Annotated in this window: 238 protein-coding genes, 2 rRNA genes and 2 pseudogenes (2 of these 242 only partly in view); 117 read left to right on the forward strand and 125 right to left on the reverse strand. The window is 65.9% G+C overall.

Annotated elements, in window-relative coordinates; translation table 11 throughout:
• Window positions 1-1319, forward strand: a 23S ribosomal RNA gene (locus K3551_RS04365) (it extends 1512 nt beyond the left edge of the window).
• Window positions 1320-1498: 179 nt separating this feature from the next.
• A 5S ribosomal RNA gene (rrf, locus tag K3551_RS04370) occupies window positions 1499-1613 on the forward strand.
• Between the two features lie 78 nt (window positions 1614-1691).
• On the opposite strand, the gene K3551_RS04375 is transcribed toward rrf, so the two are convergent.
• The gene (locus K3551_RS04375) at window positions 1692-2108 is read right to left on the reverse strand and encodes a VOC family protein (RefSeq protein ID WP_259916961.1); all 417 of its coding nucleotides are present in this window, start codon (window positions 2106-2108) and stop codon (window positions 1692-1694) included.
• A gap of 49 nt (window positions 2109-2157) precedes the next feature.
• Window positions 2158-3057 (reverse strand): annotated as a pseudogene (locus K3551_RS04380) (integrase core domain-containing protein); the annotation flags it as partial.
• 185 nt (window positions 3058-3242) lie between these two features.
• On the opposite strand from K3551_RS04380, the gene K3551_RS04385 reads away from it, so the two are divergent.
• A complete protein-coding gene (locus K3551_RS04385) occupies window positions 3243-5264 on the forward strand; it encodes a M3 family metallopeptidase (RefSeq protein ID WP_259918001.1) in 2022 nt (673 codons plus the stop codon).
• A 209-nt stretch (window positions 5265-5473) separates the two neighbouring features.
• Entirely contained in the window at window positions 5474-6310 is an 837-nt protein-coding gene (locus tag K3551_RS04390) for an inositol monophosphatase (protein WP_259918003.1), read from the forward strand.
• Here K3551_RS04390 and K3551_RS04395 read toward each other — a convergent pair.
• A complete protein-coding gene (locus tag K3551_RS04395; RefSeq protein ID WP_259918005.1) occupies window positions 6301-6678 on the reverse strand; it encodes a VOC family protein in 378 nt (125 codons plus the stop codon). The two genes, K3551_RS04390 and K3551_RS04395, sit on opposite strands and share 10 nt — an antisense overlap.
• A 74-nt stretch (window positions 6679-6752) precedes the next feature.
• Here K3551_RS04395 and soxR point away from each other — a divergent pair, with 74 nt between their 5' ends.
• On the forward strand, window positions 6753-7184 hold the full coding sequence (gene soxR / locus K3551_RS04400; protein WP_259918007.1) for a redox-sensitive transcriptional activator SoxR: 432 nt from the start codon (window positions 6753-6755) through the stop codon (window positions 7182-7184).
• Here the strand turns inward: soxR and K3551_RS04405 are convergent, their stop codons facing one another.
• Complete coding sequence (locus K3551_RS04405) at window positions 7185-7682, reverse strand: SH3 domain-containing protein (RefSeq protein ID WP_259918009.1); 498 nt, start codon at window positions 7680-7682, stop codon at window positions 7185-7187.
• 107 nt (window positions 7683-7789) lie between these two features.
• On the opposite strand from K3551_RS04405, the gene K3551_RS04410 reads away from it, so the two are divergent.
• Complete coding sequence (locus tag K3551_RS04410; protein WP_259918011.1) at window positions 7790-8776, forward strand: D-glycerate dehydrogenase; 987 nt, start codon at window positions 7790-7792, stop codon at window positions 8774-8776.
• A gap of 50 nt (window positions 8777-8826) precedes the next feature.
• Here the strand turns inward: K3551_RS04410 and K3551_RS04415 are convergent, their stop codons facing one another.
• On the reverse strand, window positions 8827-9066 hold the full coding sequence (locus K3551_RS04415) for an N-(5'-phosphoribosyl)anthranilate isomerase (RefSeq protein ID WP_259918012.1): 240 nt from the start codon (window positions 9064-9066) through the stop codon (window positions 8827-8829).
• A gap of 34 nt (window positions 9067-9100) precedes the next feature.
• Window positions 9101-9919 carry a sulfotransferase family protein gene (locus K3551_RS04420; RefSeq protein WP_259918014.1) on the reverse strand — a complete coding sequence of 273 codons (819 nt, stop codon included), beginning with the start codon at window positions 9917-9919 and terminating at the stop codon, window positions 9101-9103.
• A 112-nt stretch (window positions 9920-10031) separates the two neighbouring features.
• Between K3551_RS04420 and K3551_RS04425 the strand changes: the two genes are divergently transcribed.
• Window positions 10032-11609 carry a beta-1,6-N-acetylglucosaminyltransferase gene (locus K3551_RS04425; protein WP_259918016.1) on the forward strand — a complete coding sequence of 526 codons (1578 nt, stop codon included), beginning with the start codon at window positions 10032-10034 and terminating at the stop codon, window positions 11607-11609.
• Window positions 11610-11624: 15 nt separating this feature from the next.
• Window positions 11625-12002 (forward strand): HIT domain-containing protein, encoded by a 378-nt coding sequence (locus K3551_RS04430; RefSeq protein ID WP_259918018.1) that lies wholly within the window; start codon window positions 11625-11627, stop codon window positions 12000-12002.
• A gap of 69 nt (window positions 12003-12071) precedes the next feature.
• Here K3551_RS04430 and K3551_RS04435 read toward each other — a convergent pair whose 3' ends face one another.
• From K3551_RS04435 to K3551_RS19920, 3 genes and pseudogenes are all read right to left on the reverse strand, one after another.
• Window positions 12072-12758 (reverse strand): DUF4336 domain-containing protein, encoded by a 687-nt coding sequence (locus tag K3551_RS04435; protein ID WP_259918019.1) that lies wholly within the window; start codon window positions 12756-12758, stop codon window positions 12072-12074.
• On the reverse strand, window positions 12751-13110 hold the full coding sequence (locus tag K3551_RS04440) for an Lrp/AsnC family transcriptional regulator (RefSeq protein ID WP_259918022.1): 360 nt from the start codon (window positions 13108-13110) through the stop codon (window positions 12751-12753). The genes K3551_RS04435 and K3551_RS04440 overlap by 8 nt, the downstream gene beginning before the upstream one ends.
• A gap of 27 nt (window positions 13111-13137) precedes the next feature.
• Window positions 13138-13227: pseudogene (locus tag K3551_RS19920) on the reverse strand (AsnC family transcriptional regulator); the annotation flags it as partial.
• A gap of 117 nt (window positions 13228-13344) precedes the next feature.
• Between K3551_RS19920 and phhA the strand changes: the two are divergent.
• The 9 genes from phhA to cobJ all read left to right on the forward strand — a co-directional run bounded on the left by phhA (window position 13345) and on the right by cobJ (window position 21734).
• The gene (gene phhA, locus K3551_RS04450; protein WP_259918023.1) at window positions 13345-14142 is read left to right on the forward strand and encodes a phenylalanine 4-monooxygenase; all 798 of its coding nucleotides are present in this window, start codon (window positions 13345-13347) and stop codon (window positions 14140-14142) included.
• Window positions 14142-14477, forward strand: coding sequence for a 4a-hydroxytetrahydrobiopterin dehydratase (locus tag K3551_RS04455; protein WP_259918025.1), 336 nt, complete (start codon window positions 14142-14144; stop codon window positions 14475-14477). Before phhA ends, K3551_RS04455 begins: the two co-directional genes overlap by 1 nt.
• 42 nt (window positions 14478-14519) lie before the next feature.
• Window positions 14520-15269: a DUF3750 domain-containing protein gene (locus tag K3551_RS04460; RefSeq protein WP_259918027.1), complete on the forward strand. Its 750-nt coding sequence runs from the start codon at window positions 14520-14522 to the stop codon at window positions 15267-15269.
• Window positions 15270-15518: 249 nt separating this feature from the next.
• The gene (locus K3551_RS04465; RefSeq protein WP_259918028.1) at window positions 15519-15734 is read left to right on the forward strand and encodes a DUF6732 family protein; all 216 of its coding nucleotides are present in this window, start codon (window positions 15519-15521) and stop codon (window positions 15732-15734) included.
• Window positions 15731-16975 (forward strand): sirohydrochlorin chelatase, encoded by a 1245-nt coding sequence (locus K3551_RS04470; RefSeq protein WP_259918030.1) that lies wholly within the window; start codon window positions 15731-15733, stop codon window positions 16973-16975. Before K3551_RS04465 ends, K3551_RS04470 begins: the two co-directional genes overlap by 4 nt.
• Window positions 16976-17225: 250 nt before the next feature.
• Window positions 17226-17858, forward strand: a complete 633-nt coding sequence (locus K3551_RS04475) for a precorrin-8X methylmutase (RefSeq protein ID WP_259918031.1) — start codon at window positions 17226-17228, stop codon at window positions 17856-17858.
• 108 nt (window positions 17859-17966) lie between these two features.
• Window positions 17967-19172 carry a precorrin-6y C5,15-methyltransferase (decarboxylating) subunit CbiE gene (gene cbiE / locus K3551_RS04480; protein ID WP_259918032.1) on the forward strand — a complete coding sequence of 402 codons (1206 nt, stop codon included), beginning with the start codon at window positions 17967-17969 and terminating at the stop codon, window positions 19170-19172.
• Window positions 19169-19870: a precorrin-2 C(20)-methyltransferase gene (gene cobI, locus K3551_RS04485; RefSeq protein WP_259918034.1), complete on the forward strand. Its 702-nt coding sequence runs from the start codon at window positions 19169-19171 to the stop codon at window positions 19868-19870. The genes cbiE and cobI overlap by 4 nt, the downstream gene beginning before the upstream one ends.
• A gap of 76 nt (window positions 19871-19946) precedes the next feature.
• A complete protein-coding gene (gene cobJ, locus K3551_RS04490) occupies window positions 19947-21734 on the forward strand; it encodes a precorrin-3B C(17)-methyltransferase (protein ID WP_259918035.1) in 1788 nt (595 codons plus the stop codon).
• Between the two features lie 44 nt (window positions 21735-21778).
• Here cobJ and K3551_RS04495 read toward each other — a convergent pair whose 3' ends face one another.
• Window positions 21779-22222: an SgcJ/EcaC family oxidoreductase gene (locus tag K3551_RS04495; protein ID WP_259918037.1), complete on the reverse strand. Its 444-nt coding sequence runs from the start codon at window positions 22220-22222 to the stop codon at window positions 21779-21781.
• A gap of 17 nt (window positions 22223-22239) precedes the next feature.
• On the opposite strand from K3551_RS04495, the gene cobM reads away from it, so the two are divergent.
• Together cobM and K3551_RS04505 are read left to right on the forward strand one after the other, a co-directional pair.
• The gene (gene cobM / locus K3551_RS04500; protein WP_259918039.1) at window positions 22240-23007 is read left to right on the forward strand and encodes a precorrin-4 C(11)-methyltransferase; all 768 of its coding nucleotides are present in this window, start codon (window positions 22240-22242) and stop codon (window positions 23005-23007) included.
• Window positions 23008-23120: 113 nt separating this feature from the next.
• Window positions 23121-23486, forward strand: a complete 366-nt coding sequence (locus K3551_RS04505) for a hypothetical protein (RefSeq protein ID WP_259918040.1) — start codon at window positions 23121-23123, stop codon at window positions 23484-23486.
• Window positions 23487-23602: 116 nt separating this feature from the next.
• Here the strand turns inward: K3551_RS04505 and K3551_RS04510 are convergent, their stop codons facing one another.
• Window positions 23603-24412: a M15 family metallopeptidase gene (locus K3551_RS04510; protein WP_259918042.1), complete on the reverse strand. Its 810-nt coding sequence runs from the start codon at window positions 24410-24412 to the stop codon at window positions 23603-23605.
• A 62-nt stretch (window positions 24413-24474) separates the two neighbouring features.
• Here K3551_RS04510 and K3551_RS04515 point away from each other — a divergent pair, with 62 nt between their 5' ends.
• Complete coding sequence (locus K3551_RS04515; RefSeq protein WP_259918044.1) at window positions 24475-25326, forward strand: D-amino-acid transaminase; 852 nt, start codon at window positions 24475-24477, stop codon at window positions 25324-25326.
• Between the two features lie 77 nt (window positions 25327-25403).
• Here K3551_RS04515 and K3551_RS04520 read toward each other — a convergent pair whose 3' ends face one another.
• The 4 genes from K3551_RS04520 to K3551_RS04535 form a co-directional block, all read right to left on the reverse strand.
• A complete protein-coding gene (locus K3551_RS04520) occupies window positions 25404-25673 on the reverse strand; it encodes a hypothetical protein (protein WP_259918045.1) in 270 nt (89 codons plus the stop codon).
• On the reverse strand, window positions 25670-25975 hold the full coding sequence (locus K3551_RS04525) for a hypothetical protein (RefSeq protein ID WP_259918047.1): 306 nt from the start codon (window positions 25973-25975) through the stop codon (window positions 25670-25672). Before K3551_RS04525 ends, K3551_RS04520 begins: the two co-directional genes overlap by 4 nt.
• A gap of 86 nt (window positions 25976-26061) precedes the next feature.
• Entirely contained in the window at window positions 26062-26376 is a 315-nt protein-coding gene (locus K3551_RS04530) for a DUF1244 domain-containing protein (protein ID WP_259918048.1), read from the reverse strand.
• Complete coding sequence (locus tag K3551_RS04535) at window positions 26369-27109, reverse strand: N-formylglutamate amidohydrolase (protein WP_259918050.1); 741 nt, start codon at window positions 27107-27109, stop codon at window positions 26369-26371. Before K3551_RS04535 ends, K3551_RS04530 begins: the two co-directional genes overlap by 8 nt.
• A 164-nt stretch (window positions 27110-27273) precedes the next feature.
• Between K3551_RS04535 and pyk the strand changes: the two genes are divergently transcribed.
• From pyk to K3551_RS04585, 10 genes are all read left to right on the forward strand, one after another.
• The gene (gene pyk, locus K3551_RS04540; protein WP_259918051.1) at window positions 27274-28719 is read left to right on the forward strand and encodes a pyruvate kinase; all 1446 of its coding nucleotides are present in this window, start codon (window positions 27274-27276) and stop codon (window positions 28717-28719) included.
• A 1-nt stretch (window position 28720) separates the two neighbouring features.
• Complete coding sequence (locus K3551_RS04545) at window positions 28721-29032, forward strand: hypothetical protein (RefSeq protein WP_259918052.1); 312 nt, start codon at window positions 28721-28723, stop codon at window positions 29030-29032.
• A gap of 103 nt (window positions 29033-29135) precedes the next feature.
• The gene (rpmI, locus tag K3551_RS04550) at window positions 29136-29336 is read left to right on the forward strand and encodes a 50S ribosomal protein L35 (RefSeq protein ID WP_259918054.1); all 201 of its coding nucleotides are present in this window, start codon (window positions 29136-29138) and stop codon (window positions 29334-29336) included.
• A gap of 15 nt (window positions 29337-29351) precedes the next feature.
• Window positions 29352-29711, forward strand: a complete 360-nt coding sequence (gene rplT / locus K3551_RS04555; RefSeq protein ID WP_259918056.1) for a 50S ribosomal protein L20 — start codon at window positions 29352-29354, stop codon at window positions 29709-29711.
• Between the two features lie 216 nt (window positions 29712-29927).
• Window positions 29928-30629 carry an SGNH/GDSL hydrolase family protein gene (locus tag K3551_RS04560; RefSeq protein ID WP_259918058.1) on the forward strand — a complete coding sequence of 234 codons (702 nt, stop codon included), beginning with the start codon at window positions 29928-29930 and terminating at the stop codon, window positions 30627-30629.
• A complete protein-coding gene (locus K3551_RS04565) occupies window positions 30626-31027 on the forward strand; it encodes a MerR family DNA-binding protein (protein WP_409197404.1) in 402 nt (133 codons plus the stop codon). The genes K3551_RS04560 and K3551_RS04565 overlap by 4 nt, the downstream gene beginning before the upstream one ends.
• A gap of 4 nt (window positions 31028-31031) precedes the next feature.
• A complete protein-coding gene (locus tag K3551_RS04570) occupies window positions 31032-31781 on the forward strand; it encodes a MauE/DoxX family redox-associated membrane protein (RefSeq protein WP_259918059.1) in 750 nt (249 codons plus the stop codon).
• Between the two features lie 81 nt (window positions 31782-31862).
• On the forward strand, window positions 31863-32927 hold the full coding sequence (gene pheS, locus K3551_RS04575) for a phenylalanine--tRNA ligase subunit alpha (RefSeq protein ID WP_259918061.1): 1065 nt from the start codon (window positions 31863-31865) through the stop codon (window positions 32925-32927).
• Window positions 32928-32984: 57 nt separating this feature from the next.
• Window positions 32985-33677: a methyl-accepting chemotaxis protein gene (locus K3551_RS04580; protein WP_259918063.1), complete on the forward strand. Its 693-nt coding sequence runs from the start codon at window positions 32985-32987 to the stop codon at window positions 33675-33677.
• Window positions 33674-34396: a methyl-accepting chemotaxis protein gene (locus K3551_RS04585; protein WP_259918065.1), complete on the forward strand. Its 723-nt coding sequence runs from the start codon at window positions 33674-33676 to the stop codon at window positions 34394-34396. Before K3551_RS04580 ends, K3551_RS04585 begins: the two co-directional genes overlap by 4 nt.
• Window positions 34397-34500: 104 nt before the next feature.
• Here K3551_RS04585 and K3551_RS04590 read toward each other — a convergent pair whose 3' ends face one another.
• From K3551_RS04590 to K3551_RS04645, 12 genes are all read right to left on the reverse strand, one after another.
• Complete coding sequence (locus K3551_RS04590) at window positions 34501-35724, reverse strand: lytic murein transglycosylase (RefSeq protein ID WP_259918067.1); 1224 nt, start codon at window positions 35722-35724, stop codon at window positions 34501-34503.
• A 38-nt stretch (window positions 35725-35762) separates the two neighbouring features.
• A complete protein-coding gene (rnr, locus tag K3551_RS04595; protein ID WP_259918068.1) occupies window positions 35763-37991 on the reverse strand; it encodes a ribonuclease R in 2229 nt (742 codons plus the stop codon).
• Window positions 37992-38033: 42 nt separating this feature from the next.
• The gene (locus tag K3551_RS04600; RefSeq protein WP_259918070.1) at window positions 38034-39062 is read right to left on the reverse strand and encodes a DNA recombination protein RmuC; all 1029 of its coding nucleotides are present in this window, start codon (window positions 39060-39062) and stop codon (window positions 38034-38036) included.
• On the reverse strand, window positions 39059-40870 hold the full coding sequence (gene mutL / locus K3551_RS04605; RefSeq protein WP_259918071.1) for a DNA mismatch repair endonuclease MutL: 1812 nt from the start codon (window positions 40868-40870) through the stop codon (window positions 39059-39061). Before mutL ends, K3551_RS04600 begins: the two co-directional genes overlap by 4 nt.
• A gap of 75 nt (window positions 40871-40945) precedes the next feature.
• On the reverse strand, window positions 40946-42268 hold the full coding sequence (locus tag K3551_RS04610) for a pitrilysin family protein (RefSeq protein ID WP_259918072.1): 1323 nt from the start codon (window positions 42266-42268) through the stop codon (window positions 40946-40948).
• Window positions 42265-43620, reverse strand: a complete 1356-nt coding sequence (locus K3551_RS04615; protein WP_259918073.1) for a pitrilysin family protein — start codon at window positions 43618-43620, stop codon at window positions 42265-42267. The genes K3551_RS04610 and K3551_RS04615 overlap by 4 nt, the downstream gene beginning before the upstream one ends.
• Window positions 43621-43693: 73 nt before the next feature.
• On the reverse strand, window positions 43694-44077 hold the full coding sequence (locus tag K3551_RS04620) for a Rid family hydrolase (RefSeq protein WP_259918074.1): 384 nt from the start codon (window positions 44075-44077) through the stop codon (window positions 43694-43696).
• Entirely contained in the window at window positions 44074-44586 is a 513-nt protein-coding gene (locus K3551_RS04625) for a DUF3035 domain-containing protein (RefSeq protein WP_259918075.1), read from the reverse strand. The genes K3551_RS04620 and K3551_RS04625 overlap by 4 nt, the downstream gene beginning before the upstream one ends.
• Window positions 44587-44638: 52 nt before the next feature.
• Window positions 44639-45106: a signal peptidase II gene (gene lspA / locus K3551_RS04630; RefSeq protein ID WP_259918076.1), complete on the reverse strand. Its 468-nt coding sequence runs from the start codon at window positions 45104-45106 to the stop codon at window positions 44639-44641.
• Window positions 45106-46680, reverse strand: coding sequence for a bifunctional phosphoribosylaminoimidazolecarboxamide formyltransferase/IMP cyclohydrolase (gene purH, locus K3551_RS04635; RefSeq protein ID WP_259918077.1), 1575 nt, complete (start codon window positions 46678-46680; stop codon window positions 45106-45108). The genes lspA and purH overlap by 1 nt, the downstream gene beginning before the upstream one ends.
• A gap of 23 nt (window positions 46681-46703) precedes the next feature.
• Window positions 46704-48428 (reverse strand): heparinase II/III family protein, encoded by a 1725-nt coding sequence (locus tag K3551_RS04640; RefSeq protein ID WP_259918079.1) that lies wholly within the window; start codon window positions 48426-48428, stop codon window positions 46704-46706.
• 78 nt (window positions 48429-48506) lie between these two features.
• Window positions 48507-49757: an RsmB/NOP family class I SAM-dependent RNA methyltransferase gene (locus tag K3551_RS04645; protein WP_259918081.1), complete on the reverse strand. Its 1251-nt coding sequence runs from the start codon at window positions 49755-49757 to the stop codon at window positions 48507-48509.
• Window positions 49758-49837: 80 nt separating this feature from the next.
• Between K3551_RS04645 and K3551_RS04650 the strand changes: the two genes are divergently transcribed.
• A complete protein-coding gene (locus K3551_RS04650) occupies window positions 49838-50131 on the forward strand; it encodes a DUF1674 domain-containing protein (protein WP_259918083.1) in 294 nt (97 codons plus the stop codon).
• Between the two features lie 28 nt (window positions 50132-50159).
• Here K3551_RS04650 and K3551_RS04655 read toward each other — a convergent pair whose 3' ends face one another.
• Window positions 50160-50495, reverse strand: coding sequence for a dihydrodipicolinate reductase (locus tag K3551_RS04655; RefSeq protein WP_259918085.1), 336 nt, complete (start codon window positions 50493-50495; stop codon window positions 50160-50162).
• A gap of 96 nt (window positions 50496-50591) precedes the next feature.
• The gene (dapB, locus tag K3551_RS04660; protein ID WP_259918087.1) at window positions 50592-51401 is read right to left on the reverse strand and encodes a 4-hydroxy-tetrahydrodipicolinate reductase; all 810 of its coding nucleotides are present in this window, start codon (window positions 51399-51401) and stop codon (window positions 50592-50594) included.
• A gap of 113 nt (window positions 51402-51514) precedes the next feature.
• Between dapB and rbfA the strand changes: the two genes are divergently transcribed.
• The 5 genes from rbfA (at window position 51515) to K3551_RS04685 (ending at window position 54816) form a co-directional block, all read left to right on the forward strand.
• Window positions 51515-51949 (forward strand): 30S ribosome-binding factor RbfA, encoded by a 435-nt coding sequence (gene rbfA, locus K3551_RS04665; protein ID WP_259918089.1) that lies wholly within the window; start codon window positions 51515-51517, stop codon window positions 51947-51949.
• Window positions 51946-52659 (forward strand): phosphodiester glycosidase family protein, encoded by a 714-nt coding sequence (locus tag K3551_RS04670; RefSeq protein WP_259918091.1) that lies wholly within the window; start codon window positions 51946-51948, stop codon window positions 52657-52659. Before rbfA ends, K3551_RS04670 begins: the two co-directional genes overlap by 4 nt.
• Before the next feature lies 1 nt (window position 52660).
• A complete protein-coding gene (gene truB, locus K3551_RS04675; RefSeq protein WP_259918093.1) occupies window positions 52661-53560 on the forward strand; it encodes a tRNA pseudouridine(55) synthase TruB in 900 nt (299 codons plus the stop codon).
• 170 nt (window positions 53561-53730) lie between these two features.
• Complete coding sequence (locus tag K3551_RS04680) at window positions 53731-54222, forward strand: hypothetical protein (RefSeq protein WP_259918094.1); 492 nt, start codon at window positions 53731-53733, stop codon at window positions 54220-54222.
• 69 nt (window positions 54223-54291) lie between these two features.
• Window positions 54292-54816 (forward strand): DUF1643 domain-containing protein, encoded by a 525-nt coding sequence (locus K3551_RS04685; RefSeq protein ID WP_259919479.1) that lies wholly within the window; start codon window positions 54292-54294, stop codon window positions 54814-54816.
• 16 nt (window positions 54817-54832) lie between these two features.
• On the opposite strand, the gene K3551_RS19925 is transcribed toward K3551_RS04685, so the two are convergent.
• Entirely contained in the window at window positions 54833-55888 is a 1056-nt protein-coding gene (locus K3551_RS19925; protein WP_311199767.1) for a hypothetical protein, read from the reverse strand.
• A gap of 271 nt (window positions 55889-56159) precedes the next feature.
• Between K3551_RS19925 and rpsO the strand changes: the two genes are divergently transcribed.
• From rpsO to pnp, 3 genes are all read left to right on the forward strand, one after another.
• Window positions 56160-56429, forward strand: coding sequence for a 30S ribosomal protein S15 (gene rpsO / locus K3551_RS04695; RefSeq protein ID WP_259918096.1), 270 nt, complete (start codon window positions 56160-56162; stop codon window positions 56427-56429).
• A gap of 156 nt (window positions 56430-56585) precedes the next feature.
• On the forward strand, window positions 56586-58499 hold the full coding sequence (locus K3551_RS04700) for a calcium-binding protein (RefSeq protein ID WP_259918098.1): 1914 nt from the start codon (window positions 56586-56588) through the stop codon (window positions 58497-58499).
• 199 nt (window positions 58500-58698) lie between these two features.
• Window positions 58699-60828, forward strand: a complete 2130-nt coding sequence (gene pnp, locus K3551_RS04705; protein WP_259918100.1) for a polyribonucleotide nucleotidyltransferase — start codon at window positions 58699-58701, stop codon at window positions 60826-60828.
• Window positions 60829-61127: 299 nt separating this feature from the next.
• Here the strand turns inward: pnp and K3551_RS04710 are convergent, their stop codons facing one another.
• Window positions 61128-61829 (reverse strand): glutathione S-transferase family protein, encoded by a 702-nt coding sequence (locus K3551_RS04710; protein ID WP_259918102.1) that lies wholly within the window; start codon window positions 61827-61829, stop codon window positions 61128-61130.
• 153 nt (window positions 61830-61982) lie between these two features.
• Here K3551_RS04710 and mscL point away from each other — a divergent pair, with 153 nt between their 5' ends.
• Complete coding sequence (gene mscL, locus K3551_RS04715; protein WP_259918103.1) at window positions 61983-62429, forward strand: large conductance mechanosensitive channel protein MscL; 447 nt, start codon at window positions 61983-61985, stop codon at window positions 62427-62429.
• Between the two features lie 61 nt (window positions 62430-62490).
• On the opposite strand, the gene ald is transcribed toward mscL, so the two are convergent.
• Window positions 62491-63612, reverse strand: coding sequence for an alanine dehydrogenase (gene ald / locus K3551_RS04720; protein ID WP_259918105.1), 1122 nt, complete (start codon window positions 63610-63612; stop codon window positions 62491-62493).
• Between the two features lie 137 nt (window positions 63613-63749).
• Here ald and K3551_RS04725 point away from each other — a divergent pair, with 137 nt between their 5' ends.
• Complete coding sequence (locus tag K3551_RS04725) at window positions 63750-64211, forward strand: Lrp/AsnC family transcriptional regulator (RefSeq protein ID WP_259918107.1); 462 nt, start codon at window positions 63750-63752, stop codon at window positions 64209-64211.
• A gap of 1 nt (window position 64212) precedes the next feature.
• On the opposite strand, the gene K3551_RS04730 is transcribed toward K3551_RS04725, so the two are convergent.
• Window positions 64213-64533: an AzlD domain-containing protein gene (locus K3551_RS04730; protein WP_259918109.1), complete on the reverse strand. Its 321-nt coding sequence runs from the start codon at window positions 64531-64533 to the stop codon at window positions 64213-64215.
• Entirely contained in the window at window positions 64530-65213 is a 684-nt protein-coding gene (locus tag K3551_RS04735) for an AzlC family ABC transporter permease (protein ID WP_259918111.1), read from the reverse strand. The genes K3551_RS04730 and K3551_RS04735 overlap by 4 nt, the downstream gene beginning before the upstream one ends.
• A gap of 62 nt (window positions 65214-65275) precedes the next feature.
• On the opposite strand from K3551_RS04735, the gene K3551_RS04740 reads away from it, so the two are divergent.
• From K3551_RS04740 to K3551_RS04770, 7 genes are all read left to right on the forward strand, one after another.
• Complete coding sequence (locus K3551_RS04740; protein WP_259918112.1) at window positions 65276-66100, forward strand: formate dehydrogenase accessory sulfurtransferase FdhD; 825 nt, start codon at window positions 65276-65278, stop codon at window positions 66098-66100.
• Entirely contained in the window at window positions 66088-66681 is a 594-nt protein-coding gene (locus K3551_RS04745) for a hypothetical protein (protein ID WP_259918114.1), read from the forward strand. Before K3551_RS04740 ends, K3551_RS04745 begins: the two co-directional genes overlap by 13 nt.
• On the forward strand, window positions 66678-67409 hold the full coding sequence (locus tag K3551_RS04750; protein WP_259918116.1) for a hypothetical protein: 732 nt from the start codon (window positions 66678-66680) through the stop codon (window positions 67407-67409). Before K3551_RS04745 ends, K3551_RS04750 begins: the two co-directional genes overlap by 4 nt.
• Window positions 67406-68005, forward strand: a complete 600-nt coding sequence (mobA, locus tag K3551_RS04755; protein ID WP_259918118.1) for a molybdenum cofactor guanylyltransferase MobA — start codon at window positions 67406-67408, stop codon at window positions 68003-68005. Before K3551_RS04750 ends, mobA begins: the two co-directional genes overlap by 4 nt.
• The gene (gene mobB, locus K3551_RS04760; protein WP_259918120.1) at window positions 68002-68478 is read left to right on the forward strand and encodes a molybdopterin-guanine dinucleotide biosynthesis protein B; all 477 of its coding nucleotides are present in this window, start codon (window positions 68002-68004) and stop codon (window positions 68476-68478) included. The genes mobA and mobB overlap by 4 nt, the downstream gene beginning before the upstream one ends.
• A complete protein-coding gene (locus K3551_RS04765; protein WP_259918122.1) occupies window positions 68466-70502 on the forward strand; it encodes a molybdopterin-binding protein in 2037 nt (678 codons plus the stop codon). Before mobB ends, K3551_RS04765 begins: the two co-directional genes overlap by 13 nt.
• Before the next feature lie 174 nt (window positions 70503-70676).
• Entirely contained in the window at window positions 70677-71357 is a 681-nt protein-coding gene (locus tag K3551_RS04770; RefSeq protein WP_259918124.1) for a DUF2306 domain-containing protein, read from the forward strand.
• Window positions 71358-71429: 72 nt separating this feature from the next.
• Here K3551_RS04770 and K3551_RS04775 read toward each other — a convergent pair whose 3' ends face one another.
• From K3551_RS04775 to irrA, 3 genes are all read right to left on the reverse strand, one after another.
• Complete coding sequence (locus tag K3551_RS04775; protein ID WP_259918126.1) at window positions 71430-72317, reverse strand: NAD(P)-dependent oxidoreductase; 888 nt, start codon at window positions 72315-72317, stop codon at window positions 71430-71432.
• Window positions 72318-72381: 64 nt separating this feature from the next.
• Window positions 72382-73134, reverse strand: coding sequence for an SDR family NAD(P)-dependent oxidoreductase (locus K3551_RS04780; RefSeq protein ID WP_259918128.1), 753 nt, complete (start codon window positions 73132-73134; stop codon window positions 72382-72384).
• A 168-nt stretch (window positions 73135-73302) separates the two neighbouring features.
• A complete protein-coding gene (gene irrA / locus K3551_RS04785) occupies window positions 73303-73731 on the reverse strand; it encodes an iron response transcriptional regulator IrrA (protein WP_259918129.1) in 429 nt (142 codons plus the stop codon).
• Between the two features lie 140 nt (window positions 73732-73871).
• On the opposite strand from irrA, the gene fabA reads away from it, so the two are divergent.
• From fabA to K3551_RS04820, 7 genes are all read left to right on the forward strand, one after another.
• Complete coding sequence (gene fabA, locus K3551_RS04790) at window positions 73872-74381, forward strand: bifunctional 3-hydroxydecanoyl-ACP dehydratase/trans-2-decenoyl-ACP isomerase (protein WP_259918131.1); 510 nt, start codon at window positions 73872-73874, stop codon at window positions 74379-74381.
• 177 nt (window positions 74382-74558) lie between these two features.
• A complete protein-coding gene (fabB, locus tag K3551_RS04795; RefSeq protein ID WP_259918132.1) occupies window positions 74559-75788 on the forward strand; it encodes a beta-ketoacyl-ACP synthase I in 1230 nt (409 codons plus the stop codon).
• Window positions 75789-76091: 303 nt separating this feature from the next.
• The gene (locus tag K3551_RS04800) at window positions 76092-76865 is read left to right on the forward strand and encodes an enoyl-ACP reductase (RefSeq protein WP_409197421.1); all 774 of its coding nucleotides are present in this window, start codon (window positions 76092-76094) and stop codon (window positions 76863-76865) included.
• Between the two features lie 177 nt (window positions 76866-77042).
• Window positions 77043-77480, forward strand: coding sequence for a hypothetical protein (locus tag K3551_RS04805; RefSeq protein WP_259918136.1), 438 nt, complete (start codon window positions 77043-77045; stop codon window positions 77478-77480).
• A 49-nt stretch (window positions 77481-77529) separates the two neighbouring features.
• Window positions 77530-78216, forward strand: coding sequence for a haloacid dehalogenase type II (locus K3551_RS04810; RefSeq protein WP_259918138.1), 687 nt, complete (start codon window positions 77530-77532; stop codon window positions 78214-78216).
• On the forward strand, window positions 78216-79046 hold the full coding sequence (locus K3551_RS04815; RefSeq protein WP_259918140.1) for an alpha/beta fold hydrolase: 831 nt from the start codon (window positions 78216-78218) through the stop codon (window positions 79044-79046). Before K3551_RS04810 ends, K3551_RS04815 begins: the two co-directional genes overlap by 1 nt.
• Window positions 79028-79981 carry a threonine/serine dehydratase gene (locus tag K3551_RS04820; protein ID WP_259918142.1) on the forward strand — a complete coding sequence of 318 codons (954 nt, stop codon included), beginning with the start codon at window positions 79028-79030 and terminating at the stop codon, window positions 79979-79981. Before K3551_RS04815 ends, K3551_RS04820 begins: the two co-directional genes overlap by 19 nt.
• Before the next feature lie 9 nt (window positions 79982-79990).
• Here the strand turns inward: K3551_RS04820 and K3551_RS04825 are convergent, their stop codons facing one another.
• The 4 genes from K3551_RS04825 to K3551_RS04840 are packed head-to-tail and all read right to left on the reverse strand — an operon-like array spanning window position 79991 to window position 84829.
• Complete coding sequence (locus K3551_RS04825) at window positions 79991-81196, reverse strand: TCR/Tet family MFS transporter (RefSeq protein ID WP_259918143.1); 1206 nt, start codon at window positions 81194-81196, stop codon at window positions 79991-79993.
• A gap of 48 nt (window positions 81197-81244) precedes the next feature.
• On the reverse strand, window positions 81245-82534 hold the full coding sequence (locus K3551_RS04830; protein ID WP_259918145.1) for a lyase family protein: 1290 nt from the start codon (window positions 82532-82534) through the stop codon (window positions 81245-81247).
• Window positions 82531-83319: an alpha/beta fold hydrolase gene (locus K3551_RS04835; protein ID WP_259918147.1), complete on the reverse strand. Its 789-nt coding sequence runs from the start codon at window positions 83317-83319 to the stop codon at window positions 82531-82533. Before K3551_RS04835 ends, K3551_RS04830 begins: the two co-directional genes overlap by 4 nt.
• Before the next feature lie 13 nt (window positions 83320-83332).
• Window positions 83333-84829 (reverse strand): DEAD/DEAH box helicase, encoded by a 1497-nt coding sequence (locus tag K3551_RS04840; RefSeq protein WP_259918148.1) that lies wholly within the window; start codon window positions 84827-84829, stop codon window positions 83333-83335.
• Between the two features lie 279 nt (window positions 84830-85108).
• On the opposite strand from K3551_RS04840, the gene K3551_RS04845 reads away from it, so the two are divergent.
• Entirely contained in the window at window positions 85109-86431 is a 1323-nt protein-coding gene (locus K3551_RS04845) for an esterase-like activity of phytase family protein (protein WP_259918149.1), read from the forward strand.
• A gap of 54 nt (window positions 86432-86485) precedes the next feature.
• Here the strand turns inward: K3551_RS04845 and K3551_RS04850 are convergent, their stop codons facing one another.
• The 8 genes from K3551_RS04850 to clpS all read right to left on the reverse strand — a co-directional run bounded on the left by K3551_RS04850 (window position 86486) and on the right by clpS (window position 92924).
• Window positions 86486-87001, reverse strand: a complete 516-nt coding sequence (locus K3551_RS04850; RefSeq protein ID WP_259918150.1) for a hypothetical protein — start codon at window positions 86999-87001, stop codon at window positions 86486-86488.
• A gap of 100 nt (window positions 87002-87101) precedes the next feature.
• Entirely contained in the window at window positions 87102-87536 is a 435-nt protein-coding gene (locus K3551_RS04855) for a hypothetical protein (protein WP_259918151.1), read from the reverse strand.
• Window positions 87537-87645: 109 nt separating this feature from the next.
• Window positions 87646-88005, reverse strand: coding sequence for a hypothetical protein (locus K3551_RS04860; RefSeq protein WP_259918153.1), 360 nt, complete (start codon window positions 88003-88005; stop codon window positions 87646-87648).
• A gap of 24 nt (window positions 88006-88029) precedes the next feature.
• Window positions 88030-88755 (reverse strand): endonuclease NucS domain-containing protein, encoded by a 726-nt coding sequence (locus K3551_RS04865; RefSeq protein ID WP_259918154.1) that lies wholly within the window; start codon window positions 88753-88755, stop codon window positions 88030-88032.
• Window positions 88756-88844: 89 nt separating this feature from the next.
• A complete protein-coding gene (locus tag K3551_RS04870; RefSeq protein WP_259919480.1) occupies window positions 88845-90482 on the reverse strand; it encodes a peptide chain release factor 3 in 1638 nt (545 codons plus the stop codon).
• Window positions 90483-90761: 279 nt separating this feature from the next.
• The gene (locus tag K3551_RS04875) at window positions 90762-91574 is read right to left on the reverse strand and encodes an SDR family NAD(P)-dependent oxidoreductase (protein ID WP_259918156.1); all 813 of its coding nucleotides are present in this window, start codon (window positions 91572-91574) and stop codon (window positions 90762-90764) included.
• Window positions 91571-92554 carry a class I SAM-dependent methyltransferase gene (locus K3551_RS04880; RefSeq protein WP_259918157.1) on the reverse strand — a complete coding sequence of 328 codons (984 nt, stop codon included), beginning with the start codon at window positions 92552-92554 and terminating at the stop codon, window positions 91571-91573. Before K3551_RS04880 ends, K3551_RS04875 begins: the two co-directional genes overlap by 4 nt.
• A 10-nt stretch (window positions 92555-92564) precedes the next feature.
• Window positions 92565-92924, reverse strand: a complete 360-nt coding sequence (clpS, locus tag K3551_RS04885) for an ATP-dependent Clp protease adapter ClpS (RefSeq protein ID WP_259918158.1) — start codon at window positions 92922-92924, stop codon at window positions 92565-92567.
• 89 nt (window positions 92925-93013) lie between these two features.
• Between clpS and K3551_RS04890 the strand changes: the two genes are divergently transcribed.
• Both K3551_RS04890 and queF read left to right on the forward strand, forming a co-directional pair.
• Window positions 93014-93718 carry an HAD family hydrolase gene (locus tag K3551_RS04890; protein WP_259918159.1) on the forward strand — a complete coding sequence of 235 codons (705 nt, stop codon included), beginning with the start codon at window positions 93014-93016 and terminating at the stop codon, window positions 93716-93718.
• Between the two features lie 25 nt (window positions 93719-93743).
• Window positions 93744-94208, forward strand: coding sequence for a preQ(1) synthase (queF, locus tag K3551_RS04895; RefSeq protein ID WP_259918161.1), 465 nt, complete (start codon window positions 93744-93746; stop codon window positions 94206-94208).
• Window positions 94209-94304: 96 nt separating this feature from the next.
• On the opposite strand, the gene serS is transcribed toward queF, so the two are convergent.
• Window positions 94305-95597, reverse strand: a complete 1293-nt coding sequence (gene serS / locus K3551_RS04900; protein WP_259918163.1) for a serine--tRNA ligase — start codon at window positions 95595-95597, stop codon at window positions 94305-94307.
• A gap of 184 nt (window positions 95598-95781) precedes the next feature.
• On the opposite strand from serS, the gene yajC reads away from it, so the two are divergent.
• From yajC to secF, 3 genes are read left to right on the forward strand one after another with little or no spacing between them, the layout of a single operon-like run.
• Window positions 95782-96102 carry a preprotein translocase subunit YajC gene (gene yajC, locus K3551_RS04905; RefSeq protein WP_259918165.1) on the forward strand — a complete coding sequence of 107 codons (321 nt, stop codon included), beginning with the start codon at window positions 95782-95784 and terminating at the stop codon, window positions 96100-96102.
• Window positions 96103-96105: 3 nt separating this feature from the next.
• Window positions 96106-97770 (forward strand): protein translocase subunit SecD, encoded by a 1665-nt coding sequence (gene secD, locus K3551_RS04910; RefSeq protein WP_259918167.1) that lies wholly within the window; start codon window positions 96106-96108, stop codon window positions 97768-97770.
• Window position 97771: 1 nt separating this feature from the next.
• Window positions 97772-98737 (forward strand): protein translocase subunit SecF, encoded by a 966-nt coding sequence (gene secF / locus K3551_RS04915; RefSeq protein ID WP_259918169.1) that lies wholly within the window; start codon window positions 97772-97774, stop codon window positions 98735-98737.
• Between the two features lies 1 nt (window position 98738).
• On the opposite strand, the gene K3551_RS04920 is transcribed toward secF, so the two are convergent.
• Complete coding sequence (locus tag K3551_RS04920; RefSeq protein ID WP_259918171.1) at window positions 98739-99269, reverse strand: hypothetical protein; 531 nt, start codon at window positions 99267-99269, stop codon at window positions 98739-98741.
• A 170-nt stretch (window positions 99270-99439) separates the two neighbouring features.
• Here K3551_RS04920 and K3551_RS04925 point away from each other — a divergent pair, with 170 nt between their 5' ends.
• A complete protein-coding gene (locus K3551_RS04925; protein WP_259918172.1) occupies window positions 99440-100201 on the forward strand; it encodes a sulfite exporter TauE/SafE family protein in 762 nt (253 codons plus the stop codon).
• A complete protein-coding gene (locus tag K3551_RS04930; RefSeq protein ID WP_259918173.1) occupies window positions 100198-100554 on the forward strand; it encodes an Mth938-like domain-containing protein in 357 nt (118 codons plus the stop codon). The genes K3551_RS04925 and K3551_RS04930 overlap by 4 nt, the downstream gene beginning before the upstream one ends.
• Here the strand turns inward: K3551_RS04930 and K3551_RS04935 are convergent.
• Together K3551_RS04935 and K3551_RS04940 are read right to left on the reverse strand one after the other, a co-directional pair.
• Window positions 100551-101036 (reverse strand): hypothetical protein, encoded by a 486-nt coding sequence (locus tag K3551_RS04935; RefSeq protein WP_259918175.1) that lies wholly within the window; start codon window positions 101034-101036, stop codon window positions 100551-100553. The two genes, K3551_RS04930 and K3551_RS04935, sit on opposite strands and share 4 nt — an antisense overlap.
• A gap of 97 nt (window positions 101037-101133) precedes the next feature.
• The gene (locus tag K3551_RS04940) at window positions 101134-101568 is read right to left on the reverse strand and encodes a VOC family protein (protein ID WP_259918176.1); all 435 of its coding nucleotides are present in this window, start codon (window positions 101566-101568) and stop codon (window positions 101134-101136) included.
• 401 nt (window positions 101569-101969) lie between these two features.
• Between K3551_RS04940 and thyX the strand changes: the two genes are divergently transcribed.
• Both thyX and K3551_RS04950 read left to right on the forward strand, forming a co-directional pair.
• Window positions 101970-102875, forward strand: coding sequence for an FAD-dependent thymidylate synthase (gene thyX, locus K3551_RS04945; protein ID WP_259918178.1), 906 nt, complete (start codon window positions 101970-101972; stop codon window positions 102873-102875).
• Window positions 102845-103663, forward strand: a complete 819-nt coding sequence (locus K3551_RS04950) for a toll/interleukin-1 receptor domain-containing protein (RefSeq protein ID WP_259918179.1) — start codon at window positions 102845-102847, stop codon at window positions 103661-103663. The genes thyX and K3551_RS04950 overlap by 31 nt, the downstream gene beginning before the upstream one ends.
• A gap of 41 nt (window positions 103664-103704) precedes the next feature.
• Here K3551_RS04950 and K3551_RS04955 read toward each other — a convergent pair whose 3' ends face one another.
• Genes K3551_RS04955 through K3551_RS04965 form a run of 3 tightly spaced genes read right to left on the reverse strand, consistent with a single transcriptional unit; the run spans window position 103705 to window position 107009 of the window.
• Complete coding sequence (locus K3551_RS04955) at window positions 103705-104976, reverse strand: FAD-binding oxidoreductase (RefSeq protein WP_259918181.1); 1272 nt, start codon at window positions 104974-104976, stop codon at window positions 103705-103707.
• Window positions 104969-106324 (reverse strand): glutamine synthetase family protein, encoded by a 1356-nt coding sequence (locus tag K3551_RS04960; RefSeq protein ID WP_259918183.1) that lies wholly within the window; start codon window positions 106322-106324, stop codon window positions 104969-104971. Before K3551_RS04960 ends, K3551_RS04955 begins: the two co-directional genes overlap by 8 nt.
• Window positions 106317-107009: a type 1 glutamine amidotransferase gene (locus K3551_RS04965; RefSeq protein ID WP_259918185.1), complete on the reverse strand. Its 693-nt coding sequence runs from the start codon at window positions 107007-107009 to the stop codon at window positions 106317-106319. Before K3551_RS04965 ends, K3551_RS04960 begins: the two co-directional genes overlap by 8 nt.
• A 192-nt stretch (window positions 107010-107201) precedes the next feature.
• Here K3551_RS04965 and K3551_RS04970 point away from each other — a divergent pair, with 192 nt between their 5' ends.
• Window positions 107202-107711 carry a CAP domain-containing protein gene (locus K3551_RS04970; protein WP_259918186.1) on the forward strand — a complete coding sequence of 170 codons (510 nt, stop codon included), beginning with the start codon at window positions 107202-107204 and terminating at the stop codon, window positions 107709-107711.
• A gap of 3 nt (window positions 107712-107714) precedes the next feature.
• Here K3551_RS04970 and K3551_RS04975 read toward each other — a convergent pair whose 3' ends face one another.
• From K3551_RS04975 to K3551_RS05020, 10 genes are all read right to left on the reverse strand, one after another.
• Complete coding sequence (locus K3551_RS04975; protein ID WP_259918188.1) at window positions 107715-109073, reverse strand: glutamine synthetase family protein; 1359 nt, start codon at window positions 109071-109073, stop codon at window positions 107715-107717.
• The gene (locus K3551_RS04980) at window positions 109070-109879 is read right to left on the reverse strand and encodes an ABC transporter permease (RefSeq protein WP_259918189.1); all 810 of its coding nucleotides are present in this window, start codon (window positions 109877-109879) and stop codon (window positions 109070-109072) included. The genes K3551_RS04975 and K3551_RS04980 overlap by 4 nt, the downstream gene beginning before the upstream one ends.
• Window positions 109879-110760 carry an ABC transporter permease gene (locus tag K3551_RS04985; protein ID WP_259918192.1) on the reverse strand — a complete coding sequence of 294 codons (882 nt, stop codon included), beginning with the start codon at window positions 110758-110760 and terminating at the stop codon, window positions 109879-109881. Before K3551_RS04985 ends, K3551_RS04980 begins: the two co-directional genes overlap by 1 nt.
• A complete protein-coding gene (locus K3551_RS04990; RefSeq protein ID WP_259918194.1) occupies window positions 110744-111160 on the reverse strand; it encodes an alpha/beta fold hydrolase in 417 nt (138 codons plus the stop codon). The genes K3551_RS04985 and K3551_RS04990 overlap by 17 nt, the downstream gene beginning before the upstream one ends.
• Before the next feature lie 39 nt (window positions 111161-111199).
• On the reverse strand, window positions 111200-111931 hold the full coding sequence (locus K3551_RS04995) for a transporter substrate-binding domain-containing protein (RefSeq protein ID WP_259918196.1): 732 nt from the start codon (window positions 111929-111931) through the stop codon (window positions 111200-111202).
• A gap of 46 nt (window positions 111932-111977) precedes the next feature.
• Window positions 111978-112751: an ABC transporter ATP-binding protein gene (locus tag K3551_RS05000; protein ID WP_259918198.1), complete on the reverse strand. Its 774-nt coding sequence runs from the start codon at window positions 112749-112751 to the stop codon at window positions 111978-111980.
• A gap of 87 nt (window positions 112752-112838) precedes the next feature.
• Complete coding sequence (locus K3551_RS05005) at window positions 112839-113498, reverse strand: FkbM family methyltransferase (protein WP_259918200.1); 660 nt, start codon at window positions 113496-113498, stop codon at window positions 112839-112841.
• Between the two features lie 4 nt (window positions 113499-113502).
• Complete coding sequence (locus tag K3551_RS05010; RefSeq protein ID WP_259918201.1) at window positions 113503-113943, reverse strand: TerB family tellurite resistance protein; 441 nt, start codon at window positions 113941-113943, stop codon at window positions 113503-113505.
• 32 nt (window positions 113944-113975) lie between these two features.
• Window positions 113976-114269, reverse strand: a complete 294-nt coding sequence (locus tag K3551_RS05015; protein WP_259918203.1) for a DUF1330 domain-containing protein — start codon at window positions 114267-114269, stop codon at window positions 113976-113978.
• Window positions 114266-115051, reverse strand: a complete 786-nt coding sequence (locus K3551_RS05020; protein WP_259918204.1) for a 23S rRNA (adenine(2030)-N(6))-methyltransferase RlmJ — start codon at window positions 115049-115051, stop codon at window positions 114266-114268. The genes K3551_RS05015 and K3551_RS05020 overlap by 4 nt, the downstream gene beginning before the upstream one ends.
• 134 nt (window positions 115052-115185) lie before the next feature.
• Between K3551_RS05020 and K3551_RS05025 the strand changes: the two genes are divergently transcribed.
• Window positions 115186-115992 carry a MipA/OmpV family protein gene (locus K3551_RS05025; RefSeq protein ID WP_259918205.1) on the forward strand — a complete coding sequence of 269 codons (807 nt, stop codon included), beginning with the start codon at window positions 115186-115188 and terminating at the stop codon, window positions 115990-115992.
• Here the strand turns inward: K3551_RS05025 and K3551_RS05030 are convergent.
• The 3 genes from K3551_RS05030 to secG all read right to left on the reverse strand — a co-directional run bounded on the left by K3551_RS05030 (window position 115976) and on the right by secG (window position 119059).
• Entirely contained in the window at window positions 115976-116818 is an 843-nt protein-coding gene (locus K3551_RS05030) for a PhzF family phenazine biosynthesis protein (RefSeq protein WP_259918207.1), read from the reverse strand. The genes K3551_RS05025 and K3551_RS05030 overlap by 17 nt on opposite strands.
• A gap of 97 nt (window positions 116819-116915) precedes the next feature.
• The gene (locus tag K3551_RS05035; protein WP_259918209.1) at window positions 116916-118559 is read right to left on the reverse strand and encodes a CTP synthase; all 1644 of its coding nucleotides are present in this window, start codon (window positions 118557-118559) and stop codon (window positions 116916-116918) included.
• A gap of 146 nt (window positions 118560-118705) precedes the next feature.
• Window positions 118706-119059: a preprotein translocase subunit SecG gene (gene secG, locus K3551_RS05040; protein ID WP_259918210.1), complete on the reverse strand. Its 354-nt coding sequence runs from the start codon at window positions 119057-119059 to the stop codon at window positions 118706-118708.
• A gap of 148 nt (window positions 119060-119207) precedes the next feature.
• Between secG and K3551_RS05045 the strand changes: the two genes are divergently transcribed.
• Together K3551_RS05045 and K3551_RS05050 are read left to right on the forward strand one after the other, a co-directional pair.
• Complete coding sequence (locus tag K3551_RS05045; protein ID WP_259918212.1) at window positions 119208-120503, forward strand: adenylosuccinate synthase; 1296 nt, start codon at window positions 119208-119210, stop codon at window positions 120501-120503.
• Between the two features lies 1 nt (window position 120504).
• On the forward strand, window positions 120505-120732 hold the full coding sequence (locus K3551_RS05050) for a DUF2842 domain-containing protein (RefSeq protein WP_259918214.1): 228 nt from the start codon (window positions 120505-120507) through the stop codon (window positions 120730-120732).
• A gap of 99 nt (window positions 120733-120831) precedes the next feature.
• Here the strand turns inward: K3551_RS05050 and K3551_RS05055 are convergent, their stop codons facing one another.
• Window positions 120832-123243 carry a hypothetical protein gene (locus K3551_RS05055; RefSeq protein WP_409197422.1) on the reverse strand — a complete coding sequence of 804 codons (2412 nt, stop codon included), beginning with the start codon at window positions 123241-123243 and terminating at the stop codon, window positions 120832-120834.
• A gap of 147 nt (window positions 123244-123390) precedes the next feature.
• On the opposite strand from K3551_RS05055, the gene K3551_RS05060 reads away from it, so the two are divergent.
• The 6 genes from K3551_RS05060 (at window position 123391) to K3551_RS05085 (ending at window position 130426) form a co-directional block, all read left to right on the forward strand.
• Complete coding sequence (locus K3551_RS05060) at window positions 123391-124095, forward strand: thiamine diphosphokinase (protein WP_259918216.1); 705 nt, start codon at window positions 123391-123393, stop codon at window positions 124093-124095.
• A gap of 30 nt (window positions 124096-124125) precedes the next feature.
• Window positions 124126-124914 carry a ribose-5-phosphate isomerase RpiA gene (gene rpiA / locus K3551_RS05065; RefSeq protein ID WP_259918218.1) on the forward strand — a complete coding sequence of 263 codons (789 nt, stop codon included), beginning with the start codon at window positions 124126-124128 and terminating at the stop codon, window positions 124912-124914.
• Between the two features lie 260 nt (window positions 124915-125174).
• Complete coding sequence (gorA, locus tag K3551_RS05070; protein WP_259918220.1) at window positions 125175-126533, forward strand: glutathione-disulfide reductase; 1359 nt, start codon at window positions 125175-125177, stop codon at window positions 126531-126533.
• A 71-nt stretch (window positions 126534-126604) separates the two neighbouring features.
• Window positions 126605-127765 (forward strand): FtsH protease activity modulator HflK, encoded by a 1161-nt coding sequence (gene hflK / locus K3551_RS05075; protein ID WP_259918221.1) that lies wholly within the window; start codon window positions 126605-126607, stop codon window positions 127763-127765.
• Window positions 127765-128754 carry a protease modulator HflC gene (hflC, locus tag K3551_RS05080; protein ID WP_259918223.1) on the forward strand — a complete coding sequence of 330 codons (990 nt, stop codon included), beginning with the start codon at window positions 127765-127767 and terminating at the stop codon, window positions 128752-128754. Before hflK ends, hflC begins: the two co-directional genes overlap by 1 nt.
• A gap of 223 nt (window positions 128755-128977) precedes the next feature.
• A complete protein-coding gene (locus tag K3551_RS05085) occupies window positions 128978-130426 on the forward strand; it encodes a Do family serine endopeptidase (protein WP_259919481.1) in 1449 nt (482 codons plus the stop codon).
• A 52-nt stretch (window positions 130427-130478) separates the two neighbouring features.
• Here the strand turns inward: K3551_RS05085 and K3551_RS05090 are convergent, their stop codons facing one another.
• Together K3551_RS05090 and K3551_RS05095 are read right to left on the reverse strand one after the other, a co-directional pair.
• The gene (locus K3551_RS05090; protein ID WP_259918225.1) at window positions 130479-131213 is read right to left on the reverse strand and encodes a heparan-alpha-glucosaminide N-acetyltransferase; all 735 of its coding nucleotides are present in this window, start codon (window positions 131211-131213) and stop codon (window positions 130479-130481) included.
• The gene (locus K3551_RS05095; RefSeq protein ID WP_259918226.1) at window positions 131210-131707 is read right to left on the reverse strand and encodes a peptidoglycan-binding protein; all 498 of its coding nucleotides are present in this window, start codon (window positions 131705-131707) and stop codon (window positions 131210-131212) included. Before K3551_RS05095 ends, K3551_RS05090 begins: the two co-directional genes overlap by 4 nt.
• Before the next feature lie 185 nt (window positions 131708-131892).
• Between K3551_RS05095 and K3551_RS05100 the strand changes: the two genes are divergently transcribed.
• Window positions 131893-132216 (forward strand): 2Fe-2S iron-sulfur cluster-binding protein, encoded by a 324-nt coding sequence (locus tag K3551_RS05100; protein WP_259918228.1) that lies wholly within the window; start codon window positions 131893-131895, stop codon window positions 132214-132216.
• Window positions 132217-132254: 38 nt separating this feature from the next.
• Entirely contained in the window at window positions 132255-133022 is a 768-nt protein-coding gene (locus tag K3551_RS05105) for a VCBS repeat-containing protein (RefSeq protein WP_259918230.1), read from the forward strand.
• 146 nt (window positions 133023-133168) lie between these two features.
• Here the strand turns inward: K3551_RS05105 and K3551_RS05110 are convergent, their stop codons facing one another.
• The 4 genes from K3551_RS05110 to K3551_RS05125 form a co-directional block, all read right to left on the reverse strand.
• Window positions 133169-133507, reverse strand: a complete 339-nt coding sequence (locus K3551_RS05110; RefSeq protein ID WP_259918231.1) for a hypothetical protein — start codon at window positions 133505-133507, stop codon at window positions 133169-133171.
• A 784-nt stretch (window positions 133508-134291) separates the two neighbouring features.
• Entirely contained in the window at window positions 134292-134996 is a 705-nt protein-coding gene (deoD, locus tag K3551_RS05115; protein ID WP_259918233.1) for a purine-nucleoside phosphorylase, read from the reverse strand.
• Window positions 134997-135062: 66 nt separating this feature from the next.
• Entirely contained in the window at window positions 135063-135398 is a 336-nt protein-coding gene (locus K3551_RS05120) for an H-NS histone family protein (RefSeq protein WP_259918235.1), read from the reverse strand.
• 68 nt (window positions 135399-135466) lie between these two features.
• Window positions 135467-137428: a protein meaA gene (locus K3551_RS05125; RefSeq protein ID WP_259918237.1), complete on the reverse strand. Its 1962-nt coding sequence runs from the start codon at window positions 137426-137428 to the stop codon at window positions 135467-135469.
• A 244-nt stretch (window positions 137429-137672) separates the two neighbouring features.
• Between K3551_RS05125 and K3551_RS05130 the strand changes: the two genes are divergently transcribed.
• The 7 genes from K3551_RS05130 to K3551_RS05160 all read left to right on the forward strand — a co-directional run bounded on the left by K3551_RS05130 (window position 137673) and on the right by K3551_RS05160 (window position 144503).
• Window positions 137673-139040, forward strand: a complete 1368-nt coding sequence (locus K3551_RS05130) for a 1-acyl-sn-glycerol-3-phosphate acyltransferase (protein WP_259918238.1) — start codon at window positions 137673-137675, stop codon at window positions 139038-139040.
• Between the two features lie 111 nt (window positions 139041-139151).
• Complete coding sequence (gene ccrA / locus K3551_RS05135) at window positions 139152-140444, forward strand: crotonyl-CoA carboxylase/reductase (protein ID WP_259918240.1); 1293 nt, start codon at window positions 139152-139154, stop codon at window positions 140442-140444.
• A 203-nt stretch (window positions 140445-140647) separates the two neighbouring features.
• Complete coding sequence (locus K3551_RS05140) at window positions 140648-140851, forward strand: hypothetical protein (protein WP_259918242.1); 204 nt, start codon at window positions 140648-140650, stop codon at window positions 140849-140851.
• Window positions 140802-141512 carry an autoinducer binding domain-containing protein gene (locus K3551_RS05145; protein WP_259918244.1) on the forward strand — a complete coding sequence of 237 codons (711 nt, stop codon included), beginning with the start codon at window positions 140802-140804 and terminating at the stop codon, window positions 141510-141512. Before K3551_RS05140 ends, K3551_RS05145 begins: the two co-directional genes overlap by 50 nt.
• 101 nt (window positions 141513-141613) lie before the next feature.
• Entirely contained in the window at window positions 141614-142243 is a 630-nt protein-coding gene (locus K3551_RS05150) for an acyl-homoserine-lactone synthase (RefSeq protein ID WP_259918245.1), read from the forward strand.
• A gap of 17 nt (window positions 142244-142260) precedes the next feature.
• Window positions 142261-143784, forward strand: a complete 1524-nt coding sequence (locus K3551_RS05155) for an ATP-dependent RecD-like DNA helicase (protein WP_259918246.1) — start codon at window positions 142261-142263, stop codon at window positions 143782-143784.
• Entirely contained in the window at window positions 143781-144503 is a 723-nt protein-coding gene (locus tag K3551_RS05160) for an SDR family oxidoreductase (RefSeq protein ID WP_259918248.1), read from the forward strand. The genes K3551_RS05155 and K3551_RS05160 overlap by 4 nt, the downstream gene beginning before the upstream one ends.
• A 44-nt stretch (window positions 144504-144547) precedes the next feature.
• Here K3551_RS05160 and K3551_RS05165 read toward each other — a convergent pair whose 3' ends face one another.
• The 16 genes from K3551_RS05165 to K3551_RS05240 form a co-directional block, all read right to left on the reverse strand.
• Complete coding sequence (locus tag K3551_RS05165; RefSeq protein ID WP_259918249.1) at window positions 144548-145579, reverse strand: fatty acid desaturase; 1032 nt, start codon at window positions 145577-145579, stop codon at window positions 144548-144550.
• Window positions 145580-145647: 68 nt separating this feature from the next.
• Window positions 145648-146412 (reverse strand): TIGR02186 family protein, encoded by a 765-nt coding sequence (locus tag K3551_RS05170; RefSeq protein ID WP_259918250.1) that lies wholly within the window; start codon window positions 146410-146412, stop codon window positions 145648-145650.
• A complete protein-coding gene (locus K3551_RS05175) occupies window positions 146412-147335 on the reverse strand; it encodes a sulfite exporter TauE/SafE family protein (RefSeq protein WP_259918252.1) in 924 nt (307 codons plus the stop codon). The genes K3551_RS05170 and K3551_RS05175 overlap by 1 nt, the downstream gene beginning before the upstream one ends.
• Before the next feature lie 143 nt (window positions 147336-147478).
• On the reverse strand, window positions 147479-148273 hold the full coding sequence (locus K3551_RS05180; RefSeq protein WP_259918254.1) for a purine-nucleoside phosphorylase: 795 nt from the start codon (window positions 148271-148273) through the stop codon (window positions 147479-147481).
• Complete coding sequence (locus K3551_RS05185) at window positions 148257-149225, reverse strand: ABC transporter permease (RefSeq protein ID WP_259918256.1); 969 nt, start codon at window positions 149223-149225, stop codon at window positions 148257-148259. The genes K3551_RS05180 and K3551_RS05185 overlap by 17 nt, the downstream gene beginning before the upstream one ends.
• Entirely contained in the window at window positions 149222-149857 is a 636-nt protein-coding gene (locus K3551_RS05190; protein WP_259918258.1) for a LysE family translocator, read from the reverse strand. The genes K3551_RS05185 and K3551_RS05190 overlap by 4 nt, the downstream gene beginning before the upstream one ends.
• Complete coding sequence (locus K3551_RS05195; RefSeq protein ID WP_259918259.1) at window positions 149854-150993, reverse strand: ABC transporter permease; 1140 nt, start codon at window positions 150991-150993, stop codon at window positions 149854-149856. The genes K3551_RS05190 and K3551_RS05195 overlap by 4 nt, the downstream gene beginning before the upstream one ends.
• On the reverse strand, window positions 150990-152552 hold the full coding sequence (locus K3551_RS05200; protein ID WP_259918261.1) for an ABC transporter ATP-binding protein: 1563 nt from the start codon (window positions 152550-152552) through the stop codon (window positions 150990-150992). The genes K3551_RS05195 and K3551_RS05200 overlap by 4 nt, the downstream gene beginning before the upstream one ends.
• The gene (locus tag K3551_RS05205) at window positions 152549-152911 is read right to left on the reverse strand and encodes a hypothetical protein (RefSeq protein WP_259918262.1); all 363 of its coding nucleotides are present in this window, start codon (window positions 152909-152911) and stop codon (window positions 152549-152551) included. The genes K3551_RS05200 and K3551_RS05205 overlap by 4 nt, the downstream gene beginning before the upstream one ends.
• Entirely contained in the window at window positions 152911-153915 is a 1005-nt protein-coding gene (locus tag K3551_RS05210; protein WP_259918263.1) for a BMP family protein, read from the reverse strand. Before K3551_RS05210 ends, K3551_RS05205 begins: the two co-directional genes overlap by 1 nt.
• 123 nt (window positions 153916-154038) lie before the next feature.
• Window positions 154039-154458, reverse strand: a complete 420-nt coding sequence (locus K3551_RS05215; protein ID WP_259918264.1) for a GNAT family N-acetyltransferase — start codon at window positions 154456-154458, stop codon at window positions 154039-154041.
• An 86-nt stretch (window positions 154459-154544) separates the two neighbouring features.
• Window positions 154545-155165 carry a tRNA (adenosine(37)-N6)-threonylcarbamoyltransferase complex dimerization subunit type 1 TsaB gene (tsaB, locus tag K3551_RS05220; RefSeq protein WP_259918265.1) on the reverse strand — a complete coding sequence of 207 codons (621 nt, stop codon included), beginning with the start codon at window positions 155163-155165 and terminating at the stop codon, window positions 154545-154547.
• Window positions 155158-155718, reverse strand: coding sequence for a NifU family protein (locus tag K3551_RS05225; protein ID WP_259918266.1), 561 nt, complete (start codon window positions 155716-155718; stop codon window positions 155158-155160). The genes tsaB and K3551_RS05225 overlap by 8 nt, the downstream gene beginning before the upstream one ends.
• A 147-nt stretch (window positions 155719-155865) precedes the next feature.
• Window positions 155866-156321 carry a universal stress protein gene (locus tag K3551_RS05230; protein WP_259918267.1) on the reverse strand — a complete coding sequence of 152 codons (456 nt, stop codon included), beginning with the start codon at window positions 156319-156321 and terminating at the stop codon, window positions 155866-155868.
• 72 nt (window positions 156322-156393) lie between these two features.
• The gene (locus tag K3551_RS05235; protein WP_259918269.1) at window positions 156394-157449 is read right to left on the reverse strand and encodes a hypothetical protein; all 1056 of its coding nucleotides are present in this window, start codon (window positions 157447-157449) and stop codon (window positions 156394-156396) included.
• A 169-nt stretch (window positions 157450-157618) separates the two neighbouring features.
• Window positions 157619-158482 carry a branched-chain amino acid aminotransferase gene (locus K3551_RS05240; protein ID WP_259918270.1) on the reverse strand — a complete coding sequence of 288 codons (864 nt, stop codon included), beginning with the start codon at window positions 158480-158482 and terminating at the stop codon, window positions 157619-157621.
• A 107-nt stretch (window positions 158483-158589) separates the two neighbouring features.
• Here K3551_RS05240 and K3551_RS05245 point away from each other — a divergent pair, with 107 nt between their 5' ends.
• The gene (locus K3551_RS05245) at window positions 158590-159054 is read left to right on the forward strand and encodes a HugZ family protein (protein ID WP_259918272.1); all 465 of its coding nucleotides are present in this window, start codon (window positions 158590-158592) and stop codon (window positions 159052-159054) included.
• Window positions 159054-159545: a YdcF family protein gene (locus K3551_RS05250; RefSeq protein WP_259919482.1), complete on the forward strand. Its 492-nt coding sequence runs from the start codon at window positions 159054-159056 to the stop codon at window positions 159543-159545. The genes K3551_RS05245 and K3551_RS05250 overlap by 1 nt, the downstream gene beginning before the upstream one ends.
• Here the strand turns inward: K3551_RS05250 and K3551_RS05255 are convergent.
• The 3 genes from K3551_RS05255 to K3551_RS05265 form a co-directional block, all read right to left on the reverse strand.
• Window positions 159517-161814 carry a glycosyl hydrolase family 28-related protein gene (locus tag K3551_RS05255; RefSeq protein WP_259918274.1) on the reverse strand — a complete coding sequence of 766 codons (2298 nt, stop codon included), beginning with the start codon at window positions 161812-161814 and terminating at the stop codon, window positions 159517-159519. The two genes, K3551_RS05250 and K3551_RS05255, sit on opposite strands and share 29 nt — an antisense overlap.
• A 176-nt stretch (window positions 161815-161990) precedes the next feature.
• The gene (locus tag K3551_RS05260; protein WP_259918276.1) at window positions 161991-162383 is read right to left on the reverse strand and encodes a DUF4864 domain-containing protein; all 393 of its coding nucleotides are present in this window, start codon (window positions 162381-162383) and stop codon (window positions 161991-161993) included.
• Between the two features lie 70 nt (window positions 162384-162453).
• A complete protein-coding gene (locus K3551_RS05265; RefSeq protein ID WP_259918278.1) occupies window positions 162454-164022 on the reverse strand; it encodes a lysine--tRNA ligase in 1569 nt (522 codons plus the stop codon).
• A gap of 94 nt (window positions 164023-164116) precedes the next feature.
• Between K3551_RS05265 and K3551_RS05270 the strand changes: the two genes are divergently transcribed.
• Window positions 164117-164533: a tellurite resistance TerB family protein gene (locus K3551_RS05270; RefSeq protein ID WP_259918280.1), complete on the forward strand. Its 417-nt coding sequence runs from the start codon at window positions 164117-164119 to the stop codon at window positions 164531-164533.
• 210 nt (window positions 164534-164743) lie between these two features.
• On the opposite strand, the gene K3551_RS05275 is transcribed toward K3551_RS05270, so the two are convergent.
• On the reverse strand, window positions 164744-164905 hold the full coding sequence (locus tag K3551_RS05275) for a hypothetical protein (protein ID WP_259918282.1): 162 nt from the start codon (window positions 164903-164905) through the stop codon (window positions 164744-164746).
• A 122-nt stretch (window positions 164906-165027) separates the two neighbouring features.
• Between K3551_RS05275 and K3551_RS05280 the strand changes: the two genes are divergently transcribed.
• Entirely contained in the window at window positions 165028-165927 is a 900-nt protein-coding gene (locus K3551_RS05280) for a LysR family transcriptional regulator (RefSeq protein ID WP_259918284.1), read from the forward strand.
• A gap of 56 nt (window positions 165928-165983) precedes the next feature.
• Here the strand turns inward: K3551_RS05280 and trpS are convergent, their stop codons facing one another.
• On the reverse strand, window positions 165984-167003 hold the full coding sequence (gene trpS, locus K3551_RS05285; protein ID WP_259918285.1) for a tryptophan--tRNA ligase: 1020 nt from the start codon (window positions 167001-167003) through the stop codon (window positions 165984-165986).
• A 77-nt stretch (window positions 167004-167080) separates the two neighbouring features.
• Here trpS and K3551_RS05290 point away from each other — a divergent pair, with 77 nt between their 5' ends.
• Window positions 167081-167773 carry a rhomboid family intramembrane serine protease gene (locus K3551_RS05290; protein WP_259918287.1) on the forward strand — a complete coding sequence of 231 codons (693 nt, stop codon included), beginning with the start codon at window positions 167081-167083 and terminating at the stop codon, window positions 167771-167773.
• Here K3551_RS05290 and murJ read toward each other — a convergent pair.
• A complete protein-coding gene (murJ, locus tag K3551_RS05295; RefSeq protein ID WP_259918289.1) occupies window positions 167770-169347 on the reverse strand; it encodes a murein biosynthesis integral membrane protein MurJ in 1578 nt (525 codons plus the stop codon). The genes K3551_RS05290 and murJ overlap by 4 nt on opposite strands.
• Before the next feature lie 477 nt (window positions 169348-169824).
• Between murJ and K3551_RS05300 the strand changes: the two genes are divergently transcribed.
• Window positions 169825-171543 carry a bifunctional diguanylate cyclase/phosphodiesterase gene (locus K3551_RS05300; protein ID WP_259918291.1) on the forward strand — a complete coding sequence of 573 codons (1719 nt, stop codon included), beginning with the start codon at window positions 169825-169827 and terminating at the stop codon, window positions 171541-171543.
• A gap of 155 nt (window positions 171544-171698) precedes the next feature.
• Here the strand turns inward: K3551_RS05300 and K3551_RS05305 are convergent, their stop codons facing one another.
• Together K3551_RS05305 and K3551_RS05310 are read right to left on the reverse strand one after the other, a co-directional pair.
• The gene (locus tag K3551_RS05305; RefSeq protein WP_409197405.1) at window positions 171699-174446 is read right to left on the reverse strand and encodes a [protein-PII] uridylyltransferase; all 2748 of its coding nucleotides are present in this window, start codon (window positions 174444-174446) and stop codon (window positions 171699-171701) included.
• A gap of 40 nt (window positions 174447-174486) precedes the next feature.
• Window positions 174487-175686 (reverse strand): penicillin-binding protein activator, encoded by a 1200-nt coding sequence (locus K3551_RS05310; protein WP_259918293.1) that lies wholly within the window; start codon window positions 175684-175686, stop codon window positions 174487-174489.
• A 103-nt stretch (window positions 175687-175789) separates the two neighbouring features.
• On the opposite strand from K3551_RS05310, the gene rsmI reads away from it, so the two are divergent.
• From rsmI to gshB, 3 genes are all read left to right on the forward strand, one after another.
• Entirely contained in the window at window positions 175790-176644 is an 855-nt protein-coding gene (rsmI, locus tag K3551_RS05315; RefSeq protein ID WP_259918294.1) for a 16S rRNA (cytidine(1402)-2'-O)-methyltransferase, read from the forward strand.
• Window positions 176641-176994, forward strand: a complete 354-nt coding sequence (locus K3551_RS05320; RefSeq protein WP_259918295.1) for a YraN family protein — start codon at window positions 176641-176643, stop codon at window positions 176992-176994. Before rsmI ends, K3551_RS05320 begins: the two co-directional genes overlap by 4 nt.
• A gap of 93 nt (window positions 176995-177087) precedes the next feature.
• A complete protein-coding gene (gene gshB / locus K3551_RS05325) occupies window positions 177088-178029 on the forward strand; it encodes a glutathione synthase (protein WP_259918297.1) in 942 nt (313 codons plus the stop codon).
• A 111-nt stretch (window positions 178030-178140) separates the two neighbouring features.
• On the opposite strand, the gene K3551_RS05330 is transcribed toward gshB, so the two are convergent.
• The 4 genes from K3551_RS05330 to K3551_RS05345 all read right to left on the reverse strand — a co-directional run bounded on the left by K3551_RS05330 (window position 178141) and on the right by K3551_RS05345 (window position 181862).
• Window positions 178141-179655 carry a YifB family Mg chelatase-like AAA ATPase gene (locus tag K3551_RS05330; RefSeq protein ID WP_259918299.1) on the reverse strand — a complete coding sequence of 505 codons (1515 nt, stop codon included), beginning with the start codon at window positions 179653-179655 and terminating at the stop codon, window positions 178141-178143.
• A gap of 162 nt (window positions 179656-179817) precedes the next feature.
• On the reverse strand, window positions 179818-180684 hold the full coding sequence (locus K3551_RS05335) for a glutathione S-transferase (RefSeq protein WP_259918301.1): 867 nt from the start codon (window positions 180682-180684) through the stop codon (window positions 179818-179820).
• A 57-nt stretch (window positions 180685-180741) separates the two neighbouring features.
• Window positions 180742-181299, reverse strand: coding sequence for a histidine phosphatase family protein (locus tag K3551_RS05340; RefSeq protein ID WP_259918303.1), 558 nt, complete (start codon window positions 181297-181299; stop codon window positions 180742-180744).
• On the reverse strand, window positions 181296-181862 hold the full coding sequence (locus K3551_RS05345; RefSeq protein WP_311199768.1) for a bifunctional adenosylcobinamide kinase/adenosylcobinamide-phosphate guanylyltransferase: 567 nt from the start codon (window positions 181860-181862) through the stop codon (window positions 181296-181298). Before K3551_RS05345 ends, K3551_RS05340 begins: the two co-directional genes overlap by 4 nt.
• Window positions 181863-181929: 67 nt before the next feature.
• Here K3551_RS05345 and K3551_RS05350 point away from each other — a divergent pair, with 67 nt between their 5' ends.
• The 13 genes from K3551_RS05350 to K3551_RS05410 all read left to right on the forward strand — a co-directional run bounded on the left by K3551_RS05350 (window position 181930) and on the right by K3551_RS05410 (window position 192841).
• Window positions 181930-182808 carry an RNA polymerase factor sigma-32 gene (locus tag K3551_RS05350; RefSeq protein WP_259918306.1) on the forward strand — a complete coding sequence of 293 codons (879 nt, stop codon included), beginning with the start codon at window positions 181930-181932 and terminating at the stop codon, window positions 182806-182808.
• A gap of 50 nt (window positions 182809-182858) precedes the next feature.
• Entirely contained in the window at window positions 182859-183524 is a 666-nt protein-coding gene (locus K3551_RS05355; RefSeq protein WP_259919486.1) for a ChaN family lipoprotein, read from the forward strand.
• A 75-nt stretch (window positions 183525-183599) separates the two neighbouring features.
• Complete coding sequence (gene coaBC / locus K3551_RS05360; protein WP_259918309.1) at window positions 183600-184805, forward strand: bifunctional phosphopantothenoylcysteine decarboxylase/phosphopantothenate--cysteine ligase CoaBC; 1206 nt, start codon at window positions 183600-183602, stop codon at window positions 184803-184805.
• A complete protein-coding gene (gene dut, locus K3551_RS05365) occupies window positions 184802-185257 on the forward strand; it encodes a dUTP diphosphatase (protein ID WP_259918310.1) in 456 nt (151 codons plus the stop codon). The genes coaBC and dut overlap by 4 nt, the downstream gene beginning before the upstream one ends.
• Before the next feature lie 12 nt (window positions 185258-185269).
• Window positions 185270-186319 (forward strand): HesA/MoeB/ThiF family protein, encoded by a 1050-nt coding sequence (locus tag K3551_RS05370; RefSeq protein ID WP_259918312.1) that lies wholly within the window; start codon window positions 185270-185272, stop codon window positions 186317-186319.
• A gap of 51 nt (window positions 186320-186370) precedes the next feature.
• Window positions 186371-186631 carry an HD domain-containing protein gene (locus tag K3551_RS05375; protein WP_259918313.1) on the forward strand — a complete coding sequence of 87 codons (261 nt, stop codon included), beginning with the start codon at window positions 186371-186373 and terminating at the stop codon, window positions 186629-186631.
• Complete coding sequence (locus K3551_RS05380) at window positions 186628-186912, forward strand: hypothetical protein (RefSeq protein ID WP_259918314.1); 285 nt, start codon at window positions 186628-186630, stop codon at window positions 186910-186912. The genes K3551_RS05375 and K3551_RS05380 overlap by 4 nt, the downstream gene beginning before the upstream one ends.
• Window positions 186913-186967: 55 nt before the next feature.
• Complete coding sequence (locus K3551_RS05385) at window positions 186968-187753, forward strand: transporter substrate-binding domain-containing protein (RefSeq protein ID WP_259918316.1); 786 nt, start codon at window positions 186968-186970, stop codon at window positions 187751-187753.
• Between the two features lie 69 nt (window positions 187754-187822).
• Window positions 187823-188596, forward strand: a complete 774-nt coding sequence (locus tag K3551_RS05390) for an amino acid ABC transporter permease (RefSeq protein ID WP_259918318.1) — start codon at window positions 187823-187825, stop codon at window positions 188594-188596.
• Between the two features lie 67 nt (window positions 188597-188663).
• Window positions 188664-189221 carry a GbsR/MarR family transcriptional regulator gene (locus tag K3551_RS05395; RefSeq protein ID WP_259918319.1) on the forward strand — a complete coding sequence of 186 codons (558 nt, stop codon included), beginning with the start codon at window positions 188664-188666 and terminating at the stop codon, window positions 189219-189221.
• Between the two features lies 1 nt (window position 189222).
• On the forward strand, window positions 189223-190671 hold the full coding sequence (locus K3551_RS05400; RefSeq protein WP_259918321.1) for a cytochrome ubiquinol oxidase subunit I: 1449 nt from the start codon (window positions 189223-189225) through the stop codon (window positions 190669-190671).
• A gap of 5 nt (window positions 190672-190676) precedes the next feature.
• Window positions 190677-191693: a cytochrome d ubiquinol oxidase subunit II gene (locus K3551_RS05405; RefSeq protein WP_259918323.1), complete on the forward strand. Its 1017-nt coding sequence runs from the start codon at window positions 190677-190679 to the stop codon at window positions 191691-191693.
• Window positions 191694-191701: 8 nt separating this feature from the next.
• Window positions 191702-192841: a DSD1 family PLP-dependent enzyme gene (locus K3551_RS05410; protein WP_259918325.1), complete on the forward strand. Its 1140-nt coding sequence runs from the start codon at window positions 191702-191704 to the stop codon at window positions 192839-192841.
• Here K3551_RS05410 and K3551_RS05415 read toward each other — a convergent pair.
• The 15 genes from K3551_RS05415 to K3551_RS05485 all read right to left on the reverse strand — a co-directional run bounded on the left by K3551_RS05415 (window position 192838) and on the right by K3551_RS05485 (window position 201696).
• Window positions 192838-193647: a division plane positioning ATPase MipZ gene (locus K3551_RS05415; protein ID WP_259918327.1), complete on the reverse strand. Its 810-nt coding sequence runs from the start codon at window positions 193645-193647 to the stop codon at window positions 192838-192840. The two genes, K3551_RS05410 and K3551_RS05415, sit on opposite strands and share 4 nt — an antisense overlap.
• Before the next feature lie 189 nt (window positions 193648-193836).
• Entirely contained in the window at window positions 193837-194058 is a 222-nt protein-coding gene (gene rpmE, locus K3551_RS05420) for a 50S ribosomal protein L31 (protein WP_259918329.1), read from the reverse strand.
• Window positions 194055-194444, reverse strand: a complete 390-nt coding sequence (gene rplS / locus K3551_RS05425; RefSeq protein ID WP_259918331.1) for a 50S ribosomal protein L19 — start codon at window positions 194442-194444, stop codon at window positions 194055-194057. Before rplS ends, rpmE begins: the two co-directional genes overlap by 4 nt.
• Window positions 194445-194658: 214 nt before the next feature.
• Window positions 194659-195435, reverse strand: a complete 777-nt coding sequence (gene trmD / locus K3551_RS05430) for a tRNA (guanosine(37)-N1)-methyltransferase TrmD (RefSeq protein WP_259918333.1) — start codon at window positions 195433-195435, stop codon at window positions 194659-194661.
• A gap of 109 nt (window positions 195436-195544) precedes the next feature.
• Entirely contained in the window at window positions 195545-195703 is a 159-nt protein-coding gene (locus K3551_RS05435; protein WP_259918334.1) for a DUF1328 family protein, read from the reverse strand.
• A 62-nt stretch (window positions 195704-195765) separates the two neighbouring features.
• Window positions 195766-196293: a ribosome maturation factor RimM gene (gene rimM / locus K3551_RS05440; protein WP_259918336.1), complete on the reverse strand. Its 528-nt coding sequence runs from the start codon at window positions 196291-196293 to the stop codon at window positions 195766-195768.
• Entirely contained in the window at window positions 196290-196511 is a 222-nt protein-coding gene (locus K3551_RS05445; RefSeq protein WP_259918338.1) for a hypothetical protein, read from the reverse strand. The genes rimM and K3551_RS05445 overlap by 4 nt, the downstream gene beginning before the upstream one ends.
• Window positions 196512-196533: 22 nt before the next feature.
• Window positions 196534-196947 carry a 30S ribosomal protein S16 gene (gene rpsP, locus K3551_RS05450; protein WP_259918340.1) on the reverse strand — a complete coding sequence of 138 codons (414 nt, stop codon included), beginning with the start codon at window positions 196945-196947 and terminating at the stop codon, window positions 196534-196536.
• 49 nt (window positions 196948-196996) lie between these two features.
• Window positions 196997-197293, reverse strand: a complete 297-nt coding sequence (locus K3551_RS05455; RefSeq protein WP_259918342.1) for a chorismate mutase — start codon at window positions 197291-197293, stop codon at window positions 196997-196999.
• Window positions 197290-197820, reverse strand: coding sequence for a GNAT family N-acetyltransferase (locus tag K3551_RS05460; protein ID WP_259918344.1), 531 nt, complete (start codon window positions 197818-197820; stop codon window positions 197290-197292). Before K3551_RS05460 ends, K3551_RS05455 begins: the two co-directional genes overlap by 4 nt.
• Window positions 197817-198377: a GNAT family N-acetyltransferase gene (locus K3551_RS05465; protein ID WP_259918346.1), complete on the reverse strand. Its 561-nt coding sequence runs from the start codon at window positions 198375-198377 to the stop codon at window positions 197817-197819. The genes K3551_RS05460 and K3551_RS05465 overlap by 4 nt, the downstream gene beginning before the upstream one ends.
• A gap of 121 nt (window positions 198378-198498) precedes the next feature.
• Entirely contained in the window at window positions 198499-199014 is a 516-nt protein-coding gene (locus tag K3551_RS05470; RefSeq protein WP_259918348.1) for a GNAT family N-acetyltransferase, read from the reverse strand.
• A gap of 1 nt (window position 199015) precedes the next feature.
• On the reverse strand, window positions 199016-199348 hold the full coding sequence (locus K3551_RS05475; RefSeq protein ID WP_259918350.1) for an NIPSNAP family protein: 333 nt from the start codon (window positions 199346-199348) through the stop codon (window positions 199016-199018).
• A complete protein-coding gene (ffh, locus tag K3551_RS05480; RefSeq protein ID WP_259918351.1) occupies window positions 199345-200841 on the reverse strand; it encodes a signal recognition particle protein in 1497 nt (498 codons plus the stop codon). Before ffh ends, K3551_RS05475 begins: the two co-directional genes overlap by 4 nt.
• Window positions 200842-201117: 276 nt before the next feature.
• A complete protein-coding gene (locus tag K3551_RS05485) occupies window positions 201118-201696 on the reverse strand; it encodes an FMN-dependent NADH-azoreductase (RefSeq protein ID WP_259918353.1) in 579 nt (192 codons plus the stop codon).
• Between the two features lie 150 nt (window positions 201697-201846).
• Between K3551_RS05485 and K3551_RS05490 the strand changes: the two genes are divergently transcribed.
• Complete coding sequence (locus K3551_RS05490; RefSeq protein ID WP_259918354.1) at window positions 201847-202740, forward strand: LysR family transcriptional regulator; 894 nt, start codon at window positions 201847-201849, stop codon at window positions 202738-202740.
• Window positions 202737-203618: a DMT family transporter gene (locus K3551_RS05495; RefSeq protein WP_259918356.1), complete on the forward strand. Its 882-nt coding sequence runs from the start codon at window positions 202737-202739 to the stop codon at window positions 203616-203618. Before K3551_RS05490 ends, K3551_RS05495 begins: the two co-directional genes overlap by 4 nt.
• Here K3551_RS05495 and K3551_RS05500 read toward each other — a convergent pair.
• Window positions 203615-204730, reverse strand: coding sequence for a M56 family metallopeptidase (locus K3551_RS05500; RefSeq protein ID WP_259918358.1), 1116 nt, complete (start codon window positions 204728-204730; stop codon window positions 203615-203617). The genes K3551_RS05495 and K3551_RS05500 overlap by 4 nt on opposite strands.
• Window positions 204723-205115: a BlaI/MecI/CopY family transcriptional regulator gene (locus tag K3551_RS05505; protein WP_259918360.1), complete on the reverse strand. Its 393-nt coding sequence runs from the start codon at window positions 205113-205115 to the stop codon at window positions 204723-204725. Before K3551_RS05505 ends, K3551_RS05500 begins: the two co-directional genes overlap by 8 nt.
• Window positions 205116-205287: 172 nt before the next feature.
• Here K3551_RS05505 and K3551_RS05510 point away from each other — a divergent pair, with 172 nt between their 5' ends.
• From K3551_RS05510 to K3551_RS05535, 6 genes are all read left to right on the forward strand, one after another.
• Window positions 205288-207024 carry an ABC transporter substrate-binding protein gene (locus K3551_RS05510; RefSeq protein ID WP_259918361.1) on the forward strand — a complete coding sequence of 579 codons (1737 nt, stop codon included), beginning with the start codon at window positions 205288-205290 and terminating at the stop codon, window positions 207022-207024.
• 123 nt (window positions 207025-207147) lie between these two features.
• Window positions 207148-208203 carry an ABC transporter ATP-binding protein gene (locus K3551_RS05515; protein WP_259918363.1) on the forward strand — a complete coding sequence of 352 codons (1056 nt, stop codon included), beginning with the start codon at window positions 207148-207150 and terminating at the stop codon, window positions 208201-208203.
• Between the two features lie 5 nt (window positions 208204-208208).
• Window positions 208209-209288, forward strand: a complete 1080-nt coding sequence (locus tag K3551_RS05520) for an ABC transporter ATP-binding protein (protein ID WP_259918365.1) — start codon at window positions 208209-208211, stop codon at window positions 209286-209288.
• Window positions 209285-210148, forward strand: coding sequence for a carbohydrate ABC transporter permease (locus K3551_RS05525; protein WP_259918366.1), 864 nt, complete (start codon window positions 209285-209287; stop codon window positions 210146-210148). Before K3551_RS05520 ends, K3551_RS05525 begins: the two co-directional genes overlap by 4 nt.
• The gene (locus tag K3551_RS05530; RefSeq protein WP_259918367.1) at window positions 210145-210942 is read left to right on the forward strand and encodes a carbohydrate ABC transporter permease; all 798 of its coding nucleotides are present in this window, start codon (window positions 210145-210147) and stop codon (window positions 210940-210942) included. Before K3551_RS05525 ends, K3551_RS05530 begins: the two co-directional genes overlap by 4 nt.
• On the forward strand, window positions 210942-211340 hold the full coding sequence (locus K3551_RS05535) for a DUF2160 domain-containing protein (protein WP_259918369.1): 399 nt from the start codon (window positions 210942-210944) through the stop codon (window positions 211338-211340). The genes K3551_RS05530 and K3551_RS05535 overlap by 1 nt, the downstream gene beginning before the upstream one ends.
• 73 nt (window positions 211341-211413) lie before the next feature.
• Here K3551_RS05535 and K3551_RS05540 read toward each other — a convergent pair whose 3' ends face one another.
• The 4 genes from K3551_RS05540 to K3551_RS05555 form a co-directional block, all read right to left on the reverse strand.
• Complete coding sequence (locus K3551_RS05540; protein WP_259918370.1) at window positions 211414-212448, reverse strand: ACP S-malonyltransferase; 1035 nt, start codon at window positions 212446-212448, stop codon at window positions 211414-211416.
• Entirely contained in the window at window positions 212445-214637 is a 2193-nt protein-coding gene (locus tag K3551_RS05545) for an alpha-ketoacid dehydrogenase subunit alpha/beta (protein ID WP_259918372.1), read from the reverse strand. The genes K3551_RS05540 and K3551_RS05545 overlap by 4 nt, the downstream gene beginning before the upstream one ends.
• Before the next feature lie 3 nt (window positions 214638-214640).
• On the reverse strand, window positions 214641-215855 hold the full coding sequence (locus K3551_RS05550; protein WP_259918374.1) for an acyl-CoA dehydrogenase: 1215 nt from the start codon (window positions 215853-215855) through the stop codon (window positions 214641-214643).
• Window positions 215856-215998: 143 nt separating this feature from the next.
• A complete protein-coding gene (locus tag K3551_RS05555; protein ID WP_259918376.1) occupies window positions 215999-218275 on the reverse strand; it encodes an adenosylcobalamin-dependent ribonucleoside-diphosphate reductase in 2277 nt (758 codons plus the stop codon).
• A 76-nt stretch (window positions 218276-218351) separates the two neighbouring features.
• On the opposite strand from K3551_RS05555, the gene K3551_RS05560 reads away from it, so the two are divergent.
• The 3 genes from K3551_RS05560 to K3551_RS05570 form a co-directional block, all read left to right on the forward strand.
• Window positions 218352-218774 (forward strand): DUF1489 family protein, encoded by a 423-nt coding sequence (locus K3551_RS05560; protein ID WP_259918378.1) that lies wholly within the window; start codon window positions 218352-218354, stop codon window positions 218772-218774.
• A gap of 83 nt (window positions 218775-218857) precedes the next feature.
• Window positions 218858-219661, forward strand: a complete 804-nt coding sequence (locus K3551_RS05565) for a class I SAM-dependent methyltransferase (protein ID WP_259918380.1) — start codon at window positions 218858-218860, stop codon at window positions 219659-219661.
• A gap of 176 nt (window positions 219662-219837) precedes the next feature.
• Window positions 219838-219879, forward strand: partial view of an FAD-dependent oxidoreductase gene (locus K3551_RS05570; RefSeq protein WP_259918381.1) — the start only. The gene runs 2457 nt beyond the window's last position; the window shows 42 of its 2499 coding nt (coding positions 1-42); it begins with the start codon at window positions 219838-219840; its stop codon lies beyond the right edge, outside the window.

A 219879-nucleotide genomic window follows, 5' to 3' on the forward strand; every position in this document is an offset into this window, starting at 1 on the left:
ATCCTTATCGGATTGAATGGGCTGCTGAGCGGTTCCTGGAAATAGCCTCTCATTAGATCGTACCCTAAACCGACACAGGTGGACTGGTAGAGAATACCAAGGCGCTTGAGAGAACGATGTTGAAGGAACTCGGCAAAATACCTCCGTAAGTTCGCGAGAAGGAGGCCCAGTTTCTACGCAAGTATTGGCTGGGGGCACAAACCAGGGGGTGGCGACTGTTTACTAAAAACACAGGGCTCTGCGAAGTCGCAAGACGACGTATAGGGTCTGACGCCTGCCCGGTGCCTGAAGGTTAAAAGGAGGGGTGCAAGCTCTGAATTGAAGCCCAGGTAAACGGCGGCCGTAACTATAACGGTCCTAAGGTAGCGAAATTCCTTGTCGGGTAAGTTCCGACCTGCACGAATGGCGTAACGACTTCCCCGCTGTCTCCAACATCGACTCAGCGAAATTGAATTACCTGTCAAGATGCAGGTTACCCGCGGTTAGACGGAAAGACCCCGTGCACCTTTACTACAGCTTCAGACTGGTATCAGGCCAGGCATGTGCAGGATAGGTGGTAGGCTTCGAAGCGGGAACGCCAGTTCCCGTGGAGCCTCCCTTGAGATACCACCCTTGCCTCGCTTGATATCTAACCGCGGTCCGTCATCCGGATCCGGGACCCTCTGTGGCGGGTAGTTTGACTGGGGCGGTCGCCTCCTAAAGAGTAACGGAGGCGCGCGAAGGTTGGCTCAGAGCGGTCGGACATCGCTCGTTGAGTGCAATGGCAGAAGCCAGCCTGACTGCGAGACTGACAAGTCGAGCAGAGTCGAAAGACGGCCATAGTGATCCGGTGGTCCCAAGTGGGAGGGCCATCGCTCAACGGATAAAAGGTACGCCGGGGATAACAGGCTGATACTGCCCAAGAGTCCATATCGACGGCAGTGTTTGGCACCTCGATGTCGGCTCATCTCATCCTGGGGCTGGAGCAGGTCCCAAGGGTACGGCTGTTCGCCGTTTAAAGAGGTACGTGAGCTGGGTTTAGAACGTCGTGAGACAGTTCGGTCCCTATCTTCCGTGGGTGTAGGATATTTGAGAAGAGTTGCCCCTAGTACGAGAGGACCGGGGTGAACGATCCACTGGTGGACCAGTTGTCGTGCCAACGGCAGTGCTGGGTAGCTATGATCGGACAGGATAACCGCTGAAGGCATCTAAGCGGGAAGCCCCCTTCAAAACAAGATATCCCTGAGGACCGTGGTAGACCACCACGTCGATAGGCCGGAGATGTAAGCGCAGCAATGCGTTCAGTTGACCGGTACTAATTGTCCGATAGGCTTGATTTGATCCAGTAGTAGACTGAAACAAATCAATAGCATACGCACACAAAACACGAGACTTGGAACAAACGATGTGAACCCTCTCGCGCACCACAGAAACGGTGCGGGAACGCGCCTCCTTCGGAGACGCTACCTCCCGCTAACACACCTCTCTGCGCTGCGCGCAGAGAGGTGTGTTTTTTCGGTTTGGTGGTCATAGCGCAAGCAAAACACCCGGTCCCATCCCGAACCCGGCCGTTAAGTGCTGCCGCGCCAATGGTACTGCGTCTTAAGACGTGGGAGAGTAGGTCACCGCCAAACCTAATAAACACACCAAAAACTCTGTATAACGATAAAACAAACAAGCCCCTGAGCACCCGCTCAGGGGCTTGTTTGCGTCTAAAGACTGCCGTTGATCTCGATCTGGTTGCCGCTTGGATCCTCCACATACACGTGACGCAAGCCGGGGATCGCGAACTCTCCGGTGACCGAATGGCAAAGGCCCGCACGCCGAAGCCGCGCGATCACCGCGTCCAGATCCGCTACCTGAAACGCAACATGCCCGCCAATCGACGCGTTGTGCTCCAGCCCGTTGCGCCGCGCGAAACTTTCGTCCGCCGCGATCAGGTGCAAACCCGAATGGCCATCCCGCCCGTCGCCCAGAAGGGCCAGTTTGCCCGGATCGCCAGGCAGATAGTCCCGTCTGGCAGGAAACGACCAGGACGATCCCGCCATGCCAAGAGTGTCCGCGTATAAAACCGCCGTCCGCCGCACATCGCGGGCCTCAAGGTTAACGGGATCAATAGACCAACTCATGCAACACCCCCGCGTGCATAGATAAAACAAAACCCCAGTGCTCGACTGCGGGTGTCTGGTTGTTGAGCGACGAATGCGACCTGACCTTGATGTAATCGGATCGCCAGAGCGCCAGCTTGCGCCGGGCATCGCCCAGACTGTCGAACAGCTCCTGATATATAAGCTCCTCGCGCAGGCTGCCGTTGATTGCGTCGATGAAGGTAGTCTGTCTGGGCTTGCCTGAATTGATGTAGACTCCATCCATGTCGTTCTCGTTCGCCCATTTCAGGATCGCCCGGTTGGTAAACTCTGTCCCGACATTGCTGAAAATGCGGTGCGGGATGCCGTAGGCCGGACGAGCGCAACAAGATCCCGCTCCCCCCTCGACCTGAGATGCTGGTCTCAGGCATCGAACACAGCTGTCCCGGCAGCAAAAATCGTTCTCCGCCAGAATATGGAACCGTCGCGATGCCCCGAAGGTGTCGGACAACAAACCCAACGACCAGCGTTCACCTGGCCATAGATCCTTCGGCACTGGCGTCCAGGAGCCAGTTTCCGGCCTCGTCGGCGCCTGACGCCTCAGCTTCTCCTCGGTATAATAGATAGACATCTCTGTGGTTCATAATCATCCCCGTGCGTTCCATGATCACCCTGATCCGCCGACAGCCGAACCGGTGCCGCTGGGCAGCAACGGCTTTCACCTCCTTGTGGAACTCAGGGTTATCCAACGCACGATCGCGCCGGATGGTCTTGTGGTCGACACTATCGAGCTTGAGCCCGGCACTCTCGTTCTCCTGTGCCCTCAATTTGTCGGCATCAGACATCTCCAAGCCATCTGCTTCGATCTGAACATGCAAAATGAGCCTTGGTTGAGGCCGTCCCTACGGCACACCTCCGCGGTTGGCATTCCGACGTTCTGTTCCCTAGTTGTCCCGATGATCCGTGCCTCGGTGAAACGGCTTTTCGGCATCGGTTTGCTCCTTCGAAAGGCCGAGCAAACTCAACATCAGAATGAGGAAAGTTTCGGGGGCAGGTCATTGCCGGTCTGGTCCACCCCGGCCGTCGATCTGTCAGCGACGTGATCCTCACCCTTTTCGCCCCCGCACCTAGCGCGTGGCCGGGCCGCAACCTAGGTTGCCTGCAAAGGAGATCCCGATGACCAATCCGCTGCTTGCCCCCTGGACGACCCCCTTTGAGATGCCGCCCTTCGCGCATATCTCTGACGCCGATTTCGGTCCTGCCATGGACGCGGCTATTGCCGAGGGTCGCGCCGCCGTGGCGGCCATTGCCGAGAACACCGATCCGCCGACATTTGCGAATACCATTGATGCCCTGGAAACCGCGGACCGGCTTCTGGATCGGGTTGCCGGTGTCTTCTACAACCTCGCCGGGGCCGACAGCACACCGGCGCGCGAAGCGTTGCAGCGGGACCTCGCACCGAAGTTGTCGGCCTATTCATCCGAGATCACGAACAACGACCGCCTGTTCGCGCGGATCGAAACCCTCTGGCAGCAAAAGGACAGCCTCGACCTGACGCAGGAACAGGCGCGCGTGCTGATGCTGACCCGGCGCGGCTTCGTCCGCTCCGGCGCGGCGTTGACCGGTGCGGCGGCGGATCGTTTGACCGAGGTAAAGGGCCGCCTGGCGACATTGGGCACGGCGTTCAGCCAGAACCTGCTGGCGGACGAGAGGGATTGGTTCATGGATCTGTCCGAGGATGACCTGGCCGGCCTGCCGGAGTTCGTGAAGACCGCCGCCCGCGCTGCGGGGTCGGAAAGGGATCGGGCCGGTCCGGTCGTGACCCTGAACCGGTCTCTGATCGTGCCGTTCCTGCAATTTTCGCCGCGCCGTGACCTGCGGGAAAAGGCCTACGAGGCATGGGCCGCGCGGGGGGCCAATGGGGGCGAAACCGACAACCGGGCCATTGCCGCAGAAATCCTGGCCCTGCGGGAGGAACGCGCCTCGCTGCTCGGCTATGACAGCTTTGCCGACTACAAGCTGGAAACGGAAATGGCGGGCACGCCCGACAAGGTGCGCGATCTGTTGATGGAGGTCTGGCACCCTGCGCGGACCGCCGCGCTTGCGGACGCCGAGCATCTGGCCCGGATGGCCATCGCGGATGGTGTGACGGGCCCGCTGGAACCCTGGGACTGGCGCTACTACGCGGAGAAGCGGCGGCTGGAACTGCATGATCTGGATGAGGCGGAGCTGAAACCCTATTTCCAGCTCGACCGCATGATCGAGGCGGCTTTCGCCACGGCCACCCGCCTGTTCGGCCTATCGTTCAAACCACTGGATATGCCGGTCTATCACCCGGACGTGCGCGCCTGGGAGGTGACGCGCGACGGCGAACACCTGGCCGTTTTCCTTGGCGACTACTTCGCGCGGCCGTCGAAACGGTCGGGTGCCTGGTGTTCGGCGATGCGGTCGCAGTCCAACCTGGACGGGGCCACGCGGCCCATCGTGGTGAACGTCTGCAACTTCGCCAAGGGGGATCCGGCGCTTTTGTCCTATGACGACGCGCGGACGCTGTTCCATGAATTCGGCCATGCGCTGCACCAGATGCTGTCGAACGTGACCTATCCGTCGATCAGCGGGACAAGCGTGGCGCGCGACTTCGTCGAGCTTCCGTCCCAGCTTTACGAGCATTGGCTGGAGGTGCCGGAAATCCTGAGCGAATTCGCCACCCATGCCGACACGGGGGCCGCCATGCCCGACGCGCTGCGCGACAGGCTGCTGCGGGCCGCGACCTACGACATGGGCTTTGCGACGGTGGAATACGTGGCCAGCGCCTTGGTCGACCTGGCCTTTCACGATGGCCCCGCGCCAAGGGATCCGATGCAGAAACAGGCCGAGGTGCTGGAGACGATCGGCATGCCGCGCGCGATCCGCATGCGCCACGCGACGCCGCATTTCGCCCATGTCTTTTCTGGCGACGGCTATTCGTCCGGCTATTACAGCTACATGTGGTCCGAAGTGATGGACGCCGATGCCTTCGCCGCCTTCGAAGAAGCGGGCGACCCCTTTGACGCGGACCTGGCCCAAAGGTTGGAGGCCAACATCCTCTCCACCGGCGGATCCCGTGACGCGGCGGCGCTTTATACGGCCTTCCGGGGACGGCTGCCGGGGGTCGAGGCCTTGCTCAAGGGGCGGGGGCTGGACGGCAAGGCGGCTTGACGCGGCGCGCTCGGGGCTGGGGGCTTTGGGGTCTCTGCCTCGGGCCGCTTGGCCAATTCATCGCCAAGGATGGCCACCAGCGTGTCGAGGTCGATATACCGCACGGCGGGAATCGTCGTCATGTCACACTCCTTCGTTACGCGATCCCATGATACCGCCCTGACGGCTTTTGCGAAAAGTCAGGTTACCCCCACCTTGCCGGAGCCCCCATGCCCCTGACCGACGCCCAGTCCGACGCCATCATCGAAGCCGTCCGTGAAACCGCCGCCGCCGAAATCCTGCCCCGGTTCCGCAACCTGGCACCGGGCGACATCGACGCCAAATCCGCCTTTGACGACCTGGTGACCGTGGCCGACCGCGCCGCCGAAGATATGTTGACCGCACGGATCCACGCGATCCTGCCCGGCGATACCGTTGTCGGCGAAGAAGCGGTCAGCGCAGATCGGTCGATCCTGGGGAAGGTCGGGCAGGGGCGTGTGACCGTGATCGACCCGATCGACGGCACCTGGAATTTCGCGCATGGGCTGGCCAACTACGGGGTGATCGTCGCCGTGGTCGAGGATGGCGTGACCGTTTGGGGCCTGCTCTATGATCCGAACTTCGACGACTGGATCGTGGCGCATCGCGGGCAGGGCGCGGTCTATCATCGCAGGGGCACGGCACGGCGGTTGGCGACCAACCAGGACGATACCGCCTTTGGCGAGCTGCGCGGCAACACCGGCGGATATTTCTACCCGCAACACCAACAGCCCGCGATTGCCGCGACAGTTCCGCTGTTCCGTCGGAACACCAATCTGGGGGCCTCGTTGCACGAATACCGGATGCTGGCGCTCGGCGGCTCCGACTTTTGCCTGAACGGAATGCTGAACGTCTGGGATCACGCGGCGGGTGTCCTGATCCTGCGCGAGGCGGGGGGCTGTTCGCGCCTGCTGGATGGCACCGCCTATCACCCGACCATGACCGAAGGCCGCCTGTTGAACGCCCGGAACGAAGCCCTGTGGGACCGGTTGGCCCAGACGTTCAACGACGCGTTGGCTCAGGCGTAACTGACCACTTCGATCTCGATCCCTTCGGGGCCGTCGAAATAGAACCGGCGGCCCGGCTCATAGTCGGCATGGTTGTGCGGCAGGTAGCCAGCCGCGCGCACCCGTGCCTCCGTCGCGTCCAGGTCGTCGACCGTCACGCCCAGATGGTTGAGCGCCCCGTGGGTTGAATAATTGTCCGGGCCGTCGGCCACATCCGTCGCGGGCCGGTAAAGCGCGACATATCCTTGGTCGTCGCCCACATGCACCGCGCGCCCGTCCGCCAGTGCCGCGCCGGACCAACGCACGCGCCAATCCAGCAGATCGCAAAGCGTCGCGGCCACCGCATCAGGGTCGCGGACGGTCATGTTGAGGTGTTCCAATCGGGCCATGGCGGCCTCCTGTTTTGAGGTTGACCCGCGCCTTGTCGGACCTCAACCCTGGTCGAGGTCAAGAAGGAAATGCGATGCTACCCAGGGAACTTTCGATCGGTCAGATGGCCACGCGCACCGGCCTGACGGTCAGCCAGATCCGGTTCTACGAGAAAAAGGGCCTGATTGCGCCGCCCCGGAATGCGGGCGGACAGCGGCGGTTTCCCAGGGCAGAGCTCCGTCGCCTGGCCTTCATCCGCATCGCTCAGCGGCTGGGCCTGTCGTTGCGGCGCATCGCGGCGGCGCTCGGCCCACCGGGGGACCGTCCCCCGTCGCCTGCGGAATGGGCCGCGATTGCCCAAGGGATGCATGCGGATCTGACAGAACGGATCGACCAGATGACCCGGTTGCGGGACATGCTTGGCGGCTGCATCGGGTGCGGCTGCCTGTCGATGGATCACTGCGCGTTGTATAATCCCGACGACGTGAAGGCGGCCGAGGGACCGGGCGCCCGGAACGTCGAATGATTATTCCCGGACTTCGCCAGGGGTCACCCCCCATAGATGCGCCGTCTGGGCCCAACCTTCGGCGTCCTCCACCTCCAGCTTGCACCATTCGCCGTTACAGCTTCCCAGCCAGGCCACCACACCGGGTTCCAGCCGGGCAGATGGCGGGGCCTCGTCGTTCGGACGCCGCCGCAGCACGACCTCCGAGCCTTCGATCAGGACGGTGCGATTGCCCGACAGCAGCGAATAATGCATCCAGCCACCCGCGCCTTCGCGGTCCTGCACGCGGCGCCAATGGCCGTATTCGGCAACGATGCGCAACGGCATGTGCCGACGCTTGAACACCCAGTCGATGCGATGCGTGCTGGACGGTCCCCGCCGGGCATAGCCTTCGGCAGCTTTCATCGACACATAGCGCGGCAGCGGCAGGTTGGTCACCGGCCCCCGGTCCTGCGCGGCAGCAATGCCACCAAGGAATAGCCCTGCGACCAACGTCGCGAGAATCAGCATGATGCGCATGGACTGCCCCGCCCGAAGTTGCCTCTGCGCGGGATCTGTCGCCCCTTGCGCGTGGGGCACAGGATGCCATCATGGCGCGGCCAAGTGAAAGCGAAAGGGTGTGTTCCGTGCCAACAAGCCGCCTGAGTGTTGTCGTCACGCGACGCCTGCCCGAACCGGTCGAGACCCGCATGCGGGAGCTGTTCGACGTCCGCCTGAGCGACAGCGAGCACCCCATGTCCCGCGACCAGATCGCCGCCGCCATGCAAGAGGCGGATATCCTGGTGCCCACGATCACCGACAAGATCGACGCGCCGATGCTTGGCATGGCGGGCGAGCGGCTGAAATTGATTGCGAACTACGGGGCCGGGGTCGATCATATCGACGTGGCCACGGCGCGGCAGCGGGGCATCCTGGTGTCGAACACACCCGGTGTCCTGACCGAGGACACGGCGGACATCGCCATGGCCCTGATCCTGGCCACCGCGCGGCGGATGGCCGAGGGAATCGCACAGATGCGCGACGGCGTCTGGGAAGGCTGGGCCCCCGAGGCATTGCTGGGCATGCGTCTGCGCGGCAAGCGGCTGGGCATCCTGGGCATGGGGCGCATCGGTCAGGCGCTGGCGCGACGGGCGCAGGCCTTCGGCATGTCCGTGCATTACCACAACCGCCGCCGCCTGCATGCCGGGTTGGAGGAGCCGTTGGAGGCGACCTATTGGGAAAGCCTCGACCAGATGGTGTCCCGCGTCGATGTCCTGTCCATCAACGCGCCCCACACACCGGCCAGCTTTCATTTGCTGAACGCCCGACGTCTCAAGCTGATGAAGCCCACGGCGGTGATCGTGAACACGTCACGCGGAGAGGTGGTGGATGAAAACGCCCTGACCCGGATGCTGCGCGCCGGGGAACTGGCCGGTGCGGGGCTGGATGTCTACGAGCGGGGCCAGGGCGTGAACCCCCGCCTGCGCGAGCTGCCGAATGTCGTCCTGCTGCCGCACATGGGCTCCGCCACGCGCGAGGCCCGGTTGGAGATGGGCGAGCGGGTGCTGGTCAACATGCAGACCTTCGCCGACGGGCACCGCCCGCCCGATCAGGTGGTGCCTTCGATGCTCTAGCGGGGATCAGGATTTTCGAAAATCCTGATCAAATCCTTCGAAGGATTTGATTACTCGATCAGCCGCAGCGCGCCGCGATTGCAGAAGATCACGATCTGCCCTTCGTTCTCGACCGCGCGAAACCCCCTCCGCCGCAGCTCCGCCTCGAACCGTGTGCGTCCGACGATCCGCTCCATATCTGACGATTTGCGTCGCACCACGCCCCCGTCGATCGCGGCCTTGGCCGAGAACAGATGCCGCAGCCAGGCCTCTGGCTGAACGATGGACGGGGGCAGGACGGCGCGGGGCATGGCCCCACCCCAACCGATTCCGGTTAAGAAATCGTCAATCGGCCAGAAAGGCGTGGAGTTCGTCCAGATCGACCTCGCCCAGGGGCATCTTGTTGTCGGGGTTGTCGAAGTCATAGCGGAACAGGTGGAAATCCTGATGGTAGATCTCCTTGACCAGGTGCATCGACAGGTCGTCGAAATAGGCCGACATGGGATGCGCCCGCTTCGGCCCATGGCCCTCGCTCTCGTTGAAGCGGGGCACGGCGGCCAGATCGACGGGCACCGGCGTCTCGATATGGTCGAGCACGACCTGCATCCCCTCGTTGAACCGTTCGGTGAAGACGACGTGATCATAACGCCCGCCATTGGCGACGAAGGTGCCGATATGGCCCGACATGGCGGACCAATGGATGTCCGGGTCCATCGGCTTGCGGAACCGGATGGTGTCGCGCGCGAACAAAAGAAACCGTCGGAAGGACGCGATCTGATCGAACTGGAACCCATCGTCGGGCGTGCCGACCTCCACCCCGTATTTCTCCATCAGCATCGGCACCATGTTCCCGCGATAGCGCTTGCCGTTGCGCTGAATCCCCGCGATCTTGTCGAAGAACGATGACAGCACCCGCGCATAGGGGTTGCGCACGCAGGTAAAGGCATAGCTGCGATGGGCGCGGACATTGGCCTCGATCAGGGGTTTGCTGTCTTCCTGGTTCCACTTGTGCAGGCCGGCCTTGCTGTCGTGGATGTCACCGTCAAAGAACCGCCCGTGGTCGGAATAGAACAGGATCTGTCCGATCGATGAACAGGCGCATTTCGGCACCACGCGATAGACGGTGCTTTCGCTTTCGGTCATCCATGTTCCGGGAAAGCCCATCGTACCCTCGCAACCCAATTGGGCCCATCAAAGCCCGAATGCGCTGTTTCTTCAACGCGGCCTTGTCGGTATTGCGGAAGGGGTGTGACGCAAAAGGGGTATCCCACCGACCATGGCCAAGATCGCCTTTCTGCTGCTGTGCCACAAGGATCCGGTCGCTATCGTGCGGCAGGCGCGCGGCCTGGTGGCGGCGGGCGACTATGTTGCCATCCACTTCGACGCCCGCGCCCCGGCCGAGGATTTCGCGCAGATCACCCAAGGCGTCGCCGAGGAGCCGAACATCCTGGTCTGCGACAAGCGGGTCAAGGGCGGCTGGGGGCAATGGTCGCTGGTGCAGGCGACGCTGAACACGGCCCGCGCGGCAGAACGGACGTTCCCGCAGGCCTCTCATTTCTACATGCTGTCGGGCGACTGCCGGCCGATCAAATCCGCCGAACACGCCCATGCCGTGCTGGACGCCCGCGATGTGGATTACATCGAAAGCGTGGATTTCTTCGCCTCCGACTGGATCAAGACCGGAATGAAAGAGGACCGGTTGTTCTATCGCCACCTCGTCAATGAGCGAGAGCACAAGGCGTTGTTCTACAGGCTGCTCGACTGGCAGAAACGCCTGGGGCTGTCCCGTCAGCCGCCGGCGGACATCAACGTGATGATCGGGTCGCAATGGTGGTGCCTGCGGCGCGCCACCCTCCAGTCGGTCCTGGCGTTCTGTGCCGCGCGGCGCGACGTGCTGCGTTTCTTTTCAACGACATGGATCCCGGACGAGACCTTCTTTCAGACGTTGGTACGCCACCTGGTCCCCCGCGATCAGATCGACAGCCGCACGCAGACATTCCTGATGTTCACCGACTACGGAATGCCCGCGACATTCCATGACGATCACTACGATCTGCTGCTGGGGCAGGATTATCTGTTTGCCCGCAAGATCTCGCCCGAGGCCGCGACGCTGCGGGACAGGTTGGAGACGCTGTGGACCTCTGGCCGCCGCGATCTGCCGGATGTGGGGGATGGGCGCAAAGTGATCGCCTATCTGACCGCGCGCGGGCGGGCAGGGCGCCGATTCGCCCGCCGCGCCTGGGAGGCGCAGGCCAAGTTGGACCGGGGCCAGGAGTTGATCGTTCTGGTCAGCAAGCGGCATGGCGTCGCCCGGCGATTGGCACAGCGCCTGCGCGAGGAACGTGTCCTGCCCGCGCTGGGCTACATCTTCGAAGAGCCAGAGGCGGATCTGCCCGACCTCGGCGGGGTGGCCACGACGCTGGACAAGCGCAATCGGCACCGGCGGGCGTTCCTGCGTCTGCTGTTCCATCGCCTCGCCACCAACCGGTTGGCGATCTGCCTCGATCCGGCGCTGTTCGGCCTGTTGCAGGATGCGCACGGCAGCGATGCCACCGTGAAGACCCTGATCCTGGACAGCGCCCCCACCGCCGAGGAACTGCGCGCCCAGGCCGAGGCGATGGGCCTCGCAGGGCCCGACACGCCGGACGCCACCCTCGATCAGACGTTGCCGGTCCTGGCGCGCGACCTGGCGCAGGAAACCCGCCGCATCCGCGAGGCGGACCTGCCCCATGTCCACACCCTTCGCGCCGAAGATCCGGTGCACGAAGCGGCCGCGACACTCTTCAACGTCTTTGGCTGTGATCCCCGGATCGCGATGGCCCTGGCCCAAACCCCCAACCTGTTCGACGACTGACCTGACGGAGCGCCCATGGCCTATACCTACGACGACCAGAACATCTTCGCGAAAATCCTGCGCGGCGAGATCCCCAACGACACCGTGATGGAGACGGCGCATACGCTGGCCTTCAACGACATCACACCGCAGGCCCCGGTGCATGTGCTGGTGATCCCCAAGGGGCCATACGTGACCTACGACCATTTCTGCGCCGAGGCGTCGGATGTGGAACTGGTCGATTTCGCCCGCACCGTGGCCGCGATCTGTGCCGACCGCGGCGTGACGGCGGATACCTCCCCCGGCTTCCGCGCGATCAGCAACGCAGGCGACCATGCCGTGCAGGAGGTGCCGCATTTCCACATGCACCTGCTGGGCGGGCGGCCCCTTGGGCGGATGTTGGCCAGGGCCTGAGGCGGGGGATCAGGATTTTCGAAAATCCTGATCAAATCCTTCGAAGGATTTGACCGCCCGGCGGCCAGTCTAGCGCATCAGCCAATCAAAGGCGCGCGCCAGCGCGGCATGCGCCTCACTGGTCACAGGATCGCCATGGGCCATGACGATTGCCTCGGCGGGCCAGTCCAGCACCTGCGCCAGCGCCGCGCGTGCCGCCCTGCGATCTCCGAAGGCCAGGCGAAACTTGCGCGGCACCTGCGGCGCGGCCCCGACCATCAGGTCCAGCCGTGCCACCACCGCCCGCCAGCCACGGTGGTAACCGGGCGGGAACTGCTGCAGCAGATCGGTAAACAGGACCGTGCCGCTCGGTCGGTGCAGAAACACTGCCTCTGTCGCGATCCGGTTGCCGGGCACCACCACGTGGTCCAACGCCCCGGCCCAGGCCACCACCGGCGCGCCCAGCGCGGTGAACGCCAGATCGGGCCGTTTGCGGGCCAATGGCGCGACGGCGTGGACCTGCGCGTCCGGCCAAAGGCCGCGCGCCTCATCCAGCCACAGGTGATGCAGGTCGTTGGGCGCGATCAGGTGGCGCACCGGCCCCAGGGCATCTATCTCGCTCCGCAGGCCCTCCGACATCGCCACCGGCGACCACAGCGCCAGCCCCTCGTCCAGCCGCAAGACCGCCATCCGCGTCGGATAGCGAAAGCCCAACGTCGAAACGGTCGGCCCCTCGGCCAACCAGACGCCGGGACGAAAGGAAACCAGGTCAGCCATCGTCGCTGTCGGGGATCGGCAGCGCGCCGCCCACCTTGGTCTGACGCAGGATGAAGTTGGTATTGGCGTTGCGCACCACGCCCAGCCGCAGGATCCGTTTCATGATGAAAGCCTCCAGCCCCTCCGGGTCGCGGGCAGCGACCTTCAGCACGAAATCCGCATCCCCGGTGATCGAGGCGCATTCGATCACCTGATCGTCTTCGGCCACGAAGTCCGAGAACGTCCGCACCGTCGCCTCCGCATGGTCGGTTAGCGAGACATGGACATAGGCAAAGGCCCGCAGGCCCAGCTTGCGCCCGTCCAGAACGGCGGCATAGCGGGTGATGATGCCCGCCTCTTCCAGCCGTTTCATCCGTCGCCAGCAGGGCGAAGGCGACAGCCCCACGGCCTCCGACACCTCCTGCGTGCTGGCGCGGCCATCGCGTTGCAGGTGGGCCAGGATCTTGCGTTCATAGGTGTCGAGAATGATCTTACCTCCTTTGGCGGATTAACGGGTAAATTCTACCTGGATCAAACCATCCACCGTGTCATTCGGCAAGATTTTCGTGTGGGCGGGCGTCCATCCTGTCTGGCAGGAGGACCCGCCATGCCCAAATCCACTGCCTATCTTGCCAAGATCCCCGACGCGCGGGGGCACATCGCCTATGCCGCCGAGGAAGACGCCGTCTGGGCCGATCTCTTCGCGCGGCAGATGCCCGCCGTGCGCCGCCATGCGGCGCGAGCCTACCTGGACGGCCACGCCCGTCTGGACCTGCCCGCCGACCGGGTGCCGCAATGCACCGAGGTCTCCGCCCGACTGCGTGATCTCACCGGCTGGCAGGTGGCTCCGGTCCCCGCGCTGATCGGTTTCCGGCAATTCTTCGGCATGCTGGCCGACCGGACCTTTCCCGCTGCGTCGTTCATCCGGTCGCGGGCGCATTTCGACTACATCGAAGAGCCGGACATCTTCCACGAGATCTTCGGCCACACACCGCTGTTGACCGACCCCCGCTTTGCCGCCTTCAGTCAGACAATCGGCCGGGCGGGCGTGGCCTGCGGCCCCGGTGACCACGTCTGGCTGATCCGGCTTTATTGGTTCACCATCGAATTCGGCCTGTTGCGCGAGGGGAGCAGCGTCAAGGCGCTTGGCTCCGGTCTCGCCTCCTCGCCCACCGAACTGGTCCATTCGGTCGAGGCGGAGGCGGTGGATCGACGGCCCTTCGATGTGATCGACATCCTCCGCACGCCCTACCGGATCGACATCCACCAGCCGGTCTATTTCGTTCTGGACCGCGCGGATCAACTGTTCGAGGCTGCCGACCGCGACCTGTTGGCGGATATCCGGCTGGCCCGCGCGCTGGGCCTGCATGCGCCCCGCTTTGCGCCCAAGGCGGAGGCGAGCTGATGGCGGATGTCTGCGACCTGACCTGCACCACCTGCCGGGCCGACGCCCCGACGCTGGACCGCGCCACGGCAGAGACGACCCTGGCACAATTGCACCCGGATTGGACCCTGTCGGAAGATGGCGGCACCCTGGTGCGGGACCTGCGGTTCAAGGGCTTTGCCAAGGCCAGCCATGCGGCCAGCCTGGCGGCGTTCATCAGCGACCAGCAGGGGCACCACGCCGACATCGCCTTTGGCTGGGGCTATTGCCGGGTCACCTGGACCTCGCACGAGGCCGGCGGGCTGACCGAGAACGATGTGATCTGTGCGGCCCGCCTGGATCGCGCCTTGGCGTAACGGACCCTTGCGAGGCGCGCGCAAGGCGACCAGATTGCAGGGATGCTGCGCATTCTCCTGCTTTGGCCCCTCGTGGCTTTCGCCCTGACCTTCCTGCTGCCCGTCGCCTTGGCGGGACTGTGGTGGACGGCACAGGACCGGCCCGATACCTGGCGGTCCGCCGATTGGGGACCGTCTGGCCTGCTGCCCGCAGCCGAGGCGGTCCGGCCCGCGACCATTCACGTCCTGGCGGCCCGGACCGGCGGTCCCAAGGGCGCGGTATCGGTGCATTCCTGGCTGGTCTGGAAGGCCGAAGGGGCCACGCGCTGGACCCGGGCCGAGGTCGTGGGCTGGGGTCGCCCGGTGCGTCGTGACGCCTACGCGCCCGATGCGCGGTGGTATTCCAACGATCCCTGGATCGTCGGCTCGGTCCAGGGGGATGCGGCCTCCAGCCTGATCCCGGCGGTCGAGGATGCCGTGGCGGCTTATCCCTGGGGCGATCGCGGCGACTATGTGATCTGGCCGGGGCCGAACTCCAACACCTTCGTGGCGCATGTCCTGCGCGAGGTGCCGGCGCTGGGCCTGACCCTGCCGCCCCACGCGGTCGGGCGGGACTGGACGGGGCCGGGCGTGAACGCGCAGCAAGACGAGGGTGGCGATCTGCACCTCAGCTGGAACGGGCTCGCCGGGCTGTCGCTCGGGCCGCGCACGGGGGTGGAAATGCACCTGCTGGGGCAGGCGTTCGGGCTGGACCTGCTGCGGCCTGCGGTCAAGTTGCCGGGGATCGGACGGATCGGAACGCCTGCCACCTGAGGCATCAGGATTTTGGAAAATCCTGATCAGATCCTTCGAAGGATCTGATCCCCGTCGCGACCAAAGCGCCCCCTGTCGGGAATCGCGTTGCGCCGCCGCCGCCCTCCGTCTACGGCTGCGGGGGACGACGCCCCCGCGCGGGGCCGGACAGGTGGCCAGGGCCCCACCGACCCAGACCGGGGGCGGGGCGCGGCATCGTCACTGACCCGGCGCTTCCGGGGGCGGCCCTCGCTGACGAAAGGCCTGCCCATGCGTATTCTGATTCCGCTTCTGTTTCTCGCCGGGCCCGCGCAGGCGCATACCGGGCATCTGGGCACCTTGGGGGGGCATGACCACTGGGTTCTCGGCGTGGGGCTGGGCGTGATCGCCGGGGCCGCGGTGCTGGGGTGGCTCAAGGGTGGCAAATCCAAGGACGAAGACGCCACCGAGGACGAGGCCCCTGAAGAGGAGGAGCAGCCCGCATGACGACCGCCCCCAAAACCGGCGTGATGATCTGCGGCCACGGGTCGCGGTCGCAATCCGCCGTCGATGAATTCGCGACCCTGGCGGACAAGCTGCCCGCCCTGCTGCCGCGCGACTGGATCGTCGACTACGGCTATCTGGAGTTCGCGAACCCCGTGATCCGGGATGGCCTGGACCGCCTGCGCGATGCGGGGTGTGACCGGATCCTGGCGGTGCCGGGCATGCTGTTCGCGGCAATGCACGCCAAGAACGACATCCCGACCGTGCTGAACACCTATGCCGCGCAGCATGAGGTGGATATTTCATACGGGCGCGAATTGGGGGTCGACCCCAAGATGATCGCCGCCGCTGCGGCCCGGATCGAAGACGCGCTTGCTGCTGCCGATACCGATACCCCGGTCGCGCGCCACGACACCTGCCTTGTGGTGATCGGGCGCGGGGCCTCGGACCCCGACGCGAACGGCAACGTCGCCAAGATCGCGCGGATGCTGCACGAAGGCCTGGGCTTCGGCTGGCTGGAGGTCGGATATTCCGGCGTCACCTTCCCGCTGGTCGAACCCTGCCTGAGCCATGCGGCCCGGCTGGGCTACAAGCGGATCGTGGTGTTCCCCTATTTCCTGTTCTCCGGCATCCTGATCGACCGCATTTACGGCTTCACCGATCAGGTCGCCGCCGCGCATCCTGATATCGCCTTCGTCAAGGCGGGCTATCTCGGCGATCACCCCAAGGTCCTGGAAACCTTTGCCGAACGCATTCTGGAACAGGCCGGGGCCAACCCGCCGCCGAACTGCGGGCTCTGCGCCTATCGCACGCAGGTTCTGGCGCTCGACAAGGGAGAGACACGCCGGATCACGCCCGAAGACCGCCAGCACCCGGCGTTCGGCGATGTGCCGCCGCCGACCTGCGTGTTGTGCAAGTACCGCGTGCAGGTCCTGGGCTTCGAGGGGGAGCTGGGGGCGGTTCAGGAAAGCCACCACCACCACGTCGAGGGGCAGGGCGCCAGCGCCCCCGGTTCCAACGTGGCGGATTGCGCGCTGTGCGATCACTTCTGCACCGGGATGTGCCGGTTGGAGGCACAGGCGCATCAGCACGGCCATCACCACCACCACGGTGACCACGGCCACCATCACCATCACGGTGATGACGGTCACCATCATCACCACGATCACGGCCACCACCACGCGCCCTATCCCCACGCCGACCACCCGCACGGCCCGGAATCGGCGCGAAAGGCCAAAGCATGATCCATCCCCGTCCCTTTGCGGAGGCCGGGCCGTGCCATCCCGCACCCTCCCGTCCGGTCGTCAGACCCGACAGCGCCCGACCCGCCCCCCCGGCGCGGGCGCTCGTGCAACGGCGGGCCTTGCCCCACCGCGCCGAATTTTTCAAAGGCCAGCCCCAGGCCCCCGCCGCCCCGGCGGGTCGGGCGCTGCCCTTCGCGATCCCGTCCACCCACACCGACACCAGATGGCAGCCCGCGCGGGACCCCGCCGCATGAGACCCTACGAGCGTGACCCCGCCGCCATCTATGCGGCCTCGTTCGCGACCGTCCGGGCCGAGGCCGCGCTCGACCGTTTTCCGGCCGATGTGGCGGAAATGGTTGTCCGCGTGATCCACGCCTGCGGCATGGTCGAGGTCGCGGACCGCATCGCCTACGCGCCCGATGTCGCGGCCAGCGCCACCGCGGCCCTGCGCGCGGGGGCCCCGATCTATGCCGATTGCGAGATGGTCGCCTCCGGCATCACCCGCCGCCTTTTGCCTGACGGGGCGCAGGTCCGCTGCACCCTCAACGATCCCCGCACCCCCGACATGGCGCGCGATCTGGGCACGACGCGTTCCGCAGCTGCCGTCGATCTGTGGGACACCGAGGGCGCCATCGTCGCCATCGGCAACGCGCCCACCGCGCTGTTCCGCCTGCTTGAACGGCTCGACGACGGGGCAGCCAAACCTGCCGCGATCCTGGCCTTTCCCGTCGGTTTCGTCGGAGCCGCCGAATCCAAGGCCGAGCTTGCCGCCCGCCCCCGCGAGACCCCGTTCCTGACCCTGCGCGGTCGGCGCGGTGGCAGCGCCATGGCCTCTGCTGCGGTCAACGTGCTGGGCATCCTTGCCGCCGGAGGGGTGCAGTGACCGCGCGCGTCCGCACTATTTCTGACGTACTCAGGCTGGTTGGTGCGCTTTCTGGGTATGACGCAGATCACCCGTCCATCACCCCTCCATCACCCACGGACCCCGCCCATGTCTGACGCCCCCTGGCTGCATATCGTCGGCATCGGCGAAGACGGGCTCGATGGCCTGACCCCCGCCGCCCGCACCGTGGTCGAAACCGCAGAGGTGATCGTCGGCGGCGACCGCCACCATGCTCTGTCGGACACGATCACCGCCGAACGTCTGGCCTGGCCGCATCCCTTCGACGCGCTGATCGACACGCTTACCGGGCTGCGCCAACGTCGCGTCGTGGTCCTGGCCACTGGCGACCCGCTGTGGTTTTCGGTCGGGGCCCGGATCGGCCGCGCCATCCCCGCCGGTCAGATCGCCTATCACCCGCAATTATCTGCCTTTCAGCTGGCCGCCGCGCGCATGGGGTGGTCCATGGCGGACCTGGAAACGCTGACGGTCCATGGCCGCCCGGTCGCGCAGATGATCGCCTTCATCCAGCCGGACGCACGGCTGCTGATCCTGACGACGGGGGCCGACACCCCCGCCCAGATCGCGAGGTTCCTGACCGAACGCGGCTTTGGTCAGTCGCAGATGACCGTCCTTGCCAACATGGGCGGCGCGGACGAGGCGCGCTTTGACGGGATCGCTCAGGCCTGGACCCATGAGGTGCCGCCTTTCAACACGCTGGCGGTCGACTGTATCGCCGCGCCTGACGCGGCCCTGCTGCCGCGCGTCCCCGGCCTGGCCGACGACCTGTTCCGCAGCGATGGCACCATGACCAAGCGCGAGGTGCGCGCCGCCACCCTGGCCAAGCTGATGCCGATGCGCGGGGCGCTTTTGTGGGACATCGGCTGCGGTTCCGGCTCGGTTGCGATCGAATGGATGCGCGCGGCCCGCTCGGCCCGCGCCATCGGGATCGAACCGCGCCCCGACCGCCGTGCCATGGCGGCTGAAAATGCCCTGGCGCTGGGTGCCCCCCGTCTGGATCTGCGCGAAGGGTCCGTTCCCGATGCGCTTGCGGATCTGCCTGCACCGGACGCCGTCTTCATTGGCGGGGGCCTGTCCGAGGCCACGTTCGCGGCAGCCTGGACCGCGCTGCGCCCCTTGGGGCGACTGGTGGCCAATGCGGTGACGCTGGAATCCGAGACATTGCTGATGGCGCTGCATGCGAAACACGGTGGCGACCTGGTGCGCCTGTCCATCGACCGGGCCGAACCCGTGGGCCGGTATCGCGGCTGGCGCGCGGCCATGCCCGTCACCCAGTGGAGCCTGATCAAGCGATGACAGGCACGCTTTATGGTGTGGGCCTGGGCCCCGGCGACCCCGATCTGATCACCCGCCGCGCCGCCCGCCTGATCGAGGCGGCCACGGTCGTGGCCTATCCCAGCCTTGCGGGTGGGGACAGCCTGGCGCGTGCCATCGCGGCCGACCTGATCCCCGAGGGCGCGCGCGAAATCCGCATGGACGTGCCCATGACCCGCGACCGTGCCCCGGCCCAGGCCGCCTACGACACCGGCGCGGCACAGATCGCCGAGGCACTGGATGCGGGCCAGGACGTCGTGTGTCTGTGCGAGGGGGACCCGTTCTTTTACGGGTCCTTCATGTATCTTTTCGCACGCTTGCGCGCCCGCTACTCGGTGGACATCGTCCCCGGCGTCACCTCGCTGACGGCTTGCGCGGCGCGGGCCGCCCTGCCTCTGACGGCCCGCAACGAGGTGATGACCGTCTTGCCCGGACCCTTGCCGGATGCGGCGTTGCGCGCCCATCTGCGCGCGGCCGACACGCTGGTCCTGATGAAGGTCGGTCGCCATCTGTCCCGCCTGCGCGCGCTCTTGTCCGACGAGGGGCTGCTGGCCGCCGCCACCTACGTCGAGCGTGCGACACTGGGCGCAGAACAGGTCCTGCCACTGGCGCAGGCCCCGGATCCGGCCCCCTATTTCTCGATGATCCTGATCGCCAAGGGGGCCGACCCGTGGTTGTGACCCCCCGCGGCCATCACCGGTCCCCATATACAATTCTCCCCCGGTTCCGGCCGGGCGCTGCCGCAAAGACATGCCCATGACCGCCGCCCCCATCGTGCTTGCCCTCAACTCCGCTGGCGAAATGACGGCGCGCCGCATCGCACAGACGCTTGGATGTGCGTTGCATGGCCGCGCCGGGCGGACCGACGCAGAGGTGACGTTTCCCGACGCATTGGTCCATGCCCGCGACCTGTTTGCCGCCGGACATCCGGTGATCGGGGTCTGCGCCTCGGGCATCCTGATCCGCGCCGTGGCACCGCTGCTGGCCGACAAGACGACCGAACCGCCGGTGATTTCCGTGTCTGACGATGGCGCGGTCGTTGTGCCGCTTCTGGGCGGGCACCGGGGGGCGAACCGTCTGGCGCGACGTATCGCCGACGTTCTGGCAGGGACGGCTGCGGTGACGACGGCGGGCGACGTGGCCCTGGGCGTGGCCCTGGATGAGCCGCCGATCGGATACCGCCTGGCCAATCCGCAGGACGCCAAGTCGGTGATGGCCGCGCTTTTGTCCGGCGGCGGCGCGCGGGTCACGGGCGCGCCGCTCTTTGATCTGCCACCCGGCGATGCGGTCGAGATCGCGGTGACCGAGGCGCCTGCGACAGGTGGCCCCCATCGCCTCGTCTACCATCCGCAACGATTTGCGCTGGGCGTCGGCTGCGCCCGCAACGCCCCCGCAGAGGAGTTGTGGGACAGCGTCTGTGCCCTGCTGGACGGGGCTGGCGTGGCACCGGGGGCGCTGGCATCCATCAATACGCTGGACCTGAAACTGGACGAACCGGCGATGAACGCGCTTGCTGCGCGCCTGGGCGTGCCGTTGCGCGCCTTCACCGCAAGCGAGCTGGCCGCGCAAGAGGTTCCCAACCCGTCTGCCGTGGTCCAGGCCGAGGTCGGCACGCCCTCGGTCTCCGAGGCGGCGGCCCTGGCCGCCAGCGGCGGCACCTTGGTCGCGCAGAAACGCAAGACCGCGAATACCACCTGCGCCCTGGCCCGTGCCGATGCGCCGATCACCGATCTGCCGGGGCGCGCACGGGGACGGGTGTCGATCGTGTCGCTTGGACCGGGTCAGTCCGCCTGGCGATCGCCCGAGGCCAGCCGCATGGTGCAACAGGCTGATGAACTGGTCGGCTATTCCCTGTACATCGACCTGCTGGGCCCCTTGGCGGCGGGCAAGCCGCGCGCCGATTTCCCCCTGGGCGGGGAAGAGGCGCGCTGTCGCCACGCTCTGGAACGGGCGGGCGGGGGGCGCGATGTCGCGCTGATCTGTTCGGGCGACGCGGGGATCTACGCCATGGGTGCGCTGGTCTATGAACTGCTGTCCCGCGACCCCTCCGACCCTTCGGCCCTGACCGATGCGGCCCGCCGGGTCGAGGTCGTGGCCACCCCCGGCATCAGCGCGCTGCAGGCCGCCGCCGCGCGGGCCGGGGCCCCCTTGGGCCACGATTTCTGCGCCATCTCTCTGTCGGACCTGCTGACCCCGCGCGAGGATATCCTGCGCCGCCTTCACGCCGCGTCCGAAGGTGATTTCGTGATCGCCTTCTACAATCCCGTGTCCAAACGCCGCCGGACCCTGCTGGCCGAGGCCCGCGACATCCTGCTGACCCATCGCCCCGCCGACACCCCGGTCCTGCTGGCGTCGTCCCTGGGCCGCCCGGAGGAGGAGCTGCGCTATCGCCGGTTGGATGAGTTGCAGGTGGATGAGGTCGACATGCTGACCGTCGTGCTGGTCGGGTCGTCCCATACACGTCTGGTCGAAACCGGCGATGGTACCCGCATGTTCACGCCGCGCGGCTATGCGCGCAAGATGGCGGGCGGGGATCTGGCGTGAGCCTTGATCAGGTCCGCAGGATCAGCCGCGGGGTGCCGCAGGTGTCATTGGCGGTAATCCCGGGCTTTCAGCCCCGTGTCTCCGGCCACATGCGTCTCGGCCCCCGGAACCACATCGGTGTTCTGCGCCGAGACCGCCAGCCACCCGTCCCCCTGGCGCGTCAAGACAAAGCTGAGGATCGCCGTGCGCGGTCCGGCGCGCGTGCCATCCGGTGCGACCTGCCCGGTCAGCGCCATGCGCGCGTGGATCACGGCCACGTCGTTCATCCTGCGGATTTTGACGCGCCCCGCCACCAGACGCGTATCCGCGAAGAAGGAACCCAGCGCATAGCCATGGGCCCGCGCAATCGCGGCGCGGTCCTCCCACCAGATGCCCACCACGTTCACGAAATCCGCATCCTCCGCGAACAGCGCGCCCAAACCCGCCCCGTCCCGCGCCATCCAGGCGGCGACGAAGGCGGGCACAAAGGCGTCTGGATCGGAAACCATGCCCAAGGAATAGCCCCATGACCGTCCATTTCATAGGTGCCGGCCCCGGCGACCCGGAGCTTTTGACCCTCAAGGCGCAGCGCCTGATCCGGGCCTGCCCCGTCTGTCTCTATGCCGGGTCGCTGGTGCCCGAGGCCGTGGTGGCCGAGGCACCCGAGGGCGCGCGCGTTCTCGACACTGCGCCGATGACGCTGGAGGACACCCACGCAGAGATCACCGCCGCCCACGCACGCGGTCAGGACGTGGCCCGTGTGCATTCCGGTGACCCCAGCCTGTATGGTGCCATCGCCGAGCAGATCCGCCTGCTGAAACGCGACGGCATCCCCTATGAGGTCACACCCGGCGTTCCCGCCTATGCCGCCGCCGCCGCCGCCCTGGGGCAGGAGTTGACGATCCCCGAGATCGCGCAAAGCATCGTCCTGACCCGTGTCAGCATGAAATCCACCTCCATGCCGCCCCGAGAGACGTTGGAGAATTTCGCCCGCACCGGGGCCACGCTGGTCATCCACCTGGGCATCCGCGCCCTGCGCGAGATCGAGCGCGTGCTGGTCCCGCACTACGGGGCCGACTGCCCCGTTGTCGTCGCCTACCGCGTGGGCTGGCCGGACGAGGCCTTTCTGCGGGGCACGCTCAGCGACATTCGTGAAAAGGTCCGGGCCGAGAAAATCACCCGCACGGCGCTGATCCTCGTCGGCCCCGCTCTGGGCCAGGTGGAGGATTTTCGCGACAGCGCGCTCTATGATCCGGCGATCCCGCATGTGCTGCGTCCCCGCACAAAGGTCTGACGTTTCACAAAACCCTCACGTGCGACTCATTGACTCTTAGCCATTCCGCGTCAGTCTCTACCGGAAGGGTGGCGGTGGAGACATCGTCACACGCTGGGGTTGAGGAGGCTGCCATGGCGATCGAACGGGTTTTCCTGTCCAAGGACGTGCGCGAGGGGCTGGAACTGGCGCGCAGCCGGGATCAACGCAAGACGGGGGGCAAGCTGCGGGTTCAGATGGGGGACACCTGGTATCCCATCGTCTCCTATTCCGATGCGGGGTTTGACGTGGCCCTCGATGTCGCGCCGAAATTGCGCGGCCTGGTCGAGATCCACGATGGCCCGCGCATGCTCCGCACCGTGCTGATTGTCGCGTCCGAGCCGTCGGGCGAGGTGATGCACTACGACTTCAAACGGGCCACCGACGCGCGCACCACGGCACCGCTCGATTATGCGCGCGAGGTCGAGGCCCCGGCAGGCTATCTGTCTCACGGGTCGTGATCGCGAAGGCCGCGTCGCGGCGTCTTCTTCGGCTAAAATACTCACGGGGGTCTCCAAGGGGGCTGTCAGCCCCCTTGGCAGGGGAGCGCGAGGGGACGGGTCCCCTCGCTCCGCCCTCATCTGGATGAGGGCGGCACCCCGGGTGCGATCGAATAATAGGCCGCCTCCGCGCCGGTGATCCGGGCCCACATCTGATCGCCGCGCGAAAAGTGCCACCATTCGGTCGGATTGTTCGCAAACCCCGCCTCGACCATCAGCCAATAGAGCAATCGCCGGTTTGCCCGTGCCTCCCGCGCGGAAAAGGCCAGCCCCTCGGGGTCCGCTTCGAGGGCATCGGTGTTCGATGTCTCGGACACGTCGTCGAACAAGGTGCCCATGAACAGCTCCGCGCCGTCCCGGTAGCGGATCGTCAGGTCCACCGCGGCCCCCGTCGCATGGGGCGGAGGAGAGGCCGGATCAATGCCGCCCTCGGCGCCGCGTGCCCAATACCGTTCCGTCTCGAAGGCGATCCGCGGCGCGTCCCAGTCGGGGTGCAAGGTGCGCAGGTGGTCCGGCATCCAGCGGGTGTGGAAATGGTTCTGCACCGCGATCGGGCGCCAGGCGTCGAACACCCAAAGTTGCAGGCCATAGGGGGCCAGCCTTGCATCGACCCCCTGCAGCCGTGTGACCAGCGGTGCGCGCAGAAGCAGATCCGGCACCGACCCGGCCACCCGCCCGTGATAGGGGGCCGTCCTGTCGGACCAGTAGGCGTTTTGCCCGGCGATGCCCTGTGCGGTCACCTCTGTCATCGGGTCGGTCCCGCGCGGGTCGCGCAGGTCGACGGGGTGGTCGCGATAGCCGGGGCGACGTGTGGCGGCGCGGGCCACCTCTTCTGCCAGGGGGCGGGCACGCAGGGCGGCCAGGGGGCCTTCGGTCAATCGTATCATGCCCCAGCCTTGACCGCCCCGCCCGCGCCCCGCAAGAGGGGAGGATCAGGCAGGAGAGTTTCATGCGCACAGTCTACGTCAACGGTGAATATGTTCCCGAGGATCAGGCCAAGATTTCGGTTTTCGACCGCGGCTTCCTGTTTGCCGACGGCGTCTACGAGGTGACCTCGGTGCTGGATGGCAAGCTGATCGATTTCGCGGGGCACGTCGCGCGGCTCAAACGCTCGCTCGCGGAGCTGGAGATGGACGCCCCCTGCGACGAGGCCGAGCTGCTCGCCATTCACAAACGCCTGGTGGCGGAGAACGGTATCGAAGAGGGGCTGGTCTACCTGCAGGTGACGCGTGGCGCGGCGGATCGCGATTTCGCCTATCCCGAAGCGGCGACGCCGACGCTGGTGCTGTTTACCCAGTCAAAACCGGGCCTGGCCGATGCGCCGGCGGCGAAGACCGGGATCAAGGTCATCTCGATCCCCGACCGTCGCTGGGGCCGCCGGGACATCAAGACGGTGCAGCTGCTCTATCCGTCGATGGGCAAGATGATGGCCAAGGCCGCCGGCGCCGCCGATGCCTGGATGGTCGAGGACGGGGCCGTGACCGAGGGGACGTCCAACAACGCCTATATCGTCAAGGGCAACACCATCATCACCCGCCACCTGGGCGAGGAGATCCTGCACGGCATCACCCGCGCCGCGGTGTTGCGCATGGCCTCCGAGGCGCAGATGAAAGTGGAAGAACGGGCCTTTACCATCGAGGAGGCGCAGCAGGCGGACGAGGCCTTTGTCACCTCTGCCTCGACCTTCGTGATGCCGGTGGTGGACATCGACGGTGCACAGATCGGCACCGGCGCGCCCGGTCCCGTGGCGCAACGCCTGCGAGAGATCTATCTGGACGAAAGCCGCAAGAAAGCCGTCTGAAGGCATCGCCTGGCGCACAGCAAGGGGGCGTCCGATAGGTCTGCCCACCCCTTTGCGCGCGGATCAGATCGGCGCGATCAGTCCGTGCGCGGGGGATCCCACCGCAGGATCACCTTGACCTTCTGCTGCGTGTCCCAACGGCGCGGGCCGGGGGTGAACGACCTGCGGTTGAGTTGCATGTGCAGGGCCGCGATCTGCCGGGTCGACAGTTGCCCCGCGTCAACGGCTGCGAACCCAAGGGCATCGAGCCTGTGTTGCACCGACGCGACCAGCTGGGCGTTGGGGGCGGCCATGGCGGGCTGCAGTCCCGCCAGAAAAGCCGCAAGGACAAGCGCGAACCGGGTCATTTCGACACCCCTTCGAGGGCGCGTTGCAGAAACCCCTTTCGCAGGGTTCCCGCAATCACGCCGCTGATATGATTGCGGGAGCGGCCGGAATGCAGGGCGGCGTTGATGTGCAGAACCTGCACGTTGCTCAGCCGCCGAACGTCGGTGTCTCGAAATCCGAACAGCGGCAACTCCTGTGCCACATGGGCGCGCAGCCCCTGCAACGGGGCCTCTGCCCGCGGGGTGCCGACGGCGTCTCGCGCGGACGCGGTGCCGGTCGCCAGCAGGGCTGCGGTCAGCAGGATTGTGAATGATCGGGTCATGGCGATCCCTCCTTGCCCATGATGATAGCGTCCCCGGCGGGCCCCGGCGATGCCTTGGCCGACACGAAACCGCGATCCGGCGGAGGTCAGCCGTCGCGCCCGACGTTCGCAGCGAAGCTTTCGGTAAAGGCGGCCTGTTGCTCGGGCGTCGCCTCTGACTGATGGCGGGCTTTCCAGTCGGCCATCGGCATCCCGTAGAACGTCTCGCGCGCTTCGTCCTTGGTCATCTCGATGCCCCGTTCGGCTGCGGCTTCGCCGTACCAGCGCGACAGGCAGTTGCGGCAGAACCCGGCGAGGTTCATCAGGTCGATGTTTTGCGCGTCGGGCCGGTCTTCCAGCAGGTGCTGGCGCAACCGGCGGAAGGCGGCGGCCTCGATCTCGATACGGGTCTGGTCATCCATTGCGAACATCCTTCAGTGCGGCGGTCAGGTGCGGGGCGAGGCGGGCGGCCCAATGGCGTTGCCCGGCCTCGTCAGAGATGAGGTCCTGGCGCAGTTCGATCAAGACATGCAATGCGCCCCGTGTCAGCGCGTGCCGGTCCATCGTGTCGCCGGGATAGTAGCCATCGTAGGGCTCATTGACGCCGACGCAAAGGTCGCGCTCGGACTCCAGCCGGGCGATGATCGGGTCGGTCAACCGGCGGTCGCGGTTGAACAGGATACCGACCTGCCAAGGACGCGGGGCGCGGCCGCGCAGTTGCGGGGTAAAGCTGTGGACCGAACAGATCACCGGCGCGGCCCGCGTGTCCAGAACGCCGGCCAGCGCCGCATGGTAGGGTCGGTGAAACAGATCCAGCCGCCGCGCCTTTTCGCTGGCGTCGGCATGACGGTTCCCGGGGATGATGGTCCCGTCATAGAGCTTCATCAGAAGGGTCGGGTCCGCCTCGCCCCGGTTGGGGTCGATGACCAGACGGGAAAAGTTGGACAGAACCGCAGGCCCCGCCAGCAGGCGCGACAGTTCCCGCGTCACGCCTGCCGCGCCCGGATCCCAGGCGATGTGGCGGGCCATTTCCGCCTCGGGCAGGTGCAGGGTGCCGCCGACTTCGGCGGGGACGCGGTTGTTGGCATGGTCACAGCAGATCACCCAGTCGGACGGGGCATCGGCGGCGTGGACGTGGAAAGCGGGCTCTGTCATGGGCCTGCCATATCGCGCGGCGCAGCGGTTGCCCAGCGACGCAAGGGCGGCGGATCGGCACGGATTGTCGCCTTTGAGGCACGTGACGCTTGCCGAACCGAACCGAACCGTGCAGAAGCGCGAGCGCTAACATTCCGTATTTCATGCAAAGGGACGACCGACCCATGAGACGTCACCGCAATGTGAAGATCGTCGCAACGCTGGGCCCGGCATCGGACGACTACGATACCATCCGCGCACTTTTCGAAGCCGGGGCGGATGTGTTCCGTCTGAACATGTCCCACGGTGGACATGAGGACATTCGCGCCCGCCACAACATCATCCGGGACATCGAGCGTGACACCGGTCGCCCGATCTGCATCCTGGCCGACCTTCAGGGCCCGAAGCTGCGCTGCGGCGTCTTCAAGGGCGACGAGGCCGAGATCGAGGAGGGGCAGCCCTTCCGCTTTGACCTGGACGACACGCCGGGCGATTCGACCCGCGTGCAATTGCCCCACAAGGAAATCTTCGAGGCGCTCAAGCCCGGTGGCCATCTGCTGGTCAACGACGGCAAGCTGCGCCTCAAGGTCGAGAATTGCGGCAAGGATTTCGCCGATTGCACCGTGGTCACCGGCGGGACCATTTCCAACCGCAAGGGTGTGAACGTCCCCGATGTGGTGCTGCCTCTGGCCGCCCTGTCGGACAAGGACCGCAAGGACCTGGAATTCGTCTGCGAACTGGGTGTCGACTGGCTGGCCCTGTCCTTCGTGCAGCGCGCCGCTGACGTCCACGAGGCCCGCGAACTGGCCGGGGGGCGCGCAGCGATCCTGTCCAAGATCGAAAAGCCGGCCGCGGTCGATGCCTTCGACGAGATCCTGGCCGTCTCTGACGGGATCATGGTGGCGCGCGGGGATCTGGGCGTCGAATGCCCGGTCCATGCCGTGCCCCCGATCCAGAAGCGTCTGATCCGCAAGTGCCGCGCCGCCGCCAAGCCGGTGATCGTGGCCACGCAGATGCTGGAATCGATGATCGACAGCCCGATGCCGACCCGTGCCGAAGTCTCTGACGTGGCGACCGCCATCTATGAGGGCACGGATGCGATCATGCTCTCGGCTGAATCCGCGGCGGGGGCCTATCCGCTCCAGGCGGTGCAGACGATGAACAACGTGGCCGAATCGGTGGAAAGCGACAGCACATATCGCGACATCATCGAGGCGTCGCGGTCCTCGCATCTGACCTCCACTGCCGATGGCATCGTGGCCGCGGCGCGCGAAATCGCCGAGACGACGGACGTGAAGGTGATCTGCTGCTTCTCGCATTCCGGCTCCACCGCGCTGAAGGTCAGCCGGGAACGCCCGCGGGTGCCGATCATCGCCCTGACCCCTGTCACCTCCACCGCGCGGCGACTGGTGCTGAGCTGGGGTGTCCACTCGGTCGAGACGCAATCGGTCGAGCGGTTCAAATACGCGGTCGTCTCTGCGGTGCGCGCCGCCAAGGCTTCAGGTTTTGCCGAAGCCGAAGACCAGGTCGTCGTGACCGCAGGTATCCCGTTCAACGTCGCCGGATCGACCAACATCCTGCGCGTCGCGCCCTGTGACGAACGGTTGATCTTCGGCCCCGACGGCGACTGACATGGAGGCGCTGGCAGGCTTTCTGACAGCGGTTCGGAACTGGTGGGCGTCGCTGCCCGGCATTCCGCCGCTTGGCCTGCCGGTGCCCGGCGACCCAGAGGTTCTGATCGTCATCGCCACCGTCCTGTTGGCGCTGGGCCTGACGGCGCTGATCTCGGGCTGGGTCGAGAAACGGCTGTCCTGGGTGGCGGTCTTCACGATCGTTCTGTCCGCCGCCCTGTTCTTTTGGGTCTGGGAGGGGGATCGCGACGGTTTCGGCTGGATTTCCGTGCCCGAGGCCTTTGTGGAACTGGTCGCGCGCGTCCTGCGCTAGCAACCCTTGCATTGCCCGCGCCAGGCGTCTAGTTGGCGCGCTCGAATACCCGCACGGCCGGCGATTGGGATGCCGAGTCGCGCGCAGGAGAAGGAGTAATGAAATGCCCAAGATGAAGACGAAGTCGAGCGCCAAGAAGCGCTTCAAGGTCACCGCCGGTGGCAAGGTGCTGGCCGGTCAGGCCGGCAAGCGCCACGGCATGATCAAACGCCACAAGAAATTCATCCGCGACGCCCGCGGCACCACCACGCTGTCCGCGCCGGACGCCAAGATCGTCAAGGGCTTCATGCCCTACGACCGCTGATAGGTAGGATCTGATATGTCCCGCGTAACCTCCGGTGTCGTCACCCACGCCCGTCACAAGAAGGTCCTGAAGGCTGCGAAAGGCTACTACGGTCGCCGCTCCACCACCTTCAAGGTCGCCCGTCAGGCCGTCGACAAGGCCAACCAATACGCCACCCGCGACCGCAAGAACCGCAAGCGGAACTTCCGCGCGCTGTGGATCCAGCGGATCAACGCCGCCGTGCGCGCCCATGATGCGGAAATGACCTATTCCCGCTTCATCAACGCCCTGTCGAAGGCCGGGATCGAGGTCGACCGCAAGGTTCTGGCCGACCTGGCCGTGCATGAGCCCGAGGCCTTTGCCGCCATCGTGGAGCAGGCCAAGGCCGCCGCGTAAGCGACCTGGAAATCGTGCGAATTGGGGGTCTTTCGGGGCCCCCTTTTTACGTCTGCGGGGTCAAATGCCGGGTCCCTTGCGTCCCCCCCTTCATGGCCCCCGGCGGTGATCGGCGCGGGACGGGCGGAGGGGCGACCGGCCGGGGTCCGTTTCCCCCCTGACTTGGGGCCCCTGTGTGCCATCTTGTCGGGGACATTCCTTGCCCGGAGCCTGCCTATGCGCGCCCTTCTTCTCCCCCTCCTTCTTGCCGCCTGCAGCACTGCGCCCGTCGGTAACCGCGCGATTCTGGCCATTGGGGACAGCGTCATGGCCTGGAACGGCGCGGCAGGCATCCCCGAGGTGTTGTCGGCCACGTTGAACCGACCGGTGCAGGATCGTGCCCAGTCGCTGGCGCAGGTCACCAACCCGAACGGGCTGGCGGGCACCTTGGGCTTCGACATCACGCGGCAATACGCCCCCGGTGATTGGGATTGGGTGGTGATGACCGGGGGCGGCAACGACCTGCGACCCGATTGCGCGACACCGCAGGCGGCGGCCACACGGGACGGGTTGATAGGGCCGGACCTGGCAGGTGACATCCCCGCGCTGATCGCGCGCATCCGGGCCGATGGGGCCCGCATCGCGTTCGTCGGCTACTACGACGGGGCAGAGGCTTCGCCCACCGGCTTCACCCCGTGCCAGCCGGAGTTCGACATCATGAACGCCCGGCTGGCACAGGTGGCCGCGCGGGATCCGGGTGTGGTGTTTCTGGATGCGGGCGTTGTGATCGACGCCTCCGATCCGGGCCTGTACGCGCCTGACCTTGTGCATCCCTCGCCCGAAGGCTCCGCCCGGATCGGGCGGGCGCTGGCGCAGGCGATTCTTTCGGCGGAGGGGCTTGACCTTCCAGTAACTGGAACCCCTATCTCCGGGTCATGACCCAGGCTTTGTCCATTGGGGCCGCCGCCGCGCGCGCCGGCCTGCCGCCCAAGACGATCCGCTTCTACGAAGAGGTGGGGTTGATCGCGCCTGCGCGCGGGGCCAACGGCTACCGCGCCTTTTCGCCCCGACAGGTTCATGAGCTGGCGTTTCTGGGCCGGGCCCGGGCGCTTGGATTCGGGCTGGAAGATTGCCGGGCGCTGCTGGCGCTTTGGCGCGACGAAGGGCGGGAGAGCGCGGAGGTCAAGGCCCTTGCGCGCACCCATCTGGCGCAGATCGACGCCCGGATCGCCGACTTGCAGGACATGCGCGCCACGCTGGCGCATCTGGTGGAAACATGCGCGGGGGATGCGCGGCCCGACTGCCCCATCCTGACCCGCCTGAGCCAAGAGGATTGATCGAATGCCGAAGGACATGACCGAGGGCCGCGCCGTCCTCTACCGTCGGGCCATCGGGCAGAGCGTCTGCCCCCACGGGTTGAAGGCGCGGCATCTGCTGCGCCGCGAAGGGCTGGAGGTGGAAGAGCGGTTGATCACCACGCCCGAGCAGAACGAGGCCGTGAAGGCGGAGCTGGGGGTCAAGACCACCCCGCAGGTGTTTCTTGGCGGTGAGCGGATCGGCGGCTACGACGACCTGCGGACGCGTTTCGGCAAGACCGTGCCTGACCCGAACGCCGTGACCTATCGCCCGGTGTTGACCATCTTTGCCGTGGCGGCCCTGATGGCGCTGGCGGTCAGCTGGCTGGTCCATGGCACGCTGACGGCGCAGGTCGTGCCCTGGTTCGTCGCCATTTCGATGTGTTTCCTGGGCGTGCAAAAGCTGCAGGACGTGGACCGCTTTGCCACCATGTTCCTGAACTACGACCTGCTGGCCCGGCGCTGGGTTCCCTACGGCTATGTCTATCCGTTCGTCGAGACGGCGGCGGGCGTGCTGATGCTGGCAGGGGTCATGACCTGGCTGGCGGTGCCCGCGATGCTGTTCATCGGAACGGTGGGCGCGGTCAGTGTGTTCAAGGCCGTCTACATCGACAAGCGAGAGCTGAAGTGCGCCTGCGTGGGCGGCAACACCCGCGTGCCCCTTGGCTTCGTCTCTCTGACCGAGAACCTGGCGATGATGGCCATGGGGCTTTGGGGTATGACGCAGCTCTTGTGATTATGACGCCCGCCCGCGCGCGGCAGTTGCAGGCGCGCGCGGCAGGGGCTAGCTAGGCCCCCGCACGAAACGGGGACCGACATGGACGATCTGCGCGACAAATACCTGGGTCAGATCCTGGCCGCTGGCGACGAAGCCGGGCTGGAAGCGGTGCGCCTGGCCGCCGTGGGCAAAAAGGGCGAGGTCGCGTTGAAGATGCGCGAACTGGGCCGCATGACCCCAGAGGAGCGGCAGGTGGCGGGCCCGGCGCTGAACGCGTTGAAGTCCGAGATCACCAGCGCCATCGCCGCGCGCAAGGCCGCGCTGGAGGATGCCGCGCTGGACGAACGGCTGCGGTCGGAATGGCTGGACGTCACGCTGCCGGTGCGGCCGCGCAGGCAGGGCACGATCCACCCGATCAGCCAGGTTTCCGAAGAGGTCACGGCGATTTTCGCCGACATGGGGTTCTCCGTCTCCGAAGGGCCGCAGGTCGAGACCGATTGGTACAACTTCGACGCGCTCAACATCCCCGGCCACCACCCCGCGCGGGCCGAGATGGACACGTTCTACATGGCGCGCGCCGAGGGCGACAACCGCCCGCCCCACGTCCTGCGCACCCACACCAGCCCCGTCCAGATCAAGGCGATGGAGACCCATGGCGCGCCTTTGCGCACCATCTGTCCGGGCCGCGTCTATCGCGCCGACTATGACCAGACCCATACGCCCATGTTCAATCAGGTCGAAGGGCTGGCCATCGACCGCGATATCTCCATGGCGAACCTGAAATGGTGCCTGGAGGAATTCTGCCGCGCCTTCTTTGAGGTGGACGGGATCGAACTGCGCTTCCGTGCCTCGCACTTCCCCTTTACGGAACCTTCGGCTGAGGTCGACATCCGGTGTTCCTGGGAAGGCGGCACGCTGAAGCTGGGCGAGGGCGACGACTGGTTGGAAATCCTGGGGTCCGGCATGGTGCACCCCAAGGTTCTGGCTGCGGGCGGCATCGACCCGGATGTCTGGCAGGGCTTTGCCTTCGGCATCGGGATCGACCGGATTGCCATGCTGAAATACGGCATCCCCGATCTGCGCGCCTTCTTCGACAGCGACCTGCGCTGGTTGAAGCACTACGGCTTTGGTGCGTTGCAGGCCCCGACCCGCCACGCCGGTTAAGGGAATGGCAAGGGTGGAGTGCTAGACCCCGGGGCATCCTGTCCCGGAGCCTTGCCAATGCCCCCTGCCGCCGCGCTCAACCGCGCTCGCCACCCGACCAAGATCTCTGTCGAAGCCCTGGAAGAGGCGGCCACGCTGTCGGCATCGCTGCGCGGAACGGCGTTGAATTGCGGGATGCTGGCTGTCCTTTGGGCCAGCGCCGAGGCGGGGGAACGTGCGGCCTATGCCGACGAATTCCTGACCGAGCGGCAGGGTTTCCTGGCCGCGATCCGTCGCAACCGGGAACGTTGCCCCTTTGTGGCCGATATCGCCGAGGTTGCCGCCGACCGCGAACGGGTCCATGCGTTTCGCATCGCGTTGGAGGCGCTGCCGGACGATCGGGTGGACTTCACCCTGCAAGACGCGCGGGCCCTGGCCCATCAGGCCCGCAAGGATGCCGTGCCTGCGATGTCCGGGATGATGGCGCATCTTGGGTCCATGGCCAATGCCGCCCGCGAAGACGACAGCCGCGCGATGTCCGACAAGGCGGCCCTGGTCGATGGCATGTTGGCCGAAATGTCCCGAATTGGCCGCACCATCGGTTTGATCGCCATCAACGCTTCTGTCGAGGCGGCGCGCGCGGGCGGGGCCTCTGGCCGGACCTTTCAGGTGATCGCGACCGAAGTGCGCGATCTGGCGCTGCAGTCGGCGGACTTGTTGGAACAGACCAAGATCCGGCTGACCGAAGATGCCGCGAGACGGATCCAATGATGGCACCCGACCATCTCGGCCTGGGCTCGGCGACGGTCGTCAGCGGCGGCGCAGATACCAAGCGCCGTGACAGGGCCGAAGACGATTCGGATGTGGATCTGGGCACCTTGGGTGGCGTCGTCACCTTGCTTGGGCGGCTGCGGTCGCGGCTGGGGCTTTGCGGTGGGTTGGCGATGGTCGCGGCCACGGCTCAGGACGCGGCGGAGCGGCGGCGCGCGCAGGTGCACCTGTCCGAGAACGCGACCGCCTGCCACCGTCAGGCCAGCGCGCTGGACCCCCACATGCGCGACACCGGGACAGCATGCCGGTCCGCGCGGGAGGATCTGGCCCGCACCCTGCAGCACGCGGCGATGAACGGTGAGGCCCCCACCCTGGATGCGGCACAGGAGTTCGTCTGGGCCGTCACGGACCACGCAGTCCCCGCCGTGCAGCAGATCATGACCGTTCTCATCACGCGTGAATGGGCGCGCATGGCCCAGCGAGAGGCGGCGCTGGCGCAGCGTACCGCGTCGGTGGCGGCCATGTGCGATGAGATGGATCGGATCGGGCGGACGGTTCGGATGATTTCCATCAACGCGGCCGTAGAGGCGGCGCGTTCGGGCGGCGAGACCGGGCGCGTGTTCGGTTTGATCGCCGAAAACGTACGAGAGCTGTCGACCCGCGCCTCGGACGTGGTGCGTCACACGCGGGAACAGTTGCGTCAGGAGGACGATGACTAGCGGCCATGATCGCAAAAAGATCTGGACGCATCTACGGGATGCGGTGCAGTCCCGAAGTCGCCCCGCGTGACAGGATGCGCGCAAACGTGCAGCCGTCGAACACGTCAGCCGTCGCGCAGTCGGGCCAACAGATCGGGATCGACATATCCGTCGGGTACCAGGCCTGTGGCGGCCTGCCACCGTTGGATCGCGTCCAACGTAAGGGGGCCTACGAGGCCGTCGAACTTTTCGGGGTCAAAGCCACGGTCGGCCAGCAGGCGCTGCATCTCTACCCGTTCCTCGAACGTCAGCGCGCGATCCTGGCGTGGGAAGCCGGCGCGAATCGGGGGGCCACCGGCAATGCGGTCGGCCAGATGCCCGACGGCAATCACGTAGGCGTCGGCGGTGTTATAGGTCTCAAGCACGCGGAAATTGGCGGTCGTGGCAAAGGCGGCGCCTTCGTGCCCGGCAGGAACCCGGATCGAAAGCGCGTCTGTCCCCGGCAACGATCCGGTGGTGGCCCGCACGCCCAGCGTCTGCCAATCGGCAGTGGGTCTGGTCACACGTTCGCCGGTCAGGCGGTAGTCGAACCCGTCGGGCAGGGTCACCTCTGTCCCCCAGGGCAGGCCGGCGATCCAGCCATTCGCGGCCAGATAGGCAGCGGTCGAGGCCAGCGCATCGCGCGGATCGTCACCCCAGATGTCGCGCCGCCCGTCCCCGGTCCAGTCCTGGGCATGCGCCAGAAAGCTGGTTGGCATGAACTGCGTATGGCCCATGGCACCCGCCCAACTGCCGCGCAGGCGCGCGGCGCTGGTATCGCCCGCATCGAGGATGCGCAGGGCGTCGAGAAGTTGTTGTTCGAAAAACTCCGCCCGGCGCGGGTCGAACGCCAGGGTGGCCAGGGCCGACAGGGTGGATGTGCCGCCCCGCACGGCCCCATAGCTGCTTTCCAACCCCCAGATGGCCACGACGATTTCGGCGGGAACGCCGTGGCGTGCTTCGATCGCGGACAGGGTTTTTGCGTGGCGGGCCAATGCGCGGCGGCCGTTCGTCACGCGCAAATCACTGACGGCGGTGTCCAGATAGGCCCAAAGCGTCTTGGTGAATTCGTTCTGCGACCGGTCACGGCGGATGACGTCGGGCAGGAACCGGATGTCGGCCAGCGCGCTGTCCACCGTCGCAGGGCGGATGCCCTGCGCCTCGGCCCGGGCGCGAAATCCGTCCAGCCAACTGGCAAAATCGCTGACGGGTGGCGGGGTGCCGCGCGGCGCGGGCCGCGCAGAGGTGTCGGGGGCCTGGGCCAGAACGGGCCCGGTCAAGGCCAGCAGGAGGAGGAGGGAGCGGATCATCCGGCAAGCCTATCCGACACCCCGCCCCGCGCCACCCCCTAGCGGCGCTTGCGCGGAGCCTTGCGCAGTTTCTTCTTCTTGCCGAAGCCCTTGCGCGTAGGCGCATTGGCGCGCCTGCGCATGGGTTCACCGTCGATGGCGACCAGCTCGACCACCAGCCCGCCGCTGACCGGCGCGGCTTCGGCCAGACGGACGGTGACGCGTTGGCCGAGGCCGATCTCCGTGCCCGTGTCGGTGCCTGTCAGGGTCTGTTCGTCGCGGTCGAAGCGGAAGAATTCCGCCCCCAGCGACCGGACGGGGATCAAGCCGTCGGCCCCCGTCTCGTCCAGGCGCACGAAGGCGCCGAAGCTTTGCACGCCCGAGACGCGGCCCGTGAACTCTGCCCCGATCTTGTCGGCGAGGAAGGCGGCGAGGTAGCGGTCGTTGGTGTCCCGTTCGGCGATCATCGAGCGGCGTTCGGCCTCGGATATCAGCTTGGCCGTCGCCTCCAGATGCTCAATGTCCCAAGTCGACAGCCCGTCATCGCCCCAGCCATGCGCGGTGATCAAGGCGCGATGCACGATCAGGTCGGCATAGCGACGGATAGGAGAGGTGAAATGCGCGTAGCTGCGCAGCGCCAGTCCGAAATGCCCCATGTTCTGCGGGCCGTAGTAGGCCTGCGTCATGGCGCGGAGAGTGGACATGGAGATCAGTTCCGACAGCTCCGTCTCGGCGGCATCGTGCAGCAGCTTGTTCAGGGTCGCAGGCCGCATCACCTGCCCCTTGGCCAGCGCGAAGCCAGAGGCCTTGGCGGTTTCGCGCAAGCTGTCCAGCTTGTCCTCCGGCGGCTCTTCGTGGACGCGGTAGAGCAGCGGCGTACGCAGACGCTCCAACTCCTCGGCGGCGGCAACGTTGGCGGCGATCATGAACTCTTCGATCAGGCGGTGCGCGTCGAGACGGTCGCGGAAAGCCACCGAAGTGACCGTGCCGTCGTCGTCCAGCACAATCTTGCGTTCCGGCAGGTCCAGGTCCAGCGGCTGGCGCCGCGCGCGCGCGATCTTGAGCGTGGCATAGGCGGCATAGAGCGGGCGCAGCACGTCGTCCAGCAAGGGCGCGGTGCGGTCGTTCGGGGTGCCGTCGATGGCGGCCTGCACCTCTTCGTAGTGCAGCGATGCCGGGGAACGCATGAGGCCCCGATGAAAGCGATGCGCGACCTTTTCGCCCTGTTCGTTGAACACCATCCGCACGGCCAGACAGGCGCGGTCAACACCTTCGTGCAGCGAACAAAGATCGCCCGACAGCGCATCTGGCAGCATCGGCACCACGCGGTCCGGGAAGTAGGTGGAATTGCCCCGCTCCCGCGCTTCGCGGTCCAGGGCGGAATTCGGTGTGACGTAGGCGGCGACATCGGCGATGGCGACCCAAACCACATAGCCACCGGGATTGGCGGGATCGTCATCGGCATGGGCATAACAGGCATCGTCATGGTCACGCGCGTCCGACGGGTCGATGGTGATCAGCGGCAGATCACGCAGATCGGTCCGGCTGCCCAGTGCGGGGGGCTGCGCCGCCTCGGCCTCGGCCACGGCCTCGTCGGGGAAGGCATCGCGCAACCCGTGTTGGTGGATCGCGATCAGCGACACGGCCTTGGCCGCACCGGGGTCGCCCAGACGCGTGACGATCCTGGCGCGGGGCAAGCCCAGGCGGGTGCGGCCCTTGCCGACTTCGGCTTCGACCAGCTCGCCGTCGCGTGCCCCGCCGGTGTCGCCTGCGCCGATGATCCATTCGCGGTCATTGCCCTTGTCGACCGGCAGCATCCGCCCGCCTTCGGACCCTGCGCGATACACGCCGACGGTGCGACGCGGACCTGTGCCGATGCGTCGGATCAGACGCGCCTGATGGCTGTGATCCTCGCCGTCAACCTCGGTCAGGCGGGCCAGGATGCGGTCGCCGGGGGCCAGCGCCGGGTCGCCATCCTTGGGCATGAACAGGGCGCGGGGCGTGGGTGCGTCGCCCGTCCATTCAGGCGGCTCGGCGAAAAGGTCGCCGTCCGCGTCCACCTCGGTCACTTTCAGGACCGAGACCGGCGGCAGGCGGTTCGGGTCGTCATAGGACCGTTTGCGCTTGGTCAAGTGGCCCTCGTCCTCCAGCTCCCGCAGGACGCGTTTCAGGTCGATCCGCGCAGCCCCCTTGATGCCAAAGGCCTTGGCGATGTCGCGCTTGGAGGTGAGGGCGGGATTGTCGGAGATCCATTGCAGGATGTCCGATTTGGTGGGGATCTGGCTCATGCTCGGGGACGTAGCACGCACGGGGCGCGGCGCACAGGGCCGTCAGCCGCGCCGGATGACGGGGGCCAGCCGCGGCGCGGGGGCCGGATCCTCGCCGAAATCGAAGGTGTCGAGCCGCTCGGCCCGCTTGCCCGCCCGTTCAGCCGCGGTGGCGATGCCTTCGACGTCGCGGCGGGCCTGGTCGAAATGCGTCTCCAGCTTGGCGGCGCGTTCCACGATCAACTCGACGTCGCGGTGCAGGGTGGCCAGGGCGCGGCGTATCTCGCCCGCCTGTTCGCGCATCCGATGGTCCTTGAGGATCGCGCGCAGCGTGTTCAGCGTGGCCATGGTCGTGGTCGGCGAGACGATCCAGACACGGGCGGCAAAACCTTCGCGCACGATCTCGGGATGGTTGGCGTGCAATTCCGCATAGATCGCCTCGGACGGCAGGAACAGGCAGGCCCCCTCGGCCGTCTCGCCGGGCAGGATGTAGCGATCGGCGATGGCACGGATATGGGTGCGCAGGCTGGCGCGAAAGGCGGTGCGGGTGGCCTGGGACGGGTCGGCGATCAGCGCCTCATAGGCCTCCAGCGGAAATTTGGCGTCGATGACCAGGGGTCCGGGCGGGTCGGGCATATGGATCAGGCAGTCGGCGCGGCGTCCGTTCGACAGGGTTGCCTGCCAGGTGAAACCGTCCGGCGGCAGGGTCTTGGACACCAGGTCCCGCAGCTGGATTTCGCCAAAGGCCCCGCGTGTCTGTTTGTTGGACAGGATGTCCTGCAGGCCCAGCACGTCGCCTGACAGCGCCTCGATCTTGGCCTGTGCCGCGTCGATGGTGGCAAGCCTTTGGTGCAGGGCCCCCAACGTCTGTGCGGTGCGCGTGGCCGTGTCGTTAAGCGCGTGGCCCACCTGCGCCTCGCCCCGGCGCTGCGCCTCGACCACGGCAGACAGACTACCGCTGAGATGCGCTTGCGTTTGGCTGAGATCGCGCAGGCGCGCGGACATCAACAACAGCATGACAATCAACAACAGGACGATCCCGCCCCCGATGATCCCGCCCAGCACAAGGGGATCGGCCAGGTCCAGCGTCATGTGCGTCCGAACAGACGTTCGATGTCCGACAGCGCCAATTCCACGTAAGTCGGGCGGCCGTGATTGCATTGGCCGGACATCGGCGTCGCCTCCATCTCGCGCAGCAGGGCGTTCATTTCGGGGGCCGACATGCGGCGGCCCGACCGGATGGAGCCGTGGCAGGCCATGCGGCTGAGGATGGCATCGACCTTCGATTGCAAGGACAGCGGATCGGCGTCGTCCTCCTCCTCCAGCTCTTCGATGATGTCGGTAAGCAGGGCGCGGGCCGAAACCGCGCCCAGGATCGCAGGCGTTTCGCGCACGGCGACCGTGCCGGGACCGAATGCGTCCAATGCCAGACCCAAACGCGACAGGTCCAGCGACAGCAGGCGGTCGGCCATGGCCCCGACCTCGATGACTTCGGGGATCAGCAGGGCCTGGGCCGTGACGCCATGGGCGCGGGACTGGGCCTTGAGCCGTTCATAGACGAGGCGTTCATGGGCGGCGTGCTGATCGATCAACACCATGCCGGTGTCGGTCTGGGCCACGATGTAATTCTCGTGGAGCTGCGCGCGGGCGGTGCCAAGGTAGCCTGCGGGCGTGTCCGTAGCGGTTTCTGGTTCGACGCGGGCAGAGGCTTCGGCCAGGCCAGGGATGTCGACCGTAGCGGAGGGGGCCTGCGCGGTATAGGCGGCGCTGCGCGCGCCAAGGCTGGGCCGGTCCATCTGATAGACGGGCGCGGTCGGGCGTTCCGGGCGCATGGCCCCCAGCGTGGCCCCGGCCACGGTGCTGGCCGCGCGGTGACCGGACCCGGCCAATGCATGGCGCAGCCCCGATACGATCAGCCCCCGCACGATCCCGGCATCCCGGAACCGGACCTCTGTCTTGGCAGGGTGCACGTTGCAGTCGACCAGCGTCGGATCGCAGGTCACGTGCAGGACGGCGACGGCGTGGCGGTCGCGGGCCAGCACGTCCATGTAGGCCCCGCGCAACGCGCCGGTCAGCATGCGGTCCCGGACCGGGCGGCCGTTGACGTAGAGATACTGCTGGACTGCGTTGCCACGCGAATAGGTTGGCAGGGCGGCGTGGCCGGTCAGGCGGAAGCCGTCTCGTTCGGCATCGACGACCATGGCATTGTCTATGAAGTCACGGCCCAGGACCGTGGCCAGGCGGTCTGCCGCGCTGCTGGCGGCATCGGCGCGAAACAGGGTCCGGTCGCCACCATCGGACAGGTCGCGCAGGTGGAACGCGACGGCGGGCTCCGCCATGGCAAGGCGGCGGATTGCGTCGGTGACGGCCATGGTTTCCGCGCGCTCGGTCTTCAGGAACTTCAACCGGGCCGGGGTGGCGTGGAACAGGTCGCGCAGCTCGACCACGGTGCCCAGGCGCAAGGCGGCGGGCTTGGGCGGCGCGACCCGCCCGCCCGAGACGTGGATCGACGTGGCCCCGTCGGACCCCGCCGCGCGGCTGGTGATGGTCAGCCGCCCGACCGCCCCCAACGAGGGCAGCGCCTCGCCCCGAAAGCCAAAGCTGTGGATATTGAGCAGATCGCTGCCGTCGATCTTGCTGGTGGCATGACGCGACAGGGCCAGCGGCAGGTCGTCGGATCTGATGCCATGGCCGTCGTCGGTGACGCGGATCAGGGTGCGCCCACCGTCTGCGATGTCGATGGTGATGCGGCTGGCCTGCGCGTCCAGCGCGTTTTCCACCAGCTCCTTTACGGCACTGGCTGGCCGTTCGACCACCTCGCCTGCGGCGATGCGATTTATGGCACCTTCGTCCAACTGACGAATGCGCGGGGGGGATATGTTGCGGTCAGGTGCGCCCATGCCCCAACAGGTAGCATGGGCCCGCCCGAGTCGGAAAGGGGGCGGGCGGCGTGAACCCCGCCCTACGGGGCCGCGTCAGAGCCCGCCTGTCGACACGCCTTCGGGCTGCCCCACGACGACGAAATGCAGCTGGTCCGGCAGCAGGATGCGCGCAGCAACCCGTTGGATGTCGGCCTCGGTCACGGCGGCCACCTTGTCGTTGCGGGTCGCGATGTAGTCGAGGCCCAGATCCTGCATCTGCATTCCCACCAGGATACCGGCAATATTCGCATTGCCATCGAATCGCAGCGGGTAGGCCCCGGTCAGATAGGTCTTGGCCGCGTCGAGCTTGTCTGCACCGACGCCGTTCGCGGCAACATCCGCCCAGATGTCGCGAACGATCTGCACCGCCTCTGCCGTCTTTTCGTTCGAAGAGGAGAATTGCCCCAGATACTGAGCCGCGTGATCGCGGGGCACCAGAAAGCTGCCGATGCCGTAAGTCAGTCCGCGTTTCTCGCGCACCTCTTCCATCAACTTGGACGCGAACCCCGACCCGCCAAGGATGTGGTTCATCACGAAGGCCGCAAAGAAATCAGGATCATCGCGGGGGATGCCCTGATGCCCGAACAGAACGACGGATTGCGGCGAGGGGTAGTCCACCACGGTCACGCCGCCATCGAGCGCATAGTCCGCGGCAGCCACGTCAGCCGTACCCGAGGCCGGCAGGTCGCCCAGCAATCGGTCCAGAAGGGGCCCCAATTCGGCGGCGGTGATGTCACCGGTGACGCCCACGAAAACACGGTCACGGGTCAACGCGTTGGCATGGGCCGCCAGCAGGTCGTCGCGGCTCAGGCCCATGACCTCTTCGCGCGACCCTTCCAGAACGGAGCCGTAGGGATGATCGGGGTAGGCCAGCGCGTTCATCCTGGCCGAGGCGATGTCCTGGGGATCACGGCTGTCTTGTTCGATGACGGCGATGACCTGGTCACGGACCCGATCGATGGCGTCCTGATCAAACCGTGGCGCAGTAAGGGCCGCCCGCAGCAGGTCCAGGGCTTTGACCCGGTTTTCCGTCAGCACGGAGGCGGTCACGGAGACGCTGTCGTTGTAGGCCTCAAAGCCGAAACCTGCGGCCAGTCCCTCTTGCGCCTCGGCGAAGGCGCGGGCGTCCATGTCCTCGGCCCCTTCCTCCAACAGCGCCATCATCAGGTTGGTCGCGCCGCGTTTTCCGGGCGCGTCCAGATTGGCCCCGCCCTTGAAGCGGATGTCGAAGGCCACGAAGGGGATCGATGGTTCCTCGACCAGCCAGGCGGTGATGCCACCGGGCGACGTGACTTCCTGTATTTCTACTGCCGCGAGTGCGCGCAGGGGCAGGATGGTCAGGGCCAGAACGATCAGAGATCGGATGATCAGGGTCATTGGCTAACCTCCTCGGTCGCGGCTTCGGGCCGTTTCAGGTATCCGGTGACGGAACGGTTCATGTCGAAAACGCGGGCAGCGGCGGCCAGGATATCCTCTTCGGTCACGGCCTCCAGGATGCGGGGCCAGTCCTGCACGTCCTGAACGGTCAGCCCACTGGTGATCGCCACCCCGTAATTGCGCGCACGTCCCTGCAGGCTGTCGCGGCCAAATATCTCGGAGGCGCGGACCTGGGCCTTGATACGGTCAAGCTGGCTGGCATCGATGCCATCGGCCAGCAAGGTCCGGATCATCCGGTCCATATCGGCCTCGGCCTGTTCCAGCGTGCGATCCGGCGTCGGAATGACGACCAGGCCAAAGGTCGTGTCGTCGTAGGACGTGCCCGAATAGAAGGCGGAGGTATAGAGCGCGCTGCCCTCTTCCTGCTCCAGCACCCGCCCCATCAGCGAGGTCTGCGACGAGCCGCCCAGCACCTGCGCCAGCATGGTCAGGGCGGCGGCCTCCTGTTGTGCGCCGGGGTCGCGTTCCGGGGCCAGATAGGTGCGGATGACATAGGGATTCGACACCCGGTCATCGGCAAAGCTGAGACGGCGCGGCGCGATCTGCGGCGGCTCCGACGGGCGGGTTCGGGGGCCAAGACCCGGGGTCGGTTCCAGCGGGCCGTAGTGTTCCAGCGCCAGCGCCTCGACATCTGCGGGATCGACGTCGCCCGCGACGATCAGCGTCGCGTTGTTGGGGGCATAGAATTCCGCGTAGAAGTCGAGCGCGTCCTGCAGCGTCAGCTCTGAAACCTCGTGCTTCCAGCCGATGATCGGGATGCCGTAGGGGTGGTTGAGGTATTGCACCGCCGCGCGTTGTTCGCCGAACAGGGCACCCGGATTGCTGTCGGTGCGCTGGGCGCGCTCCTCCTCCACCACGTCGCGTTCGGTCAGCATGTCGGCATCGTCGAGCACGAGGTCGCGCATCCGGTCGGCCTCCAACTGCATCATCAGGCCCAGGCGATCGGCGGCGACGCGTTGAAAATATCCGGTGTAATCCTGGCTGGTGAAGGCGTTGTCGGATCCACCCTGCGCCTCGACGATCTTGCTGAACTCGCCGGGTTCCAGGTCGTCGGTGCCTTTGAACATCAGGTGTTCCAGGAAATGCGCGATGCCGGATTTTCCCGGCGGCTCATCGGCGGCACCGACGTTGTACCAGACCATGTGAACCACCACCGGGGCGCGGTGATCCTCGATCACGATGGCGTCCATGCCGTTGGGCAGGGTGAAGGTCGTGACCGTGTCGTCGCCGGTCTGGGCAAACAGGGGCGCGGCCACGAACGTGGCGAGCGCGGCGAGGAGCGTCAGGCGCAAGGGACACCTCCGGAGTTCGGTTGCGTTCAACAGCAGATACGGGGTCGGCGGGCGATTTCAATCGCTGAGGCGCTCACGCCTGCGTCACCGCGGTGACTTCCAGCTCGACCAGGGCGCTCTCGGGGCTGAGCCCTGTGACCTGCACGATGGTCGATGCGGGAAGGGCGCGGGCAAAGGCCTGGGCGTGAAGGCGCGCGATTGCGTATTCGTCGCGGGCCAGTTCGCGGATGTAGACGGTGGACCGCACGACGTCGTCGAGACAGGCCCCCGCATCGGTCAGCGCCTGTGCCACGATCGTCAGAATGTCGCGAAACTGCGCCTCGGCATCGCCGGTCAACGCGGGCCCGCGTGCCGTCGTGCCGGACACCCAGACCTGATTTCCGACGCGCACAGCGCGGGAATAGCCGTAGCTGTCTTCGCCCGCATAACCGGAGCGGACGCGCTGGCGCAGGATCACTCCAACCGTTCCGGGTCGGGCGGGGCGGCCACGGTGCGCACGCCGGCGCGGCGCAGACGCTCCAACTCGGCGTGCTGATCGAGGGATTGTACTTCGTAGCTGTCGAAATAGCGGTTCACGTTGAACACGCGTTCCAGCAGACGACCGTCGTTCTTGCGGCGGAACTCCAGGTCTTCGGCGGCCAGCTGATCGCGGATGTTGCCGCCGACGCCATAGCGCGACACGGCGGCGACCAGCGCGCCGTCCACGCCGATCCCCCGGTCGGGGTTGCCGCCAAGCGCCACGATGGCCTCGGCCTGTGGCGCGCGGTCGGTGCGGTTGACGCCGCCGGGCGTGGGTGTCGGCAAGGCGGCCAGATCCGCAGGGGTTTCGAGCGGCTTGGTCGGCAGGATCGCGAATTCATCCGGCGTCCGGTCAGCGGAGCGCAGGTTGAACAGGGTCGGGTTCTCTCGCTCGCAGGCAGAAAGCGTCAGCGCCGCCAAAAGGCCCAGGCCGATCCGTCCGATCATGATCCCCTCCGTTCGTCAGGTGCCCCCCGTTTAGCGCGTCGGCGCGCCGGGGTCACGGGGTGTTCTTGGTCCGCGTCTCGCCCCAGATCACAAGTCCGAAAGCCCCCGCAAAGATGAAGACATCGGCCAGGTTGAACGCAAAAGGATTGTTGATGCCGCAACACGACATGTTCAGGAAATCCGCCACGGCCCCGTAAATCACCCGGTCGAGGGCATTGGCCAGCGCCCCGCCCACGACCAGACCGGCGGCGATCCGCGCGATGGGTCTGTCGAAGCTGCGCGCCCAATGGATCAGCGCGGCAGAGATCACCACCGCCAGCGCGATCAGGAACCACCGCGCCCCCGCGCCCGAGAACAGGCCGAAGTTGACCCCCTCGTTCCAACCCATGCGAAAGGTCAGGAAAGGCGGGGCGACCGGCAGGAACAGGATCTCCTTCAGGTTCAGCGTGTGGACCACGATGACCTTGGACAGCTGATCGACCAGAAAGGCCGCCAGAGCGGAGATCCAAAGCCCCCGCATCAGTGACGGAAGTGCCGCATGCCGGTGAAGACCATGGCCAGACCGGCCTCGTCGGCGGCGGCAATGACCTCGGCGTCGCGCATCGACCCACCCGGCTGGATGACGCAGGTGGCACCCGCCTCCGCCGCGGCCAGCAGACCGTCGGCAAAGGGAAAGAACGCGTCCGAGGCCACGGCGGACCCCACGGCGGCGGACTGCGACAGGCCGGTGATCTGGGCCAGTTCCTCGGCCTTGCGCGCGGCAATGCGCGAGCTGTCGACCCGGCTCATCTGTCCCGCGCCGATGCCCACCGTCGCGCCGTCCTTGGCGTAGATGATCGCGTTCGACTTGACGTGTTTGGCCACGGTCCAGGCCAGCCGCAGGTCGGCCAGCTGCGCCTCGGTCGGGGCCAGTTTGGTCACCACGGTCAAATCACCGTCGGGCACGAAACCTGTGTCCTGATCCTGCACCAGCCAGCCGCCAGCGACCTGCTTCATCATTCGCCGCGCGGTGCGCGGGTCGGGCAGGGACCCGGTGGTCAGCAGGCGCAGGTTTTTCTTGGCGGCAAAGACCTGCTTGGCGGCCTCGGTCGCGTCGGGGGCGATGACGACCTCGGTAAAGATGCCGGTGATGGCCTTTGCCGTATCCTCGTCCAGCGTGCCGTTCAGGGCGATGATGCCGCCAAAGGCGGAGGTGCGGTCGCAGTCGAAGGCGCGCCCGTAGGCCTCGGCAAAGGTGGCGCCGGTGGCGACGCCGCAGGGATTGGCGTGTTTGATGATCGCGACGGCGGGGCCTTCGGTGAATTCGGCCACCAGTTCGAACGCCGCGTCGGTGTCGTTGATGTTGTTGTAGCTGAGCGCCTTGCCCTGATGCTGGGTCGCGGTGGCGACGCCGGGCCGGTCGGTGCCATCGGTATAGAACGCGGCACCCTGATGCGGGTTTTCGCCGTAGCGCAGCGGCTGGGCCAACGTTGCGGCGGCGGCGACACGGCGGGGCGTGTCTTCGAACCGGGCCATCCAGGTGGACACGGCGGCGTCATATGCGGCGGTGCGGCCATAGGCGCGGGCCGATTGCCGTTGGCGGAAGGTCAGCGTGGTGGCCCCGTCGTTTGCGTCCAGCTCGGCCAGCAGGGCGGCGTAATCCTCCGGGTCGGTGACCACGCAGGTAAAGGCCTGGTTCTTGGCCCCGGCCCGGATCATGGCGGGGCCGCCGATGTCGATGTTCTCGATGCAGGTCGCCTCATCGGCACCCGACGCGACCGTCGCCTCGAACGGATAGAGGTTCACGACCAGCAGGTCGATGCCGCCAATCCCATGCTCCTCCATCGCGGCGGCGTGGTCCGGGTTGTCGCGCAGCGCCAGCAGGCCGCCGTGGATCTTGGGGTGCAGCGTCTTGACCCGGCCGTCCATCATCTCGGGCGATCCTGTCACCTCGGAGACGTCGCGCACGGTCAGCCCGGCGTCGCGCAGTGCCGCGGCGGATCCCCCGGTGGACAACAACTCCACCCCGCGCGCGGCCAAGGCTTGTCCCAGTTCGATCAGCCCCCCCTTGTCGGAGACGGAGATCAGGGCGCGTTTCAGCGGGACGAGGGTCATGAGCTAATCCTTGAGCGGTCTGGTCAGGCCCCTTCGGCAGAGGGCGGCGGAAGGTCCACAGCCTCCTGCGCACGCGTCAGGGTCCAATCGATGGTCGCGGCATATTTCACAACGCGGTCGGATAAAACCACCTGTTGCGCCGGACGGGGATTCAATCGTCCCGGCTCCAGGTACACCGACTTTTCGATGGTCATTTTCGCCCTGGATCCGCTGCGGAACACCCAAACCTCGCCCGATGGCAGCGTCAGAGAGATCGCGCGCCCGCCCATGTCCGCTTCGGCCAGGGTGTCGGGATGCAGATGGAACCGCACATGGAACGGCACACCCTGCAGGCTGGCGGCGGTCATCGCGTCCTCGAAGGTTTCCTTGTCGGCGGCGGTGATGGCGCGCAGCGAATCTTCGCCCTGCAACACGCGCCCGTCGGTCGACAGGTCGATCCGGCGCAAATGCGTCAACCCGTGGCTGGGGCCGTAGCCGTCATGCGACAACATCACGGTCGAGGACCGGCGCGAGGCGCTGCGTTGCCACTGCACCTTGCGGGGGGCCTGGATCAACGGTGCAATCCGGCGTCCGCCCTCGGCCAGCAAGGGGCCGATTCGGGCCGAGGAATACCCCTCGATCGCCAGTGTCGAATGCGAGGCGGTGGCCCGGCCCGCGCGGTGCCAATCCGGCCCAAAGGCCCCGCCGGGTCCACAATTGACGATGACCGGGCAGGCACCCGACGTCATTTCCAGCGCCAGTGTCGATGCATGGGCCGAGCCGGAGACCGGGCCTGTCGGCGGGGCCTCCGCATCCAGAATGACGGTGGTGCGTCCGTGGCCCACGGGAACGAACCCCATCGCCAGCCCGCTGTCGTTGCGTGCCCGAACGCCAGAGGTGACCAGCACCCGGTCGAGCCGCCCCGGCTTGCCCTGCCCGCCGCCGTGGAACCGCGCCAGCCCGCCATCGGCGTGACGCAGCGCGCGCAGGGTGGGGATCAGGCGGGCCTGCGCCTCGACCAGGCCGGGCGGCAGATCGCCCCCGCCGTCCCGCAGCGCCTCGATCGCCCAGCCCAGCAATGTCGCCACCTCCAGCAGGGCCTCGGGGTTGCGGGACGGGACGCCGCCATCCGGGCCGATGTCGCTGTCCATCGCGCGGGCCAGGGCGCGGGCGGCATCGGGGCCGAAATCGCCCATCCCCTCCAATGTCAGCCCGGAATAAAGCAGGCCCGTCAGCGCCTCCATCCGGGGCAAGCCCTGGCCCGCGTCCTTCCAGTGGCGGCGCAGGTATCCGGCCTGCCGATAGAGCGCATCAAAAAACGCGCGCTGATCGGTGTCCGGCATGGCGCGCAACAGATCCGGCGCGTGGCTGATCCAGCGCAGCAACCGTCGTCCCGTCAGCGCAGGGGCCCAGCCCGGCCCCCTGCCGGTGCCATAGCGCCGCACCCAATCCATCACCCAGGTGCGCGCGAACTCCGACGCCTCGCGCGCGCCGGTCGCCATCAGATCATCAATCCAGCCAAAGCCATGCAACTGCATCTCGAAAGGGGCCGAGGGGGCGGTGATATCCCAGGGAGAGGTCGCGGGTGCCTCGACCAGCTGCCCGGCGAAATGCCACAACCCGCCCCGCAACTGATTGCCCCGCCGCGCCGACCCGGAGCCGCGCGGCTGTGGTTGCCAGACCAGCGACCGCCGCCCGCGTGTGGGGGCCGCGCGCATCACGCGCCAGCGCGTCGCCATTTTTTCGCGGATGCCCCGTTCCGAGCTCATACGCCTGCCCTCCGGGCCTGTTCCGGCCCTTTCCGGCGGCACGATAGGGGGTTACGCGGCCTCTGTCACGCGCGCGCCTTACGACGGTGTGCGCAGCACCGCCATGTAGAAGCCATCCATCCCGCCCAGGTCCGGCCAGAGGTCGGGCAGCAGGCGCAGGCCATGGGGCGAGGCGGCCGCGTCAGGCAGGCCAAAGGCGGCGGGGTCCAGACTGTCCGTCGTCAGTCCCGGATGCCGTTTCAGCGCCGCAGAAACCTGATGTTCCCCCTCGACCGGCAACAGCGAGCAGGTGCAGAACACCAGCCGCCCACCCGGTTTGACAAAGCTCAGCGCCCGGTCGAGCAATTGGTATTGCAGCTTGGTCAAGGCCTCCACGTCCCGCGCTTCGCGCAGGTGCGGCAGGTCGGGGTGGCGGCGGATCGTGCCGGTGGCCGTGCAGGGCGCGTCCAGCAGGACCGCGTCAAAGGGGGTCTCGGGCGACCACTCCAGCGCATCGGCGGCGATGACCTCGGCGGTCAGATCGGTGCGGGCGAGGTTGTCCGCGACCCGCCGCAGCCGTGCCTCGGAGATGTCGAGCGCCGTGACCTGCGCCCCGCCTGCGGCCAGCTGCATCGTCTTGCCGCCCGGCGCCGCGCACAGGTCGAGCACCCGCTGCCCCGCCACGTCGCCCAGCAGGCGCACCGGCATCGCGGCGGCGGCGTCCTGAACCCACCAATCGCCCGCCTCGTATCCCGGCAGGGCGGACACCTGGCCGCCGGGCAATCGCAGCGACCCTGTGGGCAGGACCTCCGCGCCTTCGACGGTCACGCCTGCCTTTGGCGTCAGGTCCAGCGGTGCGGGGATCAGATGCGCGGCCTCGATCGCCTCCAGCCGGTCCCGGCCCCAGGCCTTGGCTAGCGGTTTGCGCAACCACGCGGGCAGGGCGGGGGGCGGCAGGGCGGCCCATTCCGCCTCGCATCCTTCCAGCCCGCGCAGGACGGCGTTGACCAGCCCGGCCTGTTTGACGGTGCGCGGCGTGCCGCGCGCCATGGCGACGGCGTCGTTGACGACCCCATGGGGCGCGGCCCCGTCCACGAATATCTCGACGACGGCCAGGCGCAGGATGTCCCTCACGCGCGCGGCCGGCTGTCGCTGCAGGCGCCGTTTCAGCAAATCGTCGGCCCGCCCCATGTTCCTCAGGACCAGCCCCGCAAGCCGCAGCGCCCGCGCCGCTGCCGGACCGGTCAGACCCGAGGCCCCGTCGCCCAGCATGCGCCCATCGCGCAATACATGGGCCAACAGGCGCAGCGCCCCCAGGCGCGCGGCAAGGCTTTCGGGCAGGTCCTTCATGTCGCAGCTCCTTCGGGGGTGCTTGTCTGGCAGGGATCAGGCCGTATATCCAAAGCCACCCACCGGCAAGGAGGCCCGCGATGACCACCCGCATGACCGTCGACCCCGAGGCACTGCCCCAGGCCGACCCGGAGGCCCCCGCCTGCCCGACCACGCCCCGTGCCGCGCCGCTGACGTTCCAGCCGCTGACCGAGGAAGAGGAGGCCGCCCGCCGCGCCACTTTGCCCGAGGCGGCGCGCCGTGCCTTGGCAGAGGCCGACGCCCGCCGCGCCGCCGGCACGCCCGACAGACCCGTCGAACTGGGCGGGCGCGACGGTCCCGAACCGGTGCGGTTTGGCGATTGGGAACGAAAGGGCATCGCGGTCGATTTCTGACGGACGCCCTGGGGCGGGACTCCCCCGCCTAACGCAGGCGCAGGTCCGCCACATCCCCGGTGCCCTGGTCGGCGGTGAACCGGACCACGCCGTCGGACACCTCGACCGTCTGGCAGTTGCGCGGAAAGTCCCGGATCACCGTCTCCAGCGTGCGGCAGAAATGCTGCCCGTCCCAGTCCCAGCGGCCGCCTACACGGAACCCGTACCCCCGGCCCGAGATGCTGCCATCCGCGCCGACCCGCAGCGACACGCCGTCGCCCGACAGGACCCGGCCCTGAACCAGGGACACGAACGCGTCCCGCGTGATCACCGCATCGAAGGCAAGCACCGGTCCAGGCAGCAGACATAGAACGAGACAGATCATGCGCATGACCGGAACATAGGCCGATTGCGCGCAGGGTCAGGTTTTCTCTGCTTCGAAAATATCCCGGGGGTCCGGGGGCTGGCCCCCGGCCCGCCGTCAGCGCAGGCCCAGAACGTCGAGCATGTCGAAGGCACCCGGCCCCTTGCCCCGACCCCAAAGCGCGGCTTTCAACGCGCCACGGGCGAACACGGACCGGTCGGTTGCCTGATGGCGCAGGGTCACCCGTTCGCCGTCGGCGGCGAAGATGACGTCGTGTTCCCCGATCACGTCGCCGCCCCGGATCGCATGAAATCCGATGGCCCCGGGCACCCGCGCGCCCGTAATGCCATCGCGTCCCCGGTCTGCCACATCGTCCAGCGTGACGCCGCGCCCGGCGGCGGCGGCCTCGCCCAGCATCAGGGCGGTGCCCGATGGGGCGTCGACCTTGTGGCGGTGATGGGCCTCGACGATCTCGATGTCGTAGTCGGCATCCAAAGAGGCCGCGACCTGCTGCACGATCTGCGTCAGAAGGTTCACGCCCAGCGACATGTTCCCCGCGCGCACGATCGTCGCGTGGTGCGCGGCGCGGTCGAGCGCTGCGATGTCGTCCGCCGCCAGGCCCGTGGTGCCGATAACATGGACGATCCGCGCCTGGGCCGTCAGCTCGGCCATGGCGACCGTGGCGGCGGGGGTGGTGAAGTCGATGACGGCCTGTGCACGGGCGACCACTTCGATCGGATCATCGGTCACCGGCACGCCGGTTGCGGCACCGCCCGTCACTTCGCCCAGATCGCGGCCCGCCCAGGGGTGGCCCGGTGCTTCGGTCACGCCGGTCAGATGCAGCGCATCGCTGGCCTCGATCAAGGCACACAGCATCCGCCCCATCCGCCCGGAGCCGCCCATAACCACAATGCCAACGCTGTCCATCTTCGTCCCTTTCGGTCGCCCGCCCCCTGATGGCCAATCATCAGCAGGCTTGCAACGCTTGCCTTGCCTCGCCGCCGGCCCTATTTCGGCCCCCTGCACCCCCGGAGGGCACCATGGCAAGATCATTTTCGGACAGCGGTCGCGGACCGTCTCAGCGGCAGCTTCGCGTGGGCGAACTGATCCGGCGCACCCTGTCAGAGGTGCTGATGCGGGGCGAGGTTCACGACCCCGACCTGGCCGGGATGTCGATCACCGTGGGCGAGGTCACCGTGACCCGCGACCTGAAGATCGCGACCGCCTGGGTGCTGCCGCTAGGCGGCAAGGACAAGGACAAGGCGCTGGCGGCGTTGACCCGTGCCAAGGGGCAGCTTCGCCATCTTGTCATGAAGGACATGACCCTGCGCCATGCCCCCGATCTGCGGTTCCGCATCGACGAGACCTATGACCAGATGGATGCGACCCGCGCGCTTTTCGCCGATGAACGGGTGCGTCGGGACATCGAGGCCCGCGACGACGACACCGATGGGGATGGCGAGGGCGAGGCGTGATCCGCCTGGCCAGCCTGTTCCTGGTCGCCTCGGTGGCCATTGCCGGTGCCTGTGAGCAGGTGTTGCACGACGACCGGCTGTTCACGATCTGCACCGCCGACCTGTCCCGGCAGGAGGTATCGCTGCATCTCAACGGTGCCGACGGGATGCCGCTGGGCAGTTTCACCGCCCTGGACCAGGTGGTCGAGGCCCCCATCGCCTTTGCCATGAACGGCGGCATGTATCACCCGGACCGACGCCCCGTCGGCCTGTATGTCGAAGATGGCGTCAAGTCGAAGAACATCGTGCTGCGCGAGGGGCCGGGCAATTTCGGCCTGCTGCCCAATGGCGTGTTCTGCATTCAGGCGGATCGGGCGGATGTGATCGAAAGCCGGGCCTTCGACGCGGCTTCGCCTGCCTGCGACGACGCCACGCAGTCGGGGCCGATGTTGGTGATCGACGGGGCGTTGCACCCGCGGTTCCTGCCCGACAGCACTTCGTTCAACCTGCGCAATGGCGTGGGGGCCAGTGACGATGGGCGGACCGTCCATTTCGTCATCTCCGACAGCCTTGTGACGTTCCACGATATGGGGACGCTGTTCCGCGACGTGCTGGGCGTGACGAACGCGCTCTATCTCGACGGCAGCGTGTCACGGCTCTATGCGCCCGGCATCGACCGGCATGACGGCGGTCGACAGATGGGGCCGATCCTGGCCGTGACGGAGAAATAAGATGGGCCGACGCAAAAAGGGACGCGCGATCCACGGCTGGGTCGTGGTGGACAAGCCTGCGGGCGTGGGGTCGACCCAGGTGGTGGGCAAGGTGCGCTGGGCCTTCGACGCGCAGAAGGCCGGGCACGCGGGCACGTTGGACCCCGATGCGACCGGCGTGTTGGCTGTCGCGCTGGGCGAGGCGACCAAGACCGTGCCCTATGTGACCGATGCGTTGAAATGCTACCGGTTTCGCGTGACCTGGGGGGCGGAGACGTCGACCGACGACGCCTCGGGCCGCATCCTGCGGCAGAGCGATCTGCGCCCGGCACCCGGCGCGTTGGCCGCGGCATTGACGGCCTTTCGGGGGGATATCCTGCAGGTTCCGCCCCAGGTCTCCGCCGTGAAGGTAGAGGGCGAGCGGGCCTATGACCTGGCGCGCGACGGCGTCGAGATGGACCTGGAGGCGCGGCCCCTGTTCGTCGACCGGCTGGAGATCTTGTCCGAAGACGCCGACGGTGCCGAGTTGGAGATGGTCTGCGGCAAGGGGGGCTACGTCCGGTCCATTGCGCGCGACCTGGGGCAGGCGCTGGGGTGTCTGGGCCACGTTACCTGGCTGCGCCGCGATTGGTCAGGCCCGTTCGATGCCGAAGGCGGCCTGTCGCTGGAAGAGTTGGAGCGCCTGGCCCGCACGCCAGAGCTGGACACCCATCTGCGCCCGTTGGAGCTGGGCCTTGACGGTTTGCCCGCCTTGCCGGTGGATGAGCTGGCCGCCGCGCGGATGCGCAACGGCAACCCGGCAGAGGTTCTGTCCGGCGCGGAGTATGGCGAAACCTGCTGGGCCTCGCGCGATGGACAGGCCGTGGCGATCGGGACCTATCGTGCGGGGCTGCTGCATCCGTCCAAGGTGTTCGTCACCTGAAACATTGAACGGGGGATGCCGGGGCAGGTGCGGGTGATTGTTACAGTCAATCACGGGAATACCCCGTCGGGCCCCGCCCCGGTGACCTCTGCGTGAGGGGGGCTGCCTGGGGCCGGCCCGGCAGGTGTAGGGATGTTGTCAAATGACATCTCACACACGGACCTGACCCCATGACCCATTCCACCCGCCACACCGCCTGGACCCTTTTGATTGCAGGGGCGCTTGCGACGATTGCATTCGATCTGTTCGGTCAGGGTCTTTCGCCCCTATTCGGCTTTGCCAAGCTGGCCCCCGTCGGCCTGGCGCAGGGCACGTTGAAAGCCGTCTTCGGGGCCGCCCCAAGCGGCGCGGGCGACACGCTGCACATTCTGACCGGGATGGTTGCCTATCCGCTGGGCTATTTCCTGGTGGCCCGTCCCATCGCCGCGCGGGTCACGCCCCGGCTGCACTGGTCGCTGGTCTCGGTGGCCTATGGGGTCGGCCTGTGGATCTTCGCGCTGTACTTCGTGGCGCATCTGGTTGCCGGGAATGCGCCGTTCCTGGGCTTTACCGGGATCACCTGGGTCGCGCTGTGGGGGCACATCCTGTTCGCAGTGGTCGCCGCCGCCGTGATCGAGCGGCAGCTGCCGCGGGCCGAGGATCTGCGCTCCGCCGCCGCCTGACGTCTGATCCGTCCGTTTTTCGGCCCGGTCCCGTTGCTTACGGGGCCGGGCCTTGTCATGTCTGCGCCCATGTTGATCCGCACCCACCAAAAAGGCGATGCCGCTTCCGCCGCGACTTACAGCGCCGACGAGACTTACCGCTATGAGTTGACCCGCACCTGGGAACCGGAGGGGCGGCGCGTGGCGTTTGTCATGCTCAACCCGTCGACCGCGACGGAACTGGCCAACGATCCGACTGTTGAGCGGTGTGAACGGCGCGCACGGGTATTGGGGTTCGGGGCGTTCCGGGTCACCAATATCTTTGCCTACCGCGCGACCGACCCCCGCGACATGCGCGCCCACGCCGAGCCGGTGGGCGGCGCGGCCAACGACGACGCGATCCGGCAGGCCGCGATCTGGGCGGATCTGGTGGTCTGCGCCTGGGGCACCCATGGCGCGCACCTGGATCGTGGTCCGCAGGTGGAACGTCTGTTGCGCGCGACGGGGCGGCCGCTTTGTCATTTGGGGCTATCGAAGGCGGGGCATCCGAAGCACCCGCTTTATATCGGATATGCGGTGCAGCCGGTGCCGTGGGACGTGGCCGCGCCCGCCTGACCGGTGACTATGGCCGTCAGGCCGCGGGGACGAGGCGAATGTCGTCCGGGCCGATTGGCGTGCCCGCGTCCAATCGGGCCACCACATTGCCACCGATGCGCAGCTCGGTCACGCCATTTGCGTCCAGCAGTTCCAGCACCGGGGGAACGCCGGGTGCCGTTTCCAGAGAGCTGTCGTAGATGATTTCGATCGCATCTTCGGAGGCGTCGAAATCCGCGATCCAGGCCGCGTCGTCGGGGCCAGTCTCGAATTCCTGAGCAAAGGCCCCGGCACTGGGTGCGCGGAACAGAAAGGTGTCCTGGCCCTGTCCGCCGGTCAGATTGTCGCCGTGCCCGCCTGCCAGCGTGTCATTGCCGTCACCGCCATCGAGGGTGTCACCGCCATCGGTATCGGGCATATCCGCCGAATCGGATTGCGTTCCGTCCAGCACATCGTCCCCGGCCCCGCCACGCAGCACATCCAGACCCAGCATCCCGAACAGACGATCCGCCCCGGCCCCGCCGTCCAGCGTATCGTCGCCGTCGCCGCCCAGCAGCAGGTCGTCGCCGTCGTCGCCGTCCAGGCTGTCGTCGCCCCAGTCGCCATGCAGGATGTCATCCCCCGCCCCGCCGAACAGGTCGTCGTCGCCGTCACCGCCGTGCAGTTCGTCCCGTGCGGCCCCGCCGCCAAGGGTGTCGTCGCCGTCGTTGCCGATCAAAAGGTCGCCGTAGTCACCCGCCTGCATCTGGTTGTTGCCACCGTTGCCGAACATCGCGTCGTCGTCATGGGTGATGACGGCCCCGTCCTCGGCCCCGACGTGGTCGGACAGATGTGCCCCGGCGACCTGATCGCGGATGATCTGGGTCGGGGTCAGTCCGGCGTTGGACGGCGCTAGGTCGGGGCGCTCGTTCTGCTCTGGTTCCTCGGGGTCCAGTGCCTCGGTGAGGGGGGACGAGTCGTCCTCATCGGATTCGGCTGTCTGCTCTTCGACGTCGGGTACAGCTCCGGTGTCCGCGTCTTCCTCGTCAGGCGACGTGTCGATCAGCAGCAGCCCGGAGGCGGCAAGACCCAGAAGTCCGGCGATCAACAACATGGCAACAGCCCTCGGAACCATGGGCCCCGCTCTGCGGGCCCGCGCGGGCACACACGCCGCCCGCCAGCAACGCACCCCGGCTACCATCTGGGACGATTCGTGAACAGCGAACTTGGGTAAACTGGTTAACGGTGACACGGCCCCGCATCCACCAATGTCGAATGCCCCTTTGCAAGGCGGGCCGCGCGGTGTATGCGGCGCGCTCACTCCATGGGCCTGTGCTGGACGACATCCCGGCCTGCGCCATTCCTCAAACCGACAGGAGACCCCGATGTCGATTACAGTCGAAGAAAAAAACCGCCTGATGAAAGAATTCGCGACCAAGGAAGGCGACACCGGTTCGCCCGAAGTCCAGGTCGCCATTCTGACCTCGCGCATCGCGACCCTGACCGAGCATTTCAAGACCCACAAGAAGGACAACCACTCTCGTCGTGGCCTTCTGATGATGGTGGCCCAGCGTCGCAAGCTGCTGGACTATACGCGCGGCAAATCCGAGCAGCGCTATCTGGATCTGATCAAGCGCCTCGGCATCCGCCGCTGAGCTTTCGCTTTTTTGCGAATGACGACGCCCCCCTCGTGGGGGCGTTTGTCGTTTCAGGGCAGCTCAAACGGGGTCGAGCGGCCGGAGCGTCCTGTAACCCGTTGAAGCGAAAGTCAGTTCGTAATCCTATCAGATGGCTTGAACAGGGTGGATCACATGGTCGCGTCAAATCTATTGCTGAGTGTCGAAGTCGAGGCTGTTCTGTTGGACGGCCCGGCAAACATGACCGACGGTCGTCTGATCGCGTCGAACGGGCACGTCATGCCGAACGGGTCCCTTCTATCGCTCGACCGGTTCACTGCGGAGCGATACGGACCCTATATCTATTTGGGCCGTGAGGGTAACTGGAGCAATTACACGGCCTCCCGGATCTATGCCAATACCTACGCGCCGGATGGCACTTCACTTGACGCGCGCGTCGTCGCGCAATCGGATAGCCGGTCGTATGGCGGTGTGTCCGCGCAGTACCAAACCGGTGAAAATGGCGGCGTCTACCTCGGTCTTAGCGCACGGGACGGGTTTCGTGGAACCAACTCTCAGGGGGCGTATGATATCTTGTGGGACGGCACGCTAGGAACCTATGTTCGCGGCCCTTTGTCGGACCGGGATACGACGGGTGCGCCCGTCAGCCTTCGGTCCCGCCGGGGGAGCGAGGACCCAGACAGCATTCTGCCCGGCGAGCGTCTGGTGTTCGCCGACGGACGCAGCCTGCAGGCCTACGTCGAGGATGATGGAACGGAGCAGACACTCTTTGTTCAGTTTCGCGATGCTGAGGGTAACGCCGACGGGACGCCCATTGCCGTCGTCACCATGGAGACCGTGGTCGAAGTCGACCTTGTTGCGAACCAGAACGGTGACACCTGGGTGCAGTTTTCAGGTGTTCGCGATGGAGCAGCCTCAGAGGATTTGACGGGCGGGATCGCACGGTTCGAGGCGCTACGGCCAATCAGGGTGACCGAAGGGCAGGATGTTCTGTTCATGACGGCCCCGGATGCCATCGACGCGGGCGAGGGCAACGACACGATCACCGGGAGCAACGGAACGGACCGCATCTTCGGCAACGGGGGCGACGATCTGATTGGTGGGGCGGGGGGCGACGATCTGTTGCGGGGCGATGCCGGGAACGACACGATTTATGGCGGCGCGGGGACGCAGGACACGGCCTTTTTCCGCAACGATTGGCAGAACTACGAAATCGAAATGCGGGGCGATGACCTTTTCGTCACCGATCTGTCCAATGACAGAAATGACGGTCGCGACAGGCTCGTCTCTGTTGAACGGCTCGTGTTTCAAGATCTGGCCATTGAAGTGGACGACTTGCTTGCCGGACATCTGGACCGCAGCGCCGCGACCGATGGTGCCGACTGGCGATACGGGACGCAGCAAGGGGACCGGATGCTGGGGCTCGATGGCGACGACGCGCTTTTCGGGCGCGGCGGAAACGATTGGATAGACGGCGGGGCCGGAAACGACACGCTGCGTGGGGGCATGGGGATCGACACCCTGATCGGCGGCGCCGGTGCGGATTCGATTGAGGGCGGCGCAGGCCGTCATATCTTTGCGGGCACCGGGGACGATACTGTTCATGGCGGCGCATCCGGGGACGGGCGCGCCTATGGGGACGAGGGGAACGACAGGCTTCTTGGGTCGGATCACGGTGATTTTCTCGTCGGGGGGACGGGCGACGATTTCCTGTTCGGAGGGGCGGACGGGGACGTTCTCTTTGGCGGATCGGGCAACGATACGTTGATCGGCCAAGTCGGATCCGACCGGTTGAATGGCGGTGATGGTGCCGACATGTTCGTTCAGACCATCGGCCATCGCCACCTTAGAGACTGGGTCCAGGACTTCGATCCGACGGAAGGGGACCGACTTGTCGCGGACAACCGCGATTTGAGCACTCATCACTTCTCCGTAGAGGCACGGGACATCTTGGGCGCGGGTGACCCGGAGATTGCGGAGCTGGCCGTCAAACACCAGTCGGGGACGTTCTGGATCCTGATCGATGGGGCCGCGTTGTCGAGCGTGCCGATCCTGCTCGACGGAGAGGAATACGACCTGCTGGCCTGACGGGCGGTTCCTGCGAGGCGGGCCGTCGGCCTCTCCCGTTGGGTTCTTCCCATCCGCAGGCAATTCCGCTAGAGGGCACGCATCTGAGACGTGACGCCACGACCCCGGCGCATGACATGATGAAGGGGGTCGGCGGCAATGGGGCCGCCATTCAACGACGCACCGGCAGGGGCCGGATTGGCGTCAGACAGGATGACACATGTTCAACATCGTGAAGAAAGAGATGGAGTGGGGGCATGACACCCTCACCCTGGAAACCGGCAAGGTAGCGCGCCAGGCCGACGGCTGCGTGATCGCCACCTATGGCGAGACCTCCGTCATGGCGGCGGTGACCTATGCCAAGCAGCCGAAGCCGGGTCAGGACTTCTTTCCCCTGACCGTGCACTACAATGAAAAGTACTATGCCGCGGGCAAGATCCCCGGTGGCTTCTTCAAGCGCGAAGCGCGTCCGACCGAGAAAGAGACGCTGACCTCGCGTCTGATCGACCGTCCGATCCGCCCGCTGTTCGTCGAAGGCTTCAAGAACGAAGTCCTCGTGATCTGTACCGTTCTGTCGCACGACCTGGAAAACGACCCCGACATGGTCGCGATGATCGCCGCCTCGGCTGCGCTGACCATCTCTGGCGCGCCCTTCATGGGCCCGATCGCCGGTGCGCGGGTCGGTTTCGTTGATGGCGAGTACATCCTGAACCCCAGCGTCGACGACATGCAGGGCCTGCGCAACGACCCCGAGCAGCGTCTCGACCTGGTCGTCGCCGGCACCAAGGACGCGGTCATGATGGTCGAGTCCGAGGCCTATGAGCTGTCGGAAGCCGAGATGCTGGGCGCGGTCAAGTTCGGCCACGACCAGATGCAGCCGGTCATCGACCTGATCATTTCGCTGGCCGAAGACGCCGCGAAAGAGCCGATGGATTTCCAGGCACCCGATTACTCCGCCATTCTGGGTCGCGTGATGGATCTGGGCGAGCAGAAGATGCGCGACGCCTATGCCATCACCGACAAGCAGGAGCGGACCTCGGCCGTGGCCGCCGCCAAGGACGCCATCAAGGCAGAGCTGACCGAAGAAGAGCTGGCCGATGCCAACCTGGGCACCGCGCTGAAAAAGCTCGAATCCAAGGTTCTGCGCGGCGATGTCGTCAAGAACGGCAAGCGGATCGACGGTCGCGCGCTGGACACTGTGCGTCCCATCGTCTCCGAGACGGGCCTGCTGCCCCGGACCCATGGCTCCGCGCTGTTCACCCGTGGTGAGACGCAGGGCCTGGTCGTGACCACGCTGGGCACGGGCGACGATGAGCAGTTCATCGACGCGCTGCATGGCAACTTCAAATCCAACTTCCTGCTGCACTACAACTTCCCGCCCTACTCGGTCGGCGAAGTGGGTCGCTTCGGTCCTCCGGGGCGCCGCGAAATCGGCCACGGCAAGCTGGCCTGGCGTGCGTTGCAGGCGGTTCTGCCGACGGCGACGGACTTCCCCTACACCATCCGTCTCGTGTCCGAGATCACCGAATCCAACGGCTCCTCCTCGATGGCCTCCGTCTGTGGCGGTTCGTTGTCGATGATGGACGCGGGCGTGCCCTTGAAGGCCGCAGTGGCCGGCGTGGCAATGGGCCTGGTCATGGAAGAGGACGGCTCCTACGCGGTGCTGACCGACATCCTGGGCGACGAGGATCACCTCGGCGACATGGATTTCAAGGTGGCCGGCACCGAAGAGGGGATCACCTCGCTTCAGATGGACATCAAGATCGCAGGCATCACGCCCGCCATCATGGAAAAGGCGCTGGAGCAGGCCAAAGCTGGTCGTATCCACATCCTGGGTGAGATGTCGAAGGCGCTCAGCGCGCCCTCCGGCTTCTCGGAGCATGCGCCCCGCATCGAGACGATGCAGATCCCGACCGACAAGATCCGCGAAGTCATCGGGTCCGGCGGCAAGGTCATCCGTGAAATCGTCGAAGTGTCCGGTGCCAAGGTCGACATCAACGACGACGGCATCATCAAGATCGCGTCCGCCAACGGCGAGGCCATCCAGAAGGCCTACGACATGATCCACTCGATCGTGGCCGAGCCGGAAGAGGGCAAGGTCTACAAGGGCAAGGTCGTGAAGATCGTCGATTTCGGCGCCTTCGTGAACTTCTTCGGCAAGCGTGACGGCCTCGTGCACGTCTCCCAGATCGAAAACCGCCGCCTGAACCATCCGTCGGATGTTCTGAAGGAAGGTCAGGAAGTCTGGGTCAAGCTGCTGGGCTTTGATGATCGCGGCAAGGTCCGGTTGGCCATGAAGATGGTCGACCAGGCAACCGGCGAAGAGACCAAGGCCGAAGACGCCGAATAAGCGTCCCGGAAAATGGCAAAGCGAAGGGCCCCGGCAGAGATGCCGGGGCCCTTTGTTGTGGACCCGCACCTGATCGGACCTGTGGAAAAATCTGGCCGATCCGGGCGTGCGGCAAAGCCGCTTGATGTGCTCGCGATCGCGGCAGAACAACAGCTTGGCCGCGCGCGCCAGATCAAGACCGGGGCTACCCCCTTAACCTTCTGCTAACCATCTGCCTGTATCGAGGCGTCATGACCCGACATGGACAAGCCCTGATCATGATCGTCGCGCTGGCATTCCTGCTGGTCGCGCTAGGCTGGTCAGCCTTCGCGTGGGGGGATGTTCTTGCCACGCTCGACGGCGGGTCGGGCAAAGAAACGGTCGAGATAGGCCTGTAGCACCGGGTGATCATCCCAACCGACCAGATCCCTGGTTCCGTAGTAGGTCAGCGCATTCAGCCAGGGCGCGATGGCGATGTCGGCAATCGAAAATTCGCCCGCGATCCAGTCGCGATCCTGCAATTGACCTGACAGGACGTTCAACAGACGCCTGGCTTCGGCGGCAAAGCGGTCGCGGGGGCGCTTGTCTTCCCATTCGGCCCCTGCGAACTTCGCGAAGAAGCCAAGCTGTCCCAGCATCGGCCCGAGACCGCCCATCTGCCACATCAGCCACTGGGTGATCACGGCCTTGTCGGCGGCGGTCTGACCGATCAACTTGCCGGTCTTCTCGCCCAGATACAAAAGGATCGCCCCGCTTTCGAACAGGCCGATGGGCTGACCGCCGGGTCCGTCGGGGTCGATGATCGCGGGGATCTTGTTGTTGGGGTTCAGCGACAGGAAGGCATCGGATTTTACGTCCGCATCCGACAGGGTCACGCGGTGCGCTTCATAGGGCAGGCCCATCTCCTCCAGGGCGATGGCGACCTTGATGCCGTTGGGGGTGGGAAAGCTGAACAGTTGCAGCTTGCTTGGGTCCTGGGGGACCCAGCGTTCGGTGATCGGAAAGTCAGAGAGATCGGCCATCTGGGGCCTCCTTTGGCGAAACGGGTTGAACGACACCTAACCTCTGAATTCGTGAACGAAACAGGTGACAACCGTGCGTTTTCTGACAGGGTCCTGTGCAAGGGCCCGATCCAGAACCTGGCCTGACTGGGAACACAAGGGAAACAAGCGACCATGGTAAACGAATTCAAGGACTTCATCGCCAAGGGCAATGTCATGGACATGGCCGTCGGTATCATTATCGGTGCTGCTTTCACCGCGATCGTGACATCGCTGGTGGGCGATATCATCAATCCGATCATCGCGCTGTTCACCGGCGGCGTTGATTTTTCGGGCTGGTTCTATGAACTCGATTTCGACGGTGACACGAACTACGCCTCGCTCGATGCGGCGTCCGAGGCGGGCGTGCCGGTCTTTGCCATCGGCAAGTTCATCATGTCCGTGATCAATTTCCTGATCATTGCCTGGGTCGTCTTCTTGCTGGTCAAGATGGTCAACCGCGTAAAGGCCGCCGCCGAAAAGCCCGACGAAGTCGCCCCCGAGGTGCCCACCGGCCCGTCCGAGCTGGACGTCCTGCTGGAGATCCGCGACAGCCTGAAGGCGCAACGCCCCGACGCCTGAGCCGAAACGAAAAAGGGCCCGCGTGCCGTACACGCGGGCCCTTCGCCAAACCTGACGGGGATCAGGCGGCGTCGAGGACCTTCATGGGATCGACGGAGTCCATCCCAAGTGCCTCGCCGACGGCTGCGTAGGTCAGCTGACCGGCGTGCACATTCAGGCCCGCGCGCAGGTGCGGGTCGGCCAGGCAGGCGGCGCGCCAGCCCTTGTCGGCCAGCGCCAGCATGAAGGGCAGCGTCGCGTTGCCCAGAGCGATGGTCGAAGTCCGCGCCACGGCACCCGGCATGTTGGCCACGCAATAGTGCATGATGCCGTCCACGTCGTAGATCGGATCCTGGTGGGTGGTGGCCTTCGACGTCTCGAAGCAGCCGCCCTGGTCGATGGCGACGTCGACGATGGCGGCACCCGGCTTCATGTGGGACAGTTGCGCGCGGCTGACCAGCTTGGGCGCGGCGGCACCCGGGATCAGGACGGCACCGATGACCATATCGGCCTTCACTACCATCTCGGCGGTGTTGCTGGCCGAGGCATAGCGCGTCTGAAAGACAGAGCCGAAGGCATCGTCGAGATAGCGAAGACGCGGCAGCGAGCGGTCCAGAACGGTGACGCTGGCGCCCATGCCGGCGGCGATGCGCGCCGCGTGGGTGCCGACGACGCCGCCACCGATCACGACCACCTCGGCGGGGGCCACGCCGGGCACGCCGCCCAGCAGGACACCGCGGCCGCCATTGGCCTTTTGCAGGGTATAGGCCCCGACCTGCGGTGCCAGGCGGCCCGCGACTTCGGACATCGGTGCCAGCAGCGGCAGGCCGCCCATGCGGTCGGTCACGGTCTCATAGGCGATGCAGGTCGCGCCCGAGGCGATCAGGTCCTTCGTCTGCTCCGGGTCGGGGGCCAGGTGCAGGTAGGTGAACAGCAGCTGACCTTCGCGCAGCATGGCGCGCTCGACGGCCTGGGGCTCCTTCACCTTCACGATCATGTCGGCCTTGGCAAAGACCTCCTCGGCGGTGTCGACCAGCTGGGCACCATAGGCCTCGTACTCCTCGTCCGAGAAGCCGGAGCCGACGCCCGCGCCGCGTTCGATGATGACCTGGTGGCCGTGGCCGATGGCCTCCATCGCGGCCGCTGGGGTCACGCCCACGCGGAATTCCTGGGGTTTGATTTCTTTGGGGCAGCCGATGAGCATTGGAGGGTCTCCCTGTTGAGCTTTGGGCGGAACATAGGGGCGCCTTGGCACAAAGACTTTGCCAATTCTGTTGCCGACCACGATCAATGCGCGTTAATTTCGCGCCATATTATCATTCTACGGGAAATTAGTGCGCAATGCAGGACTACGACGAGACTGACAGGCGACTGCTGCGATTCGTCCAGCGTGACGCAAGCCTGTCTGCCGCGCAGCTGTCGGAGCGGGTGAACCTGTCGCCGTCCGCCTGCCACCGGCGGTTGCAGCGGTTGCAGACGGCTGGCGTGATTACCGGCCATGTCGCCTTGCTGGACCCGCGCCGGGTCGGGCGGCCCACGACGGTGTTCGTGGAAATCAGCCTGTCGACCCAGGCGGACGAAGTGCTCGATGCCTTTGAAGCCGCCGTTGCGCGCATTCCCGACGTGCTGGAATGTCACCTGATGACCGGGGCCTACGATTACCTGCTGAAGGTCGTGGCCCGCGACTCCGAGGATTTCGCCCAGATCCACCGCCGCCATCTGGCGCGCCTGCCCGGCGTGTCCAAGATGCAGTCGTCGTTTGCGCTCAAGACGGTGTGCAAGACGACGGCCCTGCCGGTCTGAATTAGGTCAGTATCTGACCCAAAGCAAACAGGCTGGCCCCCGCCAGAACGCCCTGCACCATGCTGCCACGCCAATAGGCCACACCCAAAGCCGCCGCGCCTGCGACCAGACGCACCGGGTCCGGCGTGCCACCCGTCGCCGCGGGCCAGACCAGCAGGGGCGCGACCAGCCCCGGCAGGATCGCAACCGCCGTATAGCGCAGGTGCCGCAGCACCCAGGCCGGCAGGGGGCGATCACCGATCAGCCCGATGAACAGGAAGCGCGTCAGATAGGTGCCCAGACCCATCACGGCGATGATGCCCCAGATATAGCTGTCGCTCATGCCCGCCGCTCCATTTCTGCGCCCGCCGCCATGGCCAGCAGTGCCGCGAAAATCAGGCCCAGGTTCCAGGGCACCCAGGCCAGCGCCAGCGCGGCGGTCACCGACACCAGCGCCGCGACCACATGCGCCCGCGTCCGCAGCATCGGCCCGACCAGCGCCAGAAACGCCAGCGGCAATGCGAAGTCGAGCGACCAGCTCTCGGGCACCTGCGCACCCAACAGCGCCCCTATCAGGGTCGAGCCGACCCAGGCCGGAAACACCGGCAGCGCGGTACCCGCAAAGAACGCCACCTTGTCGCGCAGCGACCAGGCCGGGTTGTCGTCATAGGCGGATTGGCTCAGCGCATAGGTCTGATCGACCAGCAGATAGGCGATGATGACCCGCTGCCAGGCGGGGGCCGGGCCCAGGTGCGGGGCCAGGCTGGCGGAATACATCACCATCCGAAGGTTCACAGCCAGGGCCGACAGGATCACGATGGCGGCGGGGACGTCATCCACCATCAGTTGAATCGCGGTAAATTGCGACGCCCCCGCGATGACCAGCGAGGTAAAGGCCATCACCTGCGTCAGGGTCAGCCCGGCCTCGGTCGCCAGGACGCCGAACAATGCGCCGAAAGGCACCAGGATGACGACGAAGGGAAACCCCTTCGCCATACCTTCCCGGAACGGGGAACTCACCATTGCTTGCATCCTCTTCGCCCGGCGGACACTCTGCCGATAGCCCCAAGGTTCGCAGGCCTCAAGTGTCCGTCCAGATCCCACCCACACTGCGGGTCGTCCCCGACCCCGCCGACCCCCGCCTGACCCGCGCCGTGACCGGGCGCGATCAGACCGGTGCGGCCGTCGATCTGCGCGTGGTGGAGGAGCGGCCGCTGACGATCTATCTCAACAGCCGCGAAATCGTGACGGCCATGACCATCGGCGATCATCCCGAATGGCTGGCGCTGGGATTTCTGGGCAATCAGGGGATGCTGCGGGCGTCGGACGTCGTGACCGGCGTGGACTACGACGATGAATTGCAGGTCGTCGTCGTCCGCACCGAGGTCGAGACGGACCACGAGGCCAAGCTGGCCCGCGCCACCCGCACCTCCGGCTGTGCCGTCGGCACGGTCTTCGGCGACATGATGGAGGGGTTGGAGAATCTGACCCTGCCCGACACGCCGCTGCGCGTCTCGGATCTGCGTGCGCTCAGTCATGCCATCAATCGCACGCCGTCGCTTTACCTGCAGGCGGGGGCGATCCACGGCACCTGCCTGTGTGCAGGCCCCGACCCGCTTGCCTATTTCGAAGACGTCGGCCGTCACAACGCGGTGGACAAGCTGGCCGGCTGGATGCGGGCCGAAGGCGTCACGGCAGCGGACAAGACGCTTTATACGACCGGGCGGCTGACCTCCGAGATGGTGATCAAATGCGCCTTGATGGGCATCCCGGCGCTGGTCTCCCGGTCCGGGTTCACGGCCTGGGGCGTGGAAATCGCACAGCAGGTCGGTCTGACGGTGATCGGACGGATGAAGGGCGACCGGTTCCTGTGCCTGAGCGGAGAGGAGCGCGTGGTTTGGGACGTGTGATGCCCTGGGTGGTGCCACTGCTGGCGGCCTTCGTCGGCGGGATCGCGGTGCTTGCCGCGACGCTCTGGCTGGATGGGCGGGCGGCCATCCGGGACCAAAGGGCAGACCAGCGCGCCACGCTCGGCGATCTGATGGTGGCCGTTGCCACGGCGCGCGGTGCCTTGGCCGTCGCCAACAGCACTCAGGAAAACGGCGCGCGCATGCAGGCCGTCTCCTCCGCCCGGCAGGAACGTCGCGCGCTGACCGGAATCATGGCGGTGGCCGAGACACGCCTGCGGCGCGACCTGCGCGCGGCTGGCAAGGCGGAAGGCACCCGGATCGCACTGGACGTCCTGCCAGAGGTAATCTGGCCTGCGCTGGATCAATTGCACCGCTGCGCGCTGCTCGGCCGTGATCGTCTGCGCCGACCAGAAGGCGGCTGTCTGACCCCTGAAATCATCGCCACGTCGCTGCGGGCCTGCGAAGCGGCGGTGCTGACCGCGATGGATGCGACCCTCGCGGCCCCCGCGACCGCAGGGGTCCGTCACGACGAAACCCGCGCCACCTGCCTCGGCCTGCCGGGCCTGCCGGTGGCACCGTGACGAAAGATCGCGATTGGTTGGCGCGATTTATCGCGCATCCTGCGATCGTCGCAATGCTCTCTGCGGCTCTGGCCTTGGGCGCGACCTGGTGGCTGGACCACCGGGCCGCGGAGCGGGATGACAGCGCCGCCATGCGTCGCACGGTCGAGGTGTTGATCGACAAAGCGTCCGCAGCTCGTATTGCCGCAGCGATGGTCATCGATGACGCGACCTCTGCCGGTCTTGTCCTGGATCAGGAGAGTCGGATGCAGAATCGTCAGTTCCTGCTCACGCAGTTTTCTGTCGCCCAAGCCGATCTGGAAAGAACGCTTCCCGCAGCTCTCCTTAGACTTCTTGAGTACTTTCCGAAGCATGAGGAGAGCATCTTCAAGCTTTTCCTCGGCCTCGACCAAGATTCCACCAGATTGTTCGCCTGTGCCAATGAAATCGGATATCTGGACCACTTTGCCGACAACGATGCAATTTTTGATATTACCGATGGCTGCGGTCTTGATACCCTACCAAACAGCGTTGGCAGCAAGACGGACTTCCTGCAGTTTGCCGGAAAATATGGCTTGGAGGCCCGGGCCATGCGGTGTGAGATTGCTGTGCTGAAACTGCTGGATAGTGCGATTGACGATCCTTCCGTTCTTTCGGATCGGCTGGATGAATCCCTGCTTGACTGTGGGATAAGTTGGCAGGGCGACTCCCCGGTCCGATTGGTGGACGACTTGGGGGCAAAGCAATGATCCAACCACACGGCGTCATTCTTGCCGGGGGGCGCGCGACCCGTTTGGGCGGCGGTGACAAGGGGCGGCTGGCGGTCGGCGGGCGCCCACTAATTGCGCGCGTTCTGGACCGGTTGGGGCCGCAGGTGGACCGGGTGGCGTTGAATGCGAATGGTGAGGTGGGGCGCTGGGCCGATCTGGGCCTGCCGGTCTTGCCCGACAGCATCCCAGGCCATCCCGGACCGCTTGCGGGCGTTCTGGCCGGGCTGGACTGGGCGGCAGAAACCGGCTGTCCGCATATCGTCACTGCCGCCGCTGACACGCCCTTTCTGCCACCCGATCTTGTGCCACGCCTGTTGCTGGCCGCTGGCCCGTCCGGCCTGGCCCTCGCCGCCACGCAAGAGGGCACGAGAACCTGGCCGCAGCCGACCTTTGGCCTCTGGCCCGTGGCCCTGCGCGATGACCTGCGGGCAGCCATCGCGGCCGGCACGCGCAAGGTCCTGCACTGGACCGATCGCCATGACGCCGGGCTGGCCGTCTTTGCGACCGAACCGCTCGACCCGTTCTTCAACGTCAACACGCCCGAGGACCTGGCAGCGGCGGAGCGTCTGACATGAAACTGATCGGCATTGTCGGGCGCAAGAACGGTGGCAAGACCACCCTGACGGAGCGGCTGGTGACCCATTTGACCGCGCAGGGCCTGCGCGTTTCGACGCTGAAGCGGAGCCACCACAGGCTCGACCTCGACAGGCCGGGCACCGACAGCCACCGGCACCGGGTCGCGGGGGCACGGCAGGTGATGCTGGTCACCGATGCGCGCCTGACGATGATGGAGGAACTGCCCGCTCCCGCCGCTCTGGACAGCTTGCTTGCGCGGCTGGCCCCCTGCGACGTCGTTCTGGCCGAGGGTTGGAAATCCGGCACCCATTTCCGGATCGAAGCCTGGCGGAGCGCCTGCGCCGCGCCGCCCCTGTGCAGGGACGATCCGGGAATCGCCGCGCTGGCGTCGGATATCCCGCTTGACGCGGACCGGCCCCATTTCGATCTGAACGATATCGCGGCCATAGCGGAGTTTGCATGTTCGACCTGATCATCGCCGCCGATTGGTCCGCCGCCGCGCGCCCGACGGGGCCCCAGCCGCGCAAGGACGCGATCTGGGTCTGCGCCGATCTGAAGGGGACGCAGACGGTCGAGTACTTTCCCACCCGCACCGCCGCGCTGGACTGGATCGACGGCTGGCTGGAACAGGGCCATCGCACCCTGTTGGGGTTCGATTTCGCCTTCGGCTACCCGGCAGGATTCGCCACCGCGCTGACCGGACAGGACGCCGCGCTGCCGCTGTGGGATTGGCTGGCAGAACGGATCGAGGATGGGCCCGACAACGCCAACAACCGCTATGTCGCGGCGCAGGAAATCAACCGTCTGTTTCCCGGCATTGGTCCGTTCTGGGGGCGTCCCGCGCATCTGGACCTGCCCGACCTGCCCCCGACCGACCGGGCACGCGACGGCCACGGATTGCCGGAACGGCGCGCGGTGGAAACCGTCGTGCCGGGGGCAAAACCGCTGTGGCAGCTGGCCTATGCCGGGGCGGTCGGATCGCAGTCGCTGGTGGGGCTGGCCGCCTTGTCGCGCCTGCGCGCTCGCTGGGGGGCCGAGATGCAAGTCTGGCCGCAGGAGACCGGCTGGACCCTGCCCCTGGCCCGGATTGCCCTGGTCGAGATCTATCCCAGCCTCTGGCCCCCCGCCCTGGCCCCGATCAAGGATCAGGGCCAGGTCATCGCCACCGCGCAGGCCCTGCGTGATGCCACACCCGACTGGTTTACCGCGCCGGGGCTGCAACCGGACGCGGACCGGATTGCGCGCGAAGAGGGCTGGATTCTGAGCGTTCAACCTGCGGCCAGTTGCTTCGCCCTGCCGCCCGGCATCCACTGGACCACCGTGGCAGAGGCGCTGGCCACCCTGCGGGCGACGTTCCCCTGTCGCCAGGCAAAGCAGCAGGTGCCGGTGGGGGCCGCGTCAGGACGGATCCTTGCCACCCCCGTGACCGCGCGCCGCGCCAACCCGCCTGCGGCCAACGCGGCGGTGGACGGCTGGGGGTTTGCCCACGCCTCGTTGCGCGCGGGTGTGATCCCCGTGGTTCCGGGCCGGGCGGCGGCTGCGACGACGACCGCCGATCCGGTTGCGCCGGGTCACGCGATCCGCATCTTTACCGGTGCGGCCCTGCCGCCCGGCGTCGACACTGTCGCCCTGCAGGAAGATGCGCGGGTCGACGACTGGGGGCTGCACCTGCGCGCGATCCCCAAGGCGGGGGCAAACACCCGCCCGGCGGGCGAAGACGTGCAAGCAGGCGATGCGATCCTGCCCGCGGGCCGGGTTCTGCGCCCGTCGGACGTGGCTTTGGCGATCGCGGCGGGCCACGGAACGCTGCCGGTACGGGCCCGGTTGCGCGTGGGGGTCTTGTCCACAGGGGACGAGATCATCGCCCCCGGTGCCACCCCGCCCGGCATCCATGACGTGAACCGACCGATGCTGTTGTCGATGCTGTCGCGCTGGGGAGTAGATGCGGTGGATCTGGGTCATGTGCCCGACGACCCGGACGCCTTGCGCGCAGCCCTGGATGCGGCCCCGGTCGACGCGATCCTGACGTCGGGCGGTGCCAGCGCGGGGGACGAGGATCACCTGTCCCGCCTGCTGGCCGCCGAAGGCCAGGTGCATCACTGGCGCATCGCGATCAAGCCGGGGCGCCCGCTGGCGCTGGGCGACTGGAAGGGTCGCGCGTTGTTCGGCCTGCCGGGCAATCCGGTCGCGGCCTTTACCTGCGCGGCCCTGTTCGCGCGGCCCACCTTGTTGCAGATGTCCGGGGCCGATTGGGCAGAGCCGGTGCCCCTGCGCCTGCCCGCCGGTTTCGCCAAACGCAAGAAAGACGGGCGGCGCGAGGTGTTGCGGGCCCGGCTGCGGCATGGCGCGGTAGAGGTCTTTGCCTCCGAAGGATCAGGGCGGGTGTCGGGGCTGAGCTGGGCAGAGGGGTTCGTGATGCTGCCGGACGAGGCTTGCGAGATCACGCCGGGGGACTTGGTGGATTACATCCCCTTTGCCGATTTGGGACTGGCCTAGCCGCAGGCGGGGTGCTGGCACCTTGGTATTCTGCCGGAGAACGGCAAGGGCCGCCCGCGCCCCTGGGGTGGGATGCCGATTGCGTGGTTCGTTGGGGCACGAGACAGACGCTGGACCATATGTCAGCCGCCGGGGTGTTGCAGGCGAAGGGCAAGGGCAGCCATGGTTTTACGCATGATGGATAGGCTTGGAATCAGAACGTTTCGCAACGCGGGTGTCGTTTGGTGCCTCTTTCTGCTGTCCCTGCCGGTGCTGCTCGGGACGGTCGACCGCATGACGGGTATGCCTGCGCAGGTCGCGGCCGACGATTGGGTGAACCTTCGCTATCAGGCGCATCCGGTCATCACCGCGCTGCATCTTCTGCCCGGCTTCGTGATGCTGATCCTGGGCCCATTGCAGATATCAGAGCCGCTCCGGCGTCGGTCTCCGGGCCTGCATCGCTGGTCCGGGCGCGTCTTTGTCGGTGCCGGAGCGGTCAGCGGGCTGGGCGTCCTGTGGATGGTGTTCGCCTTCCCGGCGTTGGGCGGGGCGCTGACGCAGGCTGTGACCTGCCTCCTGGTGACTGGCATGATCGCGTCGATGACGATTTCGGTCAGGGCCGCGCGGCGTCGGCGGTTCCGGGATCACCGGGCCTATATGATGCGGGCCTATGCCGTGGCGCTGTCCGTTTCGACCGCGCGGATATTTATCGAGGCGGCGGATTTTGCATTCGACGTGCCGTTCGAGGACAGCTTCGTCCTGGCCTCCGGCTTGGGCGTGGTGGTGAACCTGCTGGTGACAGAAGTGGCGCTTTGGCGCGGAGCCAACCACGCCGGCCCCTCCGCCCAGCCACGCCAGGTCACGCCAAACCTCTGACGCCTGGTGGACCCGGCTCGGCTGCGTCGGATCCACCTGTTGCGGTCTGCCTCCAGGGGGCGGGCCGCGCCGTCAGTCCCGGTCGATCCCGTTCGCGCGGGCGATGAAGTCGACCAGATGCGGCACGTAGTCTTCGCCCCCGTCGCCGCCGGTGTTGACCGCCAAGGCATAGCTGTTGCGGATCGCGGCCCCCATCGGGTTCGACACCTGCGCCCCGCCCGCCATGGCCGACAGATAGGTCATATCCTTGAGCGCATTGGTCAGGGTGAATTTATGCGCCTCGCGGTTGCCCTCGACGGCGTAGCCCATGAAGGTCTGATAGAACCCGCAATCCATCCGGCTGCCGCGGATCACGCTGTCGAAGGTCCGGGTGCCCAGTCCCGTCTTTTCAGCCAGGGCCAGCGCCTCGGCGTAAAGCGCGCCGTAGCCCATGGCGAGGAAGTTGTTCAAAAGCTTCATGCGGTGCCCGTCGGCAGGGCCGCCGACATGGGCGATGGTTCCGGCCCAGGTTTTCAGCACCGGCTCGATCCGGGCAAAGACCTCCGGCTCGGCCCCGACCATCGCGGCGAGTTCGCCCGCTTCGGCCTGTACCGGCGTGCCGCCCAAAGGCGCGTCGACCCAACCGATACCCTTCGCGGCCAATCGCGCCGCCTGAGCCTCGGTCGAAACCGGGTTGGAGGTGGAGCAGTCGACGACGATCCCACCCTCGGCCATTTCGGCCACCAGCACGTCGACGATCCCCTCCACCTGAGGAGAGCCGGGCGCGCAGATATGGACGATGTCGCAGGCCCGCGCCAGCGCGGCCAGATCTTTGGCCTCGGTCGCGCCCTTGGCGACCAGATCATCCACGGGCGCACGATTGCGATGCGCGATGACGGTCAGCGGATAGCCCGCCGCCAGAATGTTGGCGGCCATGCCATGCCCCATGAGGCCCACGCCGACGAAACCGATCTTTTCCATAATATCCTCCCGCTTTCGGCCGGAGCCTAGCGTGGCCCGCACGGAAGGACAGGGCAAATCCGCCTCAGATCGATCCGGCCTCGACCATGTAGTTGTTGGCGGTGCACATCATCGCGTCGTCCGAGGCCAGGAACAGAACCATGCGCGCCACATGCACCGGATCAATCAGATCCGGCAGGCATTGCCGCTTGCGGTGCGCCTCCAGGGCGTCGGGCGTCGCCCAGAGATCTTTCTGCCGTTCGGTCATGATCCAGCCGGGAACGACGGTGTTCACCCGGATCCGGTGTTGGCCCAGATCGCGTGCCATGGTCCGGGTCAGCCCGTGAACGGCGGCCTTGGCGGTGGCGTAGGCCGGAAATCCGCCGCCCGCTTCCCACCAGGAATTCGATCCCATGTTGACGATGGATCCGGCCCCCTTGTCGATCATGTCGGGGGCCACCGCCTGAATGGCAAAAAACATGTGCCGAAGGTTCGTGGCCTGGCGTTCGTCCCAGTAGTCGGGCGTGACATCGGCCCAGTTGTGGCGGTCGTCGCGGGCGGCGTTGTTGATCAGGATATCGGCGGGACCGATCGCATCGCGCAGGGCCGCGACCCCGTCGCGCAGCGCGTCGATGTCGCGCAGGTCGCAGGCGTGGTGGTGCACAGCGTCAAAACGTGCCGCCATTGCCGCGCCACCCTGCGCATCGATATCCAGAAAGCCGACGCGCGCGCCCTGGGCTGCGAACCCGGCGACGATTTCCGCACCGATCCCGGCGGCCCCGCCGGTCATGAAAACGGTCTTGCCCTTGAGGCTTGGGTAGATGGCGAAATCAGGCATGGGACCTCCGGCTGGATGCGTTGACGGGCACCCTACGGCGCACCAACGCGCTTGTGTAGGGGGCCGGATAGGTCGAAAGGGCGAGGGGGGTGCATTGAAAATGCACCCTACGGGCGGCCTGCGTTCATACGGGTAGGGTGCGCTTTCAGGGCACCCTCGGGCACGGCATCAGGCCTTGGGGCGCAATCGGATCACCACGTCGACCTTGGCGATCTCCATCCCGTCGGGCGCATCGGGCAGGTTCAGGATCTCCAGCGCGCCGGGACCCGCATCGGTCAGGCGGGCGTTGTCTTCCCAGTAGAAATGCGGATGGTCGTCCAGCCGTGTGTCAAAGTAGGACCCGGTGCCGTCGACCGTGATCTCCTGCACCAGACCGGCGTCGGAAAACGCCCGCAACGTATTGTAGACCGTGGCCAAAGACACCTTGTCCCCGGTGCGCCGGGCCGCGTCATGCAACCATTCCGCGGTCACATGCCGGTCACGCCCGTCGCCCACCAGCAGGGCGGCCAGGGCCACGCGCTGCTTGGTCGGGCGTACGTCGGCGCGCGCAAGCCAAGCTTCCCCGCGCGCGCGGGCGGTATCTGCGGTGGTTTCCATCGAATTGAATATAGGGGCGGCTTCGGCCAGGTTTCAATCGGATTCGCGTGCTGCGGCCCTCTGACACGCCGCCGGTTCACGCAGGGTTGCAGGGCTGTAACAGGCCCAGTAGACCGGCCCAAACGACCTCCGGGGGGATCATGAGCCAGTTTCCGAACAGTTTTGACCGCGACGACCTGTTGAAATGCGCACGTGGGGAGCTGTTTGGCCCCGGCAACGCCCAGTTGCCCGAGCCGCCCATGCTGATGATGGACCGCATCACCGAGATTTCGGGCGATGGCGGAGCGCACGGCAAGGGGCATATCCTGGCCGAGTTCGATATCACGCCCGACCTGTGGTTCTTTGACTGCCATTTTCCGGGCAACCCGATCATGCCGGGCTGCCTTGGCCTGGACGGGCTGTGGCAGCTGACCGGCTTCAACCTGGGCTGGCGCGGCTGGACCGGGCGTGGCTATGCGCTGGGTGTGGGCGAGGTGAAGCTGAAGGGCATGGTGCGCCCCGATCGCAAGATGCTGACCTACAAGATCGACTTCACCAAGGCGATCCAGACGCGCCGCCTGACCATGGGCGTCGCCGATGGCATCGTCGAGGCCGACGGCGAAGTCATCTATGAGGTCAAGGACATGAAGGTCGCCCTGAGCGAGAGCTGAGGCGGGATGGGGCGGCGGCCGTCGGTCGGCCCTCCGACCGGTTTCGGATTGCCTGCTACGGCTTCTTTTTGGGCCATTACGCCCCACTTTTGGGGGCGGTGCAGCGAATGTAACCGCCTTGCCCCGCCCCGGCCTGCCCCCTAAACAACCGCACACCTAGGACCCAAGGAGAAGCCCATGCGTCGCGTCGTCGTTACCGGAATCGGGATCGTGTCGCCTATCGGGAATACACCCGATGAGGTGGAGGCGAGCCTGCGGGCGGGCAAATCGGGCATTACCTTTGCCCCCAAATATGCCGAGCACGGTTTCCGCAGCCAGGTCCATGGCGAGCCAGATATCGACCTGACCGAGCATATCGACAAGCGGAACCTGCGATTCATGGGGCCGGGCGCGGCCTATAACTTCATCGCCATGGAGCGCGCCATCGCCGACAGCGGGTTGGAGCAGAACGAAGTCTCCAACGAGCGTACCGGCCTTGTCATGGGCTCTGGCGGGCCGTCGACGTCCAACTTCTTCACGGCCTTCGATACGGTCATCAACAAGGGCTCGCCCAAGCGGATGGGGCCGTTCATGGTGACGCGCTGCATGTCGTCCACCAACTCCGCCTGCCTGGCGACGCCGTTTGGGATCAAGGGCGTGAACTACTCGATCACCTCGGCCTGCACGACGTCGCTGCACTGCATGGGCAACGGGGTGGAACAGATCCAGTTCGGCAAACAGGACATCGTCTTTGCCGGCGGCGGAGAGGAAGTCGACTGGACCCTGTCCTGCCTGTTCGACGCCATGGGCGCGATGTCGTCCAAGTACAACGACACGCCCGAAAAGGCCTCGCGCCCTTATGACGCGACGCGCGACGGTTTCGTCATCGCGGGCGGCGCAGGCGTCGTGGTTCTGGAAGAACGCGACCGGGCGATTGCGCGGGGTGCCAAGATCTATGGCGAGGTTACCGGCTACGGGGCCACCTCCGACGGGGCGGACATGGTCGCGCCCTCGGGCGAGGGCGGTGAGCGGGCCATGCGCCTGGCGCTGAGCCAACTGCCCGAAGACCGGTCCATCGGCTACGTCAATGCGCACGGCACCTCGACGCCCGTGGGCGACATCAAGGAGATCGTGGCCCTGCGCAACATCTTCGGCGAGGGCAACACCCCGCCCGTCGGCTCCACCAAGTCGATGACCGGGCATTCGCTTGGCGCGACCGGTGTGCAGGAAGCGATCTATTCGATGATCATGATGAACAAGGGGTTCATCGCGCCGTCCATCAACGTCACCGAACTGGACCCCGCCTTGTCGGCGTCCGAGATCAACACCGAGTTGACCGAGGGCGTAGAGATCGACTCGATCCTGTCGAACTCCTTCGGGTTCGGCGGAACCAACGGTACGGTGATCATCTCGAAGCATCGGGACTGACACGGGTCGGGCGCGGATGATACGCGCCTTGGTCGACGTGGTGCGGGATCAGGGGTGACCTTGCGACTTGCGGACGGGTGCCCCCGGTTCTGGCGGCGACGGCCTGGCGTCGGGCGGGGGCACCCGCCTGCTTGGTCCCAAGGGTGACGCGCTGTCCCGCAGCCGCCCGGTCAAGGCGGACGTCTGAGCCGGGCGGGGCGCATCCTTGATGCAGGATCGCGGCAAACGGGTCGCCCCCCGTGACAATCCGTCCCGCGCGGTGCAAACCATGAGCCAGCGAACAAAGGACAAGACCCCATGGACATGAACGGAAAACGCGGACTGGTCATGGGCGTGGCCAACAACCGATCCATTGCCTGGGGCATCGCCAAGGCCCTGTCCGCGGCAGGTGCCGACTTGGCCTTTACCTACCAAGGCGAAGCGTTCGGCAAACGTGTCGCGCCGCTGGCCGAAAGCCTTGGGTCCACGACCCTGCTGGATGTGGATGTGACGGACGACGCCTCGCTTGACGCCGCGTTCGCCAAGCTGGCCGAGGGCGGCAAGCTGGATTTCGTGATCCACGCCATCGCGTTCTCGGACAAGGATGAGCTGACGGGCCGGTTCGTCGACACCTCGCGCGCGAACTTCAAGCATTCGCTCGATATCTCCTGCTATTCGCTGGTCGAAATCGCCCGCCGGGCCAAGCCGTTGATGACCGAGGGCGGCAGCATCGTGACGCTGACCTTCCAAGGCGCGCGCGCGGTGACGCCGTTCTATAACGTGATGGGCGTGGCCAAGGCGGCGCTGGAATCCTCGGTCCGCTATCTGGCTGCTGACCTGGGGCCTGACGCGATTCGGGTCAACGCCATCTCGCCCGGCCCGATGAAGACGCTGGCCGGGGCCGCCATCGGTGGTGCGCGCAAGACGTTCCGCCACGCCGAGGCCAACGCCCCGCTGCGCGCCAACGCGACCCTGGAGGCGGTAGGCGGCACGGCGGTTTACCTGTGTTCCGACGCGGGTGCCTGCACCACTGGAGAGATCATTCACGTCGACGGCGGCTATCACGTCATGGGCATGCCGCATCCCGACAACATCTGACGAAATCGGCAGCGCTTTGCCTGCCTGTGGAAACAGTCGGCAGGGAACCGCTGAATAGTACGGTTTGTGTTCGAAATGGGGCAGAAATGCCCGAATGTTTGGGCGCGCGCCCCTGAACTTTCGCGCATCTCCGGGGTAGTGTTGTCGTAGTTAACGCCAACCTGACAGGAGCACCCCATGGCCGTTCGGCTGCCGCAGTTCTGGACCGATCAATCGGGCGCCGTCGCGCTTGACTGGATTGTCCTGACGGCTGTTCTGCTGGGCACCGGCTACGCGGTCGCGACCTCCGTGCAGGAGGGGGTGCGCTTTGCCGGTTTCGACGCGGCGACCAAGCTGCGCGGCCATGTGGTGCGGGCGTCCTTCGGGGCCGAGATCTGCACCGGTGGCATCGAAGGTGCGCAGCAGCAGGAAGATTTGCGCCTTGCACGGGGCGGCACGGCTCCGGTCGATATCGCGCTGTGGATGGATACGCGCCTTGCGGGTCTGGGCGACGGCCCGCTGCTACTGGATCGCGACCGCCTGGCGCGTGCCCTGCCGCAGGGGCTGGGCTGGACCCGGGATCATTCGATTCTGTCGGCGATCGACTGCGAGATCGTGTTGCGCGGGCTGGACTAGCCCGCGACCCCCGTGCGACGGTCCCGCCGTGCGCGATAGGGGAGCATTCATGGCCATCGACACCTGCATCTTCGACGCCTACGGCACCCTGTTCGATGTCACCGCCGCAGCCCGCGAAGCGGCGTCCGAGGACGGGTTCGAGGCGCTGACCGATACCTGGCAGACCGTTGCGCGCGACTGGCGCGACAAGCAGCTGCAATATACCTGGTTGCGCGCCGTCACGGGCGAACACGTGGATTTCTGGAAGGTGACGGGCGACGGTCTCGATTGGGCATTGGAGGCATCGGCCATTGCCGACCCCAAGGTGCGCGACCGTCTCATGCAGCTCTACTGGGAACTATCGGCCTACCCGGAGGTGCCGGCGATGCTGGGCGCGCTCAAGGATGCGGGCGTGGCCACCGGAATCCTGTCCAATGGCTCGCCCGAGATGTTGCAGGGCGCGGTCAGCTCTGCCGGGGTCGGGCGGTTGCTGGATCACGTGCTTTCGGTCGAAAGCGTCGGCATCTTCAAGCCGTCGTCAAAGGTCTATGACATGGTGGGCCGGGCGTTTGGTTGCGAAGCGGGCCGCGTCCTGTTCGTCAGTTCCAACGGATGGGATGCCTCGGCGGCCAAGGGCTACGGTTTTTGCACGGTCTGGGTGAACCGCATGGGCCTGCCGGTCGACCGGCTGGATCACAGGCCCGATCACGTGATGCCCGACCTTAGCGGCATTCCCGCGCTGGCGGCGGATCTCTGATGCCGGAATTTCGCACCTCCGACAATTTGCGGCTGTGGTACGAGGATCAGGGCGAAGGCGATGGCCCGCCGATCCTGTGCCTGGCCGGACTGACGCGGAATTCCACCGATTTCGATTATGTGCTGCCCTATCTGCTGGGTGAACACCGGGTGATCCGGCTGGATTATCGCGGGCGGGGCAAGTCGCAGCGCTCCCCCGACTACAAGACCTACAGCATCCCGACCGAGGCGCGCGATGTGCTGGAACTGCTGGCCCACCTGGGGCTGGAACAGGTTGCCGTGCTGGGCACTTCGCGCGGGGGGCTGATCGCCATGTCGCTGGCCCTGATGGCCAAGGCGCGGCTGGCGGGGGTTTGCCTGGTCGACATCGGCCCGGAACTGGCCCCAGAGGGGCTGCAGGCGATCGCCGACTACCTGGGCAAACCGCCCGAGGCGGCAAACCTTGCCGAAGCCGCCTTGATGCGCGCCGCCCTGCTGTCCGGTTTCGAAAACGTCCCCCCCAGCCGCTGGCAGGAAGAGGCCGAGAAGCATTATCGCGAAACCCCCGAAGGCCTGGCGCTGACCTATGATGCCAAGTTGCGCGACGCGGTCCTGGAGGGCGGGGCGCAGCCGCTGCCGGATCTTTGGCCGTTGTTCGATGCTTTGGCGGGCCTGCCGCTGGCCTGTATCCGGGGCGCCAATTCCGACCTGTTGACGCCCGAGACATTGGCCGAGATGCAGCGCCGCCGCCCGGACATGATCGTGGGCGAGGTCGCGGGCCGTGGCCACGTGCCCTTCCTTGATGAACCCGAGGCGCTGGAGGCGCTGAACGAATGGACGCTGCTGCTCTGAGCTCTGTCACACGCGACGACATCGCCGCCGCCGCCGACCGCCTGCGCGGCCACGCGGTGCGCACGCCCCTGCTGAACGCGCCGTCGCTGGACGATGCGATCGGACGGCGGATCTGGATCAAGGCGGAGTGTCTGCAGAAAACCGGCAGTTTCAAGTTTCGCGGGGCCTACAACGCCGTGTCGCAGACGGTGGGCGATGTGCTGGCCTTTTCGTCTGGCAACCATGCGCAGGGGGTGGCGCTGGCGGCGCGTATGCTGGGGCGACAGGCGGTGATCGTCATGCCGTCGGACGCGCCTGAGGTTAAGATCGCCAACACCCGCAGCTATGGGGCAGAGGTCGTTCTGTATGATCGCGCGGGCGAAAATCGCGAAGACATCGGCGCGCGGCTGGTCGCGGATCGTGGGCTGGCGCTGGTGCGCCCCTACGACGACCCGCGCGTGATCGCCGGGCAGGGAACCTGCGGGCTGGAAATCGCCGAGGACCTGCCGGAGACGGTGTCCGAGGTGCTGGTCTGCTGCGGTGGCGGGGGCCTGACCTCTGGCGTGGCGCTGGCGTTGGAGGGGCGCGCGACGGTGCGCCCGGTAGAGCCGGAGGGCTTCGACGATGTCGCGCGGTCGCTGGCGGCGGGCGAACGACAGACCAACGCGGCACTGTCCGGGTCGCTGTGCGATGCCATCCTGACACCCACCCCCGGAGAGCTGACCTTTCCGATCCTGCAGCGCCTCTGCGGTCCGGGTCTGGTCATCACCGACGCCGAGGCGCTGCGCGCCATGGCCTTGGCCTGGCAACACCTGCGTATCGTGTTGGAACCCGGCGGTGCCGCCGCCCTGGCCGCCGCCCTGTTTCATCATTCGGACGATGTGGCCGTCGTGGCGTCGGGCGGAAATGTTGATCGTGCGGTTTTCACACAGGCGCTGGCCGGGTCGGCGGGCTAGCCCCTCGTCTCAGGCGGCGCGGCGAAACAACAGCCAACTGATCGCCATCAGGCCCGAGGCGACCAGGAACGGGGCCCCCGGAAAATGTGCCCCGCCGTCGTTGGCCAGGTTGAAGACCTGGGTCATCAACAAGGGTGAGACGATTGCGGCCACCGCCGTGATCGAGGCCAGAACGCCCTGCAACTCGCCCTGTTGATCGTCGTCCGCCGCGCGGCTGGTCACGCCCTGCACCGCAGGGGCCACCACCGCCCCCAGGGCCGACAGCGGCGTCAGCGCCAGCATCAGCCAGCCATAGGGCACGAAGGCGACGCAAAGCAGGATGACCGCGTTGTAGGGCAGAAACCACGCGAGGGTTCGCCGCTCGCCCAGTTTCGGGATGATCACCCGGATCAGTCCACCCTGCACCACGACCATCGACACCCCGTAGACCGCCAGCGAGATGCCGACCATCCGCGCGTCCCAGCCGAACGCGGCCTGCGTGAAATAGGCCCAGACCGCCGGATAGACCCAGTTCGCCACCTGATAGAAAAACCAGACCGTCAACAACGCGCTCACCCCCGGCAGGGCCTTGATCGCCACCAGACTGCCCAGCGGGTTCGCGCGCCGCCAGTCAAAGGCGCGGCGCTTGCGCAGGGTTTCGGGCAGCACGATTAACCCCAGCACAAGGTTCGCCCCGGATATGACCGCCGCCGCCCAGAACGGCGCACGGGGTCCCCATTCCGCCAGAATCCCGCCCAGGGCAGGTCCCAGCACAAAGCCAAAACCAAAGCCCGCCGACAGCAGGCCAAAGTTCTGCGCCTTTTTCTCGGGGGCGGAAATATCGGCCATGAAGGCGGTCGCAGCGGCCATGGTGGCCGCCGCGATGCCCGCGATGATCCGCCCCAGCAGCAACAGCCAGATGGTATGGGCAAAGGCCATCAGAACATAATCAGCGCAGATCACCGCCATCGAGAGCAGCAGAACGGGCCGCCGTCCGAACCGATCCGACAGATTACCGATGGTGGGCGAGAACAGAAACTGCATCAGCGCATAGACCGAGGCCAGCACACCGCCCCAGACGGCCGCTTCGGACAGGCCAACGCCCTGCACCTCCTTCAGAAGGTCCGGCATCACCGGCAGGATGAGACCGATGCCGATGGCCTCGATCATCACCGTCAGAACGATGAAAAGAAAGGGCAGGCGCGCGTTGCGGGGCCCAGTGGCGGCGTCGGTCATTGTCTCGGGCCTAGCGCGGTGGCGCGGGCCGGGCAAGGCAGGGAAACCCTACTCCCGGACGGACTGGGCGAATCTGCGGGCCAGCGCCGGGGCCTCGCCCCATTGCCGGGCCGGGGCATAGTCCGCCGGATCGACGCCCGCGCGCGCCAAAAGGGATCCGCCTTCGACGCGCGTTTCGGCCGCCCAGGCCGCGACCTGGGCCTGCGCTTCGGGGCGGGGCATGTCGCGGGCCAGCGCAAAGGTCAGCGCCTCGGCATGGATCAGGTCATTCGTCGCGGCCAGTGTGGCGGCCATGGCGTCGACCTCGACGGTCACGCGGTCCCCGGTCAGCAGCAACAGCGCCTTGCCCGTGGCGGACATCAACTGCGGCAGGGCCAGCCACTCCGCGAACCAGGCCCCGCCGTCGCGTTGATCCGCAGGCGTTGCGGCATGCAGCGTGTGGCACAGGCCGTTGCCATGCAGCGCCAGCGCCCGCACCACCGAGGACGCGATCGGATTGCGTTTCTGCGCCATGGTGGACGACTGACCGCCGCCCATGGTCACAGCCCCCTCGCGCGATAGCAGCAGCAGGTCGCCCGCGATCTTGTCGCAGGCCTGCAGGACCCGATTGGCCCAGCTGGCTAGGGCGTGCAGATGCGATCTGTCGACCTGCGGGCTGTGCCCCGGATCGGCCAGCCCCAAAGCGCGGGCGAGCGCGGAGCGGAGCGCGGGGCCTTCGGGCCCCATGGCCGACAGGGTTCCGGCGGCCCCGTTCAGGGTGACGATACAGACGGCGGCGCGGATGTCCGGCAATTCGGACCGCAGGGCCAGCAACCCGCTGCCCCATGTCGCCACGGCTGCGCCAAAGGTCGTGACCACCGCAGGTTGCCCAAAGGTGCGGGCCAGCATCGGGGTTTCCGCATGGGCTTCGGCCAGATCGGCCAGCTGCGTCAGCAGCGCGTCCAGCCGTCCGTCCAACAGGGTCAGGACCTGACGCAGGCGCAGCGCCAGCGCCGTGTCCACGATGTCCTGCGAATTGGCGGCCCAATGCAGATAGCGGGTGAATTCCGGGGCCTGCGCCTCTTTGCGGAAGGCGGCCAGGAGGGCGGGCACCGGGATGCCGTCGCGCGCGATCTGTGCGGCCAACCCGCCGGGGTCGATCTGCAATTCCATCGTGGCGCGGTGCAGGTAGGTCGCCGCCTCCTGGGGGATCACGCCGGCCTCTCCCTGCACCTTGGCCAATGCGCCCTCGACGATCAGCATGGCGCGCAGCGTCGCGGTGTCGGTGAACAGGCGCGACAGCTCCGCATCAGCGAAGAGGTCGCGGAACATCTGCGAATCCTGCGGGGCGACGGTCATGTTCGGGTCTCCAGCGTGGTCAGGAAATCGGTGAGGTGTCGGGCCAGGATTTCGGGCGCTTCCCAGGGGGCGAAATGACCGGTGCGCGGCAAAAGACGCAAGGACGATCCGGGGATCAGGTCCGCAACTTCCCGCAGCAGGTCGGGGGGCGTCACCCCGTCCTCCGCCCCGGCAAGCGCAAGACAGGGCAGGCGCAGACCGCTGGTGGGCGTGTAGAAATCGCTGCCTGCCATGGCGTCGCAACCGTGGGCATAGGCATCGGGCGCGGTCGCGGCAAGCGCGGCTTGCCAACGTGGCAGGTCAGGATGGGCACGCGCATCGCGGCTGAACCAGCGCGGGGTCATCTGTGCGACAAGCGGGGCCATGCCGCCTGCGCGCACCTGGTCCGCACGGCTGCGCCAGCGGTCGGCGGTTCCGATCCTGGCCGCCGTGCCGATCAGGACAAGAGCGCGGATCAGGTCGGGGCGCTTTACCGCCAGGCCCTGCGCCACCATCCCGCCCAGTCCCAGGCTCACCAGAACGACGGGCGGGCCGGGATCGGCCTCCAACACCGTCTCTGCATCGGACACGAGCGTGCCCATACCGTAGGGCGTGCCCCCGCCCGACCCGCCATGCCCACGCAGATCGTAACGCAGGGCGCGGATCAGGGGCATCGCGGTCAGGACATCGTCCCAAAGGTGCAGATCCGTCGCGAGCGCGTTCACGAACAACAGGCGCGCGCCAGTGCCCGGCCCGTCGCGGCCTATCCGCAAGACGGTGCCGTCGCGCGTGGTGACGCGGTTCACGAGAGGCGCCGGATCAGACGGTTTCGGCGCGCCGTTCCTCGAAGCTCATCTCGATGAAGCTGGGGACATGATCGCCCAGACCGACGACGCGCGATCCGCCATCGTCGCGACCCCGGCCCCGACCGCCACGACGATTGTCTGAGCGGCGGCTGTCGTCACGGGCGGGTTTGTTGCGGGTCTCTTCGACCGGGGCTTCGGCCACGGGCGCGGCTTCTGCGGGGGCAGGTGCGGCGGGCGCGGCCTGCTCCGGCTCTGCGGGTTTGCGCGACCGGGACCGGGTGCGCGACGAGGTGCGCTTCGGCTCCTCCTCTGCGGCTTCGGCGGTCTGGCGGTCGGGACGACTGGGCGGGGCCCAGGGGTTTTCGCCCTTGGGAATGTCGGCTTTGACCAGGCGGGTGATCGCGTCGAGATATTTCTCGTCGGCGGGGGTGGCCAGGGTGTAGGCCGTGCCCAGCTTGCCCGCGCGCCCGGTGCGCCCGATGCGGTGAACATAATCCTCGGCGTGGCTGGGCACGTCGAAGTTGAACACATGGCTCACGTTCGGAATATCCAGACCCCGTGCGGCCACGTCCGAGGCCACGAGGAAGGTGATCGACCCGTCGCGGAACCCGTCGAGCGTGCGCGTGCGGTGCGATTGTTCCAGATCACCGTGGATCGGCTCGGCGTTGTAGCCGTGCTTCTTCAGCGATTTGGCGACGACGTCCACCTCGGTCTTGCGGTTGCAGAAGATGATCGCGTTGCGCAGTGGATTGTCTTCCAGGGCGCGGTCCCGGTCGATGATCGCGCGCAGAATCTCGCGCTTGTCCTTGGAGGCATAGTGTTTGGTCTTGGGGGCATGTTCCACAAGGACCTGCGTGATCGTCGCAGAGGTGGAGTTCTGACGCTCGACCTCGATCTTCTCGGGGTTGGACAGGAACTTGTTGGTGATCCGTTCGATCTCGGGGGCCATGGTGGCCGAGAAGAACAGCGTCTGGCGGGTAAAGGGCGTCATCTCGAAGATACGCTCGATATCGGGGATGAACCCCATGTCCAGCATCCGGTCGGCTTCGTCGATGACCATGATCTCGACACCCGTCAGCAGCAGCTTGCCACGTTCGAAATGGTCGATCAGTCGGCCCGGCGTGGCAATCAGCACGTCGACACCCCGGTCGATCAGCATGTCCTGTTCCTTGAACGACACGCCGCCGATCAACAGGGCCTTTTTCAGGCGCGATCCCTTTGCGTACAGCTCGAAGTTCTCGGCCACCTGCGCGGCAAGTTCGCGGGTCGGGGCCAGCACAAGGCTGCGCGGCATGCGCGCGCGCGCGCGACCCTTGCCCAGACGTGTGATCATCGGAAGCGTGAAGGCTGCCGTCTTGCCGGTGCCGGTCTGGGCGATTCCCAGAACGTCGCGGCCTTCCAGGGCGGGCTTGATGGCCCCCTCCTGAATCGGCGTGGGGGTGGTGTAACCGGTGGCCTCGATGGCCTTGAGAACCTTCGGGTCGAGGTTCAGGTCGGAAAAGCTGGTCATGTGCGTCCTGATTGGGGTCCTTGGCCGAATTGCCGTGACCCGGGGGGTATGGCAGGACGCCTGATGCCGCGCGTCCCTATGTTCATCGGATAGGGTCGGCCCCGTCCGGCAGGCGTCACTTATCAAAACCGTGGCCGGGGGTCAACTTGGGGGCGGGACCGCGCCTGCCTGTGCAGATGCAAGCCCAAACAAAGGTTCATGGGCCTGTCGTTCCGCTGTCGCATCACCATGAAACGCAATGCGCCATCGACCGCCTCTCAACCTGGAAAGGATGCTTTCATGACGCGTACGACCCTTCTCGCCTGCCTTCTTCTGACCGCTGCTCCGCTTGCCGCGCAGGAGATGGTTCCCGCAACCCTTGATGGTCACGCCCTGATCCCCGCCAACACGATGTCCGTTCCGCCCGCGGACGCTCCGCGCGATCTGTGGGTTTCGGGCAAGTTCACCGCCCGCGACGGAATTCGCGCCGACGTCCCCGGTAGCCTGCAACAAGCGACCGGGCTGAACCTGCCGTTTCTTGGCCAGCCGCTGCAGGGGATTTCCGGCTTTGCCGCGACGCGGGACGCCGAGGGCAACCTCTATGCGCTGATCGACAATGGCTTCGGCACCAAGCGCAACAGCCCCGACGCCATGCTTGGCTTTCTGCGGATCGCGCCTGATTTCGCCACCGGCGAGATCGAAATCCGCGAACGTGTCTGGCTGTCCGACCCGGATCGCATCGTGCCGTTCCGCCTGTCCTACGACGCGGGCGACAGCCGCTACCTGACCGGGGGCGACTTCGATCTGGAAGGGATGCAGATCGTGGGCGAGACCGTCTGGATCGGCGATGAATTCGGCCCCTACCTGATCTCTGCCACGCTGGACGGGCGGGTGACCGGGGTCTATCCGACCCGCCTGGGCGAGGTTGAGCTGCGCTCTCCCGATCATCCCGGGCTGATCGTCGGGGCCAAGGCGGGCGTCGACTATACCGTGCCGCGCTCCGGCGGGTACGAGGGGCTGGCCCTGACGCCGTCGGGTGACACGCTCTGGGGGATGCTGGAAAAGCCGCTGATCGCGGAGGACGGTAACGCGGAAGGTGCCTATCTTCGCGTCCTGGCTTTCGACCCCGTGACCCGCGACTGGACGGGGGACAGTTTCAAGTTCGCCCTGACCGAGGGGGCCGTTGCCATCGGTGACTTCAACTTCATCGACGACACCCGTGCGCTGGTGATCGAACGCGACGGCGGGCAGGGCGACCCGAGCCTTTCCTGCGCCGACGGGCAGCAGGACGGCTGTTTCGCAAAACCGGCCCAGGTCAAACGCGTCACCCTGATCGACACCGCCCAGATCGACGCGGACGGGTTTGTCGCCCGCCTGCGGCAGATCGACCTGATGGACATCGCCGACCCGAACGGCACCGCCCGTCTGGAGACCGATGGCGACGTGCCTGCGGGCCGTTTCACCTTCCCCTTCGTGACCATCGAAAGCGTCCTGCGCGACGGCCCGGAGCATATCCTGGTGGGCAACGACAACAATCTGCCGTTCTCGGCGGGGCGGCGTCTGGACCAACCGGATGCGAACGAGATGATCCGTCTGCACGTCCCCGAACTCCTCGCGGATTGACCGATCTTTTGTCCCGGGCGCTTCGGTGCCCGGGACAATCACGGATGCCTTGTGTCAGGTGGTCGTCGCCGAAGGATGCAGCATCGGGCGATAGCCTGCTGCCAGAACCCGGACCGTCATCGGGTTGGTCAGAACCTCGACCGGCCCATGTGGCAAAGGCGACGGCGCGCCGTATCCTCTGGGTCCATACGCCAGCGCGCGGCCGTGGGACACGAGCCAGTCCCGCCCGTCCCGACGAAACATCGCCCCCTCCGGAAGCGCCGTTGCATCCCCTGGGTGGCGCCGCATCTCGCGCGCGCCGGGTTTGGCGCGCAGCGCGTGCAACATCGCGTCGGCCTCTTTCGGGCCGGGCCAGTGACCCGTCGCCCGCGTCCAGGCCTCGGCGAAACGGACATAGTCAGCCCGCCTGCATTCGCCGCAGGGGCGATGACCGGCGGCCAGCGCCACGGCCTCATCCAGAAAGAACAGCGCCGTCCAACGGCCCACAGGCATGATGTCGCGGTGGCGGCCCCGGAACGACAGGGCGCAGCAGACCCAGGCACGGTGCTTCCAGCGGGCCGGGCCGATCACACCGTCCCGGTGCAGAACGCCCCGATTGCCCGTCAGCGTGCCGCGTGCGGGCGTGGCAAGAAAGGTGCCGTCTGGCTGGACCCGGTTCGGTTTTGGCAGGTCAGCCGTCCAGCAAGACGGCGTCGGTCATGACGACGGCCTGCATGGTCGACGGGTCGCGCACCAATTGCAGCATACCACGCAGCGTGGCGTGCTGAGCCTCGTCTGTGACAGGCAGCGGATCGGTCAGGCGCACCTCGATCGCGGTGCCGTGGTCGCCCGATCCGCAGAACGGACACTGGCCCAGGTCGGACACGAGCATGTAATCCCGCGTTTCCGCCTCCCAACCGACGGCGATCAGATAGCCAGAAATCTCAAAGGTATCGACCCCGTTCTCGATCTCTGCCGGGAAGCGTTTGGTCACTGACCAACTGTCGGCGCTCTCGTGCTCGGTCACCTCGATCTGGCCCAGTAGGTGCCAGGCGGGATCGGCTTCGGCCAGGGCGGCAGAGGCGAAGGGCAGGGCAGCGAGGGACAGGGCGACAGGCTTGTGCATCGGAGGCTCCGGCTGGGCAATGGAATCGGGGCGCACCTTTGCGGCAGGCCGCACCTGCGTCAACCTGCCGAACCTTGGGTCAGCGTCGTTCCGCCGAGGCGGCGCGGGCTCAGCCGTCGGTCGTGAGCCGCGCAGCCAGATCCGGGTCTTCGGCGGCTGCCTGTTCGATCCGCGCCTTCATGCCGTCCCGCGTGCCCAGATCGGCCAGAGGATCGGCCAGCAGGCCATCCGCATCCATCGTCAACCCGGCACGGATCGCGTCAAAGGCCAGGTCCGGGTCGGTTTCCATAAGATGATCCATGACGGTGCCGGTCCAGGCATCCGGCGTCTCGGTCCCCGCGTCCTCAGTGCCCAGGTAGGCCAGATAGCGCTCCGCGAACCGCGCCAGCGGCAGGTCGCCGGGGGGCAGGGCCTCTGTGTCGGCGGGCAGGCCGAGGGCGGCGGCGACAGTGGCGCGGGGAATCTGCATGGGGCAACGTCCGATCAGGTCAGGCTACGCGAAAGTGAACCGATAGGCGTAGCGCCGCAAGGCCAGCGTCGGGACGATCCGGGCGGCGGCCTGTACCCGGGGATGGTGATCGGAGCCGACGAGATACCCCCGCACCGCCCCGCCCTCGGCCTCTGCGATATCGGCCATGTAGCCCAGCACCTGTGCCACCGCCTCCGGCCGGGTCGATCCGGCCTTGAGCTCGACCACGACCCATGTTCCATCCTCGGCCCGGCCCAGAATATCGATGAATCCAGAGGCGACCTTCCGCTGTCGTCCGCCGTCCGCAAGGGTCAGGCCGGATTCCAACTGTCCGAGGTCGCGGCGAAGGGCTGCTTCGAGATCGGCCTCCAACCCGAAGGTCAACGCCTCGTCGTCCGGATCGCTGTCCGCCGCGTCACCCTCTTCGACCAACGCCGATACGGGGCCATTTTCCAGCGACTCCCTGAACTTGCGGTAGCTGTTCACCTGAGTGCGATACCACGCGACCTGCGTGCGGATGTCGCCCCTGTGAATATTCATGCGGGTCGGATTGGGCTGTCCTTGCGCGGCGTCCTGCGTTGAATACAGAAATGTCTCCAGCAACGAGGTCAGCCGGTCGCCGTCATAGGCCTGGTCCAGGTCGATGCCATAGGCCTGTTCCACCCGCGCCAGCGCCCGAACGCGCATGTCCCGGGTATTTTCATTGACGGGCTGGGTATCCAGCCAGGTCGTGTAGCGGGCGGTTTGCATCCAGGCCTTCCGAACAGTCAGGGGCGGATGCGGAGCCTAGCGGCCGAAGGGTTAACCCTAGATTAACGCTTCGGCCCGGCCCGGATGGATCACACCATCATCTCCTTCGTCGCGCTCAGCTTGACGTCCGGGTGGTCGCGTTCGATCCGGTCGATATCCCATTGCAGGCGCGTCAGAAAGACCGGGGCACCGTCGTTGTCATGGGCGATATGCTGCGTGTTCTTGGCCACGACACCCTCCACAGCCTCCTTGGAGCCGCTGATCCAGCGGGCGGAGGTGAACTGTGACTGGGAGAAGCTGACCGGCAGACCGTATTCCAACTCGATCCGGCTGGCGAGAACCTCGAATTGCAGGGCACCGACCACGCCCACGATGAAGCCGGAGCCGATGGCGGGCTTGAACACCTTGGCCGCGCCTTCCTCGGCGAATTGCATCAGCGCCTTTTCCAGATGCTTGGCCTTCATCGGGTCGCCTGCGCGCACCCCTTGCAGAAGTTCCGGCGCAAAGCTGGGGATCCCGGTAAAGCGCAGGGTTTCGCCTTCGGTCAGGGCATCGCCGATGCGCAGCTGGCCGTGGTTCGGAATGCCGATGATGTCGCCGGCCCAGGCCTCCTCGGCCAATTCGCGGTCGGCGGCGAGGAACAGGACCGGGTTCGAAATCGCCATCTGCTTCTTGGACCGCACATGCGTCAGCTTCATCCCGCGTTCGAAATGGCCCGACGCGAGACGGACAAAGGCGACGCGGTCGCGGTGCTTGGGGTCCATGTTGGCCTGCACCTTGAAGACGAAACCGGTAACGGTCTTTTCATCGGCGCTGACCTGACGGGGTTCGGCGCGCTGGGGCTGAGGGGGCGGGCCGTATTCGGCGATGCCGCTCATCAATTCCTGCACGCCGAAGCTGTTGATCGCAGACCCGAACCAGATCGGCGTCAGCGTCCCTTCCAGAAAGGCCTGCGCATCCATCGGCGGCAACAGTTCGCGCGCCATCTCCAATTCGTCGCGCAACTGCGCCAGTTGGTCGGCGGGGACGTGCTCGGCCAGTTTCGGATCGTCGAGCCCGCTGATCTTGACCGTCTCGGCCACCTTGTTGCGGTCGGCCCGGTCCATCAGTTCCAGCCGGTCATGCAACAGGTCGTAACACCCGATAAAGTCGCGCCCGACCCCGATGGGCCAGGACGCGGGGGTGACGTCGATGGCCAGGTTCTCCTGGATTTCGTCGATGATCTCGAAGGTGTCGCGGCTTTCGCGGTCCATTTTGTTGCAGAAGGTCAGGATCGGCAGATCACGCAGACGACAGACCTCGAACAGCTTCTGCGTCTGGGATTCCACGCCCTTGGCCCCGTCGATCACCATGACGGCGGCGTCGACGGCGGTGATGGTGCGATAGGTGTCTTCGGAAAAATCGCTGTGACCCGGTGTGTCGACCAGGTTGAAGCGGTATTCATCGGCACCCTGGTGAAAGTCGAAGGACATGGCAGACGCGGAAACGGAGATGCCGCGATCCTGCTCCATCTTCATGAAGTCCGACCGCGTGCGCCGGGCCTCGCCCTTCGCGCGCACCTGACCAGCCATCTGGATCGCGCCTCCATAGAGCAGAAATTTCTCGGTCAGCGTCGTCTTGCCCGCATCCGGGTGAGAGATGATCGCGAAGGTCCGGCGACGCCCGATTTCGGGCGGCAGGTCGGGGCGGTTGGTCTGCGGACCAGCGGAGAGGGCGGTATCGGGCATGGGCGCGATATAGGCGCGGCGCGCGGGCGGGGCAATCGCGCGCGACATTAACCGAATGGTGAGGGTTCAGCGGCTAGCCTGCGGCCCGAACGGATCAGGAGGGTGAGAGATGCGCGCATTCAGATATCAGGCCGAGGCGATCGAATGGGCCGTCATTCGGGCCGCAGGCGCGCTGAACCGCTGCACGGCGCGGCTGCGGGCGGGTCGCCAGACAGGTCCCGGGAATGCCAGAGTTTTCAAAAACTCTGGTCAAATCCTTAGAAGGATTTGACTGCGCCGCTAGTGCACCGGCTCCACCACCGGATCGATCAGGGTCCGGCCGCCATCCACCGTCAAGATCTGCCCGATCATGAAGCCGGAGGCGTCAGAGGCCAGATATTGCACCGTTTCGGCCAGTTCCGACGGCGAAGCGATGCGCCCCATGGGCGTCGCATCCACAATGGATTGCCGTAGCGCGCTGTCCTCGGCGATCCGCACCGTCAGGTTCGACGACATCACCGAGCCCACGGCCAGCCCGTTCACCCGAATGCGTTTTGACGCCAGGAATACCGCCAGCGACCGCGTCGCCTGATCCAGGGCTGCCGCGCTGATCGAATAGGCCAAAAGCTCCGGCTGCGTGCGGCGCCCGGCGATGGAGCCGACGTTGACGATGGTGCCGATGGTCCCTTCGTCGCGGCCGTCTTCTTCGGCTTGGTGAATCATCCGCTTGGCGACCGCCTGGCTTAACCGCAGGGCCGTCATCAGGTTCTGCTCCAGCAACTTGGAGACCGTGTCGTCCTCCGGGTCCAGCGGGTCGGTGACCAGCAACTGCCGCGAGGCATTCACCAGGATATCCACGCGGTCAAAGGCGTCGATCGTCGCAGACAGCAGATTCGCGACGGTCAGCCGTTCGCGCAGATCCCCCGCGAAATACCGCAAATGCCCCGAATCGTCGGTTTGCGCCTCGCCGACCTCGGCCTCCAGGCGGGCTTCGTCCCGGTCCGCGAACATGACGTTCGCGCCCATTTCCGCGAAATGCCGCGCGATGGCCAGTCCGACGCCGTGGGCGGCCCCGGTGACGATGGCGGTCTTGCCCGCAATGCTCAGGGTCATGGCTGTCTCCGCTTGGGGCGCGTGGCCTCGATCACCTTGTAGCCCGAGACGTCGGCGCGCACCACGGACTCGGCAAAAACCTCTGCCAGCGTCGCCTCATAGGGCAGATGCCGGTTTGCCACCATCAACAGCCGTCCGCGCGGTGACAGCAACCGCGCCGCCGCCTGCACAAAGGCACGGCCCAGGGCGGGGTCCGCCTTGCGCGATGTGTGGAACGGCGGGTTGGTCACCACGTAATCGAAGGGGCCGCCGGTCCAGGTGGTGGCGTCCGCCCAGTGGAACGTTGCCCGCGCGTCCGTCACATTGGCCCGCGCACAGTCCAGCGCGGCATGTTCCGCCTCGACCAGGGCGACCTGTCGGACTTTGTCGGAGGCCAGAATCCGTGTCGCCAGATAGCCCCACCCCGCGCCAAGGTCACAGACCTTGCCCGAGACGGCGCCCAGATGCCCGGCCAACAGGGCCGATCCCGGATCGATCCCATCGGCGGAAAAGACCCCCGCTGTCGTCACGAACCCATCGACCCGGCCCGGCACGGCGGCCCAACCCGCGGGCACCGCAGCGGGGGCGGTCACCGCGAAACACTTGCCGTGTGCCTTGGAATAGACCTCGCCCACGGCGCACACCTTCCGCAGCGTCTTCAGCAGCGAATCGATCCCCTCGGATTTTGCGCCGTCGACGATCAACGGCCCGCCGGGCCCGACCATCGCAAAGCCGCGCGCCAGCAGATCCAGCGTCAGCGCCTTGGCCCGCGCTGCAAACACCACGACGGCCGCGGCTGGCCCGGCCTGCTGCGGTGAAACCGCGACCCCGCGCGCGGACAGGGCGTCATGGTCGGGGCAGAACCCGTGCTCTGCCGCGACCCGGTCCAGTGGCAGACCATCCAGATCCAGATCGGCGGGGGGGCGCAAAAGAACGATCCGCCCGGTGTCGGGCAGGATGACGGAACCGCCGGACAGGGCGAGGGACAGGCGGGCGCTCATGGTCAGAGGATTACTCCTCCTTCTCCATGGTGCATTGCAGGGGGTGCTGGTTGCGACGGGCGAAATCCATCACTTGTGCGACCTTCGTTTCGGCGATCTCGTGGCTGAAGACGCCGACCACGGCCAGTCCCTTCTTGTGAACCGTCAGCATGATTTCGACCGCATGGCTGTGCCCGATGCCGAAAAACCGCTCCAATACCAGGACGACGAATTCCATCGGGGTATAGTCGTCGTTCAGCAGCAGCACCTTGTAAAGCGGCGGCTTGGCGGTCTTCGGCTTGACCTTGGTGGCCACGCCGGTATCGCCCTCGCCATCGTCGGGGCGGTCGGCCATCGCGCGGATGGTGCGGGTCTGGTCCGTAAGAAGCATGGTAAATGTCCGGGGTTGGCGTGCAATCCGATGAGGCCCAGTAATATAGCCAAATGGACATCCATTTAAAGAGGGCGCGTGCAGGCACCATGAACGACGTGACGACGATCGGTTTCGATGCCGATGACACCCTGTGGCACAACGAGACGGTTTTCGCCCTCACGCAGGAGAAATTCGCCGACCTTTTGCGCGACCATACAGACCCGGATCACTTGCTGGACCGGCTGTTGGAGGCGGAGCGGAGGAACCTGAAACACTATGGCTTCGGCATCAAGGGTTTCGTCCTGTCGATGATCGAGACCGCCATCGAGGTCACCGACGGCCGCGTGCCCGCACCGATCATCGCCCGCCTGCTGCACGAAGGCCGCGAAATGCTGCGCCACCCTGTCGATCTGTTGCCTGGCGTGGCCGAGACGGTCGCGGCTCTGGCGGGCAGCCACACGCTAGTGCTGATCACCAAGGGCGACTTGCTGGACCAGGAACGCAAGTTGGCCGAAAGCGGGCTCGGAGAGCTTTTCGACGGGATCGAGATCGTCAGCGACAAGACACCCAAGGTCTACACCCGCGCTTTCGACACCTATGGTGACGGCGCGGCGCGGGCCCTGATGGTCGGCAACTCGATGAAGTCCGACGTCCTGCCCGCGTTGGACGCCGGGGCCTGGGGTATCTTTTGTCCGTCGGGTATCGATTGGGCGCTGGAACGGGCGGACCCACCGCAGGACCATCCGCGCTATCGGCAGATCGACCGGCTGTCCGATCTGCCCGCCCTTTTGTCCGTCGTTCAATCGCGATAGCGCCGGGATCAGACCGGAGGACGCCATGACCGAAAAGATCTACAGCAATCTGACACAATTGGGCGGCGACACCCGCCTGCCCGACAGCCCCGACACCGCAGAGCTGGAGCGGGTGCCAAACCCCCAGGCCGATGTCGCCTATGCCGTGCGGTTCACCGCGCCGGAGTTCACGTCGCTTTGCCCGATGACGGGCCAGCCGGACTTTGCCCATCTGGTGATCGACTACGTGCCCGGCGACTGGCTGGTCGAATCCAAATCGCTGAAGCTGTTCCTCGGCGCGTTCCGCAACCACGGCGCATTCCATGAGGATTGCACAATTTCCATCGCGCGCCGGTTGGTGGATTTTCTTGGTCCGCGATGGCTGCGGATCGGCGGCTACTGGTATCCGCGGGGCGGCATCCCGATCGACGTCTTCTGGCAGACGGGCCCCCTGCCTGATGGCATCTGGTTGCCCGATCAAGGCGTCCCGCCCTACCGCGGTCGCGGATGAGCGGAACTTTTCGTTAAGGTTAACGCAGGCCCCCCGTTCCTCTGGCCATAAATACCGCGGGGGGCCGAAGGCGGGGGCAGGGCCCCCTCCAGCGTCTCAGATCAGCATGCCCTCGGCGGTCAGGGTCAGCTTACCGCCCAGCCAGGGGCCCAGCACTTCGGGCAGGCGCACCGACCCGTCCGACTGCTGTCCGTTTTCCAACACGGCGATCAGGCAGCGGCCTACCGCCAGACCGGACCCGTTGAGCGTGTGCACGAAGGCGGGCTTGCCGCCCTCGGTCGGCTTGTACCGGGCGTTCATCCGCCGTGCCTGGAAATCGCCCGTGGTCGAGCAGGACGAGATTTCCCGATAGGTATCCTGCCCCGGCAGCCAAACCTCGATGTCATGGGTCCGCCTTGCGCCAAAACCCATGTCCCCTGTGCACAGAACGACGGTCCGATAGGGCAGGCCCAGCTTTTCCAACAGGCCTTCGGCGCAGCGGGTCATGCGATCCAGCTCTTCGCGGCTCTTGTCGGGATGGGTGACGGAAACCATCTCGACCTTCTCGAACTGGTGCTGGCGCAGCATGCCCGAGGTGTCGCGTCCCGCCGATCCGGCTTCCGACCGGAAGCACAGGGTATGCGCGGTCATCCGGCGCGGCAGGCTTGCCTCGTCCAGGATGTCGCCCGCGACCGAATATGTCAGCGTCACTTCCGACGTGGGGATCAGCCAGAACCCCTCGCGCGTCAGAAAGGAATCGTCGCCGAACTTCGGCAACTTGTCGGTGCCCAGCATCGCCTCGTCGCGCACCAGAACGGGGGTCATGTGTTCGACCAGCCCGTTTTCCTCAGTATGGGTGTCCAGCATGAACTGCGCCAGCGCCCGGTGAATCCGCGCCACCGCGCCCCGCAACAACACGAACCGCGCCCCCGACAGTTTGGCGGCGGTCTCGAAATCCATGCCGGGTTTGACGCCCGCAATCTCGAAATGCTCGACCGGGGTGAAATCCAACGTGGGCGGGGTGCCCCAGCGATTGACCTCGACGTTGTCGGCCTCATCCGCGCCGTCGGGCACGTCGTCATAGGGCAGGTTCGGGATTTCCAGCAGGGCGTCGCGCAGGGCGACGTCCTTTTCGCGGGCCTCTTCCTCCAGTCGGGCGATCTCGGCTTTCTTGTCGGCGATCAGACCGCGCAGACGCTCGAACTCCGCGTCGTCGCCGCGGGCCTTGGCCGCGCCCACCTGTTTGGATGCAGCGTTCCGCTCCGCCAGCGCCGCTTCGGACGCGGTGATGCAGCCCCGCCGCGCCTCGTCCAGGGCCAGCAGATCCGCGGACAGGGGCGACAGGCCGCGACGGGCCAGTGCGGCGTCGAAAGCGGTGGGGTTGTCGCGGATGGCGCGGATGTCGTGCATGGGTCCGTCCTCAGGGTGTGGCGTTGTGGCAAGGGCCATAATCCGAACCGGGGGGCAAAGCCACCCAATCCGCGCGCGCGGGGTCTTCCAACCGGGCCTTGCGCCCCCTAAGTGCCCTCAGTAGGTTCGCCCACGACTTTCTCAGACAGGGGCGCGCCGACCCCAGATAGCCAAGGGATCAGACATGTTCGCAACCCCCGCCTTTGCCCAATCCGCAGGGGGCGCCGCCGGCGCCTTCGGCAGCTTTGTCCCCCTCATCCTGATCTTCGCGATCATGTATTTCCTGCTGATCCGTCCGCAGCAGAAAAAGGTGAAGGAGCATAAGGCCATGGTCGAGGCGCTGCGCCGGGGCGATCAGGTCGTCACCCAGGGCGGCATCGTCGGCAAGGTGTCCAAGGTCAAGGAAGACGGCGAGATCGAGGTCGAAATCGCCGAGGGCGTGAAGGTTCGCGTCATCCGCGGCACCATCGCGCAGGTTCTGTCCAAGACCGAACCGGCGGCCTGACCCATGCTGCAGATCGCGCTGTGGAAGCGTCTGTCGATCCTTCTTGTCTGCGTGATCGGATTGGCGCTGGCCGCGCCGAACCTGTTCTATGGCCCGGTGGAGCGTCATAACGACGCCGCCGACGCCCTGGAACGCGGTGCGATCTCCACGCCCGAGATCGAGGCCGCGCTGGCCGAATGGCCCGATGCCCTGCCGTCGGGCCTGGTGAACCTGGGCCTTGATCTGCGCGGCGGCGCGCATCTGCTGGCCGAAGTGCAACTGCAGGACGTCTACGAAGGCCGCCTCGACGGCTACTGGCCCGATGTCCGCGATACCCTGCGCGGCGTGCGTGAACAGGTCGGCACGATCCGCCGCCAGGACAGCCCGCCCGACGAACTCCGCATTCGCATTTCCCGGCCCGAGGGGTTGCAGGTCGCCGTCGACGCCGTGCGTGATCTGGCCCAGCCCATCGTGTCGCTGACCGGCGTGGGGGAACAGGACATCGACGTGGCCGGCGCGGGCGACATCGTCACCGTGACCCTGTCGGACGCCGAAAAGGCCGCCACCGATGACCGCACCTTGCAGCAATCGCTGGAAATCATCCGCCGTCGCGTCGACGAGGCCGGCACGCGAGAGCCTACGATCCAACGCCAGGGGGCAGACCGCATCCTGATCCAGGTTCCCGGCATCGGCTCTGCGCAGGAATTGAAAGAGCTGATTGGCACCACCGCCAAGCTGACCTTCCACCCGGTCATCAGCCGGTCCGTGGCCGCCGACACCCGCACCGACGGCGATCAGATTGCCCTGCCGGACATGGATGACGCCAGCCGCACGTTGCTGCTGGAACGCTCGCCCGTGGTGACCGGCGACGACCTGGTCGACAGCCAGCCCGGATTTGATCAGAACGGTCGTCCTGCCGTGACCTTCCGTTTCAACCCCTCGGGCGCGCGCAAGTTCGGCGAATACACCTCCGCCAACATCGGGGCCCCCTTCGCCATCGTCCTCGACGACGAAGTGGTGACGGACCCCACGATCCAAAGCGCGATCACCGGCGGGTCCGGGCAGATCACCGGCAACTTCACGGTCGAAGAGGCGAACCGCCTGTCGATCCTGCTGCGCGCCGGGGCCCTGCCCGCCGAGATGACCTTTCTCGAAGAACGCACCATCGGCCCGGAACTGGGCCAGGACAGCATCGACGCGGGGCAGGTCGCCTCTCTGGTGGCGATGGCCGCGGTCGTGGTCTTCATGATTGCAAGCTACGGCTTGTTCGGCGCTTTCGCGACGGTCGCGCTGGGCATCAACGTGGCTTTGATCTTCGGCATCCTGTCGCTGATCGGGGGCACGCTGACCCTGCCGGGCATCGCGGGGATCGTGCTGACCATCGGCATGGCGGTGGACGCCAACGTGCTGGTGTTCGAACGTATCCGCGAAGAGCTCAAGACCGCGCGCGGCCCCGCCCGTGCGATCGAGCTGGGCTACGAACGCGCGCTCAGCGCCATCATCGACGCCAACATCACCACGTTCATCATCGCGGTGATTCTCTTTACCCTCGGCTCCGGCCCGGTGCGCGGCTTTGCGGTCACGCTCGGCATCGGCATCCTGACATCGGTCTTCACCGCGATCTTCGTGACGCGTCTGTTGATCGTGATCTGGTTCGAACGCCGCCGCCCCAAGACGATCGAGGTCTGACATGCGCCTGAGACTGGTTCCCCAGGACACCAACTGGGATTTCATGCGCTATCGCAAGTTCACCTTCGGGGCCTCGGTGGTCGCGATGGTGGGGGCGATTGCGATCTGGCTGATCGTCGGCCTGAACTTCGGCATCGACTTTCTGGGCGGCACCACCATCCGCACCGAAAGCACGGCCTCGGTCGACGTCGCCGCCTACCGCGCCGCGCTGGAACCGTTGGGCCTGGGGGATGTGACCATCACCGAGGTTTTCGACCCCACCTTCGAGGCCGGGCGCAACGTGGCCCAGGTCCGTATCCAGGCGCAGGAAGGGGCCGAGTCGGTTACGCCGGAGGTCATAGCCGGTGTCGAAGCCGCGCTGCAGACCGTGGATCCGTCCATCACGTTCCCATCCGTGGAATCCGTCGGCCCCAAGGTCTCGGGAGAGCTGATCACCACCGCCTTGCTGGCCGTTGGCGCATCGCTCGTGGCGATCCTGTTCTACATCTGGCTGCGGTTTGAATGGCAGTTCTCGGTCGGGGCGATTGCGGCGCTGGTGCATGACGTGGTTCTGACCATCGGCGTTTTCAGCCTGCTGCAGATCCGCTTCGACCTGGCGACCATCGCAGCGATCCTGACGATCATCGGCTATTCGATCAATGATACCGTCGTGATCTTCGACCGCCTGCGTGAGAACCTGATTAAGTTCAAGAAAACGCCGTTGATCGATATCATGAACAAATCGGTGAACGAGACGCTCAGCCGGACCCTGATGACCTCGGGCACGACGCTGCTGGCGTTGGTTGCACTGCTGGTGCTGGGCGGGGATGTGATCCGCGGCTTCGTCTTTGCGATCTTCTGGGGCGTGATCGTGGGCACCTATTCGTCGGTCTACGTGGCCAAGAACGTGGTGCTGATGCTGGGCGTGGACCGCGACCCGAAAAAGCCGTCGGACGCGGGCACGCAGTTCGCCAACATCGACGCCTGAGTCAGAGCGTGTTGGCCAGTGCGACGGTGCTGTTGGACGAGGTCCAGGCGTCGAGGTGCCACCCAAGTTCTGTCGCGATCCGCTCCAACTCGGACGGGTCGGACCCGGTGCCGTTGGGCCGCTCGCGGATCCGCTCCGCATAGGTCAGGCCGACGGCATAGGTCATGTCGGTGAGGGCATTCACCTCTTCTTCGGTGCCCGAGGCGAGCAGGCTGTTCATGTCGTTGACGAAGGCTTCGAGGATGTCGAGATCGGCATCCGACAGGCTCGACACGTCATTGTAGACCGCCTCGTGGAACGCCTGGTCAAAGGGCTGATAGTTCCGCATCGCGGCGGCGAATGTCTCTCCGACGAAACCTTGGGTGCCCATCGTTTCTTCCATGGCGTATTGCTGGCTATGGATGCCCGCGACCAACAGGCCGGACGTCGCCAGGGCCACGCCCGCAGCCGCCGCCGTCAGCACGACCCAATCGACCGTAACGGCCCCATGTTCGGAGCGCAGGAACCCATGACGCAAGCGGGAAAGGGACATGACCGGAAACCTCGTCGACCTGTAAAACGTGCTGCTTTCCCTGACAGATCATTGTGGCGCGGGGGTGTCGGACCGGGGGCGGCAAGGTGCCCGCGTGCGCGTAGACGTCGACAAATCGCGACGATTGTTTCCTGCCGGGCGCTTGACCAGGCACCCGTCCAGGCGGTGCCATGACCGCCTTTCATGATCTTGTCGCCGTCGACCTGCCGCAGCTTGGCTTTCTGATCGCCATTGCCGTTCTGGCCGGCGTCGTGCGCGGCTTTTCGGGCTTCGGGTCTGCCTTGATCTACATCCCTCTCGCAGCTTCGGTCCTGCCGCCGGTCTGGGTGCTGATCACACTGACGCTGATGGATATGATCGGCCCGCTGCCCAATATCCCCCGTGCCTTGCGCGATGGCCGTCCCCGGCAGGTTGCGGCGATCGGGGGCGTCGCGGCGCTGGCGCTGTTGCCCGGGCTATGGCTTCTGGACCGCATGGACGATGGGGTGTTCCGCTGGACCGTCTCGGCGCTCTGCCTTCTGACGGTTATCCTGATGGCTTCCGGTTGGCGGTGGCACGGGCGCATGGGCCCCGGTGTGGTGCTGGGCAGCGGGGCGTTGTCCGGATTTCTGGGCGGTGTGTCCGGGCTGTCCGGGCCGCCCGTTGTTCTGACCTATATGTCGACCGCCCTCCCCGCAGCGGTGATTCGTGCGAATGTCCTGATGTACCTGGTGCTTTGGGACGGTATCCTCATGACGACGCTGGCCGTGCAGGGGCGGCTGTCTGTCGCCCCGCTGGTCCTTGGCGCGGTGCTGATCCTGCCCTATCTGGGGGCCAATGTGATCGGGGCCCGCCTGTTCCGTCCGGAGCGGGAGGGGATCTACCGCATCACTGCCTATGTCATCATCACCGGGGCCGCGCTCATGGCCCTGCCGATCTGGAGCGGATCATGAACCTGACCGAAGTGACCTTTGACGACGCGCGCCCCTTTGACGGCTATGGTCCCGGCTTCTTCCGCATCGGCGGTGACGTGGCCAAGGGGGCGCTGGTCCTGCATCCTGGCGGTGTCGCGCCCTGGGGCGGCTACGCGGACGTGGCCACGCTGACGGCGCTGGCCGGTGACATCGATGTCATCTTCATCGGCACCGGGGCAGAAATCGCGCACGCCCCCGCTGCCCTGCGCGACGCCGTCGAAGCTGCGGGCCTGGGGTTGGAGGTGATGAACACCCCCGCCGCCTGCCGGACCTATAACGTCCTTGTGGGCGAAGGCCGCCGCGTCGCCGCAGCGGTCCTGCCCGTCGACTAGAACGTGTCGATTGCGGGCACCGTATAGCCCAGACCGGAACTGATCCGCGACAGGTCCGCCGCGTTATAGCCGGTGCCGGTCGGCCGTGTTTCACCCGCGTTGTCGTAGGCGATGTTCACCACCACATCGAGATCGTTTGCCAGGCCCACCGCGTCCGGATCGCTGCCGTCGCCGATCATTCCGTTCATCGCGTTGGAAAAGGCCGCCAGTTCGGCCCGGTCCGTTCCGTCCAGCGCCGCGACACCGCGCAGCAAGGTCTCGAACCCGGCGACGTCATGGGGCGCATAGCCAAAGCCGGTGCGCAGCCGCACCAGGACCGACGGCGCGTTCATCGCGTCGTTGATGTCGTTCACGGCTTCTTCGGTGCCGCCCGCCACAAGGGTCATCGTCGCCAGGACAAGCCCCGTTGCCGCAGCCGTCAGCACCACCCAGTCAACGGTTACGGCACCGTGCTCGTCTGTCACAAAGGTCGAAATGAACATGGTAGGGACTCAATTTGCTGAAAATTGAGTCCCAGTAATAGCGGTCTTCAATGGCGGAAATGCGGCCGGTTCAACGCGAAGCTGGCAACAATAACCCCTACCAGTGGCCAGTGTTTCCCATGGAGGCCCAGGGCTCCTGCGGGGGCTTGCTCTCCCCCATCTGCAGCAGCTCGATCGAGATGTTGTCGGGGCTGCGCACAAAGGCCATGTGCCCGTCGCGCGGCGGCCGGTTGATCGTGATGCCTGCGTCCATCAGCTCCTGGCACAGCGCATAGATATCTTCGACCCGATAGGCGATATGGCCAAAATGGCGGCTGTCATTGGGCAGCGCGTCGTCCCCGTCCCAATTGTAGGTCAGCTCCAGATCGGCGTGGCCATCTGCCTGGTCCGGGGGGCAGAGGAAAACGTTGGTATAGCGCCCCGCCTCACTTTCGGTGCGGTGACGCTCGATCAGGCCCAGACGTTTGTAGAACGCCAGCGAGACGTCCAGATCCTTCACGCGGACCATGAGGTGACGATAGCTGATTTTCATTTCGGGTCTCCGGTTTGCGATGTTGCCCGGACCCTATCCCTTGTGTCCGCGGCGGCAACCCCCGGCGAATGGGCCCTCTCGAATCCCCCATGGTCACCGTCGCGACATCGACCCTGATCAACAGGCTTGGGGCGGCGGATCCTCCAAGGGATGATGCCATCCACCGCCCCCAAGGCTCGGCCCACCAACAGGACCCGTCTGCCTTAGGGGTGCCACCTTGGGCCCAAACGCGCCCGCGCGCCGCGACCGTCCTGCCGGGGGTGGGGCGCAGCTGCCCGGTCGGGGCTTCGCAGGGGCGGTGCCGTCTTCGGTTCCGACGGCCCAGGTGCCCACGACATGTTGCGTCCCCCCGTCCCGGCAAGGCACCATAGGCCCAACCTTCGAATCCCGGAATCCTACTCATGCCCCTGACGCCAGAGCAACAAGCCGACATCGACGCACAACGCGCGCAGTCCCACACGACCCGCCGCGCCACCGTGCCGGGGATGGAGGCACATCTTTACACGGCGCAAACCGTGCTGGATCACGGCTTCGTCCGGGTCATCGACTACATGGGCGACGACAGCGCCATCACCCAGGCCGCCCGCGTCAGCTATGGGCGCGGCACCAAGGCGGTCAGCAACGACGAAGGGCTGATCCGCTACCTGATGCGGCACTGGCATTCGACCCCCTTCGAGATGTGCGAGATCAAGCTGCACGTGAAGCTGCCTGTCTTCGTGGCCCGCCAGTGGATTCGCCACCGCACCGCCAACGTCAACGAATACTCCGCCCGCTATTCGATCCTGGATCGGGAGTTTTATATCCCCGCCCTGGACGATCTGGCGGCGCAATCGACGACCAACAACCAGGGTCGGGGCGAGGCGCTTTCAGGCGAGGAGGCGCAGCGCGTCCTAGACTGGTTACGCGACGACAGCACCCGCGCCTACGACCACTACGAGGCGATGATTTCCGACGAAGGGCAACAGGGACTGGCGCGCGAACTGGCCCGCATGAACCTGCCCGCGAATATCTATACGCAATGGTACTGGAAAGTTGACCTCCACAATCTGTTCCACTTCCTCCGCCTGCGCGCTGACGCCCACGCCCAGATGGAAATCCGAGTCTACGCGGAAAAGATTTGCGAAATCGTTAAGGACTGGGTCCCCCACGCCTATTCCGCCTTCGAAGACTACCGGTTGGGCGGTGCCCAGCTGTCTGCCCGGGGGGTTGACTGCGTCCGCCGGATGCTGGCTGGCGAGGAGGTGACGCAGGAGACGAGTGGCATGTCTAAGGGGGAATGGCGGGAGTTTATGGGGTTGGTGGGGTGAAGAAGCTATGGATAAGCCATGCATGGGCTGACAATTCGAACCAGAGCTTCGACTACCTTGTCCAGGAACTCGAAGAGACTGGACTTGAGGTTATATATGATGACGTAGTAATTCCAACCGGCCAGTCTTTATGGTCGGTAATTGACAATACAATCGTGTGGTCAGATATTGATGGCCTCGCCTTAGTTGTGACAAAAGCGAGCCTCGCCAGTCACGCGGTTCAGCTCGAGCTAGATATGTTCGTTCGGCGCCTGCTTGCAGATTACCAATTCCCAATATTTGGTATCCTTGCTGAGGGAATTGATTATTCAGAGATTCCGTCGATATTGGCCACAAGGAATTGCGTTAGTCTTGAATCCGATGATTGGCGAGAGAGAATAAAGGCAGGCCTTAGTGGGGAGGCTGCAACTACTAGCAGAGAACGAGTTCACCCAATATTCTATTCGATTGACCCTCTTGGGGCGGTATGTGAGTTCCATCCAAGAGTTGGGTCCTTGTCTTCATTCTTTGTTGCTTACGATCAAAATGAAGTTCGGGGTGGCGGCGCGAGCCTAATCGGTTGGCGCGCACCGTTTTCTGGTCCTCGAGGCAGCGCACCAGTTTCCGCACGTTCTTTTAGGAATGCGAAACGCATAAACAGAGACGGATGGGTGATTTTCGAAGTTGGAGAGAGTTTGCCGTATGGGCAAAGTGCCTTTTTTGAAATTGCACCAACGTCGACAATTATGCGTTTCGGCGGACGGCTCGCGACTGGAGAATTAAAGTATGTTGAAGTCAGAAGGAAATGAGAATTATTGGTTTAGATCACCCGACGCAAGCGGTTGATATTCTAAAACCGATCCCTAACCGCCCCCCAAACCATCCCCGCCTGCGCCGCCCAGGGCCCCAACCAGCGCCCTCCAGGCAAGGCTGGCACCGGCAGGCGTGACAGCACCTCGAACCGCGCCCGCTCGCCCCGCATCGCCTCTACCGCGACCTTCCCGAACAGCGTCGACAGCGCCAGCCCGTGGCCCGAATATCCGCCCGCCGAGAACACGCCCGGGCGGACTTCTGCCAGGTAGGGCAGGCGCGTGGCCGTCACCGCCAGCGTCCCGCCCCAGGCGTGGGTGAAGCGGACGTCGCGTAGCTCCGGGTAGACGCATGACAGGTTGCGCCGGACCCGGGCCGCGATGTCGGTGGGGAAGCGTTTGCCGTAGCTTTCGCCCCCGCCGTAGACCAGCCGCCCGTCCCGCGTCTGCCAGAAATAATTTACCACAAAACGTGAATCCGCCACCGCAGGCATACCCCGTTTTGTATCAAAAGGCGGGTTTTCCAGCGGCTCCGTCACCGCGATGAAGTTGTTGATCGGAAGCACCCGCGCCGCCGTCTTGCCCGTCAGATGCGGCGCGTAGCCGTTCGTCGCCTGCAACACGAACCGCGCCCGAACCCGCCCGTGGGCCGTCGCCACGGTGTCGCCGATATGGTGCACCTCGGAGGTCTCGTGGATCGAAACGCCTGCGTTTACAGCGGCTTGCGCCAGGCCTAGCACATAAGCCAACGGGTTGCAGTAGTGCGCCGACGGGTCCAGCACCCCCCCGGCGTAGGCCCTGGTCCCGATACAGGCAGAAACCTCCGCTTGATCAAGCACTTGCAGGTCAGTCCCGTAGGTCACGTTCATCCACGCGGCCTTCTTCCGGGCATCCCGCGCCTCGGGCTCCGACAGGCTGACCGACAGGATGCCGGGACGCGGATCCGCCAAGGGCGCGTGAGCGGAAATGAGTTTTTGCGTCAAGGACTTGGCCTCTTCCGCCAAGGTCCAGAGCGCTCGCGCATCGGTGCCCAGGTCGGCCTGGCTCCAGTTGAAACCGGACCCGATCTGACCTCCGTTGCGACCCGAGGCCCCCCAGCCAACGCGCTGTGCCTCCAGCAGCGTGACCGACAGGCCCGCCTGCGCCGCATGCAGCGCCGCCGAAAGCCCCGTCAGCCCGCCACCAATGACGCAGAGGTCGACGTCGTGATGTCCCTCAAGCCGTGGAAAAGGCGAGGGAAATGCAACGTCCTCTGCGTACCAGGTCCGGGGCCAGACGCCCCGGTCGCCGTTCGCATGCAGCCAGCTAGACATTCAGCAGCAGATGCTCCCGCTCCCAGGGCGAGATGACCTGCAGGAAAGCACCGTATTCCATGCGTTTGACCGCTGCGTAGACGCGCGCAAAATCGGGGTGCAGCACCTCGTGGATCTCGGTCGCTTCTTCGAACAGGTCCAGCGCTTCGGACAGGTGCGAGGGGATGCCATCCGCGCTGTTGTAGGCGTCGCCGGTGAACTGCGGGGCGGGGTCTATCTTGTTGACAAGACCCAGATATCCGCAGGCGAGCGAGGCCGCGATGCCCAGATAGGGGTTGCAGTCCATGCCCGCGATGCGGTTCTCGATGCGCTTGGCTTCCGGTTCTGACACCGGTACGCGCAGCCCGGTCGTCCGATTGTCACGCCCCCATTCCAGATTGATCGGCGCGGCGAAGTCGCGAACATAGCGGCGATAGCTGTTCACGTAGGGGGCCAGCAGGGCAATAACCGACGGCAGGTGCGTCTGCATCCCGCCGATAAAGTGCATGAATTCATCGGTTTCCGTGCCGTCGCCGCCGTCGAACAGGTTTCGGCCCGTGGCACGGTCGACGACCGAATGGTGCATGTGCATGGCCGATCCGGGTTCATCCTGGATGGGCTTGGCCATGAAGGTGGCATAGCAGTCGTGGCGCAGGGCGGCTTCACGGATCAAGCGTTTGAAATAGAAGATCTCATCGGCCAGCTTGACGGGGTCGCCGTGGCGCATGTTCATCTCTACCTGGCCGGACCCGCCCTCCTGCAGGATGCCGTCGATCTCCAACCCCATGGCTTCGGCATAGTCGTAGATGTCGTCGATCACGGGGCCGTATTCGTCCACGGCTGACATGGAATAGGCCTGCCGCCCCGCTGCCCGTCTGCCGGACCGGCCCATCGGGGGCTCGACCGGTTTGGATGGATCGGTGTTGCGGGCGACAAGATAGAACTCCATCTCCGGGGCGACGACCGGCTCCCAACCGCGCGCATGGTAAAGATCGACGACCCTTTTCAAAACGTTGCGCGGAGCGGTGTGGACCGGATCCCCGGCCTGATCGTGCATGTCGTGGATGACCTGCATGGTCCAGTCAGCCGTCCAGGGCGCGGCGCAGGCGGTTTCGAAATCCGGGGTCAGGATCATGTCCGGCTCAAGGAAGGCGGTGTCGCCGTCCTCGGCCCAATCGCCGGTGATGGTCTGCTGAAAGATGGAGTTGGGCAGGTAGAACCGGGCCTGTTTGGCGAATTTGGCTGCGGGCATGGCCTTGCCGCGCGCAATGCCGGACAGGTCGGCCACGATGCATTCAACTTCGTCCAGGCGTCGCCCGTCCAGATAGGCGCGGGCATGGTCCGGGATCTGTGACAGCCAGTCAGACATGGACCACCCGTGTCTTGAGAAAGCGCGCGATGGCGTCGCCCATCCGGTCGGATTGGACCGGCAATGCGATGTCGCGGCTTGCCTGGTCCATCCGGTCGTCGGGGTAGGTGCCGGTCCCGCGCCGTCGGTGAACCAGGTCGCCGATCAGGCGGTTCTGGAATTCCGGATGGGCCTGCACGGTAAATGCGCGGGTGCCGTAGACGAGCATCGCGTTCTCGCAGAAATCGTTCTGCGCCAGTCGTTTGGCATCGGTCGGCAAGGTGATGACCTGATCCTGATGCCAGGCGTTGAGTGCGATGGGATCTGCCCCTTCGATGGCATAATCCCGGCGACCGACCGACCAGCCGCCATCGAACTTGACGACTGTGCCGCCCAAGGCGCGCGCGATGATCTGGTGGCCAAAGCAGATGCCGACCAACGGGCGATCGGCGGCATAGATGTCGCGGACGAACTGTTCCAGCGGCGCGATAAAGGCGTGGTCCTCGTAGACCCCGTGCCTGGACCCGCTGACGATCCAGGCATCGGCGGCAAGGGCGGTTTCAGGAAAGGCCATGCCCTCCACGTCCCAGCTTTGAAAGGTGAAGCCGTGGCCATCGAGGAGGCGGGCGAACATGGCGTCGTAGTCGCCATGAACCGGTTGCAGGGGGTCGAGCAGGTGCCCGCACATGAGGATGCCGATATGCATGGGGTTTTCCAGTTGGGATTGTGGCGACGCTAGGCGCGGCGCGCGGGCTGGGCAAGGTGCTTGCACATGTCTCGGCCGTTGGCCATGCTCTCTCAAGCCAGATTTCGCGTGTTTCCGTCTTGCTGATGTCGGGGTTTGATCCCATCGACAGGATGCGCAATCACGGGGGGATACCGCCGAAGGAAGAACGCCATGATTGCACGGTTCACGATGTTTGCGGGGCTCTGCCTTGCCTTGGTCGCTTGCCAGGACGCACCAGAGGCCGGCGTGCCGGCCGCCAGCCTGTCGAGCGGCGGGGCCACCGGTGTCTCCGATGTACGCCCATCTGGCGGCGCGCTTGGTTTGACCAACACGGAGCGGGGCGCGCGCGGTCTGGGCACCCTGTCCCGCGATGATCGTCTTTTGCGGGCGGCGCGCAAGCACGTCGCCTGGATGGCCAAGAATGGCCGGATGAGCCATCGCGGTACTGGCGGCAGCACGATGAGCGATCGGATCAAGGCCGAAGGCTACCGCGCCTGTTTCGCCGCCGAGAACGTGGCCTTCGGCCAAAAGACGGCCACCGATGTGACCGAGGCCTGGATGGCGTCCAAGGGGCACCGGACCAACATCCTCGACCGCCGGGCGCAACACGGGGCCGTGGCCCATGCGGTCGACGGGGCCGGTCAGACCTATTGGGTGATGGTGCTGGCGCGGCCCTGCTGAGGATCAGACGGTATCGAGGTAGAGGTCCATCCGCTCCGCTTCGGTCAGCTCTTCGATGTCGCGCAGCTCCTGCCGTTTGGTCAGGACCATGTTCTCGATCAATCCCTGCGGCAGCAGACGACGCGTCCAAGGGTCGGTTTCGAAGCGGTCGATGGCCTCGGCCCAAGTGCCCGGCGTCTGGGGCAGGTCCAGCGCATAAGCGTTGCCGGTGATCGGCGCGGTCGGTTCCGCCGCATCCTCGATGCCACGCAGCGCGGCGGCCAGGATCACGGCCAGCAGCAGATAGGGGTTCACGTCTCCGCCTGAAATACGGTGCTCGATCCGGCGCGCGACATTCGGGCTGGACGGGATGCGAATGGCCGCTGTGCGGTTTTCGTAGGCCCAGGCCAGACCCGTGGGGGCATGGGCCCCCGGCACCAACCTGTCGTAGCTGTTGAGATGGGGCGCAAAGATCAGGGTCGATGCGGGCGCGGCGGCCAACAGTCCGGCGACCGCGTGGCGCAACATGTCGGACCCCTGCGGCGTGCCATTGTCGAACACGTTGCGCCCCTCGGCGTCGAGAACCGAGAAATGCACATGCATCCCGTTGCCCGCATAATCCGGGTAGGGTTTCGCCATGAAGCTGGCGGCAAAGCCGTGGCGCCGCGCCAGCCCGCGCAGGGCCAGCTTGAACAGCCAGGCGTCGTCGGCCGCCTTCAGCGCGTCGGGCTGATGGGCCAGATCGATTTCGAACTGGCCGATCCCCGCCTCGGAGATGGCGGTGTTGGCCGGAATGTCCATCGCTTCGCAGGCGTCGTAAAGCTGGGTGAAGAACCCGTCAAAGGCATCCAGTGCGCGCATCGACAGCGTTTCGGCACCCGGACGCCGCTTGCCCGAGACCGGTGATTTGGGCACCCGCAGCTGCCGCGTGGAATCGTCGATCAGGTAGAATTCCATCTCGGTCGCGACCACGGGCGTCAGGCCCCGTTTGGCATAGCTGGCCAGAACGGCGGCCAGCGCATGACGCGGATCGCCTGCAAACGGCCGCCCGTCACCGTGGTACATCCACACCGGCAACAGGGCCGTCGGCGTGTCCAGCCAGGGCATTGGCACAAATCCACGTTCCGTGGGCTTCAGGATGCCGTCAGCATCGCCGGTGTCGAACACCAGCGGGCTGTCTTCGATATCCTCGCCCCAGATATCGAGATTCAGGATCGAGAAGGGAAAGCGCGTGCCCTCCGTCTCCAGCTTGTGCGCGAAACGGCGGGGGATGCGTTTGCCCCGCGCCTGAGCATTCAGGTCACAGGCGGCGGCGCGGACGGAGTGGATGTGGGGATTGGCATGCAGCCAGCCCTGGGCTTGGTCGACGGGTGCGTCGTTCATCTGATGATCTGGGGTAGCAGCCGGGGGCGTCGCCCTGCGGCCTGGGGGAGGTGCCGGTTCAGGTGCCGGTTGATCGCTCCCATGATCCCGATGATCACCAGGGTCAAGAGGATGAAATACCCGGCGAGGATCGGATAGGGCACGAAGGGATTGAACGTCTTGTCTGCGAAGTACTGCGCGTAATAAAGCGCGTCGCCCTTTTGTTGCCGTGCCGGAAAGCCGGTGAAGAAGACCAGCGTCGTGGCATGGAACAGAAAGATCGCTTCGTTTGTGTAGGCAGGCCAGGCCAGCCGCAGCATCGTGGGCCAGGTGATGCGCCGGAACTTGACCCAGCCGGTCAGCCCATAAGCCTCGGCCGCTTCCTGGTCACCCTTGGGGACAGATTGCAGGGCACCGTAGAAAATCTCGCCGGAATAGGCCGCCGTGTTGAGAAACAGCACGACCAAAGCTCCGAGCCAGGCCGAGGAGAAGGGTTCGGCCCAAGGGGCCACCTGTTTGAGCGACAAGAACAGGAAGTAGGCAAAGAAGAACTGAATGAAGAGCGGCGACCCTCGGAACAGGAACACGAACCACTGGGCAGGTTTTCTCGCCAGCGGATTGCTGGATGCCTTGCCCACCGCCACCAAGGTCGCCAGCGCGAACCCCGAAATCAGGGCCAGAATGCCAAAATAGACGTTCCAGATCATCCCCGACCCGATCAACGTCACCTGCTGGCAAAGCGTGAAGTCGGTTCGCGGCAACAGCCGTTCCCCGATGCCAAGCGACCGCAGGCCGTAGTCGGCGATCGTGGTGAAACAATCCTCCATCACACGCCTGCCTTTCGCATGGCTTCGCCCGCTGCCGTGGCCTGGCCGCGCGACAGCCGGCGGCCCAGGCGGTCGATCACGATCTCGGAGACGCGGGTAAAGGCGAGATAGAAGATCAGCAGCGCCAGAAAATACCACATCCGCCAATCCGGATGCGGGTAGTCCGAGAAACGGGGGGTCTTGGCCGCCCCCAGTTCACGCGCCCAATAGACGATGTCTTCGACGCCCAGCAGAAACAGCAACGGGGTCGCCTTGATCAGCACCATCCACAAATTGCCCAAACCCGGCAACGCATAGACCCACATCTGCGGCACCACGATCCGGCGAAACGTCTGCCGGCGCGACATGCCATAGGCCTCGGCGGTTTCGACCTGTGCCCGTGGCACGGCCTTCATCGCGCCATAAAGGACGTTCGCCGCGAAGGCCCCGAAGACAATGGCGAATGTCAGCACGGCGATGGCAAAGCCATACCCCTCGTGCACCCATTGCGGCGCAGAGCCGAGCGGAAGCTTGGCCTCGGGGCAGACGAGGAAATCGGTTCCCTGCCGCACCGGTTCGGTCCAGTCCGGGCATTTCACCTGATGGCGCACCCATTCGACCGCCTGGTCCAGGGCGATGACGAAAAACAGGAAAAAGGCGATGTCGGGCACGCCGCGCACGATCGCGATATAGCCCTTGCCGAACCAGCGCAGCGGCGCGAAGTCGCTGCGGGCGGCCATGGCCCCACCGAACCCGAAGGCCAACGCGGTCGGGGCGGTGATCGCCAGCAGGATCAGCACGGTCCCGAAGGCACCGTAGAAATTCATGTGCTTGCCGGTGGTCAGATAACAGACCAGCCAGTTCAGTCCTTCGAGCGTGCCGGGATCAGTGCAGGCGAACATCTACGCGGCCTCTCGCAGGGCTGTCAGCAGGGCGGCGCCGGTTGTCTCGGGGTCTTCCAGCTGCGGCAGGGCATTGAAGATCATCGGAAAGCGGCTCGACCTCGGCTGTGAATCTTTCGTCGGCCAGGGTGAACTGCGCGAAGAAGGTGGCGCGGCCCGCCTCGGACAGCCGAGGGGCGGCCTGGTCGGGGGCGCGACCCGGTGCGAGGTCGGAGCGTCCGAAGCCCGGCATATCGTAGAAATGCACGTGGTAGTGGGCCGCCAGCGCCGGGTTCACGCGTTGCCAGGCATAGGACGAGCAGGGCCAGCCGTGTGCCAGCACCAGCGGAGGTCCCGCGCCCGCGCGCCCGGCAGCAACGCGCCCGGCGGAGGTTTCATATGACTCGGACAGGTCCCACATGGGCGGTCGGGCGGGGCCGGTTGGCCCCGCCGCTCCGGATCACTCGTAGACTTTGGCGTCTTCGCCGAACCACTTGACGATCAGCGCGTTCAGGCTGCCGTCTTCCTTCATGGAGGTGATGGCGGCATCGAACTTGTCACGCAGTTCGGTGTCGCTTTCGCGCAGGCCCATGCCGACGCCTCCGCCCAGCGGCACATCGTCGCCCGCAAAGGTCAGCTCGCCGCCGGATTCCTCGACCGTAGGGGCCAGGGCGTCCTTGTCGGCAAACACTGCGTCTGCCTCGCCATTGCGGACGGCCGCGACGGTTTCGTCGTAGGTGGCATATTCCAGAAGGGTCGCACCGGATTCCGCGATGAACCCGGCCTGGATCGTGTTGGTCTGAGCCGCGACGACACCGCCGGTCAGGTCGGCATCGGCGGACAGGGCGACATAGGCCGAGGCGGCGGGCGGGAAGTAGTTCTGGGTGAAGTCGATGACCTCGTCACGCTCGTCGGTGATGCTCATGCCCGCGATGATCGTGTCGTAGTTGCCCGAGGTGAGGTTAGGGATGATCGAGTCCCATTCGTTGGTGACCCATTCGCAGGTCAGCTCGGCGCGGGCGCACAGCTCATCACCGACCTCTTTCTCGAAGCCGTCGATCTCACCGGCGTCGTTGAGGAAGTTATACGGAGGGTACGCCCCTTCGGTGCCCATGCGAACGACGGAATGGGCATCGGCAAAGGCCATGGTGGCCGTGGCGGCAAGCGCGGCGGCGGTCAGGATCAGTTTCATCTCGGTCTCTCTCTGTTGGTGGGCCGGCCTTGGCGGCAGGTCCCGGTTATGCGGCTGTGGCGGACAGGAACCCGCGCAGCCGGTCTGATTTCGGCTGACCGAAAAGCGTGGCCGGCGGCCCCTCTTCTTCGATCAGGCCCTGGTGAAGGAAAATGACATGGTCGCTGACGTCGTGGGCCAGCTTCATGTCGTGGGTGACGATGACCATGGTGCGGCCTTCGTCGGCCAGCGCCTTGATGACGCGCACCACCTCCTGCTCCAACTCTGGGTCGAGCGCCGAGGTCGGTTCATCGAACAAGAGCGCCTTCGGCTCCATCGCCAACGCGCGGGCGATGGCGGCGCGCTGCTGCTGACCACCGGACAGCTGAGCGGGCCAGGCATCCGCCTTGTCACCGATGCCGACCTTGTCGAGGTATTCGCGGGCCTTCGCCTCCACCTCGGCGGGGTCGCGTTTCATGACCTGAACGGGTGCCTCCATCACGTTCTGAAGAATGGTCATGTGCGACCACAGGTTGAACGACTGGAAGACCATCGACAGGTTTGTGCGGATGCGGGTGATCTGGGCGGCATCGGCGGGGCGACGGGCGTGGGCGCTGCCTTTCCATTTTACCGGTTCTTCGCAGAACAGGATTTCGCCCTGCTGGCTGTCCTCCAGCAGGTTGGCACAGCGCAGAAGCGTGGATTTCCCGGACCCGGACGATCCGATCAGCGACACCACCTGTCCCTGGCACGCCCGCAGGTCCACACCCTTCAGCACTTCCAGATTGCCATAGGCCTTGTGCAGGCCGCGGATCTCGATGACGGGCGGGGATGTGGACAATGGATTTCCTGCGGCTGCTCGTGTCCGCACGTTTACGCCGGAAAACCGGGGCGAATGCAATGGGGGCGCGGCGTCAGAGACAGGGTCCTAGTCGAACTGCCTGCGGGTCCACTGCTCCCAGACGAAAGGATATGAAAAATCGGGCAGGTGCGAATGTTCGATCTGTTGGATCAGGTCCGACCGTTCCTGCAGATGGGCGCGGGTGTAGAGGTGGAACTGCACCTGCAACACGTCGATACGCCCCAGGGCACCGGTTTCGATCAAGGCGGGCAGCAGGTCATATTCGCCGCCCTCGATGTTGACCTTTGCGACGGCAAACCGCGCCTCGGGCAGGGTCGGCAGGACATCGGACAGGGCGCGCACCTGGCCCGTCACCCGGCCCTCACCAGACAGGGCCGAAGAGGCGTCGCCATCGTCCGAGAGGGTCAGCTCGCCATCGTGGGAGCCGACCGCATAGGGGTGCACCGTGACGGCAGGCGTGTCGGCGAACCGTCTGGTCAGGCGGTCAGCGAAGGCGGGGTGCGGTTCGAACACATGGACCTTGCAGCCGTGGGTGCGGTGCATGTGATCGGCCCAATTGCCCTCGAACCCGCCGAAGTCCAGAACCGTGTCATCGGGGCCAAGGCCGTCGAAGCGCATGCGGATCGCGTCCCCGCCATCCGCGTGCCAGGCGACCGTGGCATGCGCCGCCGGTGCGCGCCAGGTGTTGAAGGTGCGGGCGATCCAGCGTTTGAAGGCGCGGCGCATCGGATCAGAGGCTCTGTTCGACGCGAAGACGCGCGAGGTTGCTGTCACGGTCGTTGATGCCCAACAGGTTCGCCAGAAGGCGCAGCAGCGAATCCTCGTCCGCATCGCGGGTGCCGTCGGCCAGGACAACCGACCAGAGCGCCTCGATGACCGCTGTGCGGTCCTCCAGCGAGACGGCATCCTTGATGGCCTTGGTGAAACGAACGGTGTCCGGGGCCTCGGCCTCCAGGGCCTCGGCTTCGGTGCGCAGCGCCCCTGCGGCATCGGCGTCCAGGCCGTGGCGGCGCATCAGGATACGGTCGATACGGGACACTTCGGCGGCGGCATAATCGCCGTCGCTGCGCGCCACGCGAACCATCAATGCAGCAAGGGCCAGCCGCGCGTCGGGGGCGGGCAGGTGCCCGGGGTCGGTGGCCGTCAGGCGGCGCAAGAGATCAGCAAACATTGGCCTGATATAGGGTCGGAGCGGCGGGGGGGCTAGCCCTCCCAGCCCTCGGCGATGACCAGATCGCTTTCGCTGATGCCGTGGCGCAGCTTGAGTGCGGCCTGGTAGGCGTCGCTGTGATAACACTCGAGCGCGGCCTGGTAGCTGGGGAATTCGATGACGACGGTACGGGGCTTGGCGGCACCCTCGACCAGTTCACGCGCGCCGCCGCGCACCAGGAACCGGCCCCCGAATTCCGCCAGCGGCGCGGCATTGGCTGCACGATAGAGATCGTATTTCTCGACGTCGTCGACCCGCCCGTGGGCGATCCAGTAGCCTTTGGTCATTGGGTATCCTCCTGGAAAATCTGTGTCAGGCGCGTGGCTTCCTCGGCAAGACCCCACGGCGGATTGACCACCGCCATGCCGGAGCCTTGCATCCCATGCCCGGCCCGCGCCACGGGAAAGCGCACCTCCGAGACCAGCATGTCGGGCAGGGCGGTGCGCAGTTGGCGCAGCATTGGCGCATGCCGACGGTCGGCCAGCAAGGGATACCAAAGCATTAGCACACCGACCCCCCATTTCCGGTGAAGCCGCGGCAGCAGGGCGGCGACCAGGTCGTAGTCGCCGCGCACCTCCCAGGAGGGGTCTATCAACAGAACGCCCCGGCGCGGATCGGGCGGGGTCAGGGCCTTGGCCATTTCCCAGCCGTCACGCTTGTGAAGGCGCGTGTTCGGGCTTTCGGGCATGGCCGCGCAAAGAGCGTCGTATTCCTGGGGGTGCAATTCCGCCAGGTCGATCCGGTCGAACCGGCGCAGCAGATGCGCCGCCAGCAGCGGAGAGCCGGGGTAGCATTGATCACCCTCGCGGTTGCGCAACGCCTCGACCGCGCTGCGCCAGGGGTGATCTTGTGCAAACCGATCCAGCAGGCGCCCGACACCGGCCTGCGCCTCGCCTGTCTTGAGCGCCGAAGCCGCGCCCAGATCATAAAGCCCGCGCCCGGCGTGCGTTTCCAGATAGGACAACGCCTTGTCCTTGCGCGTCAGATAGCTGAGCACCCAAGCAAGAATCGCGTGTTTGTGCACATCGGCGGCGTTTCCCGCGTGATAGCTGTGTTGGTATGACAACATAGGGCGGGGCTAATCGCGTCCCGGGCCGCTGTCACGCAAAATGACGCAATATTGAGGATGCGGAAACCTTTCTGCGTGCTAGATCGTTTAAACGACGGACTGACCCGTCATGATCTTCACGCCCGGTGCCCCCGATGTTCAAACGCCTTGCCGTTGCTGCCCTCCTTGCCCCTGTGTCCGTGGCCGCACAGGATGTGTCGCAACCGCTGTCCTCGCCCGTGCTGTCCAGCCAGGGGGCCGGCCCCGCGATCGGGTTCACCCTGCGCGGCGGGGTTGCCGCGACGCCGACCTACTTCGGATCGGATTCGACCGAGGCGGGCCCGGACCTGGGATTCGGTCTGAACTATCTGCGACTGGGTGGATTCACCTTTGGCGATCCTGACCCGCTCTATGTGCCTGAGGGGTTCGGGATCACCGGCTCCTTCCGCTACATCGAAGAGCGGAGCGCGACCGACGATCCGGAACTGGCAGGCTTGGCCGATGTCGATGCCGCGTTGGAACTGGGCGGTGGCCTGCGGTATGCAACGCGCGATTATCAGGTGTTCGGAAACCTGCGCTATGGCGTCGTCGGCCATGAAGCCTGGGTCGGTGAACTGGGGGCCGACGTGTTCCTGCGCCCGTCCGAGAACCTGACACTGCGCGCCGGGCCGCGCGCCTTCTTCGGTGACAGCGATTATGCAGCCACCTATTTCGGCGTCTCCGCTGCCGAAGCTGCGGCGCCGGGCACCAACTTTGCGACGGCCTACAGCCCCAGTGGCGGTCTGCTGTCCGCCGGGATCGAGCTGGGTGCCGGGTACCGGATCAACGACGATTGGGGCATCGATGCCGCGATCCGCTATGAACGGTTGCAGAACGACGCGGCGGCCAGTCCGATCACCCGCGACGATGATCAATTGTCTGCGCGGATCGGCCTGACCCGACGGTTTACCCTGGGATTCTGATCCGTCCTTCGGATACCGGCACCGCGTGACCCGAAATCCGGACGGCGGTGATCTGGCCGTTTGCGACATCTGCTTCGAATCCGATCCGAGAGGGGCGGCCCATGTCCTCCCCCTGTCGGATCGTCAGCCCGGTCGTGCCCTCAGCCAAAGCTCCGTTCGCCAAAAGCTGCGCGGACAGGATCGCGGCGGCAGAGCCGGTGGCGGGGTCTTCGGCGGTCGCGGTGAACTTTCTGGCGTTCAGCTCCGGATCGTAGAGCCAGACGCTGCGCAGACCGAGAGGCGACATCAGCGATTTCCAGGCCGGTTGACTGGGTCGTGCCTGCGCCAACGCCTGTCGGTCGCGCACCGGGACATACAGAAACGTCGGTCCCCCAGTGAACGCCGCTGGCACATGGGGGCCGATCTGGTCCAACCGCAGGCCAAGCGCCGCCGCGCAGGCCGCCGGATCAAACCGCCCCGTGACCGGTTCGGGCAGGACAGGGGCCGTGAATTGCGCGGCACCCCGGTCGATCGTAACGGACACGAGGCCCACCTCTTCCTCCAGGGAGACGTGTTCCAGACCGTCGCGCGCCGCGAGGCAGAGCGCGGCCCCAATCGTCGGATGACCCGCGAAGGGTGTCTCGGCGGTGGGAAAGAAGATCCGCGCGCGGGTCGTATGTGCCCGATCGCGAGGCGGCATCAGAAAGATCGTCTCAGACAGGTTGAACTGGCCCGCGATGGTTTGCATCTGCGCGGTCGTCAGGCTGCCGTCGGTGTCGACAATGGCCAGCGGATTGCCGGCAAAGGGCCTGTCGGTAAAGACGTCCCAGACTTCAAAACGCAGCATTGGCCCCTCCGGTATTCAGGCAGGCCCAGTCTGCGCCACGGCTTGCGCGGCGCAGAAGCGTTAAATTGTCGGGGTTACAATTTCCCTGCGGCAGGGGTCACACCAGCCGCGACTGTTCCTTGGCAGCGCGAACAAAGTCGGCAAACAGGGGGTGCGGCTCAAAGGGTTTGGACTTCAGCTCGGGATGGAACTGTACGCCGATGTACCAGGGGTGGTCCTTGACCTCGACGATTTCCGGCAGGCGACCATCGGGCGACATGCCCGAGAAAATCAGGCCTTGCTGCTCCAACTGCTCGCGGAACTTGATGTCGACTTCGTAGCGGTGGCGGTGGCGTTCCTCGATGGCGGTGTCGCCATAGACCTTGGCGACGCGGGACCCGTCCGTCAGCACCGCGTCATAGGCACCCAGGCGCATCGTGCCGCCCTTGTCGTCGTCCTTCTTGCGGGTGACCTTGGCATTTCCCTGCACCCATTCCTTCAGGTGGTAGACCACGGGGGTGAAGCTGCGCGGGTCGACGCCCTCGGCGAATTCCTCCGAGGCGGCGTTGCCCATGTCGGCCATGTTGCGCGCGGCCTCGATCACGGCCATCTGCATGCCCAGGCAGATCCCCAGATAGGGGATGCCCCGTTCGCGCGCGAATTGTGCGGCCTTGATCTTGCCCTCGGTTCCGCGTTCGCCAAAGCCGCCAGGCACCAGGATCGCGTTGAATTGTTCCAGATGCGGGGCGGCATCCTCGCGGTCGAAGATTTCGCTGTCGATCCATTCGGCACGGACCTTGACCCGGTTCGCCATGCCGCCGTGGGTCAGCGCCTCGGCAATCGATTTATAGGCGTCTTCCAGCTGGGTGTATTTCCCGACAATTGCGACCCGCACTTCGCCGTCGGTGTTGTGGATGCGGTCCACGACGTCTTCCCAGCGGTCCAGGTTCGGTTTGGGCGCAGGGCTGATCCCGAAGGCGTCCAGAACGGCCTGATCCATCCCTTCGCGGTGATAGGCCAGCGGGGCTTCGTAGATCGACTTCAGGTCCTGCGCGGCGATGACCGAATCGGGGCGTACGTTGCAGAACAGCGCAAGCTTCTCGCGCTCCTTCTCGGGGATCGGCCCTTCGGAGCGGCAGACAAGAATGTCGGGGGCCAGGCCGATGGACCGCAGCTCCTTGACCGAATGCTGGGTGGGCTTTGTCTTCAACTCGCCCGACGCCTTGATGAACGGCAGCAGGGTCAGGTGCATGAACAGGCACTGACCGCGCGGTTTTTCCTGACTGAACTGACGGATCGCCTCGAAAAATGGCAGCCCTTCGATGTCGCCGACCGTACCGCCGATCTCGCAAAGCATGAAATCGACCTCATCTTCGCCGATACGAATGAAGTCCTTGATTTCGTTGGTAACGTGCGGAATGACTTGGATCGTTTTGCCCAGGTAGTCGCCGCGGCGCTCTTTCTCCAAGACGTTGGAATAGACCCTGCCGGAGCTGATCGAATCAGTCGCGCGCGCGGCCACGCCGGTGAACCTTTCGTAGTGGCCCAGGTCCAGGTCGGTTTCGGCCCCGTCATCGGTGACGAAGACCTCGCCGTGCTCGAACGGGCTCATCGTGCCGGGGTCGACGTTCAGATAGGGGTCCAGCTTGCGCAGGCGGACCGTATAGCCCCGCGCCTGCAACAGCGCGCCCAGCGCCGCCGATGCCAGCCCCTTGCCGAGCGAAGACACCACACCGCCGGTGATGAAGATAAAGCGCGCCATGTCCAGAATTCCCCGCGGATGTCTCTGCTCCGGCCCATGCCGGAATCGATGCTCACGGGACTCAAGTCTAACAGAGGCAGCGCCCGGCCCGCAACCGCGACCCGCTACATCCTGTTAACACGCGCCCCGCAAACGCTAAGTCTTGGTTATTCCGAACGCGGCGGCGCCAGAGGCGCGCTGTCAGGCGTCGGCGGCAGCAGGCTTTCGCCGCTGGGCAGGCCCGGAACGGTGCTGGATTCCTCGGTGGGAACCAGGTCGACGACCGACCCGCCAGAGGCGTTTTGCGCCGCAATCACGGTCAGCACGATGGAGTTGATCAGGAACACGGTGCCGAACAGCCAGGTCAGTTTGGTCATCGCGGTCGCCGCCTGACGCCCGGTCATGGCCCCACCGCCACCGCCGCCCATGCCCAGCCCGCCGCCTTCGGAGCGTTGCAGCAACACGATGCCGATCAGGCATAGCGCCACGATCAGGTGGATGAGCAGCAGGACGTTTTCCATGGGGGACCTCGGTTCCGTATCGGGGGCTACCTAAAGACCGCGCCCCCGCGCCGCAAGACCCGACCGCCCCGACATGATCGCCAAGCCTTTCGCCCGCCGTCTGTGCGCGCTAAGGGAGCGCGGTCTCAGCAATTAGGAAGGACCTCGCATGGCCAACGTCGTGGTTGTCGGCGCCCAATGGGGTGACGAAGGCAAGGGCAAGATTGTCGACTGGCTGTCGGAACGGGCCGACGTCATCGCCCGCTTTCAGGGGGGGCACAACGCCGGTCATACGCTGGTCATCGACGGCGAGGTCTACAAGCTGTCGTTGTTGCCGTCGGGTATCGTGCGCGGTGGAAAACTGTCGGTGATCGGCAACGGCGTGGTCCTCGACCCCTGGCACCTGATCAAGGAAATCGCCCAGCTGCGCGAACAGGGCGTGGAAATCACGCCCGAGACCCTGATGATCGCCGAGAATACGCCCCTGATCCTGCCGATTCACGGTGAACTGGACCGCGCCCGCGAGGACGCCTCGGCCAAGGGCACCAAGATCGGCACCACCGGACGCGGCATCGGCCCGGCCTACGAGGACAAGGTGGGCCGCCGTGCGATCCGCGTCGCCGACCTGGCCGATCCCGCCACGCTGGAGGCCCGCGTCGACCGCGCCCTGGCCCACCACGACGCGCTGCGCCGGGGCCTTGGATTGGACCCGGTCGATCGCGACGCTCTGCTTGCGGCCCTGCGCGAGGTTGCGCCGACGGTTCTGGAATATGCGGCCCCCGTCTGGAAGGTGCTGGATGAAAAACGCCGTGCCGGCAAACGCATCCTGTTCGAGGGCGCGCAGGGCGCGCTGCTCGACATCGATTTCGGAACCTATCCCTTTGTGACCTCGTCCAACGTCATCGCGGGGCAGGCGGCCACGGGCACGGGCATCGGGCCGGGATCGGTCGATTTCGTCCTGGGCATCGTCAAGGCCTATACCACGCGCGTAGGCGAAGGTCCGTTCCCGGCCGAGCTGGACGATGCGGACGGTCAGCGTCTGGGCGAGCGGGGCCACGAATTCGGAACCGTCACAGGGCGCAAGCGTCGCTGTGGCTGGTTCGATGCGGTGCTGGTGCGCCAGACCTGCGCGACCTCTGGTGTGAACGGCATCGCGTTTACCAAACTCGACGTTCTGGACGGGTTCGAGACGCTCAAGATCTGCGTGGGTTATGATCTGGATGGCACACGGCTGGACTATTTGCCCACTGCCGCCGACGCACAGGCCCGTTGCACCCCGATCTACGAAGAGATGCCGGGCTGGTCGCAATCGACCGAAGGCGCGCGCAGCTGGTCCGATCTGCCAGCAGAGGCGATCAAATACGTCCGCCGGGTCGAGGAATTGATCCGGTGCCCGGTCGCGCTATTGTCCACCTCGCCGGAACGCGAAGACACGATCCTGGTGACCGACCCCTTCGAGGACTGAGATGGCGTTGACCTACAAGACCCGCAAACGGCTGTCGCTGCTGGTGCTGACCATCGGTTTGCCACTTTATATCATGGTCGCCGTCAGCCTTGTTGCGCTGTTGCCGCCGATGCCGGTCTTGGTCGAGCTTTTGGTCTATACGGTGTTGGGCATTGCCTGGGTTTTCCCCCTGAAGGCGGTCTTCATCGGGGTCGGCAAAGCGGACCCCGACGCGCCAGGCGAAGACTGAGGGCCGCGCCGCCTGGCGGCGGTTGGGCGGCGATCGCTTTGCCACAAGAAAAAGCCCGGTGCGCTGATACGCACCGGGCTTTTGTCTTCTTTGTTTGGCTCAGCCTGCCCGCCGTTCCGCCTGGGTGCGGAAGCGTGAGTCGGCGCCCAGAGCGAACGTGCCGCGGCTGACCTTGCGCAGGGTGCCTGCACGCAGCAGTTGGCCAAACCCGCGCAGGCCGTCCTCGCGGCTCAGATCGTCCACCGCTTCGGCGGCAAGATGCAGAAGCCGTGGGCGAGAGAAGCTGTCCTGCCCCATCACCGTCGCGCTATAGACGGCCGCAGCCTCCAACACGTCGGCCAGGTCGACAGCCCCAACGTCCTGAGCGAATTGTTCGAAATCATCCCCTGCATCGGGACGGCGGCGGCGGTTTGCCTTGGCCTCGACTTCCTCCTGGACGTGGTCGGCTTCGGACAGGCGCGGCGCGCGGCGGGGCACGACGGCGGCCGCTGGCGCTTCCTGTCGGGCGTTGGCCTCAGTCTCCTCTGCGACGCGCTGTTCGGAGACGAGCACAAGCGGCGCGGGACGTTCAGGACGCGGGGTGCGGGCATCCTCGGCGCGGGGGGCGCGACGGGGGCGGACCGTGCTGGCCAGATCGGCGCGGTAGGCACCAGTGTCGTCCGTCTCGGGCGTCTCCATCGTGTCGTCTGCGCGGCGCGCGGCAACGGCGGCCTTCAGGTGCGAGATATTGGCGTGACGGCGGGATGTATCCTCGCCCGAAAGCCGGCTGTCGGTCGCGGCAAAGAGACGTTCCAGATCTTCTGGATCTTCCTTGCGATCCGTCGGGGCCAGCGCTTCGTCAGCGTCAGCGTCGGCGAGCACATCCTCTGGCGCGGACGTCGCGTCCTCTTCGGGTGCGGTCTCTTCTGCGACGACTTCGGCGGCCTCTTCGTGACTGTCCTCAACGGGGGCCTCGTCCTCGAAGGTCTCGGGCGCACCGGAGATGTCGGCCAGCGTATCCACGGCTTCGAACTCTTCGTCCGAGTCCTCGTCCAGGGCACGGCTCAGCGCGTCGATATCGAACCCATCATCGTCTTCGTCGTCATCTTCGGCACGGATCGCGGCCAGTTCGGCGAGAAGCTCATCCTGCTCCTCTGCGACATCGGCTGTGCTCTCCTCCTCGATGGCGGCATCGGTGTCCTCGGAAGTCTTGCCGGTGGCGTCGCGGTCCAGCTCTGCCTCGATCGCGGCGAGTTCCGCCATCAGATCGGCCTCGTCATCGTCCTGCAGGTCGGGCGCATCGGCTGCAATCGACGGTGCTTCGACGGCGGCCTTGTCCTGCGCCACGGGTGCCTCGGCCCGCGGAGCAGCCTCCGCCTCGGGGAGGCCGGCTGCGACGGCTGCGGTAGAGGCGGCGGCGGACACCAGGTCGGAACGGCGGATCTTTCGCACGCGAATGCGGCGCACCGGCTGGGCGGGGGCAGTGTCCTGTTCCTGGGCCGCGGGCTGATCCGGGGCGGTCGGCTCATCCTCGGCGACCGCCTCTGTCATGTCTGCGACGGAGGCCTCGTCTGCGGCGGTGGAGGGGGTTTCCGGCGCGTCGTCATCGCTCAGCAGGGCGGCGACATCTGCGGCAACGGTGTCGGTGCCCGCGAATTCGGTGTCGTTCTCCTTGCTGTCGGACAGATCGTTCTCGGCGTCAGCCACCTCCGGTTCTACCGTCTCATCCGCTTCCGGTTCCGCGTAGGCCTCTGCCGCATCCTCTTCGATGGCCACGGGCGCGGCGTCTTCGATGGGGGCGTCCAAGGTGTCGTCGTCGAACAGAGCGGCGAGCGTGTCTTCGATTTGCGTCGAAACCTCGTCTTCGTCGGTATCTTCGAATGCGTCGCTGTCCTCAAAGGCCTCGGCGTGCTCATCCTCGGAATAGGAGACGCTGGCGCGTTCCGCATCGACGACGTGGCGCAGGCGGGCCAGCTTGGCGGCGACGCTGTTTTCAGCGTTTTCTTCGCTGGCGTCGGCGAGGGCCGCGATCAGGTCCGCGTCTTCGACCTCCAGGGTATCGGCCTGATGGGACGGCTGATCGAGATCCGCCGCTTCGACGACGTCAGCCTGGGGCGCAGGGGCATCTGCCACATGGGTCTCGGCGAGGGCCTCGGGCATCTCGGCGGCCAGATCATCCTCTTGGTCGATCTGTGCATCGGCGGCGGCCAGAATTTCGGTAGCGGTCACCGTGGGGCCGTCCGCGTCCGTGGGCAGGTCGGCAGCAAGTGGTGTCGCGAGCGAGGGGCGCAGGGTCACGCCCTTGTCGTCGGTGCTGGCCTCGACCCGGCCACGGGATGTCGTTTCGGCGATCTGGCGCAACATGGCCATGTCAGGGGTCGGGGGTTCGGCGCCGAAATAACGGTCCTCGGCGGCGAGGCCCCGGAAATACTCGGCGATATCGGTCATCGTGGAGAAGGGATCGTCGAACCCCTCAAGCGTGCAGGAGAAGGTCCCATATGCGACCGTGAGGATCTTGTTTGCAGGCACCATGACTGTCACCACTTCCTTCCCAACTGGGAGAACTGTTTCACTTCAGCTTGCACATAACAAAACGATTCCATTCAAATCGTGCCCAGTTCGGGACCATTTAACGAAAACTCGGGCGGATTTTTGCCAGATTCGGAGCTAATCTCCATCGTGACATCCTCAATTGACCATCATTCACTGCCCGAAACGGCGGCAGAAACCCTTGTCGGTGGGGCACCGGTTAGCACGGACATCCTTGCCATAGCCTTAACGCGGGCCCCGCGATTGGTTGCGGCGGACGGCGGCGCGGACACTGTGCTGGCTGCCGGACTGCGACCGGCGCGTGTGATCGGCGACATGGACAGTGTGTCGCAGGCGGCCCGCGCGGCCTTCTGCGACGTGCTGGCACCCGTCACGGAACAGGATAGCACAGATTTCGACAAGGCGCTGCGGCAGTCGCAGGCACCGTTCGTGATCGGCGTCGGGTTCATCGGGGCCCGTGTCGATCATTTCCTGGCGTGCCTCACCACGCTTGCCCGGCGGCGCGAGGCCGCCCCCTGCCTCCTGCTGGGGGACGAGGATTGCCTGTGCATCCTGCCTGCCGAGGTGCGCCTGAAGGTTCCCATCGGCACCCGCGTCTCCCTCTGGCCGCTGGGCCCCGCGACGGGACAAAGCCGGGGGTTGGAATGGTCCATCGACAGGATCGAATTTTCACCGGGCGGGCGCGTGGGAACCTCCAACCGCAGCACCTTGCCGGACGTGTGGATCGCGACCCAGGGGGCGCCCATGGCGCTGATTCTGCCGGCGTCGCAATTGGACGCCATGCTGGAGATGCTGAAAATCTGGCCTCGCGATGCCGGGGCGAGCGCTCTATAACCAGCCTATTGGCGACAAAGGTTCAGACAAATGGCGGCAAAGCTCAATCCGATCGACATGGCGAAATACGTCTCAGCGCGTCGGGCGCTGGACTATGTCGAGGACGGCATGCGGATCGGGCTGGGCACCGGATCCACCGCCGCCTGGATGGTGCGCTGCCTGGGCGACATGGTGCGAGAGGACGGGTTGCGGGTCACCGGCGTGCCGACGTCCAGCCGAACGGCGGATCTGGCCCGGCAGGTGGGCGTGCCCATCGCCACGCTGGAAGACGTCAAGTGGCTGGACCTGACCATCGATGGCGCCGACGAGTTCGATCAGGATCTGAACCTGATCAAAGGCGGCGGCGGCGCGCTGTTGCAGGAAAAGATCGTGGCGACCGCGTCTGACATGATGGTGGTGATCACCGATGCCTCCAAGAACGTCGAAACGCTGGGGGCCTTTCCCTTGCCGGTCGAGGTCATTCCCTTTGGCTGGCAGACCACCAAGGCCCTGATCGAGGAAAGCCTGATCGGCATGGATGTGGGCGGTCGTGCCGTCACCTTGCGGCTGAACCGCGATGCACCTTTCCGTACCGATGAGGGAAACCTGATCCTGGACCTGCACGTCAAGCGGATCGGCAATCCACGGCAACTGGCGCTGGTGCTCAACCAGATTCCAGGCGTGGTCGAGAACGGTCTGTTCCTCGACATCTGCGACGTGGTCATCGTCGGCACCGCCGATGGGGCGGTCGAGGTGCGGGATATCAATTCGGGCACGATCACGACCGAGCAGGTCGATCTGCGCGATGACGACAATATTTTCGTCAACGTCAGCGACTGATCGCAAGGCCGTGCCGGGTCGCGGCCCCGCACCGGCCCATCCCCGAGGCCTGCGGGTCTGCGCGGCGAAGAATGCGCGCACCTTCTGGCGAACGAGGCCCGGTCCGATGCACCGCGTCGGGACCTGTCGTTTCCCCGCGCGCCGCGCCTGACCCCTGCGGCGGCGCAGGCGGGCCTTTCGCACCCCCGCACCGCATGCGCGTTGCGATATGGGGTCGGGTTGCGTAGGCACAGGCTGATTTCGGCGTAGGAGCGTGACCCATGGACTTTGACTATGACCTCTTCGTGATCGGCGGTGGCTCTGGCGGCGTGCGCGCGGCGCGGCTGACGGCGCTGGGCGGCAAAAAGGTCGGATTGGCCGAAGAAAGCCGTATGGGCGGCACCTGTGTGATCCGGGGCTGCGTGCCCAAGAAGCTGATGGTCTACGCATCCGAATACCCCGAAGCGATCGAGCAGGCCCGCAACTATGGCTGGGGTGCCGAAAAGGGCAGCTTCGACTGGGACACCTTCAAGGGGCATCTCAACAAGGAGTTGGACCGCCTGGAAGGGGCCTATGAGGGCAACGCCGAAAAGGCGGGTGTCGATATCTTCAAGCAGCGCGGCAAGGTGGCCGATGCCCATACGGTCGAACTGGCCGATGGCACCCGCAAGACCGCCAAGCACATCCTGATCGCCGTCGGTGGCCGCCCGGCGCGCCCCGAGATGGACGGCGCAGAGCATGGCATCGTCTCTAACGACCTGTTCAATCTGCCGAAACTGCCGGGCAAGATGCTGATCGTGGGCGCGGGCTATATCGGTTGTGAATTCGCGGGCATTTTCAACGGGCTGGGCGTCGACGTAGAGATGTTCATCCGCAAGGCGCAGATCCTGCGCGGCTTTGACGACGAGGCGCGCGGCCATGTCGCCGATTGCATGCAGGCGCGCGGCGTGACGTTCCACACCGGCTGTGCCCCCATCGCCATCGAAAAGCGGGGGGACAAGGTCTGGGTCAAGGGATCGAACGGACACGAAGAAGAATATGACACCCTGCTCTGGGCGACGGGGCGCAAGCCCAACACCGATGGCCTTGGCCTCGAAGAGGTCGGGGTCAAGCTGAACCGGCGTGGCGCCATCGAGGTCGACGACTATGGTCAGACCGCCGTCCCGTCGATCTATGCGTTGGGCGATGTCATCGGCAAGGTCGAGCTGACGCCGGTCGCCATCCGCGAAGCGGTCGCCTTCCACGAAACGGTGTTCAAGGGCAACAAGACCAAGATGGATTACGACCTGATCCCGTCGGCCACCTTTACGCAGCCGGAACTGGCGACCTGTGGCCTGACCGAGGAACAGGCTGAGGAGGCGGGCCCGACGAACGTCTACGCCACCGCCTTCCGCCCGATGCAGAGCGCCTTTGCGGGCGGCGATGAACGGGTCCTGTTCAAGATGCTGACCGAACGCGACACCGACAAGATCGTCGGCATCCACATCGTCGGTCCCGCCGCCGCCGAGATGATGCAATTCGTCGCGGTCGCCATGAAGATGGGCGCAACCAAGGCCGATTTCGACCGAACCTGCGCGATCCACCCGTCCATGGCCGAAGAACTGGTCACCCTGAAGGATCCTGTGCGCGTGCTCGCTTGAAGTTGCAGCCCCGCGCGCCAATGTTACAAGCGCACCGAGACTGACGACATTGAATTGAAGGGACATGCCTGATGGCAGGAACTGGCGGCCCCTGGGGGGGCGGTGGCAACTCCGGCGGCGGACGCGGGCCGAACGACGGTAATGATCGACCGAACGGGGGCAAGCGGCCCCAGCGGGGCGAGGGTCCCAACATACCGGAGATCGACGATCTGGTCCGCAAGGGCCAGGATCAGCTGCGCGTCCTGATGGGCGGTCGCGGCGGTGGTCCGCGTTCGCCAGGTGGCGGCGGCGGTGGTGGTGGCGGGTTCGAGTTGAACCGCGCAACCATCGGCATCGCGGTCGTGGCGGCCCTGGGGCTCTGGCTGTATCAGTCGGCCTATACGGTCCGACCCGAAGAGCAATCGGTGGAACTGTTCCTGGGCGAATTCTCCGGGACCGGTCAATCGGGTCTGAACTTCGCGCCCTGGCCGTTGGTCACCAAGGAGGTGATCCCGGTCACAACCGAACGGACCGTCGACATCGGCGTCAATCGCGGCAGCCGGGACGAACGCGGCCTGATGCTGACGGGCGACGAGAACGTGGTCGACATCGACTTCCAGGTGGCCTGGAACGTCTCCGACCCTGCGCGTTTCCTGTTCAACTTGCGTGACCCGGAACAGACGATCCGCGCCGTGTCCGAATCGGCCATGCGAGAAATCGTGGCCCGCTCCCAGCTGGCACCGATCCTGAACCGGGACCGGGGCATCATCGCCGAAGAACTGTCCACGTTGATCCAGTCGACGCTGGATAGCTACGACAGCGGCGTGAACATCCTGCGCGTCAACTTTGACCGTGCCGATCCGCCCGAGCAGGTGATCGACGCCTTCCGCGAGGTGCAGGCCGCCGAGCAGCAGCGCGACCGCCTGCAATCCGAAGCCGACGCCTACGCCAACCGCGTCCTTGCTGGTGCACGCGGTGAAGCGGCGCAGCTTCTGGAAGAGGCCGAGGGCTATCGCGCCCGTGTCGTCAACGAAGCCGAGGGTGAAGCCTCTCGCTTTACGGCCGTTCTGCAGGAATACGTCAACGCGCCCGACGTGACCCGCAAGCGTCTCTACCTGGAGACGATGGAGCAGGTGCTGGGAGACGTCGACAAGATCATCGTCGACAGCAACATCGGCGGCGAAGGCGGCGGTGGTCAGGGTATCGTGCCCTATCTGCCCTTGAATGAGCTGCGCCGTGGGGGAAGCAACTGATGAATCGTTCCATGTACTTGTTGCCCGCAGCCGCCGTCGTCATCGCGCTGATCTTCTCGTCCCTTTATGTTGTGGATGAACGTCAGAAGGCGTTGGTCCTGCAATTCGGTCGCGTGGTCGACGTCAAGGAAGACCCCGGTTTGGCCTTCAAGCTGCCGCTGGTGCAGAACGTCGTCTACTACGATGACCGGATCCTGTCGCGCGACGTGGAGCCGTTGGAGGTCACGCCCTCGGACGACCGTCGACTGGTCGTCGACGCCTTCGCCCGCTACCGCATCGTCGATGTGGAACGCTTCCGCGAGGCGGTCGGTCCCGGTGGCATCCTGTTTGCCGAATCGCGTCTTGACTCCATCCTCCGCTCCAAGCTGCGGGAGGTTCTGGGCTCCGTGTCGTCAAACGACATCCTGTCCGAGGATCGCGCCGCCCTGATGTTGCGGATCGCGACGGCCGCCCGTGCCGAAGCCCTGGCGCTGGGGCTGGAGATCATCGACGTGCGCCTCAAACGCACGGATCTGCCGCCGCAGAACCTGGACGCCACCTTTGCCCGGATGCGCGCAGAGCGTGAGCGGGAGGCCGCCGACGAGATCGCACGCGGTGAAGAAGCCGCTCAGCGGATTCGGGCCCAGGCCGACCGGACCGTGGTAGAGTTGACCTCGGAGGCGCGCCGCGAGGCGGAGATCGCCCGAGGTGAGGCGGATGCACTGCGCAACAACATCTTCGCGCAGGCATTTTCCAGCGACCCGGAATTCTTTGAGTTCTATCGGTCGCTTACAGCGTACACACGGGCGCTGCAGGGGTCGAATTCGACCATGGTCCTGTCACCGGATTCGGAATTCTTCGACTATCTGAAGACCGACAGCCCGCTTGGTCGCACGACCCGTCCTGCCCCCGCTGTGGCAGAGGCGGAGGCCGTGGTCGAAGAGGCCCCGGAGGTTGAGGCAGATACGCCAGCAACCGAGGTGCCCGCAGCCGAGAGCACCGGAAACTGATCTCTGACAGATAGAATGACAGGAAAGGGCCCCTTTGAGGGGCCCTTTGCACGTCAGGCCCTTGGCGAGATGGGGGCTCCGCCTTACGTTGCGTTCAGATCGTCTCACGCCGTTGTGAAGGTCTGCGCGTTGTATTGATCGCGACTGATGCTGACATGCAACGCATAGACCGCCCCTGAGACGGGCGCGAGCAGGACGTCAGGAGGAAATTTTGAACACAGTCATGAACACGCAACGGCCCATCGGTGCGCTCCGCGCATTGGCCGTTTTTGCCATCGGCCTGGTCATGCTGATTGTCAGCAGCCTCGCCGCGGCGGCCCAGGGCCGTCCCGATACCTTTGCCGACCTGGTCGACCAGGTGTCCGGCGCAGTGGTGAACATCACGACCAACACGACCGTTGCCGCTTCGGCCCCCGGTCCGAACCGCGGCAATCCGCTGGAAGACTTCTTCGAAGAATTCCGCGACCGCAACAACCAGGGCCGCCCGGAACGTCCTAGCCGCCGGGGCTCCGCCCTTGGCTCTGGCTTCGTGATTTCGGAAGACGGCTATATCGTCACCAACAACCACGTCATCGAAAACGCCGACGAGATCCTGATCGAGTTCTTCTCGGGCGAGGAACTGCCTGCCGAACTGGTTGGCACCGATCCCAACACCGACATCGCCCTGCTCAAGGTCGACAGCGCCAAACCGTTGCCCTTCGTCCCCTTTGGCGACAGCGACGTGATGCGCACCGGTGACTGGGTCATGGCCATGGGCAACCCGCTGGGCCAGGGTTTCTCGGTCAGCGCAGGCATCGTCTCCGCCCGTGAGCGGGAGTTGCAGGGCGCCTACGACGACTACATCCAGACCGACGCGGCCATCAATCGGGGCAACTCCGGCGGGCCGCTGTTCAACCTGGATGGTGAGGTGATCGGCGTGAACACGGCGATCCTGTCGCCCAATGGCGGCTCCATCGGGATCGGTTTTGCCATGTCCTCGAATGTCGTCACCAATGTCGTCGACCAATTGCAGGAATTCGGCGAAACCCGTCGGGGTTGGCTGGGCGTGCGCATCCAGGACGTCGATCCGGAACTGGCCGAGGCCCTGGGCCTGGAGAGCGCGAACGGCGCATTGGTCACCGATGTGCCCGACGGCCCCGCCAAGGAGGCCGGGATCCTGCCGCGCGACGTGATCGTGACGTTCGACGGAACGGACATCGAGAACACGCGGGAATTGGTGCGCACCGTCGGCAACGCGCCAGTGGACAAGGCCGTGCGTGTGATCGTCTTCCGCGATGGCGAAGAGCAGACCCTGCTTGTGACGCTTGGCCGCCGCGAAGAGGCAGAGGCAGCCGTTCCCGCCTCGGCGCAGCAACCGTCGCAACCCAGCTCGGTGGAGTTGATGGGCATGACCGTGTCCGATCTGACCGATGAGTTGCGCGCGCAGCTGGGCCTGGACACGGACGCGAGCGGTCTGGTCGTGGCCGATATCGATCCCGACAGCTCTGCCTATACCAAGGGTCTGCGCGCCGGTGACCTGATCGAAGAGGCGGGCCAGGTTCGCGTCGAAACGATCCGTCAACTGGAAGACCGCCTGGCCGAGGCCCGCGAGGCTGGACAGAAAAGCTTCCTGCTGTTGATCCGGCGCGGCGGCGATCCTCGTTTTGTGGCGCTGGCGCTCGACGACGAATAAACCCTGCCAAACGGCAACTTGGACGGGCCCCTTTCGAGGGGCCCGTTTGCGTTCAGCGGTTCAGCGACATCCAGCCAAGGATCAACCCGATCAGGATCGGCTGATGCAAAAGGTAGATGGCCAGGGAATGACGTCCCGGCCAGATCAACCATGCAGGGAGGGGGCCAGACCCGGGCCGCGCGCTGCGCAACAGATCCCACGCGCCGATTCGCGTTCCGATCCGCCCCACGGCCAGTCCAATCAGCATCGGGGCCAGCCAGGGCACCAGCGGCTCGTAATCCATCATTGGCGGTACACGCGTCCCCAGGCCAGTCCAGATCCAGGCGGGACCGTCGAACGCCGCAAGGGACACCCCCGGCCCAAAGATCAACAGCGCCGCGGCGACGATCAGGGTCAGCCAACCGGGCAGCCATAAAAAGGCGAGCGAGACGACGGAAAACAGCGCAATGGCATGCAGAATGCCGAACCGCACCCAGGCAGCGGGCAGCGCCACATAGGTCGCCGCAGAAACCGCCAGCGCCCCGGCCGCGACAAACGCGACCCGCCGCCAGAACGGCCCGGCCTGAAACCCGGTGCCATGCGCAAGCCAGAGGCCAAGCCCCGCCAGCGCAAGAAAACTGCCGGCAATGCCCTTGGCCCAAGCGTCGAAAAGTGCGCCGTAGGTCAGCCACGGCGGCGCCAGCCCATACATCCGAAGGTCGAAGAGAAAATGAAAGGCCACCATGTTGGCGATGGCGAGCGTGCGCGCGAAATCAATGGCCGCGATCCGCCCGGCAGCCCCGCTCATGCGCCGCGACCAAGCGCCACGAGGCCCAAAGCCTTGGCCGACTCGTTGGACAGAGTCCCGCTTTCCAGTCCGAGCGGGGTCTGGAACGCCTGCACGGCGGCGCGCGTCGGCACGTCGTAAAAGCCGTTGATCTCTCCTCCGTAGAGGCCACGGACCTGCAAGGCGCGCTGGATCTGCTGCACGAAAACCGGGTCACGATCGCGCAGGGGGCACGGGGTTTCGAACCAGTTCTCGCCCCGGTCCTGGACGATCCGGGTCGAGGTCACCGTGCGGAACCGGGCGGGGGACAGGATGGTGCCGTCGGGATGACGGACGGCCGGAACCTCTTGCACCTGTGACGTCACCGTTTCCAACACGGCGGGCGTGATCCCGCGCGCATAGCAGGCCCCCGGCCGCGGATCGGCAGGCCCGAAATTGCGCGACACCTCTTCGACCGTCGCGCCGGTGCAGGCGGCAAGACAGCTGAGACTCGCGATCAGTAGGGCTTTGGCCATGGGGCTCGCACTCGGATTTCGCCACTCCTTGCGTGGGCGGCGTTGCCCGGCACCCTAGCGGACTGGCGGCGCGGGACAAATGGCCGGTGCGGTGCCGGGGCGGTCGTGGCGCGGATCGACCCGTGACATGTTGCACCTGCGCCACCCGGACGCTACCTCGGGAAGAGCGTTCAGGAGACAAGACCATGGCCAAAATCACCTACATCGAGCACGGCGGCACCGAACACGTCGTTGACGTCCCCACCGGTCTGACCGTCATGGAAGGTGCCCGAGACAACAACATTCCCGGCATCGAGGCGGATTGCGGCGGCGCCTGCGCCTGCTCGACCTGTCACGTCTATGTCGATGCCACCTGGGTCGAAAAGCTGCCGGCCAAGGACGCGATGGAAGAGGACATGCTCGACTTCGCCTATCAGCCCGACCCGTCGACGTCCCGTCTTACCTGTCAGTTGAAGGTGACGGATGCGTTGGACGGGCTGGTCGTGCGGATGCCCGAAAAGCAGATCTGATGCCGGGGCGTCCTTGGAGGGAGGCGCCGCGTCCACCGATGCACCCCTGGCGGGCGGCCCTGCGCGGCGCGGCGTTGTCGGTGGCGTGTCTGGCGGGCGGTGCAGGCTCTGCGCTGGCCTGTGGCGATGCGGCCCAAGACGCGTTGCCTGGTGCGACTGATGTGCAGGGGGCCTTTGTGGCCTGGTACGCGGATGCGACCACGTCCTATGGCCATGACATCATGGGATCCGTCCAGGACGCGTTGACCTTGCGCGCGGTTCTGAACGATGACTGCCGTGTTCTCGAAGTTGCCGCAGGGGCGGGGCACGTGTTCGAGGATATCGCGCCGCGCCTGACCGATGTGGACGGCGATGGCCTGCCCGAAGTGGTGGCCGTCCGCAGTTCACTGACTGAAGGGGCGCAATTGATCGTCTATCGTGCGCAGGGCGATGCGCTGGTGCCGCTTGCCGCCACGCCTCCGATCGGCCGCCGAAACCGCTGGCTCGCGCCCGCAGCCTGGGGGGACCTGGACGGCGACGGTGCCTGGGAAGTTGCGTATGTCGATCGTCCTCATCTGGCGAAGACGCTGCGGATCTGGCGGCTGGACGGGCAAACTCTCCGCGAAATTGCGCAGCTGAGCGGCGTCACCAACCATCGAATCGGAGAGCCTTTCATTTCGGGAGGCCTCAGGGTCTGCGGAACAGAGCACGAGATCGTCCTCGCGTCCGCCAATTGGGCCCGCCGCGTGATTGTGAAGGTCGCAGGTGAGATCACGGCAGAAGACGCGGGTCCCTGGGCGCCGGATACATCGCTGTTGTGTGACTGAAAACAAAGCGACCCCCGCCGAGCAGATGCTCTGACGGGGGCCGCGTGCCGCAACGCACCTCGGAAAGGGAAACCGGGGAGGGGAGTGAAGCGCGTCGCACGGTCCGGGCGGGGAGGCACCCGGACCGCGAGGGGGTGGCTAGTGGATCAGTCGTCCAGCTCGCTCTGACGTTCGATCTCGGCGAAGATGTCGGCGTTGTAGGCCGGGGTCGTGGCGACCAGCGTCGCGCCGTTCTGGCCGGTGAAGTCGTTCGCGGTGTCCGCGTCCGAGTTGAACAGGGCGAAGACCGCGCCCAGACCGCCCGAGCGGCTGGAGACAACGACCCGGTCGCCGTCCAGGTTGATCAGCGAAACGGCGTCGTTCGCGACGTCCACGTCCTGGTTGAAGTGCGCGATGGCGGCGGCAGCGCCCGATCCGACCTGAGCAGAGGCGGCACCGGTCAGAGCGGCGGAAGCGACGAGGGCGGAGATGATGAGGGTTTTCATAACGTTAGTCCTTTTGCGGTGGACCCTGTGGTTGCGGCGGGCCCGTTTGGGTTTGATGCGGGGCGGTGTGTGTTGCCCTGCTGATGAACCCTATTTGCGCCTTGCAGACCTGACATTCAACAAACGAAACCGTGAGGATAACGCGATAAACGTGCATATATGCACATACACTTCTCCGCCCCGCACCCCCCTCACGCCCGCGCGACGAGGCCTCGCGCGGGTGTGATCGAACCCTGCGAAACCGCAACAAAGGTGAGGGGATAGGTCGCTATGACGGGGTGAGTCGGACGCTCGGGGGGGAGTCGGCCTACGCACACCGGGGGAAATTCGACAGATGCGCAGGCGATACCCCCGCGACCGTGCATCGACAGCTTACGCCCCGGGCATCGTCAAACGCACAGCCATTCATGAGTTCCGTTCGCTGGTCGGGTGCCGCGATCCTGTGTGTGGCCCTTGACCCGCCCAGACATGCGCAGATCGCACCATGAAAGGCGGAACATCATGCAGGCGACCGGATGCGCGGGGCGGGCATGACTCGCGTCCTCGGACAGCTGGGCTAGCTGCGCCGCCAGGACGGCGACCGGCTGGCGCGTCGCCGGTTGCCACGCTCTGGGACGACAGCCGGTGCCTCTGTGGCCTGACGGATCGCGGACCAGGGTCGCGACCGCAACGCCGGCCACCGCATGTAGCGCAGCCTCGGGGTGGCCCGAGGTATCGCCACCCGATACGACCGAAGGTCCCGGTCGCAACCCTGGCCCTGTTGCGGGTGAGGTCCGATGTGGCGTCAGGCGAAGGCGGCCTCCAACGCGATTTCCACCATGTCCCCGAACGAGGACTGACGGTCAGCGGCCGGCAGCGCCTCATGCGTCAGGAGGTGGTCGCTGATCGTCAGCACAGCCAACGCGCGACAGCCGTGGCGTGCCGCCAGATTGTACAGCTCGGCGGCCTCCATCTCGACGGCAAGGATGCCGTGACGGGTCATCATCTCGGTCAGGTCGGGGCGTTCGTCGTAAAACACGTCCGAGGAATAGATACCGCCGACATGCACCGTGCACTCCCGCCCCGTGGCCGCGCGATGGGCCGCCGAGAGCAGGCCGAAATCGGCGCAGGGGGCAAAGGTCACCTCTCGGAAGATCCCTGCCGAGGGGGTGGAGATCGACGACGCCGTCTGTGCCAGGATCACATCGCGGATAGCCACGTGGTTCTGCATTGCCCCGGCTGATCCGATACGGATCAGCGTGCGCGCGCCATATTGTGTGATCAGCTCGTTGGCGTAGATCGACAGCGACGGCATCCCCATGCCAGAGCCGTGGATCGTCACCCGGTTGCCGCGCCAGGTTCCGGTGAAACCCAGCATGCCCCGCACGTCGTTCACCAGTTCGGGCGCGTCCAGAAAGGTTTCGGCGGCCCATTTGGCGCGCAAGGGGTCGCCCGGCATCAGAACGGTCTCTGCGATCTGGTCTCTTTCGGCGCGGATATGGGGGGTCATGGCATTCTCCAAAAGCAAAAGGGGCGCTGCCCGCGCCCCCTTCTAATTCCGAATGAGAAAGAAAGGCTAGATCGCCATATCTTCCGGGGATTTCCCGGCTTCGATCGCCTCTTTGTACCAAGCAGGCTGGCGGCCACGGCCGGACCAGGTGACAGAGGCATTCTCGGGGTGGCGATACTTGGCCACGGATTTGGATGCACCCGCTTTTTTCGGGGCTTTGCCGCCGAACAGATCGGCGAGGGAATAACCCTCTTTGGCAAGCATCCCTTCGATCTCGCCGCGCAGCTCCTTGAGGCGGCGACCGTCGTATTCCGACTCGGCCTTTTCGATGGCTTTAAGCCGTTCCTGCGCCGCAGCGCGTTCCTTGGCCAGGTCGTCCTTGGTCATCTTGTCCACGTCCATAACAAATCCCCTCATTGCACAGGCTGAATTGCGCAATAAGCGGAGCTAATTTGTAAGGCAAGGGGAATCTATTCTGCGGCGATTACCTTGGGGTCGGCCAATTCGATGATGTCGCCCATGATCCGATTCAATTCGAAATCCTTTGGGGTGTAAATCGCGGCCACGCCCATGGACTTCAAGCGCGCCGCATCCTCGTCGGGAATGATGCCACCTACGATCACGGGGATGTCCGCCAATCCGGCGCAGCGCATTCTGTCCATCAGGTCTTCGACCAATGGCAGGTGCGATCCGGACAGGATCGACAATCCGACCACATGCGCGCCCTCATCTATTGCGGCGGTGACGATGGCCTCGGGGGTCAGGCGAATACCTTCATAGCGAATGGCCATGCCGCAATCGCGGGCGCGCACGGCAATCTGTTCGGCCCCGTTGGAATGCCCGTCCAATCCCGGCTTTCCCATCAGGAAGGTCAGCCGCCGTCCCAGCCGGTCGCTGACGGCGTCCACTGCGGCGCGCAGATCGTCCAGACCCTCTGTCCGGTTCGACGGAGAGGAGGACACGCCGGTCGGCCCGCGGTACTCCCCGTGAATGCGGCGCATGACGCCCGCCCATTCGCCCGTCGTGACGCCCGCCTTGGCCGCTTCGATAGAGGGGGGCATGATATTGGTCCCCTCGCGCGCGGCGCGTGCCAGGGCGTCCAGCGCGGCCTCGACGGCGACATCGTCCCGGTCCGTGCGCCAGGCGGCCAGACGGTCGATCTGGTCCGCCTCTACCGCCGGGTCGACCGTCATGATGCCCCCGTCTTCACCCACCAGTGGCGAGGGTTCGGCCTCTGTCCAGGCATTGACGCCCACGACCGTTGTTTCGCCCCGTTCAATACGGCCCAGACGGTCTGCGTTTGACTCCACCAGCCGCGCCTTCATGTATTCGATGGCCGCGACCGCGCCGCCCATTCCATCCAGAACGGCCAATTCCGCGCGCGCGCCTTCTTTCAGGATTTCGACCTTTGCCGCCACAACCGGAGAGCCGTCGAACAAGTCGCCGTATTCCAGCAAGTCGGTTTCATAGGCCAAAACCTGTTGCATTCGCAGGGACCATTGTTGGTCCCAGGGGCGCGGCAGGCCCAGGGCCTCGTTCCAGGCGGGCAATTGAACCGCGCGCGCGCGCGCGGATTTGCTGAGCGTCACCGCAAGCATTTCCAGAAGGATCCGGTAGACGTTGTTTTCCGGCTGCTGTTCCGTCAGCCCAAGGGAATTGACCTGAACGCCATAACGGAACCTGCGGTATTTCGGATCTTCCACGCCATAGCGTTCGGTGCAAATCTCGTCCCAAAGCTCGACAAAGGCGCGCATCTTGCACATCTCGGTGACGAACCGGATGCCGGCATTGACGAAAAAGGAAATGCGCCCGACCAGGCGGGGAAAGTCCTCGGCAGGGACCTTGTCCCGCAATTCGTCCAGAACGGCGGTTGCGGTGGCCAGGGCAAAGGCCAGTTCCTGTTCCGGCGTGGCCCCCGCCTCTTGCAGGTGATAGGAACAGACATTCATCGGGTTCCATTTCGGAATGGCGGAATAGCAATATTCGGCCACATCGGAAATCAGCTTCATCGACGGTTTGGGCGGCAGGACATAGGTGCCCCGGCTCAGGTATTCCTTGACGATGTCGTTCTGAACCGTGCCCTGCAACAGGGTCGTATCCGCGCCCTGTTCCTCGGCGACGGCGACATAAAGCGACAGAAGCCAGGGGGCCGTCGCGTTGATCGTCATCGAGGTGTTCATCTGTTCCAGCGGGATGTCCTTGAACAGGGCCCGCATGTCGCCCAGGTGCGAAACCGGAACACCGACTTTGCCGACCTCGCCCCGCGACAGGATATGGTCACTGTCGTAGCCTGTCTGCGTCGGCAGGTCGAAAGCAACCGAAAGACCGGTCTGCCCCCGTGCCAGGTTCGATCGATAAAGGGCGTTTGACTTGGCCGCAGTCGAGTGGCCGGCATAGGTGCGGAACAACCAGGGGCGATCTTTCTGCGACATGGCGAAGCCTCGTGTAACAATATTACGTTGAGGTGTTGATACTGGACATATCCCGTAAGTGTCAATTCGCTGCATTGCAGCACGGTGGGATCGGTCGTTTCCTCCCTCCGGGGGGCGATTATATTTGTACAAAACGGGGTAGTCCGCCCTGCGGACTTCCCCCAAACTGTGGCAAGTCCGGCCTGTCCGGGGTCCGCCGCCAAGAGGTGCCTGCCTTGATTGCCCCGCCCCGCCGCATCGCCAGATGAGCCAGACGGTCGAGATTCCGATCTGGGCGCTGGTGCTGCTGGGACTGTTCGCGGCGGTGACCTTTGCGTCGCATTTCCTGTTTCCCTCGGTCCGCTGGTTCTTTCGCAAGCGGGCGGAACGGTTGGTGGCGCAGTTGAACACACGCCTTGCCCGCCCGATCCAGCCGTTCAAACTGGCCCGGCGCCACGATACGGTGAACCGTCTGACCCACGATCCGCAGGTGGCGCAGGCGATCATTGATCACGCCAGGGCAGAAGGCGTGCCAAGCGAAGTCGCCTTCGAAACCGCCCGTCGATATGCCCGAGAGATCGTGCCGGGGTTTTCCGCCACGCTCTATTTTACGGTCGCCATGCGCCTGTCCCGCTGGCTATCGCGCGGCCTCTACCGTGTCCGCGTCACCGGAGAGGAGCGCGCGCTTCAGGACATAGACCCGACCGCTACCGTGATTTTCGTTCTCAACCATCGGTCCAACATGGATTACGTGCTGGTGACCTGGCTTGCCGCGCGACAAACCGCGCTGGCCTATGCGGTCGGTGAATGGGCGCGCCGCTGGCCTCTGGCCCCGTTGATCCGCGCCTTGGGCGGCTATTTCGTGCGGCGCAGGGATCTTAACCCGCTGTATCGCAAGGTTCTTGCCCGCTATATCCAGATCGCCACCGAGAATGGCGTGACCCAGGCCGTCTTTCCCGAAGGCCGGCTCAGCCGGGACGGTGCCCTGCAGCCCCCCAAGCTGGGCATCCTCAGCTATATCGTCACCGACCACGACCCCGAAGATGCGCGCGATGTCGTCTTTGTGCCTGTCGCGGTGAACTACGAACGCGTGCTCGAGGATCGCGTTCTGATCGCCGCGCGCAACAAGGGGGCGGCCGCGTTTCGTCTGCGTTGGTGGATGGTGGCGCGCTATCTCTGGCGGCATCTGCAGTTGCGACTGACCGGGCGGTTCACGCGCTTTGGCTATGCGGCGGTGTCGTTCGGGCAGCCCCTGTCGCTGCGCCGGTTTCTCTGGCGCGGTCATGCGGATCCGACCGAAGCCTTGGGCGCAGAGTTGATGACACGGCTGGAGGCGGTGCTGCCGGTCCTGCCCATGGCGCTGACCTGTGCCGCGCTGGAACACGGGGCCCGGTCGGTGGCCGATGTGGCGGCGTATATCGCAACGCAGGCCGACACCTTTGCGCGGGCCGGTCATGCGGTCCACACGAACGAGGCCGAGGCGGACCAACTCGCCCGCACCTCGCTGCGCATGCTGGAGGTGCGCGGCGCTCTGCGCCTTGCCGATGATCGAATCACCTTGTCCAGGGATTGGGCCCCGGTCATCGCCTTCTACGCGCGGACCTTGCCAGTGCAGAAAGCCACCGAGACATAAAATTACAAGATGGATAAACTTTCAGGTTGATAATTGCGGGTGGGGTGGTAAGTCCTGTTGCAACGCAGCAATTCGTTCCGCAGTGCGGCACATCACATCCCGGAGGTTTCCATGGCTCTTGATACACAACCCGCCCAGCCGGCCTACGACGCCCCGATCAAGGATCTGTACGAGCTGGGCGAAATGCCCCCGATGGGCCACGTGCCCAAGCAGATGTATGCTTGGTCCATCCGCCGCGAACGTCACGGCAACCCCGATACCGCCATGCAGCAGGAGATCGTGGATATCCCCGAGCTGGACAGCCACGACGTGCTGGTCCTCGTGATGGCGGCGGGCGTGAACTACAATGGTGTCTGGGCCGCGCTTGGTCAGCCGATCAGCCCGTTTGACGGCCATAAGCAGCCATATCACATCGCCGGATCCGACGCCTCGGGCATCGTCTGGGCGGTGGGTGACAAGGTGAAGCGCTGGAAGGTCGGCGACGAGGTCGTGATCCATTGCAACCAGGACGACGGTGACGACGAGGAATGCAACGGCGGCGACCCGATGTATTCCGCCAGCCAACGTATCTGGGGCTACGAGACACCAGACGGGTCCTTTGCGCAGTTCACGAATGTGCAGGCCCAGCAGCTGATGCCGCGCCCCAAGCACCTGACCTGGGAAGAGGCCGCCTGCTACACGCTGACGCTGGCGACGGCCTACCGGATGCTGTTCGGGCATGAACCCCACGACCTGAAGCCCGGCCAGAACGTTCTGGTCTGGGGCGCCTCGGGGGGGCTGGGGTCCTACGCGATCCAGCTGATCAACACGGCGGGGGCCAATGCGATCGGCGTCATCTCGGACGAGAGCAAGCGCGACTTTGTCATGGGGCTGGGGGCCAAGGGGGTTCTCAATCGCAAGGACTTCGATTGCTGGGGCCAGCTGCCCAAGGTGAACACCCCGGAATACGCGACCTGGTTCAAAGAGGCGCGCAAGTTCGGCAAGGCGATCTGGGACATCACCGGCAAGGGCACCAATGTTGACATGGTGTTCGAACACCCGGGCGAGGCGACGTTCCCCGTGTCCACCTTCGTTGTGAAAAAGGGCGGCATGGTCGTGATCTGCGCAGGCACCACCGGGTTCAACCTGACCTTCGACGTGCGCTACATGTGGATGCATCAGAAGCGCTTGCAGGGCTCGCACTTTGCCCATCTCAAGCAGGCCGCGGCCGCCAACAAGCTGATGGTGGAACGGCGCCTTGATCCCTGCATGTCGGAATGCTTTGACTGGGCCGACCTGCCCGAGGCGCATATGAAGATGCTCCGCAATGAGCATAAGCCGGGCAACATGTCCGTTCTGGTGCAGGCCCCCAAGACTGGCCTGCGCACCCTCGAAGATGTTCTGGAGGCCGGCAAACCGGACTGACATCACCCATCGTGCGCACAGGCGGCCTCGTCCCTAACGGGACGGGGCCGTTTTCGATTCGTTCTGCATGTTCTTGGGGATCAAGGCCTTGGAAACCGGTACCCCGCCAGAAATGGGGAGGGTCGATCTGCGAATTTCGGGCGAATTCCGGGTCGGATAGGCTGTCTTTAAGAGTTCGTTAACCTCCGCGAAGGGAATGTCAGATGTCGAAGAACTGGATCATCGAGGTGTTGGGCGACCTGCGCGGATTTGCGAGCGTCAATGACATGCCGAACCTGGCCGAACAGCTGGAAGAGGCAATCGTCGTGGCCATCGCGGAAATCGGGCAGGTGCCCGCGCCGCAACAGGCGGACCTGCATGGCGCGGAAGTTGGACGATATACTGGACCGGTTGCAGGCTGCGACTGATCTGGCCGCATTGGAACGGGTCGTTTTCGACCTGAGGGACGCCTACGACGTCGAACATCTCGTCTATCACTCGGTCAGATCGGGCGGCGATCAATGGGCCGCCCTGACATATGGTCAGGACTGGGTGGATGCCTACGTCGAGAACAACTTTCAGACCATCGACCCCGTCGTCCTGTCCTGCTTTCGCGGCTTCACCCCCGTTGACTGGAAGGCGCTGGACTGGTCGGGACGCCCCGCCCGCACCTTGCTGGGCGAGGCGGTCGCCAATGGCCTGGGCAATCAGGGCTACAGCCTGCCGATCCGGGGACCGTCGGGGCAATTCGCGCTGTTCACGGTCAACCACCGCATCGGCGACGACAGCTGGGGCCGCTTTACCCGCGCCAATATGCACGAGCTGCTGCTGGCCGCGCATTACGTCAACGAACGCGCCCTTGTGTTGGGCGGCGAAGGCCCGCCCCCGCATCAGGCGCTGTCCCCGCGAGAGACGGACGCCCTGACCTTGCTGGCTGCGGGCAAGAGCCGGGCGCAGGCGGCTGAACGGCTGAAGATCTCGGAACACACCCTGCGCGTCTATATCGAAAGCGCCCGCTTCAAATTGGGTGCGTTGAATACCACCCACGCGGTCGCCAATGCCCTGTCGCGCGGGCTCATCTGTCTGTGAGCACGGGGCGTTACGGATAATCTAAGGCAGCGCACGGTGACAAACCGTTAACCCGCTCCCGATCACCCCTTTTTGTCAGATGCTGACAAAAGGGTGCGCCCGTGATCCACTATATTTATTCCACCGACTTCGACCGCCATGGCGATCTTGTGGCAGGCATGTTCCGCGACCGCACCGCGCAGTTTCGCGACCGCATGCATTGGGACGTCACCGTTGATGCGCTGGGCTGGGAAACGGATGCCTATGACGCGCTAGATCCACTTTATGTCATCGCCGCAGACGGGCAGGGCCGTCATATGGGATCGATGCGGTTTCTGCCCACGACCGGCCCGACCATGTTGGGCGAGGTTTTTCCCCATCTGACCGGGGGCGGGTCGATCCGGTCCCCGCGGGTTTGGGAATGCACCCGTTTCTGCCTGTCGCCCAAGGCCGGCAGCGGTGTCGCGCGGCAGCTTCTGCTTGCAGCGAGCGAGCTGGGCCTGGGGCTGGGCCTGACCCATTCGGTCGGCGTTTTTGATGCGCCCATGACCCGCGTCTATCGCCGTCTCGGCTGGCAGCCGGAGGTTCTGGGCACCCGCGATGGCATCTCTGCCGGGGTCTGGACCTTCTCCGAGGCGGTCCACGATCGTCTGCTCGGCCTTGTTGGCATTCACCCCAGCCAGTCGCGAAACGACTTCGAGAGGACATTCGCCAGCCTTCTGCACGCAGAGCCCCTTTCCGTCCGGGCCTGAGGCGATATGAAAGGGCGATGACAACGCCCACGCTCTCCCCCGATCAGGCAGACGCCTGGGACCGCATCGCCGAGGTGCTGACCGACTCCGCCGTGCATCTGTCCGACGGCTACGCCACCGCCCGCGAGGATGACGACAGCCGCGTGCTGGCCGTCACGGGCAAGGCGGGCTCGGGCAAGACCCTGTTGCTGGCAGAGCTGGTAAAGGCCGCACGCGGCGCCGGGCTGGACCTGGTGTCGGGCGACTATGAACGCAAGGGCAAGGACCGGCGGTCGCTGGCGGTGTTGGCCCCGACCAACAAGGCGGCCAGTGTCTTGCGCACGCGCGGGGTGCCTGCCACGACGATCCACCGGATCCTCTATACCCCCGTCTACGATCCGGAATATGAGCGTATCGCGGAATGGCTGGCGGGCGACGCCGACCGCCCCGAAACCGAGGCCCTGACCGACGAGATGCTGGACCGCGCCAAGCGGGTCTACGACGAGACGGGATCGGTTCCCGGCGCGCTGGCGGCGGCGGGGCTGCGCGGGTCGGACTTCATCACCGGATGGAAGCGACGGGAGAACCCGCTGGACGTGGGCTTTGTCGACGAATCCTCCATGCTCGACGACCGCCAGTTCGAGGACCTGAAAGAGATCTTCCCGACCCTCGTCCTGTTCGGAGATCCGGCGCAGCTGGCCCCGGTGAACCAATCGGGCCGCATGGTGTTCGACCGTTTTCAAGGCGACGACCACCTGCATCTGGACCGCGTCCACCGCCAGGAGGCGGACAGCCCGATCCTGGACCTGGCCCATGCGCTTGGCGACCCGGAGCTGGGCTTTTACGAGTTCGAACAGATGGTCGAGGCCGCCGCCGCCCGCGACGACCGCGTCGTCGTGGCGGGCCGGGTCGACAGCGATCTGATGGCGCGGTCGCCCGTGCTGGTCTGGCGCAACGCCACCCGTATCCGCCTGATCCGCGCCTTCCGGCAGGCACATGGGGCCGACGACACGCATCTGCTGCCGGGCGAGCCCTTGATCTGCGACGGGCTGGAGCTGCCTCTCAAGCACCGCAAGCGGCGTATCGACCTGGAGGCGCGGGGCCTGATCAAGGGGGCGCAGGTCGTCTATCTGGGGCCAGGCCGCAAGCCGGGGTTCAGCAAGCTGCACGTCGTTGGCGCGCCGGAGCCGGAAATTTCCGTCAGCTCTATCGTCAAGATCGAGCATCCCGACGAGGAAGAGCCGTTCCTGCCCTTCGCCGCTCACATGGGGGCTGCGTTTCTGCACGGGGCGGCGGTTACCACGCACAAGGCGCAGGGGTCGCAATGGGACGTGGTGCAGGTCTTTGCCCCCGATCTCTATGCCGCGTCCCGCGCCGGTCGGATGGAGGCGGGGCAGGCCCTGTGGAAACGCCTGGCCTATGTGGCGATCACCCGCGCGGCCACCCGGCTTGTCTGGGTGAAACGCTATGCCCTGGCGATGCCCAAGGCCCCGCTGGACACCGCCGACCTGAAGGTCGATCCTGCGCCCCTGGCATTGACCGCAGAGGAGGCCCCGCAATGAAGACGATCCTGATCACCGGTGCGTCCTCGGGCATCGGGGCAGCAACTGCGCGGCTGTTCCTGACCCAGGGCTGGACCGTGGGCCTGATGGCGCGGCGCGCAGATGCGTTGCGCGCGGTTGCGGGCGATCACCCGAACGCCCATGTCCTGCCGGGCGATGTGACGGACCCGGCCGCCGCCGAAGCCGTCGTGTCCGATTTCGCAGGCCGCGCTGGTCGGTTGGACGTCTTGTTCAACAACGCGGGCCTGTTCGTGCCCGCCGCTGCCATCGACGAGACGGCGGTGGACGACTGGCACCGTGCCGTGGCCGTCAACCTGACCGGGATGTTCCTGATGGCGCGCGCCGCCTTTGGCGTGATGCGGGCGCAAGGGGGCGGGCGGATCGTCAACAACGGCTCGATCAGCGCGCATGTCCCCCGCGAAGGGGCGGTGACCTATACGGTCACGAAACACGCGGTGACCGGGCTGACCCGGCAACTGGCGCTGGACGGTCGGGACCTGAACATCGCCTGCGGACAGATCGACATCGGCAACGCCAAGACCCCGATGCTGGAGGCGCTGGACGCAGCCCAGCGGGACGCAGGCGGTGACGGTGTGCCGATGATGGCGGTGGAGGATGCGGCCAAGGCGGTGCTGCACATGGCATCCCTGCCCGAGGGAACGAACGTGCTGACCATGACGATCATGGCTAACGGCATGCCCTACGTCGGTCGCGGCTAGGGCCGGCACGTCCGGGCGGGGGCACCCGGCCCGGAACAGACCCCTCAGGTGACGGCGCGCGCCTCGGCGAAGGACAGCAGGCGTTTGCTTTTCTCGTCCCACAGGTGCAGCCGCGCGTTCACCAGGCTTTCGCGGATGGTCATGCGGTTGCCCTCGTCCAATGCAGCGTGGTCCCGCAGGACCTCGGGCAGGCGGTAAAAGGGGATACGGCTGTAAAGGTGGTGGACGTGGTGGATGCCGATATTCGCGCTCATCCACTGCAGGACCTTGGGCATCACGTAGTGCGACGACCCATGAAGCGCGGATTCGTGCAGATCCCAATCGGCGCCATCTTCCCAGTTCGTGGCCTCGAACTGGTGCTGCACATAGAACAGCCAGACCCCGGCCGTCGCCGCCAGCAAGGTGGAGGGCAGGAAGATCAAAAGGATCGGGGCGGCGCCGCCAAAATAGAAGATCACACCCAGAACGGTCAGAATAGCCGCGTTGGTGTACATCGCACTGGCCCAATACCGCAGGTGCCCAGTCAGGCCCAGCGGCACCCGATTTGCCACAAAGAACTGCCAACCCGGTCCCAGACCGAACAGCACGATGGGGTTGCGATACAGGCGATAGCGAAACCGGCCCATCACGGTCAGCGCGCGATATTCGGCCACGGTCAGCGTGGTGATGTCGCCCAGGCCACGGAGGTCCAGGTTGCCCGCCGCACTGTGATGGATCGAATGTGCCCGCCGCCAGACGTCATAGGGCGTCAGCGTCAGCACGCCCAAGGCGCGGCCCAGCCAATCGCTGAGCGAACGGTTGTTGTAGAACGCCCCATGCCCGCAATCGTGTTGGATCGCGAAAAGCCGCAGCAGAAAACCCGCATTCACCAAGGATATCGCAAAGGCCAGCCAGCCGCTGACCGACAACGCCAGCCAAGCCAGAACCCATAGCGCGAGGAACGGGCCGAGGGTCACGGCCAGCTCGAACGTGCTGCGCCAAACGCTTGGGTTGCGGTAACCGGCCAGGATCTTGATCCAGTCGCGGGCGCGGGGGGTGTCGGCATCGGTACGACGGTCGGTGTGAGTGTCGGCCATGGACCTGCTTTTCTCGTGGTTTCGCGCCTTGTAGCGGGTTTGGCGCGTATCGCAACGCCCAAGGGCCGTCAGGGCAGAACGTACCGGAAGAACGCAGAGGCCAGCCACCCCGCCGAAATCGCGATGAACAGCGACAGCAACCCGTAGATCAGCGGCTGTTCATGGGCGAGGTTATAGATCAACCGCTCCATCCCGACCTTCTGAACGAAGATCGACGTCCCGTAGCTGTCGATCACCTGACCGTCGCGGGTCAGGAAGATACGGGTGTTGTAATTACCCTCGGTCAGATCGGCCGGCAGGGCGATCTTGGTCGAGAACAGCGTTGCATCGCGGATCTCCACCGTCGATTCCGCCAACGTGTATTGCGCCGCGGCCTCGCGGACCCGGACCAGTGCCTCCAGGAAGTCGGGGGCATCGGCGGCCGTTTCCGGGGCATCTTCGGCGCTGATCTTCTGGCGGGTGGACACCTTCCACAGGTCGTCCATCTCCGGCGTCAACGCGCGGTCCAGCGGGATGGAACTGGCGATGGCGTAAAAGCTGGGCGCACGGTCCACCTCTACGCCTTCGACGTTGACCCAGATGCCCAGGCGGCGTTCCTTCCGGCGGACGGTGACGGCTTCGTCCGGGCCCGCGATCGTGATGATGACCGCGATGGGCGATCCGGCAGGCACGGGTTCATCGCGCTTGATGGCCCCGAACACCAGGATTTCAGAGCCGTCGAACGACGTCGAGATCGCCACGCGGTCCTGGCTCAGGTCGGCGACGACCTCTTCTGCCGCGACGGGCAGGGCGGCCAGCACGACCGCGACAAGGCTCAGCAGGAAGGACCGCATCAGTGATCCCCCTCTGCGCCGACAGAGAACAGCTCTGATGGTTCGATGAGCAGGTCCAGCGCCAGCTTGGCGCAGACGATCAGAACCATGGCCGCCAGCAGGACGCGCAACTGCTCGGCCTTCAGCTTTGTCCCGATGCGGGTGCCGACCTGTGCACCAATCACACCCCCGACCAGCAGCAGAACCGCCAGCACCATGTCCACGGTGTAGTTCGTCGTCGCATGCAGCAGGGTCGCGAACCCGGTGACAAAGATGATCTGGAACAGCGAGGTGCCGACCACGACCTTGGTGGGCATGCCCAGCAGATAGATCATCGCGGGAACCATGATGAACCCACCGCCGACACCCATGATTGCGGCCAGGACGCCCACGAACAAACCGACCAGAAGCGGCGGAATGACCGAGATATACAGTCCCGAAGTCCGGAATTTCATCTTGAAGGGCAGCGCATGGATCCAGCCGCGCTGCCGCCGCACCGTCTTGGGCGCGGGGCCTTTGGCGCGGGACTTGCGGATGGCATTCAGGCTTTCGATGAACATCAGCCCGCCGATGATCCCCAGGAACACGACATAGCAAAGCTTGACCAGCAGATCGACCTGACCCAACGCCTTGAGCGCGGCAAAGACCTGCACACCCAGGCCCGCACCGACCAGACCGCCTATGAGCAGGACAAACCCCATCCTGAGGTCCACCGACTTGCGCCTGAAATGCGCCAGAACGCCGGAAAAGCTGGAGGCGACGATGATGTTCGCTTCGGTCGCGACCGCGACGGCGGGCGGGATGCCGATCATGAACAGAAGCGGCGTCATCAGAAAGCCGCCTCCGACACCGAACATGCCCGACAAGATGCCGACCATGCCGCCCAGCCCCACGAGGAGGAAGGCGTTGACCGAAACTTCGGCAATGGGAAGATAGATTTGCACGGGCTGCCCTCTCGGAGGATGCCCTGCAATAGTCCCAACCGCCCGCCAATTTCAAACCCCGAGCGAACACTTTTCATGCGTTCTTGGCAACAAGGAGTGATCTGGACTGACCGGGCGCGTCAAATTGGTCTTATGCCGGGGGCTCAGTTCAGGAAGCGGGTCAGCACCTTCTCCAGCTTGGCTGCGCCCAGCGGGGCCATGGCCTTGGTGTGCTCGTGGCTGATCGCTTCGTCCGACAGGCCTGCGGCCATGTTGGTGATCGTCGAAATCGCCGCGGCCTTCAGCCCCAGAAACCGCGCCAGGATCACCTCCGGGACGGTCGACATGCCGACCGCATCGGCCCCCAGGGTACGGATCGCGCGGATTTCGGCAGGTGTTTCGAACGACGGGCCCGAATACCAGGCGTAGACACCTTCGTGCAGATCGACATCCTCCGCCCGGGCCGCCTCGCGCAGGGCGCTGCGGATCGCGGGGTCATGGGCGTCGCCCATCGGCACAAAACGGCGGTCCGTCGGCTCTCCGATCAGGGGGTTGAGACCCGAGAAGTTGATGTGATCCGACAGCAGCATCAGCGATCCGGTCGGCATGTCCGCCCGCAGACTGCCTGCGGCATTGGTGGCCAGCACCGCCTCTGCGCCCAGTTCGGCCAGAACCTCCAGCGGCAGGCGCATGGCGTCCGCGCGCCCGCTTTCGTAGTAATGCGACCGTCCGCCAAAGACGGCGACCCGGGTGCCGCCCAGCTGTCCCACGACCAGCTTGGGGTTATGGCCGCTGACCCCTGCATGGGGGAAACCGGGCAGGTCGGCATAGTCGATTGCCACGCCGTCCACCTGCTCGGCCAGATGCCCCAGCCCGGAGCCCAGGATCAGGCCATAGGCCAGTGCCTCTGCCCCCGCGCGGTCGCGGATCAGGGCGGTAAGCTCAGCGCTCTTTGACATAGGGCTCGCCTCCGGCGCGCGGCGGGATCGCGCGACCGACGAAGCCCGCCAGGATCACCACCGTCAGGATATAGGGCAGGCTGTCCAACAGGGCCGAGGGGATCTGAATGCCGATCAACTGGTTCAGCATCTCACCCCGGAAGCCCAGCGCCTGCAGAAAGCCGAACAACAGGCAGGCCCCCAGTGCATACCACGGCCGCCATTTGGCAAAGATCAGCGCGGCCAGCGCGATGAACCCCCGGCCCGCCGACATTTCCTTGACGAAACCCGCCGACAGCGCCGTCGCCAGATAGGCCCCGGCGATACCGCAAAGTACGCCACAGATCATCACTGCCGCATAACGCAGCCCCACGACCGACACGCCCGCCGTGTCCACCGCCGCGGGGTTTTCGCCCACGGCCCGCAGGCGCAGGCCGAACCGGGTGCGGGTCAGGACCCACCAGGTCGCGGGCACACACAGAAGGGCCACATAGACCAGGATCGAATGGCCCGAGATCAGCTCCGCATAGATCGGCCCCAGGAAGGGCACGTCGCGCAGCGCCTCGGCGAAGGGCAGGGTGATTTCGCTGAACCGGCCCGCGCCTTCCAGCTGCGGGGTGCGCCCGCCCAGGCCGAACCAGGCCTCGCCCACCACGACCGTCAGGCCCGACGCCAGAAAGTTGATCGCCACGCCGGAAATCAGCTGATTGCCGCGAAAGGTGATCGAAGCGATGCCATGGAGCGCCGCCATCAGCAGCGACGCGAAGATCCCCGCCAGCAGCCCCAGCCACACGTTGCCGGTATAGGCGGCCACGGCAGCCGACAGGAAGGCGGAGGCCAGCATCTTGCCCTCCAGCCCGATGTCGAACACGCCTGCCCGTTCGCTGAACAGGCCCGCCAGACAGGCCAGCAGCAGCGGCGTGGCCAACCGAAGGGAGGAATCGAGGATCTGGATGATTTCGAGGAAGCTCATGTCCGCTCCGTCGCCAGTCGGTAGGCGGCATAGGTAAAGAAGGTTCCGATGGTGGCCTGCGCGGCCCGTCTGCCCCGCGCATACAGCGCGACGGCGGCGCGGGTCGAAAACGCCAGCGCATAGACCACATGACCAGCCAGAGAGATCAGGAATGAAACCCCGATCAACGTGACCAGAATGAACACCGGTGTGTCCGGCCCAGTGCCGACCGCGGCGATTGCCACCCAGAAGATCGCGGCCTTCGGGTTGGTCATCTGCACCATCAGCCCGCGCAGTCCATAGGCCCGCAGGTTGGGTGCGTCGACGGTACGGGTATTGACCTCGACCGTCTGCGCAGCGGACCGAAAGGCCCCATAGGCCAGCCACAACAGATAGGCCGCGCCCGCCAGCTTCAGCACTGTCATCGCCCCGGCCCAAAGGGTCAGGACGGCGGTGAATCCGGTCACGGCCAATACCCCCCACAGAAGGGTGCCGACGGATACACCCGCAGCCAGCGCCAGGCCCTGCGGCCGGCCCCGTTCCATCGAGGTGCCGATGATCGCCAGGATGTTCGGTCCGGGCGAGAAAAGCCCAAGGCAAAGCATCCCCCAGGCCACCAGAAGGCCGGGCAAATGGGGGGCCAGATCGGTCATCCTGCGTCCTTTCGGCTGGGGCTGCGGCGCATCGACAGGAACAGCCGTTCAACCGGTAGCCGGACCATGTTGTCCAGCGCGCCCGTGAACAGGATCACCAGGGCCTGAATGACCAGAATCATCTCTCGTGAAATCGCGGGGATGTCGAATTCGACATAGCCACCGCCCTGATACAGCATCCCGAACAGCAAGGCCGCGATGCAGACGCCCAAGGGATGCGATCGCCCCATCAGCGCCACCGCAATGCCCACGAAACCGGCACCCTGCACCGGGTCGATGACCAGCCGTTCACCCTCGCCCATGACCGAGTTGATCGCCATCAGGCCACAGAGAGCGCCAGAGATGGTCATCGCGATCATGACGATCCGGGTGGACGAGATCCCGGCATAAAGCGCCGCCGGCTCCGAATGACCGAAGGCGCGGATTTCATAGCCCAGCTTGGTCCGCCACAGCAGCAGCCAGACGCCCAACGCAGACAAGAGCGCCAGCGGGAAAGCGATGTTCAAAGGCGCGCGGCAGACCGAGGCAAAGGGACGCTCCACGCAGCCCAGACCCAGCAGGGCATAAAGATCCGCGATCGACGGCAGATTGGTCGCCGCGGCGAACCGCGCCGTTTCCGGCGAGCCGCCCGCGCCGGGGGCCAGCAGAACACGGCTGAGCAGATAGACCATCAGCGCCGAGGCGATGAAGTTGAACATGATCGTCGTGATGACGATGTGGCTGCCGCGCTTGGCCTGCAGATAGGCCGGAATCGAGGCCCAGAACGCCCCGAAGGCCCCGGCCCCCAGCATCGCCGCGATCAGGGCCAGCGTCCAATGCGGCCAAGGCACCCAGAGCAGCATCAGGGCCACGCCCAGACCGCCCAGCAGGGCCTGCCCCTCGCCGCCGATGTTGAACATCCGGGCGTGAAAGGCGACGGCGACACCGAGGCCCGTAAAGATGAAGTTCGTCGCGTAATAGAGCGTATAGCTCCAACCATCCGCCGAGCCGACGGCCCCCTCGACCAGCAGGCCCAGCACCTCGAACGGGTCTTCACCGATGAAGGCCACGACCAGGCCCGATACGATCAACGCCAGAAGCAGGTTGAGAAAGGGGATCAGCAGGATGTCGGCCCATTTGGGCATGGAGTCTCTCATGCGGCGTCTCCGGTGATGCCGGCCATCAGCAGGCCCAGCTCACCCTGGTTGGTCTGATCCGGCAGGCGTTCGCCCATGATGCGCCCGTCGAACATCACCGCGATGCGGTCCGACAGGGCCATGATTTCATCAAGTTCGACCGATACGAGCAGGATCGCTTTGCCCTGGTCGCGCAGGGCGATGACCTGCTGGTGGATGAACTCGATCGCGCCGATGTCCACGCCGCGCGTGGGCTGCCCGATCAGCAACAGGTCTGGATTGCGCTCGATCTCTCGGGCGAGGACGATCTTTTGCTGGTTGCCGCCAGAGAAACTCTTGGCGGCCAGCGTCGGGTCAGGCGGGCGCACGTCGAAGCGCGCCATCTTTTCTTCGCAGTCTTTCTTGAGCGCGGCGTTGTCCAGAAACATGCCGCTGCCAAAACGGTCGTCGTGGTGATAGCCGAAGCCCACGTTTTCCCAGGCGCGGTAGTCCATGATCAGACCCTCGCGCTGCCGGTCCTCGGGTACGTGGGCGATGCCGCGCGCGCGGCGACTGCGCGCGTCGGACGCGGTGCCGGTCAGGTCGATTTCCTGGCCGTTGACGCGGATCGTCCCGGTGCCCCTGGCATAGCCACCCAGCACCTCCAGCAGTTCGGACTGACCGTTGCCCGCAACGCCTGCGATGCCCAGAACTTCGCCCGCGCGAATGGTCAGGTCGATGCCGCGCAGCCGCTCCACGCCCTGATCGTCGATCACGCGCAGGTTTTCCACCTCCAGGATGGTCTTGCCGGGCTGGGCGGGGGTCTTGTCGACGCGCAACAGAACTTTTCGCCCCACCATCAGCTCGGCCAGATGTTCCGGGCTGGTTTCGGCGGTCTGCACGGTGGCGGTCATTTCGCCCCGTCGCATGACGCTGACGGTGTCGGTGATTTCCATGATCTCGCGCAGCTTGTGGGTGATCAGGATGATCGTCTTCCCCTCGTCGCGCAGGCCGCGCAGGATGCGGAACAGGTGGTCGGCCTCGGCAGGCGTCAGCACGCCCGTCGGTTCGTCCAGGATCAGGATATCCGCCTCACGGTAGAGCGCCTTGAGGATCTCTACCCGCTGCTGCTGTCCGACGCCGAGGTCTTCGATGATGGCGTCGGGGTCGACGTCCATTTCGTAGTCATCGGCCAGTTTGGCCAGCAGTTTGCGCGCCTTGGCCAACGAGGGTTTCAAAAGCCCGCCGTCCTCTGCGCCCAGGATGATGTTTTCCAGAACGGAGAAATTCTCGACCAGTTTGAAGTGCTGGAACACCATGCCGATGCCCGCGTCGATCGCGGCCTGGCTGTCGGGGATCTGGGTCGGCGTGCCGCCGATCAGGATCTCGCCCGCGTCGGCCTTGTAGAACCCGTAGAGGATGGACATCAGCGTCGATTTGCCCGCGCCGTTTTCCCCGATGATCCCGTGGATCGACCCGCGTTTGACCTGGATCGAGATGTCCTTGTTGGCCTGCACCGGGCCAAAGGCCTTGGAGATGCCGCGCAACTCGATCGCAAGGCTCTGATCGCCGGGGGCACCTTGGGGGGTGGGGTCAGTCATTCGCTCTCCACGAAACCGGTCACGCGGGTCAGGACCCCGTCCTTCGCATGGCCTACGAACAGCAGGCGCGCGAATTTCAACCCGTTGCGGTCCAGCCGTGCCTCGACCAGGGCGGTGCCATGGGTGACGCGCGGGGCGGCCATCGGATGCAGGCTCGCGTCCGGCAGGTTACGGCGGAAGATGGTCAGGTACTGGCCCATGCCTTTGGCCCCGACGAAGGGCTCCGGCGCATGGGGATCCTCATAGGTGAACGAGGCCGCCAAGGCCTCGTCCAGGAGTGTGTCGCGTGCCCCGGCGTCGGCCTCATTCCAGGCCGAGAGGAGCGTCAGCAGCAGGTCGCCGGGGGACGTCATGGTCATCAGAACGCCGGGCAGGTGCCATCGTCGGTGAAATTGTGGACGACAACGTCGCCCGCGATGATCGACGCCTTGGCCGCCTCTACCGCTTCGATCATTTCGGCGCTGACCAGGTCTGCGTTGTTCTCGTCCATGGCATAGCCGACACCATCGTTGTCGAGTCCCATGGAAATGACGCCCGCCTCGATGTCGGTGCCGTTCGAGAAGGTGTCGAACACCGCGTTGTCGACGCGCTTGACCATCGAGGTCAGGACCTTGCCGGGGTGCAGGTAGTTCTGGTTGCTGTCCACGCCGATCGACAGGATGCCTTCGTCGGCGGCGGCCTGCAGAACACCGATCCCGGTGCCGCCTGCTGCCGCAAAGACCACGTCCGATCCCTGGCTGATCTGGCTGCGCGTCAGCTCTGCGCCCTTGACCGGGTCGTTCCAGGCCGTCGGGGTGGTGCCGGTCATGTTGACGATCACGGTGGTGTCGGGGTTCACGGCCTTGGCACCCTGGGCATAACCGCAGGCAAAGCGCGAGATCAGCGGCACATCCATGCCACCGACAAACGACACGGTTCCCGTCTCGGAGGCCATGGCCGCCATCATGCCGACCAGATAGCTGCCCTCATGCTCCTTGAAGGAGATCTGGCGCACGTTGGGTTGGTCCAGCCAGTCGACGTCGACGATGGCGAACTTGGTGTCCGGGTAGTCGGGGGCGACCACGTCCAGGGTAGAGGCGTTGGCAAAGCCCAGAACGACGACCGGGTTCGCGCCCCGCTCGGCCATGCGGCGCATGGTCTGTTCACGCTGTGCCTCGTTGGCCAGCTCGGTCTCGGCATAGTCGCCGCCGGTCTCTTCGACCCAGCGCTGAGCACCGTTATAGGCGCTTTCGTTGAACGACTTGTCGAACTTGCCGCCCAGGTCGATGATCAGGCCTGGGTTGGAATGGCCATCAGCCAGGCCGGCACCGGCGGTCAAGGCCAGCGCGGCGGCGGCCCCCATCAGCTTGGTGGTGATCTTCATGGTTGTCTCCCGTTGGACAGAGGCTTCGGAAGGGCAAATCACCCCCCTGCCGTCATTGATGCAGGGGATAAGGCCGCAGGGGACCCAGAAGATCAACCGGATTCTGGCCTGTCTGACCCGTCGTCAGAGGTCCTTGCGCATGGCCAGGGCATCGACGCCTTCGTAATAGCCGCTGCGCTGACCGACCAGCCGCCATCCGCTGCGATCATAAAGCGCACGGGCCGCCGCGTTTTCGGCCGAAACCTCCAGAAAGACCGCCTGCGCGCCGCGCACACGGGCCGCTGCCTCGAACTGCGCCAGCAAATCGCGGCCCAGCCCCTGACGTTTGCGCCCGTCCGCGACCAGCAGCGTCAGAAGCTCCGCTTCGTCCGCGACGCAGCGGCCCAGGGCGAAACCGTCGATCGGGCCGCCCGTGTCCGTCTCGGACAGGGTCAGAAAGCAGTGTGGGTTTTCCAACGCCGACCGAAAGGCCCCCGACGACCATCGGGAGGGGCCGTCAAAGGCGTCGGCGTGCAATGCGGCAAGGCGGTCGGCTAGGGTCATGCGGTCCCTCTGGTCTGTGACCCGCAGATAGGCGGGTGACCCGGACGATCAACGCGGGTGACCTGCGACTCTCTGTCCTGTTCGCATCACAGAATGACAGGCGGCGCGTCGCGGGCCGGTGCGGCGTCCGCAGGGCGCAGATAGATCGGCGCAGGCCTGGGGCGACCGGCCGCCGCGCGGGACGCCGCGATCTGTGCGATGGACGCGGCCAGCGGCACCTCGGGTGCGCACCTCAGGCCCAGATCCGCCGCCACCTGCGCCGCCGCAGGCCCCGCCAGAACCGTTGGCCAGCCGTCCGGCAGCGGGGCATCGCCTGGCTGACTGCGCAGCTCTGCGCCATGGCCCAGATGCACCAGGCCGCGCGGGGCGGGCAGGGCCACGGTGACCGCGCGTCCCGCCGCATGCCCCTCAATGGCACCGACACCTTCTGCCGGGATGCCCAGCGCCAGGGCCAGCCCACGTGCGGCGGCCACCGCGATCCGCGTCCCGGTGAAGTTGCCCGGACCCGTGCCCACGCCAATCACGTCCAGCGCGTCCCAGCCCAGTCCGGCCTCGGCCAGCAATTCCTCCAGCAGGGGCATCAGGCGTTCGGCCTGCCCCTTGGTCATCGCCTCGACCCGCGTCGCCAGAACCCGATCCCCTGACACGACAGCGGCCGCGCAATGCGCGGCCGAGGTATCGAAGGCGAGCGTGGTCCGGTCAGACACCGACAGGACGCACCTCCAGCACTTCGGGGATGTAATGCCGCAGCAGGTTCTCGATCCCCATCTTCAGGGTCATCGTCGAAGACGGGCAACCGGCGCAGGCCCCCTTCATCTGCAGATACACGACGCCGCGCTCGAACCCGTGAAAGGTGATGTCGCCCCCGTCCTGTGCCACGGCGGGGCGGACGCGCGTGTCCAGCAATTCGGTGATCTGGCCCACGATGGCGCTGTCGGCCTCGTCGTGGTTGGCGGCGTGCTGCGCCTGGGCTTCGCCTTCCATGACCGGCTCACCGGACTGGAAATGCTCCATGATGGCACCCAGGATCGCGGGCTTCACATGGTCCCACTCTGTCGTGTCGGCCTTGGTGACGGTCACGAAATCATGGCCGAAGAAGACGCCTGCGATGCCGCTGATCGCGAACAGGCGCCGGGCCAGGGGGGATTTCTCGCCGGCGGCGGCTTCGGGGAAATCTGCGGTGCCCGCGTCCAGCACGGTCTGTCCGGGCAGGAACTTGAGCGTGGCCGGGTTCGGCGTGGTCTCGGTCTGGATGAACATCAGGGCACCTCCGGGGCTGGGAGGCTTATGTGCGCGCCCGCCCCGGCCGTGTCAAGAAGTTGGAACGATTCTAAAGCCGATGCGCAGGCGCAGGGCCGGACCCGGTCCGCCCTGGACCCCAGAGACGCCCGGACACCCCCGACACAGTCAGGCGATGCCTTCGAGCTGTTCCTTCGACAAATCGCCCGGCACGATCGTGAACGGCACCGGCAACGTTCCCGCCGATTTCGTCAGCTGCGTGACCAGCGGCCCCGGTCCCTTCTTGTCCGAGGCGGCACCCAGCACGAGAACCCCGATTTCCGGGTCCTCCCGCACCTGGGCCAGGATTTCGTCGACGGGTTCGCCTTCGCGGATGACCAGGTGCGGCTCCAGCGCGTGCTTGTCGCGCATCCATTTGGCGAAGACCTCGAAATGGGCGACGATCCGTTCCCGCGCTTCTTCGCGCATGATGTCGCCCACACCGATCCAATGGTTGAACTCATCGGGGGGAATCACCGACAAAACCTCGACACCCCCACCTGTGTGTTCGGCCCGCAGTGCAGCGAAACGCATGGCGTTGAGGCATTCGCGGCTGTCGTCCAGCACCACCAGAAACTTGCGCATCGAACTCTCCTAAAGATGGCGGAGCCCCAGAATGACGCGCGCGCGCGGCTCTGTCCATGGCTTTGGCGCGCCTTATCGGCGGGTGATCGGCGGTTCCTGCCGGGGCGGCAAAGGTGTCAGCGCCCGCAAGGTCAACGCCCCCAGCCGCGTTGCCACCACAAGGCCCAGGTGCACCAGGCTCAGCCATAGCAGCACCAGCGTCCCTGCCGCCGCCCGGCTCAGCCGCACGGTGGCGCGGAACACCCGGCCCTTGCCCAGAACGGCAAGGGTGCGGGTTGTGCGAGGGCCCGCCGCCTCGGCCACCCGCGCCAGCCGGGCGGCATCCTCGGGCCCGTCCACATGGCGCAACAGGCGCAACGCCTCGGGCGCAGAGGTCGCGCCGCGCACCCGGTCCATGTCGGCAGCCACGGCGCTCAGGGCGGCGACCTGCCGGGGCGGGGCCAGATCCTCCAGCCGGGCGGTGCCGCGCAGATAGCCGGGCAAGACATCCCAGCGCACCGGAACCCGCATCAGCCGCGCGAGGTCAGGGGTCACCGAGCCCATGCGCCGCGCCATCCGCAACAGGCCCGCGCCCGCCTTCACCGCCCCCGATGATCCCCCCGAGACCAGGATGGCCCCGGTCGCGCCCAGGCCGATCAACGCCAGCCCGGCATCCAACTGGTCCACCTGCTGCCCCCCGGCCCAGGCCCCGCCCGCGCGTCGCAGGGCGTTCAGATCGCCCAGCGGCGACATTTCGAAGGGCACGGCGCAGGCGGCGATCTGGGTCAGGCTGCGGCAGGCACCGATATCCACCATGCAGGTCCCGCAGGCGGTGCCCTGCGCCATCCACCCGGCCTCTGCGGCAATCAGGGCCTGGGCCGGGTCGCGGGGCACGTCGTGGCCCAGCTCGTCCGCCAGGCCCAGCAGCATCTCGGCCTGCTCCGCATCACCCGTTGCGACGGCCTGTTCCAGTTCGGCCGCGATCCAGTCCGGCGTGGCCCGTCGCGCCACGGCCCGGTCCAGCGTCAGGGCCAGTTCAGACGCGCTACGGTCCACGAATGGCGCGGCCAGCGGATTGGTCGACAACGCCCAGCCGCTCGCCGCCAGCGTCGCCAACAGCGGGACGGCGCGCATCAGCTGCCGCATCATGAAGGTGCACCTGTCGCCATGCCAAGCCTCGTGGCCATCCCCGCGGCCTTGCCAGAACCTAGGCATCCGATCCGCGCCACGCCAGCCACCGAAGGCCAGACCGCGCTTCTCTGCTTCATAAATATCCCAGCGAGCGAGAGGGAGGGTCCCTCGCTCTGGCGGTGGCCGCCTACGCCGCGCTCAGCGCCCAATCCCAATACATCTCCCGCACGCGGCGGGTGACCGGGCCGATCTGATAGGACCTGTCGTCAAAGGCCGTCACCGGCGTCACCTTGGACATGTTGCCCGACAGGAACACCTCATCGGCGTCGCGGAAATCGTCGAAGCCGAGAACCGTTTCGTGCACCCGCATTCCGTCGCCCAGCATGTTGGCGATGTGCCGCGCGCGTGTGATTCCCGACAGGAAGGTGCCGTTGGCGACGGGGGTGAACACCTCTCCGTCGCGGACCATGAAGACATTCGATGTGGCACTTTCGGCCACGTTGCCCAATGCGTCGGCGACCAGCGCGTTGCCAAAGCCACGCGCCCGCGCCTCTGCCAACATCCGCGCGTTGTTCGGGTAAAGGCATCCGGCCTTGGCGTCGCAGACTGCGTCCTCCATCACCGGGCGGCGGAACCGGGTGGTGGTCAGCGTGGTCGAGGCCTCGGCGGGGGGCATCGGCACCTCTTCGAGGCAGAGCGCGAAGCCCGTCTCATCCGCCGAGGGCCCGATCAAGGCGGCGTCCCCGTGAATGCCCCAGTACATCGGACGGATGTAGACGGCGGCCCCCGGGGCGAACCCCTCCAACCCGGCGCGAGCCAGCTCGACCATGGTTTCGACCGCGACCGTCGGTGTCAGCGCCAGCGCCTCGGCTGACCGGTTGACCCGTGCACAGTGCTTGTCCAGATCCGGCACGACCCCCTCGAACTGGCGCGCCCCGTCAAAGACCGAGCTGGCCAGCCAGCTGCCATGATCCGCCGCGCGCATGATCGGGACGTTGCCGTCATGCCAGCTGCCTTCGAACCAGGTCCGGATCGTCTTGCCCATGGCCATCTGTCGCGCCCTCCGCCGTTTCGGGGCGGAGACTATGCCCTCCCCATCGGGGCGTCCATCGCAGAGACGCCCTTGCAAAGATACCGCTGCCGCCCGACCTTGCGCGGATGGATCCCTATCGCCCCCTTGATGACGACGCCCGCGCGCTGACCCGTGATGTGCTGGCTGGAGCCACGACGGCGGCGCTGGGGACGTTGCGCGACGGCGCGCCGATGGTGACGCGGGCGGGCTGTCTGTGGTTGCCGGGGCAGGGGCTGTTCATGCTGCTGTCGGACCTGTCGGATCACGCGCGCGCCCTGGCTGTCGACCCGGCGTGTTCCCTGCTGCTGGGCGAGGCCGGGGCGCGGGGCGACCCCCTGACCCACCCCCGCCTGACCCTGATGGGGCGGGTCGAACCCGCCGACAAACCTGCTCTGCGCGCGGCCTATCTGGCCAGGCGGCCCAAGGCGACGGTGTATTACGATTTCACCGATTTCCGCCTGCTGCGCCTGGCTTTGGGCGAGGCGCTGCTGAACGGGGGCTTCGGCAAGGCGTATCGCCTGACACGCGCCGATCTGGATGCGTTGGCGTGATGCGCCCGGTGGCGTTGGTCCTGGGGGCGGCCGTGCGCGCCGATGGCACGCCTTCGCCCAGTCTGGCCCTGCGCGTGGATCACGCCGTGGCGCTCTATCGTGCGGGCCGGGTCGGCGCGATCTGTGTGGCGGGTGGGGTCGGACGGCATGGTCCGGCCGAAGGCACCGTCGGCCGGGCCCGCGCCCGGGCAGCCGGTGTGCCCGATGCTGACCTGATCGTTGAGGTCGCGTCGCGAAACACGGCTCAGAACATCGCGAACGCCCGATCTTTGCTGGCCGGGCGTCCCGTCGTGATCGTCTCGCATCGCTGGCATCTGCCCCGCGCCTGGCTTGCGGCGCGGCTCCTGGGCCTGACGGTCACCGCCTCGGGGCCGCGCGGACAGCTTTCCTGGCCCCGCGCGGCCCTGGCCATCCTGCGCGAAGCGGCGGCCACGCCCCTGACGGCCCTGCGTGCCCTGCGCCTCAGGTGGGCGCGTCGCAGCGGGCGGTGACAAAGACCTTGCCCTTCGTCGCCTCCGGCCAGGTCAGCCGCACCCGCTGCTGCGTGCCGCCGATCTTCGGCGTCGCATAGGGCATGTGGTAGACATTGACGTTGCTGCCGTTCTTGATCGGCCCTTCGGGCATCACGGCCTGTACCACGCGGGCCTGTCCGGCAAACGGCAGATAGGGGGCCAGGTCCACCTCCCAGTTGAACTGCGCGGAATTGACCTGCAGCGGCACGGTGATCGGGTTCTGAAACTGGTTTTGCACCGCAAAGAAGGTGTTGGAATGCACCGCCACATCCACGAACCGCGACGTGTCGAGCCCGGCAAAGGTTCCATCCACCCCATCCACACGGGCCAGCGCCTGCCCCTTGATGGTCTTGAAGGTGTTCCCGGTGATGGTCACGCCGTTCAGAAAATGCCCCGACCCATAGGGCTTGATCTGAATCGGCCGGAAGGAATTCGGGACATTGGACGAAAAGATGATGTTGCCCAGGATCTGCAGTCCGCCGAACGACAGCTCATTGGCGAAATCGGGGTTCGGATCGCGCTCGTTCGTCCATTGGATGTAGCAGTTGTCGACGTAGTTCGCGGTAAAGATCGACTTCGGCTGACTGTCGGCAAAGACGATGCCCGCCGTGCGCTGCCCCAAGGTTTCATTGTCGCCCTGGAAAAAGTGGTTGCCGCTGATGATATGCCCCGATCCGCCGACGACGGCGAAATGGCGGAACTTGTTGGCGCGGTTGTTGCGGATCTTGGTATCGTTGGCATTGACGTTGAATCCGATGCTGACCCGGTCCTGTACGCGGATCGCATTCTCGTTCGACAGGAACTGACAGCGGTCGATCAGCAATCCCTGACAGCCGGTGCCGTGACTGGTCAGACCCCGATCCTTCGGCCCCGTGATGAAGCAATCCTTCACGTGAAAGATCAGGCCGTTGACCGGCAGCAGGATGCCCGAACACTCCCCCGCCAGCAGGAATTCGATATCCTGCAGCGTAAAGCGTTGCAGATTGGCAAAGCCCGAGAAATCCAGCGCGTATTTGAACCGACGGAAGGTATAGGTCTGCGCGTTCGGCGCCCCGTGCAGCGGCGCGCTCAGGTGCACCTGTTGCGTGGGCACATGGACCGAGGTGACATAGACCTCGCGCCCCACCCCCGTCGGCCCGCTGACCAATGCGCCGACCGGGACGTTGGCCGCGTTGGCGACATTGGTGATCCGGGTCGGCTGGTTGCTGTCCCAATTGCCGGTGCCGGTGACGACCGTGGTCTGGAACGCGGGGCCCGCGGCCACATCGATCTGGCCGTTTCGGATCTTGCGCTGGTTGGCATAGGTGTCCTTGTCGAACACCGCGGCCTGCACATCCAGCGGCTCTGACAGGCGGACCGACCGGCCCATCATGTCCAGCGTGTCATGGTCGGTAAAGTTGAACAGCGCCTGAACAGCCTTCTTGAACCCCTCCTCCTCGTCGCCGAAGGCGTCGATATAGCTGGGCAGGTCGAAATTCTTGATCAGGCTCAGGCGTTTGGATGCGGGCAGGGTCACGGTGCCTTCGAACCGAACACGCTCGTTGAAGGTGACATGGTCGGTCAGCTTGTAGGTGCCTTTCGACACCAGGACCGAACGCCCGTTGGCCGCGTTCTCGGCCGCCTGAAAGGCGGCGGTGTCATCGGCCACGCCATCGCCCACGGCCCCGAAATCGCGGACATCCACCCAATCCATCATGTCGCGCAGATAGGCGCTTGTGATGTCTTCGATCTCGATGTCGTCGATGCGGACCACGCCGCCGTTCGGGCCGGTCAGATCCAGACCGATGTGGGCATGGGCGACCGTGTTGTTCCAGGCCAGGTCGACGCCGCCACGGGTGCCGGTGCCGATGATCGCGGTGATCGTCTCGACGCGCCCATAGGCATCCAGCTGGGTCGCCGGCCCGGCCTGCGGCAGCCCGCCCACACCGTTGCCGTTCGATGCCTTTGGAAAGGCACCGATCCGCACGGCAGGCAGGTTGCCCGAGACGGCCTTCACCCGCAGGGTCACCCGCAGGTAGCACCCCGGCAGGATCGGCGTCGCGCCCATGGACCGCAGCTTCTGCGTGCCCTCCGTCTTCAACATCTCGAGGCAGGAACCGAAATCCTGGTCCGCCGGCACCAGCACGGCATTGCCCGAGGTCGCATAGGTGTCGGACCCCGGCAGCCCGTCCTGGCGCGACCAGACATTCAGCCCGTCCTCGAACTTGGGCGGGTTAAAGACCAGCCCGTCGGTGATCGCCTTGTTCATCTGCCATTCCCTTCGCAGGCCCCGAACGAAAAGACCGCCCCAGCGGCCTGCGGCCGGGGCGGTCTCATGTCTGTGAGTGACGGGCGGGGTCAGACCCGCCTATGGGAGCAGTCTTCGTGGCGAACAGCTAACAAACGGTTAAGGATGCGGCCCTGCGTCCGCTGGACGTGGCCCGGTCACGCGCCCACGATCGGTGCCGTCAGAACCTGCACCCCGCCGATTTTCCACCCCGCGTCGGTTTCGATCATCATGTAGGCCAGCTTGTGCAGGCGCCCGGCCCCATCGGTGACCAGAACCTCCTGCGTCCAGACGGCCCCGCGTTCGATGGCGCTCAGATACTCGACGCGATCGGGGGTCCAGACCATCGGATAGCCCTGTTCGACCATCTGCCCAAAGATTTCAGGCGTGCGGAACATGCCCTGGATGTTGGGGGCGGCAAAGCCGAAGGCGGTCTCTACGTCGCGGGCGATAAAGGCGTCGATCTGACTGCCGATGATGCCCTGAATGGCGGCTTCATCCGCCTGCGCCGCGCCTGCCAGCACGACCAATCCTGCAATCAATCCCTTCACGGTCAATCCTCCTGCGGTGATCCCTGGAAACCTAGACCACCGCAGACACGGATCAACGCAGGCGAAAGTTTCAGATCAGGTCGCCCGCCAGCGCCCGGTCGATCAGGTCGGCGGTTTCGCCCACGCCATAAAGCGCGATGAACCCGCCAAACCGTGGGCCCTGATCGGCCCCCAGCAGCACCTGATACAGGGCCTTGAACCAGTCGCGCATCGGATCGAAACGGTCCCGGCCGACGTCATAGACCAACCCCTGCAACGCCTCGTCCGACACGTCGCCGTCCCAGCCCCGCAACCCGTCGCGCAGGGCTTCCAGCGCCGCGCGCTCCGCCTCGGTCGGCATCCGGTAGACCTTCGCCGGTTTGACGAAGTCGTTGTAATACCGCACCGCGCCTGCGGCGGCGGCGTCCATCTGCGGGTTGCCTTCGGGCGTGGCCTCCGGCGCGTAACGGTTGATGAAGCCCCACAGCACGTCCTTGTCCTCGGCCCCGGACACGCTGGCGATGTTCAGAAGCATGGAAAACGGCACCACCATGTCCGACGCGGGCACATCGCCGCCGTGGATGTGGAACACCGGGTTCGCCGCCTGCTTGGCCGCATCCTGATCCGGGTAGGCGCGCAGCTGCTGGTGGTATTCGTCCACCGCCTTGGGGATCACGTCGAAATGCATCCGCTTGGCCGTGCGCGGCTTGAGATACATGAAATACGACAGCGACTCAGACGAGGCATAGGTCAGCCATTGGTCGATCGAGATACCGTTGCCCGACGTCTTGGAGATCTTGTGCCCCTCCGCATCGAGGAACAGCTCATAGACGTAGTTCTCTGGCGCCTGGCCCCCCAGCGCGCGACAGATCCCGCCATAGACGCCCGTATTGGCGGCATGGTCCTTGCCATAGATCTCGAAATCCACGCCCAGCGCGGCCCAGCGGGCCCCGAAGTCGGGCTTCCACTGGAACTTCACGTTGCCGCCCGTGACCGGCACCGTCCATTCGCGCCCGTCCTCGTCGTCAAAGGTCACGGTCCCCTCGCGCCCGTCCACATGCTTCATCGGCACATAGAGAACGCGGCCCGTCTCGGGATGGATCGGCAGAAAGATGGAATAGGTCTGCGCCCGCTCTTCGCGCAGGGTCTTCAGCATGATTTCCATCAGCCGGTCATACCGCTCGGCGGCCAGCCGCAGCGTGTCGTCGAACTTGCCCGACCGGTAGAACTCCGTGGCCGAGATGAACTCGTAATCGAAGCCGAAGGTGTCCAGGAACCGGCGCAGCATGGCGTTGTTGTGGTGGCCGAAACTCTCGTGCGTGCCGAACGGATCGGGCACCGAGGTCAGCGGCTTCTGCAGATGTTCCGCCAATGCCTCGGGGTTGGGCACGTTGCCCGGCACCTTCCGCATCCCGTCCATGTCGTCCGAGAAACAGATCAGGCGCGTCGGGACGTCTGAAATCACCTCAAACGCGCGGCGGATCATGGTCGTGCGCGCCACCTCGCCAAAGGTGCCGATATGGGGCAAACCACTGGGACCATAGCCGGTTTCGAACAGCACATGGTCCTTGCCCTGCTTTTCGACCCGTTTCAGCAGGCGGCGGGCCTCTTCGAAAGGCCAGGCCTTCGATGTCATCGCGGCGTCACGCAGGCTGCTCATGGGGTGTCCTTTGGTCATGGGGGGAAACCGGTGCTGCCTATTGCGGCAACGCGGCATCGTCAATAAATCCATGCATACAGAGGAGGCACCAAAGATGTCCGATACTTTTTCGGCCCAGGACGCGCTGGTCGCGTTGATGATCACCGTCTCCGCTTCAGACGCGACCATTCGCACGTCGGAGCTTTTGACGATCCAGGCCATCGTCAACCACCTGCCGATCTTTGCAGGCTACGATGCCGACCGGATGGAGCAGGTGGCTCAGACCGTCTTTGACCTGTTGGAGGAAGAAGACGGCCTCGACGCCATCTACGGTCTGGTGCGCGAAGCGCTGCCCGACACGCACCACGAAACCGCCTATGCGTTGGCCTGCGATGTGGCCGCCGCCGACGGCAATGTTCTGCAAACCGAACTGCAGCTGCTGCGCGACCTGCGCTATGAACTGTCGCTCGACCCGCTGCACGCCGCCGCCATCGAACGCGGCGCGCGCGCCCGGCACCTGCCGATCGCCTAGAACCTGGCGCCGGGCGACCGGATCGCGCCGGATCACCCCGACCTGCGCCGCCCCGATCCCCGGATCGCGGCGTAGATCGCTATCGGCCAGGGCCAAGGCGACCACCTGTTGCACATGCGGGCCGGTGCTGTGACCTGTGTCTGCCAGACTCGGGCCCTCCCACGCGGCACCGTCGTGGCACCCTGCCGGATCCGGCAGGGCAGCAGGCGGTCACCCTCCCTGGCGGGGCGTGCCCCCCGTATCGCGTGTCACGACAGGCCCGTCGGGTGCGGGGAAATCGGCGGGCGGGAAGAGCACGATGACGGTCTGCGCGGCAGCCGCGCCCCCGGTCAACATCAGCGCGGCGGTCAGGGCAAGAAACGTTCGGATCATCGTCGGAACTCCTGGTCAGGCCCCGATGTCGGGGACACCAGACAGATGCGCCCGTTGCCGGGCCCGCAGAAGTATGGTTCCTGTGGATCAGCTCTGCAAAAACGCAGAACGCAAGAGGCCCCATGTTCGACTGGTCCGACATCCGCACGTTTCTCGCCGTTCTGCGCGATGGCTCCGCCGCCTCGGCGGCGCGCCGTCTGGGCACCAATCAAACCACCGTCAGTCGCAGGCTGGCCCGGCTTGAGGATGCGCTTGGGCTAAAGCTGTTCGATCCCGGCCCACGCGGGGCCCGCCCGACCGAGGCGGCCCGGCGTCTGCTGCCCGAAGCAGAGGCGATGGAGGCCGCGGCCCTGTCCCTTTCGTCACGCGCCGACGGCATGTCCCGGCGCCTGACCGGCACCATCCGCCTGACCGCAAACCCGAACGCCATGCGCTATGCGGGCGGGATCATTCGCAATTTTCAGCGCGCGCATCCCGGTGCCGAATTCCGCATCGACACCGAAACCCGCACCCTCTCGCTGGAAGACGGAGAGGCCGACATCGCCCTGCGCCCCGGCGTGCGCCTGTCAGGCGACACGCTGATCGCGCGCAAACTGCTGGACCATCCCTGGGGCTTCTACGCTTCCGACGGCTATCTGGCGCAGCACGGCACCCCCCGCAGTTTTACGGATCTGGCGGATCACGATCTGGTCTGTTGCACTGGGAACGCGGCGCAGGTCGAACCGATCCCCACGGCGCAGGCACGGTTGCCGCGACACGACCACCGGATCCATATCGAGTCGCTCAACGGCGTGATCGGCCTCCTGCGCGCGGGCGAGGGCGTGGGCTTCCTGCCGCGCGCCGAAGGCGACATCGAACCGGGTCTCAGCTTCTGCTTCTCGGAGCCGGACCTGGTTCAGGGTCTCTGGCTCGTGACCTCCCCCGAGGGACATGCCGACCCGTTGATCCGCGCCTTCATGCGGTTCTGCGCGGACGCGATCCCGGATCTTTTGGCGAGTGTCCCGCCGGAATGGCGCGTTTGACCCCAAAACGTGAAAACCGGTCCGAGGGTTTCCCCCAAACCGTGAATTTCACCCGCTCAGCGCACCATCCCGACGATTTCGTAGGTCCGCTCCAGGACCGGGACGGTGATTTCCCGCGCCCGCTCCGCACCGCGCGCCAGGATGCGGTCGATCTCGCCCGGATCCTGCATCAGCCGCGACATCTCGGCTGAGACGGGCGACAGCTTTGCGACCGCCAGATCGGCCAGGTCCGCCTTGAAGTACCCGAACAACTTGCCCTCGTTCGCCGCCAGCACCTCTGCCACCGAAGTATCTGACAAGGCAGCATAAATATTGACAAGGTTCCGCGCGTCCGGGCGCCCGTCCAACCCCTCGACCGTGCCGGGCAGGGGGTCGGGATCGGTCTTGGCCTTGCGGAATTTCTTGGCGATGGCATCGGCGTCATCGGTCAGGTTGATACGGCTGGCCTCGACCGGGTCGCTTTTGGACATCTTCCGGGTGCCGTCGCGCAACGACATGATCCGCGTCGCCTCGCCCTTGATGACCGGCTCGGTGATCGGAAAGAAATCCACGCCGAAATCGTGGTTGAACTTGGTCGCAATATCCCGTGTCAATTCAAGGTGTTGCTTCTGATCGTCGCCGACGGGCACATGGGTCGCGTGATAGATCAGGATGTCCGCCGCCATCAGCGCCGGATAGGCGAACAGCCCCAGCGACGCGGCCTCGGCGTTCTTGCCTGCCTTGTCCTTCCACTGGGTCATCCGACCCATCCAGCCCATCCGCGCCACACAGTTGAAGATCCAGGCAAGCTGCGCGTGTTCGGGCACCTGCGACTGATTGATCAGGATAGATTTTTCCGGATCGATGCCGGAGGCGAGAAAGCCCGCGCACAGCTCCCGCGTGTTGCGGCGCAGGTCGCCGGGATCCTGCCAGACGGTGATCGCATGCATATCGACCATGCAATAGACCGTCTCGTGGCTGCCCGCGTCCTGCATGGTGACGAAGTTCTTTATTGCGCCCAGGTAGTTACCCAACGTCAATCCACCCGACGGCTGGATGCCCGAGAACACGCGGGGCGTGAAGGTCTGGTCAGCCATGTCATTTCTCCGGTCTGGCAAAGCGGTGGCGCATCGCTTAGCCACCCCATCAGCGACCGTCAACAAAGGCCAGCGCCATGCAGGACCCCCGCAACCAGAGCCCGTTCAACGCCCTGCCGCCGGTGGTCGTCGCGCTTGCCGTGATCATCGCGGGGATCGAGCTGATCTTTTCCTTGGGCGAGGCCGGCATCGTCGGCGGGCGCGCGGCGGTCGGTTGGCGTCTGACGGCGATCCGGGACTGGTCGTTGATCGACCCGGTTTTTGACTGGATGCTGGCCAACGGCACCTTTCCGCCCGGCGAGTTGGCGCGCCTGATCACCTATCCGCTGCTCCACGGCAGCTTCACCCACGCGGCCTTCGTGGTGGTCTTCATCCTCGCGCTGGGCAATGTCACCGCACCGTTCTACCCGACCTGGCGCTTGCCTGTCATTCTGACCGGGGCGGCAGTGGCGGGCGCGCTGGCATTCCTGGTGCTGTTCGACACGGACAGACCCTTGTTCGGTGGATACCCAATGGCTTACGGCCTGATCGGTGTCTTCACATACCTCACGACCCTGGGCCTGGCACGTGCCGATCCCAGCCGTGCATTCCTGTTGATCGGGTTCCTGCTGGCGATTCAGCCGATCTTTGGTCTGGCCTCGGGTGCGGGGCTCAGCTGGGTGCCGGACTGGACGGCGGATCTGGCGGGCTTTGCCGGTGGCTATGCCCTGGCGATCCTGCTGTTTCCGGGCGGGGTTCAGCGGCTGCGGGATCGGATGCGGCGGCGCTAGCCGCGCCGCATCGCGCCGCGCACCTCCGACAGGCGCACCGCGCCCAACACCTGCGCCAGGCCGAAATAGGCCACGATCCCCGTGATCACCAACAGCGCCAGCGCGGGCACCCGAAAGACCCCCGCAAGGGCCGGGCCCAACACCACACCCGCGAAGAACAGCACCACCCCCATCAGCCCGGCCGCAAGCACGATGCGCCAGACCCGTCCCCGCGCGCGGTCATCCAGTCGGGCCACATCGCCCAAGGGGCGCACTCCGCGCCAGAGCAGCCAGGCCATTGCCCAAGCCGCGAGCGTTGTTCCGAAGGCGGCCGCCGCGAAGCCAAAGATCGGTGCCAGCCCGATGGCCACCGCAGCGTTCACAACCATCGAGACGACGGCATACCGCAGGGGGCTGCGGGTATCTTCGCGTGCGAAATAAAGTGGTTGCAGGACTTTTTGCAGCACAAAGGCAGGCAGGCCGAGCGCATAGATCATCAGCGCCACGGCGGTCGCGGCGGTGTCGTCAGGCCCGAAAGCGCCCCGTTCGAACAGAACCGAGACCAGCGTCGTGGGCACCACCAGAAGCGCCACCGCAGAAGGGAGCGTCAGCAGCAGAGAGAACTCCGTCGCGCGGGAATAGGCGTCGCGCTGACCGGTGGCGTCTTCGGCGCGGACACGGCGGCTGAGGTCGGGCAGAAGGACCACGCCGATGGCGATGCCGACCACGCCCAGCGGCAGCTGGTACAGGCGATCGGCATAGTTCAGCCAGGCCACGGCCCCGTCGAAATAGCTGGCGACCTGGCGACCGACCAACAGATTCACCTGAACCACGCCCCCGGCCAGGGCGGCAGGGGCGGCGATGACCAGCAAGCGTTTCAGGTCCGGTGTCATGCGCGGGCGGCGGCGCGGCAGCAGGCGGTGCCCGGCGCGGGCGGCGGCCCACCAGACCAGCCCCAGCTGCGCCGCGCCGCCCAGGGGAACGGACCAGATCAGCGCACCGCCGTAAGGGTTGGCGAAGGTCGAAAGGTCGACCGGCATCGCCCCGGTCCAGACGAGGATCAGGGCCGTGATAAACACGATGTTCAAAAGCGCGGGCGCGGCCGCAGCGGCCAGGAAGCGACCGTTGGAATTCAGCAAGCCAGAGACCAATGCGGCCAAGGAAATCAACAGGATATAGGGGAATGCGATACGCCCGTAGGTGACGGCGAGGTCAAAGCGGCTGTCCTCGGCAAAGCCCGAGGCCATGGCGAGGACGAGGGCGGGCATGAAGACGATTCCAAGGACCGAAAACAGCGTCAGGATCATCACCATCCCGGCCACCGCGTCGCGGGCAAAGGCGTCGGCTTCCTCCGCGCCCTCCTCCAGCTTTTTGGCATAGAGCGGGACGAACGCCATGTTGAACGCGCCTTCGGCAAAGAAGCGGCGGAACATGTTAGGTAATGAAAACGCGACGAAAAACGCTTCTGCCGCTGCTCCGGTGCCGAGGAAACGGGCGATCAGGATGTCGCGGGCAAAGCCCAGAACCCGGCTGAGCAGGGTCCAGCCGCCGACGGTGAGAAAGCCTGAGATGAGGCGGGGGGAGGGGCGTGTCATGGCGCCCTTCTAGAAGGTGTCCGGGGGCGGCGGAATAGGGATGTGAAACGGAGTGGTTTCAGGGGGGACCCGGGGGTGATCCAGGGCGGATTTGGGTCCGACGCGATTTGCGCACGGTCTTGCGGCAATGCGGGCAGTTTGGTGCGAGAATCGCCGCACAAAGGGGGGCTGTTCGACAGCCCCGGGCTCGCGAAACCTGCTTGCGACATGTGCCGGATAGACTTCGGCTGCGGTCCCGCCAGGACGTTGAAGAGGGCGTCCGAAGGTCACTGGGTGGAGGGCGGGTTTCTTGCCTCTTGTGTTTGCCGGGACTCTATATTGGCTGAAAGTAAAAGCGCCACATTATTGAACCTCCTGTAAAATGAGGAACGCGCTTCTGTACCTACTACAATCCTAAGCATCTAGAAATTCGTTTAAACCTACTGGTAACGCTTATGCCTTTAGGCACTCAGCAGGTTATTGCAGGAAGAGTTGACAATGAGTGCTAAAGGACGTGGCCTGAACAGCATACCAGTGCGCTTTTATTTGATGAGCGGAGGAATGAGCGGTTTGGCTGTCACTGGCTTGATGCTGGGCGTAAAGACCGAGCTGTCCAGTGTATGGCTTGGTCTTGCGATCACGTCAGCGATCATATTTCCGGCACTTGTTACTCTGTTTGCTGCACGCAAGCTGACAGCGCAGATAATGTCTCTGCGAGACAGCACCGAGGCGTTGGTTTCCGGTGACTATGATGTTGCGGTGGACGTTGATTGCGCCTGTGAGGTCGGGGGCCTTGCCGACAGTTTCAAAAAGATGGTGGAACGCCTGAACAGCAATATATTTCGGATGAACGTGCTGGCTTATGCAGACGCCGTCACGGGTCTTCCGAACCGGGCCGTTATCTTTCATTTGCTAAACCGTCTGACTGAAAAACCCGGCGGTGTTTCTACCGCTGTACTCTTTATCGATTTGGACGGCTTTAAACGGGTGAATGACATGCACGGCCACGAGGTGGGTGACAACCTGCTGCGCGCTGTCAGCATGCGCATCGCCTCGGCTCTTGATCGTTCGATCGAAAATCTGTCAACCTGCATGACGCCGATGGGTGAGCTTTGCGACGAGCCGCCAAGCGACATCGTCCTGGCAAGAGTTTCTGGTGATGAGTTCGTCGCTCTGTTCCCTGCTGGCGTGGGCGAAGCGGATGTGCTTGCTGCCAATATCCTGGATCGACTGGAGGAACCCTTTGAGGTTGACGGTGCCACCTTACACATAGGCGCAAGTATAGGTCTTGCCCGTTATCCAGACGATGCTGACACCCCACAAGAGATCCTAAACATCGCGGACCTTGCCATGTACGAGGCAAAACGGAACGGACGCGGTCGCGTGGTCGCCACCAATACGGCCTTGCGCACCCAATGGCAGGACCGACGTGACGTAGAGAGAGACCTCAGGCAGGCCATCGAGAACGACGAGATTACACTCGCATACCAGCCTAGGTTTGCGACAACTGATATGACGTGCGTAGCCGTTGAAGCACTGGCGCGGTGGGATCATCCCACACGTGGAGCCATTTCGCCCGGTGTCTTCGTACCGATCGCGGAACAGGCGGGGCTGGTTCCACTTCTTGGTGCAGCCGTGTTCGAAAGAGCTGTGCGGCAGTGCCGTACATGGCAGGATCAGGGGCTTAGCATTTCTGTTTCAGTCAACGTCTCTACAGCGGAATTCGCTGCGCCTGACCTCGTCTCCCGTCTGGTCTCCGTCGTTAAACGGTATGATGTTGAGCCCAGCTCCATCGAACTTGAAATAACCGAGACAATGGCCATGGGCGATTTCGAGGCGACACAGGAACAAATGATTTACCTTAGAAATGCCGGTTTCAGGATCGCGATCGACGATTTCGGGAGTGGCTACTCCAACCTGTCCCAGCTCTCGCGCTTGCCCTACACATCGGTCAAGCTGGACCGATCACTGATACTCGACATTTCGAGGCCGGATATTGGTTTGAAAATTCTGCGCGCGGCGACTGGCATGGCGAAGGCGCTTGGACAGTCGACAATAGCTGAGGGGATTGAGACTCAGGAACAGTTCGAGGCGATCAAACTTTTGGGTTGTGATGAAGTACAGGGGTTCTTGCTCGCCCACCCAACATCCCCCGGCGCAATTCCAGACCTCGTTTTCCACTCGGGAGATGCGCGTTTAGGCATTCGTCACGGCTGATACCACCGCTCTTCCGGCAATTGTCCAAGTGAAGAGTCGACACTGACCGTGAGACTTGGTTTCGTCATAGGTATGTGTGCTTCGCACCGAACCAGGCAATGGAGCAGCCGCAGCGAATGTCCGCTCCGTCCGCAAAGCGGCCCCCTTGCCCCCCCTCAGGCCCCCGCCCGTTCCGCCGCGCGGGTGATCGCGGCGCGGAGTTTCTTTTCCAACCCGTCCTGCTTGGACTTGGACAGGATCTTTAGGCCGAACAGGTCCTTGACGTAGAAGACATCAACCACCTGCGCGCCGTAGGTCGCGATGACCGCCTGGCTCATGAAGATGTTGGACTGCGCAAAGACCTGCGTCAGGTCATAGAGCAGGCCGGGGCGGTCACGGGTGTCGACCTCGATGATCGTGTAAATGTCCGACCCTTCGTTGTCGAAACTGATGTTCGTGGGGACCTGGAACTTGCGCTCGCGCTTCTTGATCTCGCGGCCTTCCAGGGCACGGCGGGTCGCCACCTCTCCGCGCAGGATCTTGTCGATCATGGCGCGCAGTCGCGGCAGGCGCGACGGCTCGTAGGGGTGGCCTTCGGCGTCCTGCAACCAGAAGGCCGACAGGGCGTGGCCATCCTTGGAGGTAAAGCTGCGTCCGTCGACAATGTTCGCGCCCACAAGGGCCAAGGCCCCGGCCAGGCGTGAAAACACGCCGGGGTGATCCTGGCAGGCCATCAACACGCGGGTCGCGTCGCGGTCTTCGTCGGCCTCCAGGTGGACGCGGACTTCGTTGCTTTCCAGGCCCTGCAGCATCTGGGCGAATTCCACCTGCGCGGCGGTCGGGATGCCCTGCCAGTAGGGGCCGTAGTGACGGCCGATTTCGGTGCGCAGCTGCGCCTCGGTCCAGCCGGGCAGCGCCTCGCGGAACAGTTTCTTGGCCTGCGCCTCGCGGGTGTCGCGGTTCAGATCCTCCAGCCCGTTTTCCAGCGCGGCGGCGGTGGTCCGGTGCAGGGCGCGGATCATCTGCGCCTTCCAGTTGTTCCAGACGTAGGGACCGACACCGCGGATGTCGCAGACCGTCACCACGGTCAGCAGGTCGAGGCGTTCACGCGTCTTCACCGCCTTGGCGAAATCGCGCACGGTGCGGGGATCGGCGATGTCGCGTTTCTGCGCCATGTCGGACATGAGCAGGTGGTGGCGGACCAGCCATTCGACGGTCTCGGCCTCGCGCGGTTTCAACCCCAGACGGGGGGCGACGGTGCGGGCGATGCGGGCCCCCAGGACCGAATGATCCTCGGGGCGGCCCTTGCCGATGTCGTGCAGCAGCAGCGCGGTATAGAGAATGCGGCGGTTCACCCCCGCCTTGAGAATGCCAGAGCACAGCGGCAGGTTTTCGACCAGCTCCTCCCGCTCGATCTGGGCCAGGTTGGAGACGACCTGGATGGTATGCTCGTCCACGGTGTAGCTGTGATACATGTTGAACTGCATCATTGCGACGATGGGCGCGAATTCGGGGATGAAGGCCGACAGGATCTCCAACTCGTTCATCCGGCGCAGAACGCGTTCAGGATTGCCGTGTTTGAGCAGCAGTCCCAGGAACAGCTTTCCGGCCTCGGGGTCGGCGCGCATCTTGCGGTCGATCAGGTGCCGGTTTGCGGCCAGCAGGCGCATGGCGTGGGGGTGCAGCAGCAGCCCGGTGCGCAGCGCCTCTTCGAAGATGCGCAGCATGTTGAGCGGATCGCTGAGGAAGGCCACTTCATCGGCGATGTCGAGGCGGCCCTGGCGTTCCTCGTAGGGGTCCTTGACCTTGCGGCGACGTTTGAAGAAGCCCAGCAGCGCCGGCTCCTGCTTGACGTTGTCCGCCTCCAGCGCGGTCAGCAGGATGCGGGTCAGTTCGCCCACCTTGGTGGCGTGGCGGAAATAGGCCTGCATGAAATGTTCGACGCCGCGCCGTCCGGCATGATCCGAATAGCCCATGCGCGCGGCCACCTCGACCTGCATGTCGAAGGACAGAACGTCCGCGGCGCGACCCGCGATCAGGTGCAGGTGACAGCGCACGCACCACAAGAATCGCTCCGCCGCCTCGAAGTTCGTGAATTCTTCGGAGGTGAAGATCCCCAGCCGCACGAGGTCGGCCGCGGTCGGGACCTCGTAGCGATACTTGGCAATCCAGTAGAGCGTCTGGAGATCGCGCAGCCCGCCCTTGGCCTCTTTGACGTTCGGTTCCAGCAAGTACCGTTGACCGCCCTGCTTGCGGTGCCGCTCGGATCGTTCTTCCAGCTTGGCTTCGATGAATTCGGGCGCCGTCTTGCGGAACAATCCATCCCAGAGCGTGTCTTGCAGGGTTTCGGCCAGAGGGGCGTCGCCACAGATCAACCGCTGTTCCAGAAGGGCGGTGCGGATGGTGATATCTTCGCCGCCCAGCCGGACACATTCCTTTACCGTGCGGGTCGAATGGCCGACCTTCAGCTTCAGGTCCCACAGAATGTAGAGCATGGATTCCACCACGCTTTCGACCCAGGGGGTGACCTTGTAGGGGGTCAGGAACAGCAGGTCGACGTCGGAATGCGGCGCCATTTCACCGCGCCCGTAACCGCCCACGCCCATCACCGCAAAGCGTTCGCCCTCGGTCGGGTTGGGGCAGGGGTGCAGGATGCGGGTCGCGACCAGCCAGACGCATTGAACCAGGCGGTCGGTCAGAAAGGCATAGCTGTGCGTGATGCGGCGGGCGCGGGTCGGATCGGCGTCGAAGCCCAGCGCGATAGCGGCGCGGCCCCGATCCTGGGCCGTGCGCAGGACGTCGACCACGGCGCGGCGGATCGACATCGGGTCCGGCTGGTCCACGGCCAGCGACAGGGCGTCCAGCGTGCCGGGCGCGTCGAAGATATCGTCCGCGGCCGCGATGAGGGTCTCATCGGTGGCCACGGGAAGGTGTTCGGGGCGGAAGGTGCCTTTGGTCCCGGTCTCAGGACCCGGCGCCGCCAAATCGGGTAGGGGCAGGGCTGACCACCTGTGCTGTTCGGTTCACGACTTGGGCGACCGCCAGACCGCGCTGGATCGTGCCGTCGCCTTTCAGCCGGAATACCCCGCCTGTGCCCGCAAAGCCAGAGGCAGCGGTCAGCGAGGGGCGTCCGACCGTCTGGCCGCGCTTGGAAATCGCACCGATTGCGGCCATGCCGTCATAGGCCAGACCGGCCAGCGGGTGCGGTGCCCCGCCAAAGGCCCCCTGGTAGCGGGCGCGAAACTGGTTCAGCGGGCCGGGGTCCGGCAGGGTGAAATAGCCGCCCTGCAGTCCGGGCAGTTGCAGCGCATCCGCCGGAATGTCCCACCGGGTCAGGCCCAGATAGCGGAATCCTTCGCCGCCGATGCCCGTCTCGGACAGCAGCTGCGCCATCACCGGCAGGTCGCCTGCCGTGTTGCCGGTCAGGAAGATCGCGTTCGTGTTGGTCGACCGGGCCTGGGACGCAATGGTCGGCACGGCGGCGACGATTCCTTCCTGGCTGAGCGGATAGGCGACGGAGCCGGTGATCTGCGCGCCTGTGCCTGGGGCTGCGCGCACGATCGCCTGCTGGGCCACAATACCCGCCTGTTGATCGTTGTGCGTCACCAGAACCCGGTTGCGGCCCTGGCTGGCCGCAAAGCGCAGCAGCCGGTCGGCCGTGTTCTCGAAGGTATTGCCAAGAACCCAGACGTTGCCGCCCGCGATCGAGGTGTTGTTCGAAAAGCTGAGCACCGGCACCCCGCTGCCCGCCGCCGTCACGCCGGCGGCGGCGGCGTTATCGGCATAAAGCGGGCCGAGGATGACCTGTGCGCCCGCGGCCAGCGCCTGCTGCGTGGCGCTTTGGGCACCGGCGGCGGTGCCCTGGGTCGGATAGACCGTCAGGGCCACGGCCTCTGCGCCCAGGTCGGCGGCGGCCAGGCGGGCGGCGTTTTCCAGGCTTTGGGCGATGCCCGCGTCGGTGCCGCGCGAGGACCCGTAGGGCACCAGCAGGGCGACCTGCGTGGGCCCGCTGCCACGCACGCCGCTGCCACCGACAGTGCCGCCGCCGCCGGGGGCCGCGACCTGACAGGCGGCCAGCACGGCAGACACCGACAAAAGCGCGGCGGCCTTGCGCGCGCGGGCGAGGAGTGAGACGCATGAGCGTGCGGCTTGGGCGATGGACATGTCGAGCGGTTCCTCTGGGTCTCTGCGCCACTGGCGCGATCTATGCCGCGAAGGTAGTGCGCCCCTGCGGGCGCGTAAACACGTCTTAGGTTAAGGTGCTGAAATGGCGGACAGTGGCGCAATCGAAGCCGGACTGCATCTGGTGGCCGTGCCCATCGGATCGGCCCGCGACATCACCCTGCGCGCGCTGGACATCCTGCGCGGTGCGGACGTTCTGGCCGCCGAAGACACCCGGTCCCTGCGCCGCCTGATGGAAATCCATGGCATCCCCCTGGAGGGGCGCCCGATGATTCCCTACCACGACCACAACGGGCCCGCCGCGCGCCCCCGGCTGTTGCAGGCGCTGCGTGATGGGAAATCGGTGGCTTATTGTTCCGAGGCGGGGACGCCGTTGATCGCCGATCCGGGGTTCCAACTGGGCACCGCCGCCCGCAGCGAGGGCGCGACCCTGCGCGCCGCCCCGGGGGCGAGCGCGGTCCTGGCGGCGCTTTGCGTCGGTGGACTGCCGACGGATCGGTTCTTTTTCGCGGGCTTCCTGCCGCCGAAATCCGCCGCGCGCCGCGCCGCTTTGCGGGACATGGCCGCGATCCCCGGCACGCTCGTCCTTTACGAATCGCCCAAGCGGTTGGCGGCGCTTCTGTCGGACGCGGCAGAGGTCCTGGGCCCCCGTCGCGCCGCTGTCTGCCGGGAATTGACCAAACGGTTCGAAGAGGTGCTGGACGGCGATCTGCCGGACCTGGCCACCCGCGTGGCCGAGGACCCGCCGCGCGGTGAAATCGTGCTGCTGATCGACCGGGCCGTCCAAGAGGAGGTGTCCGAAGAGACGCTTCGCGAGATGCTGGCGGTGGAACTGGAGGCCGGGTCGTTAAAAACTGCGGTAAAAAGCGTTTCGGAAAGAACCGGAACTGCGCGTAAACTGGTGTACGACTTGGCCTTGTCGATGAAGGATGCACCATGAGCGGCACGATTTCCTACCACGCAGGCCTTGCCGCCGAAGACAGCGTCTCGCGTCATTATGGCCGGTCGGGTCACGACGTCGTGGGGCGTCGCTGGCGTGGCCGGGGCGGGGAAATCGACGTGATCGCCCGGCGTGGCACGGAAACGATCTTCATCGAGGTCAAGAAAAGCGACACCCATGCCCATGCGGCTGCGCGACTGGGGCCACGACAGATCCAGCGATTGTTCGATTGTGCCGGGGAATACATGGGCACGCTGCCCGACGGGATGAATTCCTCCGTGCGGTTTGACGTGGCGCTGGTCGATGCCACCGGCCGCATCGAAGTGATCGAGAACGCGCTGGCCGCCTGACCGCCGCGCAGGTCCCCCTGCGACGGTGAACATTGCCCCGGGGCGCGGCTTGCGCCATCACTCCGCGCAACATTGCCCGCCGGAGAACCGCCAATGCCCCTCAAGGTTGCCTTTCAGATGGACCCCGTCGAGGCCATCGACATCAACGCCGATAGCTCTTTCCGCCTGGCGCTGGAGGCGCAGGCGCGGGGGCATTCCCTGTTCTATTACACGCCCGACAAGGTCGCCTACGACGAGGGACGGATACTGGCACATGGCCAGGACATGGAGGTCCGGCGCGAGGTCGGCAATCATGTCACCCTGGGTGAGATGCGCGAGGTCGATCTGGCGGAGTTTGACGTGATCTGGCTGCGGCAGGATCCACCGTTCGACATGTCCTATATCACCACGACCCATCTGCTGGACCGCTTGGCCCCTGGCACCCTGGTCGTGAACGATCCGACCTGGGTACGGAATTGGCCGGAAAAGCTGATGGTGCTGGATTTCCCCGATCTAACGCCGCCGACGATGGTGGCGCGCGATCTGGACATGCTCAAGGCGTTCAAGGCGCGCCATGGGGACGTGATCCTCAAGCCGCTCTACGGCAATGGCGGCGCGGGGGTGTTTCGCCTGACGCCTGAGGATCGCAACCTGAATTCCCTGCATGAGCTGTTCTCGGGCATCAACCGGGAGCCTTTGATCATGCAGAAATTTCTGCCTGCCGTGTCGAAGGGGGACAAACGCGTGATCCTCGTCGACGGAGAAGCCGTGGGTGCCATCAACCGCGTGCCCGCCGAAGGGGAGACACGGTCGAACATGCACGTGGGCGGCCGGCCCGAGCCGGTGGCCCTGACGCAGCGGGACAAGGAAATCTGCGCCGCGATCGGGTCGCGTCTGCGGGACAATGGCCAGATCTTTGTCGGTATCGATGTGATCGGGGACTACCTGACCGAGATCAACGTGACTTCGCCCACCGGTCTGCAGGAGTTGGAGCGGTTCGACGGGACCAACGCCTCTGCCCTGATCTGGGAGGCGATCGAACGGCGGCGCGCCTGACGCGGGGCGCAGACGATCTGCGCCCTACACCGCATGGGACCGCATCGGTTCCGCTTGATAGGCGGACGCAGCCGTAAGCCGTAGGGCGCAGATTGTCTGCGCCGCCCCGCCTCAGATGTCGCGGGCAGCGATGAGGCGGTAGGACAGGGCCTCGGCCACATGGGGCCTGCGGACCTGGGGCGCATCGTCCAGGTCCGCGATCGTGCGCGCGACCTTCAGAACCCGATGATATCCGCGTGCGGTCAGGCGGAACCGTTCGGCGGCGCGGGCCAGAATATCGGCCCCTTCCGCGTCGGGTGCGGCCACCTCCATCAGGGCATCGCCTGCGATGTCGGCATTGACGCGGATGCCGTCGTGACCGGCATAGCGTGCGGTCTGCAGCTCGCGGGCTGCGGCGACGCGGGCCGCGACCTCGCTGCTGTTGGGGCCAGAGGGGGGCAGAGCCAGGTCCGCGACCTCTACCGCCGGGACCTCGAGCCGGAGGTCGAACCGGTCCATCAGGGGGCCGGAGACCTTGTTCATGTATTCCTCGCCGCAGATCGGGGCACGGGTGCAGGCCGCGTTGGCGTCGAAAAGCATGCCGCATTTGCACGGGTTCGCCGCCGCCACCAGCAGGAAACGGCAGGGATAGCGGACGTGGGCATTGGCGCGGGCGATCACGACCTCGCCGGTCTCAATCGGTTGGCGCAGGGTTTCCAGGACGGCGCGGGGAAATTCCGGGAACTCGTCCATGAACAGGACACCGTTGTGCGCCAGGCTGATCTGCCCCGGCCCCGCCCGTTTGCCCCCCCCCACGATGGCGGCGACCGAAGCGGTGTGGTGCGGTTCCTGAAAGGGACGCCGGTGCAGGATGCCGCCTTCGTCCAGGGTGCCCGCAAGCGAATGGATCATCGAGGTTTCCAGCGATTCGGCCGCCGAAAGGGGTGGCATCAGGCCGGGCAGGCGGGCGGCCAGCATGGATTTTCCTGCACCGGGTGGGCCCACCAGAAACAGGTGATGGCGCCCGGCTGCCGCAATCTCCAGTGCGCGTTTGGCGCGGTCCTGACCGCGGACGTCGCGCAGGCAAGGGCCGGCCTCTCCCTCTGGCAGGCGGGCCGGGGCGGCGGGATCAAGGGGGGCGTTGCCGGTCAGGTGGTCGATCAACGCCTTGAGCGAGGGCGCCGCGTGGACCGCGGTCGCGCCGACCCAGGCCGCCTCGGTCCCGCAGGCGGCGGGGCAGTAGAGTGTCGCGCCAAGAGCACCCGCCGTCACGGCGGCGGGCAGGGCCCCCGCAACCGCGACCAGGCCCCCGTCCAGCGACATTTCGCCCAGGGAAACGGCGCGCGCGACCTTGTCCGCAGGCACGATTTCAAGCGCGGCCAGCAGCGACAGCGCGATGGGCAGGTCGAAATGCGCGCCTTCCTTGGGCAGGTCGGCGGGCGAAAGGTTCACGGTGACCTTCTTTGATGGCAGCGCGATCGACAGTTCGGACAGGGCGGTGCGAATGCGGTCCCGTGCCTCGGAGACGGCCTTGTCCGGTAGACCGACGATGGAAAAGCCCGGCAAGCCCGGCGACACCGCGCATTGCACGTCGACGGGCCGCGCCTCCAACCCCTCGAATGCCACCGTGGTGGTGCGTGCCAGCATCCCGTTCCCCTTTGGCAAAGAGGTTAACGCGGGAAGGGTAACTGAATGGTTAACGCGCAGGATGGCCGCCGCGTCGGCGGGAAGGCGGGGCGAGAGTTCCCGGGCCGCCTTGGATGCGGGTGTGAGGCCCGCCAAGGTTGACGGTGCCTCACGGAGGATCGGTCAGGCGGCGATCATTTTCATGAAGGCAGGCCAGGCTTCTGGATCCGACAGGGTCTTGTCGCGGCAGAAGGCGTTGCAGAAACCCCAGGTGCGGCCTTCGACGGTCAGGAAATGCGTGACCGGGTCGCCCGAATAGGGGCAGGCCGCGTTCTCGGACGGTCCCTCGGCCAATTGTGCCGCGAGAGGCTGCGGCATGGGAAAGGGCTGTGCCGGTTCGATGACGTCATAGACGTCGATCGTGCGATTCTGCGCCTCGCCCATGGCGCGCCACCGGCGCAGCGGCAGGTGGTTCAGATGCGCGTCGACATAGGCCTGCGTCGCCTCGGACACCGGCAGGCCATAGCCCGCGATCCGCATGGCTGCGGGCGCATAGAACGCATCGGCGGCGGAATAGCTGCCGAAAAGCCAAGGGCCCTCGGTCGCCTCGGCGCGGGCGGCGGACCAGAGGAGTTCCATCCGGGTGAGGTCGGCCAGGACCGGCTCGGACGGGGTGAAGCCGCCCGATTTGATCCGAAGGTTCATCGGACAGGCCCCACGCAACGCGCCGAAGCCGGAGTGCATCTCGCCCACAAGCGACCGGGCGAGGGCGCGCGCCTTCGGGGCACGGGGCCAATGGCCGGCTTCGGGGAAAGCTTCGGCCAAGCCTTCGGCGATGGCGATGCTGTCTGTCCAGAGACCACCTTCGGGGGTGCGCACGGTCGGAACCGTGCGTGCCGGAGCCCAGTTCGCCAGCTCTGCGGCGAAGTCGGGGGAGTACATGCGCGTCCGGGTTTCGCGGAACGGCAGGCCGAAAGCTTCGAACAGGAGCCAGCCGCGCAGCGACCAGCTGGAATAGGATCGATCACCGATCAAAAGATTATATGTCATGGCCGTTCGCTAGCCTTTCGGACGGGGCAGGGGAAATCAGGAAATCTGCGGGGTCGATCACGGTTTGTGATTGGCGCCATGCGCGGTCAGCCCCGCACCCTGCAGGTCGATGCGGGTCAGGCTGAGGTTGTCGATTTTTTGCGCCAGGGCATCGAACGGCGCAAGGCCGCGCGCCTCGGCCCAAAGGGTCAGGATCACGCCCATATGCGCCACGACGATCAGGTCGGGGCCGGTGGCCAGCCGGGTCACGGTGGCCCGCACCCGCGCCGCGACGTCGTCCCAGCTTTCGCCGCCGGGGGCGCGTTGGGCACCGGGACGGTCGAAATAGCTGCGCAGGTCCGGGCTGTCGATGGCGTCGAATGGCTGGTCTTCCCAGTCGCCGTAATGAAATTCCCGCAGGGTGGGGGCATGGGGCAGGCGGGGGCGGTTGGCCTGGATGGCGTCCGCCGTGGCGGTGGCGCGGATCAGGTCGCTGCTGACCACCGGGGCCTGGGGCAGGGCCCTGGACAAACGGGTCAGCGCGGCGCGGTCCGACAAATCGGCGGGCAGGTCGGTCCAGCCGACCATCCGCCGCGCATGGGTCGGTCCGTGCCGGATCAGCCAGAGCCGGGTCACAGCGTCCCCTTGAGCAATTGCGGCAACCCCGCGGTCACCTGGACGACACGGTCCGCGGCGGCGGCCAGCTGCTGGTTCAGCGCGCCCTGCGCCCGCTGGAACCGCCGGGCCAGAGCGTTGTCGGGGGTCACGCCACCACCGACATCGTTGCTGACCACGATATAGTGCGCCGGGCCGGTGGCCATGGCGGCGATCCAGTCGGTTGCAGGCCCCTGCCAGTCTGCCTCGGCCATCATCAGGCCGGTCAGCCACATGGTCGCGCAGTCGATCAGCAGGGTCTGATCGGCCCCGGCCCCGGCGCAGATCGCGGCCAGATCGTCCGGCTGTTCGATCAACTGCCAATCGGATCCGCGCCGCGCCGCGTGGTCACGGGCCTTGGCGCGCATGTCGTCGTCCCAAAGCTGGGCGGTCGCGACGTAAATTTTTTTTTCGGACAGATCGCGTAAATAAGTCTCTGCCCACAGAGACTTACCAGATGCCGCATGTCCCAGAACCAGGGTGGTGGAATTTTTTTTGACCAATTTCGGGAACCCTTCCGAAAGACGGCGCGTTCGCCTGTGCAACGACCGATTACGAGGACGTCGGGCCTGTCCCGGCCAACCTGCATTCGTCCCACCGGGGGATTACACTATGGCTTTTGAATTCAACAGCGACATGTCCCTCTCACGGCGGGCAATGAAAGCGGAACTTCTGGATGCGGAGACGGAGCTGAGGCTTGCCTACGCCTGGCGCGATGAACGATGCGAGGAAAGCCTGCATCGCCTGATCACCGCCTACATGCGCCTGGCAATTTCCATGGCGGCAAAGTTCAAGCGGTATGGCGCGCCGATGAACGACCTGATCCAGGAAGCGGGCCTTGGCCTGATGAAGGCGGCAGAGAAATTCGACCCGGATCGCGGCGTTCGATTTTCGACCTACGCGGTCTGGTGGATCAAGGCCTCGATCCAGGACCACGTGATGCGCAACTGGTCCATGGTGCGGACCGGATCGACGTCATCGCAAAAATCCCTGTTTTTCAACCTGCGCCGGGTTCAGGCAAGGTTGGAGCGGGAGGCGATGGCCGAAGGTGTGATCCTCGACCGGCAGACCATGCGGGAACGGATCGCCAAGGAAGTGGGCGTCCCGCTCCATGATGTCGAGATGATGGAGGGGCGCCTCAGCGGGTCCGATTTCAGCCTGAACGCCACGCAATCCTCGGACGAGGATGGGCGCGAGTGGATCGACACCCTGGAAGACGACGCGACCCAGGCCGATGAAACGGTCGAGCACACCCATGACACCGAAACCCTGCGCCAATGGCTTCTGACGGCGCTGACCGCGCTGAACGACCGCGAGCAGTTCATCGTGCGCGAACGCAAGCTGCGCGAAGAGCCGCGGACCCTGGAAAGCCTTGGCAACGAGCTGAAGCTGTCCAAGGAACGGGTGCGCCAACTGGAGGCAGCGGCCTTTGCCAAGATGCGGAAATCGCTGGAAAATCAATCTCGTGAGGTTTTCGAATTCCTGAACTGAGGCTGGCGCTGGCGGCGGTCTGCTTTGCCGGGGCCGCAAGCGCGGCCGCGCTGCCTGCGGCGGATATCTATGTTCTCGGCGAACGTCACGACAACGCCGATCACCACGAAGCCCAGGCCGATCTGATCCGTCAGATCGGCCCAACGGCGGTGGTGATGGAAATGCTGACCCAGGAACAGGCGGACCGTCTGACGCCAGACCTGCCGCGCGATCCGCAGGTTCTGGATCAGGTTCTTGACTGGTCCGACATGGGATGGCCCGCCATCGCGATCTATCTGCCGATCTTTCAGGCCAGCGATGCGCCGATCCTGGGCGCGGCGGGCGCGCCCGGCGATCTGTCTGCCTTTGGCCTGGATCAGCCGCTGCCCCCCACGGAACAGGCCACCCGCGAGGCCCTTCAGGCGGCGGTCCATTGCGACGCCCTGCCATTGGACCTGTTGCCGCAATTCGTGGCCCGGCAACGGGCGGTCGACGCGCAATTCGCGGCGCGGACGCTGGCGGCGCTTGACCGATACGGCCCGCCGGTGGTGCTGATCGCGGGCAACGGCCATGCCCGTGCCGATTGGGGGGTGCCCGCAGCCGTGGCCCGGGTGCGGCCCGAGGTGTCGGTCCTGTCCGTCGTTCAGGGCGAGGGCGGCAGCCAGCCGCCCGGTGGCGATCTGGTGCTGGATGCGCCCCGACCTGACCGACCGGACCCCTGCGCGGCGTTTCGCTAGGCACGCCGCGCCGCCAAAAGGGGGTGCGGTTTCCGGGCGGAATGCCTAGACAGAGGGCGCAATCGGAGGCCTGCGATGCTGACTGGCAAAACCATCCTTGTGATCATCGGCGGCGGCATTGCCGCGTTCAAGGCGCTGGACCTGATCCGTCGTCTGAGGGAACGCGGGGCCTCGGTCACGCCGGTTCTCACCCCGTCGGCGGAACACTTCGTGACGCCGCTGTCGGTGTCGGCGCTGTCCGCCTCCAAGGTCTACCGCGACCTCTTTGATCTGACCGACGAGGCAGAGATGGGGCATATCGAGCTGAGCCGCGCCGCCGACCTAATTGTCGTCTCGCCCGCCACCGCCAACCTGATGGCGCGCATGGCCGCCGGTTTGGCCGACGATCTGGCGACGACGCTGTTGCTGGCGACCGATACGCCGGTCATGATCGTGCCCGCCATGAATGTCCGCATGTGGGAACACCCAGCCACGCAACGCAATCTGGCCACCCTGACGGGCGACGGCATCACGGTTGTGGGCCCGGTCGAGGGGCCGATGGCCTGCGGCGAATTCGGTCCCGGGCGTCTGGCCGAGGTGCCGGACATTCTGGCCGCGATCGAGGCGCATTTCGCGCAAGGGCCGCTGGCGGGGCGGCACGTGCTGGTCACCTCCGGGCCGACGCATGAACCGATTGATCCGGTTCGCTATATCGCCAACCGGTCCTCGGGTGCGCAGGGCACGGCCATCGCCGCCGCGCTGCGCGACCTGGGCGCGCGCGTCACCTTTGTCACCGGCCCCGCCGACGTGGCCCCGCCAGAGGGTGTCGACGTCCGCCGCGTCCAGACCGCGTGCGAGATGCTGGCCGAGGTGGAGGCCGCGCTGCCTGCCGATGCCGCCGTCATGGCAGCTGCCGTGGCTGATTGGCGGGTGTCCAATGCCAGCGGGTCGAAGATGAAAAAGGACGGCACCGGTCGCGCGCCCGCGTTGGAATTCGCCGAGAACCCGGACATCCTGCGCAATGTCTGCGAAAGCCCGGCGCGCCCGGCGTTGGTCGTGGGCTTTGCCGCCGAGACCGGCGACGACAAGGGCGATGTCGTCAGCCACGCCACCGCCAAGCGCGCCCGCAAGGGATGCGACTGGATCGTGGCCAACGACGTCTCGCCTGCCACCGGCATCATGGGCGGCAGCGAGAACGCCGTGACCCTGATCACCGACGCGGGTGCCGACCCCTGGCCGCGCCTGTCCAAGACCGAGACCGCCCGCCGCCTGGCGGCCCGCATCGCCGAGGCCCTGACATGACCCCCGTGACGATCCAGTTCACCCGTGCCCAAGGGGCGGACGCCGACCTGCCGCTGCCCAGCTATGCCACCGCCGGTGCCGCCGGGGCCGACCTGCGTGCCGATACCGGCGGGCAGGCCGTCACGCTTGCCCCAGGCGGGCGCGCGTTGATCGGGACCGGTCTGCATGTCGCGATTCCGATGGGGTTCGAGATGCAGATCCGTCCCCGTTCTGGCCTGGCGCTGAAGCATGGGGTCACGCTGGTGAATGCGCCGGGCACCATCGACGCCGATTATCGCGGGCCGCTGGGGGTGATCGTGATCAACCACGGGGCAGAGCCGTTTGAGGTGACCCACGGCATGCGTATCGCCCAGGCCGTCGTGGCCCCGGTTCGTCTGGCACTTTTCGAAGAAGTGGCCGAGCTGTCGTTGACCGAGCGGGGCGGCGGCGGGTTCGGGTCCACCGGGGCCTGAGGGGGCGGTCGCATGATGCTTGTCCTGATCCTGGCTGGTGCGATCTGGGCGCTGGGCGCCTGGTTGAAGACGCCGGTGCAGGCGCGGCTTTACATGCTGGGCCTGCTATATGTCGCGGTTCTGTTTGTGCAGGTTGCCCTGCCGGACGGCCATGCATTGCGCGAAACGTTGGGCGGTGGGCCGGGCGAATGGCTTGTGCTGGGTGGCTTGGTCGCGCTGATCCTTGGCTATCGGGCGGTCCTGTCGCGGGTCCGCAAACGGGCACAGGCGGCAGAGGCCGCGCAGGCCCCGCCCCCGGCACAGACCGGCCCGTTTTCCCCTGTCGAGCTGGACCGCTACGCCCGCCACATCATCCTGCGAGAGGTTGGCGGGGTCGGTCAGAAACGGCTGAAGGACGCCAAGGTGCTGGTGGTGGGGGCCGGGGGGCTGGGATCTCCGGTGTTGCTGTATCTGGCGGCTGCGGGGGTCGGGACCATCGGTGTGATCGACGACGACGAGGTGTCCTTGTCGAACCTGCAGCGGCAGATCGTGCACACCGATGCCGCCTCCGGCACCTCCAAGGTGTTCAGCGCGCAGACGACTTTGACCGCGCTGAACCCGCATGTCACCGTGCGCCCCTACCACCGCCGATTGACCGCAGAAATCGCCCCGGCCCTGTTCGGGGACTATGACCTGATCGTCGACGGCTCCGACAGTTTCGCGACGCGGGCCATGGTCAATGCCGCGGCCGTGGCATCCGGGCGGCCGCTGGTGGCCGGGGCCATCACCCAGTGGGAGGGGCAGGTGACGATCTATGACCCGGCGGGTGGCGCGCCCTGCATGGCCTGTCTCTTTCCCGAGGCCCCCGCGGCCGGGCTGGCGCCCAGCTGCGCCGAGGCGGGCGTTGTCGGCGCCCTGCCGGGGATCGTGGGATCGGTCATGGCGCTGGAGGTCATCAAGGTCATAACCGGCGCGGGCACGCCCCTGCGTGGCACGATGCTGCTGTGGGATGGGCTGGACGCGGATGCGCGGCGCATGAAGATCGCGCGGCGGGCCGATTGCCCGGTCTGCGGCGACATCTGAGAGGCGGGCACGGCAGACCATGCGAAACGCACGCGATCGAAGGACGCCGCAATGACAAACCCTGCGCGCATTCTGGCGGCCACTCGCTTTGCCGTTGCCGAACATCACGGCCAACGTCGCAGGGGACCGGCGGAGATCCCTTTCGTCGATCACGTGCTGGACGTCGCGGAACGGCTGTCGCGGGTCTGGCCAGAGGATGAGGTGCTGATCCTTGGCGGTATCCTGCATGACACCATCGAGGACTGCGACATCACCGCAGGCGACATCCGCGACCGTTTCGGGGCCGAGGTCGCGGCCCTGGCGAGGAGGTGACCGACGACACCACACTCAGCCGCGCGGAGCACAAGGCCGCGCAGGCCGCGCGTGTGCCCCGGGCCTCGGACCGGGCCAAGCGGATAAAGCTGGCCGACAAGGCGGCGAATATCACGGCGCTTGCGCGGACGCCGCCCGATTGGTCGCCGGACCGGATGGAGGACTACATTCGCTGGGCTCTCCGCATCCTGGACCCGGTGCGCGGTGTGGACCCGGTCCTGGAGGCGGAGCTGGATGCCGCCATCGCGGAGGCCCGCACCGCCATCGCTGCCCGGCGTTGAGGCTTGCGTGCCGGGGCCGACAGTGCATCATCCCGGGATCAACAGGAGTTCTGCCATGAAAACCCTTGCCTTTCTTGCCGCCGCCGTCTTTGCCCTGCCGGCCCTGGCCGACGGGCATCTGCCCGACCTGGGCGGACGCACCGTCACCATCGCCACCGAAGACGCCTATCCGCCGCTGCAGTTCAAAGACCCCGCCTCGGGCGATGCAATCGGCTGGGAATACGATGCCATGGCCGAAATCGCCGCACGGCTGAACATCACCGTCGAATACGACAAGATCAGCTGGGACGCGATGATCCCGGCGGTGTCCGAGGGCCAGATGGACATGGGCATGACCGGCATCACCATCCGCGACGACCGTAAGGAAGTGGTGGATTTCTCGGATGCCTACATGCGGTCCGAAATGGTGATGATGGTGCGCGGCGACGAGGACCGGTTTGCCGATGCCGCCAGCTTTGCCGCCGACGAGGACCTGCTGATCGCGGCGCAGCCGGGTACGACGCCGTTCTACGTGTCGGTCTATGACGTGCTGGACGGCAACGAGGCGAACCCGCGCATCAAGCTGTTCGAGACATTCGGGGCCACGGTCCAGGCGCTGCGCGCGGGCGACGTGGACCTGATCCTGACCGACGGGACCGCAGGCAACGGCTATGTCGCGGCCTCGGACGGGGGGCTGAAGATCGTGGGCGAAACGCTGGGGACCGAGGATTTCGGTTTCATCTTCCCAAAGGGGTCTGACCTGGTGGTGCCGATGAACGCGGCGATTGCCTCGATGAAGGAAGACGGCACCATCGAGGCGCTCAACAAGACATGGTTCCTCGACTTCAAGATCGGCGGCTGAGGCGGGGCCAAAGTTTTAGATAAAACTTTGGGCAAATCCTTATCTAAGGATTTGCCCCCGGGGGATACGATGCAGGACCAAAAGACCGACTTCCCCTGGTGGCTGCTTGCCGTCGCCCTGTTGCTGGGCGGGGCCTTTGCCGCAACGCTTCTGGATGACGGGGCGCGGCAGGTTCTGCTGACCCTGCGCAAGGGCGTCTGGATCACGGTCTTCGTGACCGTGATCAGCTTTACCGCCGCCTCGCTCGTGGGGTTGGGCCTGGCTTTGATGTCGCTGTCGAACTGGATCGTGCCGCGCCAATTGGCCCGGTTCTACATCGAGATCGTGCGCGGCGTTCCGATCCTGGTCCTGCTGCTTTACGTGGCCTTCGTGTTTGCGCCCGCGCTGGTGGCCTTCTGGAACTGGACCGGCTTGCCGGAGGTGCGGACGCGGGATTTCTCGCTGCTGTGGCGGGCGATCCTGGCGCTGGTCATCGCCTATTCCGCCTTTATTGCCGAAGTGTTCCGCGCTGGCTTGCAGTCGGTGGATCCGGGCCAGATCGAGGCGGCGCAGGCCTTGGGCCTGAAGCGCTGGCATCGGTTTCGCCACATCGTCATGCCCCAGGCGATCCGCACGATCCTGCCGCCGCTGGGCAATGATTTCGTCGCCATGGTGAAGGATTCGAGCCTCGTGTCCGTCGTTGGCGTCCTCGACATTGCGCAGCTGGGCAAGCTGACGGCGGCGGGTAATTTCCGCTATTTCGAGACCTACAACGTGGTCGCCCTGCTTTACCTGACGATGACGATCCTGCTGTCCCTGGCCCTGCGCCGGCTGGAACGGCACCTGGCGCAGAAGCGGGGGTAGGGCAGGGCGTCGCACCCCCCTCGACCACGGGCATCAGGGTGATACATGCATTTCAGAAATTTCTGAAATGGCCGACATGACCCTGACCGCACTGCAAAGAGAGTTCATTCTCCACTTCGGAGAGATGGGAAGCCGATGGGGCATCAACCGGACGGTGGGGCAGATCTATGCCCTGCTGTTCCTGTCCGAGCGTCCCCTCAATGCCGAACAGATCACGGCCGCGCTGGGTGTCAGCCGGTCCAATACCTCCATGGGGTTGAAGGAGTTGCAGAGCTGGAACCTGGTCCGGCTGCGCCACATCCAGGGCGACCGACGCGATTATTTCACCACCCCCGACGACCTGTGGGAAATCGTGCGCACCCTCGTGGCCGAACGCCGCAAGCGCGAGATCGACCCGACCCTGACCAAGCTGCGCGAGTTGGAGATGCAGGGCGAAACCGGTGATCCCTACGCCGAAGCGCGCATCGCGGAGCTGCGCGAGTTGATCGAGATGATGACGCAGTTCCACGACGAAATGAACCGAATGGAAACCGAGCGGTTGGTCCAACTCATGACCATGGGCCGCAAGTTGGGCGGGTTGCTGGACAAGGCACCCCGTCTGAACCCCTTCCGAAAGGCGACGTGACATGATGGATACCCTCATCCTCAGCCGCATCCAGTTCGCGGCCAATATTTCCTTCCACATCCTGTTCCCGACGATCACCATCGCGTTGGGCTGGTTTCTGCTGTTCTTCAAGCTGCGGTTCCAATGGACCGGCGACCTGAAATGGATGGAGGCCTACCGCTTCTGGGTGAAGGTCTTTGCGCTCAGCTTTGCGATGGGCGTCGTGTCGGGCATCACCATGTCGTTCCAGTTTGGCACCAACTGGCCGGGCTTCATGGAAAAGGTCGGCAACATCGCCGGGCCGCTGCTGGCCTATGAGGTGATGACCGCCTTCTTCCTGGAGGCCGTGTTCATCGGCATCATGCTGTTCGGGTTCAGCCGCGTGCCGGGCTGGTTGCACACGACGGCGACCTTCCTGGTGGCCTTCGGCACCACGATGTCGACCTTCTGGATCATCGTCCTGAATTCCTGGATGCACACGCCCCAAGGGTTCGAGATGATCGACGGCGTGGCGCACGCGACTGACTGGTGGGCGATCATCTTCAATCCGTCGATGCCCTACCGCCTGGCCCATATGTTGCTGGCCTCCGGCCTGACCGTGGCCTTTGTGATCGCCGGTGTCGCGGCCTTCCGCTACATCCGGGGCGACCGCAAGGAAACGGTGCGCAGCCAGATCCGCGTGGGCGTCACCTTTGCCGCGCTGCTGATCCCCGTTCAAATCCTGATGGGTGACATGCACGGGCTGAACACGATGGAGCACCAGCCCGCCAAGGTGGCGGCGATGGAGGGCAACTGGTCCGATACCGACGGCAACACACCCCTGATCCTGTTCGCGCTGCCCAATTCCGAGACCCGCGAGAACGATTTCGAGATCGGCGTGCCGAACATGGCCTCCATCATCCTGACCCACCATGCCGAAGGGGCCATCCCCGCGCTGGACGAATTCGTGACCGAGGACGGCGAGGTGCTGCACCCGCCGGTGGGCAAGGTGTTCTGGTCCTTCCGCACCATGGTCGGCACCGGGATGGCGATGCTGCTGATCTCCTGGGGGGCGCTGTTCTTTCTGTGGCGGCGCAAACCCTGCGAAGAGACGGGAACCGACCGCCGCTTCATGGTCCGGCACTTACCGAAGCCGCTGCTTTGGGCGCTGGTGCCGATGGCCTTCTCGGGCTGGGTCGCGACGCTGGCGGGGTGGTACACGACCGAGATCGGTCGACAGCCGTGGCTGGTGCAGGGCGTCATGTCGACGGCCGAGGCGGTGGCGGATGTGCCCGCGCCGATGGTCCTGTCGACCTTGCTGGGCTACCTCGCGATCTATGCCGCGCTGCTGGTCGCCTACGTCAGCGTCATCGTCTACATCGCCACCAAAGCGACCAAGGACGAGCCGTTGGATTCCATGACCCCCGCCTCGGGTGAGGCCGTGGTCGATGCCATTTCCCGCGAAGATCGCGGCATGGCCCCGGCGGAGTGATGGGCATGGAATTTCTCGGATACCCCGCGACGACGTCGCTGCCCTTCATCTTCGCGGCCCTGATGGGGGTGTCGATCCTGCTCTATGTCATCCTGGATGGCTACGACCTGGGCGTCGGCATCCTGACGCCCCTGGCCGACAGCGACCCGCAGCGTGACATGATGGTCGCCTCGATCGGCCCTTTCTGGGATGCGAACGAGACCTGGCTGGTGCTGGCGGTCGGCCTGCTGCTGGTGGCCTTTCCAGCGGCGCACGGCTTGATCCTGTCGACGCTCTACCTGCCGGTCTTCGTGATGCTGGTCGGGCTGATCCTGCGCGGCGTCAGTTTCGAATTCCGGGTCAAGGCCCGCGCGAAGCACAAGCATTTGTGGAACCGGCTGTTCTTCATCGGCTCGCTGATGACGACGCTGGCGCAGGGGTTCATGCTGGGTCTCTATGTGATGGGGCTGCAGTTCACGATGACGACGGTGCTGTTTTCCGTGCTCTGCGCGCTGGCGCTGACGGTGGGCTATGCCTTCATCGGGGCGACTTGGCTGATCCTGAAAGGAGAGGACACGTTGCAACGTCGCGCCGTGCGCTGGGCACGGACCTGCATCGGCGGGCTGATCGTGGGCATCGGGGCGATTTCGCTGGCCTCGCCGCTGGTTTCGCCGCGCATCTGGGAAAAGTGGTTCACCTTCCCCGAGATCCTCTGGCTGTCGCCCTTGCCGATCGTGTCGCTGGCTTTGCTGGCGCTGCTTTGGCGGTCGCTGGCCACCTTGCCGCAGGCGGATGACCGGGGGGCCTGGGTGCCGTTCGGTATCGCGCTGGCGTTGTATGTGCTTGCGTTCCTCGGGCTGGCCTACAGCTTTTACCCCTATGTCGTCCCCGAACAACTGACCATCTACGAGGCGGCGTCGGCCCCCGAAAGCCTGTTCATCATCCTGATCGGCGCGCTCTTCGTGGTGCCGACGATCCTGGGCTATACGGCGTTGGCCTATTGGGTCTTCCGTGGCAAGACCAAGGCGTTGCGCTACGATTGAGGTTCGCCATGGACGACCCGCTTGCCGGCCTGACGGTCGGCTACGACATCCCCGCCCGCCCCGGCATGTCCGAGGCGGAGGTGGCCACGCCCTGCCTGCTGGTCGATCTGGACGCGTTCGAGCGGAACCTGATGGCCATGCGCGATTATGCGGCAGCCAAGGGCGTGGCCCTGCGCGTCCATGGCAAGATGCACAAGACGCCCGCCGTGGCCCTGCGGCAGATGGACATCGGCGGGGCCATCGGCGTCTGCTGCCAAAAGGTGGCAGAGGCAGAGGCGTTTCTGCGCGGTGGCGTCACCAACATCCTGGTCAGCAACCAGATCCGCGACCCCGCCCGCATCGACCGGCTGGCGCAGCTGGCCGGGCAGGGGCATCTGTCGGTCTGTATCGACGACATCGCCAACGTGGCAGAGCTGTCGCAGGCGGTGGTGCGGCACGGGACTTCGCTGGACGTCTTGGTCGAAATCGACTGTGGGCAGGGCCGCTGCGGCGTGCCACCAGGCGCGCCGGTCCTGACCTTGGCGCAGGCAGTGGCGGCGGCGGGGCTGCGTTTTGCGGGGCTGCAGATCTATCACGGCAACGCGCAACATGTGGCCGACCCCGACACGCGCGCGGCGATCCTGTCGGGGGTGGTCGACATGGCGCGGGATACGATGACCCTTTTGGCGGACCACGACCTGGCCTGCGAGACCGTCACCGGGGCGGGCACGGGCAGTTTCCCGGTAGAGGCTGCGTCAGGCGTCTATACGGAGCTGCAGTGCGGATCCTACGCTTTCATGGATGTCGCCTATGGCGCGACCCCGCCGCTGGAAGACGCGCCGCGGTTCGACCACGCGCTTTTCGTTGCGGCGCAGGTGATGAGCACGGCAGGCACAGGCATCGCCGTGCTGGACGCGGGGCACAAGGCCGCCGCCATCGACAGCGGCCCGCCCGTGGTCTGGGGCGATCCTGAGGCAGAGGTGCAATCGATCTCGGACGAACACTGTGTTATCGCGGATCCCGAAGGGCGCTACCGCGTCGGCGATCGCCTGCGGCTGGTGCCCGGCCATTGCGACCCAACCTGCAATCTGCACGATTGGCTGGTCGGTGTCCGGGGCGGGGTGGTCGAGGTGCTCTGGCCGGTGACCGCGCGGGGCAAAGGTTATTAGAAGGCCAATTCGACCGACGGCAGGTTCAGCGCCTTGAGCAGATCGCGCACCTCTTGCCGGGCGGCGACGTTCGACAGGTTCAGGTTGGCGATGCCGATATCCTTGAGGTCCAGCAGCGTCATGCCGCGCGGGAACAGCTCGCGGAAGATGACCCGCTCGGTAAAGCCGGGGGCCACACGGAAACCGATCCGCTTCGACAGATCCTCCAACGCCTGGCCCATCTTGCGCTTGTTATGCATTTCCTGCGCGCCCAAGCGGTTGCGCAGGACGATCCAGTCGATCGGCTTCAGCCCGGCCTTGGCGCGCAGCTGGCGCGCGTGCCAGACCATTTCGGAATAGACGGAGGGCCCGAGGATGCGGCCCGAGTCCGGCTCCACCTTGGCCAGAAGATCGAAATCCACGAAACTGTCGTTGAGCGGCGTGACCAGCGTATCGGCCAGGGAATGGGCCACCTGGCTCAGCCGGGTGTGCGATCCGGGGCAGTCGATGACGATGAAATCGCAGGTCTGCTCCAACTCGGCCACGGCGAGCGACAGGGATTTATCAAAGGGGTTTTCGTTCGGCGACAACCCGTCGCGATCCACCTTGGGCAGGCCCGCGACGATGGGCGTGGGCAATTGCACGCCATGCTTGGCCCCGTAGGACCCGCGATTTTCCAGATAGCGCGTGAAGGTTCGTTGCCGAAGGTCCAGATCCAGCGCACCGACCCGCGCCCCGGACCGTGCCAGGGCCGTTGCCGTGTGCATGCAGGTGGTCGATTTACCCGATCCACCCTTTTCGTTTCCGAAGACGATAATATGCGCCATGAACCCACTGACCCCCAAATATTGACGCAGACTATATGAATCTCGCAGGGAAAGGTTAAGGCGCTGCTACGTTCGAAGCGGGGCAGCAGGCGGTTTTTTCGTGCCAATGCCCAGATTGCGGCGCGCGGGACACGCAAACGCAAAACGCCGCCCCGAGGGACGGCGTTTCGATCGCGATACGGGCAGGGCTCAGAAGCCGAGGCCGGCGTACTTGTTCTTGAACTTCGACACGCGCCCGCCGGTGTCCATCAGGCGCGACGTGCCGCCGGTCCAGGCCGGGTGCACCGAGGGGTCGATATCCAGCGACATCTGATCGCCTTCCTTGCCCCAGGTCGATTTCATCTGGACCACGGTGCCATCGACCAGCTTGACGTCGATGATGTGGTATTCGGGATGCAGGTCTTTTTTCACGACGCGGCTCCTTCGGACTTGGGCGCACGATAGTTGGACTGCTCGGCGATACGGGCGGATTTGCCGCGACGCGTGCGCAGGTAGTACAGCTTGGAACGACGGACGCGACCGCGACGCACCACGGTGATGCTGTCGATGTTGGTCGAGTGCAGCGGGAACACCCGCTCCACGCCTTCGCCAAAGGAAATCTTGCGGACGGTGAACGAACCGGCAATGCCTGCGCCGTTCTTGCGGCTGATGCAGACACCTTCGTAGTTCTGGACACGGGTGCGCGTGCCCTCGGTCACCTTGAAGCCGACGCGAATGGTGTCGCCGGCCTTGAAGTCGGGAAGCTCGTTGCCGAGAGCGGCGACTTGTTCCGCCTCGATCTGTGCGATCAGGTCCATCGGACCCTCCTATGTTACGACGCGGTTTGCCCGCGGATGATGTCCGACCGGTTGGCCCGGCGGCTGTTCTTTGTGGTCAACGCAGAGCGCCCCGGAGAACCGGGGCGATACGCTGCGCGGCTGTTACGACGACTCCGGGGGCGCGCGCAAGGGGAGAGAGCAGGCTGGGCGCGCGCCGCACCCCCCCGAGGTATTCCGGCCAGGGGAAGTGGGGTCAGCCCCGCGTTTTTCGCGCCCAGAGATCGGGCCTCCGCGCGCGGGTCAGCGCTTCGGACTGGTCGCGCCGCCAGGCGGCCACCTTGCCATGATCCCCCGAGGTCAGGACGGGGGGAATCGTGCGGCCCTGCCAATCGGCGGGCTTGGTATATTGCGGATGCTCCAGCAACCCGTCGGAGAAGCTCTCCTCCTCGGTGCTGGCGGCATTGCCCAGCACGCCGGGCAGCAGGCGGACGGTGGCGTCCAGCATGGCCTGGGCCGCGATCTCTCCGCCGGTCAGGACGAAATCGCCCAGCGAGACTTCTTCGATGTCGTAGTGATCCAGAACCCGCTGATCGACCCCTTCGAAGCGGCCGCAAAGCAGGGTGACACCCGGTCCCTCGGCCCAGGCGCGCGCGCGGGTCTGGGTAAAGGGCATGCCGCGCGGCGACAGGTAAACCACCGGACCGGGCACGCGCGCCTCTTCCAGGGCGGGGCCCACGACGTCGGCGCGCAGCACCAGTCCCGCGCCGCCGCCCGCAGGGGGCGCGTCGACGTTGCGATGCTTGGTCAGGCCGAACCGGCGCAGGTCCGTCGTGCGCAAATCCCAGATCCCGTCCTTCAGCGCGGTGCCGGTCAGGGATTGCCCCAGCACCCCCGGGAAGGCGTCGGGAAACAGCGTCACGATGCTGGCGACCCAGGCACCTGGGCGGGCGGTCTCCGCCATCAGGTCGCGCGGTTGCAGCGAGGCGCGGATGGACTTCGATCCGTGGGATCGGGGCTTAATCTCAGACATGGGCCGGGCATAATGGATCGCGTCCCCGTGTCCAAGACACAACGACCGGCCACGAGGGCCGGTCGTCGTCGATATCGCAGGCCTCGTCTGATGCGAGGTATCCGCCAGGTCAGGCGGCGAAGACACCCAGAAGCGCCAGCACGCCGATGACCAGCGCCAGAACCACGAGGATCTTGGCCCCCGAAAGAGCGGCGCCCGAGACGCGGCCCATGCCAAAGAAAGCGGCGATTGCAGCGACGACGATGAGGATGAGAATCCAGGAAAGCATGTGTGGGCTCCGTTGATTTGCAGTTGCCTACCAACACGGCCCGCGGCGATTTGGTTCCCGTCTCAGCGCGGTGCGTCTTCTTCGCCTTCGCCGGGGCGCAGGCCGGGGGGCGGGTCGATGACCACGCGCCGGACGGTCAGATCGACGGTCGGGACGGCCGCCAAGGTGAAGGGCACCAGCATGGGCGGGGTGCCGGGGCCGCGCACCTCAAGCAGGTCGCCGGCCCCGTGATCGAGCACCGCATGCACCCGCCCCAGCACCGCGCCGCCGGTATCGACCACCTCGAGGCCGATCAGATCGGAATGATAGTATTCATCATCCGGCAGCGAGGGCAGCGCGCTGCGCGGCGCCCAGAGCCGTTGCCCCTTGAGCGCGTCGGCGGCTTCCTTGTGGGGGACGCCGGACAGGCGGACGGCATAGCCGCCCTTGACCGGGCGCAACACGGTCACCTTGTAGGTGCGGCCCTGATCGTCGGTCAGCGACCCATAGTCGCCGATGGCAGAGGGATCGGCACAGAAACTTTTGACGCGGGCATCGCCGCGCACGCCATAGCTGCCCATGACAGCCCCAAGGCAGACGTGATCCTTCATGGCAAATCTCCGGTTGGGGCGGCGGTGGTCGGGGCGGTGCCCAGCACCAGGGCGGCAATAAGGGCAAGCGCGCCCAACGCAAGTGCCACGCCGAGGATGCGCAGGCGGCCCGTGGGTGCCGCAAGAAACAGAACCGCGCCGGCCACAGAGACCAGCAGGCAAAGCGCAAGCGCGAAGAGGGTCAGATGCGTGGGCATGCTGAGGGGGCGGGGCGGCACGCGGGTGCCGCCCCGAGGCCGATCACTCGGCCTTGTCGTCCGAAGAAACGGCGTCCGAGACTTTCTCGGCGGCGGCTTCGGCAGCGGCGGCAACAGCGGCGGCAGCCTTGTCGGCCTTCTCCTTCACGCGCTCCAGCGCCTTCTTGCCGGGGGTGCCTTTCTTGGCGTTGGCGCGCTCTTTCTTGGGCAGCGCGTCGGCGGCCTCCAGGAAGCGGGCGACGCGGTCGGTGGGCTGGGCACCCTGGCTCAGCCAGTACTGCACCCGCTCCAGGTCCATCTTGACGCGATCTTCGCTGTCCTTGGACAGCAGCGGGTTGTAGGTGCCGAGCTTCTCGATGAAGCGGCCGTCGCGGGCCATACGGCTGTCGGCGGCGACGATGGCGTAATGCGGGCGCTTCTTGGAGCCGCCGCGGGCGAGTCGGATCTTCATGGCCATTTTTGGTATCTCCTTGGAATGGCTTGGGTTCGGCGGGGAAAACCCCGCCCTACGATTGGTGTTTCCGGTGGTGTCGGATGACTTCCTCGATGATGAATTCGAGGAATTTCTTGGCGAAGTCCGGGTCCAGCCCGGCCTCCTGCGCGAGGCGGGTGAGCCGCGCGATCTGGCGCGCCTCCCGGTCGGGGTCCGACGGGGGCAGATCGTGCTCGGCCTTCAGCTTGCCAACCGCCTGGGTGTGGGCAAAGCGTTCGGCGAGGGTATAGACAAGGATCGCATCCAGCCGGTCGATGCTGTCGCGATGGTCCGCCAGAAGGGCAGCGGCGCGAGTGGCGGCGTCGGTCATTGGCTTTCTCCTGCAAGGTCGGCGGGGCCGGGGTGGCGCCAGATGATCAGCGCGCCGAAAGCCTCGCTGTCGAAAGTGCCCGCAGGCGTGGCCCCCAAACGGCGCGCCAGGGCGTTGGATCGGTCGTTGCCCGCGTGAATATGGCTCACCAGGCACGTGATCCCCGCCTTTTCGTAGGCATAGCGACGGGCCGCTTCGGACGCTTCTTGTGCGTAACCGCGCCCCTCTGCCGATCCGAACATTGCCCAAGACAATTCCGGTCCCGACCAGCTGTCGGGATGATAGAGGCCGACGAGGCCGCACGGTGTGTCGTCGCCGATCTCGGTCACGATCCAACGGCCATAGCCGCGCAGCAGCCATTGACCCGGCAGCGCCGCGAAATGGACCCAGGACGCGGCCCGTCCGGTCGCACCACCCAGCCAGCGCATGCGCAGGGTATCACTGCGAAAGGCGGCGTAGGTTTCAAAGTCGGTCGTCCGGGGCGCGCGCAGGGTCAGCCGCTCGGTCGTCAACGTCGGGATGATCATGCTTGCCCCCGCAGATGCCGCCAGGTGACGATCTGGCCGTCGTACATCGTCCCGTCCGGCGTGGCCCCCAGGCGGCGGGCCACCGCTTCGGAGCGGGTGTTGCCGGGAGCGATGTAGCTGACCAGGGAGGGCAGGTTGAGTGCGGTCCAGGCATGGCCCAACGCGGCGCGCGCCGCTTCGGTGGCAAGGCCCATCCCTTCGAATTCGGCGACCATGAGCCAGCCCAGTTCATGTTCCCTGTCGCCCGGTTCGGTCCCGATCAGAACAAAGCCTGCGACATCCCCGGCGCGCGTCTCGATGGTCCAGAGCCCGTGGCCACGCAGCAGCCAAAGCGCGGTCATGCCGCAGAAATCCGCCCAGCTTTCCGCAGGGGTCGACGGACCGCCCTCGAACGCGGCGCGGTCGGAGCCGGTGATTGAATGCAGCGCGTCGAAGTCGGTCAGGCGCGGGGCCCGCAGCGTCGTGCGCGAGGTGCGCAGAACCGGAACGACGGCGTCCAGCAGGGCCGCCTGGCGCGCGGCCTCGGGCGCGACCGGAATGGTGACGGGGGCGATCATGGGCGCACCTCGCGGCAGGGGCGGCCCGCGCGGGGCATCGAGCCCCGCCCGGTCCGGCAAGAGGCGTCGCCTCTCGCGCGCGCCGGGCCATTGCGGGGCCCGTGTTGGCGTACGGCGACAGTCATGCGGGCCCCCAATGGCGCCAGACATGGGTTTCGTCGGCGGTTTCGCCCGCGGGGAGCGGGGCCGCAGCGTCGTGTTGCGCCCCCAGCCGGCGGGCCAGAGCGGCAGAGCGGTGATTGCCGGGCGAGACGTAGCTGACCAGCGCGGGCAGGCGGTCGCGGGCCCAGGCCAACGCGGCGGTCGCGGCCTCGGCGGCGAGGCCCCGGCCCTCGGCCTCGGGGGCAAGGGACCAGCCGAGTTCGGGCTCGGGGAAATGGGGTGGCTGGGCTATCGCCAGCTCGCCCAGCCAACGGTCGTCGCGGCGGTCGGCCAGGGTCCAGGCACCGAAGCCGTCGAGCATCCAGGAGGCCAGGCCATTGCCGAACAGCGCCCAGGCCCCGGCGCGGTCGTAGGGGCCGCCCATATGCACGGCGCGGTCGCTGGCCAACACCGCGGCAAAGGGCGCGAAGTCGGCGCGCGTGGGCGCACGCAGCACGACACGGTCGGTCGTGAGGATGGGAACGGCAGCGGTCATGTCAGAGCCCCAGCGTTTCCGGGTCCGCCCCGTCCAGCAGAGGGCGCGTGAAGGAGCGGTCGTAGCGGCGAATGCACTTCGTGCGCTGCGCGAAATCATAGGCGCGCAGACAGTCGGCATCGTCCCACATGTCGGCACGGTAGGCCTCGTAGGCGGCCAGTGACGGGAAGGAGAAGTGGCAATAGGCGATGTCGTTCGGCCCCTCATGCGGCAGGTGATAGCCGTGATGGGTGCCGCCCATGGCGGGGATCTTGGTCAGCCAGAAACGGGCGTAGGTCTCGAACTCCGACAGTTTGTCGGGATCGATCTCGTAGCGGACGGTGCAGGTGATCATTTCTTCTTCATCCCGCCGAACCCGCCGGGCAACGTCATGCCCTTGGGCAACCCGCCCATGCCGCCGCCCATGCCTGGCATCTGGCCCAACTGCTTGGACGCGGCCTCAAGCGCGGCGGGATCCATCTGCGACGGATCGGGCATGCCGCCGCCCTTGCCGCCCATCATGGCCATGGCCTTCTTGAGCATGCCGCCCTTGCCCATCTTCTTCATCATGTCGGCCATCTGGCGGTGCATCTTGAGCAGTTGGTTCAGCTCCGGCACGCCGAGCCCGGCACCTGCCGCGATCCGCTTCTTGCGGCTGGCCTGCAGAAGCTGCGGATTGGCGCGTTCCTTCTTGGTCATCGAATCGATCAGGGCGATCTGGCGGACCAGAACGCGATCATCGAGCCCCGCCTTGTCCATCTGCTTGGCCATCTTGCCCATGCCGGGCATCATGCCCATCAGACCTTCCATGCCGCCCATCTTCTGCATTTGCTGCAGCTGACCCTTCAGGTCGTTCATGTTGAACAGACCCTTCTGGAAGCGCTTCATCATGCGCTCCTGGGCCTCGACCTCCATGACTTCCTGGGCCTTTTCGACCAGGGCCACGATGTCGCCCATGCCAAGGATGCGACCGGCGATCCGCTGGGGGTCGAATTCCTCCAGCGCGTCCATCTTTTCGCCCAGGCCGACGTAGCGGATCGGCTTGCCGGTGACGGCGCGCATCGACAGGGCGGCACCGCCGCGCCCGTCGCCGTCCATCCGGGTCAGGACGACACCGGTGACGCCGACCTTGGCGTCGAATTCCTCGGCCACTTCGACGGCGACCTGACCCGTCAGGCCATCGACCACCAGCAGCGTTTCGCGCGGTTGCACGGCGGCGTGGACGGCGGCGACCTCGTCCATCAGGACCTGGTCGATCTGCAACCGGCCCGCGGTATCAAGCATGTAGACGTCGTAGCCGCCCAAGCTCGCCTGCTGCTTGGCGCGTTTGGCGATGTCGACCGGGCGCTGACCCATCACGATGGGCAGGGTGTCGACGCCGATCTGGGTGCCGAGAATCGCCAGCTGTTCCATCGCGGCGGGGCGGTTCACGTCCAGCGAGGCCATCAGCACGCGCTTGCCATCGCGTTCCTTCAGGCGGCGCGCCAGCTTGCCGGTGGTCGTTGTCTTTCCCGACCCCTGCAGGCCGACCATCAGGATCGGCGCGGGCGGGTTGTCGATCTTGAGGGGCGCGATCCCCTCTTCGCCGGCCAGGACCAGTTGCAGTTCGTCGTGGACGATCTTGATGACCTGCTGGCCGGGGGTGATCGACTTGGTGACGGCGGCACCGGTGGCCTTGGCGGTCACCTTCTTGACGAAATCGCGGGCCACCGTCAGCGAGACGTCCGCCTCCAACAGGGCGACGCGCACTTCGCGCATGGCGGTGCGGACGTCGTCCTCGGACAGGGCCCCCTGTTTGGTCAGGCGGTCGAAGACGCCGCCAAGGCGGTCTGACAGGCTCTCGAACATCGCGTCTCTCCGTTTCGTTTCCCCCCGGCAATATGGGGGCCGACCGCTCAATGCACAAACGCCCCCGCGGGCGTATAACGCTGGCGGAGGGCGATCCCGGCACGACAGGCCAGGACCGGAAACACAGGGCTTCCGGAGTTGGGCTAGGGGTTATGCGCCGGACGACACGGAGTCAAGCGGTGGCCCGGTCCGGTGGGCGGCCGACCGGCAGGTTGAGCCTGACACTGACCGCCGCACCCGATGGCGCGGCACCCTGATGCCTTTGCGATATCGGCGTCAGGCGGCCAGGGCAGCGATCTGGCGTTCCGCCTCGTCGCGGGCCTCTTCACCGCGCGCGCCCTGTACGTCGGCGGTGACAAAGGTCACGTCCTCGATCCCGAGGAAACCCAGGACCTGCCGCAGATGCGGAGTGGCAAAGTCGATCTCGGATCCGGCCTTGGTGCCGCCCGAGGCCAGGGCGACGATTGCGCGTTTTCCGTCCAACAGGCCCACCGGGCCGTTTTCCGTGTAGTGGAAGGTGACGCCCGCGCGGGCCACCTGATCGATCCATGCCTTCAACGCGGCGGGCAGCCCGAAGTTGTAGATCGGCAGTCCGATCAGAATGGTATCGGCGGCCTGCAGCTCGGCCACCAGCGTATCGGACAGCGTCAGCTCGGCGTGCTGCGCCTCTGTCCGGTCGGCGGGCGGGGTGAAGGTCGCGCCGACCCAGGTTTCGGTCAGCTGGGGCAGGGGGGCCACGGCAAGGTCGCGGCGGGTGACCTTGCCTTCCAGCTTTGCCTCGATCTGGTCGAGCAGGGCACGGGTGGTCGAGCCGGTATGGCGGGCGGACGCGTCAATGCGCAAGATATTGGTCATGGGTGTCATCCTGGGTTGGCGAATTTGAACCAGACCTAAAACATGCGCGCACGAACTCAATCCGCGCTTATCCCGCATCTTCTGTGCAGTTGTGCGAGAGAACTTGATCTGTGCGTCAGCGCGCGCAATAGTCTGCTGAAGCAGGAGATCATGATGGCATTCAACGATTGGGATGAGGTCCGCACGGCCTATCAGGTGGCGCGTCTGGGCACGGTATCGGGCGCGGCGCAGGCCCTGGGCGTGCACCATGCAACGGTGATCCGCCACATCGACAGCCTGGAAGGCAAGCTGGCCACCAAGCTGTTTCAGCGGCACGCACGCGGCTACACGCCGACCGAGGCAGGCCAGGACCTGCTGACCGTCGCGCAATCGACCGACGATCAGCTGGCGCAGCTGGCCAACCGTATCAAGGGACGCGGAAACGAGGTCACGGGCGAGCTGATCATCACCTCGATCGCGGTTCTCGCCCCGCTGCTGTCGCCCGCGCTTGCCGCTTTCCGCGAAGAACATCCGGAGCTGACGATCAAGTTCCTGACCGACGAACGCCTGTTCCGCCTGGAATACGGCGAGGCGCATGTGGCGATCCGCGCCGGGTCCCCGCCGGATCAGCCCGACAATGTGGTGCAGAAGTTCTATCAACAGAATTTCGGGCTCTATGCCTCCAAGGACTACATTGCGCGCCATGGGCGTCCGACCTCGCTCGAAGAGCCGGGGCACCACACCTTCATCGGCAGTGCCGACGAGGTGCCGCGCGCGCCGTTCTTTGCCTGGCTCAAGAAGCATATCCCGGCAGAGAACATGGGCTATCTGGTCAATCAGATGACGGCCGCCCGCCCGGCGGTTCAGGCGGGTCTGGGGATCGGGTTCTCGACCACATGGGCCGAGCAGGATCGCGACGATGTCGAACTGGTCTTTCCGCCCCGGCCCGAATGGAACAGCCAGCTTTGGCTGGTCACCCACGTGGATCTGCACCGCACGGCCAAGGTGCAGACCTTCGTGAGCTTTCTGAAGGACTGGGCGACGCGCTGGCCGGTCGAGGAGTGACCACCCCGTTGCAGGGTCATCTAGCGATGCTGTTGTTCTCGGCCCTGGTGGCCGGGTCCTTTCCGCTGGGGGCGGCGGCGGCCAACGATATCGCCCCCATCGCCTTGAACGCCGTGCGGTTCTGGCTGGCGGCGGCGGTGATCGGCGTGGCGGTGGCCCTGCGCGGCGGCGTGCCCCGCGCCGCACGGGCGGCACCCTGGCGCTATGCCGTGCTGGGCGGGATCTTTGCGACCTATTTCGTCCTGATGTTCGAAGGACTGAAAACCGCGGCTCCGGTGTCTGCGGCTGCTGTCTTTACGTTGACCCCCATCCTTGCGGCGGGCTTTGGCTGGTTGCTGCTGCGCCAGATCACCACGGCGCGCATCGCGCTGGCCCTGGCCTTGGGGGCGGCTGGGGCGCTCTGGGTGATATTTCGGGGCGATTGGTCCGCCTTGCGTGCCTTCGAGATCGGGCGGGGCGAGGCGATCTATTTCTGGGGCTGCGTGGCCCATGCGCTTTATACCCCGTTGGTGCGGCGGCTGAACCGGGGCGAATCGGCGCTGGTCTTTACCTTTGGCACGCTGATCGCCGGCGGGGTGTTGTTGTCCCTGATCGGGGCCAGCGCCGTTGCCGCGACGGATTGGGCCCACCTGCCCGCGCGGGTTTGGGTGGCGATTGCCTACACCGGTGTTGCGGCCAGTGCCGCGACCTTCGTGCTGCTTCAATTCGCGACCCTGCGCCTGCCGGCGTCCAAGGTTATGGCCTATACTTATCTGGTGCCCGCCTGGGTCACGGTCTGGGGGCTTGCCCTGGGCCATCCGCCGCCGCCCGCCGGGATCCTGGTGGGCGTGGCTTTGACCATCGTGGCGCTGCTTCTATTGCTCCGGGAGGAGCGCTAGCGCAGGGGCCGCTGGCTGAGCGTGTTGATCGTCTCCAACCGTTCCAGGTTGATGACCGAGGACAGCATCAGGCGTTCCTGGCTCCAGTCGGCGGGGGGGCGCAGGGTCCAGGTCGTTCCGGCCAGCGTCACGGCAAAAACCGCCAGCAGCGACAGCGTGGTCAACCGCCCGGCCCGCCGCGAAGGGCCCTTTGCAATCAACTCGATCCGGTGGCCCAGTTGTGAACGGGTCGCCCGCCCGGTCAGTTGCTTGCGCCCCAGCAGGGCCACGGTGAACGCGCCGGGGGCCGGGTTTCCCTGACGCGCGCGACGGGCCACATCCAGCAGGCACAGGCTATAGTCACGGGCATCCATGGTCGGGCGTGCAACGCAGGCCGCATCGCAATGGTGTTCCCGCAGGCGGCGCATATGGCGCGACAGGTTCCAGAAGGCCGGGTTCAGCGCGAAAAGCGGCGAGAGCGCGGCGACCAGCACCTCGCGGATCGGATCGCCCTGGCGGATATGCTGCAGCTCATGGGCCAGCGCGATACGGAATGCCTCCGGGTCGGCGACCAGTCCGGCGGGCAGAACCACATGATTGCGACGCAGGCCCCGGGCTGCAAAGGGAACGGGGCAGTCGCCCGAGACGGCGATGCGAACCGATTTCGTTTCGCGCAGCGGCATGGAGGCGTGGATCAGGCGGCGCAGGCACCAGGCGGCCCGCATCACATGAAGCGCCCGCATCAAGGCCGCTGCCAGCAGGATCGCCGCCACCGCCTGCCAGGCCGGGCTGGCAGGCGCGACCAGCGCGCGGGGCAGGCCGTCGCGAAAGGCGAGGATGGATTGAAACTCCGTTGCGGTCAGCGACAGGTTCGACAGGTTCCCGTTCAGGAACAGCCCGACGACCACATCCGTGGCGTTCCAGGCATTTCCAGGCAAGGCCGTCAGCGCGAAGGGCAGGCCAAGGGCCAGAACCCAGGCGGTTGCCGACACCCGGCGGCGCAGCGCCCAATCCCGGTCCAGCCCGATCCGGGTCAGCCCGTGTTCCGCTAGCCAAAGCAAGCCGACGGCAAGCACCAGCGCCGCATTCACGGCGAGGAGAGACCCGACGACGAGCTGTAGCCAGTCAGCCATCGTCACGTCCGATCCGATCATTGATCACTTGGCGAATCGCGGCCATCTCGGCTTCGTCCAGGGATTCGTCGTCTACCAGTCGCGCGACCAGAGCCGATGGCGTGCCGTCGAACAATGTGCGCGACAGGCTGCGCAGGGACCGGGCCTCGTAGTCTTCGCGGGCCAGGGTCGGGGCGTAGACCAATGCGCGATCCTTCTTTTCGGACACGAGATAACCCTTGTCGTGCAAGATCTTGAGGACCGTCGCGACCGAGGTATAGGCGCGCTGTCCCGGGTCACTCAGCGCGCCCATGACGTCGCGGACGGACCCCTTGCCGATCGACCACAGGGTCTTCATGAATTCCAGCTCCACGCTGGTCAGAAGTTCGCTTTTCTGGCGGGCCATATGGCGGCTTCCCCTTTGCTAATTTCATAGTAGCGAGCGGAATCCGCTCTGTGAACCCCTGCAATTTCATATACGTAGGATTTAATACTAATTTAATAGTTGACTTGTTCGTGAGCGTGATCATGCTCAGGGACAGCCGATCGGGAGTCGGTGAAACATTGGGAGGAATACCATGCGAAAGCATCTCTATTGCGCTGTCGCGGCCATGGCCGTGATTGCGGCGGCCGGGCCTGCGATGGCCGACGAGGCTGCGGCACAGCGCTGGATCGACGGCGAATTCCAGCCGTCAACGCTGTCCAAATCCGAGCAGCTCGACGAGATGCGCTGGTTCATCGAAGCCGCGCAGCCCTACGCGGGCATGGAAATCAACGTCCTGTCCGAGGGCATCCCGACCCATGCCTATGAATCCGAAGTCCTGACCAAGGCCTTCGAGGAAATCACCGGCATCAAGGTCAACCACCAGATCCTCGGCGAAGGCGAAGTCGTCCAGGCCGTACAGACCCAGATGCAGACCAAGCGGAACCTGTATGACGCCTACGTCAACGACAGCGACCTGATCGGCACGCATTCGCGCCTGCAGCTGGCCTATTCGCTGACCGACAAGATGGCCGGCGACTGGGCCGCGACCACCAGCCCGACGCTGGACCTGGACGACTTCATGGGCGTTCAGTTCACCACCGGCCCGGACGGCAAGCTGTATCAGTTGCCCGATCAGCAGTTCGCGAACCTCTACTGGTTCCGCAAGGACTGGTTCGACGATGAGGCCAACAAGGCGGCCTTCAAGGAAAAGTACGGCTACGATCTGGGCGTTCCGGTCAACTGGTCTGCCTACGAGGACATCGCCGCGTTCTTCACCGACGACGTGCAGGAAATCGACGGCACCCGCATCTATGGTCACATGGACTATGGCAAGCGCGCGCCTGACCTCGGCTGGCGGATGACCGATGCCTGGCTGTCGATGGCCGGTGCCGGATCGAAGGGCGAGCCGAACGGCGTGCCGATCGACGAATGGGGCATCCGCATGGAAGCCGGTTCGTGCAACCCGGTCGGCGCATCGGTCGAACGGGGCGGGGCGGCCAACGGTCCGGCCGCGGTCTACGCGATCCGCAAGTGGGACGAATGGCTGCGCGCCTATGCGCCTCCGGGCTCGGCCAGCTACGACTTCTATCAGTCGCTGCCCGCCCTCAGCCAAGGCAACGTCGCCCAGCAGATCTTCTGGTACACCGCCTTTACCGCCGACATGGTGAAGCCGCAGTCCGAGGGCAACAACACGGTCGACGCCGACGGCATGCCGCTGTGGCGCATGGCCCCCTCGCCGCATGGCCCCTACTGGGAAGAAGGCCAGAAGGTCGGCTATCAGGACGTCGGCTCCTGGACGTTCCTGAACTCCACCCCCGAAGACCGCGCCCAGGCCGCCTGGCTCTATGCGCAGTTCGTCACCTCCAAGACGGTGGATGTGAAAAAGTCCCACGTGGGTCTGACTTTCATCCGCGACAGCTCCGTGAACCACGAAAGCTTCACCGAGCGGGCCCCGCGTCTGGGTGGCCTGGTCGAGTTCTACCGCTCGCCCGACCGCACGGCATGGTCGCCCACCGGCATCAACGTGCCGGACTATCCGAAGCTGGCGCAGATCTGGTGGCAGCAGATCGGTGACGTGAACTCGGGGGCCTTCACCCCGCAGGAAGCCATGGATCGTCTCGCCGAAGAGATGGACATCACCATGGCGCGGATGCAGCAGGCCGACGAAGCGGCGGGCGTCTACGGTGGCTGTGGCCCCCGTCTGAACGAGCCGCAGAGCGCGGAATACTGGTACGCCAATGGCGGTGCCAAGCCCCCGCTCGACAACGAGAAACCGCAGGGCGAGACCGTCAACTACGACGAACTGGTCGCGCGCTGGGCCTCTCAGTAACCCTCCCCGTCGGCCCCTGTTTCCTGGGGGGGCGACACCTCGGGGCGGCGCGTGCGTCGCCCCGATTTTTGGCCACAAGGGTCTGCTTGCCCTGGCCCCAATCCTTAACTTCGTGGGGACGTTATGACGCTTCGATGTGAAGCCATTACCAAGGTCGTGGAGGGGCATACGCATATCAAGCCCGCCACGCTCGACCTCAAGCCCGGTCATTTCAACGTGCTGCTTGGACCGACCGGGGCCGGCAAGACCTCTCTCATCAAGATGATGGCCGGCCTCGATCCGATCGCCTCCGGCCGCGTCTTTCTCAACGGCGAGGACGTGACGAAGCTTAGCCCGCAGAAGCGGCAGATCAGCCTCGTGCACCAGTTCTTCGTCAATTATCCGCATATGACCGTGCGCGAGAACATCGCCTCGCCGCTGCGCGTGGCCAAGCTGGCCCAGTCCGAGATCGACGACCGCGTGGCCGAAGCCGCCCGCATCCTCCAGCTGGAGCCGATGCTGGATCGTCGCCCGCATGAGCTGTCGGGCGGTCAGCAGCAACGCTGCGCCCTGGCACGCGCCATCGCCAAGGACAGCCGCGCCGTCTTCCTGGACGAGCCGCTGGCCAACCTAGACTACAAGCTGCGCGAAGAACTGCGCGAGCAGCTGCCCGAATTGTTCGCCGGGCGCGGGGCCGTGGTGGTCTACGCCACCTCCGAGCCCGAAGAGGCGCTGCTGCTGGGCGGGGAAACCGCCCTGATCGAGGACGGCCACGTCCGTCAGTTCGGCACGACCTCCGACATCTACCGCGCGCCTGCGTCCTTGTCGGCGGCGGCGATCTTTTCGGACCCGCCGATCAACGCGGCCCCGGTTCGCGTCAAGGCCGGACAGGCCCGCATGGGCGCGACCGAATGGGCGGTGCAGAAACCCGATGGCGACTACATGTTCGCGATCCGCCCGCACCACGTGCTGCCCCAGGCCGCCGGGGCCTCGAATGTGCCCTTGCGCGGCGTGGTTGGCGTCACCGAACTCTCCGGTTCCGAATCCAGCGCGCATTTCCAGATGGACGGCGTCCCCTGGGTGTCGCTCGCCCATGGCGTGCACCCCTACGAGATCGGCGAGCCGCATACCTTCCACATGGACCCCACCCACGGGTTCTGGTTCGCGCCCGATGGCGGCGCGCTGGGCCGGGGGGCCTGAACGACATGGCAAAGATTACCCTCGATAAGCTGCGGCACAGCTATATGCCCGACCCGCAAGGTCCCGAAGACTACGCACTCAAGGGGCTGGACGTGGAATGGCAGGACGGTGGCGCCTATGCGCTGCTGGGGCCGTCGGGCTGCGGCAAGTCCACGCTTCTCAACATCATCTCCGGCCTGCTGGTCCCGTCCGAGGGTCGCATTCTGTTCGGGGAACAGGACGTCACGCAGCTGCCACCGGATCAGCGCAACATCGCGCAGGTGTTCCAGTTCCCGGTCATCTACGACACGATGACCGTGCGCCAGAACCTGTCCTTTCCGTTGGTCAATCGTGGCGTCGACCCGGCGCGCATCGACCGCGCGGTGGGCGAAATCGCCCAGATGCTCGGCGTCGAGGACATGATGGATCAACGCGCGTCGGGCCTGGCCCCCGACGACAAGCAGAAGATCTCCATGGGGCGGGGCCTGGTGCGCGACGACGTGAACGTCATCATGTTCGATGAGCCGCTGACCGTCATCGACCCGCACCTGAAGTTCTCGCTCCGCTCCAAGCTCAAGGAGCTGCACGCCCGCCTGGGCCTGACCATGATCTACGTGACCCATGACCAGACCGAGGCCCTGACATTTGCCGATCAGGTCGTCGTCATGCAGCAGGGCGAAGTCGTGCAGATCGGCACCCCGGTCGAGCTGTTCGAGCGTCCGACCCACACCTTCGTCGGCCACTTCATCGGCTCGCCGGGCATGAACGTCCTGCCGGCCGAACGGGCCGGGCAGGGGGCGTCGTTCCGGGGGCAGGAGGTGACTTTGGACGGCCCGGTCGGTGCCAATGCCAAAGGCAGACTGGAAATCGGTGTGCGTCCCGAATTCGTGACCATTGCCGACACGGGCATTCCCGCGACGGTGACCAAGGTGTCCGACGTAGGCCGCCACCGGGTGATCGAAACCCGCGCCGGCGACAGCCGCATCAACGCCGTCACCGACGGCCCCACCCCCAATCCGGGCGAGACCGTGAACCTGTCGTTCCGCCCCGACCGCACCCGGCTTTATGCCGAGGGCTGGATCGCCAGCGGAGGAGACATCCGATGAACAAGACCGAAAACCAGAAGGCCTGGTTCTTCGTCCTCCCCGTCCTGTTGTTGGTGGCGTTCAACGCGCTGGTGCCGATGATGACGGTGGTCAACTATTCGGTGCAGGAGACGTTCGGCGATAACCTGTTCTTCTGGGAAGGCTTCACCTGGTTCGAACAGGTGCTGCGCTCCGAACGGTTTCACGCAGCCCTGGGACGACAGTTCCTGTTCACCTTCCTGATCCTGATCATCGAGGTGCCGCTGGGCATCATCATCGCCCTGTCCATGCCGAAGAAAGGCTTCTGGGTGCCGATCTGTCTGGTCACCATGGCCCTGCCGATGCTGATCCCGTGGAACGTGGTGGGGGCGATGTGGAACATCTTCGCGCTGCCCAACATCGGCCTGCTGGGTTACTTCGTGAACGAGGTGCTGGGCATCCACTACGACTTTACCCAGTCGGTCCTTGCGGCTTGGTTCACGATCGTGGCGATGGACGTCTGGCACTGGACCTCTTTGGTGGTGCTGCTGGCCTATGCCGGGCTCGTCTCCATCCCCGACGCCTACTATCAGGCGGCGCGGATCGACGGGGCGTCCAGTTGGGCCGTGTTCCGGCACATCCAGCTGCCCAAGATGAAGAACGTCCTGACCATCGCGATCCTTCTGCGGTTCATGGACAGCTTCAACATCTACACGGAGCCCTTCACCCTGACGGGCGGCGGTCCCGGCAACTCCACCACGCTTCTGTCCATTGACCTGGTCAAGATCGCGCTGGGGCAGTTCGACCTGGGACCGGCGGGGGCCATGTCGCTGATCTACTTCGCCATCACGCTGCTGGTCAGCTGGCTGTTCTACACCCTCATGACGAGGAACGACTCATGAAAAAGCGGGCAATCATCCCCATCCTCTACATCGCCTTTCTGATGCTGCCGATCTACTGGCTGGTCGCGATGTCCTTCAAGACGACGAACGAGATCCTGTCGGGCTTCTCGCTCTTCCCGCAGACCTTCACGCTGGAGGCCTATATCACGATCTTCACCGATCCGACCTGGTACTGGGGCTACATCAACTCGATCATCTACGTGACGATCAACACGGTGATCTCGGTCGCTGTGGCCCTGCCCGCCGCCTACGCCTTCTCGCGGTATCGGTTTCTGGGCGACCGGCAGCTGTTCTTCTGGCTGCTGACCAACCGCATGGCGCCGGCCGCCGTCTTTGCGCTGCCGTTCTTTCAACTCTACTCGGCGGTGGGTCTGTTCGACACGCACCTGGCGGTGGCCCTGGCCCACTGCCTGTTCAACATCCCGCTGGCGGTCTGGATCCTGGAGGGCTTCATGCGTGGCGTCCCGAAGGAGCTGGACGAGACGGCCTTTGTCGACGGCTATTCCTTCCCGCGCTTCTTCGTCACGGTCTTCATCCCGACGATCAAGGCGGGCGTGGGCGTGGCGGCGTTCTTCTGCTTCATGTTCTCATGGGTGGAACTGCTGCTGGCCAAGACCCTGACCGCGGTCGAGGCCAAGCCCATCGCCGCCACGATGACGCGCACCGCGTCCTCGGCGGGGTATGAACTGGGCCTTCTGGCGGCGGCGGGAACGCTGACGATCATCCCCGGTGCCATCGTGATCTACTTTGTCCGCAACTACATCGCGAAGGGTTTCGCGATGGGGAGGGTCTGATGCGCTATCTCATCCCGCTTCTGATGCTGGCCGCCGCGCCGGTGCACGCCCAGAACACCTGGGGCTCCGCCGCGCAGGAGGTCGAGAAAGGCTTCGAATGGACGGCGCCGATCTTCGGCGGCTTCTGGATGGCCTGGACGCCTGCGACGCTTGCGATCTTCATCGGCATCTTCAGCGCCATCGCGGTCATCGGCCTGTTGGAGGGGTTCAAGTTCCGCGACGGTCTGGTCCGCGACGGGGTCCTGGGCCTGACGACGACGCTGGGCGACCGGCTGTTCCTGTCGCTTCTGGGGACGTCGTTCATCTTCCTCGCGTGGCTGGGCCTGTTCGGAGAGCCGCTCTGGGGGGCGCTGGGCCTGTCGATTGCCTGGTCGATCTTCTGCTTCTGGAAGGTCTGACCGGACGGTCCGACGCGCTGCCCTGAAACCAGAAACGCCGCCCCGGTCCGGGGCGGCGTTTTCCGTTGTGCCCTCAGGTATCCCGGACCGCCAGCGCGCGTTGTTCGGGCCGTCCCATCGACAACAGCATCGGGCGCACCTTTTGCTGCGCCTGGAACCCGTGCTTGTCGCGCATCCCGCGCCAGCCGGCTGCAATCAGGCTTTGCGCCACCGCCCCGCCCAGCGTCGTGCCCGGCCCCGCGACGATGAACAGATCGGGGGCGAATTCCCGCGCCGCCGTGGTGATGGCGCGGGTGAAATCATAGGGCCGCACCACCTGGTGCCCGAAGGTGTAATCGCACAGCGCCGCGCGGTCCGCAGCCCCCGGCCACCAGACCGATCCGCGCCCGTCGATCAACGGCAGGTCCGGCTGGGTAAACATGTCCGGGGCGAAATGCCCCCTCGCCCTGGCCGAGACGGGGGCCACCAGCCCCGAATGAAACCCCGCATGGCCCGGCAGCCGCATCGGGAAACGGTCCTGCTTGGGCACCGCCCGCTCGAACGCGGTCAGCCCGTCGGCATTGCCCGCCAGAACCAGCATTCCGCCCAGGTCAATCGACAGGCTCAGCACGTGATCGGGTCGGGCGTCGATTTCCGCCACCAGGGTCAGCAATCGGCTTTTCTCCGTCGGGCGCGTGGCCCAGTCGGGGGCCATGTGGGGATAGACCAGCTGCCCGCCCGCGCCGTCTGCCTGCATCCAGGTGCCCATGGTGTTGACCACGTCGAACCCCGCCTCGGCGCTCAGCGCGCCGGCGCAGGCCAGCGCCGTGTACCAGCCCATCGAGTTGCCGGTGACGGCCACGATCTCCACCGCCTTGCGGTTCAGGCCCAGCCAATCGCCCAGGCTGGCCGCATAGATCAGCGCCGAGGCGTTGTCGCCGCGCGTGTGTACCGCGTTCGAAAACCGCGCCGCGCCATCCAGCGCGGTCAGCGTCTCTTGCCCCTGCGCCGCGCGCCGGGCGTCGAACCCTGCCATCAGCGCCGCATCCGGGAACTGTCGGGACAGCACGCCCAGCTCCTCCCGGTTGTAGGTGCCACGACCGGGGCAGACCAGAACCGCCGTCGTCATGCGCCGCCTCCGTGCACGAACTCCAGCGCCGCCGCGCCAATGCTTTCGCGGGATGGCATGGTCGCGCCATAGGCGGGGCCGGTCGCGATGAAGCTGTCCAGGGCCACCACCCGCCGCAGCGGCAGGTCGGTCCGTTCGCACAAAAGCGCCATCAGCCCCTCGGCCACCCCGCCGGTCCGCCGCGTCTCATCCACGATCAGCACCCGTTTGCACCCCTCCAGCGCGGCCAGCAGGCCGTCCTCGGGCAGGGGGGACAGCCAGCGCAGGTCGATCACCCGCGCGTCCACCCCGGCCGCGGCCAGGTCGCCCTGCGCCTGCCGGGACAGATAATGCCCGTTGCCGAAACTGACGATCGCCAGATCCGTCCCCGCCCCATGCAAACCCACCTGACCCAGGGCCAGGCGCACGTCCGGGGCCGGATAGCGGGTCATCCAGCCGCCGTCCCCCGCCTCCGCCAGATCCCGCATCGGGTAGAGAGCGATAGGCTCCAGAAAGACGACCAGCCGCTGTTCTTCCCGCGCCAGACGCACCGCCTCGCGCAGCATCATCGCCGCCTCCGCCCCGCTGGACGGGCAGGCCAGGATCAGGCCGGGGATGTCGCGCAGCACGGCGATGGAATTGTCGTTGTGGAAATGCCCGCCGAAGCCGCGCTGATACCCCAGTCCCGCGATCCGCACGACCATCGGGTTGGCGTATTGACCGTTCGAGAAGAACGGCAAGGTCGCCGCTTCGCCGCGCAGCTGATCCTCGGCGTTGTGCAGATAGGCCAGGAACTGGATCTCCGGCATCGGCAGGAACCCGGCCTGCGCCATGCCGATGCCGAGGCCCAGAATGGATTGCTCGTCCAGCAGGGTGTCGATCACCCGGTCGGGGCCAAAGCGGCGCTGCAACTTCTGTGTGACGCCATAGACGCCGCCCTTGCGGCCCACGTCTTCGCCCATCACGACGACCTCGCCATGGGTCAGCATCAGGTCGGTCAGCGCCCAGTTGAGGATCCGCGACATCGGTTGCGGATCGTCCTGGGCGGCCAGATCGCCGCCAAAGGCCGCCGCGCGCGTCTCGGGCGTGGGGCCGGTCACAGGCTGGCAGGCGCGGGCGGGCGGGATCAGGCTGGCCATGACGTCCCGCGCCGTCTTCAGGCGCGGGCGGGTCACCGCCTCGGCAGCCATGCGCGCGACGCGGGCACGGGTTTCCTCATAGATCGACAGTGCCGCATCGGGGGACAGCGCGCCTGCCTCCGACAACAGGCGCACGGACTGCAACAGCGGATCGTTCGCTTCCTCCGCCTCGACCTCGGCGCGGGGCAGATAGCTGGTCGCCACGTCCGCCCCCGCATGACCATAGAGCCGCACGGTCCGCAGGTGCAGGAACGCGGGCTTGCGGTGCCGCCGCACGTAGTCCGCCGCCTCGGAGGCCGCACGATAGGCATCGAACAGGTCCAGCCCGTCGCCCGCGACATAGCGCAGCCCGGGTCGGTCGCGGAAATTGGCCGCGATCCAGCCGGTGGGGGTCTTGGTGGAAATGCCGATGCCGTTGTCCTCGCAGACGAACAGGATCGGCATCGGAACCGATTGATAGCTGGCCCAACCGGCGGCATTGAACGCCCCCTGCGCCGTCGAATGATTGGCCGAGGCATCGCCGAACGAACAGCAGACCAGCGCATCTTCGGGCCAGCCCGCGTGTTCCGGGCGCCGCCGCCGTGCCGCGCCCAGCCCATAGGCCGCGCCCACCGCCTTGGGCAGGTGGCTGGCGATGGTCGAGGTCTGCGGCGGGATCGCCAGGGCCTTGGACCCCAGCACCTTGTGCCGCCCACCGGAAATCGGATCCTCGGTTGAACAGGCAAAGCTCAGCAGCATGTCCCAGCCGGGGGTCTGTCCGGGGACCTGACCGGCGCGCGCGATCTGAAAGGCCGCGTCGCGGTAATGCAGGAACGCCGGATCGCCCGGGCGCAGGGCCAGGGCCACGGCGGCCATGCCCTCGTGCCCCGACGACCCGATGGTGTAGAACCCCTGACCCGCCGCCTGCATCGCGCGGCTTTGCAGGTCCAGCGCCCGGCTCAGGCATTGCGCGCGGAACGCCGCGACGGCTGTAATCGCGTCCAGCGGCCCGCCCGGCGCGGCCCCCGGCGGCAGGTCGCCCCCCGCCACCCGGCGGCGAAAGTTCTCCTCGACGATCGCGACGCGGTCCATGGTCTAGAAGAACGCCTGCAACCCGGTCTGCGCCCGCCCCAGGATCAGGGCGTGCACGTCATGGGTGCCCTCGTAGGTGTTCACCGTCTCCAGGTTGGCGGCGTGGCGGATGACCTGGAATTCCTGGCTGATGCCATTGCCGCCATGCATGTCGCGGGCCTGCCGCGCCACGTCCAGCGCGCGCCCGCAATTGTTGCGCTTGATCAGGCTGATGGCCTCGGGCGCGGCCTGTCCCGCGTCCATCATCTGACCGACCCGGTAGGCCGCTTGCAGGCCCAGCGCGATGTCGGTCTGCATATCGGCCAGCTTTTTCTGGAACAACTGGGTCTGCGCCAGGGGCCGCCCGAACTGCTTGCGGTCCAGCCCGTAGCTGCGCGCCCGCAGCCAGCAATCCTCGGCGGCCCCCATCACACCCCAGGCAATGCCATAGCGCGCGCGGTTGAGACAGCCGAACGGCCCCTTCAACCCCTGGACACCGGGCAGCAGCGCGTCTTCGCCAACCTCGACCCCCTGCATCACGATCTCGCCGGTGACCGAGGCGCGCAGCGACAGCTTGCCCTCGATCTTCGGCGCGCTGAGGCCTTTCGTGCCCTTGTCCAGAACGAAGCCACGGATCTTGCCGTCATGGGCGTCGGACTTGGCCCAGACCACAAAGACATCGGCAATCGGCGCGTTGGAAATCCAGGTCTTGGATCCGGTCAGGCGATAGCCGCCGTCGATCTTCTCGGCGCGGGTCTTCATGCCGCCGGGGTCGGACCCCGCGTCGGGTTCGGTCAGGCCGAAACACCCGATCAGGCTGCCCTGTGCCAGCCCCGGCAGGTATTTCGCCTTCTGCGCCTCGGACCCGTAGGCATGGATCGGATACATCACGAGCGAGCTTTGCACCGACATCATGGACCGATAGCCGCTGTCGACGCGCTCGATCTCGCGGGCGATCAGGCCATAGGTGACGTAATCCGCGCCCAGCCCGCCGTATTCTTCCGGGATGGTGGTGCCCAGCAGGCCGGCCTCGCCCATTTCGGCAAAGATCTCCGGCTCGACGCGTTCCTCGGCATAGGCCTTGGTGATGCGTGGTTGCAGGCGGTCCTGGGCAAAGGCGCGGGCGGCGTCGGCCAGCATGCGCTGATCCTCGCTCAGCTGATCGGACAGGCGAAAGGGGTCGGCCCAGTCGAAGGTTCCGAGTTCCGGGCCGTGGCCCCCAGCGTGTTGATCCTTCATCGCGAACTCCTCTTCTGTCGTGGCCCTGCGGCAGGGGGCAGAAGGCCCCCGGCGGCGCGCCAGGTCAATCCCCGACGCGGGCCAGATGCCGCGACGAGAGGCTGTCGTGCCGCCTGCCAGGTGATCCTGGCAAGTCAGCGCCCCTAGCCACACTTGGAAAAGCCGCAGCTGGCGCAGGTCGCGCAGCCTTCGGCCATATGCACCTCGAACGAGCCGCAATTCGGACAGGTCGGGCCCGGTGCGCTGACCTTTGCCTCTTGCGCGTGGCCCAGCGGGTCCACCGGGTCGGTCTTCAGCCCCAGACCCTCGCCGGTCAGAAAGCCGGTGGCGACCATGTGGCGTTCGATCACGCCACCGATGGCCGCCAGGATCGAGGGCACGTACTTGCCCTGCACCCAGGCACCGCCGCGCGGGTCAAAGACGGCCTTCAGCTCTTCGACGACGAAACTCACGTCGCCCCCGCGCCGGAACACCGCCGAGATCATCCGCGTCAGCGCGACCGTCCAGGCGAAATGCTCCATGTTCTTGGAATTGACGAAGATCTCGAAGGGCCGTCGCTGCCCGTCCAGCTCGATGTCGTTGATGGTGATATAAAGCGCATGCTCCGACATCGGCCATTTGATCTTGTAGGTCTCGCCGGTCAGCTGCGTGGGCCGGTCGAGCGGGGCGAACAGCTGAACCACCTTCGCGGCCTCGGGGGTGGGGGCGGGGGTTGGTTCCGCCGACAGGACGCTGCCCGTCACGGCATTGGGCCGGTAGGTGGTGCAGCCCTTGCAGCCGGTTTTCCAGGCCCGCATGTAGACGTCCTTGAAGGCCTCGAACCCGATATCCTCGGGCACGTTGATCGTCTTGGAAATGGAGCTGTCGATCCATTTCTGCGCCGCGGCCTGCATCGCGACGTGGTCCCCGGGGGCCAGATCGGCCACCGACACGAAACTGTCGGGCAAAGGCGCGTCGCCGTTGCGCCGTCGCCATTCCGCCACCGCGTAATCCTGGACCACCTCTTCGGTGCGCGACCCGTCGGGTTGCAGGACCTTGCGGGTGTATTCCTGGGCAAAGATCGGCTCGATCCCCGAACTGACGTTCCCGGCCAGCAGGGAAATCGTCCCCGTCGGCGCGATCGACGTCAGAAGCGCGTTGCGCAGCCCCGACTCGGCAATCGCCGCCTGCACGTCCGGGTCCAGCCGCTGCACCATCGGCGCGGCCAGAATGGCGTCCTTGTCATAAAGCGGAAACGCCCCTTTCTCCTCGGCCAGACGGGCGGAGGTGAAATAGGCCGCGTTGGCAATCACCTGCAGCCAGCGCCCCGTTGCCGCCACCGCCTCGGGCGCGCCATAGCGCAGCCCGCACATCGCCAGCGCATCGGCCAGACCGGTCACGCCCAGCCCGATCCGCCGCTTGGCCCGCGCCTCCTCCGCCTGCTGGGGCAACGGAAAGCGCGAGGCGTCGACGACGTTGTCCATCATCCGCACGGCCAGACCGGTCAGCTCCTCCAGGGCTTCTTCGTCGACCTCTGCGCCGGGCGCGAAGGGGTCGCGCACCAGCTGCGCCAGGTTCACCGATCCCAGCAGGCAAGCGCCGTAAGGCGGCAGGGGCTGTTCGCCGCAGGGGTTCGTCGCGGCGATGGTTTCCGCGTAGGACAGGTTGTTGGTGGCGTTAATCCGGTCGATGAAGATCACGCCCGGCTCGGCGTAATCATATGTCGCCTGCATGATCGCATCCCACAGGTCGCGCGCGTTGACGGTGCGATAGATCGTGCCGTCATAGACCAGATCCCAGTCGGTATCGGCGGCCACCGCCTCCATGAAATCGTCGGTCACCAGGACGGACAGATTGAACATGCGCAGCCGGGCAGGGTCGGCCTTGGCGGCGATGAAATCCTCCACGTCGGGGTGGTCGCAGCGCAGGGTCGCCATCATCGCGCCGCGCCGTGATCCGGCGGACATGATGGTGCGGCACATGGCATCCCAGACATCCATGAACGACAACGGGCCGGACGCATCGGCGGCCACGCCGGATACCGCCGCCCCGCGCGGGCGGAGCGTCGAGAAATCATAGCCGATCCCGCCGCCCTGCTGCAGGGTCAGCGCGGCCTCGCGCAGGGCGGCAAAGATGCCGCCCATGCTGTCCTCGATCGTGCCCATGACGAAGCAGTTGAACAGGGTCACCGATCGCCCGGTGCCCGCGCCCGCGACGATGCGCCCGGCCGGCAGGAACCGGAAATCCTGCAGCGCCGCGCGGAACTGCGGCACCCATTGCGCGGGCTCCGCCTCTGGCGCGGCAAGGGCGGTTGCGATCCGGTCCCAGGTGGCTTCGACCGTCTCGTCGATGGGGGTGCCATCCGCTTCCTTCAGGCGGTATTTCATGTCCCAGATCTGCTCGGCGATAGGGGCGGAAAAGGCGGCGGGGGCCTCCGACATGGCGATCACGATCCTCTAGGAGTGGTTGCACAGCACGCTTGGACCTCTAGATATACGTCACTCTGCGGGGATTCCCATGATCAATCTCATCAAGCTCAGCGTTGGGTCCGAGACCATCGAAACCATGACCGCCTGGCAGGCCAGCCCGCAGGCGCGCGGGGCTGACGGCTTGCCGCGCCACGTCACCCGCATGTGGCCGAAACGCGCCGCAGAGGTGTTGGACGGCGGCTCGATCTACTGGGTGATCAAGGGCGTGATCCAGTGCCGCCAACCGATCCTGCGCCTGGACGAAGTCCGCCGGGAAGACGGTGTTGCGCGCTGTGGCATCGTGCTGGCCCCCGGCCCGATTGCGGTCGTGCCCACGCCCAAACGCCCGTTCCAGGGATGGCGCTATCTTGCGCCCGAGGATGCGCCGATGGACATGGACCCGCGCCATGCCGCCGAGGCCCCCCTGCCGACCGAGCTTTCGGTCGCGCTGGCGGAAATCGGGGTGCTCTGATCACCGCGCGACCCGCGCCGGAATCTGCGCCCCATCCGGGCAAACCGTGCTAGCCTTCCCCACCGGAACGGGAGGGATAGGCCATGGATTGGGACGAATTCGCACGGCCTTGGCTGGACTCGGCCCCGGCGCTGGAGGCGGCGCACCAGCCGGTCATCGACCTTTTGATGGCCGAGGCCAGGCTGCAACCCGGAGAGCGGGTGCTGGACGTCGGCTGTGGCACCGGTCCCAGCCTGCTGGCGGCGCTGCCCGCCGTTGAACCCGGTGGCACCGTGACCGGTATCGACATCGCGCCGCCGCTTGTGGCCCGCGCCGCCGAACGCCTGCCGGATCACGTGGAGCTGCTGACCGGTGATGCGGGTCGCCACGCCTATGCGGACGGGGCCTATGATGTGATCCTGTCGAACTTCGGCCTGATGTTCTTCGACGATACCCGCGCCGCGATGGCCAACCTGCGCCGCGCCACCCGTCCCGGCGGTCGCCTGGCCGCCACGGTCTGGGGCCCGCCGCCGCACAACCCCTGGTTCACCCTGCCGCGTCGCGCGGTCGACGCCCATGTCCCGGACGTGCCCCGGCCCGATCCGTCTGGACCCGGTCCCATGCGCTTCGCCGATCCTGCTGCGGTCCTCGCCGATCTGTCGGCGACAGGCTGGAACGCCCGATGCGAAACCCACGACATCCACCTGACACCGCTGGGCACCCCCGCCGACGTGGCCGCGCAGCATCGCAAGATGACGCTCCGCATGATCCTGACGGGAATGGAGATCGCGGAGGAGACGCTGGCGCGGATCGAGGCGGACCTGGCCGGGCAGCTGGCGGCGCTGGACACGAATGGCGGGGTCCGGGTGCCCGCGCGCATCCACCTGATCCTGGCGGAGGCGGTCTGACCGTCGACGCGGTTTCCCCCAAAACGTGAATTCGGCGCGCAGGGTTTCCCCCGAAACGTGAATTTCCGTCCCGTCGCCCGCAGGTCGCAAAACGCCTGCGTCCGGTCGGCCCGGGGGTGCCCTTGCCTGCGGTTTCCGCCACATTGGCGACGAGTATGTCCGCCGGAGCCCCGCCCATGAAGACCCACGTCAAAGCCCTCGTCGTCGGCGGCGGCGCC

Source organism: Jannaschia sp. M317, from assembly GCF_025141175.1.
Lineage (GTDB): Bacteria > Pseudomonadota > Alphaproteobacteria > Rhodobacterales > Rhodobacteraceae > Jannaschia.

Bases quoted from the DNA above. Each gene is read 5' to 3' on its own strand.
- K3551_RS04375 (WP_259916961.1), bottom strand. From the start codon at position 2,108: ATGAGTTGGTCTATTGATCCCGTTAACCTTGAGGCCCGCGATGTGCGG.
- K3551_RS04385 (WP_259918001.1), top strand. From the start codon at position 3,243: ATGACCAATCCGCTGCTTGCCCCCTGGACGACCCCCTTTGAGATGCCG.
- K3551_RS04390 (WP_259918003.1), top strand. From the start codon at position 5,474: ATGCCCCTGACCGACGCCCAGTCCGACGCCATCATCGAAGCCGTCCGT.
- K3551_RS04395 (WP_259918005.1), bottom strand. From the start codon at position 6,678: ATGGCCCGATTGGAACACCTCAACATGACCGTCCGCGACCCTGATGCG.
- soxR (WP_259918007.1), top strand. From the start codon at position 6,753: ATGCTACCCAGGGAACTTTCGATCGGTCAGATGGCCACGCGCACCGGC.
- K3551_RS04405 (WP_259918009.1), bottom strand. From the start codon at position 7,682: ATGCGCATCATGCTGATTCTCGCGACGTTGGTCGCAGGGCTATTCCTT.
- K3551_RS04415 (WP_259918012.1), bottom strand. From the start codon at position 9,066: ATGCCCCGCGCCGTCCTGCCCCCGTCCATCGTTCAGCCAGAGGCCTGG.
- K3551_RS04420 (WP_259918014.1), bottom strand. From the start codon at position 9,919: ATGGGCTTTCCCGGAACATGGATGACCGAAAGCGAAAGCACCGTCTAT.
- K3551_RS04425 (WP_259918016.1), top strand. From the start codon at position 10,032: ATGGCCAAGATCGCCTTTCTGCTGCTGTGCCACAAGGATCCGGTCGCT.
- K3551_RS04430 (WP_259918018.1), top strand. From the start codon at position 11,625: ATGGCCTATACCTACGACGACCAGAACATCTTCGCGAAAATCCTGCGC.
- K3551_RS04435 (WP_259918019.1), bottom strand. From the start codon at position 12,758: ATGGCTGACCTGGTTTCCTTTCGTCCCGGCGTCTGGTTGGCCGAGGGG.
- K3551_RS04440 (WP_259918022.1), bottom strand. From the start codon at position 13,110: ATGAAACGGCTGGAAGAGGCGGGCATCATCACCCGCTATGCCGCCGTT.
- phhA (WP_259918023.1), top strand. From the start codon at position 13,345: ATGCCCAAATCCACTGCCTATCTTGCCAAGATCCCCGACGCGCGGGGG.
- K3551_RS04455 (WP_259918025.1), top strand. From the start codon at position 14,142: ATGGCGGATGTCTGCGACCTGACCTGCACCACCTGCCGGGCCGACGCC.
- K3551_RS04460 (WP_259918027.1), top strand. From the start codon at position 14,520: ATGCTGCGCATTCTCCTGCTTTGGCCCCTCGTGGCTTTCGCCCTGACC.
- K3551_RS04465 (WP_259918028.1), top strand. From the start codon at position 15,519: ATGCGTATTCTGATTCCGCTTCTGTTTCTCGCCGGGCCCGCGCAGGCG.
- K3551_RS04470 (WP_259918030.1), top strand. From the start codon at position 15,731: ATGACGACCGCCCCCAAAACCGGCGTGATGATCTGCGGCCACGGGTCG.
- K3551_RS04475 (WP_259918031.1), top strand. From the start codon at position 17,226: ATGAGACCCTACGAGCGTGACCCCGCCGCCATCTATGCGGCCTCGTTC.
- cbiE (WP_259918032.1), top strand. From the start codon at position 17,967: ATGTCTGACGCCCCCTGGCTGCATATCGTCGGCATCGGCGAAGACGGG.
- cobI (WP_259918034.1), top strand. From the start codon at position 19,169: ATGACAGGCACGCTTTATGGTGTGGGCCTGGGCCCCGGCGACCCCGAT.
- cobJ (WP_259918035.1), top strand. From the start codon at position 19,947: ATGACCGCCGCCCCCATCGTGCTTGCCCTCAACTCCGCTGGCGAAATG.
- K3551_RS04495 (WP_259918037.1), bottom strand. From the start codon at position 22,222: ATGGTTTCCGATCCAGACGCCTTTGTGCCCGCCTTCGTCGCCGCCTGG.
- cobM (WP_259918039.1), top strand. From the start codon at position 22,240: ATGACCGTCCATTTCATAGGTGCCGGCCCCGGCGACCCGGAGCTTTTG.
- K3551_RS04505 (WP_259918040.1), top strand. From the start codon at position 23,121: ATGGCGATCGAACGGGTTTTCCTGTCCAAGGACGTGCGCGAGGGGCTG.
- K3551_RS04510 (WP_259918042.1), bottom strand. From the start codon at position 24,412: ATGATACGATTGACCGAAGGCCCCCTGGCCGCCCTGCGTGCCCGCCCC.
- K3551_RS04515 (WP_259918044.1), top strand. From the start codon at position 24,475: ATGCGCACAGTCTACGTCAACGGTGAATATGTTCCCGAGGATCAGGCC.
- K3551_RS04520 (WP_259918045.1), bottom strand. From the start codon at position 25,673: ATGACCCGGTTCGCGCTTGTCCTTGCGGCTTTTCTGGCGGGACTGCAG.
- K3551_RS04525 (WP_259918047.1), bottom strand. From the start codon at position 25,975: ATGACCCGATCATTCACAATCCTGCTGACCGCAGCCCTGCTGGCGACC.
- K3551_RS04530 (WP_259918048.1), bottom strand. From the start codon at position 26,376: ATGGATGACCAGACCCGTATCGAGATCGAGGCCGCCGCCTTCCGCCGG.
- K3551_RS04535 (WP_259918050.1), bottom strand. From the start codon at position 27,109: ATGACAGAGCCCGCTTTCCACGTCCACGCCGCCGATGCCCCGTCCGAC.
- pyk (WP_259918051.1), top strand. From the start codon at position 27,274: ATGAGACGTCACCGCAATGTGAAGATCGTCGCAACGCTGGGCCCGGCA.
- K3551_RS04545 (WP_259918052.1), top strand. From the start codon at position 28,721: ATGGAGGCGCTGGCAGGCTTTCTGACAGCGGTTCGGAACTGGTGGGCG.
- rpmI (WP_259918054.1), top strand. From the start codon at position 29,136: ATGCCCAAGATGAAGACGAAGTCGAGCGCCAAGAAGCGCTTCAAGGTC.
- rplT (WP_259918056.1), top strand. From the start codon at position 29,352: ATGTCCCGCGTAACCTCCGGTGTCGTCACCCACGCCCGTCACAAGAAG.
- K3551_RS04560 (WP_259918058.1), top strand. From the start codon at position 29,928: ATGCGCGCCCTTCTTCTCCCCCTCCTTCTTGCCGCCTGCAGCACTGCG.
- K3551_RS04565 (WP_409197404.1), top strand. From the start codon at position 30,626: ATGACCCAGGCTTTGTCCATTGGGGCCGCCGCCGCGCGCGCCGGCCTG.
- K3551_RS04570 (WP_259918059.1), top strand. From the start codon at position 31,032: ATGCCGAAGGACATGACCGAGGGCCGCGCCGTCCTCTACCGTCGGGCC.
- pheS (WP_259918061.1), top strand. From the start codon at position 31,863: ATGGACGATCTGCGCGACAAATACCTGGGTCAGATCCTGGCCGCTGGC.
- K3551_RS04580 (WP_259918063.1), top strand. From the start codon at position 32,985: ATGCCCCCTGCCGCCGCGCTCAACCGCGCTCGCCACCCGACCAAGATC.
- K3551_RS04585 (WP_259918065.1), top strand. From the start codon at position 33,674: ATGATGGCACCCGACCATCTCGGCCTGGGCTCGGCGACGGTCGTCAGC.
- K3551_RS04590 (WP_259918067.1), bottom strand. From the start codon at position 35,724: ATGATCCGCTCCCTCCTCCTCCTGCTGGCCTTGACCGGGCCCGTTCTG.
- rnr (WP_259918068.1), bottom strand. From the start codon at position 37,991: ATGAGCCAGATCCCCACCAAATCGGACATCCTGCAATGGATCTCCGAC.
- K3551_RS04600 (WP_259918070.1), bottom strand. From the start codon at position 39,062: ATGACGCTGGACCTGGCCGATCCCCTTGTGCTGGGCGGGATCATCGGG.
- mutL (WP_259918071.1), bottom strand. From the start codon at position 40,870: ATGGGCGCACCTGACCGCAACATATCCCCCCCGCGCATTCGTCAGTTG.
- K3551_RS04610 (WP_259918072.1), bottom strand. From the start codon at position 42,268: ATGACCCTGATCATCCGATCTCTGATCGTTCTGGCCCTGACCATCCTG.
- K3551_RS04625 (WP_259918075.1), bottom strand. From the start codon at position 44,586: ATGATCGGACGGATCGGCCTGGGCCTTTTGGCGGCGCTGACGCTTTCT.
- lspA (WP_259918076.1), bottom strand. From the start codon at position 45,106: ATGCGGGGGCTTTGGATCTCCGCTCTGGCGGCCTTTCTGGTCGATCAG.
- purH (WP_259918077.1), bottom strand. From the start codon at position 46,680: ATGACCCTCGTCCCGCTGAAACGCGCCCTGATCTCCGTCTCCGACAAG.
- K3551_RS04640 (WP_259918079.1), bottom strand. From the start codon at position 48,428: ATGAGCTCGGAACGGGGCATCCGCGAAAAAATGGCGACGCGCTGGCGC.
- K3551_RS04645 (WP_259918081.1), bottom strand. From the start codon at position 49,757: ATGAAGGACCTGCCCGAAAGCCTTGCCGCGCGCCTGGGGGCGCTGCGC.
- K3551_RS04650 (WP_259918083.1), top strand. From the start codon at position 49,838: ATGACCACCCGCATGACCGTCGACCCCGAGGCACTGCCCCAGGCCGAC.
- K3551_RS04655 (WP_259918085.1), bottom strand. From the start codon at position 50,495: ATGATCTGTCTCGTTCTATGTCTGCTGCCTGGACCGGTGCTTGCCTTC.
- dapB (WP_259918087.1), bottom strand. From the start codon at position 51,401: ATGGACAGCGTTGGCATTGTGGTTATGGGCGGCTCCGGGCGGATGGGG.
- rbfA (WP_259918089.1), top strand. From the start codon at position 51,515: ATGGCAAGATCATTTTCGGACAGCGGTCGCGGACCGTCTCAGCGGCAG.
- truB (WP_259918093.1), top strand. From the start codon at position 52,661: ATGGGCCGACGCAAAAAGGGACGCGCGATCCACGGCTGGGTCGTGGTG.
- K3551_RS04680 (WP_259918094.1), top strand. From the start codon at position 53,731: ATGACCCATTCCACCCGCCACACCGCCTGGACCCTTTTGATTGCAGGG.
- K3551_RS04685 (WP_259919479.1), top strand. From the start codon at position 54,292: ATGTTGATCCGCACCCACCAAAAAGGCGATGCCGCTTCCGCCGCGACT.
- K3551_RS19925 (WP_311199767.1), bottom strand. From the start codon at position 55,888: ATGTTGTTGATCGCCGGACTTCTGGGTCTTGCCGCCTCCGGGCTGCTG.
- rpsO (WP_259918096.1), top strand. From the start codon at position 56,160: ATGTCGATTACAGTCGAAGAAAAAAACCGCCTGATGAAAGAATTCGCG.
- K3551_RS04700 (WP_259918098.1), top strand. From the start codon at position 56,586: ATGGTCGCGTCAAATCTATTGCTGAGTGTCGAAGTCGAGGCTGTTCTG.
- pnp (WP_259918100.1), top strand. From the start codon at position 58,699: ATGTTCAACATCGTGAAGAAAGAGATGGAGTGGGGGCATGACACCCTC.
- K3551_RS04710 (WP_259918102.1), bottom strand. From the start codon at position 61,829: ATGGCCGATCTCTCTGACTTTCCGATCACCGAACGCTGGGTCCCCCAG.
- mscL (WP_259918103.1), top strand. From the start codon at position 61,983: ATGGTAAACGAATTCAAGGACTTCATCGCCAAGGGCAATGTCATGGAC.
- ald (WP_259918105.1), bottom strand. From the start codon at position 63,612: ATGCTCATCGGCTGCCCCAAAGAAATCAAACCCCAGGAATTCCGCGTG.
- K3551_RS04725 (WP_259918107.1), top strand. From the start codon at position 63,750: ATGCAGGACTACGACGAGACTGACAGGCGACTGCTGCGATTCGTCCAG.
- K3551_RS04730 (WP_259918109.1), bottom strand. From the start codon at position 64,533: ATGAGCGACAGCTATATCTGGGGCATCATCGCCGTGATGGGTCTGGGC.
- K3551_RS04735 (WP_259918111.1), bottom strand. From the start codon at position 65,213: ATGGTGAGTTCCCCGTTCCGGGAAGGTATGGCGAAGGGGTTTCCCTTC.
- mobA (WP_259918118.1), top strand. From the start codon at position 67,406: ATGATCCAACCACACGGCGTCATTCTTGCCGGGGGGCGCGCGACCCGT.
- mobB (WP_259918120.1), top strand. From the start codon at position 68,002: ATGAAACTGATCGGCATTGTCGGGCGCAAGAACGGTGGCAAGACCACC.
- K3551_RS04765 (WP_259918122.1), top strand. From the start codon at position 68,466: ATGTTCGACCTGATCATCGCCGCCGATTGGTCCGCCGCCGCGCGCCCG.
- K3551_RS04770 (WP_259918124.1), top strand. From the start codon at position 70,677: ATGATGGATAGGCTTGGAATCAGAACGTTTCGCAACGCGGGTGTCGTT.
- K3551_RS04775 (WP_259918126.1), bottom strand. From the start codon at position 72,317: ATGGAAAAGATCGGTTTCGTCGGCGTGGGCCTCATGGGGCATGGCATG.
- K3551_RS04780 (WP_259918128.1), bottom strand. From the start codon at position 73,134: ATGCCTGATTTCGCCATCTACCCAAGCCTCAAGGGCAAGACCGTTTTC.
- irrA (WP_259918129.1), bottom strand. From the start codon at position 73,731: ATGGAAACCACCGCAGATACCGCCCGCGCGCGCGGGGAAGCTTGGCTT.
- fabA (WP_259918131.1), top strand. From the start codon at position 73,872: ATGAGCCAGTTTCCGAACAGTTTTGACCGCGACGACCTGTTGAAATGC.
- fabB (WP_259918132.1), top strand. From the start codon at position 74,559: ATGCGTCGCGTCGTCGTTACCGGAATCGGGATCGTGTCGCCTATCGGG.
- K3551_RS04800 (WP_409197421.1), top strand. From the start codon at position 76,092: ATGAACGGAAAACGCGGACTGGTCATGGGCGTGGCCAACAACCGATCC.
- K3551_RS04805 (WP_259918136.1), top strand. From the start codon at position 77,043: ATGGCCGTTCGGCTGCCGCAGTTCTGGACCGATCAATCGGGCGCCGTC.
- K3551_RS04810 (WP_259918138.1), top strand. From the start codon at position 77,530: ATGGCCATCGACACCTGCATCTTCGACGCCTACGGCACCCTGTTCGAT.
- K3551_RS04815 (WP_259918140.1), top strand. From the start codon at position 78,216: ATGCCGGAATTTCGCACCTCCGACAATTTGCGGCTGTGGTACGAGGAT.
- K3551_RS04820 (WP_259918142.1), top strand. From the start codon at position 79,028: ATGGACGCTGCTGCTCTGAGCTCTGTCACACGCGACGACATCGCCGCC.
- K3551_RS04825 (WP_259918143.1), bottom strand. From the start codon at position 81,196: ATGACCGACGCCGCCACTGGGCCCCGCAACGCGCGCCTGCCCTTTCTT.
- K3551_RS04830 (WP_259918145.1), bottom strand. From the start codon at position 82,534: ATGACCGTCGCCCCGCAGGATTCGCAGATGTTCCGCGACCTCTTCGCT.
- K3551_RS04840 (WP_259918148.1), bottom strand. From the start codon at position 84,829: ATGACCAGCTTTTCCGACCTGAACCTCGACCCGAAGGTTCTCAAGGCC.
- K3551_RS04845 (WP_259918149.1), top strand. From the start codon at position 85,109: ATGACGCGTACGACCCTTCTCGCCTGCCTTCTTCTGACCGCTGCTCCG.
- K3551_RS04855 (WP_259918151.1), bottom strand. From the start codon at position 87,536: ATGCACAAGCCTGTCGCCCTGTCCCTCGCTGCCCTGCCCTTCGCCTCT.
- K3551_RS04860 (WP_259918153.1), bottom strand. From the start codon at position 88,005: ATGCAGATTCCCCGCGCCACTGTCGCCGCCGCCCTCGGCCTGCCCGCC.
- K3551_RS04865 (WP_259918154.1), bottom strand. From the start codon at position 88,755: ATGCAAACCGCCCGCTACACGACCTGGCTGGATACCCAGCCCGTCAAT.
- K3551_RS04870 (WP_259919480.1), bottom strand. From the start codon at position 90,482: ATGCCCGATACCGCCCTCTCCGCTGGTCCGCAGACCAACCGCCCCGAC.
- K3551_RS04875 (WP_259918156.1), bottom strand. From the start codon at position 91,574: ATGACCCTGAGCATTGCGGGCAAGACCGCCATCGTCACCGGGGCCGCC.
- K3551_RS04880 (WP_259918157.1), bottom strand. From the start codon at position 92,554: ATGAGCGCCCGCCTGTCCCTCGCCCTGTCCGGCGGTTCCGTCATCCTG.
- clpS (WP_259918158.1), bottom strand. From the start codon at position 92,924: ATGCTTCTTACGGACCAGACCCGCACCATCCGCGCGATGGCCGACCGC.
- K3551_RS04890 (WP_259918159.1), top strand. From the start codon at position 93,014: ATGAACGACGTGACGACGATCGGTTTCGATGCCGATGACACCCTGTGG.
- queF (WP_259918161.1), top strand. From the start codon at position 93,744: ATGACCGAAAAGATCTACAGCAATCTGACACAATTGGGCGGCGACACC.
- serS (WP_259918163.1), bottom strand. From the start codon at position 95,597: ATGCACGACATCCGCGCCATCCGCGACAACCCCACCGCTTTCGACGCC.
- yajC (WP_259918165.1), top strand. From the start codon at position 95,782: ATGTTCGCAACCCCCGCCTTTGCCCAATCCGCAGGGGGCGCCGCCGGC.
- secD (WP_259918167.1), top strand. From the start codon at position 96,106: ATGCTGCAGATCGCGCTGTGGAAGCGTCTGTCGATCCTTCTTGTCTGC.
- secF (WP_259918169.1), top strand. From the start codon at position 97,772: ATGCGCCTGAGACTGGTTCCCCAGGACACCAACTGGGATTTCATGCGC.
- K3551_RS04920 (WP_259918171.1), bottom strand. From the start codon at position 99,269: ATGTCCCTTTCCCGCTTGCGTCATGGGTTCCTGCGCTCCGAACATGGG.
- K3551_RS04925 (WP_259918172.1), top strand. From the start codon at position 99,440: ATGACCGCCTTTCATGATCTTGTCGCCGTCGACCTGCCGCAGCTTGGC.
- K3551_RS04930 (WP_259918173.1), top strand. From the start codon at position 100,198: ATGAACCTGACCGAAGTGACCTTTGACGACGCGCGCCCCTTTGACGGC.
- K3551_RS04935 (WP_259918175.1), bottom strand. From the start codon at position 101,036: ATGTTCATTTCGACCTTTGTGACAGACGAGCACGGTGCCGTAACCGTT.
- K3551_RS04940 (WP_259918176.1), bottom strand. From the start codon at position 101,568: ATGAAAATCAGCTATCGTCACCTCATGGTCCGCGTGAAGGATCTGGAC.
- thyX (WP_259918178.1), top strand. From the start codon at position 101,970: ATGCCCCTGACGCCAGAGCAACAAGCCGACATCGACGCACAACGCGCG.
- K3551_RS04950 (WP_259918179.1), top strand. From the start codon at position 102,845: ATGGCGGGAGTTTATGGGGTTGGTGGGGTGAAGAAGCTATGGATAAGC.
- K3551_RS04955 (WP_259918181.1), bottom strand. From the start codon at position 104,976: ATGTCTAGCTGGCTGCATGCGAACGGCGACCGGGGCGTCTGGCCCCGG.
- K3551_RS04960 (WP_259918183.1), bottom strand. From the start codon at position 106,324: ATGTCTGACTGGCTGTCACAGATCCCGGACCATGCCCGCGCCTATCTG.
- K3551_RS04965 (WP_259918185.1), bottom strand. From the start codon at position 107,009: ATGCATATCGGCATCCTCATGTGCGGGCACCTGCTCGACCCCCTGCAA.
- K3551_RS04970 (WP_259918186.1), top strand. From the start codon at position 107,202: ATGATTGCACGGTTCACGATGTTTGCGGGGCTCTGCCTTGCCTTGGTC.
- K3551_RS04975 (WP_259918188.1), bottom strand. From the start codon at position 109,073: ATGAACGACGCACCCGTCGACCAAGCCCAGGGCTGGCTGCATGCCAAT.
- K3551_RS04980 (WP_259918189.1), bottom strand. From the start codon at position 109,879: ATGGAGGATTGTTTCACCACGATCGCCGACTACGGCCTGCGGTCGCTT.
- K3551_RS04985 (WP_259918192.1), bottom strand. From the start codon at position 110,760: ATGTTCGCCTGCACTGATCCCGGCACGCTCGAAGGACTGAACTGGCTG.
- K3551_RS04990 (WP_259918194.1), bottom strand. From the start codon at position 111,160: ATGTGGGACCTGTCCGAGTCATATGAAACCTCCGCCGGGCGCGTTGCT.
- K3551_RS04995 (WP_259918196.1), bottom strand. From the start codon at position 111,931: ATGAAACTGATCCTGACCGCCGCCGCGCTTGCCGCCACGGCCACCATG.
- K3551_RS05005 (WP_259918200.1), bottom strand. From the start codon at position 113,498: ATGCGCCGCGCCTTCAAACGCTGGATCGCCCGCACCTTCAACACCTGG.
- K3551_RS05010 (WP_259918201.1), bottom strand. From the start codon at position 113,943: ATGTTTGCTGATCTCTTGCGCCGCCTGACGGCCACCGACCCCGGGCAC.
- K3551_RS05015 (WP_259918203.1), bottom strand. From the start codon at position 114,269: ATGACCAAAGGCTACTGGATCGCCCACGGGCGGGTCGACGACGTCGAG.
- K3551_RS05020 (WP_259918204.1), bottom strand. From the start codon at position 115,051: ATGTTGTCATACCAACACAGCTATCACGCGGGAAACGCCGCCGATGTG.
- K3551_RS05025 (WP_259918205.1), top strand. From the start codon at position 115,186: ATGTTCAAACGCCTTGCCGTTGCTGCCCTCCTTGCCCCTGTGTCCGTG.
- K3551_RS05030 (WP_259918207.1), bottom strand. From the start codon at position 116,818: ATGCTGCGTTTTGAAGTCTGGGACGTCTTTACCGACAGGCCCTTTGCC.
- K3551_RS05035 (WP_259918209.1), bottom strand. From the start codon at position 118,559: ATGGCGCGCTTTATCTTCATCACCGGCGGTGTGGTGTCTTCGCTCGGC.
- secG (WP_259918210.1), bottom strand. From the start codon at position 119,059: ATGGAAAACGTCCTGCTGCTCATCCACCTGATCGTGGCGCTATGCCTG.
- K3551_RS05045 (WP_259918212.1), top strand. From the start codon at position 119,208: ATGGCCAACGTCGTGGTTGTCGGCGCCCAATGGGGTGACGAAGGCAAG.
- K3551_RS05050 (WP_259918214.1), top strand. From the start codon at position 120,505: ATGGCGTTGACCTACAAGACCCGCAAACGGCTGTCGCTGCTGGTGCTG.
- K3551_RS05055 (WP_409197422.1), bottom strand. From the start codon at position 123,243: ATGGTGCCTGCAAACAAGATCCTCACGGTCGCATATGGGACCTTCTCC.
- rpiA (WP_259918218.1), top strand. From the start codon at position 124,126: ATGGCGGCAAAGCTCAATCCGATCGACATGGCGAAATACGTCTCAGCG.
- gorA (WP_259918220.1), top strand. From the start codon at position 125,175: ATGGACTTTGACTATGACCTCTTCGTGATCGGCGGTGGCTCTGGCGGC.
- hflK (WP_259918221.1), top strand. From the start codon at position 126,605: ATGGCAGGAACTGGCGGCCCCTGGGGGGGCGGTGGCAACTCCGGCGGC.
- hflC (WP_259918223.1), top strand. From the start codon at position 127,765: ATGAATCGTTCCATGTACTTGTTGCCCGCAGCCGCCGTCGTCATCGCG.
- K3551_RS05085 (WP_259919481.1), top strand. From the start codon at position 128,978: ATGAACACGCAACGGCCCATCGGTGCGCTCCGCGCATTGGCCGTTTTT.
- K3551_RS05090 (WP_259918225.1), bottom strand. From the start codon at position 131,213: ATGAGCGGGGCTGCCGGGCGGATCGCGGCCATTGATTTCGCGCGCACG.
- K3551_RS05095 (WP_259918226.1), bottom strand. From the start codon at position 131,707: ATGGCCAAAGCCCTACTGATCGCGAGTCTCAGCTGTCTTGCCGCCTGC.
- K3551_RS05100 (WP_259918228.1), top strand. From the start codon at position 131,893: ATGGCCAAAATCACCTACATCGAGCACGGCGGCACCGAACACGTCGTT.
- K3551_RS05105 (WP_259918230.1), top strand. From the start codon at position 132,255: ATGCACCCCTGGCGGGCGGCCCTGCGCGGCGCGGCGTTGTCGGTGGCG.
- K3551_RS05110 (WP_259918231.1), bottom strand. From the start codon at position 133,507: ATGAAAACCCTCATCATCTCCGCCCTCGTCGCTTCCGCCGCTCTGACC.
- deoD (WP_259918233.1), bottom strand. From the start codon at position 134,996: ATGACCCCCCATATCCGCGCCGAAAGAGACCAGATCGCAGAGACCGTT.
- K3551_RS05120 (WP_259918235.1), bottom strand. From the start codon at position 135,398: ATGGACGTGGACAAGATGACCAAGGACGACCTGGCCAAGGAACGCGCT.
- K3551_RS05125 (WP_259918237.1), bottom strand. From the start codon at position 137,428: ATGTCGCAGAAAGATCGCCCCTGGTTGTTCCGCACCTATGCCGGCCAC.
- K3551_RS05130 (WP_259918238.1), top strand. From the start codon at position 137,673: ATGAGCCAGACGGTCGAGATTCCGATCTGGGCGCTGGTGCTGCTGGGA.
- ccrA (WP_259918240.1), top strand. From the start codon at position 139,152: ATGGCTCTTGATACACAACCCGCCCAGCCGGCCTACGACGCCCCGATC.
- K3551_RS05140 (WP_259918242.1), top strand. From the start codon at position 140,648: ATGTCGAAGAACTGGATCATCGAGGTGTTGGGCGACCTGCGCGGATTT.
- K3551_RS05145 (WP_259918244.1), top strand. From the start codon at position 140,802: ATGGCGCGGAAGTTGGACGATATACTGGACCGGTTGCAGGCTGCGACT.
- K3551_RS05155 (WP_259918246.1), top strand. From the start codon at position 142,261: ATGACAACGCCCACGCTCTCCCCCGATCAGGCAGACGCCTGGGACCGC.
- K3551_RS05160 (WP_259918248.1), top strand. From the start codon at position 143,781: ATGAAGACGATCCTGATCACCGGTGCGTCCTCGGGCATCGGGGCAGCA.
- K3551_RS05165 (WP_259918249.1), bottom strand. From the start codon at position 145,579: ATGGCCGACACTCACACCGACCGTCGTACCGATGCCGACACCCCCCGC.
- K3551_RS05170 (WP_259918250.1), bottom strand. From the start codon at position 146,412: ATGCGGTCCTTCCTGCTGAGCCTTGTCGCGGTCGTGCTGGCCGCCCTG.
- K3551_RS05180 (WP_259918254.1), bottom strand. From the start codon at position 148,273: ATGTCAAAGAGCGCTGAGCTTACCGCCCTGATCCGCGACCGCGCGGGG.
- K3551_RS05185 (WP_259918256.1), bottom strand. From the start codon at position 149,225: ATGAGCTTCCTCGAAATCATCCAGATCCTCGATTCCTCCCTTCGGTTG.
- K3551_RS05190 (WP_259918258.1), bottom strand. From the start codon at position 149,857: ATGACCGATCTGGCCCCCCATTTGCCCGGCCTTCTGGTGGCCTGGGGG.
- K3551_RS05195 (WP_259918259.1), bottom strand. From the start codon at position 150,993: ATGAGAGACTCCATGCCCAAATGGGCCGACATCCTGCTGATCCCCTTT.
- K3551_RS05200 (WP_259918261.1), bottom strand. From the start codon at position 152,552: ATGACTGACCCCACCCCCCAAGGTGCCCCCGGCGATCAGAGCCTTGCG.
- K3551_RS05205 (WP_259918262.1), bottom strand. From the start codon at position 152,911: ATGACCATGACGTCCCCCGGCGACCTGCTGCTGACGCTCCTCTCGGCC.
- K3551_RS05210 (WP_259918263.1), bottom strand. From the start codon at position 153,915: ATGAAGATCACCACCAAGCTGATGGGGGCCGCCGCCGCGCTGGCCTTG.
- K3551_RS05215 (WP_259918264.1), bottom strand. From the start codon at position 154,458: ATGACCCTAGCCGACCGCCTTGCCGCATTGCACGCCGACGCCTTTGAC.
- K3551_RS05225 (WP_259918266.1), bottom strand. From the start codon at position 155,718: ATGTTCATCCAGACCGAGACCACGCCGAACCCGGCCACGCTCAAGTTC.
- K3551_RS05230 (WP_259918267.1), bottom strand. From the start codon at position 156,321: ATGCGCAAGTTTCTGGTGGTGCTGGACGACAGCCGCGAATGCCTCAAC.
- K3551_RS05235 (WP_259918269.1), bottom strand. From the start codon at position 157,449: ATGATGCGGCAGCTGATGCGCGCCGTCCCGCTGTTGGCGACGCTGGCG.
- K3551_RS05240 (WP_259918270.1), bottom strand. From the start codon at position 158,482: ATGGCCATGGGCAAGACGATCCGGACCTGGTTCGAAGGCAGCTGGCAT.
- K3551_RS05245 (WP_259918272.1), top strand. From the start codon at position 158,590: ATGGATCCCTATCGCCCCCTTGATGACGACGCCCGCGCGCTGACCCGT.
- K3551_RS05250 (WP_259919482.1), top strand. From the start codon at position 159,054: ATGCGCCCGGTGGCGTTGGTCCTGGGGGCGGCCGTGCGCGCCGATGGC.
- K3551_RS05255 (WP_259918274.1), bottom strand. From the start codon at position 161,814: ATGAACAAGGCGATCACCGACGGGCTGGTCTTTAACCCGCCCAAGTTC.
- K3551_RS05265 (WP_259918278.1), bottom strand. From the start codon at position 164,022: ATGAGCAGCCTGCGTGACGCCGCGATGACATCGAAGGCCTGGCCTTTC.
- K3551_RS05270 (WP_259918280.1), top strand. From the start codon at position 164,117: ATGTCCGATACTTTTTCGGCCCAGGACGCGCTGGTCGCGTTGATGATC.
- K3551_RS05275 (WP_259918282.1), bottom strand. From the start codon at position 164,905: ATGATCCGAACGTTTCTTGCCCTGACCGCCGCGCTGATGTTGACCGGG.
- K3551_RS05280 (WP_259918284.1), top strand. From the start codon at position 165,028: ATGTTCGACTGGTCCGACATCCGCACGTTTCTCGCCGTTCTGCGCGAT.
- trpS (WP_259918285.1), bottom strand. From the start codon at position 167,003: ATGGCTGACCAGACCTTCACGCCCCGCGTGTTCTCGGGCATCCAGCCG.
- K3551_RS05290 (WP_259918287.1), top strand. From the start codon at position 167,081: ATGCAGGACCCCCGCAACCAGAGCCCGTTCAACGCCCTGCCGCCGGTG.
- murJ (WP_259918289.1), bottom strand. From the start codon at position 169,347: ATGACACGCCCCTCCCCCCGCCTCATCTCAGGCTTTCTCACCGTCGGC.
- K3551_RS05300 (WP_259918291.1), top strand. From the start codon at position 169,825: ATGAGTGCTAAAGGACGTGGCCTGAACAGCATACCAGTGCGCTTTTAT.
- K3551_RS05310 (WP_259918293.1), bottom strand. From the start codon at position 175,686: ATGTCCATCGCCCAAGCCGCACGCTCATGCGTCTCACTCCTCGCCCGC.
- rsmI (WP_259918294.1), top strand. From the start codon at position 175,790: ATGGCGGACAGTGGCGCAATCGAAGCCGGACTGCATCTGGTGGCCGTG.
- K3551_RS05320 (WP_259918295.1), top strand. From the start codon at position 176,641: ATGAGCGGCACGATTTCCTACCACGCAGGCCTTGCCGCCGAAGACAGC.
- gshB (WP_259918297.1), top strand. From the start codon at position 177,088: ATGCCCCTCAAGGTTGCCTTTCAGATGGACCCCGTCGAGGCCATCGAC.
- K3551_RS05330 (WP_259918299.1), bottom strand. From the start codon at position 179,655: ATGCTGGCACGCACCACCACGGTGGCATTCGAGGGGTTGGAGGCGCGG.
- K3551_RS05335 (WP_259918301.1), bottom strand. From the start codon at position 180,684: ATGACATATAATCTTTTGATCGGTGATCGATCCTATTCCAGCTGGTCG.
- K3551_RS05350 (WP_259918306.1), top strand. From the start codon at position 181,930: ATGGCTTTTGAATTCAACAGCGACATGTCCCTCTCACGGCGGGCAATG.
- coaBC (WP_259918309.1), top strand. From the start codon at position 183,600: ATGCTGACTGGCAAAACCATCCTTGTGATCATCGGCGGCGGCATTGCC.
- dut (WP_259918310.1), top strand. From the start codon at position 184,802: ATGACCCCCGTGACGATCCAGTTCACCCGTGCCCAAGGGGCGGACGCC.
- K3551_RS05370 (WP_259918312.1), top strand. From the start codon at position 185,270: ATGATGCTTGTCCTGATCCTGGCTGGTGCGATCTGGGCGCTGGGCGCC.
- K3551_RS05375 (WP_259918313.1), top strand. From the start codon at position 186,371: ATGACAAACCCTGCGCGCATTCTGGCGGCCACTCGCTTTGCCGTTGCC.
- K3551_RS05385 (WP_259918316.1), top strand. From the start codon at position 186,968: ATGAAAACCCTTGCCTTTCTTGCCGCCGCCGTCTTTGCCCTGCCGGCC.
- K3551_RS05390 (WP_259918318.1), top strand. From the start codon at position 187,823: ATGCAGGACCAAAAGACCGACTTCCCCTGGTGGCTGCTTGCCGTCGCC.
- K3551_RS05395 (WP_259918319.1), top strand. From the start codon at position 188,664: ATGGCCGACATGACCCTGACCGCACTGCAAAGAGAGTTCATTCTCCAC.
- K3551_RS05400 (WP_259918321.1), top strand. From the start codon at position 189,223: ATGATGGATACCCTCATCCTCAGCCGCATCCAGTTCGCGGCCAATATT.
- K3551_RS05405 (WP_259918323.1), top strand. From the start codon at position 190,677: ATGGAATTTCTCGGATACCCCGCGACGACGTCGCTGCCCTTCATCTTC.
- K3551_RS05410 (WP_259918325.1), top strand. From the start codon at position 191,702: ATGGACGACCCGCTTGCCGGCCTGACGGTCGGCTACGACATCCCCGCC.
- K3551_RS05415 (WP_259918327.1), bottom strand. From the start codon at position 193,647: ATGGCGCATATTATCGTCTTCGGAAACGAAAAGGGTGGATCGGGTAAA.
- rplS (WP_259918331.1), bottom strand. From the start codon at position 194,444: ATGGACCTGATCGCACAGATCGAGGCGGAACAAGTCGCCGCTCTCGGC.
- trmD (WP_259918333.1), bottom strand. From the start codon at position 195,435: ATGTCTGAGATTAAGCCCCGATCCCACGGATCGAAGTCCATCCGCGCC.
- K3551_RS05435 (WP_259918334.1), bottom strand. From the start codon at position 195,703: ATGCTTTCCTGGATTCTCATCCTCATCGTCGTCGCTGCAATCGCCGCT.
- rimM (WP_259918336.1), bottom strand. From the start codon at position 196,293: ATGAAGGATCACGTCTGCCTTGGGGCTGTCATGGGCAGCTATGGCGTG.
- rpsP (WP_259918340.1), bottom strand. From the start codon at position 196,947: ATGGCCATGAAGATCCGACTCGCCCGCGGCGGCTCCAAGAAGCGCCCG.
- K3551_RS05455 (WP_259918342.1), bottom strand. From the start codon at position 197,293: ATGACCGACGCCGCCACTCGCGCCGCTGCCCTTCTGGCGGACCATCGC.
- K3551_RS05460 (WP_259918344.1), bottom strand. From the start codon at position 197,820: ATGATCATCCCGACGTTGACGACCGAGCGGCTGACCCTGCGCGCGCCC.
- K3551_RS05465 (WP_259918346.1), bottom strand. From the start codon at position 198,377: ATGATCGCCCCCGTCACCATTCCGGTCGCGCCCGAGGCCGCGCGCCAG.
- K3551_RS05470 (WP_259918348.1), bottom strand. From the start codon at position 199,014: ATGACCGCTGCCGTTCCCATCCTCACGACCGACCGTGTCGTGCTGCGT.
- K3551_RS05475 (WP_259918350.1), bottom strand. From the start codon at position 199,348: ATGATCACCTGCACCGTCCGCTACGAGATCGATCCCGACAAACTGTCG.
- ffh (WP_259918351.1), bottom strand. From the start codon at position 200,841: ATGTTCGAGAGCCTGTCAGACCGCCTTGGCGGCGTCTTCGACCGCCTG.
- K3551_RS05485 (WP_259918353.1), bottom strand. From the start codon at position 201,696: ATGACCAATATCTTGCGCATTGACGCGTCCGCCCGCCATACCGGCTCG.
- K3551_RS05490 (WP_259918354.1), top strand. From the start codon at position 201,847: ATGATGGCATTCAACGATTGGGATGAGGTCCGCACGGCCTATCAGGTG.
- K3551_RS05500 (WP_259918358.1), bottom strand. From the start codon at position 204,730: ATGGCTGACTGGCTACAGCTCGTCGTCGGGTCTCTCCTCGCCGTGAAT.
- K3551_RS05505 (WP_259918360.1), bottom strand. From the start codon at position 205,115: ATGGCCCGCCAGAAAAGCGAACTTCTGACCAGCGTGGAGCTGGAATTC.
- K3551_RS05510 (WP_259918361.1), top strand. From the start codon at position 205,288: ATGCGAAAGCATCTCTATTGCGCTGTCGCGGCCATGGCCGTGATTGCG.
- K3551_RS05515 (WP_259918363.1), top strand. From the start codon at position 207,148: ATGACGCTTCGATGTGAAGCCATTACCAAGGTCGTGGAGGGGCATACG.
- K3551_RS05520 (WP_259918365.1), top strand. From the start codon at position 208,209: ATGGCAAAGATTACCCTCGATAAGCTGCGGCACAGCTATATGCCCGAC.
- K3551_RS05525 (WP_259918366.1), top strand. From the start codon at position 209,285: ATGAACAAGACCGAAAACCAGAAGGCCTGGTTCTTCGTCCTCCCCGTC.
- K3551_RS05530 (WP_259918367.1), top strand. From the start codon at position 210,145: ATGAAAAAGCGGGCAATCATCCCCATCCTCTACATCGCCTTTCTGATG.
- K3551_RS05535 (WP_259918369.1), top strand. From the start codon at position 210,942: ATGCGCTATCTCATCCCGCTTCTGATGCTGGCCGCCGCGCCGGTGCAC.
- K3551_RS05540 (WP_259918370.1), bottom strand. From the start codon at position 212,448: ATGACGACGGCGGTTCTGGTCTGCCCCGGTCGTGGCACCTACAACCGG.
- K3551_RS05545 (WP_259918372.1), bottom strand. From the start codon at position 214,637: ATGGACCGCGTCGCGATCGTCGAGGAGAACTTTCGCCGCCGGGTGGCG.
- K3551_RS05550 (WP_259918374.1), bottom strand. From the start codon at position 215,855: ATGAAGGATCAACACGCTGGGGGCCACGGCCCGGAACTCGGAACCTTC.
- K3551_RS05555 (WP_259918376.1), bottom strand. From the start codon at position 218,275: ATGTCGGAGGCCCCCGCCGCCTTTTCCGCCCCTATCGCCGAGCAGATC.
- K3551_RS05560 (WP_259918378.1), top strand. From the start codon at position 218,352: ATGATCAATCTCATCAAGCTCAGCGTTGGGTCCGAGACCATCGAAACC.
- K3551_RS05565 (WP_259918380.1), top strand. From the start codon at position 218,858: ATGGATTGGGACGAATTCGCACGGCCTTGGCTGGACTCGGCCCCGGCG.